This is a genomic window from Enterobacter cloacae complex sp. CDL013, assembly GCF_049238805.1.
Lineage (GTDB): Bacteria > Pseudomonadota > Gammaproteobacteria > Enterobacterales > Enterobacteriaceae > Enterobacter > Enterobacter hormaechei_C.
This window is the reverse complement of record NZ_JBMKGT010000007.1, coordinates 114,633-341,432: the sequence shown is the minus strand read 5'-3', so window position 1 is coordinate 341,432 and position 226,800 is coordinate 114,633. Positions and strand designations below refer to the sequence as shown.

Below are 226,800 nucleotides of genomic sequence, written 5' to 3'. Positions count from 1 at the left end.
TCCGTGGTCTTCGGATGATGGATTTTCCGTTATTGATTATCACGAGGTTGCTCCTGAAACAGGAACCTGGCGAGATGTCGCGGAATTAAAACATTCAGCCAGCTTAATGTTTGACTTCGTTTGCAATCATATGTCAGCGAAAAGCGAATGGTTTGCTAATTATCTTGCGCAGAAGCCGGGCTACGAAGATTTCTTTATTTCTGTCGACCCCGAAACCGATTTATCCGCGGTGACGCGTCCACGCGCATTACCGCTGCTGACGCCGTTCACGCTTCATGATGGCAGCGTTCGTCATCTGTGGACCACATTCAGCGATGACCAGATCGATCTCAATTTCGCCTCGCCGCAGGTGCTGATTGCCATGGTTGACGTTCTGCTCCATTACCTCATGGAAGGGGCGCGTTATATCCGTCTGGATGCGGTCGGGTTTATGTGGAAGATCCCGGGAACCACCTGTATCCATCTGGAACAAACCCATTGCCTTATCCAGCTGTTCCGCGCCATCACGGACGCTGTGGCGCCTGGAACGGTGATCATCACTGAGACAAATGTTCCCCACAAAGACAATGTCTCTTACTTCGGTGATGGTGAAAATGAAGCCCAGATGGTCTATCAGTTTTCCTTACCTCCGCTGGTGCTGCATGCTGTTCATCGTCAGGATGTTAAAGCCCTATGCCAGTGGGCGGGGTCACTGGCGCTGCCTTCAACTCATACCACCTGGTTTAATTTCCTGGCCTCGCATGATGGTATCGGTTTGAACCCGTTACGCGGCATCCTTCCGGAATCAGAGATCCTCTCGCTGGTTGAAAAGCTTCAGCAGGAAGGCGCGCTGGTCAACTGGAAAAATAATCCTGACGGTACGCGAAGCCCCTATGAAATTAATGTCACCTATCTTGATGCGTTGAGTTTGCGAGACAGCTCAGATGATGAGCGCATTGCACGGTTCATCCTGGCGCATGCTGTGTTGTTAAGTTTTCCTGGCGTACCGGCTGTATATATTCAAAGCATTCTCGGTTCGCGTAACGATTATGAAGGTGTCGAACGTCTTGGATATAACCGCGCAATAAACAGGAAGAAATACACCGCAGGTCAGGTTGATCTGGAACTCAATAATAAGAAGAGTATTCGTTATCAAATTTATTCTCGTTTGAGTGAGCTTATTGCTATTCGTCGCGGCGAGAGTGCGTACCATCCGGATAGCCAGGCTATTTTTGACGCAATCGGCGAACATATTCTTAAAATTGTTCGTGTTGCTGAAAATGGCGAGCGAATGACAGCATTATTTAATTTTAGCAATAAAATGCAGACCATTTATGGACAAACGCTCTTTGGTAGGGAATTACTATCAGGACACGATATTAGCGGTACGGAACTGAACCTCAATCCATGGCAGGTAATGTGGATTAAAGAAAACTAAAAAGGACCCTAAAATGAAAATGCCCAAAATTGTGCTGTTATCAGCACTGGTTTCGTGCGCCCTGTTATCAGGCTGTAAGGACGATAAAGCATCTCAGGTCACAATTGAGTTTATGCACTCGTCGGTAGAACAGGAGCGTCAGGCAGTTATTACGAAACTGATCGAAAAATTCGAGAAAGAGAACCCGACTATTACGGTGAAACAGGTACCCGTTGAGGAAGATGCCTATAACACCAAGGTCATTACGTTGGCCCGTACCGGCGCGCTGCCGGAAGTGATTGAAGTCAGCCATGACTACGCCAAAGTCATGGATAAAGAGCAACTGCTGGACCGTGACGCGATCGGCAACGCGATTAAAGCCGTCGGTGAAGATACCTTTTATGACGGCATTTTACGCGTTGTTCGCACTGAAGACGGCAAGGCATGGACGGGGGTGCCGGTTAGCGCCTGGCTGTCCGGCGTCTGGTATCACAAAGATGCGCTCGCGGCAGCAGGAATCGAAGAACCGCACAACTGGGAGCAACTGCTGAAGGCCAGTCAGTCGCTCAACGATCCGGCGAAAAAACATTACGGTATCGCGCTGCCAACCGCAGAAAGCGTCATGACCGAGCAGGCTTTCTCGCAGTTTGCGTTGTCAGGCGGAGCCAACGTCTTTGATGCAAACGGCAACGTGAAAATCGATACCCCTGAAATGTCGAAAGCGCTGGCGTTTTATCGGGCACTGGCCGCGAACACCATGCCGGGCTCGAATGATGTCATGGAGATCAAAGACGCCTTCATGAACGGCTCTGCGCCGATGGCCGTTTACTCCACCTATATCCTGCCCGCGGTCTACAAAGATGGCAATCCGGCCAACCTGGGGTTCGTGGTCCCGACGGAAAAATCATCAGCCGTGTACGGCATGATCACCTCGTTGACGATCACGACCGGCCAGACCGAAGAGGAAACGCAGGCGGCAGAAAAATTTGTGACCTGGATGGAGCAGGCTCAAAACGCGTCTGACTGGGTGATGATGTCCCCTGGTGCGGCGCTGCCGGTGAACAAACTCGTGGTGGGCACTGAGAGCTGGAAAAACAACGACGTGATCAAAGCCTTTGGTCAACTGCCTTACGAGCTGATTGCGCAGTTCCCGAACGTCCAGGTATTTGGCGCCGTAGGCGACAAAAACTTTACCCGCATGGGAGATGTTACCGGGTCCGGCATTATCAGTTCCATGGTGCATAACGTAACGGTGGGACAAAAAGATCTCAATGCGACGTTAAGCAACAGCCAGAAGAAACTGACTGACCTGATCTCACAACGATAGGAGCGCTTTGCGAAGGGAATTATGAAGACGTTGTTTTCTGGTCGTTCAGATATGCCTTTCGCCATGCTGCTGTTGGCCCCCAGCCTGATTTTGCTGGGGGGCCTGGTGGCCTGGCCAATGATTTCCAACATTGAAATCAGTTTTTTACGTTTACCGCTGAACCCGCGTATTGATGCGGTGTTCGTCGGCCTGGATAACTACATTCGCATTCTGGGCGATGCTGCGTTCTGGCACTCCCTGTGGATGACGTTCTGGTATACGGCCCTGGTCGTGCTCGGCAGCACCGGGTTGGGACTGGCCGTAGCGATCTTCTTTAACCGTGAATTCCGCATGCGGAAAACGGCACGTTCACTGGTGATTCTGTCCTACGTGACGCCGTCTATTTCACTGGTATTTGCCTGGAAATACATGTTCAACAACGGCTACGGGATTGTGAACTACCTGGGCGTTGATCTGCTGCATCTCTACGATCAGGCGCCGCTGTGGTTCGATAATCCTGGCAGCAGTTTTGTCCTGGTTGTGCTGTTCGCCATCTGGCGTTACTTCCCGTACGCCTTTATCTCGTTCCTCGCAATTTTGCAGACCATTGATAAATCATTGTACGAAGCGGCAGAGATGGACGGGGCGAATGCCTGGCAGCGTTTTCGTATCGTGACGTTGCCCGCCATCATGCCGGTGCTGGCCACGGTGGTCACGCTGCGAACCATCTGGATGTTCTACATGTTTGCGGATGTGTATCTGCTCACCACCAAGGTCGACATTCTGGGCGTATATCTCTACAAAACCGCCTTTGCGTTCAATGACCTGGGTAAAGCAGCCGCCATTTCCGTTGTGCTGTTTGTGATCATCTTTGCGGTCATTCTGCTGACCAGAAAAAGGGTAAACCTCAATGGCAACAAATAAACGCGTTCTGGGCCGTATCGGTTTTTATCTGGGACTGGCGGTATTCCTGATTATCACGCTGTTTCCGTTTTTTGTAATGTTGATGACGTCATTCAAAAGCGCGAAAGAGGCGATCTCGCTGCACCCGACCATTCTGCCGCAGGAGTGGACGCTACAGCACTACATCGACATCTTTAACCCGCTGATTTTCCCGTTTGTGGATTACTTCCGTAACAGCATGGTGGTGTCGCTGACCTCCTCGGTCATTGCGGTGTTTCTCGGTACGCTGGGCGCGTATGCGTTATCCAAACTGCGCTTTAAAGGGCGCACGACGATCAATGCGAGCTTCTACACCGTCTATATGTTCTCCGGGATCCTGCTGGTGGTGCCGCTGTTCAAAATCATCACCGCGCTCGGCATTTATGACACCGAACTGGCGCTGATCATCACCATGGTGACGCAGACGTTGCCTACCGCGGTCTTTATGCTGCGCAGCTATTTCGACACCATCCCGGACGAAATCGAAGAAGCCGCGATGATGGACGGCCTGAACCGCCTGCAAATCATCTTCCGCATCACCGTGCCGCTGGCGATCTCGGGTCTGGTGTCGGTCTTTGTCTACTGCTTCATGGTGGCGTGGAATGACTATCTGTTCGCCTCCATTTTCCTGTCCAGCGCCAGCAACTTCACGTTGCCGGTGGGGCTGAACACGCTCTTCAGTACGCCAGATTACATCTGGGGTCGCATGATGGCGGCATCGCTGGTAACGGCACTTCCGGTCGTCATTATGTATGCCCTGTCTGAACGTTTCATTAAAAGTGGTTTGACCGCCGGCGGCGTGAAGGGCTGAGGCGGCCGATATTAACAAGGAGTCAGTCATGAAAAAATTAGTTGCGACAGCGCCTCGTGTAGCGGCGCTGGTGGAATACGAAGATCGTCCTGTTGCAGCACATGAGGTGAAGATTCGTGCCCGTTATGGTGCCCCGAAACACGGCACCGAAGTCGTGGATTTCCGCGCGGCAAGCCCGTTCATCGATGAAGAGTTCAACGCTGAGTGGCAGATGTTTACCCCGCGTGAAAAAGGTGCAGCGCGCGGCATCGAATTTGGTAAATTCCAGCTGGGGAACATGATCGTCGGCGACATTATCGAATGTGGTGCGGACGTGACGGAATACCAGATCGGCGACAGCGTCTGCTGCTACGGCCCGTTGCAGGAAACGGTCATCGTAAACGCGGTGAACAACTATAAGCTGCGCAAAATGCCGCAGGGCGCATCCTGGAAAAACGCCGTTTGCTACGATCCGGCGCAGTTCGCCATGAGCGGCGTGCGTGATGCTAACGTCCGCGTAGGGGATTTCGTCGTGGTTGTGGGGCTGGGCGCGATTGGCCAGATTGCGATTCAGCTGGCGAAAAAAGCCGGTGCGTCAGTGGTTATTGGTGTCGATCCTATCGAACATCGCTGTGAGATCGCCCGCCGTCACGGTGCAGACCACTGCCTGAACCCAATCGGTACCGATGTCGGTCTGGAAATTAAGAAACTGACCGGCAAGCAGGGCGCCGATGTGATCATCGAAACCAGCGGATTTGCAGATGCGCTGCAATCTGCGCTGCGCGGTCTCGCCTACGGTGGAACGATCTCCTACGTGGCTTTCGCCAAGCCGTTTGCGGCAGGCTTCAACCTTGGTCGCGAAGCACACTTCAATAACGCCAAAATTGTCTTCTCCCGCGCATGCAGTGAACCCAACCCGGATTATCCGCGCTGGAGCCGCAAGCGTATTGAAGAGACCTGCTGGGAATTGCTGATGAACGGTTATCTCAATTGCGAAGATCTGATCGACCCGGTCGTCACCTTCACCACCAGCCCGGAAAGCTATATGAAGTATGTCGATCAGCACCCGGAACTCAGTATCAAAATGGGCGTCACTTTTTAAGCTAAGGACAGCAATCATGAAAATCGCAACACAAAACCAGGCCTTTTTCCCGACCGCTATCATGGAAAAATTCGAATACATCAAAGCGATGGGATTTGATGGCTACGAAATTGATGGCCGACTGCTGGTGGAAAACCTCGACGAAGTAAAAGCGGCTATCAAAGCCACCGGCCTGCCGGTCACGACGGCCTGTGGCGGATACGATGGCTGGATCGGGGATTTCATTGAAGAACGCCGCCTGAACGGTCTACAGCAGATTGAACGCATTCTGGAAGCGCTGGCAGAAGTGGGCGGAAAGGGGATTATCGTTCCGGCTGCCTGGGGGATGTTTACCTTCCGTCTGCCGCCAATGACTTCGCCACGTAGTCTGGACGGCGATCGCAAAGCGGTCAGCGCTTCCCTGCGCTGGCTGGATGAGGTGGCAGCGCGCACCGGTACTACCGTCTACCTGGAGCCGCTGAACCGCTATCAGGATCATATGATCAACACTCTGGCCGACGCGCGTCGTTATATCGAAGAGAACGGCCTGAAGCACGTGCAGATCATCGGTGATTTCTACCACATGAATATTGAAGAAGACTCCCTGACGGAAGCGCTGCATCAGAACCGCGACCTGCTGGGTCATGTGCACATTGCTGATAACCACCGCTATCAGCCGGGCAGCGGCAGCCTCGATTTCGCCAGCCTGTTCGATCAGCTGCGTGCCGATAATTATCAGGGTTACGTCGTGTACGAGTGCCGGGTGCGTGCCGACGATCCGGCTCAGGCCTATAAGGACTCTCTCACTTACTTGCGTGAATGCTAAGGATGACGAGCGTGATGAGTGCTTCTACACCTTTGCCTCTGCGCGTCGCCATCATTGGCGCCGGGCAGGTTGCAGACAAAGTGCATGCCTCGTATTACGCCACGCGCAGTGATGTTCAAATGGTGGCTGTCATGGACAGCCGCCTTGAGCAGGCACAGGCGTTCGCGGAACGTTATGCTATTCCATCGGCATGGCATGACGCTCACGAGATGTTGCAGGAAGTAAAACCGGATGTGGTGAGCGTCTGTTCGCCTAACCGGTTCCATTTTGAACATGTGATGGCGGCTCTCGAAGCAGGCTGTCATGTGATGTGTGAAAAGCCGCCGGCGATGACGCCGCACCAGGCGGATGAGATGCGTCTCGCGGCGCGCAAGGCCGGAAAAGTCCTCGCGTACGATTTTCACCATCGCTTTGCGCTGGATACCCAGCTCCTGCGCGATGCGGTAATGAACGGAACGCTCGGTGAAATTTACTTCACCTCCGCGCAGGCGCTGCGTCGTTGCGGTGTGCCGGGGTGGGGCGTTTTCACCAATAAATCGCTCCAGGGCGGCGGGCCGCTGATCGATATCGGCATTCATATGCTGGATGCCGCGATGTATGTGCTGGGTTTCCCGCCCGTGAAGCGGGTAACCGCGCACAGCTTCCAGAGACTGGGGAACCGGAAACACACCGGCCAGTTTGGCGAATGGGATCCTGCGCAGTTTACCGTGGAGGATGCCCTGTTTGGCACGATTGAGTTTTGCAACGGTGGCATTCTGCGTCTGGACACCTCTTTTGCGCTTAATATCCGCGAGCAGTCGATCATGAACGTCTCTTTCTGCGGTGAGAAGGCGGGTGCAACGCTGTTCCCGGCACACATTTATAACGACGAAGCCGGAGTTTTACAGACGCTGACCCAGCGGGAGGAGGCTGACGGTCGCCGACATCTGCGCAGTATGGATGCGTTTGTTCGCCACGTAATGGGCGAGCCGGTCATGATTGCCGATGCGGAGCAGGGGCTGGTGATCCAGCAATTAGTCGCGGCGTTATATGAAGCCGCGGAAACAGGGGAAAGCGTGACGTTATGCTGAACCAGTCTGTATTAACCGATCCGGGCTTTTGCCCGCATAGCCTGAATAAGTACGCGTCCATTATGGCCTGCGGCAATGGCTACATGGGCATTCGCGCCACGCATGAAGAAGATTACACCCAGCAGACCAGAGGCATGTATCTCGCGGGGCTGTATCATCGCGCGGGACGCAACGAAACCACAGAGCTGATCAATCTGCCGGATGTCACCGGGGTTGAAGTTGAGCTGGACGGCGTCAATTTCACGCTCCTTTCAGGCGAAATTCTTGAGTGGCAACGCGAGCTGGCCTTTGCTAACGGCGAACTGCATCGTAACGTTGTCTGGCGTTCGCCGGACGGAAAACGCTATCGCCTCGAGAGCCGTCGTTTTGTTTCGCTGGACCAGTTGCCCTTAGTGGCAATGCGGCTCTCGATTACACCGCTTGATGGCGCCGCTCAGGCCGTGCTGAAAACCGGCATAGATGCGACACAGACGAACAGCGGCAGGCAGCATCTGGATGAAATCTCGGTCAGGGTTTTTGACCAGCACTACATGCAGGGTGTGTATGAAACGCAGGACCGGGCGTCTGAAGTTGTTGTTTCGGCGTTTTGTCAGCTCTCCGCTAAGAGCGACAGCTGTTTCACCGCCAAAAATCGTCGCCTCAGCGTTCATCATTCTCTGACTATCTCGAAAGGTGACACCGTCACGCTTGAGAAAATCATCTGGCTGACGCATCGCAGCGATAAAGCGCTCTCGCAGGAGTCTTTCGCCCGCAACGCGCTGGCCGATCTCAAAGTCTGCGCGGCAAGAGGCTACGATGCGTTGCTTGAAAGCTCAGCGTATGCCTGGAAAGCGGTATGGCGTGACGCTCGGGTGGAAGTGACTTGTGCAGAACAGCAGGATCAGCTTGCGCTGGATTATGCCGTCTGGCACCTGACGACAATGACGCCAGCCCATAGCGAAAGAAGCAGCATTTCCGCGAAAGGGCTGACGGGGGAAGGGTACAAAGGGCACGTCTTCTGGGATACCGAAATTTTCCTGTTGCCGTTCCATCTGTTTACCCGTCCACAGATTGCCCGCAGCCTGCTGCGCTATCGCTGGCTGAATCTTTCTGGCGCGCGTGAAAAAGCACGCCGTAACGGTTGGCCGGGCGCGTTGTTCCCGTGGGAAAGCGCCGCCAGCGGAGAGGAAGAGACGCCAGAATTCGCAGCCATTAACATCCGCACCGGGGTTCGCCAGAAGGTCGCCTCCGCACTCGCTGAACACCACATCGTGGCTGATATTGCCTGGGCCGTTGTCGCTTACTGGCAGGCAACACACGACGATGCCTTTATGCGCAATGAGGGTCTGACGCTGCTGATGGAAACCGCTTCGTTCTGGATGGGACGCGCGACGGAAATTAATGGTCGTCTTGAGATCCATGACGTGATCGGACCGGATGAATACACCGAGCATGTCAACAACAACGCTTACACCAACTATCTGGCCTGGCACAACGTGGCCTGCGCGCGTCAGTTTATGGCGAAGTTTGGGCGTGAAGATGCGCGTTTTACGGAGAATGCCGGTAAGTTCCTGGCGCGCCTGTGGCTGCCAGAGGCCGACGCAGAGGGTGTGATCCCGCAGGATGATACCTTCATGGCAAAACCTGCCATCGATCTGAGCCGCTATAAAGCCAAAGCGGGTAAGCAAACCATTCTGCTTGATTACTCTCGCGCGGAAGTGAACGAGATGCAGATCCTGAAGCAGGCCGACGTGGTGATGCTTAACTACCTGCTGCCGGAACGGTTTACGCCGCAGCAATGTGCCGCCAATCTGGCGTTCTACGAGCCACGCACGATCCATGATTCATCCCTGAGTAAAGCCATTCACGGCATCGTGCTCGCACGCTGCGGTGACACCGAGGGGGCGTATGCCTTCTGGCGCGATGGGATTGCCATCGACCTGGGGGACGACCCGCACAGCAGTGATGACGGTATTCATGCCGCCGCCACCGGTGCGATCTGGTTGGGCGCCATCCAGGGATTTGCTGGCCTGCACATTAGCGAAGGGGAGCTGCATCTTGCGCCGAAGCTGCCTGCTCACTGGCAGAAACTCGCCTTCCCGCTGCGGTGGCGGGGCGCAACAATGCACATTACCTGTGAAGATGACCAGTTAACCATTGAAACCACCGCACCTGTCACGTTGACGCTGTGGGGGGAAACGCTGCATGTATCAGGGCGAAAGGTCTGTGAGCGTAAGGACTTTCTTGTACCTGTTAATGGGACCGCTACCACGGAGGGGCGCCATGACGCTTAACGCTGTTGTATTCGATCTGGACGGGGTGATCACCGATACCGCGCATCTTCACTTTCTGGCCTGGCGCGCCGTGGCAGAGGAGATTGGTATCACCTTCGATGAAGTATTTAACGAACAGCTGAAGGGAATAAGCCGTATGGACTCCCTCCAGCGCATTCTGAAACATGGCGGGAAAGAGGGGATGTTCAGTGACGAGCAGCGCCTGGCGCTGGCGACGAAAAAAAACGCGCTTTACGTCCAGTCGCTGGCATCACTGACGCAGGATTCGCTGCTGCCGGGTATTCGCGACGTGCTGGCGGATATTCGCGCCGCGAAGGTCAAAATTGGCCTGGCATCCGTATCGCTTAATGCTCCTGGGATTTTGCACGCGTTGGGTATTCATCAGGCTTTCGATTTTTGCGCCGATGCTTCGCGTATTAGCCGCTCAAAGCCGGACCCGGAAATCTTCCTTGCGGCCTGTAAAGGACTGAACGTGCGTCCTGAAGAGGCCATTGGTATCGAAGATGCCGCCGCAGGGGTAGATGCGATCAACGCCGCAGGAATGCTGTCGGTCGGGATTGGGCCTGGCCTGAACCATGCGGGATTACAACTTCATTCAACGCAGGAACTGACCTGGGAACGCCTGACGGCTTTCTGGGCATCCCGGGCGTATTGATAAGGAATTAATAATGGCTCAACTGTCTCTGAAACACATTCAGAAAATTTATGATAACCAGGTCCACGTGGTGAAGGATTTCAACCTCGAAATTGAAGACAAAGAATTTATCGTCTTCGTCGGTCCATCGGGTTGTGGGAAATCCACGACGCTGCGAATGATTGCCGGCCTCGAGGAGATCAGCGCGGGTGAACTGATTATTGACGGGGTTTGCATGAATGATGTTCCCGCAAAGTCCCGTGATATCGCGATGGTCTTCCAGAACTATGCGCTCTATCCGCATATGACGGTCTACGACAACATGGCGTTTGGCCTGAAAATGCAAAAAATTGCGCCCTCCGTCATTGAAGAACGCGTTACCTGGGCGGCACAGATCCTGGGCTTGCGCGATTACCTCCAGCGTAAACCTGGCGCGTTGTCCGGCGGTCAGCGTCAGCGCGTGGCGTTAGGCAGGGCGATAGTGCGCGAAGCGGGGGTGTTCCTGATGGATGAGCCCTTATCCAACCTTGATGCCAAACTTCGTGTGCAGATGCGCGCTGAAATCAGCAAGCTGCATCAGAAGCTTAATACCACCATGATTTACGTGACGCACGATCAGACGGAAGCCATGACGATGGCGACCCGCATCGTGATTTTAAAGGACGGCATCATTCAGCAGGTGGGCGCGCCGAAGCAGGTCTACAACGAGCCGGCGAATATGTTCGTTGCAGGATTTATTGGCTCACCGGCGATGAACTTCATTCGTGGCGCAATCGACGACCGCTATTTTGTGACGGAAACGCTGCGTCTGGAGATCCCGGAGGACAAGCTGGCCGTACTGAATGCGCAAGGTTACCAGCGTAAAGCGGTTGTCTTTGGGATCCGTCCGGAAGATATTCTCACCGTACAGCGAAGCGGCGAAAACATCACGGCGAAGATCAGCGTTGCTGAGCTGACCGGGGCTGAATTTATGCTTTATGCCACCGTGGGTGGGCATGAACTGGTTGTCCGTGCGGGAGCGGCGGATGATTACGTTGCCGGAGATAATATAGGCATCCAGTTCGATATGAATAAGTGCCATTTCTTCGATGCTGATACTGAAACAGCTATTAGATAAGAAAGGTGTTCGCCGGAAATGAAAGTTTCCGGTTTTTTGTATGTTAATTATAAAGGAATATTTTAATGAGTACTCTACTAAGAAGTGCTGCGCTCGTCCTGTGCGCAGGGGTGAGCTGCGCGCAAGCAACTGAATCAGCCAAACAGTGGGAATTTAATATTGGCGCCATGTATGAAATTGAAAACGTCGAAGGTCAGGCAGACGATAAAGATGGATTATATGAACCCTCCGTGTGGTTTAATGCCACTTGGGATGCATGGACCATTTCGCTGGCTATGTATCAGGAAGGGCCGGTTGATTACAGTAGCATGACGCGCGGCACCTATTTCGATCGTCCCGAAGTAGAATTACGCTATCGTATTATTGGTACCGATGATTTCACGCTGGGACTGACGGGTGGTTTCCGTAATTACAGCTATCATTTCAAAGATGAGGATGGCGCGAAAGCGGGCAGCGCAAATATGCAGCGCTATAAAATTCAACCGGACTGGGATGTAAAATTAACCGATGACTGGCGTTTTGGCGGATGGTTTGCCATGTACCAGTTTGCGAATGACCTGGCAAAAACCGGTTATTCTGACAGCCGTGTTGAAACGGAAACCGGTTTTACCTGGACAATTAACGAAACCGTCTCTGCAAAAGTTAATTACTATTTAGAGCGGGGTTTCAATATGGACAGTTCACGTAATAACGGTGAATTCTCCACTCAGGAAATCCGTGCGTATATGCCTGTTTCATTAGGACAGACAACCCTGACGCCGTATACTCGTCTTGGGCTTGACCGCTGGTCAAACTGGGACTGGCAAGACGATCCTGAGCGTGAAGGACATGATTTCAACCGTTTGGGTATGCTGTACGCCTATGATTTTAACAATGGTTTATCCATGACGCTGGAATATGCCTACGAATGGGAAAACCATGACGAAGGGGAAAGTGACCGCTTCCACTATGCCGGTATCGGCGTGAATTACGCGTTTTGATAACACTTCACCAGGGGCGTTTGCCCCTGGTTTTTAGCGTAATGAAGCCGCATCTGAAAAATGCGTTTCAACCAATACCTTATGCGGGGCAGGTTTACCCGCAATGCACCTGAACAACAAATCGCAGCTCTCTTCGCCCAGCTTTCTCGTGGGGATATCAAAACCGCCTGGTGCAGGGGTTAAAATGAGAGATAGCATCGGGTCGCTGTATCCTGCCATTGCGACCTGTTCCGGGATCGTCAGATTTAGCTCATCCGCGGCACGATAAAGACTTAGCAATTTCATGCTGTCCGTCGCAAAAACTGCATCAGGCGGGTTGTCTGATGAGAGTAGCTGACAGGCCGCCTGAAGCGCGCTTTCATGGGTATATCCGCCATCAATAACCCAGTCCGGATTAATCGCAATACCGTGCTTCTCAAGGCTCGATTTATAGCCCGCCAGGCGATCGATAGAAACGTGATAATCGAGCGGGGCATGCAGGCAGGCAATTTTAGTGCGACCATGTTTGATAAATGAGTCGGTTAATATGGCGCTGTCGTGGAAATTATCCGTGTCGACAGAATAGATATTCTGGTAATTGCCTTCCACTTTACCAATAACGACCACGGGCACACCGTATTCGTCCAGCGTCGCGAAAAAAGACTCGTTTGCCGGCGAGCTTAGCATGATGATCCCTTTGATCATCTTCTGCTTTATTTTACCCACGCATTTTTGCAGATCATCTTCGCTGCTTTTGGACGTTTGTAAAATAACATCAAAACCTTCTTCTTCTGCTTTTGCCGTTATGGCATGCAGTACATCAGAGAAAAACGGATTCCCTGCGGTGGTTTTGGTTGAACGGGTCGAAATAACCATAATGGCGTCGAAGCCAGAAGAAGTAAGTGCGCGGGCAAGTTTATTCGGTTGATAATTTAATTCTTCTATCGCCTTCAACACCTTTTCGCGCGCTTCAGGAGAAATATTCGTTTGTTTATTCAGAACGCGCGACACGGTTGATTTCGAAACGCCAGCAACGCGGGCAATATCATAGATGGTGGGTGACATACACCTTACTCACTCCAGACGGACAGCAATTGCGCCCATCTTACTGGAGAGAAAACGGCAATAGCAATAATTAAGAATTGATAATCAACGATCTGCCCCAATTTACTGTATTCTGAAGTGACTTTTTTCAGGGTTCCAGGCAATGAAGGACGGCGATGAAGCGACTTAAAAACGAATTCAATTCTCTGGTGAACCGTGGCGTTGATCGCCATCTGCGTCTTGCCGTGACGGGGCTGAGCCGCAGCGGTAAGACAGCATTCATTACGGCGATGGTCAATCAGCTGTTGAACCTGCATGCAGGGGCGCGCCTGCCACTGCTTAGCGCAGTGCGCGAGGAGCGGTTGCTGGGGGTGAAACGCGTACCGCAACGTGATTTTGGCATCCCCCGTTTCACCTATGATGAAGGTCTGGCGCAGTTATACGGGGAACCTCCCGCCTGGCCCACCCCGACGCGTGGCGTGAGCGAAATCCGTCTTGCGCTTCGTTTCCGCTCGAATGAATCCCTGATGCGTCACTTCAAAGAAACGTCCACGCTCTATCTCGAAATTGTGGATTATCCGGGAGAATGGCTGCTCGATTTACCGATGCTGGCGCAGGATTACCTGAACTGGTCCCGACAGATGACCGGTTTGTTGCAGGGGCAGCGGGCAGATTGGTCGACCAAATGGCGCCAGCTTCGCGAAGGGCTGGACCCGCTGGCGCCGGCGGATGAAAACCGTCTGGCCGTCATAGCCGAAGCCTGGACGGATTACCTGCATCAGTGCAAGCAGGAGGGGTTGCATTTTATTCAGCCGGGCCGCTTCGTTCTGCCGGGTGATTTAGCCGGTGCTCCCGCGCTACAGTTTTTCCCGTGGCCGGACGTTGACAGCATCGGCGAATCGAAACTGGCGCAGGCGGACAAGACCACCAACGCCGGTATGCTCCGCGAGCGATACAATTATTACTGTGAGAAGGTGGTTAAGGGCTTTTATAAAAATCACTTTTTACGCTTTGACCGCCAGATCGTGCTGGTGGACTGCCTGCAACCGCTCAACAGCGGGCCGCAGGCGTTCAATGATATGCGGCTGGCGCTGACGCAGCTGATGCAAAGCTTTCATTATGGCCAGCGTACGCTGTTTCGCCGTTTGTTCTCGCCGGTCATCGACAAGCTGCTGTTTGCCGCCACAAAAGCTGACCATGTGACGGTCGATCAGCACGCCAACATGGTATCCCTGCTGCAACAGCTGGTGCAGGATGCCTGGCAGAATGCGGCCTTCGAAGGGATCAGCATGGACTGTCTGGGGCTGGCGTCCGTACAGGCTACGCAGAGTGGGTTGATTGACCTGAATGGCGAGAAAATTCCGGCCCTGCGGGGCAACCGTCTCAGCGACGGCGAACCGCTCACGGTCTATCCGGGAGAAGTTCCGGCGCGTCTGCCGGGCCAGGCTTTCTGGCAAAGCCAGGGTTTTCAGTTCGAAGCCTTCCGTCCGCAGAGCATGAACGTTGATCAGCCATTGCCGCATATCCGTCTGGATGCTGCGCTGGAGTTTTTAATTGGAGATAAATTGCGATGACGGAACCGTTAAAACCACGCATTGATTTTACCGGCCAGCTTGAGCAGACGCCCCATGAGGCGTTTAAAACGGCGCAAACCTTCAGCGGCCCGCAGGCTGACAACTTTGCTCCCGTGCTGGCAGACGAGCCGATGGTTGAAGAGGGGCAGGCGGAAGCGGTGGTTGATGCGGCACTGCGCCCGAAACGCAGCCTGTGGCGTAAGATGGTGACCGCCGGGTTAGCCCTTTTTGGTGTGAGCGTAATCGGCCAGGGCGTGCAGTGGGGCGTCAATGCCTGGCAAACGCAGGACTGGGTGGCGCTGGGGGGATGCGCCGCCGGGGCGTTGATTGTTGGTGCGGGCGTTGGCTCAGTCGTCAGCGAGTGGCGTCGCCTCTGGCGTTTGCGTCAGCGTGCCCACGAACGCGATGAAGCGCGGGATCTGCTGCACAGTCACGGCACAGGAAAAGGGCGTGCTTTTTGTGAAAAGCTTGCGGCTCAGGCCGGGATAGATCACTCTCACCCGGCGCTTCAGCGCTGGTATGCGGCGATCCACGAAACCCAGAATGACCAGGAAGTGGTCACGCTCTATGCGCACATTGTTCAGCCGGTACTGGATGCGCAGGCTCGTCGTGAGATCAGCCGTTCGGCGGCGGAATCTACCCTGATGATCGCCGTCAGTCCGCTGGCAATGGTGGACATGGCCTTTATCGCCTGGCGCAACCTGCGTCTGATCAACCGCATCGCCAGGCTGTACGGCATTGAGCTTGGCTATTACAGCCGACTGCGCCTGTTCAAACTGGTGTTGCTGAATATCGCCTTCGCCGGGGCAAGCGAACTGGTACGGGAGGTCGGGATGGACTGGATGTCGCAGGATCTTGCGGCGCGTCTCTCTGCCCGGGCGGCGCAGGGGATTGGTGCCGGTCTGCTGACGGCACGCCTGGGCATCAAAGCGATGGAGGTTTGTCGTCCACTCCCCTGGATCGATGGCGATAAGCCGCGGCTGGGGGATTTCCGTCGCGAATTGATTGGCCAGCTTAAAGAGACGCTCAATAAAAAACCTGCTCAGTGAGGTTTTGTTTACTAATCGTGCGGGCTGTCAATATTTGTTGACAGCCACCTTCCCGAACACCGTGATCTGACATATCATTTTACTGTTATTGGCTTAAACGGTGAATTTCCCATGCGTCTGGAAGTCTTTTGTGAGGACCGTCTCGGTCTGACCCGCGAGTTACTCGATCTTCTTGTTTTACGTAGCATTGATTTACGTGGCATAGAGATCGACCCTGTCGGGCGAATTTACCTCAATTTTGCCGAAATTGAATTTAATACCTTCAGTAGCCTGATGGCGGAAATCCGCCGTATCGCTGGCGTTACGGATGTACGCACCATCCCCTGGATGCCGTCCGAGCGGGAACATCTTGCGCTGAGCGCGCTGCTGGAAGCAATGCCGGAGCCGTTTCTCTCTCTCGATCTGAAAAATAAAGTCGAGCGCGTTAACCAGGCCAGCTGCCAGCTGTTTGCGCAGACTCAGGAAAAACTTATCGGGCACCACGCCACGCAACTGATCACCGGTTTTAATTTCCAGCGCTGGCTGGACAGCAACCCGCAAAATACCCATAGCGAGCATGTCGTCATCAACGGACAGAATTTCCTGATGGAGATCACGCCGGTCTACCTGAAAGGGGAAAATGCCGCGCGGGTGCTGACCGGCGCAGTGATCATGCTGCGCTCCACGGTGCGAATGGGGCGTCAGTTACAGAACCTTTCCAGCCAGGACGTCGGCGCATTCAGCCAGATTATTGCGGTGAGCCCGAAGATGCGTCATGTGATCGACCAGGCGCGCAAGCTGGCAAATCTTACGGCGCCGCTGCTGATTACCGGGGATACCGGTACGGGGAAAGATCTGCTGGCGCATGCTGTGCACATGGCCAGCCCGCGTGCGGCAAAACCGTATCTGGCGCTGAACTGCGCCTCTATTCCTGAAGATGCCGTTGAAAGTGAGCTGTTCGGGCATGCGCCGGAAGGTAAAAAAGGCTTCTTTGAACAGGCGAATGGCGGCTCGGTGCTGCTGGACGAGATTGGCGAAATGTCGCCACGCATGCAGGCGAAACTGCTGCGTTTCCTCAATGACGGCACGTTCCGCCGCGTGGGGGAAGATCATGAAGTTCACGTGGACGTGCGCGTCATCTGCGCCACCCAGAAAAACCTGGTGGAGCTGGTGCAGAAAGGGGTATTCCGCGAAGATCTCTACTATCGTCTCAACGTTCTGACGCTCAATATTCCGCCGCTGCGCGATTGCCCACAGGACATCATGCCGTTGACAGAACTGTTCGTGGCCCGTTTTGCCGATGAGCAGGGCGTGCCGCGTCCGAAGCTCTCTGCCGACCTGGGCACCGTGCTGACGCGTTACGGCTGGCCGGGCAATATTCGTCAGCTTAAAAATGCGGTCTATCGCGCATTAACTCAGCTTGAAGGGTATGAACTGCGCCCTCAGGATATTCTATTGCCGGATTACGATGCCGGGACGGTCTCGGTAGGCGAAGAGGCAATGGAAGGCTCGCTGGATGACATCACCAGCCGTTTCGAGCGTTCGGTGTTAACGCAGCTATATCGCAGCTATCCGAGCACGCGCAAGCTGGCTAAACGTCTTGGGGTGTCACATACCGCGATTGCGAATAAGTTGCGCGAGTATGGGTTAAATCAGAAGAAGGGTGACGAATAAATAAAAAAGCCTCTTTGCAGAGGCTTTTTTACGTTTAGGCTTTAAGCGCCTCAAGTGCAGCGGTGTAATCCGGTTCGGTAGTGATTTCGTTAACCAGCTCACTGAAAACAACGTTGTCGTTTTCGTCGATCACCAGCACCGCTCGAGCAGCCAGACCCTTCAGCGCGCCTTCGGAAATGGCAACACCGTATTTCTCCAGGAAATCCGGGCTGCGCAGAGTGGAAAGGGTGATGACGTTGCTCAGGCCTTCAGCGCCGCAGAAGCGGGACTGGGCAAACGGCAGGTCAGCAGAAATGCACAGCACTACGGTGTTGTCCATTTCGGTCGCCAGCTGGTTGAATTTACGCACTGATGCAGCGCAAACGCCAGTATCGATGCTTGGGAAAATGTTCAGGACTTTACGTTTGCCAGCAAACTGGCTCAGCGTGACGTCAGACAGATCTTTAGCCACCAGAGTAAAAGGCTGCGCTTTGCTGCCAGACTGTGGGATGGAACCTGCAACAGCAACCGGGTTGCCCTGGAAATGAACGAGTTGTGACATAGATATCTTCCTGTTTACAAATAGTTAACGTCGTGGCTAGTGTATGTCATCCGCAGTTAGCACGGCAAACCAATTTTCTGCCTTTCCGGCCTGCAAGGAGTCAGTGATGAGAAGCGTTAAGGTCTATGAAGAAGCCTGGCCATTGCACACCCCGTTTGTGATCTCGCGCGGCAGCCGTAATGAGGCCTGCGTGGTCGTGGTTGAATGTGAAGAGAACGGCGTAAAAGGCGTCGGAGAATGCACCCCTTATCCACGTTACGGAGAAAGCCTGGCGTCAGTCATGGCGCAAATTATGACGGTAGTGCCCGAGTTGCAGGCGGGCCTGACGCGTGAGGCTCTTCAGTTTCGGTTGCCGGCCGGCGCGGCACGCAACGCGATTGACTGCGCACTCTGGAGTCTGGAAGCGGCGAAACAACAAAAGCCGCTGCCTGCGCTGCTGGACGTTGCGCTGCCGCAATCGATCGTCACCGCGCAAACGGTGGTCATCGGTGAACCAGAGCAAATGGCCGCCAGCGCTCAGGCGTTGTATGCCACCGGTGCAACATTATTAAAGGTGAAGCTCGACGATTGTCTGATTAGCGAACGCATGGTCGCCATTCGTGCGGCGGTACCTGATGCCACTCTTATCGTCGATGCGAACGAATCATGGCACAGCGAAGGGCTGGCAGCCCGTTGTCAGCTGCTTGCCGATCTGGGCGTTGCCATGCTGGAGCAACCCCTCCCGGCAGAAGACGATGCCGCGCTGGCGAATTTTATTCATCCGCTTCCCGTCTGTGCAGACGAAAGCTGTCATACCCGTGAGAGCCTGTCAGCCCTCAAGGGACGTTACGAAATGGTGAACATTAAGCTGGATAAAACAGGTGGATTAACCGAGGCTCTGGCTCTGGCACAAGATGCGCAGGCGCAAGGCTTTGCTCTGATGCTGGGCTGTATGTTGTGTACGTCCAGAGCGATCGGCGCTGCACTCCCGCTGGTGAACAGCGTGCGCTTTGCCGATCTGGACGGCCCAACCTGGCTGGCGGTTGACGTCTCACCCGCGCTGAATTTTACCTCCGGCGTACTTCATCTTTGAGGCTGCCAGCGCAGGAGATCTGTCATCGCCCGCAGGTATTTTTCGCTCGCTTCATCCGAGGAGATGGGCGGAAACTCTGCGGTGATACAGTGAAGGCTGAGGTCTGCGCACCAGCTGCCAAACGACCCGGGTGTTTCATAGCCAACGCTGCTCACCAGAGGTAGAGCAAACGCATCCGCCAGCCACTGCCCGAGCGCCGTATGACGAGGATCTTCAATACAGGCGAGGGGATCGTGGAAAGAGACAACCCAGGCCGGGTGGATCTTATGAATAAGCTGGCACAGCGCCTGAGTCTCCGGTTCGGAACCGGGTTTGTCTCCTGTGAGCAGGACCACATCTCGCTCCTGCGCCGAACTGTTCCAGCGATACACCGTTTCACCGGCGCGCCAGTTTGCCGCCGGGAAGTTCCTGTTCAGGTCAACGCCGCGTGCATTCGCCCTCAATCCAAGCTGACAACCGTCCGGGTTGACGGTCAAAATCACATGATGACGTCGTAAATCGGGGGCCAGCGTACGTAGCGCGCACGAGAGTGTCACGACAGACGAGTTTTCATCGCCATGCGTGCCTGCAATGATTAAGCCGCTATTGCGATCGGCCTCGGGGGCCGGAAACCAGATCAGCGGCGCGCCTAAAAATGAGCGTCCATAATGTTCAGTTCCGGGCGGGAAGGCGCCGCGTTCCGTTCTTGGTCGGGTAGTTGCCATAGTAAACCCTGATGATAAAGTCACTTCTGGCAGTGTTGTGCAAAAGCCGCGCTTAATCAAATAGTTTCCGTGTGTGTGGAAAATTGCCTGACATCAACTTTCCAGAGGAAGCATTTGCATTTCTCCGTTTCGAAACAAATAATTACGCATCTGCCTGTTACCTGACATCATTAAGGGGATCGTATGAAGCATCCTGTTTCGCTTCTTTGTACTGCGCTGTGGCTGTGCGGGCTTTCTTCACTTTCATATGCCGCGGAGGTTCCCGAAGGAACGGTTCTGGCGCAAAAGCAGGAGCTGGTTCGACATATCAAAGATGAGCCCGCTTCGCTCGATCCGGCAAAAGCGGTGGGATTGCCCGAGATACAGGTGATTCGCGACCTCTATGAAGGGCTGGTGAATCAGAACGAAAAAGGGGAGTTAGTTCCCGGCGTGGCGACGCGCTGGCAGAGCAATGACAACCGCGTCTGGACGTTCACGCTGCGGGATAACGCTAAGTGGTCTGACGGTACCCCGGTGACGGCACAAGATTTTGTCTATAGCTGGCGTCGTCTGGTTGATCCTAAAACAACGTCACCTTTCGCCTGGTTTGCGGCGCTGGCGGGCATTAACAATGCCCAGTCCATCATCGACGGCAAAGCTGCTCCGGATACGCTCGGCGTGACGGCGGTCGATGCTAAAACGCTGCGCGTGCAGCTGGACAAACCGCTACCCTGGTTCAGTAATCTGACGGCTAACTTCGCGTTTTATCCTGTTCAAAAGGCCAATGTGGAGAGCGGTAAGGAATGGACGCGCCCTGGCGCGCTCATTGGCAACGGTGCTTATGTGCTGAAAGATCGCGTGGTGAATGAAAAACTGGTGGTTGAGCCGAATTCACATTACTGGGATAACGCCAGGACGGTGCTTAAAAAAGTCACCTTTGTGCCAATCAACCAGGAGTCCTCAGCGACCAAACGCTATCTGGCGGGCGATATCGATATTACAGAATCGTTTCCGAAAAACATGTACCAGAAGCTGCTTAAAGATATTCCGGGACAGGTATATACACCGCCACAGCTTGGGACCTATTACTACGCGTTTAATACGCAAAAAGGCCCAACCGCGGATGCACGCGTACGTCTCGCGCTCAGCATGACTATCGACAGACGTATTATGGCGGAAAAAGTCCTGGGGACCGGCGAGAAACCGGCCTGGCATTTTACTCCCGATGTCACTGCGGGTTTTACGCCGGAAACCTCGCCATTTGAGCAGATGTCACAGCAGGAGCTGAATGCGCAAGCGAAAACGTTGTTGCAGGCGGCAGGCTATGGCCCCCAGCGTCCGCTAAAATTAACGCTGCTGTATAACACGTCTGAAAACCACCAGAAAATCGCGATTGCCGTTGCATCCATGTGGAAGAAAAATCTGGGTGTTGACGTTAAGTTGCAGAATCAGGAGTGGAAAACCTACATCGACAGCCGCAATACCGGGAATTTTGACGTCATCCGTGCATCGTGGGTAGGGGACTACAACGAGCCGTCGACATTCCTGTCGCTGCTGACCTCTTCCCATAGCGGGAATATCTCACGATTCAACGACCCTGCTTACGATAAGATTATTCATCAGGCGACGCTCGAAACTACTGAAAAAGCGCGTAATGCCGACTACAACATGGCCGAGAAGATCCTCACCGAGAAAGCACCGATTGCCCCTATTTATCAGTACACCAATGGACGTCTCATCAAGCCATGGGTTAAAGGTTATCCGATAAATAACCCGGAGGATGTTGCGTACAGCCGTACAATGTATATTGAAAAGCATTAAAAAGAGGTCAGGGCGCTACGTGATTATGGTAAACATCCATTAACCGCATAAGCGCCCGCTCTCAGGGGGCATGATTTTACAGCCTGGTTAATACCGTATATCCCCTTCATATCAGCCCATCACTCATTGTCATGATGAATATCTTCAGAGAGATTCTTTCTCCCGTTTATCGAAAAACGCGTAGTCATTTATTCGCCATTCCTGTAGCAGTATAGTCATTACTGTTTTCAAGATTAAATTTGTCCGATACAGGATTTTTTCATATTCAGGCCATTTATTGAATTAAAACCTTATTTCTCTGCGCTGTTACGGGGCGTGTTAATAAATGCATTGATGTAAATCAATTATTCAACCTCATGGGACAATAAGTTCAATATTTCCAATCAAAGCAGTCATTTCTGCCAAATTAATGTGAATAAATAGTTAATTTTTACTGTGTATCATGTATCTATGGCATTTATGAGTACACTAATTTAGTGGAATATTCTTAAGAAAAGTCTAATGGCAGATCTTTGATCTTGGAAGTTGATTTTAAATGGGGTTTTGCTCTAATATGGCTTTGTAAAGAAACGTCACTCACTTAACATTTATTTCTTTTAAAGAAAGGGATTGCTATGGCCGATTCATTCCAGAATGAGGTGCCCAAGGCACGCATAAACTTAAAGCTGGCTCTGCATACAGGTGGCGCGCAAAAGAAAATCGAACTGCCGCTTAAACTCCTCACCGTCGGTGATTTCAGTAATGGAAAAGAGAATCGCCCATTATCGGAAAGGGAGAAAATCAACGTCAATAAAAATAACTTCAACAGCGTACTTTCGGAATTTAACCCGGAAGTGAATCTGACGGTTCCTAACACAATGGCCGGGGATGGCTCGGAAGAAAGCATAAAACTGAATTTCTCCGATATTAAGGATTTCGAACCTGAACAGGTTGCCCGCCAGATCCCCCAGCTCCGCGCCATGCTGGCCATGCGTAATTTATTACGCGACCTCAAATCCAATCTTCTTGATAACGCCACTTTCAGAAAAGAACTCGAGAAAATTCTCAAAGACCCGGCGCTGTCTCAGGAATTACGCGACGAAATGAGTGCACTGGCCCCGAAATAAGCGGCATGTGTAATTTAATGGATTAACCGGGAATATGCTGATGTCTGTGAATACTGAAACCGCCTCCGCGCAGGGGCAGACCACCGTACTGGAAAAAGAGGGCGTTTACGCCTCCCTGTTTGAAAAAATCAACCTGACCCCGGCCTCCAGCCTGGGGGATATCAATGCGTTTCTGGATGACGCCGCGCTTTCTGACGCTCCGGCGGGTGAACGCCTGACGGCGGCGATGCAGGTGTTTATGGACTGCATCCGCAAATCCGGTCAGCCGGTGGAGAAGCTCGACAAAACGCTGATTGACCACCATATCGCTGAGCTGGATTTCCAGATCAGCCGTCAGCTGGATGCCGTAATGCATCACCAGGAGTTCCAGAAGGTGGAGTCCCTGTGGCGCGGCCTGAAGCAGCTGGTGGACAGCACCGACTACCGCCAGAATGTGAAAACCGAAATTCTGGATGTGTCGAAAGAAGATCTGCGTCAGGACTTTGAAGACGCCCCGGAACTTATTCAGAGCGGCCTCTACTGGCACACCTATACCGCCGAATACGACACCCCGGGCGGCGAGCCGATTGGTTCCGTGATTTCATCCTATGAATTTGACGCCAGCCCGCAGGATGTGGCGCTGCTGCGCAACATCTCTAAAGTATCAGCTGCCGCACATATGCCGTTTATTGGCTCTGTCGGTCCGAAATTCTTCCTGAAAGACTCGATGGAAGAGGTCGCTGCAATTAAGGATATCGGCAACTACTTCGACCGCGCCGAGTACATCAAGTGGAAATCTTTCCGCGACACCGACGACGCCCGCTACATCGGCCTCGTGATGCCGCGCGTGCTGGGGCGTCTGCCGTATGGCCCGGACACCGTACCTGTACGCAGCTTTAACTACGTTGAGCAGGTGAAAGGCCCGGATCACGAGAAATACCTGTGGACCAGCGCGTCGTTCTCCTTCGCGTCAAACATGGTGAAGAGCTTCATCAATAACGGCTGGTGCGTGCAGATCCGTGGCCCGCAGGCGGGCGGGGCGGTGAAAGAGCGGCGTATGCCAGCCGTACGTCTCTCCGGCATACGGCTTCGCCATCCGCAGCCACAGGTATGCGAATCCCTGTTCCGCATCGTTCCGGTCAAAGTCCAGCCTGACGCGGTAGCGGCCCTGGTCGTCCAGGTGGGCGTAGATATCGTTCTTTTCCCGGCTCTCAATGCGGGCGGGCAGGGTACCGTGGATTTCCGGGCGCGAAACTTCCCTCGGGCGGAAACAGTACCGTTCGGTGTAGGGCATGCCCCAGACCGACACGTGCAGGCGGGAATCACGGGCGCCCCGGAAGGTCACCAGCGTGAGGATGACCCCCTCTTTCAGGGCAGCAATGACATCGCCCTGCGGCTCCAGCACCTGACCAGGTGACAGTACGGAGGCGTTGCTGAACAGGTGGATACGGACTGATTTATTGAGTTCCCGCTCGTGATGAAGCCGGGCATAAAATGCGCCGGATTCGGTTTCCGGCTCCGGGTCGCTGTCGTCGCCTGCTTCCCGGTACGGCGCGGCGTAGCGGTAGTGCTCGCCCGTCGTCACCGCATCACTGCGTACGCTGACCGTCGCATCCATCGGCGTGGTGGCTGTCCGGTAGTTGTAATCCCGCGTGGCGACGGTGCCGGTGACAATCCTGTGCCAGGTCCGCACATCCCAGACCGATTCTGCCGCACCGTCAAACAGACCCGATGGTTCGCGGTACGGCAGGCGCACGTCAAACCGGTAGTTAAGCTGGCTGTCGGCAAAAATGTACGTATCCAGACCGCACACATCATCCATCTCCGTACGCCAGTAAAGGGACTACATGCAAGAAGGGCTTCACAAGTTTCGTTAGTCATCCCGATGAGGCTGAAGTGGAATTAAATGTTCTAGAACAAGATTCATTATTTATAGGGTGATTTTGTGGCGAATGTAAAAATTAAATCAAAGTTAACAAATGAAAGTGAAAGTAAACAAACAGTCCCGGTCAAAATCTTCAAAATAACTGACATCCCGGATGTGATGGAGAAAAAAGGTTGGTCAGTGTCAGCACGTTTCATGCGAAAATGGTTCAATGATCCATATTACGAAATGTCACGTGAAGAGAAGCTAAATAAAGTTGATGTGAATACTGTGGACAAAAGTCACATCATTGAAGATTTGGACTTTGACTGGTTACTAACGTCTTCGTTACGAATCAAGCCAATTTACGATGCTTTTGTGGAGCAAGTATCGAATGTCATTGAGTATAATGACTATTTGGGGCGAAAAAAACAAATCTCACAACAGTTGTCTAATGGCCTTTGTTATATCATTAACAGATTGGATGAATTAGGTCTTTTTATTGATAATGAAATAAAGGACTGTTATTTAAATAATGGCAATCTGTCAGCAATAGAGCTTGATAAAACAAGTCAATTTAACTTTATAAAAATTGGTAGTACATTGTGGGAAAAAGCAACAGATACCCTGGATGATGTGTATGGTGCTCTTGGTTCTTTCATAATCAAAATTGCGTTTACAGAACTTAATGTCACGAAAGATACTGATGGTTTTATGAGGTTAGAAATTAAAGAGCTTGGATTGTACGTTAGGGATACCTACGAGTTTATGAATGATGGTGATGATCAACCGTTAGGCTATTGGGGAGAGAATGGTGTCATCAAACCAGGGATTATAAGTGAACTATTGAAAAAAGAATATATTGATGAAGGTGACTGTAGATACTTTAGAGTTACTAACTCATCTTTTGTGAGATACCGGGAAAAATATAAGGGCGAAAATAAAACTGGAGATTTTTTCGTATACTCGACGGCGAAAAAAATCCCTACGAACATTATCATTCATTTGAATAAGGTAGATATGGAGGAATATATTTACTGGAAAGAGGTGAATATAAATGCATAGCTTTATAAAAAAACGTGCTGCTTCATGTTGATATCAGTTTTCTTCTTTTGCGTTTTGCTAATGGTGATTAAGACCATGGCTTATCAAAACGCAATCAAGAATGATACTATATGGAGTCGAGATAATAAATGCGAACTGACTACTTATATTCCTGACTATCGACCATATGGTGGTATCGGGAGAGTGTTACGGTTGTTTTCCAACCAATCTTTTTTTGTTGTATATGATTCCAATGGGAATAAAATAAAAAGCTCTGCATGGCACTTTTGGCAAGCTCAGTTCTCTGATTCGGTTGCACCAGAATGGCACGGGCAATATGCAATGTATCCAACAAGTGAAGGGTGGGCTGGATGGAAAATTCCAGAGTGTGCTTAACGTTTAAAATGCCAATCCCCTCCGCCCCCTTGGTCAGAATTGACCTGGAAACGCGATTAAGGCAATGAAATAGGATGGGCTATAGCGACTTATTACCATAAGTACGGTAAGGATCATATCAGTATCCGGTCATACTAATCGCTGATACGGATGAATATAAACTCTTAACAAATGGGTGAATACTGAAAGGTTGCTCTGGCGGCCAGTGTAATGACAAAGACAGGTAAGACCAGGACTCACTACACCTGAATCAGTCACTGGGCTTAAAGCCGCAAAGGAAATAAGGGGGGAGTCAGCGAATTACATTAGGGCTGGCAGCGTTATAGCTGCAAATAAGCCAGGAATGATGCTGAACCCTACCCGTCAATGTCTAAACAATGGATGCTTTGCAAACGGAATGTGTTCATATAATGACTGATGCCACAGGGACACAACACGCCATCGCTTTATGAAATGCTGAGCGGTAATTTCTCAGGAGGCCTGAGCCTCAACCAGGTCAGCGAACAGAATCAGGTGATTTTATCAGTACTCGATAACATGCAGCGCATCCTCAACTGCCGCGCCGGTACGCTGGCTCACCTGCCGGACTACGGCCTGCCGGATATGACAAAAATCCTCCAGGGAATGCCCGGGACCGCCCGCCAGCTGATCACCACACTGTCGGCCGTGTTGCTGAAATATGAGCCGCGCCTGAGCCGGGTTAACGTGGTGATGCAGGAACAGATTCAGCCCGGTGAACTCCGCTACGCCATTGATGCGGAGCTGAAGGGGGTCGGGCTGGTGCGCTACGGCACGGAATTTATGCCCGAGGGCAGGGTATTAATCCGTCATCTGAAACAACAGCAATACCTCGATGCACGAGCCGCCATCTAGTTATTACTCAGGTTAAAACAGTTATGACAATAAATTCTGAACGCCAACTTAAAACCGCCGGGGATCCGCGCACGCTTGCGGATTACGCTGCCTTGCGCGACGAAATGAACAAGCTCACCCATCCGGCACGCCCGGATGTTAACTGGCAACATGCGGAAACGCTCTGTCTGTCACTGTTCGAGCATAACGGTGTGGAGCTACAAACGGCTGCCTGGTATACGCTCGCCCGCACGCATCTTGCCGGACTCTACGGCATGAATGAAGGGCTGGCGCTACTGGCTGCCCTGGTCGTCCGTCAGTGGGGTAGCCTCTGGCCACAGCCTGTTCATGCGCGAGTTGAAATCCTCAGCGCACTGAGCAAACGCCTGCAACAGGTGATGAGAACGCTGACGTTGACGTATGCCGATTTAGGGCAGCTTTATCAGGCTGAGGAGAATCTGAACGCTCTGAGTGACATGTTGCAGCGCCTCGAACTTAAGCATGCTGCTCAGCTTGATGCCCTGCGCTCGATGATGCAGAACGCAGCAGTGCGTCTGGAAAACAGCGAAAATACGGGCGTAAGTCTGCCGGGGAACGCGGTGGGGGCCGCGGAACTCCACCTCACAGAACCGACAGAGCGTTGTAAAAGGGTTTATGTGGTTCAGCCCGAGCCGTTGCTGAATAAAGAGCCTCCTGTATCCGTGAAGCAGTGGAAGCCATTTGCTGCGGGTATGTTGTCCATGCTGGTGGCTGCCAGTGTTGTCGCAGTGGGATGGCAGATGATGCATGCGCCAGATTCGGCGCAAATGCAGCTGGCCGCGTCCCTGGCTCCTATACCTGAAGGACTCTCTACAGCACAGTTGCAGGCGCTGCAACAAACGTCACCGCCACCTGAACCGGGGATCAGTAAGACACAGCAGATGTTAGCGCAGCTTTTACACCTGAAACCAGACTGGGCAGTAAGCTACGGCGACCGTCTGGTGCAGCAGGCGCTGACGCTGTGGCCTGAAGAGGCCAAACCCCTGGCGCAACAGTGGCACAAGCAGATTAGCGTTGCCGGACTTGCAGAATCAGATCTGAATGGCTGGCATCAGGGGATGACGCAGTTACAGCAGTTGACGAACAGGCTAAACGCGCTGGATGAACAGAAGGGGAAGTACATGACGGTGAGTGAACTGAAATCAGCCGTGTTTGCCATGTCGCAGTCCTTCAGCCATACCGTTCCGCTTGAGGAGCAGCTTCGTCTGCTTTCTATTTTACCTGCCGGGCAACCCCTGTCAGCAGCGCAGCTAAACCAGACCGAACAGCATCTTCAGCAGTTGATTGCCAGCTATGCTCTGCTGAAGCACCAAAAAGAATAATGAGACTGGCGAAAAACACGGAGTTGACATGTCAGCAAGAGAGCGTTTTTTTAAGAAAGTGCAACAGAGTATCGGGGACAAACCGATCTATGTTAATACGGCTGAGGCCGAAGTCAGGGCGTTTTGTGAGCGGATGGAGGATCTTGCGCAGCAAATCATTACATGGTTTGAAGGTTCTGGTATTGAAATATTTTTATCTAAAAAACATATCACCGATTTAAGTACGGTTGGCTACAGCCTTAGTAGCGGTATATGTCGTTATGCTATTACGACGATCATTTTGCAAAATGGGGATCGCAGCGTCACCATTATGCCAGAACAGGTGATCAGGGGGGCGGAGAAGGGGTGTGTGACGATGAGTATTACTGTCCCCGATAGTCTGTCGGGGGCGAGGATATTCCATTTAAGCATGGCGCCTGAAGCAGGCTGGTATATTCGTCGCGGGCATCAAAGTGCAAAAGAGAATATCCTCATGACTGAGGACTGTTTTTTCAAGACTATCGACTGTCTGGCCTGAACGTCAGCCACCCTAACGGAAGGGGCGTGCAATAACGTAGTTAATATATATTAACTACGTTAACTTATTAAGCACCACTAAACATCGGCACTCTACAGTATCTCTCCTTAAATATATAATTACCGTTATTGAAGGAGTATCAGTAACCAAACGACAAGCCAGATATTTACCGTAACACATGCTTTTTATCCGCCTTAAGTAAAACTGCACATATCAAACTGCAAAACAACAAACCAGCGACGAACGTGAGGACAAATTCGTATGGCAATGCTATAACCCTTAATGCCAACCAAAATATAATGCCCCAGGAAAACGTATGCTAAGAAATATTAGTGTCAGAACGTTCATTGTCTATTTCCTTTTATGTGTATTTTTGGTAAGTGATGGAGTTATAGCGCTATTTTCACGGAATTCTTCGCTTTTTATTGCAGTCATAATTGTACAATTCATCGCCTTATTTTTACTCTGGGCGTACATGACAAAATATCTTGTGACGCCGATCAATACTGTGAAAAAAAGTATTGTAGAAGTGACGTCAGGCAAACTTGGCGTGTCGATACCTGAATTTGGCAACAACTGTGCGGGACGTCTGATCCCGGGGATTAATAGTCTCTCCAGCAACATTGCAACGCTGGTCCGTGAGATCCGCGCCTCCTCGCAAACCGCGATGACCCTGTCAGATCAACTCTCTTCACGCAGCGCGCAGCTTTCCGTCAAAACAGAACAGCAGTCAGCTTCGCTGGTGCAAACGGCAGCCAGCATGGAAGAGATGGCTGCAAGTACAAAAAATAATGCCGACAATACCCGTTTAGCCAGCGAACAGGCGAATCTCGCGACGTTGCAGGCGCGTAAAGGCGGAGAGTTAATGGGGCAGGTCGCGAACAATATGCAGTCGATTACCGACTGCGCCCAGCAAATGACAGAGATTATCTCGCTGATTGACGGTATCGCTTTTCAGACCAATATTCTGGCGCTTAACGCCGCCGTTGAAGCGGCAAGAGCGGGCGACCATGGTAAAGGGTTTTCTGTGGTCGCGGGCGAAGTGAGAAGCCTTGCGCATCGTAGCGCCGAAGCGGCAAAAAATATTAAGTCATTGATTGAAGTTACCAGCCATAACGTGACACAGGGCGTTAACGTGGTCTCTGAAGCCGAAAAAAATATGCATGATATTGTTACCGGTTCGGGCAATGTGAGCAGACTGATGGATGAAATATCCGCCTCAACATCAGAACAGGAAAAAGGTATTTCACAAATTACGCAGGCATTGTCTGAGCTTGAACGCGTAACGCAGAGCAACGTGTCGATGGTTGAAGAACTCAATGGATCGTCAGATGTGCTGCGCAATCAGGTGATTGAGCTCCAGACACGAACACGTAATTTCCGTCTGGAAAATGAGCTCCAGGCTGACAATGCGTTAAGAAGCCGCGAATGGGCGGTGAATTCCTGAGCGTATTCAGGACGATGCCTCACATAATTATTGCTTAACCCTCGGCGAAAGCTAGACTGACACCGAAAGAGATAAAACGGTGGAGGCGCTGTGGAGAGCATCAAAGGGTCTGAGGTTAACGTACCTGACGCAGTTTTTGCATGGGTGTTTGATGGACGTGGCGGCGCAAGGCCGCTTGAAGATCAGGATCATATCGACAACGAACATCCATGCTGGCTGCACCTCAACTACACGCACCCGGACAGCGCCGAGTGGCTCGCGTCCACGCCGCTATTGCCCAACAACGTTCGGGATGCGCTGGCGGGAGAAAGTCTCAGACCCCGCGTCAGCCGGATGGGTGAGGGGACGTTAATTACGCTGCGTTGTATAAACGGCAGTACGGATGAGCGTCCGGATCAGCTGGTGGCCATGCGTGTTTATATGGATGAACGGCTGATTGTTTCCACCCGCCAGCGAAAAGTGCTGGCGCTGGATGACGTCATTAACGATCTGAAAGAGGGCACGGGACCAACGGATTGCGGCAGCTGGCTGGTGGATGTGTGTGATGCGTTGACCGATCATGCCAGCGAGTTTATAGAAGAACTTCACGATAAAATCATCGATCTGGAAGATAACTTGCTCGATCAGCAAATCCCCCCACGTGGTTTTCTGGCGTTGCTGCGTAAACAGCTCATCGTGATGCGCCGCTATATGACCCCCCAGCGCGACGTTTATGCGCGACTGGCCAGCGAACGCATGAGCTGGATGAACGACGATCAGCGCCGCAGAATGCAGGATATCGCTGACCGGCTCGGACGTGGTCTGGACGAGATTGACTCATGTATTGCCAGAACGGCAGTCATGGCGGATGAGATAGCCCAGGTAATGCAGGAGTCGTTAGCCAGGAGAACGTACACCATGTCGCTGATGGCGATGGTCTTTTTACCGAGTACCTTCCTGACGGGGTTGTTTGGCGTAAACCTCGGAGGGATCCCCGGCGGTGAATATCACTATGGCTTCACGACATTTTGCGTCATGTTAGTGGTTTTGATTGGCGGTGTTGCGTGGTGGTTGCATCGTAGTAAATGGCTGTAAATTTACGCTTTTCTGTGGCAGAGTCGGCTTCAAAACGACATTTTAATTGAGCGAAGTCAATAAACTCCGACCATGTTAGGTGCAATATTACTCCCGCAGGTGAATGCAACGTCAAGCGATGGGCGTTGCGCTCCATATTGTCTTACTTCCTTTTTTTGATTTACTGCATAGCACAATTGATTCGTACGACGCCGACTTCATAGTCGGCTTTTTTTTGCCTCCTGTTTATCTGCGTCTACCCTTTATGGGTCAGCACCCTAATCTGGAGGAAAAGATGAGTATGCTACTTGCCCTGCAACGCCTGAACACCTGGCAGTCCGATCCGGTGCCCACCGATCCGACGCCGATACCCGATCCTGTCCCACGTCCGCAGCCGATGCCTGATCCACCGCCGGATGAAGAGCCGATTAAATTGTCGCATCGTTAGCGCAGATCTGCGAGGATACGCGCCATCTGACTGCAATCATTACTACGAGAGTATATTGTGACCGCTTTTTCCACGCTGAACGTTCTGCCTGAAGCCCAACTGGCTAACCTGAATGAGTTGGGCTACCTCACTATGACCCCTGTCCAGGCCGCCGCGCTGCCGGCTATCCTTGAAGGCCGTGACGTGCGCGTGCAGGCGAAAACCGGCAGTGGAAAAACGGCTGCATTCGGGCTAGGCCTGTTACAACACATTGATGCAACCCTGTTTCAGACTCAGTCCCTGATACTCTGCCCGACGCGCGAGCTGGCCGACCAGGTCGCGGGTGAGCTGCGTCGTCTGGCGCGTTTTTTGCCTAACACTAAAATTTTAACGCTCTGCGGCGGGCAACCGTTTGGTGCGCAGCGCGATTCCCTTCAGCACGCGCCGCATATCATTGTGGCAACGCCGGGCCGTCTGCTCGATCACCTGCAAAAAGGCACCGTTTCACTCGATGCACTGCAAACGCTGGTGATGGATGAAGCTGACCGCATGCTGGATATGGGCTTCAGCGATGCGATTGACGAAGTGATCCGCTTTGCGCCAGCCACGCGTCAGACGCTGCTCTTTTCTGCCACCTGGCCTGAGGCGATTGCGGCGATCAGCGGGCGCGTGCAGAAGAACCCGCTGACCATTGAAATCAATACTGTCGATGCGTTGCCGGCGATTGAGCAGCAGTTCTTCGAGACATCGCAGCAGGGCAAAATTCCACTGCTACAAAAATTGCTGAGCCAACACCAGCCAGCGTCCTGCGTGGTGTTCTGTAATACCAAAAAAGACTGTCAGGCGGTGTGCGATGCCCTGAATGATGCCGGGCAGAGCGCATTATCGCTGCATGGTGATCTGGAACAGCGCGATCGCGATCAGACGCTGGTGCGTTTCGCTAACGGCAGCGCTCGCGTGCTGGTTGCAACGGATGTGGCGGCCCGTGGTCTGGATATTAAATCGCTTGAGCTGGTGGTGAATTTCGAACTGGCATGGGATCCGGAAGTGCATGTTCACCGCATCGGGCGTACCGCACGTGCGGGTAACAGTGGTCTCGCCATCAGCTTCTGCGCGCCTGAAGAGGCGCAGCGCGCCAATATTCTTGCGGAAATGCTGCAACTGAAACTCAACTGGGTGAATGTCCCAGGTAATATCAGCATCGCTCTGCTGGCGGCGGAAATGACCACCCTGTGCATCGACGGCGGTAAAAAGGCCAAAATGCGTCCCGGTGACGTTCTGGGGGCGTTAACAGGGGATATCGGTCTCGACGGGGCAGATATTGGCAAGATCACGGTCCACCCTGCGCATGTCTACGTAGCGGTTCGCCAGTCGGTTGCGCATAAGGCCTGGAAACAGTTGCAGGGCGGGAAGATTAAAGGGAAAACCTGCCGCGTTCGACTGCTGAAGTAAGCTTAAAACGCGTCTCAGAAACGATATCTGAGACGCTGCCAGGTTACTTGACTTCTACCACGTTCAGGCGCAGTTCATCGAATTGCGCATCCTCTTCCTCTGGCTGCCAGCCAGCAGGCTGCATCGGGATCTCTTCGCGATCAAACGCCAGATCCCCGCCATTCACCACCTCTGAACCGTGGTTAATCCCTTTGAAATCGAACAGTTCAACGTCGGCGAGGTGCGAAGGCACCACGTTCTGCATGGCGCTGAACATGGTTTCGATGCGGCCCGGATAGCGTTTATCCCAGTCACGCAGCATGTCGCCAATGACCTGACGTTGCAGGTTCGGCTGTGAGCCGCACAGATTGCACGGAATGATAGGGAAGGCTTTGGCCTGAGAGAAACGCTCAATGTCTTTCTCGCGGCAGTAGGCAAGTGGGCGGATCACGATGTGTTTGCCGTCGTCGCTCATCAGCTTCGGTGGCATTCCCTTCATTTTGCCGCCGTAGAACATATTCAGAAACAGCGTTTGCAGAATGTCGTCCCGGTGATGGCCAAGCGCAATCTTGGTGGCACCCAGTTCGGTTGCGGTGCGGTACAGAATGCCGCGACGCAAACGTGAGCAGAGCGAGCAGGTCGTTTTGCCCTCTGGGATCTTCTCTTTAACAATGCCGTAGGTATTCTCTTCTACGATTTTGTACTCAACGCCCAGGTTATCAAGGTACTCCGGCAGGATATGCTCCGGGAAGCCAGGTTGTTTCTGATCGAGGTTAACCGCGACCAGGGAAAAGTTCACCGGTGCGCTTTGCTGTAGATTACGCAGGATCTCCAGCATGGTGTAGCTGTCTTTACCGCCCGACAGGCAGACCATGATGCGATCGCCTTCTTCAATCATGTTGAAGTCTGCAATGGCTTCGCCCACGTTACGGCGCAGTCGCTTTTGCAGTTTATTCAGGTTGTATTGCTCTTTCTTTGTATTTGATTGATTTTCTTGCATTTATTACTACCTTCGGAGCCAATAGGGGCATAATAGGGGCAAAAATTTTTTAGCGTGCGAGCTTATCGTTAAGCATCAGCACCTGTTCGCCATTCATTTCTTCAATCCACGCACCGTAGACTTCATAAACCATTTGCGCGTTTTCATGCCCCATTTGGCTGGCTATGAAAGACGGGTTAGCGCCGGCAGATAAAAGCCAGCAGGCAAAAGTATGCCGCGTATGGTACGGATTCCGGCGGCGAATACCAGCACGTTTTACAGCTGCGTTGAATCTCGCACCGATGCTTGATAAAGAGTAGTAGGCTTTCTGCTTGCCCTTGCGCATCCTGGGCATGAAAACAAATCGCAGGTTTTGATATTCCATCGCACCATACTCGCGGTGATGAAAAACAATCTCGGTTTTGGGCTGTAACGAAGTCAGTGTACGCTGTGCCTTCAAGGCCTCTAGTGCTGGCTCTAGTAGCGTGATAACTCGATCACCTGCATCGGTTTTTGGTGGGACGAACATTGAAGTGGTCAACTAAAACTGGCCACGGCTTTAGAGTTTTTCCAGTATCGGTTTTCCGATTCGTTTGGGGGTAACCCACCGTTATAGTCATGCGGCCTTACCGAACTGTAAAACCCGACGATATAGTCTGTGATCGCATGAGCTGCTTCGCTAAAGTTTATATAGCCTGTCACTGGCACCCACTCGTTTTTCAGACTTCTGAAGAAGCGTTCCATCGGGCTGTTATCCCAGCAGTTTCCGCGTCGGCTCATACTTTGCCTGATCCGGTAACGCCACAATAACTGCCGGAACTGCCTGCTTGTGTAGTGGCTACCCTGGTCACTGGGGAACATTACTCCCGCTGGTTTACCTCGGGTTTCCCACGCCATTTCCAGCGCTTTGATGGTTAGCTTGCTGTCCGGTGAGAATGACATTGCCCAGCCTACCGGTTTCCTGGCGAACAAATCGAGAAAGTGGGTGGGTTGCTGACAACTAACCAGTCCCGGTTCTTTCATGAGTCTGCCGGCAAGCCAGCGTCCCATTCTGAAACCTCTCAGGGTTGCCATAATGGCGATACTCCTCGCGCCAGCAGAGCCATGGCTAATGTTATGCAGCTCCAGAACCTGGCTACGTAATACAGCCCGCTTGCCGTCTGGCTTTTCGGGGCTTTTCACCCAGTATTTGTAGCTGCTGCGATGAACCCCGAACACCTGGCAGAGTGTGACCACAGGATACTGCGCTCTGAGTTTCTCGATTAACGAGAACTGTTCAGGGAGTCTGACATCAAGAGCGCGGTAGCCTTTTTTAATATGTCGTTTTCCATTTCAATGCGTTGTAGCTTTTTCTTTAGCTCACGTATTTCAATCTGTTCCGGGGTTATAGGGGAGGCTTAAGGTATTTTACCCTGTCGTTCATCCCGTAACTGCTTTACCCATCGCGTCATGGTAGAAAGCCCCACGTCCATAGCACTGGCCGCAGCTGCAACGGTGTAGTTCTGATCAAGGACCAGTTGAGCGGATTCGCGTTTAAACTCTGCGCTGAAATTTCTTTTTTTCATTGGGACACCTGTATTGTTCTGAGATGAGCATATCTCCTCTGTTCAGGTGGCCAAATTCAGTAAACCACTTCAGCCGGAAGCGAAAGGTTGATGGAAGTGCTCGATCACCTGAACGCTAAAGATGGAAAAGGCACGCTCTACTTTGCCGGGCAGGGAATACAGCAGCAGTGGCAAATGAAGCGAGAAATGCTGTCGCCTCGATATACCACGAGATATTCAGATTTGCTTAGAGTCCGATAAATAATACTGATGTCTTAGTCCGCTCTGTGCCAGAAGCGGACAATGGAATGTGAAAGTTGCAGTACTTCCAATACGTTATGTAAGTAGTCCGCACATCATGTAATCGAATGTGCAGACCACATTAGATCTGGCCTTCACTCGTTCATGATGGGAATCTTCTTAAGAAACTCTTTAAGATTCCAGGCATCCCAAGGCAAATGCTCAGTAATACCAATGATCACGATTTCGGTTTCAGCAGATACATCACGGATTATTCTAAGCGTCTGGGCGAGATTTAATTTTCCTACTGGATACACCGCCTGCCAGTCAAACTCAGGCTCGGGTTCGGCGAACAGCAGTGAACGGAAGACGTCCGGATTCAATACATCCAGATCCAGATGCACAGCAAGTTTGCGGATATTCTGTTCTTTTATCCAGCTAGTAATCTTGTCGCTGTTCTCGTAAAGCTCGCCCGGTCGGGCTATCCGCAGACCAAGTGCGTTGATAAAGGCTGTCTCCTGCTCAGTCAGCCCCTCTTCAATCAGACCGGCATACATAACGCGAGAGGGCTTCACCGGGGTCTTCACTTTAGAAGCGAACTCCGGATCGCCACCGCCCAAAAGATTTCCCAGCACCATTGTATGGCCGTTGGTAAAGTCGACTGGTGTTTTCACATCAGGGTGTGAATCGATCCACAGTACACCCATGTCACCATTGTGCCTGTCGTTCATCCAGGCAAAGGGAGCCTGGTCAACAAGACAGTCACCGCCAAACACCACAATATGATCTGGCTCTTCCTTTTCCAGGATAGCCAAGGCCTCATCATGCTGGCTGAGTAACTGCTGGCGATAAAGCAAACCTTCTTCAGGTTCTGGCGTGTCCGGATTGAATTCCGGTATGCTTATGGTGTGCAGAGGAGCGCGCGTCTCTGGAGAGAGCCAGTGCAGCAGCCGGGCACCAAATCCGTAGAGCTCCTGATTGCCTCCCTGCCACTGTGGAAATAAAATCCTGATCGTCTTTTTCGTCTTGTCAGTCATTTTGACGTCCTTTATTAGTGCCGATGGTAAATAACAATTAAAATCGTTCTTTTTCCTTGATGTCTGCAACCGGTGAAAGAATATCGTCAGGCAGATCGTGAAGCGGGAGACCGCAACGGACCTTTCGTGGCCAGTCAGGATTTGCTAATGCTGCCTTGCCGATAGAAACAAAATCAGCGCCCATATCCAGTAATTTTTCTGCCGTTTCACCGTCATCCAGCCCACCGTTAGCAATGATGATGGTCTCCGGAGCGGCTTCACGGGCAAGCTCAACAAGGCTCTTGTCGCTGTTCTCGAATGCAGGCAGCCAGGATTTGTATTCGGTCACATGGATATAGTCCACGCCGGCATCGGCGAGCAGACCGAAGATTTTCCTGGCACCGTCCTCACCTTCTTTCCATTTATGATGAAAATCGTTTACTTTTCCCTGCGAAATCCTGACGCCCAGCGTCTTTTCTGCGCCAATTTTACCGCGCACGGCACGGATAACTTCCAGCGTAATGGCCAGCCGGTTTTCCAGGGAACCGCCCCATCCATCAATACGCTGGTTGGTATAGTCTGTCAGGAACTGGTCAAGCAGGTACCCGTTCGCCGCATGGATCTCAACGCCGTCAAATGTTGCATCACTGACGGCGAGCTCCGCGCTGTCGGCAAAGCTGGAGATGATGTCGCGGATCTGCTCTTCACTGAGTGTCCGGGGAGTGCGGTATTCCCCGGAACCATAGTAGAACTCAAGCTGCTGCCCTTTAGGTTTCACGGCGGAAGGACCGGCAGAGTCCGGACGGTAGATATTTTTCTGAGACAATGCGCCGGCATGAATGAGCTGGGCTATGACCCGTGCACCGCGCTGATGTGCTTTTTCGACAATATTTTTCCAGCCGCAGATCTGTTCTTCATTCACGATGCCTGGCTGAAACGCATAGGTCTGTGACCACGCCTGGTCAATGTAGATCCCCTCGGTGATGATGGCGCCGAAACCTCCCCGGGCAAAGCGGGAGTAGTAATCCTGCATCTTTTCGCCCGGTACGCCGGTTTCAGACGCGGAGATACGCGTCATAGGGGCAACCATGATGCGATTGCGGAACAGAGTGCGGTTAATAAATGTGGCTTCGAATAATGATGCGTGGCGCATGGTGACTCCTTGGTAACAATTATAATAAAAATAATTATAATGCCGTTATCCGTAACGTTATACTGGTAAGAAATGCATCACTGTATAACGGAAATAGATAAAATGAATCTTCGTGACGTCGAACTGTTCATCGTTCTTGCGGAAACCTGCAATCTTTCTCAGGTCGGGCGCAGACTTGGCATGAGCGCGATGAGCGTGTCGCGACATCTCGCCCAGCTGGAAAAGGATTTAGGCGCGCGTCTGTTTCAGCGCACGACCCGCGCGGTGTCGCTGACCAGCGAGGGTGAAGAATTTCTTCCCTATGCCAGAACCATGATGGAAGCAGAGCAGGGCGCACGGATTATGTTCAGCGAGGACGCTGGCGGGGCGTCAGGCCTGCTGAAGATCACGGCACCCTCCGGCATCGGCCGGCGTTACATACTTCCCCTGCTGCCTGACCTCATGGAACGGAATCCAAAGATGAAAATCGATCTCAACCTCAGTGATGACGTGGTGGATATCGTGGGTCAGGGGTACGATGTGGCCATCAGGGTTGCCCCGCTCAGGGATTCGAACCTGATTGCCCACAGACTCAGCAGCAACCCCCGGGTCCTCTGTGCCTCACCTGCTTATCTGTCCCAGCACGGGATTCCCACCACTCTGGCAGAACTGACCAATCATCAGTGTTTGAGAACGGCAATGGTGTCTCAGTGGACATTTGTGAAAGATGGGAACCTACTCAGTCATTTATTTGAGCCACGGTTCATTTGTAACAATGTAGAAGGTGTCCGAAGTATGTGTAAGGCCGGAGCGGGCCTGGCACAACTAACAAAAGCAGATATTCACTCTGAACTGGCAAGCGGAGAACTCGTCGAAATATCACTTAATGATGCTGATTGCCACATGCTGGCAATATGGGCGCTGTTTCCGACAAAGCGCTACCTGCCATGCCGCGTTACTGTCTTTCTAGATGCTTTAAAGTCTTCGCTGAAGAGACTTATGTCATGAATATTAAGTTCAACTTTTGGAGAGTGATAAAGTCATAATGTCCGCATTTCGCTCATTTCGAACATGACAGATTTCTTTTGACCTTACTATTTTGATGCCTTGACTAGCTCCGGACCCTGGTTTTTCACATTCCCCATGGCACGCGTCACGGCGTGCCAGATAAACTTGTCGGCTGGCACAGCGCCGTCGGCTGCTATCTCCTCAGCTTCTTTACCGCCTAGGTCCTGACGCATCCACTCACGTGCCGCTTCTGCAGACAGAACCAAGGGGCGGCGGTCGTGAATGTCGACCAGTCCTTTATCAGCTGCAGACGTCACAATCAGAAATCCCTCTGCTTCATCTCCACGTTTGAAAGGCGTGCTGCCGATCGCTGCCATGAAAATGGGTTGGCCGTCGGCGCGGTGAATGAAGTAGGGCTGTTTCTTGTCTCCTTCCTTTTTCCATTCGAACCAGCCATCAGCACAACAGATCGCCCGGCCATGCTGCCAGAGGTTTGAACATTCGGCTGGTGGCCGCGGTTTCGACGCGCGCGTTAATCGGTGGCGGCTTATCCCACCACCCGGGCGCGTAAACCCAGAGCACCGGATCGAGGTGCAGTTGTTCGTCGCGTTCGCTCAACAGCAGAACCTTGGTTCCAGGCGCGACGTTGTACCGGCCAATAGGTTCCGGGTCGTATGCGATGTTGCGATCGGCTTCATCAACCAGGTAAGCCAGATATTCTTCACGGGTTTGTGCTTGTGCAAAACGTCCACACATAGAAACCTCCAGTCAGTCAGACTGAAAGTATATGGCAGGGAGAAAAAGTAGGGGACACTGGCTAAAGTTAGGGGCAAATTTAGGGGCAAAACTGAGGAATAGGGGCAAAAAAGGGCATTAAAAATGTATTACTGGGTAGCTTTAGGGAGAAACTGCTATGCTTTAACTAATTGAATAAATTGACAAAACGAAAGCAAGCAATGAGTTAACAAAATCAGCGTAGCTTATTCAGGTTGTACTGTTCTTTCTTGTTAATCTCTTGATTTTGTTGCATCTATTCGTTACTCAGATCTCAAATGGGGCACAGGGTGAGGAAAACGATTTCAAAGCGTCAGCTTCGTGTTCATCTCTTCTATCCATGTAGCATAGATTTCATACACCATCTGCGCATTTACGTGCCCCATCTGGTTAGCGATAAAAGACGGGTTTGCGGCTACCGGTAAAAACCAGCATGCGAAAGTGTGTCGTGTATGGTACGGATTGCAGCGCCGAATGCCAGCACGATTTACAAATGAGCCCCACAGGAGAAGTTTGGTTAAGACTGAAGGGTTGTCTACACTTACAGCTTACGCAGTAAAAAACGGAGGTGAAAATGACTGACCGTCCCGTTCATGGTGACCATCCTGATTATAATCCCAGCCCGGATAACCCGGAAAAGGATGGAAGAAAACCGAAAGATGATCCTGGCTCAGCGCCTGAATCAGGCGATAAAGATCCAGAGTAATGACCAACCGCCTTTACGAAGGCGGTTTTAACACCCATTACGGCCTCTCTACGCGCACCGCTATTCACGTTATCCTCATCAACGTCGTCTGATAACCGCTCAGAATCCATCCCTTTTTTGCCGGATGAACGGGTGAGATAAAGCACGGATCTCATTCCCGCGTACCAGCGCGTTTTACAGTTCTCCTGCTACGCTTTTGAGGGGGACAAGGGAGCGCTTCTATGAAAAATAAAGACGAGCAGACAGGATTAGTTGGGCTGGCGATTGGTGCCGCCGTTATCGGGCTGGTTTCATCCCAGAAGATCATCAACCGTGAAAGTATTGTCGATGAACTGGTAAGGCTCGGCAGGCAGAAGGGGGATGGTGTCGAAGATGAGGTCTTTTTAAAAGCGGCTGAGTTAGTGAGAAAAGGGGTATAAGCGATGGCTGACATTCGTCATGCACAGTGTCATTGTGGGGCGGTGAAATTTACGGTTGAGCTGACGGACGGCCTGAATACCGCACGTCGATGTAGCTGCTCGTTTTGCAGGATGCGTGGGGCGGTCGTGGTTTCAGCGCCTTTGACGGGCATTAAGGTGACGCAGCGCGCGGACACGCTCACAGAGTACCGTTTCAACACCGGCACGGCGCGCCATTTCTTCTGTTCGATTTGCGGTATTTACACGTTCCACCAACGACGTTCCAATCCCAATGAATATGGTGTGAATGTCGCCTGTCTGGAAAATGTCACGCCATTCGACTTCCCGGAAGTGGCGGTAATGGATGGAGTAAATCACCCTATGGATGGCGACAGCGGGGTATTTGGCTATCTCTCTTTCCGTAAAGAACAGACGAAACAGCGATGAAAACTAGCCCGCAGATCGCTGCGGGCTAACGGGATTAGAACTGGTAAACCAGACCTAACGCTACAATGTCATCCGTACCGATGCCATTGTTTTTGTAGAATGAATCATCTTCATCCAGCAGGTTGATTTTATAATCAACATAGGTGGACATATTTTTGTTGAAATAATAGGTAGCACCGACGTCAGCATATTTCACCAGGTCTTTATCGTCCTGGCCATTGCCCAGGTCTTTACCTTTAGACTGTAAATAGGAAATGGCCGGACGCAGACCGAAATCGAACTGATATTGTGCGGTGACTTCGAAGTTCTGGGTTTTGTTTGCAATACCGCCGCCATCTTGGCTATCGGTTGAACCATAAGGGGTCATATTGCGGGTTTCGGAATACATTGCCGCCAGGTAAATATTGTTAGCGTCATATTTCAGGCCGGCAGTCCATGCATCCGCCTTATCGCCACCTGCATACTGAGATGCTGCGCCAGTGCCAGCACTAACCTGATCGTTGGTACGGTCAGATGACGCATATGCCGCGCCCGCGCTGAAGCCCATGCCAAAGTCATAGGTGGTGGAGATACCGAAGCCATCACCGTTTTGATTACGAATGTTGTTATCTGAACGGTTATTAGTGCCTTCCTGAGAGCAGCCATACTCGTCACAGTTGCTGCCTTCATTATTACCCTGATACTGCACCGCGAAGTTCAGACCCTGCACCAGACCAAAGAAGTCGGTGTTACGGTAGGTCGCCACGCCGTTTGCACGACCGGTCATAAAGTTATCGGCATAAGTATAAGAGTCGCCACCAAATTCTGGCAGCATATCGGTCCAGCCTTCAACGTCGTACAGGACGCCATAGTTGCGGCCGTAATCGAAGGAGCCGTAATCGCCCACCTTCACGCCCGCGAAGGCCAGACGCGTCCAGGACTGATTGTCAGAACCTTCGGTGTTGTTTGCCTGAATGTTGTATTCCCATTGGGCGAAGCCGGTCATCATGTCGTTGATTTGGGTTTCACCTTTAAAACCCAGACGCATATAGGTTTGATCGCCATCTTTAGACGCGTCGTCAGAGAAATAATGCAGACCATCTACTTTGCCATACAGATCCAGTTTATTGCCGTCTTTATTATAAATTTCAGCTGCGTGAGCGGCTCCAGCCATTAACAAAGCGGGGATCATCAGTGCCAGTACTTTTCTTTGCATTTTGATTATTCCTTTGCAGTTATTTTTTTATTGCTTAGTGAACTTTCCGGGCTGGAAAGGTGTCCCATGCTAAATCACTCTGGCGGCGGATGAATAAAATATAATTGTTACGGGTTAAGTAAAATCTAAACTAAATGATGCGGTTGAAATAATGATAAACGTCATGAATGGATTATTATAATCAATACAAAATAAAAATTATTAATTACGAGGAAAACAAGGTAATCTCCACGCCGTTATATGCCTTTAAGATTATTTCATCCATAATTCACGTGAATATTGTTCAGAACATTGAGGCAATTTTCACCGATGTTCTGGATTCGCCCGGTGCACGTGCATCGGGCTTTTTTATAGCAAAAAAATGCCCGGACAAGCCGGGCATACAGGTTATTCACTGGTCGATTTTTCGGCTTTTCCTGCCAGTTGCGCCAGAAAGTCATAACGCTTCTGAAGATCCGCTGCCGCATCCTTCCATAGCTGCTCTGCTACTTCAGGCTGCTGGGCGTTCAGCCTGCGGAAACGCTGCTCCTGAAGTAAGGTTTCGGCAAGGGCGTCTGACGGCGGACGCGAATCCAGCGCCAGCGGCAATTTCCCTTCATCGGCACGGCGCGGGTCAAAGCGGTACAGTGGCCAGAAGCCGGTTGCGGTGAGCTGACGCATCTGGTCGTGGCTGAGTGCCAGATCGTAGCCATGCTCCTCACACGGACTGTAGGCGATGATCAGCGACGGGCCTGGATACGCTTCCGCTTCCTGAATGGCTTTCACCGTCTGGTTGAGCTGCGCCCCAAGCGAAATTTGCGCGACGTAGACGTGCCCATACATCATCATGCTGACGCCCAAATCTTTACGCGCCTTGCGCTTGCCGTGCTCACCAAATTTCGTGACCGCTCCCAATGGCGTTGCTTTCGAGGCCTGTCCGCCGGTGTTGGAATAACACTGAGTATCGAGCACCAGAATATTGACGTTTTCGGTCAGGCTCAGGACATGATCAAGACCACCGAAACCAATATCGTAGGCCCACCCGTCGCCGCCGATCAGCCAGATAGATTTTTCAACCAACGCGTCAGCATCAGTCAGGAGTTGTTCAGCCCCTTCAACACCCTGAAGCGCGTGGCGCAGTTCAGCAACCTGCGCACGACGAACGTCAGGTGTGGCCTCCGCATGCAGGGCATCATTCAGTTCTGCCGGGATCTTATCGGCAAACTGTGCCAGCAGACGCATTACGCGGGCGCGGTGCTGATCGACCGTCAGACGGAATCCCAGACCAAATTCTGCGTTGTCCTCGAAAAGCGAGTTTGCCCACGCCGGGCCGCGACCGTTTGCGTCGGTAGTGTACGGCGTGGACGGCAGGTTACCTCCGTAGATCGACGAGCAGCCCGTCGCGTTGGCAATGAGCATCCGGTCGCCGTAAAGCTGGGTAAGCAGTTTGATATACGGTGTTTCGCCGCAGCCGGAGCACGCCCCGGAGTACTCGAAGAGCGGGGTGATGAGCTGCGAGGTACGAATGTCAATGCGTTCCAGCTTGTTGCGATCGATTTCGGGCAGGTCGAGGAAGAAATCATAATTCACTTTCTCTTCTTCAACATGTTCAAGACGCGACATCATATTGATGGCTTTGATTGACGGGTCCTGACGATCTTTCGCCGGGCACACCTCGACGCACAGGTTACAGCCGGTACAGTCTTCCGGCGCCACCTGAAGAACATATTTCTGACCACGCATATCGCGGGATTTTACATCCAGCGAGTGCAAACTTTCCGGTGCGCCATCTAACGCTTCTGGTGACACCACTTTGGCGCGAATAGCCGAGTGCGGGCAGGCCGCCACGCAGTGGTTGCACTGAGTGCACAGCTCTTCTTTCCAGATAGGGATCGCTTCGGCAATGTTGCGTTTTTCCCAGCGGGTCGTGCCCATCGGCCAGGTGCCGTCAGGCGGAAGCGCAGAGACGGGAAGGGTGTCTCCCAGTCCGGCAAGCATCGCCGCCGTGACGGTTTTGACGAAATCCGGGGCGGCGTCAGACACCACTGGCGGCCGGTTCGGACTGCTGGCATTGACCGGCTGCAACGGCACCTCGAACAGCGATTCGCGGGTCAGCGCCAGCGCCTGCCAGTTGCGCTCAACCAGTTCCTGACCTTTGCTGCTGTAGCTTTTGGCGATCGCCCCCTGGAGTTCCATCAGCGCGCTGTCGCCCGGCAGAATATTGGTCAGGTGGAAGAACGCCATCTGCATAACCGTATTGATGCGCGCCGCCAGGCCGCATTCGCGGGCGATCTTCGCGGCGTTAATGACATACACGCGCGCCTGTTTCTGGTTAAGCACTGCCTGCACTTCCTGGGGCAGGCGTGCCCAGACCTCGTCGGCGCTGTAAGGGGTGTTGATCAGGAAAATACCGCCGGGCTTCAGGCGCTCGGCCATCTGATATTTATCAATGAACTGGAGCTGGTGACAGCCAACAAAATCCGCCTGAGAAATCAGGTATGCCGAGCGGATCGGGTGTTCGCTGACGCGCAGGTGGGAGACGGTCAGTCCGCCCGCTTTTTTGGAGTCGTAGACGAAATATCCTTGCGCATACCACGGCGTTGAGTTGCCGATAATTTTGATGTTGTTCTTGGTCGCCGAGACGCTGCCGTCGCTGCCCAGACCGTAGAACAGCGCTTCCAGTTTCGCATTCGAGGGCAGGGTGTTTTCCGGCAAAGGGAGAGAAAGGTTAGTCACGTCATCATAAATGCCGACCGTAAAGCGCGGCTTCGGTTTTGCCTCGCGCAGTTCAGCAAATACCGCAAGGACGCACTCCGGCCCGAACTCTTTTGAAGACAATCCATAACGCCCGCCAATGACGCGCGGCAGCGTTTCGCGCTCACCGCGGTTAAACGCCTCAGCCAGTGCGGTCATCACATCCAGATAAAGTGGCTCAGCCTGTGCGCCAGGTTCTTTGGTGCGGTCCAGTACTGCCACGGCACGCGCGCTGTCCGGTAGGGCTGCGAGCAGGTGTTTCGCTGAGAAGGGACGGTAGAGGCGAACTTTGAGCACGCCAACTTTTTCACCACGCGTCAGCAGCTCATCGACCACCTCTTCGCAGGTGCCGATGGCAGAGCCCATCAGGACGATCACGCGCTCGGCCTGCGGATGACCGTAATATTCAAACGGCTTATATTCGCGGCCCGTCGCAGCGGCAAAATCGTCCATCGCCTGTTCAACGTGCTCATACACCGCGTTGTACCACGGGTTTGTCGCCTCGCGGGACTGGAAATAGGTATCCGGGTTCGCAGAGGTACCCCGGATCACCGGATGTTCCGGATTGAGGGCGCGAGCGCGATGCGCATCGATGTCAGCCTGCGGCAGCAGATTGAGAATGGTGTCGTCCGGCAGTGGAACGATTTTGTTGATCTCGTGGGACGTGCGAAAACCATCGAAGAAATGAATAAATGGCACTCGGCTTTTCAGCGTAGCGATATGCGATATCAGCGCGAAGTCCTGTGCTTCCTGTACGCTGCTGGCGCAGAGCATAGCGCAGCCGGTCTGACGCACGGCCATCACGTCTGAGTGGTCGCCAAAAATAGAGAGAGCGTGAGTGGCTACGGTGCGTGCGGCAACGTGCAACACAAACGGCGTTAATTGCCCTGCCAGCTTGTAAAGCGTGGGGATCATCAACAGCAGCCCCTGAGACGACGTAAACGAGGTCGACAGGGCACCGGTCTGCAACGCACCATGCACGGTGGCAATGGCCCCGGCTTCGGACTGCATCTCAACAACCCGCGGGACATCGCCCCAGACGTTTTTTATCCCATTACCAGCCCAGGCGTCAGCCTGTTCAGCCATCGTGGAGCTGGGAGTGATGGGGTAGATGGCGATCACTTCGCTGGTACGAAACGCAACAGACGCGACTGCACCATTGCCGTCAATAGTTTGCATAGGACAACACCCTTACATTGCGCAAAAAGAGGGGTCTGTAAAACGACGACAGACCCTGAATATTATCTGTGTATTTTAGCAAAGCTCAGGTTTTACGATTTTCGCTTTTGTGTCCTTGGTATGCGCTGTATCAATGACTCGAAGGCTATTCGCGTTAAAAAATTGCGAGAAATTGTTACCAGGGCGCATAAATACGCACATCCGCTCTCGACGATGCGGCGCGTGATGCCTATTATGCATAGGTTTCGCGTTAATTATGGGGAGGAAGGTATGCGTTCAGCATTTTGGGTCGGATGTGCCGCGTTACTGTTGTCGGCATGCAGCAATGAACCAGTACAGCAGGCGACAGCGGCACACGTTACGCCGGGTATGCGAGCGGCTATGTCCAGTTCAGGTCAGGCCAACTGCGCAATGATCGGCGGTTCACTCTCCGTTGCCCGTCAGCTCGACGGCTCAGCCATCGGCATGTGCGCGTTGCCAAATGGCAAACGCTGTAGTGAGCAGTCGCTTGCCGTTGGTTCGTGCGGAAGCTACTGAGTTATTCAACTCGCTTAAACATCAATGTCTTATTGGCTGTCGCCAGCGTTAACTGGTCTTCGGTCAGGTCTACCTGTGCGCCTGTGCTTAGCATATCGGCGATGGTCTGATCCAGTTCATTTAGCTGCGGCTCGGTGCAGAGTTTCCGCGTCATTGCCAGCGTTTTGACCGTCAACTCTCCTTCGGACAGTTTACCCTGGCCGTTGAAGCCGTTGCACATTGTGCCGGAGACGACAATGTTGTTAATCAGGCTGATATTGGGTTGCGCACTGAAGCGAATTTCAGGCTGCGTTTTCCCGCCTTTGACTGCTTTGCCATCCACATTTTCAAGAACGAAACGGTGATTCTCTAACTGATCGGTCTGAACGGAGGCTTTACCAGGATTAACGCATCCAGCCAGTACAAGGCTGATTAAACTTACTGCCGCGAGCTTTTTCATTTTTCTTCTCAAACTATCAATGCTGTAAATATTTTTTCAGTGTAACCATACCCTCCTGGGTGTTAATGGGGTTTATCTGAAAGTGCGGGAAGGGACCGGGCGGCGGCGCGCCCGGTCAGCGAGTTAGTGCGATTTAAATCCAGCTGCGGCCATCAGCATTTTAAAGAGCATACTTACGCAGGCCAGCGCCAGGACGCTGCCGCCCCAGATGATGGCAAGCCACATCAAACGTTTCCATACAGGTTGTTGCATCAGTGATAACCCTCCCCATGCTGTACTTTTCCGCGAAAAACGTAATAACTCCAGAAGGTGTAGACCAGAATCACGGGAATGATCAACAGTGCACCCACTAACATAAAGCCCTGGCTTTGGGCTGGCGCAGCGGCCTGCCAGAGGGTAATGTCCGGCGGGATGATATGCGGCCAGATGCTGATCCCAAGCCCGCTAAAGCCAAGAAAAACCAGCCCTAACGTCATGATAAACGGCAGGGTATGGCTCGCAGGATCGTGCAGGCAGCGCCACTGGCACAGACTCAGGATCGCAACCAGCGCAGGAACGGGCAGCAGATAAAACAGATTCGGCAGCGTAAACCAGCGCGCAGCAATAGCTGGTTGGGCGAGAGGGGTCCAGATACTGATTACTGCAATGAATACCAGAAGCAGGAGCAGAAGCACTTTCGATACCTGACGCATCCGCTTTTGCAGGGCATTTTCGCTTTTCATTACCAGCCACGTTGAACCTAGCAGCGCGTAAGCCACTACAAGACCCGCACCGCAGAAAAAATTGAACGCGGTAAACCAGTCAAACGGACCACCGCTGTAAGCTCGACCGGTGACGCTGAACCCCTGGATGACCGCACCGACGGTGATGCCCTGGCTGAAGGTCGCCACAATTGACCCGCCAATAAAGGCCTTATCCCAGAACGGGCGGTGCGCCGGAGTGGCCTTGAAGCGAAATTCGAAGGCGACCCCACGAAATATAAGCCCGATCAGCATTATTGTCAGTGGAATGGTTAGCGCGTCGATGATAACCGCATAGGCGAGAGGAAAGGCGCCAAACAGGGCCGCACCGCCAAGCACCAGCCAGGTTTCGTTGCCATCCCAGACGGGAGCCACGCTGTTGACCATCACGTCGCGGTCGTCCGCATTCGGCGTTGCCGGAAACAGGATGCCTATCCCCAGATCAAAACCGTCCATCACGATATACATCAACGTGGCGAAAACGATAATCACGAACCAGATAATGGAAAGATCGATACCCATTACGGTTACTCCTTAAATTCAGTGGTGACGGCAGAAAGCGGACGAGCAGGGCGGCCATCGGATTCAGTCGCGAAGGATTCATGGGGCTGCGGCCCTTTTTTAATCAGACGCACCATATAGCTGTAACCCACGCCGAATACCGCGGTATAAACCACGAAGAAGGCCAGCAAACTGATGCTCATGTGCAGATCGCCATGCGCGGAAACCGCATCCTTCGTACGCTGTAGTCCATAGACGACCCACGGCTGGCGGCCGACCTCCGTTGTTACCCATCCGGCGAGGATCGCGATCAGCCCGGACGGTCCCATCAGCAGGGCAAACCACAGGAAGGAACGTGATGTATAAAGGCGCTGTTTGTAACGCAGCCAGATTGCCGTCACGCCCAGGAGCAGCATCAACATCCCCAGGCCGGCCATGATGCGGAAAGACCAGAAGACAATGGTGGCGTTCGGGCGATCTTCTTTTGGGAACTCCTTCAATGCCGGAACCTGTTTATCGAGACTGTGGGTCAGGATCAGGCTGCCGAGAGCGGGAATTTCCAGGCCAAAACGGGTCCGTTCCTGCTCCATATCCGGCCAGCCAAACAGCAGCAGTGGAGTAGGCTCACCCGGCGGATTCTCCCAGTGACCTTCGATGGCGGCTATTTTCGCTGGCTGGTGTTTTAAGGTATTAAGCCCGTGCATATCCCCCACCAGCGCCTGGACTGGGGCCACGATTAACGTCATCCACAACGCCATGGAGAACATAGTGCGAATAGCGGGGGTATTGTTTCCGCGCAGCAAATGCCAGGCCGCGGAGGCACCAACAAACAGTGCGCTGCTGAGAAATGCCGCTATCGACATGTGCAGCAGGCGGTAAGGGAAGGAGGGGTTAAACACCACGGCAAACCAGTCCACCGGAACGACCTGACCGTTGATGATTTCATACCCTTGCGGTGTCTGCATCCAGCTGTTTGACGAGAGGATCCAGAACGTAGACATGAGGGTCCCCAGTGCGACCATGCATGTCGAAAAGAAGTGCAGCCCCGGCCCGACCTTATTCCAGCCAAACAACATCACCCCGAGGAACCCCGCCTCAAGGAAGAACGCGGTAAGCACTTCATAGGTCAGCAGGGGGCCGGTAATACTGCCCGCGAACTGCGAAAACCCGCTCCAGTTGGTGCCAAACTGATAAGCCATCACCAGGCCGGAGACCACGCCCATCCCAAAGTTGACGGCGAAGATCTTTGACCAGAAATGGTACAGCGATCGCCAGACGGGATTTTTTGTTCTCAGCCACAGCCCTTCCAGCACGGCGAGATAGCTCGCCAGGCCAATGGTTATCGCCGGAAAAATAATATGAAAGGATACGGTAAAGGCGAACTGTATTCGCGCAAGATGAAACGCATCTGGACCAAACATGCATTGCCTCAATGTTAAACGGTGTACTGTTATGATAAAGAGGGGGGGAATGAGATATCAGAAGCAGAAATTGATAATTTACCTATAACAGTTGTGTGAAAAGGTGAACTTTATCTGGCTGATATAGCTAACAAGTAAGAATAAAAAATTTCTTTTTATGATTATTACGCATTAAACAGCTTGCTTTGTCGCCAGCAACATGCGTTAATGGATTTCTGGTTTTGAATCCAAATAAATATCTGACGTAGTTTTATAAAGCAGTTCTCATCACGTTGTGCCTCTCCGCAGCCTCTCTTGGGTCTTTATCTACATTCCGATTAGTTTTGTATCGAACCATTTTTTGCCTGATCGGCTCATGAGTAATTTACGTTTTTACGTTTACAGGAGAATCCTATGACTTCTTATATCCATTTCCGCTGCCCATGCTGTCATGGCTCGCAGTACCGCACCTCAGCTTTTGATGTGTCTGACAAAAATCCGTTCGGCGCGAAATGCATTTTCTGCAAATCGCCAATGATCACGCTCGACCACCTGGCCGCAGCGCGTTCGGCTCAGAATCACATTACTGAGTACCGCAAGTAATCTGCCGCGTTTCCCATAACAGTTAGCAAAATCTTCTCTTTTTCTCCTGCTGATATACACTGTCAGCAATAAGGAGAATCTGATGAAAAAATACCAGCGTCTGGCGCAACAAATTATCTCGCAGATTGAGCTTGGCGTATGGTTGCCGGGCGATAAGCTGCCTTCTCTGCGAGAGCAGGTGGCAAGCAGCGGCATGAGTTTTATGACCGTGGGCCACGCGTATCAGATGCTGGAAAGTCAGGGGCGCATTGTTGCCAGACCGCAGTCAGGCTATTACGTTGCCGCCCGCCCGACCACACACCAGCCTGCACCGCCCGCGCAGGTGATGCGCGATGAAGTGGTCGACATTAACACCTATATCTTCGACGTGCTACAGGCCAGCCGCGACCCCTCCGTTGTCCCTTTTGCCTCGGCGTTTCCCGATCCGCGCCTTTTCCCGCTTCAGCAACTCAACCGATCGCTGGCTAACGTCAGCAAAACGGCTACCGCCATGAGCGTGATTGAAAACCTGCCGCCGGGTAACGTCGACTTACGTCATGCCATTGCCCGTCGCTACGCTCAGCAGGGAATGAATATCTCCCCGGATGAAATTGTGATCACCGCGGGTGCGCTTGAGGCGCTCAACCTCAGTTTGCAGGCTGTGACTGAACCAGGGGACTGGGTTATCGTTGAAAATCCCTGTTTTTATGGCGCACTCCAGGCGCTTGAACGTCTGAAACTGAAAGCGCTGTCGGTTGCCACTGACGTGCGTGAGGGCATCGATCTCAGTGCCCTTGAGCAGGCATTAAATGATTATCCGGTGAAAGCCTGCTGGCTGATGACCAACAGTCAGAACCCGCTCGGCTTCACGCTGAGTGCAGAGAAGAAAGCTCAGCTGGTGGCGTTATTAACCCGGCATAACGTCACGCTGATTGAAGACGATGTTTACAGCGAACTCTACTTTGGCCGCGAAAAGCCGCTTCCGGCAAAGGCCTGGGATAAGCAGGATATGACGTTGCACTGCTCCTCATTCTCCAAGTGTCTGGTGGCTGGTTTTCGTATTGGCTGGGTGGCGGCGGGAAAACATGCGCGCCGTATTCAGCAGTTGCAGCTGATGAGTACTTTATCCACCAGTTCTCCCATGCAGCTGGCGCTGGTGGATTACCTGGCGACCAAACGTTACGACGCCCACCTTCGCCGCCTGCGACGCACGCTTGCTGAACGCAAACAGCAGGCCTGGCAATCGCTTTTGCGCCATATGCCTGCCGGCGTCAAAATCCATCATAACGACAGCGGCTACTTTTTATGGCTGGAACTGCCTGAACAGCTGGATGCGGGGCGGTTGAGTGAGAAGGCGTTAACCCATCAAATCAGCATCGCGCCCGGCAAGATGTTTTCCACCTCCAATATCTGGACACCGTTTTTCCGTTTCAATACCTCATGGGGATGGGGCGAGCGGGAAGAGCAGGCGGTCGTCCAGCTGGCGGGGGTAATCCGCGAAATGATGCTGCACCCAGTCACACCTTGATGAAAATTCCTGAAGCGACATGACGCGCGGTCTACCTTTAGTAAGGGAGTGCGGATTGGTGACGTGACGTTGTCACGTACATGTCCGCCAGAACGTGTGCTGACAGCGAAAACAATGTCGATTTCAACAGGACGATGCTATGCAAAATCAATTGCTGATTAATGGTGAACTGGTGGCCGGCGAAGGTGAGAAGCAGGCGGTTTATGATCCTGCCACGGGTGAAGTGCTGCTGGAGATTGCTGAAGCGTCGGAAGCACAGGTGGACGCTGCCGTCCAGGCTGCCGATCGCGCGTTCACAGAGTGGGGACAAACGACGCCGAAAACGCGCGCCGAATGTCTGTTGAAACTGGCTGATGTGATAGAAGCCAACGCTGACGCGTTCGCAAATCTGGAATCCCTTAACTGCGGGAAACCGCTGCACTGTGTCCGGGGGGACGAGATCCCGGCCGTGGTCGATGTGTTTCGCTTCTTTGCCGGGGCCGCCCGCTGCCTGAACGGGCTGGCTGCCGGAGAATACCTCGAAGGACATACTTCGATGATCCGCCGCGACCCGGTTGGCGTTGTCGCCTCTATTGCGCCCTGGAACTATCCTCTGATGATTGCCGCATGGAAGCTGGCGCCCGCGCTGGCGGCGGGAAACTGTGTCGTCATCAAGCCGTCTGAAATCACCCCGTTGACGGCGCTGAAGCTGGCGGAACTGGCGAAAGATATCTTCCCGCCAGGCGTGTTGAACGTGCTGTTTGGTCGCGGCAAAACCGTAGGAGATCCGCTGACCGGTCACGAAAAAGTCCGTATGGTTTCTCTCACCGGCTCTATTGCTACCGGAGAACATATTATCGGGCATACCGCATCTTCAGTTAAACGTACCCATATGGAATTGGGCGGAAAAGCGCCGGTCATTGTCTTTGACGATGCAGATTTGGATGCCGTGGTTGAAGGCGTGCGTACGTTTGGTTTCTACAATGCTGGTCAGGATTGTACCGCAGCCTGTCGTATCTATGCCCAGAAGGGGATTTACCCCGCGCTGGTCGAAAAGCTGGGCGCAGCCGTTGCCAGCCTGAAAATGGGCGCGCCGGACGATGCTTCAACCGAGCTGGGCCCGCTCAGCTCCGCAGCGCATCTTTCCCGCGTTTGTGCTGCCGTGGACGAAGCCAAAACCCTTGGACATATCCGCGTCGTCACCGGTGGCAGTAAAAAAGAGGGGGCAGGATATTACTTCCAGCCAACGCTGCTGGCCGGGGCGAAGCAGGAAGATGCGATCGTCCAGCGAGAAGTGTTTGGCCCGGTGGTCAGCGTGACAGAATTTGAGGATGAAGCGCAGGTGCTGAACTGGGCTAACGATTCGCAATACGGCCTGGCCTCGTCCGTCTGGACAAAAGACGTCGGACGCGCCCATCGCCTCAGCGCACGGTTGCAGTATGGCTGCACCTGGGTCAATACCCATTTTATGCTGGTGAGCGAAATGCCGCACGGCGGGATGAAGTTATCCGGTTACGGAAAAGATATGTCGGTCTACGGACTTGAGGATTACACGGTAGTCCGACATGTCATGTTTAAACACTAAACCCTCATGCCCGGCGCAGTGCCGGGCGATTCAGCTTACCAGCCACATACCTCGTGTTCATTTTCCGTATCGTAGGCGCGAACGGTGTTCACCAGATCCTTCACGACATCTGCCGCGACGTCCGGGATCAACAGCTCCATTGGCGCTTCTGTTTCATAATCCACTGACACGCCGTTGCTGTTGTTGGTGACGGTCACGGTATAGGTAGCCTTACCCATTATTTACTCCTTATGCGTGTTGACCACTTTACCGATGCCCGCACCGCTGAGCGTGACGGCAGGATCCGCGAAAAAGTCGATATTAAAATAGGTGTCGTCGGTCAGAAGCTCAATGCGGTGCCATTTTTGCGGTGGGGAGATGCCAAAAGAACCGGCCTCAATGACCACTTCCAGATCGGGCTCGGTGGCGTCGCCATCGGCAAAGCCAAAGTAACGCACCGCACCCTGCATGACTGACAACCGACCGTACACGCCGGCTTTGGTGTTGTGATGGGTAAAAAGCGCTTTTGGGGCGGTCTCTTTATTCCAGAACGGCGTCGAGCGGGTATGAACAAAGTTTTCAGGAATACGTAACATCATAGTTTCCTTCATGTTGGCGGGTGCTTAAAGGGACTTAAGCACCTCAGGTTCAACAAAGAATTCAATATTGAACAGGGTGTCGTCGGTCATCACCTCAATGTGGTGCCATCTCTCTGGCGGGAAAACGCCGAAACGACCCGCTTCAATGACGAGCTCGCTGTCAGGCTCAGGTGTAAATTCATCAGCATAGCCCAGATAACGCACTGCGCCACGCATCACCGAAAGGCGAGGGTAAACGCCCGGACGCGTGCCCGTATCAAGGTGACGTTTAAAAATGCCAGCTGGGGCCGTTTCTTTGTTCCAGAAAGGCGTGGAACGGGTGTGAATGCAACTCTGCGGAATGCGTAGCATGTTTCCTCCCTTAAAAGCCTGCTGTTATTAGACTGCTTTCTGCGGGGATGGATTTATCAAAAAGTGCATTTAGTTTGCATGTTATCAATAATAACCGTTTTGCTTTACCCGGCGTTGTTACACAAGGTACTCAGTTGTTATTATCCATAGTATTTAAGTGGTTATGATGTAACGAAAAAACTTGATCTGTGTCAACATATGACGCATATTGCGTGCGGTTATTTTTCGGCTCAGGTAAACAGAATGACGTTGTATCAAAAGATGTTGGTGTTCTACGCAATCATGGCCTCCATCTGCGCATTAATCACCTGGTTCCTGTCTAAAGATCGTAAACGTATTCGCCTGTTGAGCGCATTCCTGGTGGGTTCCACCTGGCCGATGAGCTTTCCTGTTGCCCTGTTGATCTCTCTTTTCTGAAGCACGCTTCCAGAATCAGCATCCAGACATAGCATTCCATACATTGAGGCTGTATAAATATACAGTTTGTCATACATGGAGTGCTTATGAACAGTTTCTATTCGCAGCAAGCAGGCTGCACTGTGCGCTGGCAGGATCTTCCCGGTTTCGGTGACCCGGTTGTGTTTATCCACGGGTTGGGCTGTGCATCGTCGTATGAATATCCTCGTATTGTCTGTGATACCCGTTTCGGGGGGCGCAGAGCCATTCTGATCGATCTTCCCGGTAGCGGTTACAGTGACAAACCTGACATCTACCGTTATCGCACGAGCGAACAGGCGCAGGTGGTGGTTGAACTGTTAAACCATCTCGGCCTGGATAGTCTATGGCTCTATGGTCATAGCATGGGGGGGAGTATCGCGATCGAAACGGCAACGCTGTTAACGTCGCGCGTTAAGGGCCTGATAGTGTCTGAACCCAATTTTCATGCGGGTGGCGGGATGTTCAGCCGGGCAATTGCGGCCCAAACGGAACAACATTTTCTGGCTCAGGGCTATGATGACATGCTGCGGGCGGAAACGTCGCCGTGGGCTGGAAGCCTTCAAAGTAATGCCCCCTGGGCCGTCTGGCGCGGCGCAACAAGCCTGGTCGAGGGCGTTAAACCTGACTGGGAACACCTGTTCTTGTCATTGCGCTGCCCGGTAATGTTAGTTTTTGGTGAGCGATCCCTGCCTGATGACGATTTTAATCGTCTGCAACAAAACGGCGTTGCTGTAAAAATTATCCCTGATGCGGGCCATTCAATGTCCTGGGAAAACCCGTCAGCGTTGGCTCAGGCTTTGTCTGGCTTCATAAACGGCTCATGAATGGGCAGCCCGCATTGTTGCGGGCTGGAATGATTAAGACAGCAAGGCAGACAAGGCTTTCCGTGCCGCAGGCTGAACGTCATACGGACACTGATAATCCACGTTCTCAATCGCGCGGGTGTAGAGCGCAACCAACCAGTCATAGACATAGGCTGTCGCCGCATGGACAGGCTGCTCGCCAAGTCGGGTAAGACGGGGTGAGGCGCTGCTCACAACGGGCGTCACAAAAATTGGCTCACCTTTGCGGATCCGGCTTGCAGGCCGTTCAGAGACGGGTGTCAGTTCATAGCCAAGCCAGCTAATGAAATTGCCTGTCGCGGCATGCAGCTGCGCGGCGCTGCTTTTATCTTTTTCTGCAATGCGTTGCAGTTGCAGCGGCAGATCCAGCCGGTAGCTGGTAACGATCAGCACATCCGCAATCTGCTGTAGTACCTCTGCGTCCAGGCCCAGACGGGCAGCCGCCGCGTCGTTGCGACTCCACTGACGAAGATGGTTAACCCACACGTTATGGGCCAGCCGCGCTTTGTCTTTGGTCTGCAACGCGCCTGGATTTTCCTGCGTCTCTTCCGCAAACAGATCGATAACATCGTTAAACAGGCCGTTGACCTGTTCCTCACGAGGCTGGTGGACGGTCAGCAGCGTCTCAAACGCGTTTAACGGCGGCAGAAGCCCCTCAAGCAGTTCACCATGACGAGCGGCACTGCCTTGCAGCGTTCGGACCATTTTTTCGGCCATTGCCCGCCCTGCGCCTGGCTCCTGAGTGAGAGGCGCGACATATGGGCGCATCAGCGTTGACAGCGACTCTTGTAACAGCTTTTTCAGCGCGCGGAGACGCTTCTGGCGCTGTGCCGGCAGGGTAGCCTGCGACAGCCACTCAATCACTCGCTGCATGCTGTGGCTATCGAGCGCCTGAAGCGTGCCCCAGCGCAGACCCGGCTGGCCCAGCAATTGCTGCACCGCTTCGTCCAGATTCTGCTTTGTGGTAAACCGCGCATCATGAGGGGTAATGGCCCAGACCAGCCCCGGCAACGCGGATTCTTCAACCGGCTGCGTCTCTTTGACCCAGTTTTGCAAGAGCCTTGCCGTTTTCGCGGTCTGCTGGTGGTGCGCCGTCGCATTGCAGATAACCAGGACATCCGGCTGAATGTGCTGACGATAATGCTCCAGCAACCACAGGCATTTTGCCTGCATCATCAGCGGCGTGTTTTCCTCAGAAATGGCCGGAATATCAATGACGTCAACGTTATCCAGCACGCAGTTCTCAACGGGCAGCACCACTTCGCGGGTCAGAGATGCCAGTACTTCAACGGGCAGGCTAATGGCATTAAGCAGCTCGCCGTTTTTTACCGGATGAAGCAGTGTTTCCTGTGCTTCCGGCACGGTAAACGCCCCGTGAGTAAGAAAGCCTTCGCAGGGTAGACCAAAGCTGTCCACCAGCAGACTCAACGGCGCCGCAAGTGCGCTGGCATGGCTGGTTTGATGCAGCACCTGGGCGAATTTAAGCCACTGCTGGGTTAACTCCTGCTGCTCACCCCACAGCAGAGACCAGACGCTGGCGCGGGTGCTGAGATCAAGCGACGGAACCAGCAGAGCAAACTGGTGCCACAGGGCATCATCAATATGCTGCTTAGCGCCGGGTACTACGCTTTGCCAGAACCGGGCAATGGTCGCGACTTCCCGCGCCGTCATTCCCGGCACGCTCTGCGGTTGACGCAGCGCCCGCCACTTCTCAAGCCGTGCTTCAATCACCGATTTATCCACCGCGCGGATCTGCGGATCCAGCGTGGTGCGCGCGATAAACAGCTGCACCAGCTCGGCCTCCGTTACCAGGCGCAGGCGCAGGGGAAACGCGTCGTCTGCGACCTCGCGGGACGCTCTGCTGAAACGCACGGCCATGTTGGTCGGTGCATGCCCGGGGTTAATATGCGAGAAGTAATCAAAAGTGCGTTGACCCGGCGTTACGTTCAGCCGTTCGTCCCCGCTGCCGCACAGAGCAGCCAGCAGGTGCGCTTTCGCGGCCTGCGAATGGCCATATAGGCCGATACTGCCCTGGCTGACAAGGGCGCGATCGAGCGCCTCTTCACGCGCGCTTAGTGCGTTAAGGCGGGCAAGCAGGGCGTCGGCTTCGTTATCCAGCATCGGGGCGTGCTGTCGCGTCTCGTTGATCCACCCGATTAAGGCCTGTGTGGTGGCAGTCGTCGCAGTCATTTGAGGTATACGCTCCCGCTGTCGATCCAGTAGTGGCTGCCGCTGTGTCGGCGATCGGCCAGAGTATTAAGTTTAAAGGTCAGGGCATCCGGCGGCACTGGCGTGCCGTCCTGTAGCCAGGCATCACTCAGCTCGAAAGATTCCGGACCTTCCTGCTTAGTGCCGCCACGCAGCTTCAGGCGCACGTTCAGTACGCCGTCGCCCGCAATGGCTTTCGCCAGCTCGGCAGAGTTGATGCTCAGGGTATAGAGCGGTGTCGCGGGCCAGCGGGCATTGGCAAGCTGCCGGAAGCCGAGCGTAACGTTGCCGCGCAGCGGGAAGTGCAGACGGGCGTCCAGTTTCGCGCCGGGTTTATCGAGGTCGATATCGTGATACCAGACGTTCTCGTCCCTCAGGGTATTGATCGTGTTATCCAGCACGCCCAGATAGCGCACCGTAGAGTACGCGCCGATATCCGCTGCTTTAAAGTTAAAGCGCGGCAGACGAAGATCCAGCGCCAGGCTACAGAGCATCGCTCCCACCGCAGCGGTGGATTTCGGGTTGCCGATCCGTCCCTGCTGGCTGAACGGATACCATTCATGAACCTGGTATTTATCCAGCCAGACGATGCGGTTGACGGGCACCGGTTGCAGGTGGCGAATCAGGGCCTGAACGCCCGGCAGACAGCCCGGCCGTCCCGTGATCAGCAGGATATCGCAGCTGTAGTGAGAGATCGCCTCACATACCGCATGAAGCGGGGCGGCAAGCGTGAACTGACCCGCCAGCATGGCGTCCCGCATCTCCCGAAAGCTGACGTGCAGCGGTACGCTGAACAGATCAAAGTGTTCTGAGCCGGCAGGCAACGCATGGTCAATCGCCTGCTGGAGATAATTCATCACGTTGCGCGTCGGTTTTTGCGTAAGCAGGTCGCCAAAGGTGGCATGCAGCCCGGCCAGCGGATCGTCAACATCGCTCGATTCCCACGCCGCCAGGATCGCGTGACCTATCGGCATAAAAAGCTGAAGCGCCGTCTGCTGGCGCAGGACCGCCTGGGTATCGATCCGCCCGGAATCACCGAACAGGGATGCCATCAGTTGGGAGGCATCGGCTATGCCGGATTTCTGAAGCTGGGTTTGCAGCGCGGGCAGAACGTAGCGCTGGATCACGTCCAGCAGCGTATCATCGCCAGCGACCTTGAACCCTTCGCGGAACAGCAGCTGCGGGGTGATTTTGACGTTATTTCCGGAACCATCATCTAACTGATAGTGCGTGATGGCCATATCCGTCGTGCCGCCGCCGATATCAATCGAGGCCACGCGCAGCGCACGCCCCGGCAGGACGCCAGGCTCAGGCGCGCGATCCGGACGGGCGAGGGAGGCGAAAAAGGCCTCGGTCTGGCCACCGAAGTGGGAGATGGCTTCGTTATACAGCCATACCAGCTGGCCGCAGCTGGCCTCGTCCCACTCCATCTGGATCTCAGGGACCGGCACCACGCTTTTTTCCTGCTGTTTGCGGCTGGCAAAATCTTCATCCTGCGGGTGCCAGCCCATCGCTTTCCAGACGATGGCGATGGCTTCGAACATGCGGCCACGGAAAATCTCGCGCTCCTGTTTCGGCATTGCCGAAGGCAGGGTGAGGATCAGCGTCCGCAGCTGGCGGGGAGAGGCCGGGAAGCCGAGCCGCAAGCGGGTGGCCACGCTGTTAATCTGGCCAAGCGCCTGAGCCAGCAGCTCGCAGAGCATGTGCGTCATCAGGGTGCTGCGGCTGTACTGCGGAGAGAACACCGGCAGACGCTCATCCTGCGGCAGCGTAAAGAGTGGTTCCCCGTCGTCGTTCATCAGGTTCATCAGCGGAAACGCAGTTGCCAGCGGTTCGCGCTGGGTTTTGCTGTTCATCTGGCTAAAGCGCCAGTCCTGCACCACCGGCGTCTCGTCCCACAGATAGCGACGCGGGCTGGAAATTCCACTGTTGCCTTCCGTGCCCAGACGCTGCATTGCCAGCTTACGCGCTTCATCACCCACGCGGACAATGGACGGCCAGACGAATGCATCCTCCCGGCCGCTTTCCACCGAGAAGTGCTGCTTGCCAAAACGCGCTTCGGAAAATTCAAGACGGCTGGTAAACAGCGGCTCATTCAGGAACTGTGGCTCACTCAGAGATCGTACCTGAAGTTCAGCCGTCTGGCGCAGGCCGTCGTTGGCATCACCATGATCTTCAATAATCACGCCGCAGGTGTGGGTGTTGCCTACGTCAAGGATCAGATCGACAGGAATAGCAGGGGTGCTCAGGGTATGGGTGACAAACTTCACTTCCGGCACGGTGAGTTGTTCCCCGAGCATGGAGAGCAGGTTGAGCCAGTGTGCCTGATATTCAAAGCTGCGCATGGCCTGATGCAGCTCGCGCTCGGAGCGTTTTTCAACCCCGTCGGCAAACTGCGTAAAGGCTTCGCGCAGCCAGCCGTCAATCCAGGTCTGGTCAAGGAAACTCTCAACCTCACTGTCGCGCCAGGCGAGCGCGAAACGCGTGCCGTTAAGGATATCGTTTTCAACCGGCGACAGGGCAGACGTCGCATGCTCTGCAATCTGGCTGTCGAGCGCGACGGTGACCCGGTGCGTATTGCCAGCCGCGTCGGGCGTGGAAAGCTTTCGTACCTGGACGCGCGCCCAGTTATCCGGACCATCAACAAACGTCCGCGGCGGGTTAAAGCGCAGGAAAGGGAGCGGCAGCCAGACGCCGTCCAGCACGTTCAGGGAGTTATGCAGTGGAATGGTGCTTTCAGGCTTGACCACTTCCGGCTGCCCGCCATCGGTGGCAGGCAGCGTGTACCGGCCGTTAACCAGATCAAAATCCAGGCGCAACAGCGGGCCATTTGCCGTTTTACGCACGAAACGCCCGTTGCTGGCGGTGTCCTGCGGAGTCAGGCCAAAATCGAGAAACTGCACGCCGCTGTTAGCAATCAGCGTCACGCTCTGTTTATAGTCGCAAAGATTAACCAGCATAGGATCAGACACCTGCTTTCTTGAACGTCAGAGGAACGATGGTGTTGGCATCGTAACGTGCGGTGCATTCCGCCACGTCGCTGGCACCTGCCTTACAGGTCACTTCCGGCATCGGATAGCGTGAACCGTCGGTGCAACGAGCGTTTCCGCGCGTTTTGATCAACAGCTCGCCGTTGCTGTGTAATCCGGAAAAGACGTCTACCCGGCAGACAATGTTGTCGCCATGCACAACCCGGGCGAACCCTTTATTGTTCTGGATCTGGTAGCGCAGCGACGGCGGTTTGCCGGTGAGCGGATCCTGCACATCGAGAAACGCGCGCCAGGTGCCATTCAGGAAGCGCGTTAACCCCGCTTTGACCTGGTTTGCCTCCATCACCATCGCATCTTTCGGTATCGCGGTAATGACCACTGGTTCGGCTGCCGGTGCAGGCGTTTTCACCTTCGGCTCTACCACTTCGGCCTGGTGCAGCGGGAGTTTCAGCTCAAGCGGCTCGACCGTCTTTACGGGGGCCGGAGCAATGGCGACAGGCACTGGCGCTGGTGTGGCAACAGGCGCTGCGGTCGGGGCCTGTTTTGGCCAAAGCAGCGGGGTGGCAATGGCCGCAATAATGACGGCGGCAACCGGCAGCAACCACAGGGGGGAGCGACGTTTTTTCTGCATGGCCGCCGGTGCGGGCTCTGGCGGCGCGGCGTTCATGCGCACCGGCTCTGGCGTATACAGTTCATCTTCGGTGATACGGACGGAAGCCACAGGCGTGATAAGCGGCGCGTCGGCCTGCTTAAAGGTCACTACCGGGGCCGGTTCTTGCTCCTGTTCAGGTTCAGGCTCGTTAATCACCACTGGCTCAGGTTCAGGGACCAACGATTCGCGCAGGCAGTCCAGCACGTCGTCGCGCGCGTTCTCGTTAAGATTGACGAAACCCCAGAAGCAGATCACCGGTTTGCCATCCACCAGGAAAACAAAGTTTTCACCGGGAAACTGAAAGGCTTTTGAGAGCAGAGAGCCAAACAGTTGCTGCGCCGTTTTCGGTGACTGAAGGCATTTTTTACTCAGAGACTCCACGCTGGCGAGCGTGTTTTCCAGATAGCGTAGGGCGCGATAACGATCATCTTCATCCGCCGCCTTCCAACTGGAGACGGTTCCCTCAACCGGGGAGTACCAGTCAACGCGATCGCCGCCGTCGTAGACCTGGGGGATGGCCAGACAATCGACGATAGCCTGTTGTTTGCGCAACCGAAGCGCTTCGCGGATTTGCAGCGCTGATTCAAAAACGGCCTGTCCGCCGCCACCAACGGCCTGAAAATCATCCAGATTACCGCTGCGTAAAAGTGTTTTTGCCACGATTTGGTCCTGTAGACTTCTTCACGCCATTACTTTAACGAAACAGCTAAGCAAGCAAACGGCGGAGGAGACGATAAAAGGGACGATTTCTTGTGGCATTGATCGTGGTGGTTGTGCTTGACGAATAATGAACCTTAAGGCAAATCGGTTTCTGCGGGGTGATGCTAAAACCAGCGAAATGTACGGCTTTAGAATAACCTGATAGTGATTCGTTATTTGTCAGGCCAATACGTCTGTGCTGTTATTACTGTTCACTATAATAAAACCGAAAGGGTAATAACCATGTCTACAGGGAAAACCGTGCTCGCCCTCGCGCTGAGCGCGCTGCTACCGGCAAGCGCCGCATGGGCGGCAAATAAAGACACCATTATATACTGCTCCGAGGCGTCGCCGGAGTCGTTTAACCCGCAGATCGCCAGCTCTGGACCTTCGTTTGTCGCCAGCTCGCAAACGCTGTATAACCGTCTGATTAACTTCGACCCGGTAAAAAACACGCCGGTGCCTTCTCTGGCCGAGTCGTGGACCATTTCGCCAGACGGCAAAACATACACGTTTACCCTGCGTAAAGGGGTAAAATTCAACAGCAATAAATACTTCAAACCTACCCGTGATTTTAACGCTGATGACGTTATTTTCTCCGTTATGCGTCAGAAAGACCCTAAGCATCCCTATCACAATGTTTCCCAGGGTAATTACGAATACTTTAATGACGTGGGCCTCGACAAGCTCATTCAGGATGTGAAAAAGATCGACGATTATCACGTCCAGTTCACGCTGAGCGAACCCAACGCGGCGTTCATGGCCGACTGGGGAATGGACTTCGCCTCGATCCTCTCTGCCGAGTACGCGGACGCGATGCTGAAAAAGGGGACACCTGAAAATGTGGACACCTGGCCAATCGGCACCGGCCCGTATGTGCTTCAGCAGTACAAGGTGGATTCGCTGATCCGCTACCTCGCTAATCCGAACTACTGGGACGGTGAGGTGCCGACCAAACACCTGATCTTCTCCATCACGCCAAACGTTGAGACGCGTCTGGCGAAGCTGCAAACGAACGAGTGTCAGATCATTCCTGCGCCGTCGCCGGTGCAGTTTGAAGCGATCAAGAAAAACAAAGACCTGACCCTGCACTCGGTGGATGCGCTGAACGTGGGGTACCTGGCGTTCAACACGGAGAAAAAACCGTTTGATAACGTGCTGGTGCGCCAGGCTCTGAATTACGCGACGGACAAAAAGGCCATTGTGAACGCGGTCTTTATGGGGTCTGGTACGGTCGCTAAATCGCCGATCCCGCCGAACATGCTCGGCTTTAATAAAGACCTGAAGGATTACGGCTACGATCCGGAAAAAGCGAAAGCGCTGCTAAAGCAGGCGGGTCTGGAGAAGGGCGCGGAAGTGACCCTCTGGTCCATGCCGGTTCAGCGTCCGTACAACCCGAACTCGCGACGCATTGCGGAGATGATCCAGGCTGACTGGGCGAAAGTGGGTGTGAAGGCGAAAATCGTCTCTTACGAGTGGGGTGAGTACCTTTCCGGCATGCGTAAAGGCGAGCATGATTCCGCGCTGTTCGGCTGGATGTCTGATAACGGCGATCCGGACAACTTCGCCGATGTGCTGCTGGGTTGTAACAGCATCAAAACCGGATCTAACGCCGCGCGCTGGTGTGATAAGGGGTATGATGAGCTGGTGCAAAAGGCCAAACTGACCAGCAACCCGGACGAACGTGCGAAGCTGTATGGACAGGCACAGGAGATTTTCTATCAGCAGGCACCGTGGATTGCGTTAGCTAACGGCAAAACGTTCTACGCGACCCGCAGCAACGTGACCGGGTACAGCGTGAGTCTGATGGGCAGTGACTTCTCGAAAGCGAAGCTGAACTGATCGTATTCTTGCCGGGGGGCGGCTATGCCTTACCCGGCCTACAGTTAGCACCCGGCACGTGATAAGGAGTGACAATGTCACATTTAAACAAAGTTATCGCCCGCGTCGATGCCACCATCGAAGAGAGCGTGATTACCCACATGAACGAACTGCTGATCGAATTAAGCGACGATGCAGAGCTCAGCCGTGAAGATCGTTATACCCAGCAGCAGCGCCTGCGTACCGCGATTGCGCATCATGGCAAGCAACATAAAGAAGAGGCGGAGGCACGCCATGCCCACCTCACGCAGGGTGGGACTATCCTGTAAGGGTTAAAACTGGCGCCGTGCCACCAGCCAGGCGCCAACCACCAGCATCACTGCGCCGCAGACCGGGCCAACCAGCGCGCGCAGGGGAACGCCGTTGCTCTTGAGGATGTCCATCACCAGACCGCCAATCAGCTGGCTTGCCACCAGTACGGCAATGGTCGTTGCCGCGCCCACATTCTGATATCCGCTAATACTGGCAAAGACAAAAAATGACCCCAGCAGGCCGGGGATCAGCGTCCACCAGCGCACCGTTGACGCCAGTTCGTTAAACCCCGCCATGCCATTTTTCACCAGCAACATGCTGACAAACAACACAATCCCCACCAGCGAGTTCAGCAGCATGGCGATAAGAATGGTGGAAGAGGATTGCGTAATGCGCACCATAAGGGTGTTTTGTACCACCAGCCCAATCCCGGCGGCCACCAGAAATGCTAACGTCAACGATTGATTCATGGCAGAGCATCCGGATCGCTGCGCTCATCGAGCTGGAGTTGCATAAAGGTTAAATCCAGCCAGCGACCGAATTTGGTTCCTACCTGCGGCATATTTCCGGTGGTAATAAAGCCCAGGGTTTCATGCAGATGAATCGACGCCTGGTTCTGCGCCTCAATACCGGCAACCATCACATGTTTACCAATCTGGCGGGCTTCCTTAATTAATTCCATCATTAGCAGTCGACCAATGCCTTTGCCCTGATGATCGGGATGAACGTAAACCGAGTGCTCCACCGTATGGCGAAAACCGTCGAATGCTCGCCAGTCGCCAAATGAGGCGTATCCCGTCACTACACCTTCTTCTTCACTGACCAGCACCGGATAACCCAACAGCGTGCGCGCCTCAAACCATGCAATACGGTTATCGGTATCGACAGTTGTATCGTTCCAGATTGCGGCGGTGTGCAGCACCGCATGGTTATAAATTTCACCGATAGCGGCACAATCTTCTTTGCAGGCATGACGAACAATCATGGTTAACCTCTGGCTGTGTTGTTCACTATAGTAGTATGATTTTCTCACAATATTACACAGTTCATGTATTCCATCGCTACGACAAAATCCCTGTTTTTTTGTCACAAAACTGCCCCGAAAAACCATCCGTACACTATAGTATGACGTCATGAATACAATGACAGACAATATGAATCAACGCATTAGCGCCCGCATACGCCTTGAACGCGAGTCGCGTGGCTGGTCATTAAGCGAACTGGCCGAACGGGCAGGTATCTCACGCGCCATGATCCATAAGATTGAACGGGGTGACAGTAGCCCAACGGCGACGCTGCTTGCGCGGTTATCCGGTGCCTTCGGTATTAGCATGTCTACGCTCATTGCGCGCGCGGAAATGCAGGAGGGCAAACTATTACGTCTGGCGAACCAGCCCGTCTGGCGCGATCCGCAAACCCACTATTTGCGTCGTCATGTGTCGCCGCGCACCGATATGCCTATCGACCTCGTCCAGGTGGAGCTACCCGCAGGCAGCGATGTGCCGATGCCCGCTTCCTCTTACGCGCTGGCGCGACAGCTGATTTGGTTGCAGGCAGGTGAACTGGTCTTTCTGGAGGGGGATGCCCGCCATGAAATGAAGGCCGGAGATTGTCTGGAACTCGGGCCGCCGAACGACTGCCGGTTTATCAACGAAACGGATGAATCGTGCCTCTATCTGGTCGTGCGGCTTAATCAGTCCGGCTCATAATGCAAAGGCGATCCGCTGGATAACGTGCCAGACTTGAATGACATTTTCAGCAGTAAGGAGCGAAGAATGAATCAATCAACTACGCAAAACCGACGCTGGGTACTGGCTTCCCGTCCACACGGCGCGCCGGTTGCCGAAAATTTCCGCCTGGAAGAGCAGCCGATCCCCACGCCCGCAGAGGGACAGGTGTTATTACGCACCGTATGGCTCTCGCTTGATCCGTACATGCGGGGCCGTATGAGCGATGCGCCATCCTATTCACCTCCTGTAGAGATTGGCGCGGTGATGGTGGGCGGCACGGTAAGCCGCGTCGAGACCTCCCGCCATCCGGATTATAAAGAGGGTGAATGGGTGCTGGGTTACAGCGGCTGGCAGGAGTATGAACTGTCCGACGGGCAGGGGCTGGTGAAGCTGGGTGAAAAACCGTCGCATCCTTCATGGGCACTCGGCGTGCTCGGGATGCCGGGCTTCACCGCGTATATGGGGCTGCTCGATATCGGCCAGCCTCAGGCAGGGGAAACCCTCGTCGTGGCGGCGGCCACGGGGCCGGTTGGCGCAACGGTGGGGCAGATCGGAAAAATCAAAGGGTGCCGGGTCATCGGCGTGGCTGGCGGGGAGGAGAAATGCCGTCATGCGGTCGACGTGCTCGGTTTCGACGCCTGTCTGGATCACCATGCGGATGATTTTGCCGAACAGCTGGCGAAAGCCTGCCCGCAGGGCATTGACGTGTATTATGAAAACGTCGGCGGTAAAGTCTTTGACGCCGTACTGCCGCTCCTGAATACCTCCGCGCGCGTGCCGGTTTGCGGACTGGTCAGCGGCTACAACGCGACCAACCTGCCGGAGGGGCCGGATCGCTTGCCGCTGCTGATGGGGACCATCCTGAAAAAACGCATCCGCATGCAGGGCTTTATCATCGCTCAGGACTATGGTCATCGTATCGGCGAGTTCCAGCAGGAAATGGGACGCTGGGTGAAGGAAGGCAAAATACACTATCGCGAGCAGGTCACCGAAGGGCTGAACGCGGCGCCGGAGGCGCTGATTGGGCTGCTGGAAGGGAAAAACTTCGGCAAGGTCGTGATCCGCGTGGCGGCGGACTAAACAGAGCATCGGTTATGGCGGGCAAAGTCCGCCATAATTATTTGTGAAGATACGATATATTGTCTTTAATTAATCCATAAGCATTGCGCGCCATCGGCCCAGCTGAGCCAGAAGTGGTAAACGTAATAGTAATTAAACAATTTTTATTTTAACGCGCGCCCTTCATACCAGGCATGACGATACAGGATATATCAAACCGGCGATATTTTTTTAAACAGTCGCTGAAAATGGCATTTTGTTTTGGCTACGGGAATTAAACATGCTTGATTTGGAAAACCTGGAAAAAGCACAAAGAATCAGTCTGACGATGCAAGTTGAGAACAGTTTAAAGGGAGCGTTAATTACGGGCTCATTAAAACCTGGGGCTCGACTCATCACGAAAGAGATTGCGGATAAATTAGGCACCAGCATCACACCAGTGCGCGAAGCCCTGCTGCGCCTGGTGTCGGCAGGCGCATTACAGGCCACGCCTGCTCAGGCGTTTTTGGTGCCAGAGGTTACGCTGGAGCGTTATAACGAAATTAACGCCATCCGAAAACAGCTTGAGCCGATGGCCGTTGCGGCGGCGTGTCAGAATATGACCGAGACCAAACTGGATGCATTACGCGCGCTGTCAGATAACTTCAGCACCGCCATGCATCAGGGCGACGTGCAGAAGGCGATCCATGCCAACCGCGTGTTCCGGTTTACGCTCTATCAGTATGCCGAAATGCCGACCCTGAACTCGCTGATTGAGCAGCTATGGGTACGGATTGGTCCGTGTATCAACTACCTGCACGAAGAGATGAAAGATATCCCTGCCACGACTTACCATTATGCCGATCTGCTTTCTGCGCTTGAGCAAAGGGACGTGACGGCCAGTCGGGAAGCGATCGACCGAGCCATTGATGAAGCCAATATCCTCCTGCAACGGCAATACTACAGTTAAGGATCGCACTGGCGCACTTATTTTTTTATTCGTTTTAAAGTTCCCTGAGTATATTCCCGGCGCTTAAGGCTACCGGGAATGATGTTATTTTTTTACCGGCAACGTGCGCTGCCGGAAAATGTTTTACTCAAAGCGATAAGAGACCGACAGGCCCACGCCATAGTTACGGCCAGGGGCGGGTTCGTAATAGCGATTGTAGCCGGCGTTTACAATCTCTGAACCGACGTACTCTTTATCGAACAGGTTATCGACGCGACCAAAGATGTCCATTCCCCATTTGCCGTAATTGAGTTTATACCCGGTATTCAGACCGACCACGGTATAAGAGGGCGCTTTGGCGGTATTGGTGTCGTTTGCCATCACGTCGCTCATGTAGCGGGCATCTGCCCCCGCGTACCAGCCTTCCTCAGGCTCCCAGCCAAACGACGCATACCCCATATTACGGGCAATCCCCGGCATTCGGTTGCCGCTACAATCTGCTTTATCGCAGACGTTGGTACGGTAGGTCGCGTCAAGGTAGGTCCACGCCATTTTCAGCTTCCAGTTCTCGGCAAACTGCTGATCGAGCGCAATTTCCACACCCTGACGGCGCGTTTTCCCCGCATTTTTGTAGGTAGTGCGACCATCTTTGTTTTCGTCTACCACGATCTCGTTGTCGGTATCCGTGCGGAACAGCGCCGCCGTCAGGATGCCATTGCCGATGCGGGTTTTGCTGCCAATCTCATAGGTGTTGTTGGTTGACGGTTGCAGGTTGATATTGAGGCCGCCTTTGCCATCAGAACGGTATGAGAGTTCGTTGATGGTAGGGGTCTCAAATCCCCGTCCCGCCGCGGCATACAGGTTCCAGGCGTCGGTCACGGCGTATTTCACCGCACCAGCCGGGAGCCATTTATGGTAGCTGGCGTCACCGCTGTCATCGCCGTTTTGCGAGGTAATGTAATGATCGTTGGAGTCAAACCAGACGGAGCTGTAACGCACGCCCGCCTCAACGGACAGCTTTTGCGTGAGCTGCCATTGGGTTTGCAGGTAGGGATCAAGGTTCCACATCAGGTTACGTTCGTCACGGCGTTTGTTACCCTTCACGCCAAAATCCGGCACGCCGTTGTTCATCACGAAGTTTTCATACCCGCGGCGATTTTCACTCATATTTTCGTAGTTCAGGCCGGTGGTAAACATTACCGGCACCAGCAGCTCACCGCGGTGGGTCCAGCGGGTATCAATACCCTGATAGTGGCGCTGCATATCAATTACGCCACCCGAATGCGCAGGATTTTCAGTCTGCGCGGTATCCGGAATGGACTGGTACTGGGTCATTTCACGCTCACCGGCGTACATCATCACGCTGAGGTCGTCCTGTTCGCTCAACTGACGGTCGTAGCGGATCCCGGCCTGGGTCTGCTTAATGGTTTTACGCGTGTTGTACTGATCGCCACGGGGTGACTGGCGTGGGTTGTTCTGCCACTCCTGATAACTCAGTCCGCCCGGATCGTTGGCTTTCATGTCGACGCTGTTAAAAATCAGCGTTAGCTTGCTGACATCATCAATGCGTACGCCCAGTTTCGCATTGGCGAGGTTTTTCCGTGCGCCGCTGTGGTCGCGATAGCCATGGGTGGTGAAGCGGGTTGTGGATACCGCATAGTCCACATCCCCCGCCTGAGTCCCGTCGCCCACTGCACCGGTGGCCTTCATGCCGTAACGCCAGGTGCCGTAACTGCCGTAATAGCTGCTGGCTTCAATTGTGGCTGGCTGTTGTCCGGTCTGGGTGTTGATGTTGATTACGCCGCCGGAGGCATTGCCGTACAGGGCAGAGAAGGGGCCGCGCAGCACGTCGACGCTCTCAATGCTGTTGAGGTCTATGTTTGACGTCTGCCCCTGGCCGTCGGGCATGGTTGCCGGAATGCCGTCCACGTACATGCGGATCCCGCGTACGCCGAAGGTTGAACGCGCGCCGAATCCGCGAACGGAAAGTTGCAGATCCTGAGCATAGTTCTGGCGGTTCTGGATTTGCAGGCCAGGCACGCTCCCAAGGGATTCAGAAAGGTTGATGCGCGGTGTGGCATGTCGCATATCCTCGCCGCTCACCACGCTGACTGCGGCCGGGGTGTCCAGTTCGGAGACAGTTTGCGGCGTGGCGCTGACGATCAGGGTCTGTTCATCCGCGGCCATCGCACTCAGCGGGCCAAAAATGACGGGAGCGAACAGCAGGGGTAGTGATGCCTTGCGGGCAGTAATAATTTTCATGGAGTAAACCGGTTAAGAAAAATTCGAACCAAATCAACTGGAACCTGTGTATATATGTTAAATCCTTTGTAAATGTTATGAAAACTATAACCGCACATTTCGTGAATGTAAGGCTTTGAAGGAAAGAAATACTCCACATTCAACTGATTAATGATTACTATTCTCATTAAAATAACGGCAAAGCGATGACTTTGCCCACCGGAAGTGATGTCAGCGGTAAATCTCCTCATTTAAAAAGGAATTGTTATGTCTTTACGTCATCTGTGCTCGCCGCGCCTGCGTGGGTCTCTGCTGTTGGGCTCTTTACTGTTTGCCGGTACGTTCCAGGTTCATGCCGCTGAAGAGATGTTGCGCAAAGCGGTCGGCAAGGGCGCGTATGAAATGGCCGTCAGCCAGCAGGAAAATGCGCTGTGGGTTGCGACGTCACAAAGCCGCAAAACCGATAAGGGCGGCGTGGTTTATCGTCTGGATCCGGTCACGCTGGAAGTGACGCAGGCGATTCATAACGATCTCAAGCCGTTTGGCGCCACGATCGATAACGCCACCCAGACGCTGTGGTTCGGTAACACCGTCAACAGCGCCGTGACGGCGATTGACGCCAAAACGAGCGAGGTTAAAGGGCGCCTGGTGCTGGACGATCGCAAGCGTAGCGACACGGTGAAGCCGCTTCAGCCGCGCCAGCTGGTGGCCGATGACACGACCAATACGGTGTACATTACCGGCATCGGCAAGGAGAGCGTGATCTGGGTTGTTGATGGCGCAACGCTGAAGCTGAAGGACACTATCACGAACACCGGCACGTTCAGCACCGGACTGGCGCTGGATGCGAAGGCAAAACGCCTGTATACCACCAATGCGGACGGCGAGCTGGTGACCATTGATACGGCAACCAACAAAATCCTCAGCCGTAAAAAAGTGCAGGATGACGGAAAAGAGCACTTCTACCTGAACCTGAGCCTGGACACTGTCGGCCAGCGTGCGTTTGTGACGGATTCAAAACAGCCAGAAGTGCTGGTGGTGAATCTGAAAGATGGCAGCGTGATGCAGAAAATCGCCGCGCCAGAATCGCTGGCCGTACTGTTTAACCCGGCGCGTAACGAAGCCTATGTGACGCACCGCGAGGCGGGCAAGGTGAGCGTGATTGACGCCAAAACCTACAAAGTGACCAAGACCTACGATACCCCGGTTTACCCGAACAGCCTGGCGCTGTCTGCGGACGGTAAAACGCTGTACGTAACGGTGAAACAGAAATCAACCCGTCAGCAGGAAGCGACCCAGCCTGACGATGTGATTCGTATCGCGCTCTGATGTGGGATTTGCCCGGTGGTGGTGCGCTTACCGGGCATAAAAAAAACATGAAATGCAGGCCGGGTAAGGCGAAGCCGCCACCCGGCTTTTTTATTAACGCGACGTCTCTTCCACCAGCGGACCGTCCTGTTTGTCATCTCCAGGATGAACCGGTGCGGTACTGTGGATTTCATTCACGCGTTTACGAACGCCAAACCAGCCAGCAATCAACAGCACCGCCAGCAGCGGTATTGTGGCGATGGTGTAGGTACCGTTCGGGTAGTCGAAGGCCATCAGCACCAGCACGCTCAGCAGGAACAGCAGGGTAAGCCAGGAGGTCACCGGTGCGCCCGGCAGCTTGAAGCTGACGTCAGCCGCTTTTCCTTCTTTGATCGCTTTGCGCAGACGCATCTGACACACCACAATAAAGGCCCAGGAGGCAATAATGCCCAGTGCAGCGACGTTCAGCACGATCTCAAACACCTGAGACGGCACCAGATAGTTCAGGAACACGCCAAAGATATACACCACCAGAGTGGCCAGAATACCCGCGTAAGGCACCTGCTGCTTGCTCATCTTCGACATAAACTTCGGCGCAGAGCCCCCCATCGACATGGAGCGCAGGATACGGCCCGTCGAATAGAGTCCGGAGTTCAGGCTGGAGAGCGCGGCGGTCAGTACCACGATGTTCATGATGCTGCCCACGTACGGCACGCCCAGCTTAGAGAAGAAGGTTACAAACGGGCTTTGGCCCGCCTGGTATGCGTTCCACGGCAGCAGCAGAACCAGTAGCACCACGGAGCCCACATAGAACAGGCCGATACGCCAGATCACGCTGTTGATGGCTTTTGGCACCATCGTCTGCGGATCTTTGCATTCACCTGCCGCCGTACCGACCAGTTCGATGGAGGCAAAGGCGAACACCACCCCCTGCACCAGAACCAGCGCTGGCAGCAGGCCGTGCGGGAAGAAACCACCGTTATCGGTAATCAGGTGGAAGCCGGTTGCGTTACCGTCCAGCGGTTTACCGGTGCCGAGGAATACGGTCCCGACCACCAGGAAGATCACAATGGCCAGCACCTTAACCAGCGCGAACCAGAACTCCATTTCGGCGAACCATTTCACGCCGATCATGTTCATGGTCCCGACAATTGCCAGCGCTCCGAGGGCGAACACCCACTGCGGCACATCGCCAAACGCGCCCCAGTAGTGCATATACAGCGCAACGGCGGTGATATCGACAATACCGGTCATTGCCCAGTTAACGAAGTACATCCAGCCCGCGACATACGCGGCTTTTTCACCAAGAAACTCGCGGGCGTAAGAGACAAAGCTGCCGCTGGAAGGGCGGTGGAGTACCAGTTCGCCGAGCGCACGAAGGATGAAGAAAGAGAAGATCCCGCACACCAGATAGACCAGGGCGAGAGCGGGGCCAGCCATTTGCAGACGTGCGCCTGCACCTAAAAACAGACCTGTACCGATAGCGCCGCCGATGGCGATCATCTGCACCTGACGGTTGCCCATCGCCTTGTGATAGCCCTCTTCATGAGAGTTCAACCAGCGACGTTTCGCAGCATGATGATCGGCTGCGCTTTTATTGCTTGTTTTCATTGAGTTACCTGTTTGCCTGTCTGAACCATTAACGTGATAGTCCTGCCTGGCAGATGCCGAAACAAACGATTGCTTCTGCGCAGACACATGCTGCCTTTCCAGTCATTCTGTGTATGGATAAGGCAAAACATGGCGAGGCATCCTACCCGCAATTGATAAGCGACGCAAAATATAACCGTGCCGAAAGTGATGCACGTCGAAGGAAATCGTGTGGTCAGAGCAGACGGGGATCACAACGCGCTGAATCGTGGCGTTTTTTTAGGCAAAAAGGTCTGCGAATGCTGATTTAATCATCAGGTTTACTTAATAGTTACTTATAGGTAGAGACTATGTATGCCGCAGGGCTGCAATAAGTAATGCAAAGGCGGTAGTGTGCTGGCGGCGGCTCGGATAATACAGATGGTATCCCGTAAAAGCCGGACACCAGGCTTCAAGCACACCCACTAACCGGCCCTTAGCAAGGGCGTCCTGAACCGCATCTTGCGGAACATACGCCAGCCCCAGACCGTTTTCGGCGGCATCGATGCGCTGCGGCAGGCTGTTGAGGATCAGCTGGCCGTCAACCCGCACGCGCAGCTCACGTCCGTCCCGTTCAAATTCCCAGGCATATAATCCGCCGCGTGTGGGCAGGCGCATATTAATGCAGCGGTGCTGATCGAGCTGCTCCGGCGTTTTCGGTATGCCGAAACGTTGCAAATACTCTGCTGACCCGACAACCGCCATGCGCATGTCCGGCGCAATACGTACCGGTCTTTTAACATGGCGGCTTACTCGATTTATGAATTGAACTCATGGTTCCTTTCTGATTATGCACTCTAATGCTCCCCATGGCTTTACGCTACTGTTAACGCAACAGCAAACGAGGAGTAAATCATGAAAATTATCCGTAGCGGTTCGTTACCTTCCGTTCAGGGTCCAGAGGCCTGGTTTACCGGCAGCGTGCGCATTGACGCGCCTTTCCAGGCGACTGAACCGGCAAAAGTCGGTGGCGCGACCGTCACCTTTGAACCCGGCGCACGTACCGCCTGGCATACGCATCCTCTTGGACAAACGCTGATCGTGACGCAGGGGCGCGGCTGGTTACAGGAGTGGGGGAAAGAGGCGGAACCGCTGAATCAGGGGGATATCGCCTGGATCCCACCCGGCGTGAAGCACTGGCACGGCGCAAGCGCGCAGACGGCGATGACCCATATCGCCATCGCAGAAGCGGTCGACGGGAGTCCGGTGGCGTGGCTGGAGAAGGTCACCGACGAGCAGTATCCGAACGAGTAGTCTGGCGTTTCGTAAACAAATTATTAACGTTATGATTCGATCCGTTTTCTTCAGCATTTGCAGGCGGAACGGTGAAAATCAATATCATAGGTACCAGCGGAAGTGGGAAAAGCACGTTTGGCAGGCGAATCGCGGAGGCGCTGGCTATCCCTTACATTGAGATGGACAGGCTTTACTGGCGAGCGAACTGGCAGGGAACACCGGACGATGAGTTTCTTGCAACCCTGGAAAAAGCGCTCGCCGCCTCGCCTGACTGGGTCCTGGACGGGAATTACAACCGCACACGCGACGTTAAGTGGCGCGACGTCGATCTGGTGGTGTGGATAGATCGTGGGTTTATCCGCACGCTCTGGCAAGCGGTGACGCGGGCCTCCAGACGCGCCTGGCACAAACAGGAGCTCTGGCCCGGCACGGGGAACCGCGAAAGCTTTCGTCGGTCGTTCCTTACCAAGGACTCTATTATCATCTGGACGATCAAAACCTGGCGCAGCAACCGCAAACGCTATCAAGCGGATATGCAAAACCCGCAGTACAAACACATTCGCTTTCTCCGCATTACCCGACGGCAGGATGCCGAAAGACTCATTGCCTCGCTTAAATCACGCCGATGACAGACTCTCTATTGCCGTTTTCCGGCAATCCAAATGTAAATTAATTGTTTCTCAGAGGTGAAATCCGCCTTTAATAATGACGACATGTTAAGTCAAACGAGAACGCAACATGTCATGGCGAATCAGCATTCTGGATAAAAGCCCCGTCGCAGAACACGAAACAGCCGCCGATGCGCTGGCGCGAACCTTAGCACTGGCGCAACAGGCAGAAACGCTGGGTTATCACCGCTTCTGGATTGCCGAACACCACAATACCCCGCAGCTTGCCAGCCCCTCGCCGGAGCTGCTGATTGCCTGGATCCTCGGGCAAACAAAGCGTATTCGCGTGGGTTCAGGCGGCGTCATGCTGCAACATTACAGCCCCTACAAAGTCGCCGAAAATTTTAACGTACTGGCCGCCATTGCGCCGGGCCGGGTTGATCTGGGCGTTGGCAAAGCGCCCGGCGGTCTGCCGCTCTCTACCCGCGCCTTGCAGTACGGCCTAAATCCGCAGGAAAAAGGCAGCTTTGCGGACCAACTGACGCAGCTTGATCGCTGGATCCGCCCTGAAAATCAGTCAGCGGAGGAGGACGTTCGCGCCACGCCGCTGCCACCGGCGCCTGCCCGGGGATTCCTGCTGGGCGCCAGTACCGAAAGCGCGCTGCTGGCGGCCTCCCTCGACTGGCATTTTGTCTTTGCCGCCCATCTGAATGGTGATCCTGAGCTGCTGCGCGAGGTCGTCACAGCCTGGCGTCAACACAGTGTCCGGGAGGTGATTGTGGCCGTGCAGGTCATTGTTGCCCCAACCCAGGCTGAGGCCGATGCGCTGGCGCAGAAGGTTGAAGTGTGGGGTGTGGAGCTGGCAAACGGACAGCGCGTCACCGTCGCCAGCGAAGAACAGGCCTACGCCTTTGCGCGGCAGGCGGGGAGTGAACCGGTGCGCATTGCGCGTCGGGCGCAGTCTCTGCTGGCCGGAACGGCGGCGTCGGTGCTTGAACAGCTCAACGCGCTGCATCAGCAGTGGGGGATTGACGAATTTATCATCGACACGCCGGTCGCTGATGGCGCAACGCGCGTGCAGTCCCTGCGACTGCTGGCCGAGGTGCGTCTTAACAGGGAGGTTACCGTATGAGCTTTAGCGAACAACTGATTGCCTGGCGCCGTGAGCTGCACCAGAACCCTGAACTCTCCGGTCAGGAGGTCGAAACAACGGCCCGCCTGCGCGAGTGGCTGACGGCAGCCGGGATTGCACCGCTGCCTTACGATCTCCAGACCGGGCTGGTTGCGGAGATCGGCACGGGCAACGCACTGGTTGCGCTGCGCGCCGATATCGACGCGTTACCCATCGACGAGCGCAGCGGGGTGCCGTTTAGCTCCCGGCGTGCCGGGGTGATGCATGCCTGCGGACACGACATTCACACCAGCGTGATCCTCGGCGCCGCGCTAAAGCTGAAAGAGCGGGAAGCCTCGCTCAACGGTCGCGTGCGGATCCTGTTCCAGCCTGCGGAAGAAAATTTCGGCGGAGCGAAAAGCATGGTGCGTGCCGGGGCGTTACGCGACGTACGCGCGATTTTCGGGATGCATAACGAGCCGTCACTGCCGGTCGGCGAGTTTGCCACGCGCGGCGGCCCGTTCTATGCCAACGTTGATCGCTTCGTTATTCACGTGACCGGCAAAGGCGCGCATGCCGCACGTCCCCATGAAGGCAACGACGCCATCGTGCTGGCAAGCCAGCTGGTAACAGCGCTGCAAAGCGTAGCCAGCCGTAACGTCAACACGCTGGATTCGGTTGTTCTGAGCGTGACGCGCATCGCCGGGGGGAATACCTGGAATGTGCTGCCGGAAAGCGTTGAGCTGGAGGGCACGCTGCGCACGCACCGCACGGAAGTGCAGCAGAACGTGAAAGCGCGCGTCGGTGAAATCGCCGCTGGATTTGCCAGCGCCTTTAGCGCGCAGATCAACATCACCTGGTACGCCGGGCCCACCGCGCTGGTGAACGATGAGCACTGGGCCGGGTTTGCCACCTCGGTCGCGCGCGAAGCGGGATATGAAACCCGGCATGCGGAACTGCACATGGGCGGGGAGGATTTCGCGGTCTATCTGCAAAACATACCCGGCGCGTTTGTCAGCATTGGCAGCAACAGTCCGTTTGGGTTACATCACCCGGCATTTAACCCGGACGAAGCATTAATCGAACCCGCTGCCCGCTATTTTGCTCAGCTCGCGGAAAAAGCCCTGCAACACGTTTAATTAATTTGAGGTGAATATGACTGCACATCGTCAATTGCGGCTGGGGACCATTTTGCATGGTGCATCCGGTAATATGTCTGCCTGGCGCCATCCCGCGGCGGTCGCGGATGCCAGCATTAATTTTGATTTCGTTAAAGAAACGGCTTTAAAAGCAGAAGAGGGCAAGCTCGACTTTATATTTGTGGCCGACGGCCTTTATATTAACGAGAAATCCATTCCGCATTTTTTAAACCGCTTTGAGCCGCTGACGGTGTTGTCCGCGCTGGCGAGTATCACCTCGCGCCTGGGGCTGGTCGGCACGTTATCCACCTCGTACAGCGAGCCTTTCACCGTTGCACGCCAGTTCGCCAGCCTCGATCACCTGAGCAACGGACGCGCGGGCTGGAACGTGGTGACGTCACCGCTGGAAGGGTCAGCGAAGAACTTCTCACGTGAAAAACACCCGGAGCATGCGCTGCGCTACCGCATTGCCGATGAGTATCTCGACGTGGTGAAGGGGCTGTGGGATTCCTGGGAAGGGGATGCCTTTATCCGCAATAAAGAGAGCGGACAGTTCTTTGATGCGTCGAAACTGCATACTCTTGATCACCACGGTGATTTCTTCCAGGTTTCCGGCCCGCTGAATATTGGCCGCACGCCGCAGGGACGTCCGATTGTCTTTCAGGCTGGTGCGTCCGACGACGGTAAAAAGCTGGCGGCAAAACACGCTGACGCCATCTTTACCCACCATGACACGCGGGAAGAAGCCCAGGCTTTTTACCGCGATGTTAAACAGCAGCTGGAAAGTCACGGCCGTCGCGCAGGGGATTTACATATATTCCAGGGCGTCAGCGTGATTGTTGGAAACGACGCCGATGACGTAGAAAACCAGTATCAAACTACGGCGGCACTGGTCTCCATTAATGATGCGCTGAATTACCTCGGACGATATTTCGAGCATCACGACTTCAGCCAGTATCCCCTCGACGCGCCGTTCCCGGATATTGGCGATTTGGGCAAAAACAGCTTTCGCAGCACCACCGATGAAATCAAGCGTAACGCCCGTGAGCGCAACTTAACTCTGCGTCAGGTCGCGCTGGAAGCCGCATCGCCGCGCCCGCGTTTTTCCGGCACACCGGAGCAGGTGGCCGATGGTTTACAGGCCTGGTTCGAAGAGAAGGCGGCGGATGGCTTCATCATTCAGGGCGGCACGCCGGACACCTTCCCGCGCTTTGTTGACCAGGTGGTGCCCGTTTTACAGGCGCGTGGCCTGTTCCGCACCGACTATCCCGGCACCACGCTGCGCGAAAGTCTGGGCTTAGACGAGCCCAAAAATCAGTTCACACAACAATAAAAGAGAAAAACGCTATGCAGAAATCATCGCTTATTCTGGCGCTTGCGCTGGCCTTTACCCCTGCCGTCTGGGCAGAGAATGTCAATATTAACGGCACCGGCGTGAGCATTGAGGCCAATAAAACGCCGATCAATACCGCCAAAAACAGCGATGCGATCGCGCAACTGCCGAAAGACTATCGCTTTGCCGTGCCGGGGAAATTTACCGTGGCGGTGGCGGGTCTGAATCAACCGCCGCTGACGGTCTTTTCCGACGACAACAAAACTCTGCTGGGAAGTGAGGTCGACATTGCGCGTCTGGTATCGGACAGCCTCGGACTGGAGCTGAACGTGGTGCCCACCTCCTGGGAGGACTGGCCGCTGGGGGTTGCCTCAGGGAAATACGACGCGGCTATTAGCAACATCACCGTCACTAAAGCGCGCAAAGAGAAGTTCGACTTCGCCACCTACCGCAAGGATTCACTTGGCTTCTACGTGAAATCCACCAGTCCGATCAACTCGCTTGTGAAGGCAGAGGATATCGCCGGGCTGCGCATCATCGTAGGTTCCGGCACCAACCAGGAGGCCATTCTGCTGGCATGGAACGAAGAGAACCTCAAAAAAGGGCTTAAACCCTTTACGCCGATCTACACCAAAGACGACGCGGCCCAAACGCTGGCGCTTCAGTCCGGACGCGCGGACGCCTACTTTGGCCCGAACGTGATCGGTGCCTGGAAAGCGGCGCTTAACGGTAAAACCAAACTGGTCGGCAGCGTCGACGGCGGCTGGCCGAAGGCAGCGCATATCGCGGTGACGCTGAAAAAAGGCAGCGGCCTGGTCGAACCGGTTCAAACCGCGCTGAACGGCGCGATCAAGAACGGAGATTACGACAAAGTGCTGAACCGCTGGGGGGAAGGCGTGGAGCGTATCTCCAGTTCCGAAGTTAACCCGGCGGGTCTGGGCGATTAAGGAGGCGCTATGCGCGAACAATTTCGTGACGTTTCGCCGGAAGATGCCGATCTTCAGCCCATTATCGAGGGGCTTTTTGGTGAATACGCCGCTCGTTACGGCGACTACTTTTCAAAGGATGCGGAAGTCGAGCTGACAGAGTGGTACCTGGCGCCGCAGGGGCTGTTTATCGTTCTGGAGCGCGATGGCGAGATCATCGCCACCGGGGCGTATAAGCCCTTCGACGAACATACCGCAGAGATCAAACGTATCTGGACGAATAAAACGCTGCGCCAGCAGGGGCTGGCCGCGCGCGTGGTACAGGAGCTGGAGCGCCGGGCGGTGCTGGCGGGCTACAGCCACATCTACCTGACCACGGGGTTTCGTCAGCCGGAGGCGGTGCGGCTCTATCTCAGCCAGGGGTATCAGCCGCAGTTCGATCTCAACCGCGACCCGGAAGAGTACAGCCAGCCGCCGTTCGACGGTCGGCTGCGTTTCACCAAGACGCTGATCCGCGAAGCGCTCAGCAAAACCGCATAAGGAGCGACGATGAGCAACGTTGAAACCATAAAAGTGGTCCCGGCACGTTATCCGCTGCGCGCTGCTGGCGCCGTGGTGGCGCTGTTTGTGCTGGCGGTCGTGATTCAGTCCGTGGCCTTTAATCCGCGCTGGGAGTGGGCGGTATTTGCCCGCTGGTTCTTCGACCCGGTGATCCTCGAAGGCGTCGGCCAGACGCTGCTGCTGACGTTGATAAGCACCGTACTGAGCGTGGTGATTGGCGGCATGCTGGCGCTGGCGCGGCTCTCGTCATCATGGCTGTTGAGCAGCCTGGCGTGGGGTTACATCTGGCTGTTCCGATCGCTGCCGCTGATCGTGGTGCTGATTATCCTCTATAACTTCTCCTATCTCTACGACACGCTCTCTCTCGGCGTGCCTTTTACCGACATTACCTGGGGCAGCTTTGAAACCATCAACGTTCTCGGGCAGTTTTCTACCGCCATCGTGGGGCTGACGCTGGTGCAGAGCGCCTATACTGCGGAGATCATTCGCGGGGGCTTCCTTGGGGTCGACCACGGTCAGTATGAGGCGGCCGCTGCGCTAGGTCTGCCGGCGTGGCGTCGCACCGTGCGCATAATTCTCCCGCAGGCGCTGCGCACCATCCTGCCGTCCGGGTTTAACGAAATTATCAGCCTCGCCAAAGGGACGGCGATGGTGTACGTGCTGGCGATGCCGGAACTGTTCTACACGATCCAGATGATCTACAACCGCACCCAGGAGGTGATCCCGCTGTTGATGGTGGGGGCCGTCTGGTATCTGGTGATCACCACCGTACTGTCTGCCATCCAGCATGTTATTGAGCGTGGACTCGCCCGCAGCGAGCGCCGCTCCGCCGTAAACCAGAACCGGGCGGCGAGTCGCTCGCGTTCGGTCACCACTTCGCCAGCACAGGAGCCTGTTCATGCAAGCCTCTCCTGAAGGTCACATTTCCATTACCGGCGTCAGTAAGTTTTTTGGCCGACATAAAGCGCTCGATAACGTCACGCTTGAGATCCCGCCGGGCTCCGTGACGGTGATCCTCGGCCCCTCTGGATCGGGAAAATCGACGCTGCTGCGCGCCATTAACCATCTGGAGCGCGTAGACGAAGGCTTTATTCAGATTGACGGGGATTACATCGGCTATCGCCGTCAGGGTGACAAACTCTACGAACTCAAAGAGAAAGAGATCCTCAAACAGCGCGTCAACGTTGGGTACGTGTTTCAGAACTTCAATCTTTTTCCGCATCTCACGGTGCTGGAAAACCTGATTGAAGCACCCATCGCGCATAAAAAGTTCAGTAAAAAAGAGGCTGTTGAAAACGCCTACAGCCTGCTGGATGTGGTAGGACTGCGCGATAAAGCCGATGCCTGGTCGCGTCACCTCTCCGGCGGCCAGCAGCAGCGTATCGCCATTGCCCGCGCGCTGGCGCTGCGCCCGCGCGTGATGCTGTTTGATGAACCAACCTCGGCGCTGGATCCGGAACTGGTTGGCGAAGTGCTGGACGTAATTAAAAAACTCGCCCGTTCCGGCACTACGCTGGTGGTGGTCACCCATGAGATCGGCTTTGCCCGGGAAGTGGCGGACCAGGTGGTATTTATGGTCGACGGTAAAATTGTGGAGCAGGGCAGCAGCGATGACGTTTTAAACCGACCGTCTCATCCGCGAACGCGCCAGTTCCTCTCAAAAGTGCTGTAAGGAGCGCAGATGAAATATGGACTCCTGGCGGGGCTGGTCTTCACGACGGCGAGCCACGCCAGCATTGATTTAAAGGCCAACGAACAGCCGCTGCCGGTGACGGTTGATCAACAGGCAGTGGCGAAAATCCCGGCGAACTATAAATTTGTTGAGCCGGGTACCCTCACGGTGGCGATTTCAGCCCTGAATTCTCCGCCGCTGGCGCTGCTGGCCAGTGATAACCGCACCCGTATTGGCAGCGACCCGGATATCGCCCGGTTGCTGGCGGGCAGTCTGGGGCTGAAGCTGAAGCTGGTGCCAACGGCGTGGGAAGACTGGCCGCTGGGGATCACTTCCGGGCGCTATGACGTGGCGTTGGTGAATATCGCCGTCACCGAGCAACGTAAGGAGAAGTTCGATTTTGCGACCTATCGCGTCGATTCCCTGGCCTTCTCGGTGAAATCCACCAGCAACGTACAGTCGATCACCAGTGCGAAAGATCTGGCCGGGAAAAAGGTGATTGTCGGGTCTGGCACCAATCAGGAGCGTATTCTGCTGGGCTGGAACGAAGAGAATAAAAAGGCCGGGCGCGAGCCTGCGTTGCCGGTTTACCTGACCGACGACGCCTCAGGCAATCTTTATATTCAGTCCGGCAGGGCGGATGTGTTCTTTGGACCGCAGTCCGTTTCGGCCTACAAAGCCGCGTTAACCGGCAAAACCCGCGTCGTGGGTTTAGGCCCGAAGAAAGCCTATGTCGCCACCACAACCAAAAAAGGTAATGGGCTGGTGTATGCGTTGCAGGCTGCGCTGGACGGTGCGATTAAGCGCGGGGAGTATCAAAAGGTGCTGGCGCGCTGGGGGGAAGCGGGCGAAGCGGTGACGTCTTCAGACGTTAATCCGCCCGGGATAACCTACTAATGGTGCTCTATACCCTAAATAATTCGAGTTACAGGAAGGCGGCAAGGGAACGAATCCCCGGGAGCGTACATAAGTACGTGACTGGGGTGAGTGAATGCAGCCAACGCACCTGCAACTTGAAGTATGACGGGTATACACTTAGGGTTTTCATCCCTGAGGGGGCAACATGATCAAACTCTATGGCGTACCTAGCTGGGGATCGGCAATCAGTGAAGTGATGCTGACTCTGGCAGACATCCCGTATCAGTTCGTCAACGTGGACGGGTTTGACCAGCCCGGCCCGCAGCGCGAATTGCTGTTGAAACTGAACCCGCTGTGCCAGGTGCCGACGCTGGAGCTGGAAAACGGGGCGATCGTGACGGAAACCGCGGCGATCGCCCTGATGGTGCTCGACAGACGTCCCGACCTCGCGCCGCCCGTTGGGCAGGCCGAGCGCCAGCAGTTTCAGCGCCTGCTCATCTGGTTTGTGGCGAACGTCTATCCCACCTTTACGTATGCAGATTACCCGGAACGCTGGGTGCCTGATGCCCCGGAACAGTTGAAGAAAAACTGCATTGAGTACCGAAAATCGCTTTATCTGTGGTTCGACAGCCAGCTCAGCGCCTCGCCGTTTGCGTTTGGCAAACAGCTGACGCTGCTTGACGTCTATATTGCCGTTGCGCGTACCTGGGGTCCACGCCATGAGTGGTTTGCCACCAACACGCCTAATATTACCGCCGTCGCGGATGCCGTCTGCGCGCTGCCGGAACTGCACAAGGTGCTAAAAGCTAACGATATAATCTGATAACGTGGAACGCTCACCTATAAAAGGAGCCCTGCCCATGCCACACGTTGATATCAAATGTTTTCCACGCGATCTGACTGACGAACAAAAAACGGCCCTGGCGGCGGATATCGCCGAAGCGATCGCCCGTCATCTGAACAGCAAAGATCGCTCAATCTCCGTGGCGCTTCAGGAGATTCAGGAAGCTGACTGGAAGGCGCAGGTCTGGGATACCGAGATCGGCCCGAAACTGGATGAACTGATTAAGAAGCCCGGCTATTCGATGTAACTTGCCTGCCGGGTGGTGCAATATCACCCGGCGATCCCCACTTTTATTCCCTTTCGCAAAAATCGATAATAAAAACCATAACGATTCCGCTACAATTCATCCTTCCGAACAATATTCGTTAAATCAGCAGGTAAGCACTGCAACTGCACCAGATTAAGTACAAATTAGTAAAAGGATAATTTTTCCATGACAAAATTACCTCAGTTTTCACTCGCCTTTATTCATCCTCGTTACTGGCTCAGCTGGGCAGGCATTGCCGCGCTCTGGTGCACGGTTCAGCTTCCGTACCCGCTGCTGTTGAAAACAGGTCACAGGCTTGGGCGTCTGGCTATGCGCCTGCTTCCACGCCGCGTGGAGATCGCCAGACGAAATCTTGAGCTTTGCTTTCCTGATATGAAAGAGGACGAGCGCGAGCGTTTACTTGAGCGTAATTTTGAATCGGTTGGAATGGGCGTCATCGAAACCGGGATAGCGTGGTTCTGGCCTGACTGGCGCGTGCGGAAACACTTCAGCGTGACCGGCTACGAACATATGGAACAGGCGCGGGCGCAAGGTAGGGGCGTGGTGCTCATTGGCATGCATTTTCTCACGCTGGAATTAGGCGCACGCATCTTTGGCATGCTCAACGCGGGTATTGGTGTGTATCGTCCCAACAATAATGCGTTGCTCGACTGGCTGCAAACGCGCGGTCGTCTGCGTTCCAATAAAACCATGCTTGACCGCTATGACCTGAAGGGCATGATCCGCGCACTGAAGCAAAACGAGATCCTGTGGTATGCCCCGGACCACGACTATGGCAAAACGAATAGCGTGTTTGTGCCGTTTTTTGCCGTCCCGGACGCCGCGACAACTGCCGGGAGCTACATGCTGGTGAAAAGTGCCAGACCGGCCGTGATCCCGTTTGTACCGCGCCGAAAAGCAGATGGCACAGGGTATGAGCTGCTTATTCTGGAAGATATCAGCGATACCTTGCAGGGAGGCGATAAAGCGTCGGTGGCCACGCAAATGAACAGAGCGATTGAGCGCGCCGTGATGATGGCGCCTGAGCAATATATGTGGCTGCATCGCCGGTTCAAAACCCGCCCTGAAGGCCAGCCGGACCGGTATAAACGCAAAAAACAGGTCGCGTCTACTGCAAGAACCTTATCTGCCAGCGATATTTCGGACCGGTCGAGTATCCAGCAGTAGTCGGTCAGGGCGGATGCTGGTGCGCTCCGCCCTTTATAAATCCTGCCGCGCTGGATAGAATTACCGCATCCACATTGACGGGATGCCCCACATGACCGGAAGAGTCGATTATCATCTAGAAAAATACCTCCTCACCGAAGCCGGCGAGCCGGAACGGCTGACGCGCCAGTGGGCCGAGGTGATGCGCGAGTGTCATGACCAGAAATCCGGGGCAGAAGAGCGGCTGCGTCTCGCGCTGCTGAACGTGGATTATGTGACCAGCTTTGAGCTTCCCTTCCGGTTACTTCTTACCCGTGCACCGCAGCTGATTGATGGCATCAGAAATGAGTTCCAGCTCAGTCAAAAAAATGTCCTGTTCAACGGCAAGCGGTTTGGCTGCGTTTACAGCCTTAAACAGGATTTGAACGGCATTCCAGATGAATTTACCTACCACCTGAAGACCCGTATTCAGCGGATCGATGCCTCCGGCGGTTCGGAAGTGCCTTACCGGCAAATCGCTCAGCAGGTGAAAGCCCCCCGCGAGCGCCTCCAGCTGGCGCTGGAACAGGGGCTTGCGGTCACCGCGCTTGACGGGCTTTTCTGGTTTGGCCTCCAGCGCATAGCCGCCGACGTGCAGCGGTTAAGGAAGACGGGGATGAGAATAGTGACGTCCGATACAGAGGTGTTCGACACCCTTACCGGAACAACACGGCGCATTCCGGTTTATCGTCTTGAGGACGCTGCCGCTACTTAGCCTGGAGCAGGATCGCCAGCAGTCCCGGAAAGCGGGCGTCCAGATCCTCTCTTCTCAGTGAAATCATATTCTCGCGCCCCTGCGGGCGCTGCCAGATCACGCCGCTGTCGCGCAGCACGCGCCAGTGGTGAGTCATAGTGGATTTCACCACCTCTTCCGGGCGCAGCGCGTTACAGCTCAGTTCGCTGCCGTCGGCCAGCCTGCGAATAATCGCTAATCGCAGCGGGTTGCCGAGGGCGAACAGCACATTTTCCAACACTATTTGTTCAGGTTCCGGGTGGTTTGGGATCATCGTTTTCCTGCGTCTCGCGTGAGATTGAGCTATATCAACAATAGGTCAACCGTTAAAAAATAGTTCGATAATACTCGTACAATGGGACTATTATAACAAACGAACGAATACGCGACCATCCCGGTCGTCACAAACCAGTCTTGAAGACTTAAGGAAATATCATGCCCCGACCCATTCCACTCGAACGTTATCGCAACATCGGTATCTCCGCGCATATCGATGCCGGCAAAACAACCACCACTGAGCGCATCCTGTTTTACACCGGGATGAGCCACAAGCTGGGTGAAGTACACGATGGCGCGGCAACCACCGACTGGATGGCGCAGGAGCAGGAGCGCGGGATCACCATTACGTCGGCGGCGGTAAGCTGTTTCTGGCCTGGTATGGACAGAGGCTTTGAACCGCACCGCATCAATATTATCGACACCCCCGGGCACGTGGATTTCACCATTGAGGTGGAACGTTCCATGCGTGTGCTCGACGGCGCGGTAATGGTCTATGACTCCGTCGGTGGCGTGCAGCCGCAGTCGGAAACCGTCTGGCGTCAGGCGAATAAATATCATGTTCCGCGTCTGGCATTCGTCAACAAAATGGACCGCCCGGGCGCAGATTTCTTCCGCGTGGTGCGGATGATGCAGGAGCGGCTGAAAGCCAATCCTGTCCCGATTGTGATCCCCGTGGGGGCAGAAGAACACTTCACCGGCGTGGTGGATCTCATCAAGATGCGCACCATTCTGTGGGACGATGCGACGCAGGGCATGGCATTTAGCTACGCGCCGGTGCCTGACGATCTGCTGAGTACCGCCCAGACGTGGCGAGAAAAAATGGTCTCGTCTGCGGCAGAAGCCAGCGATGAGCTTATGGATAAGTATCTTGAGACGGGCGAACTGGATGAAGCGGAAATCATCAAAGGACTGCGGATCCGGACTATCTCCGGTGAAATACAGCCCATGCTGTGCGGCAGCGCTTTCAAGAACAAGGGCGTGCAGCGCATGCTCGACGCGGTGATTGAATTGATGCCGTCTCCACTGGACGTGCCCGCTATTGATGGGGTAGACGAAGACGGACAGCACGCCGAGCGCCACCCAAGCGATGATGAACCGTTCTCGGCGCTGGCCTTCAAGCTGATGAGCGATCCGTACGTCGGCCAGTTGACCTTCATCCGCGTCTATTCCGGCATACTGCGTAAAGGCGACGCGGTGTACAACCCGGTGAAGGGCAAAAAAGAGCGTATCGGGCGCATCGTGCTGATGCATGCCAACGATCGCCATGAGGTGGACGAGCTGCGCGCAGGGGATATCGCAGCCTGTGTCGGGCTGAAAGACGTCACCACCGGTGACACGCTGACCGACCCGAATGCGGTGATCACCCTTGAACGGATGGAGTTCCCGGATCCGGTTATTTCGCTGGCGATTGAGCCGAAAACCAAGGCCGATCAGGAGAAAATGGGGATCGCTCTACAGCGCCTGGCGGCGGAAGATCCGTCGTTCCGCCTGCACACGGACGAAGAGTCCGGTCAGACGATTATCTCCGGGATGGGCGAGCTGCATCTGGAGATCATCGTCGACCGTATGAAGCGCGAGTTTGGCGTTGAGGCGAACATTGGTCGTCCGCAGGTCACCTACCGTGAAACCCTGCGTAAAGCGGTGAAAGATATAGAAGGTAAATTTGTCCGACAGTCCGGCGGGAAAGGGCAGTACGGTCATGTGGTCCTGAGCCTTGAGCCGTTAGCAGCCGGGAGTGGTTTTGTGTTTGAAGATGCCACCAAAGGCGGGGTGGTGCCGCGGGAGTACATCCCGTCGGTGGAAAAAGGCTTGCGAGAAGCCATGAATACGGGTGTGCTGGCGGGCTATCCGGTGGTGGATGTGAAAGCGACCCTGACGTTTGGTTCTTACCATGACGTTGACTCCTCGGAGATGGCCTTCCGCATGGCGGCGATCCTCGGCTTCAAAGAGGGCGCACGGCGGGCGGACCCGGTTATTCTTGAGCCGGTCATGCACGTTGAGGTGGAAACGCCGGAAGAGTATGCCGGGAACATTATGGGCGATCTCTCCTCCCGTCGCGGCCTGGTGCAGGGGATGGCAGAGCAGTACGGCAGCCAGATTATTCGCGCTGACGTCCCGCTGGCTGAGATGTTTGGTTATGCCACCACGCTGCGCTCGATGTCCCAGGGGCGCGCGACGTATACGATGGAATTCCATCATTTTGCGGAAGCTCCGCGGAATGTGGCGGATGAGATCATTGCGAAGCGTGTGAAGAGTTGATTAATTGCGCATGGTAGTCATTTGGCTACCATGTGCCTTTATTATTACGACAGGGAGTTTATGCCTGTTACTTAATTAGCGTCGCCGATCGCACTTTCCATTTTCCTTGCTCTTCAACGAGACAATCTGCAATAACATGATCTTGCTTCTTACCAAATGCGACATAGACATTTGTGCAAACGGCGTCAAAATCAGAATGTAAGACGGTTATCTGATTCCAGTCATCATCCCAGTCCTGCGCTTTGATAAACATATCCGCATCGGGCATATCTTTGTCGTTACTGTCGCCAGAGTACATTTCTTTAATTGCTGCAATGGTCCCTGAGGCCACGTAATCATTCATAATGTCTGGATTGAGTACGGGCGGTTTGTTCTGATCTAACTGCGCTATATACCATTGATTGAATTTAAGTGCCGCCTGACCCGGTGCATAAATATTTTCTGCGGCCGCGAGCGGAGACAGGGCGAAAAGTAAAAAGTAGAGTGGTTTCATTAATCATGCCTGAACAGTTCGTAATGAGGTTGTATGTTGCGGTAAGCCTGCCCAGGATACATGGTGCGTTGCACAAAATCGCTGATCCACTGTTGACCATCGTATATACAAACGTGACCGCTATCATGACCAACTATATTTTGGATAACTGCGACGTCACCAGCATGGGGTTGATCATATACCAGGTGAAAGCCTGCATTGACTAATGTGCGCCCCATATCTTTTGCCAGACGCGTGTTGGGGATTTTTAATCGACCACCCGCTCTGATCGCTTCTGTTACGTAACGAGCACAATAACCCGTGCTGCTGGGTTGCGCGTGTGATTTCGCATATGATATTGCGCCATCTTTGTTCCATGACATGGATATTTCCTTTACGAAAGATTGTTTATGCAACAGCTTCTGAAATATCCTCCGTTTAACATCGTCATGATAAACATAAAATGCCATAGAAATTTTATATAATTCATATGGGTATAATTAAAAAATCATTCCAGCGCCTTCACCATTTTCCCGCTCGCAACAAACGTACCCGCTCCCATGTGATGCAACGTATTCAGCTTATCCCCGTCAAACTGCCAGCGTCCGGCGACAAATGCGCGTTCATCCGCCGCGGCGGAAACCACTTCGCCAAACAGGGTGTCATATTTCTCTGCCGCAGAGGTGACAGGTAATAACCGGCACTCCATCCAAGCCAGACATTTTTCTTCTATAACCGGCAGGTCAAGCTCAGGGCCATAAATAACCGGGATCCCGTAGCAGTTAAATTTATCTTCGTCGCGCCCGCTGACGCTGCCGACCGCCCAGGTCCAGTTGGCTGCCGCCACGCCGGGGATCACAATGCCGAATTTCCCGCTGCGTTCGATCAACTCCCGTGACCACGCGCTTTTGTCTACCACAATCGCGATACGCGGGGGTTCAAATTCCACCGGCATAGACCATGCGGCGGCCATGACATTGCGACGATCGATGGTCTCATCCCGGCTGGTGATGAGCACGGTTGGACCGTGATTCAGAAGGCGGCTGGCGTGACGTAATTCAACAGGGCGAAAGTGGCTCATAGGATCTCCTCGTGTACACGATGAGTATGACGAAAAAGCACTTTTACGCATATGCAAAAGGGAAAATAGTTTATAAACAGGGGATATCACCTCCTGGAGCAAATCATGTCCCCATTTCTGAGTGCTTATTTTGCCCGCACGGGCTGGCAGCAGCCCGTACAGGTTAATATCGATACCCTGCGGGGGCTGCATTTACACCATAACTGCGCGATCCCCTTCGAAAATATCGACGTCGTTTTGCCGCGGGAAATCCATCTGGACGACGGGTGTCTGGTGGATAAACTGGTCACCGCACGTCGAGGGGGGTATTGCTTCGAGCAAAACGGCTTGTTTGAGCGGGTATTGCGCGAAGTCGGGTTTACGGTGCGCAGCGTGCTGGGGCGGGTTGTGCTGGCCAATCCGTCGCAGATGCCGCCGCGTACGCACCGGTTGCTGCTGGTTGAGCTGAACGGCGAGCGCTGGATCGCCGATGTGGGATTTGGCGGACAAACGCTGACGGCGCCGATTCGTTTGATCGCCAACGAGGAACAGGAAACCCCGCACGGGCGTTATCGTTTGCTGAGCGAGGGTAACGACTGGATACTGCAATTCCGCCATCACGACCACTGGCAGTCGATGTATCATTTTGACCTGGCGACCCAGTACTTCAACGATTACGTGATGGGAAACTTCTGGTCGGCGCACTGGCCGCAGTCCCATTTCCGTCATCACCTGCTGATGTGTCGCCACCTGCCGGACGGGGGCAAGCTAACGCTGACCAACTTTAATTTTACCCACTGGCAGAACGGTCATGTGGAAGAGCAGATCCATTTGCCGGATGCGGAGGCGCTGTATCAGCTGATGCAGGCGCGGTTTGGCCTGGGCGTTGATGACCCGAAGCACGGCTTTACCCTGGCAGAGCTGACGGCCGTGATGGCGGGGTTTGATACGCATCCGCAGGCGGGGAAATAGCCCGGTGGCGGCTACGCCTTACCGGGCCTACGGGAGTGTGAACGTAGGTGGAATAAGGCGTAGCCGCCACCCGACAAAATCAACGGCGCGATCTCACAACCTGATAGCGACGGGTAAAATACTCAAACGGCGCGCTCCACACGTGCACCAGGCGGGTGAACGGGAAGATAAGGAAGATCGTCATCCCCAGCACCAGATGCACGCGGAAGATCGGCGCGACGCCGCTCAGCATTTCCGACGAGCCTCCCTTAAACGTCACGATCCCCTGCGCCCAGCCGACCAGCTTCATCATCTCGCTTCCGTCAGGATACTGGGCGGAGAAAGGAATGGTCGACAGCCCAAGGATGCACTGAAGCAGCAGGATACTCATGATGATAATATCCGGCGTGGTGGACGTGGCGCGCACCCGCTGGTTGAACAGGCGGCGGATCAGCAGCATAGAGCCGCCAATCAGCGTTAGCACCCCGCAAATACCCCCCGCAATCATGGCTAACTGCTGTTTAACCGCGATGGGTAAAAACCAGGCGTACATCCAGTGCGGGGTTAACATGCCGAACAGGTGCCCGAAGAAGATCCCCAGAATGCCGATATGAAACAGGTTCGAAGCCCAGTTCATCCCGCGCTTGCTGAGCATCTGGCTCGACGAGGCGCGCCAGGTGTACTGCCCGTAGTCGTAGCGCAGCCAGCTGCCAAGGAAAAAGACGGTGGCGCAGATGTACGGATAAATGTCATAGAAAAACACGTTCAGGTAATGAGTCATTTTGGGCCTCCGGCGCTGACGTCCACGTACTGCGGCGCGACGTCCTGGCTAAAGCGTCGTTGATATTGCTGCATCGGCGAACTGTCGCACGATGTGGCGTTGTCTTCGATAAACTTGACCTGTTCCTCTTCCCACACGGCGTCCAGCGCCTGACGGGTATCATCCCGTATTTCACCGGACACCTGTTTCGCCACGCTGTCGCTGGAAAGCCGTGTTTCCGCCAGCGACAGCAGGGCGTCAAACAGCTGGTAATGCGCGACCTCGCGCTGTTTCAGGCGGCCTCCAATCAGCGCCAGTATAGGCGCGACGTTTTGCAGCCCTTCACGTGCCTCGTCGTCGCTGACGATACTGAGATATTCCAGATAGAGCGGCAGATAGTCCGGCAGCTCGCGGCAATCCAGCTCCAGCCCGGCTTTCTCATACTGGCTCATCAGGTCGACCATCGCCTGACCGCGATCGCGCGACTCGGCGTGAACGTGCTCGAACAGCAGCAGCGACGTTGCGCGTCCCCGCTCGAAGACTTCACACCATTCGGCCTGCTTATCCAGCAGCGGGGCGCTCAGGTGCTGCTGCGCAAACGGCAGCAGCATGGGCGCATCCTGTTCCACCAGGGAAAGCGCTTCGTCACGGTTTTCCCACAGCAGCTCATCGGGATACTCAATGAGCAGCGCGATGATTTTGAGGATTTGCATTACTCTCCCTCCCCGTGATCGCGCACTTCGGTGATGTTGATCGCATCGATGCGGCTGCTGTTGAAGAGGTTGAATTTTGTGTCGGAGCCGTGACAGCCGTCGCCGAAGGTGAAGCCGCAGCCGTTTTTCTCCGGGAAAGCGTCGCGTGCCATTTCGCGGTGGCTAGTGGGGATCACGAAGCGGTCTTCGTAGTTGGCAATCGCCAGATAGCGGTACATCTCTTCAACCTGCGCTTCGGTCAGGCCGACCTCTTCAATGGCGCGGGTATCGGTCACGCCTTCCACGGTCTGGGAGCGCTTGTAGTGACGCATTGCCATCATGCGCTTCAGGGCGCGCAGCACCGGGCCGGTATCGCCCGCGCTGAGCATGTTTGCCAGGTACTGCACCGGGATGCGCAGGCTTTCTACCGCAGGCAGTACGCCGTCGCTCTGCGGCAGACCACCCGCGTCCGCGTAGGACTGAATCGGTGACAGCGGCGGCACATACCAGACCATCGGCAGGGTGCGGTATTCCGGGTGTAGCGGCAGGGCGAGCTTCCAGTCCATCGCCATTTTGTAAACCGGGGAACGCTGCGCTGCGTCGATGACGTTCTGCGGAATACCCTGTTTCAGCGCTTCCTCAATCACCGCCGGATCGTTCGGATTAAGGAACACGTCGCACTGGCGCTCATACAGATCGGTTTCATGCTCGGTGCTGGCCGCCTCTTCAATGCGGTCTGCGTCATACAGCAGCACCCCGAGATAGCGGATGCGTCCGACGCAGGTTTCCGAGCAGACAGTCGGCTGGCCGGACTCGATGCGCGGATAGCAGAAGATGCACTTCTCTGACTTGCCGCTTTTCCAGTTGAAGTAGATTTTTTTGTACGGACAGCCGCTAATGCACAGACGCCAGCCGCGGCATTTGTCCTGGTCGATCAGCACAATGCCGTCCTCTTCGCGCTTGTAAATTGCACCGCTCGGGCAGGTGGCGACGCAGCTCGGGTTCAGGCAGTGCTCGCACAGGCGCGGCAGGTACATCATGAAGGTGTTTTCAAACTGACCGTACATCTCCTTCTGGATCTTCTGGAAGTTGCGGTCGCGGGCGCGTTTTTCGAACTCGCCGCCCAGCAGCTCCTCCCAGTTTGGTCCCCAGACGATCTTATCCATCCGCTTACCGTCGATCAGCGAACGTGGGCGGGCGGTAGGGAGGTGATCCCCCTCCGGGGCGCGGTGCAGATCCTGGTAATCGAAGGTGAAAGGTTCATAGTAATCGTCAATCTGCGGCAACACGGGGTTGGCGAAAATTTTCGACAGGACGCCCATTTTTCCGCCGAGGCGTGGGGTCAGCTTGCCGTGAATACCACGGATCCAGCCGCCTTGCCACTCATCCTGATCTTCCCAGTTTTTCGGATAGCCGATGCCGGGTTTGGTTTCGACGTTATTAAACCACGCGTACTCCATCCCTTCGCGCCCGGTCCAGACGTTCTTACAGGTGACCGAGCAGGTGTGGCAGCCAATGCATTTATCGAGATTCAGTACCATGCCAACCTGTGAGCGTATTTTCATTTTTTCGCCTCCTGTACTTGATCCCGACCTTCGCCGTCCAGCCAGTTAATGTTTTTCATTTTGCGGATCATGATGAACTCGTCGCGGTTCGAGCCGACGGTGCCGTAATAGTTGAAGCTGTACGCCAGCTGCGCGTAGCCGCCGATCATGTGGGTCGGTTTCGGGCAGACGCGGGTAACCGAGTTGTGGATCCCGCCGCGCCGTCCGGTTACTTCTGAACCCGGAATGTTCAGGATTCGCTCCTGAGCGTGGTACATCATGGTCATGCCCGGCGGCACGCGCTGGCTGACCACCGCGCGGGCGGTGAGGGCGCCGTTGGCGTTGAAGGCTTCAATCCAGTCGTTGTCCTCAATGCCCAGCTCGCGCGCGTCGGTTTCGCTGATCCAGACGATGGGCCCGCCGCGCGACAGGGTCTGCATCAGCAGGTTTTCGCTGTAGGTGGAATGAATGCCCCATTTCTGGTGCGGCGTCAGAAAGTTAAGCGCTTTTTCAGGGTAGCCATTCGGCGGGATCTCGCGCATATGGGTGACGCTGCGGGTATCAATCGGTGGACGATAGGCCACCAGACTTTCACCGAAGGCGCGCATCCAGGCGTGATCCTGATACAGCTGCTGGCGGCCGGAAATCGTGCGCCACGGGATCAGCTCGTGAACGTTGGTATAGCCTGCGTTATACGACACGTGCTCGCTCTCAAGGCCGGACCACGTTGGGCTGGAGATAATTTTGCGCGGCTGCGCCTGAATATCGCGGAAGCGGATTTTCTCGTCTTCTTTGTTCAGCGCCAGATGGGTGTGATCGCGCCCGGTCAGTTCGCCGAGGGCCTCCCAGGCTTTGACCGCGACCTGACCGTTAGTTTCCGGCGCAAGAGCCAGGATCACCTCTGAAGCATCAATGGCGGTTTCAATGCGCGGACGGCCTTTGGCCGGGCCGTCGAGCTTGACGTAGTTGAGCTTGCCGAGGAAATCGACCTCATTCTTGGTGTTCCACGATATGCCTTTTCCGCCGTTGCCGAGCGTGTCCAGCAGCGGGCCAAGCGCCGTAAAGCGCTCGTAGGTTTCCGGATAGTTGCGCTCGACGACTGCAATGTTTGGCGCGGTTTTGCCGGGGATCAGATCGCACTCGCCTTTGCGCCAGTCCAGAATATCAAAAGGCTGCGACAGCTCCCCCGGGGAGTCATGCTGTAGCGGCTGTAGCACCACGTCAGTTTCGGTGCCGAGATGTCCGACGCACACTTCAGAGAAGACTTTGGCGATGCCCTTGTAAATCTCCCAGTCGCTGCGGGACTCCCACGCCGGGTCAACGGCGGCGGAGAGCGGGTGAATAAACGGATGCATGTCCGAGGTATTCATATCGTCTTTTTCATACCAGGTGGCGGTGGGCAGGACGATATCCGAGAACAGGCAGGTGCTGGACATACGGAAATCAAGCGTCACCAGCAGATCCAGCTTGCCCTCAATGGCGGCGGTTTGCCATTCCACCTCTTCAGGTTTCACGTCGTCCGTTGAGCCTAAATCCTCACCCTGAATACCGCTCTCGGTGCCAAGCAGGTATTTCAGCATGTATTCATGTCCTTTCCCGGACGAACCGAGCAGGTTAGAACGCCAGACGAACAGGTTGCGCGGGTGGTTCTTGCCGTTGTCCGGCTGTTCGCAGGCGAAGCGAATATCACCCGATTTTAACGCCTGCACGGTGTAATCCTGCGGCGACATCCCGGCGGCGTCGGCGCGAGCTTTCACGTGCAGCGGGTTGAGGTTGAGCTGCGGCGCGGAAGGGAGCCAGCCCATACGCTCGGCGCGGACGTTGAAATCAATCAGGTGACCGGTAAACTTCGATGCGTCCGCGAGGGGAGAAAGCAACTCCCTTGCGGTGAGCTTCTCATAGCGCCACTGGCTGGCGTGGTTGTAAAAGTACGATGTGCTGTTCATCTGGCGCGGCGGACGGTTCCAGTCCAGCGCGAAGGCCAACGGCAGCCAGCCGGTTTGCGGGCGCAGCTTTTCCTGGCCGACATAGTGCGACCAGCCGCCGCCGCTCTGCCCGACGCAGCCGCAGAAGACCAGCATGTTGATCATCCCGCGGTAGTTCATGTCCATGTGGTACCAGTGGTTCACACCGGCCCCGAGAATGATCATCGACCGTCCGTGGGTCTTATGCGCCGTGTCGGCAAATTCACGGGCGATTTTTTCTATCAGATAAGCGGGGACGCCGGTAATTTGTTCGCCCCAGGCCGGGGTGTAGGCTTTTATCTCGGCGTAGTTTGTCGCCGCGTTACTGTCTTCCAGACCGCGATCGAGGCCGTAGTTTGCGAGCACCAGATCGTACACGCTAACCACGCGTCTCTGGCTGCCGTCGGCCAGCGTCAGGGTTTTACTCGGTACTCGGCGCGTCAGCACCGGCTCCTGCTTCACGCTGCGGAAATGCGGGTTCTCGTTGCCCCCGAAGTAAGGGAAGGCCACGTCTGCCACGCTGTCGTGGGTGATGAGCAGGGAAAGCGTCAGCTCGGTTTCCTGTCCCGCGGCCAGCGACTCCAGGTTCCATTTGCCTTTTTCACCCCAGCGGAAGCCGATGGAACCATTCGGCGCCACCAGATTTCCGGCCACGTCAAAGGCGATGGTTTTCCACTCCGGATTATTGGTTTCACCCAGCCCGTCGGCCAGATCCGATGCACGCAGCATGCGGCCCGGCACCACGCGACCGTCAGCCTGTTCATCCAGCAGAACCAGCATCGGCATGTCGGTGTAGCGGCGGCAATAGTTGAGGAAGTAATCGCTCGGGTTATCAAGATGGAACTCTTTGAGGATCACATGCCCCATCGCCATGGCAAGGGCGCTGTCGGTACCCTGTTTGGGGGCCAGCCATTCGTCGCTGAGCTTTGCCACCTCCGAGAAGTCCGGCGTAATGGCGACGGTCTTGGTGCCTTTGTAACGCACTTCGGTAAAGAAGTGGGCGTCGGGGGTACGCGTCTGCGGCACGTTCGAGCCCCAGGCAATGATATAGCTGGAGTTGTACCAGTCCGCCGATTCCGGCACGTCGGTCTGTTCGCCCCAGGTCATCGGCGACGCCGGAGGCAGATCGCAATACCAGTCATAGAAGCTCAGGCAGGTGCCGCCGAGCAGGGAGAGATAGCGCGTACCGGCGGCATAAGAGACCATCGACATGGCCGGGATGGGGGAAAAACCGGCTACCCGATCCGGGCCGTAGTTTTTGATGGTCCAGACGTTGGCGGCAGCAATCAGCTGGTTAAGCTCTTTCCAGTTTGAGCGGATAAAACCGCCTTTACCGCGCGCCTTCCTGTAGCTCTGCGCTTTCTGCGTATCGTTCTGAATGGCGTCCCAGGCCAGCACCGGATCGGTATGCTGCGCCAGCGCCTCGCGCCAGAGTTCGATCAGCCGACGGCGCACCAGCGGGTATTTCAGGCGGTTGGCGCTGTAGAGATACCATGAGTAGCTTGCGCCGCGCGGGCAGCCGCGTGGTTCGTGGTTAGGCAGGTCAGGGCGGGTACGCGGGTAGTCGGTCTGCTGGGTTTCCCAGGTCACCAGGCCATTTTTGACATAAATCTTCCAGCTACAGGAGCCGGTGCAGTTAACGCCGTGGGTGGATCGCACAATTTTATCGAACTGCCAGCGTTGACGGTAGCTGTCCTCCCAGTCGCGGTTGGTGTGGTACACCTGCCCGTGCCCATCGGCGAAACTGTCGCCTTTTGTTTTGAAGTAACGGAAGCGGTCCAACAGTTTGCTCATGACATTTCTCCTGCTTCGATAGCATGGCCGGAGGGTGAGGCATCACGCTCCGGCGAAGATGTAGTTATTATTTTTGTGAGGATTTGCGGCCGTACACCAGCCAGGTGACGAGCACGCAGACGATGTAAAACACGAGGAAGACTTTCATGGCGCCCACCGGGGATCCGGTCATCGCCAGGGATGTGCCAAAGGCTTTGGGAATAAAGAACCCGCCTACCGCACCGATGGCAGAGATAAAGCCCAGCGCGGCAGCCGTTTCGGTCACCGCTTCATGCTGTGCCTGTTCGTCGCTCCCGCCCTGTTTTTTTACGCGGTCGAGGGTGATTTGGCGAAAGATAATCGCGATCATCTGGAAGGTCGAGCCGCTGCCCAGGCCTGCGGTCAGAAACAGACCCATAAAGACCAGATAGAAGGCGATAAAACTGCCTGAACCAGACCCGGGGAGTGTCAGGAAAATCAGGGCGCTAAAGATGGCCATAAAGACGAAGTTGATCAGCGTCACCCGTACGCCGCCCAGCCTGTCTGAAATCATCCCGCCAGCCGAACGCGCCAGGGCGCCAATCAGCGGACCAAAGAAGGCGAGGTGGAGGATATTTACGTCCGGAAACTGGGTTTTCGACAGCATGGCAAAGCCTGCCGAGAAACCGATAAACGAGCCGAAGGTTGCCAGATAAAGCAGGCTCAGCAGCCAAAGGTGAAAGCGCTTAAGTACCGGAAGCTGGCTGGCAATGGATGCTTTCGAGCTGGCGATGTCGTTCATGCCAAAAAACGCCGCAAGGGTGGCCAGAATCAGCAGCGGCGCCCAGATCCACGCCGCGTTCGCCAGCCACATCGTCGAGCCATCCTCCTGGGGGACGCCATGAACGCCGAGAAAGGTAAACATCGGCAGGAAAATCACCAGCGGCGCAACCAGCTGCATCACGCTCACACCCAGGTTACCCAGCCCGCCGTTAATGCCCAGCGCGCTGCCCTGTCTGGCTTTCGGGAAGAAGAAACTGATGTTTCCCATGCTGGAAGCGAAGTTGGCGCCGGCAAAACCGCACAGCAGTGCGATGATGATAAAGACCCAGTAAGGCGTGGCGGTATTCTGGATGGCGATCCCAAGCCAGACACAGGGTACGACCAGGATAACGGTGCTTAACACGGTCCAGTAACGCCCGCCAAATATCGGCACCATAAAAGAGTAGGGGACACGCAATATCGCGCCGGAGAGAGAAGGTAATGCCGTTAGCATAAAAAGCTGATCGGTGCTGAAATTAAATCCGACCTTATTAAGGTTTACCGCAATAGCGCTAAACAACATCCAGACACAAAACGCGAGAAGCAAACACGCCACGGAAATCCACAGGTTTCTTCGTGCGATATGTTTCCCTTTATTCTCCCAAAATTGCGCATTTTCCGGTTTCCAGTTACTCAACAGATGCTGGTTACTCTTCTCGCTTTGATGTGACATATCACCCTCTTGCTTACCCAAGTGGAGAGAAAAAATTAAATAAAAACAGAAAGATAACTGTCGATAGCTTGTAGGAATTATTGGATGTTATGGGATACATCTGAAAGGATAGATAAAAAAGCGAATCCCTGAGTTTGGAATGGGAATCAGGGTTCGCTTTATGTGTTACTAATTGTAACTTTTTGCGGAAATTAATACCCCGATGGGAGTATTAAAACAATTCGAGGGAGATAAGTTTATCCAGATGCTTATTAAAGGCCGCGTCGTCCATTTCAGGCATATTTAATACGTATATGCCATCAAGGCCACATACCAGACCAATTAAACGCCAGGCGATATTTTCCGGCTGGTCAGCAAGCGTAAAGGCGTTGGCCTCCGCCCCGGCCCTGATAATCGCAACCGTTTCCTGGTGCCACATCTCCATAGTCAAAACGTAGGCGCCTTTAATATCGCTATCCCGGCTGGCGAGAATTTGCGCCTCTCGCCACAGCCGAATGTAGGGCTCAAACCCGCCGTCATCGCTGCCGAGCATGGCATGCAGGCGCTCGCGCCAGCCAGCGTTTTCGCCAACGATTTCAGCATCCAGCAAATCGCGGATTAGCCGGACAAACGCCAGCGACTTAAGCTCGCCCGCCGACGCAAAGTGGTGATGCAACTGCCCGGTGGCGACGCCCGCTTCGGTGGCGATGCGGCGCACGGTCATTGCAGCGAATCCTTCGGTCAGCGCCACGCGCATCGCGGCCTGGAGGATCTCTTCCCGCCGCTCGTCCTTGCTCAGATAACGCATAATTTCTCACTCTCAATGGCAACGAAACGAGTGTAACAAAGAGCTGGACAAGTGTTCAACTTTACGTAGGATCGCAATCTGGACATGTGTCCAGTTTTTAACTGAAAAGGAAATTTATGTTTCGTCAGTGGTTAGCGTTAGTGATTATCGTGCTGGTATATATCCCGGTGGCGATTGACGCGACGGTGCTGCACGTGGCGGCACCAACATTGAGCATGACGCTGGGTGCCAGCGGCAACGAATTGCTGTGGATTATTGATATTTACTCGCTGGTGATGGCGGGGATGGTGCTGCCGATGGGCGCGCTGGGCGATCGCATAGGTTTTAAGCGCCTGCTGATGATCGGCAGCGTGCTGTTTGGCCTGTCATCGTTAGCGGCGGCTTTTGCGCCGTCCGCGGGCTGGCTGATTGCCGCCCGCGCGTCGCTGGCGATAGGCGCGGCGATGATTATTCCGGCTACGCTTGCAGGGATCCGCACGCTGTTTATTGATGCGCGGCACCGTAATATCGCCCTCGGCGTCTGGGCTGCCGTTGGGTCGGGCGGCGCGGCGTTTGGCCCGCTGATTGGCGGCATGCTGCTGGAGCACTTTTACTGGGGTTCGGTCTTCCTGATTAATGTGCCGATCGTGCTGATGGTGGTTTCGCTTGCTGCGCGCTTTGTGCCTGCTCAGCAGGGGCGGCCCGAGCAGCCGCTCAATATCAGCCATGCCATTATGCTAATTGTGGCGATTTTACTGCTGGTCTATAGCGCCAAAACCGCCTTGAAAGGGGTGCTGTCGCCGTGGATGGTGACCATTACGCTGCTTACCGGGGCGGTGATGCTGTTTATCTTCGTCCGTATCCAGCTGCGCGCGCGCGTACCGATGATCGACATGCGTCTGTTTTGCCATCGCATTATTTTAAGCGGCGTGGTCATGGCGATGACCGCCATGATTGCGCTGGTGGGCTTTGAACTGCTGATGGCGCAGGAGTTGCAGTTTGTGCATGGTTTTACGCCGTTTGAAGCAGGGATATTTATGCTGCCGGTGATGGTGGCGAGCGGATTTAGCGGGCCGATCGCGGGTGTGCTGGTCGGGCGTCTGGGGCTGCGCATTGTCGCGGCCGGAGGCATGGGGCTAAGCGCAGTCAGTTTTATCGGCCTGTCGATGCTTGATTTCAGCACCCAACAGTGGCAGGCGTGGAGCCTGATGGTGCTGTTGGGCTTCAGTGCCGCCAGCGCACTGCTGGCATCGACGTCAGCGATCATGGCTGCCGCGCCGAAAGAGAAAGCGGCCGCCGCAGGCGCGATCGAAACCATGTCCTACGAGCTGGGCGCTGGTCTGGGGATCGCCATTTTCGGTTTGCTGTTAACCCGCAGCTTTTCGGCGTCTATTGTACTGCCGCAGGGGCTGAGCGCGTCGCTGACCGATAAAGCCTCGTCGTCCATCGGTGAAGCGATGAAGGTGGCGCAGGAGCTGACGCCGTCACTGGCCGAGCCGGTGATGACGGCGGCGAAAACTGCGTTCATCACCTCGCACAGCGTGGCCCTGGGCAGTGCGGGAGGCATGCTGCTGATTCTGGCGGTCGGGATCTGGTTTAGTCTGGCGAAGGTCGGAGGGCAGCAGTAATAAAAAAGGCCAGCCGGGAGGGCTGGCCTTTTGAACTAACAGATCTTAGAACTGGTAGGTCAGACCTACAGCCACGATGTTGTCGGTAGCCACTTTGGCATCTTTGGTGAACTGGCTGTCATCCACGAGGTTGATTTTGTAATCAACGTAGGTGGACATGTTTTTGTTGAAGTAGTAGCTCGCGCCAACGTCAACGTATTCAACCAGATCCTGGTCGCCATAAGAACCGATGTCTTTACCTTTGGATTTCAGGTAAGCGATGGATGGACGCAGACCGAAGTCGAACTGGTACTGCGCCACAACTTCGAAGTTCTGCGCTTTGTTGGCAACGTGACCGTTACCGAACGCCGTCATGTTGCGGGTTTCAGAGTAGGTGGTTGCCAGGTAGATGTTGTTCGCATCGTACTTCAGGCCAGCAGCCCAGACTTCTGCGTTTTCGCCACCGGCGTTCAGGTTGCTTGCAGCACGAACCTGACGGTCAGTACGGTCAGATTTCGCGTAGGTCGCACCCACACCAAAGCCGTCGAATTCATAGGTAGAAGACAGACCCCAGCCGTCACCGTTGGATTCGGTGATCTCTGAACGGTCGTTTTTACCCTGGTACTGAGCAGCCACGTTCAGGCCGTCAACCAGACCAAAGAAGTCGGTGTTACGGTAGGTTGCAACGCCAGTGGTACGGCCGGTCATGAAGCCATCAGTCTGCGTCCAGGTATCGCCACCGAACTCTGGCAGAACGTCAGTCCACGCGCCGATGTCATAAGCCACACCGTAGTTACGACCGTAGTCGAAGGAACCGAATTCATCGAATTTCAGACCAGCGTAGGCCAGACGGGGTTTGTTGCCGTCGGAACCCTGAGCTTCGGAGCGATTGCCCTTGAACTCATATTCCCACTGGCCGTATCCGGTCAGCTGATCGTTGATCTGAGTTTCACCTTTGAAGCCCAGACGAACATACGTTTTGTCGCCGTCGCTACCAGCATCATCAGAAAAATAGTGCAGACCAGTAACTTTGCCGTACAGATCCAGTTTGTTACCGTCTTTGTTAAAAACTTCAGCCGCGTTAACAACACCAGCTGCCAACATGGAAGTCACTGCCACTGCAACTAATTTAAGTTTCATCTTAAATAATTCTTATAATTTTATTTAGGTATTTCCTAAGCCATCTGAGCGATTTTTAAACGAGGCTTATCGTCAATGGCAGACTATTTTTAAAATTCCGTAGACTGCTTTCAATAATAAGTTTCAAAATATTAAAGATAATTTCAATTAGTGTGATCCTGATCGGGTAAATTACCCTTAAATCGCTCAATCAGGTTAATATATAGACATAAATTGATTATTAACAAAGCACGATAATATGGCTGTAAATAATTGTCGGACGTTTTAGTTTTTCGGGGGAATTAAAGGAATTTGACAGAGAGTATCAACGTGTGGGGCGCGATAACATCTTGTAAAACAGCGGATTATGAATTTTTCGGTGAGCCAATGTCTGTTTTCTAAGTGAAATGTTCAGAAATAAACTATTGCACTTTGTGCTATATAGCGGGGTAATATTGGCGCTGAACTAATTACCTGTGTTGTCAGTTTATGTCAACTTCCACAACGGCTCTGGCTATCTGTGGGCATTCTATACAGAAATTTTAGTTGTCTCGAATGTTACTAATTATATTCGAGGGTGTGATCACATATTAAAAAATTGTTAATTTTGTGCCGGGCATATTGGGTACCCGGCAAAAAATAAAAATACTATTTGCGGGTGGCATACCAGCACAGTAACGATCCGGCGCACACCATTAATGCCCCTTGCCAGAATGAGAATGAAAGCGGAGAGCTCAGCACAATAGCCGCCAGCGCGGCGGAAAGAACGGGCGTGAAATAAGAGACAGCCGCAAGCACCGTGACGTTACCGTGAAGAATACCGATATTCCAGGCGGCGTAGCCAAAGCCAAGCGCAACCCCACACATCAATAGCTTCACCACAACCGGGACGCTGAACACCATTTCGGGCTGATCGCTGACGGCATATTTGACCCACAGGCTCAGGGCGGTCAGCAGGACGAAAAGGGTAATGCCATTTTGCCCTTTGGCATACTTGCTGGTGACGGTGCAGTAGGCGGCCCAGATAAAAGCGCCAGCAAACGCCAGCCCATAACTCAGCGGACTTGAAACGACGTTCTGCATGATGTCATTCAGTTGCAGACCGTTTTCGCCACCTAAAACCCAGCACACCCCCAACAGCGAGATGAGAAGCCCAGGGATGACCCACAGGGTGGATTTTTGCCCGTTGAACAAAATCGCGAAGGCAATCGTCAGGCTTGGCCACAGATAATTGACCATACCGACTTCAATCGCCTGTGAGCGCGTCGCGGCATATCCCAGCGACAGGGCCAGGCACATCTCATAGCTGACAAACAGGATGCTGCCCGCAAGAAGATAGCGCCTGGAAAAACGCCGAAGATCGGGAAAACCCGCCGTTACCAAACACAGCAGCCCGCTGACGGTGTAAATCATCGCCGCGCCGCCCACCGGGCCCAGTCCTTCACTGACGCTGCGGATGAGACCCACCATGGTGCTCCACAGCAATATGGCCGCCAGGCCTGTCAGCGTTGCTCTTTTTCTGTCCATTACCCTGCCAGTCTTCAAAAAATCAAAGGGAAAACTTATAGCATCTATCCGCTACACCTGGCGAATTTTCTACGGGGGAGATACCCCGAAAAGAGTAGCAAATCGTACCAGCGGTGACTATTTGGGGGGCTAAGTATAGCGACCTTGATTTGACGCAATAAAAAAAGGGGCTTTGCTGTTAGTTTGCCGCGCGAAGTCTTATCAGATAACGAGGACAACAATGGACGTCAGCCGCAGACAATTTTTTAAAATCTGCGCGGGCGGTATGGCCGGAACAACAGCCGCGATGCTGGGATTCGCTCCCAAAATGGCGCTGGCTCAGGCACGCAACTATAAACTGCTGCGCGCGAAAGAGATCCGTAACACCTGCACATACTGCTCCGTGGGTTGTGGGCTATTAATGTATAGCCTGGGTGATGGCGCGAAGAACGCCAAAGAAGCGATTTATCATATTGAAGGGGACCCGGACCATCCGGTGAGCCGCGGGGCGCTTTGCCCGAAAGGGGCGGGGCTGCTGGACTACGTCCACAGTGAAAACCGTCTGCGCTACCCGGAATATCGTGCGCCGGGGTCTGACAAATGGCAGCGTATCTCCTGGGACGACGCTTTCTCCCGAATTGCAAAACTGATGAAAGCGGATCGCGACGCCAATTTTATTGAGAAGAACGAGCAGGGCATCACGGTAAACCGCTGGACCTCCACCGGGATGCTGTGTGCCTCTGCGGCAAGTAATGAGACCGGCATGCTGACGCAAAAATTTGTGCGCTCCCTCGGCATGCTGGCGGTTGATAACCAGGCGCGCGTCTGACACGGACCAACGGTAGCAAGTCTTGCTCCAACATTTGGTCGCGGTGCGATGACCAACCACTGGGTTGATATCAAAAACGCAAACGTCGTGGTGGTTATGGGCGGTAACGCCGCTGAAGCCCATCCGGTGGGGTTCCGCTGGGCGATGGAAGCGAAAAACAACAACGATGCGACGCTGATTGTCGTCGATCCACGCTTTACGCGTACGGCATCGGTGGCTGATATCTATGCGCCGATCCGCTCCGGTACGGATATTACGTTCCTTTCCGGCGTACTGTTGTACCTGATCGAAAACAATAAGATTAACGCGGAATACGTTAAGCATTACACCAATGCCAGCCTGCTGGTGCGGGAAGATTTCGCTTTCGAAGATGGTCTGTTCAGCGGCTATGACGCCGAGAAACGTCAGTACGATAAATCATCCTGGAACTATCAGTTCGACGAAAACGGCTACGCGAAACGCGATGAGACCCTGAGCGATTCGCGCTGCGTGTGGAACTTGCTGAAACAGCACGTTTCCCGCTATACGCCGGACGTGGTGGAAAACATCTGCGGTACGCCGAAAGCGGACTTCCTGAAAGTGTGTGAAGTGCTGGCCTCCACCAGTGCCGCCGACAGAACCACTACTTTCCTGTACGCGCTGGGCTGGACGCAGCATACCGTGGGCGCGCAGAACATTCGCACCATGGCGATGATCCAGCTGCTGCTCGGCAACATGGGGATGGCCGGTGGCGGCGTGAACGCCCTGCGCGGGCACTCTAACATTCAGGGCTTAACCGACCTCGGCCTGCTGTCGACCAGCCTGCCGGGTTACCTGACCCTGCCGTCCGAGAAGCAGACCGACTGGCAAAGCTGGCTTGACGCCAACACGCCAAAAGCGACGCGTCCGGACCAGGTGAACTACTGGAGTAACTATCCGAAGTTTGCCGTCAGTCTGATGAAATCGTTCTACGGCGACGCGGCGCAGAAAGAGAATGACTGGGGCTTTGAGTGGTTGCCGAAATGGGACCAGGCTTACGATGTCATCAAGTATTTCAACATGATGGATAAGGGCGACGTCACGGGGTATATCTGCCAGGGCTTTAACCCGGTGGCGTCATTCCCGGATAAAAACAAAGTCGTTCGCAGCCTGAGCAAGCTGAAGTACATGGTGGTTATCGATCCGCTGGTCACCGAAACGTCTACGTTCTGGCAGAACCACGGTGAATCAAACGATGTCGATCCGGCATCCATTCAGACGGAGGTGTTCCGCCTGCCATCGACCTGCTTTGCGGAAGAGGACGGTTCTATTGCCAACTCTGGCCGCTGGCTACAGTGGCACTGGAAAGGTCAGGATGCGCCGGGTGAAGCGCGTAATGACGGCGAAATTCTGGCCGGGATTTACCATCGTCTGCGCGAGATGTACCGCACAGAAGGCGGCAAAGGCGCTGAGCCGCTGCTGAAGATGAGCTGGAACTACAAGCAGCCGGATCATCCTGAGTCCGAAGAGGTGGCAAAAGAGAACAACGGTGTGGCGCTGGCCGACCTGTACGATGCCAACGGCAATCTGGTGGCGAAGAAAGGCCAGTTGCTCGATAGCTTCGCGCTGTTGCGTGACGACGGTACCACCGCCTCGTCCTGCTGGATCTACACCGGCAGCTGGACTGAGCAGGGTAACCAGATGGCCAACCGCGATAACGCCGATCCGTCAGGCCTGGGTAACACCCTGGGCTGGGCATGGGCGTGGCCGTTAAACCGCCGCGTACTGTACAACCGTGCCTCCGCAGACGTGAACGGTAAGCCGTGGGATCCGAAACGCATGCTGATCGAGTGGAACGGCACGAAGTGGACGGGGAACGATATCCCGGACTTCAACACCGCCGCGCCGGGTAGCAACACCGGGCCGTTTATCATGCAGCCGGAAGGGCTGGGACGTCTGTTTGCTATCGACAAACTGGCGGAAGGGCCGTTCCCTGAACACTACGAGCCGATGGAAACGCCGCTCGGCACTAACCCGTTGCACCCGAACGTGGTGTCAAGCCCGGTGGTACGCATCTACGAAGACGACGTGCTGCGTTTAGGTAAAAAAGACAAGTTCCCGTATGTCGGCACTACTTACCGCCTGACCGAGCATTTCCATACCTGGACCAAGCACGCGCGGCTTAACGCCATCGCGCAGCCGGAACAGTTTGTGGAGATAAGCGAAACCCTGGCGAAGGCGAAAGGCATTGCCAATGGCGATCGCGTGAAGGTCAGCAGCAAGCGCGGCTTTATTCGCGCGGTGGCGGTGGTCACCCGTCGTCTGCAAACGCTGAACGTGCACGGCCAGCAGGTGGAAACGGTGGGCATACCACTGCACTGGGGCTTTGAAGGGGTAGCGCAGAAAGGCTACATCGCCAATACCCTGACGCCAAACGTCGGCGATTCCAACTCGCAAACGCCGGAGTATAAAGCGTTTCTGGTCAACATCGAGAAAGCGTAAGGAGCGATTAAATGGCGATGGAAACACAAGACATTATTAAACGCTCCGCGACCAACCCGATAACGCCCGCGCCTCGTGCGCGGGACTACAAGGCAGAAGTCGCCAAGCTGATCGATGTCTCTTCCTGCGTGGGCTGTAAGGCCTGCCAGGTGGCCTGCTCGGAGTGGAACGATATCCGCGACGAGGTGGGGCACTGCGTAGGGGTCTATGACAATCCTGCTGATCTGAGCGCCAAGTCCTGGACGGTGATGCGCTTTAGCGAAACCGACCAGAACGGCAAGCTGGAGTGGCTGATCCGTAAAGACGGCTGTATGCACTGTGAAGATCCGGGCTGCCTGAAGGCATGCCCGTCTGCCGGGGCAATCATTCAGTACGCCAACGGGATCGTCGACTTCCAGCAGGATAACTGCATCGGCTGCGGTTACTGTATTGCGGGTTGTCCGTTTAATATCCCGCGTCTCAATAAAGAGGATAACCGGGTCTATAAATGCACCCTGTGCGTCGATCGCGTCAGCGTCGGCCAGGAGCCTGCCTGCGTGAAGACCTGTCCTACCGGGGCGATCCACTTCGGCACCAAAAAAGAGATGCTGGAAGTGGCGCAGCAGCGGGTGGATAAGCTCAAAGCGCGCGGCTATGACAAGGCCGGGATTTATAACCCGCAGGGCGTGGGCGGCACGCACGTCATGTATGTTCTGCACCACAATGACCAGCCGGAGCTGTATCATAATCTGCCGAAAGATCCGGCGATCGATACATCAATCAACCTGTGGAAAGGGGCGCTTAAACCGCTTTCAGCGGCGGGCTTTATCGCCACCTTTGCCGGGCTGATTTATCACTACATCGGTATCGGGCCGAATAAAGAGGTGGATGACGACGAGGAGGAGCATCATGAGTAAGTCGAAAATGATAGTGCGCACAAAATTTGTCGATCGCGCCTGTCACTGGACGGTAGTCATCTGCTTCTTCCTGGTGGCGGTATCCGGCATATCGTTCTTCTTCCCGACGCTACAGTGGCTCACGGAAACCTTCGGGACACCGCAGATGGGGCGCATTCTGCATCCGTTCTTCGGCGTGCTGATTTTCGTGGTGCTGATGTTTATGTTCGTGCGTTTTGTTCATCACAACATCCCTGACAAGCAGGATATTCCGTGGCTAAAAGGGATTGTTGAGGTTCTGAAAGGCAACGAGCATAAAGTCGCGAAGGTGGGGAAATACAACGCCGGGCAGAAGATGATGTTCTGGACCATCATGAGCATGATTTTTGTGCTGCTGGTGACCGGGGTCATCATCTGGCGTCCGTATTTTGCGCACTATTTCCCGATTCAGGTAGTGCGTTATGCGCTGCTGATCCACGCGACCTCGGCCATTATTCTGATCCACGCCATTCTGATCCATATGTATATGGCCTTCTGGGTGAAAGGATCGATTAAAGGCATGATTGAAGGGAAGGTGAGCCGCCGCTGGGCGCAAAAACACCATCCGCGCTGGTACCGGGACGTTGAGCGTCTTGAAGCGCAAAAAGAGAGTTCGGAAGGGTTGAAGTAAACCTTGCGCCGTCGGCATTGTCCGGCGGCGCTGCGCTTGTGCTGGCCTGCTTCCCCGTATCAAAATCGCTCTGCAATATACCGGAAGGGATATTTTGTAGGCTTCACTTTGCCGATCTTGCGTTTCGGTAAATCCACTTTGTCTACGTGAATTTCTTTATAGGGGATCTGTGAAAGCAGATGCGAAATAATATTCAGCCGCACCCGTTTTTTATCTTCTGAGCGCGCCACAAACCACGGCGCCCAGGCGGTGTCGGTCGCTTTAAACATCGCGTCACGGGCGAGGGTATATTCATCCCACAGATTAAAAGATTTTATGTCCATTGGAGACAGCTTCCAGATCTTGCGACCATCATTAATGCGATCGCGCAGGCGGCGTTCCTGCTCTTTTGGCGTTACTTCAAGCCAGTATTTCAACAATATGATCCCGGCATCGACCATCGCTTTTTCCATTACCGGCGTTCCATCAAGAAATTTTTCGGTCTGCTCTTCAGTACAGAAACCCATTACTTTTTCCACCCCCGCGCGGTTGTACCAGCTGCGGTCAAAAATAACGATTTCCCCGGCAGAGGGCAGATGAGGAACGTAACGCTGAAAATAGAGCTGACTTTTCTCTTTATCGGTGGGGGCCGGTAACGCAACAACGCGAAACACCCGGGGGCTGACGCGTTCGGTGATGGCTTTGATGACGCCGCCTTTACCGGCGCCGTCTCGCCCTTCAAAAACAATACAGACTTTTAACCCTTTGGCGACCACCCATTGCTGGAGCTTAACCAGTTCAACATGGAGGCGGCGCAGCTCTTGCTCGTACGTTTTGGTTTTGAGCGGCGCGTTTTTAACGACATCATCAACAACACGGGTTTTCTTCTTACTGACCATGGCGGGTCTCCCTATGGGTCCGGTCGCGGGATCGAGGCCGTACTAAGCGTGTAATCGGCCTGAATGAATGGATTAATGTGTCAGAAAGCTGATTTGAACTGGTTCACCATACAAGTTTAATCAATAATGCACGCTGCGTATTTTTTAACAGTGGTCGCGGTATGAAAAAGACAATTTTTTCGTTAGCACTGGCTACCTTTGGCCTGGGGATGGCTGAATTTGGCATCATGGGCGTGCTGACAGAACTGGCCCATGATACGGGCATTTCAATTCCCTCTGCCGGAAATATGATTTCGTTTTACGCTTTTGGCGTGGTGATCGGCGCGCCGATTGTGGCGCTGTTCTCCAGCAAATTTTCGCTGAAAACAACGCTGCTGTTTCTGGTGGCGATGTGCGTCGTTGGTAACACACTCTTTACCTTCTCTGACTCCTACGTGGGGCTGGCGGCGGGGCGCTTAATCTCTGGTTTTCCGCATGGCGCGATTTTCGGTGTGGGGGCGATAATCCTGTCAAAAATCGCACCGCCGGGTAAAGTGACGGTCGCTGTGGCCGGGATGATTGCCGGGATGACCGTTGCCAACCTGCTTGGCGTGCCACTCGGGACGTGGCTGGGACATGAATTTAACTGGCGTTACACCTTCTTTTTGATTGCGGTCTTTGACGCGCTGGTGATCCTGTCTGTTCTGCTGTGGGTGCCAGACATTCACGACACGACAACCACCCGGCTGACAGAACAATTCCATTTCCTGAAGAAACCGGAACCGTGGTTGATTTTTGCCGCTACGATGTTTGGCAATGCCGGGGTGTTTGCCTGGTTTAGCTTCGTGAAGCCGTTTATGGTCAACGTGTCAGGCTTTTCCGAGGGCGTGATGACCGCGATCATGATGCTGATGGGGCTGGGCATGGTGCTGGGAAATGTCTTCAGCGGCAAGCTGTCGTCGCGCTTTAGCCCGCTGCGCATTGCTGCCACCACCGACCTGGTGATTGTGGCTTCGCTGCTGGCGTTGTTCGCCTTTGGCGAGCTTAAAACAGCTTCACTGGTAATGGGATTCGTGTGCTGCGCCGGGCTGTTTGCGCTCTCTGCGCCGCTGCAAATACTGCTGCTGCAAAATGCGAAAGGCGGCGAGATGCTGGGGGCCGCAGGCGGACAAATGGCGTTTAACCTCGGCAGCGCAATTGGCGCGTATTTCGGTGGAATGATGATTACGCTCGGCTTTAGCTGGAGTTATGTCACGCTGCCGGCAGCGATCTTATCCTTCTCAGCGATGACCTCTCTGTTGATGTATGGTTATTTATGTGCCAAAAAGCGTCAGGCCAACGCAGGAGCGCTGGCCTGATTCCACATGTTGCCCGCTGGTCGCGGGTGCTGGAGTGGACTACACGAATTTCGCCAGCGGGTCAGCGGCGGCAAAAGCAACCGCTTTGTCTGCTGCTGGCGGGTAAATCAGTTCGTTGGTGATGGCAACTTTGATCTTTTTGCCTTCCTCGCGCACGGATTTAATGCGCTGGTCCCAGCCCTCGGTGTATACCGCGCCCCAGCTACCCAAATCCAGACAGGTAACGTAGTTCACCTGACGGTAAGGGTACGGCTCCACATTTAACAGGCTGGCCGCCGCGTTGTGTCCGGCGAATTTCCCCAACTGGATCGCGTGCTGGCAGGTCATCAGCGCCGTGTTGCCCACATCGTCCGTTTTGGCATGCGCCATATCACCCGTCGCGTAAACCTCCGGATGCGCAGGAACCTGCAATGTGTCGGTGACGATAAGGCGTCCCTGAGTGTCGCGTTCCCCGTCAATTTGCAGGCTGAGGGGGTTAGCTTCTACCCCTGCCGTCCACACTACAGTGGCGCTGGCAATGCGTTCTCCGTTTTTCAGCGTTACGCCGCTGGCATCGATGGCTTCAACTTCACTGTTTAAACGCCATTCAACGCCCAGCGCGCTGCTTGCTTCTTCAATGGTGTTTCTCAGCGCCTCGCTGTAACGCCCGCCAATGGTTGCACCCCTTTCAACTACGATTACTTTAGTCTTTGTATTGGCGCCGAAGCGAGTGCGGAGCCGGGCAGGGAGTTCCGTTGCCAGCTCGATGCCGGTAAAGCCGCCGCCACACACGACCACGGTATTACGCTCCGGGGTGGAGGGGCGCGAAACCAGCGAATCAAGATGTTGCTCGAATAACCTGGCGGAGTCGAGTTGGTCGATATCAAAGGCGTATTCAGCCAGACCGGCAATTGGGGGGCGTTTAGTCTGGCTACCGGTTGCGAGGATCAGACGTTCCCAGGCGACTTCAGCAATCGCGCCGTTTGAATCGCGATATAAAACGGTTTTAGACGAGGTATCAATACGTTGTGCTTCGCCCGCAATAAAGGTAATGCCCAGCTCAGCAAACAGTTCGGTCAGAGGTGCGACCATCATCGACACGTTCTCTTCATAAAAGCGTGGGCGAACGCGTAGCTCCGCAACAGGGGCCAGCACGGCAATGCTGAGGCTATTGTTACCCTCCAGAGCAGAAAGGCGCGCGGCGCTGACCGCAGCCCACATACCGGAAAACCCACTACCCACAATTAAAATCTGCTTTTTCATACTCGATCCTTTAGTGCGTCAGGCTGTATGTCTGACATAACTGCCACTATACTTGTCGGAGTTAACTACGACAACTTCTTTCTGAGTTAAAAATCGTTATAATGCAGCGAACAATGACCCGGAGTGAGCCATGGCGTTTTACAGTTCTGGTGTGGAATATGGCATTCATAGCCTGATGTGTATGGTGGATGCAAAAGGCAATGAACGTGAGATGAGCGTCCGGGAGATGGCGGCCTTGCAGGGCGTGCCCTACGACTATCTTGGAAAAATCTTCACCCGTTTATCACGCGCGGGGCTGGTTATCAGCACCGAAGGCAAAGGGGGAGGCTTCCGGCTGGCGCGTCCGGCCGAGCTAATCAGCGTGCTGGACGTGGCGCACGCCATCGACGGCGAGAAGAATATGTTTGAGTGTCGGGAAGTGCGTCAGCGCCTGGCGGTGTTTGATGAAACGCCACCTGCCTGGGTCTGTGACGGCCCGTGTGGGGTGCGCTCGGTCATGGATAGCGCGCAGCAGCGGATGGAAGAGGAGTTAGGGCGCCATACCATCCTGGATCTGGCGCGGAAGATGTATCGAAAAGCGCCTGACACATTCCAGATCGAGGTTCAGGAGTGGATTTCCGATCGCCGTTCGTCCACGTGAAAAGCCGGGCAGGGCAAAGCCGCTACCCGGCCGCCGCGGTTAAGAACGTAAATCAATCACCATACGGCCACGGATCTGGCCCTGTTCCATCTCTTTAAAGATAGCGTTGATATCTTCCAATGGGCGCATCGTGACTTTCGGAACCACCTTACCTTCAGCCGCAAACTGGAAGGCTTCGAGCAGATCCTGACGGGTACCCACCAGAGAGCCCACCACCTGAATCCCATCCAGGACCAGACGTGGAATATCCAGGCTCATCGCTTCCGGCGGCAGGCCAACAGCCACCACGCGGCCTCCGGCGCGAACTGCGTCAACGGCAGAGTTGAAGGCCGCTTTCGCTACTGCCGTCACCACCGCCGCATGCGCACCGCCGGTTTTCTCCTGAATCACTTTTGCCGCATCTTCACTGCGAGAGTTCACGGTTAAGTCTGCGCCCATGCTGGCAGCGAGCTTCAGCTGCTCGTCATTCACGTCAATGGCGATAACCTTCGCATTGAAGACATTTTTGGCGTATTGCAGCGCGAGGTTGCCCAGACCGCCCAGACCATAGATCGCAATCCACTGGCCGGGTTTGATGTCAGAGACTTTTACCGCTTTGTAGGTGGTGACCCCGGCGCAGGTGATGCTGCTGGCCGCCGCGGAGTCCAGCCCGTCCGGGACTTTAACCGCGTAATCCGCGGTTACGATGCACTCTTCCGCCATGCCGCCGTCAACGGAGTAACCCGCGTTTTTCACGTCACGGCACAGCGTTTCGTTGCCGGTATTACAATATTCACAGTGGCCACAGCCTTCAAAGAACCACGCCACGCTTGCACGGTCGCCTACTTTTAGCGACGTGACGCCAGGACCAATCTCTTTGACGATACCAATCCCTTCGTGGCCGAGGATCACCCCGGTTTTGTCGCCAAAATCGCCATTCTTAACATGGAGATCGGTATGGCACACGCCACAGCACTCCATCTTCAGCAGCGCTTCACCATGTTTAAGCGCGCGTAAGGTTTTCTCTGTAACATTAACCTGATGATCCTGAGTGACAACAGCAGCCTTCATGTGTTTCTCCTTTCATGATGAGTATCTGCATAGCAGGTGTAATACCCATTGAGGATTAATACTTTGACGCTGTAATGCAAGGCAACCGCAACATAATGTCATCATTTAGCTCAGTTTCAGATTAAGAATACGGCGATCCTCTAATAATCAGTAGGGAAAAACACTGACGTAATAAAGACCCGGCGTAATGACCGCCGGGTACAGGCTTACAGTTGGGCTTCTATCTCCTCAATCTCTTTTCGCCATTGCGCCTGCAACTGCGGTTTTTGATGTTTGGGCTTACGCGCCAAATCTTCTTCCAGCAACGTTTCCAGGGCGACAAGGCGTTCGAGCAGATCGTCTGACGCTGAAGAGGGTGCCTTCAATGCGGCGTTCGATGCCTCAGGTACAGCCGGACCGGCGTCCTCACGCAGGCGCTCAAAGACCGCCTCCGCATCGTGCCATTCGCTCAGCCTGCCGTCCTCAATCAGCCAGAAGCGGTTACAGCACTGGCTAATTAACTGACGATCGTGGCTCACCAGCAGCACTCCGCCTTCAAACTGTTGCAGCGTTTCCGCCAGCGCCTCTTTGCCCTCCATATCCAGGTGGTTGGTCGGTTCATCCAGCATCAGCAGGCTATAACGGGCAAGGGTCAGGCCGACGAACAGCAGGCGCGAACGTTCCCCGCCGCTCAGCGTACTGACTTTTTGCCCGTGCCGCGCCCACGGGAAGCCGGCACTGATGAGCGCCATTTTACGGGTCTGCGGATCTGGCGCGAAAGGCTCCAGCGCATCAAGCAGCGCCGTATCGTCTGGCAACTGATGCAGCGTCTGGTCGTAGTAGCCGGGTGAAACGCGCGGATGACGCTTAAGCCGCTCGTCCGAGATCTCGTCGCGAAAATGTCGCCAGATAAGCTTCAGCAGCGACGATTTTCCGCAGCCGTTACGACCCACAATCGCCACGCGATCGCCGCTCTTCAGCCGCGCGCTGACGAGGGTAAACAGGTCTGGCAGACCCGGCGCCGGGGGGACGCCGAGGTCGGTTATTTCCAGCAGGCGGTCGGCCCGAAGCGCGTCCCCGCGCAGGGTTAAGGTCCACGGGCTTCCCGCCGTCAGTTCCGTCTGGTTTTCTTTAAGCCGTTCGACCTGTTTTTCCATCTGCTTAGCCTTACGGGAGAGATCTTCGTTGTCGTAGACCTTGCCCCAGGTCGCGAGGAGTTTGGCGCTGGCCGTGACGCGGTCGATCTCTTTTTGCTCTGCCTTATGCCGCAGCGCATCGCTTTCGTCTTTCGCCTCCAGCGCCTGACGGGCGGCAGTGCAGGGAAGGGCGAAGTAGTGCAGTGTTTTATCGCGCAGGATCCAGCTGCCGTTGGTTATCGCGTCCAGCAGTTGCCTGTCGTGTGAAACCAGCACAAAGCTGCCGGACCAGCTCTGTAAAAACTGCTCCAGCCACAGCAGGGTCGGCAGGTCGAGGTGGTTGCTCGGTTCGTCCAGAAGCAGCAGATCCGGATCGCTTATCAACGCCCGCGCCAGCAGCAACCGCGTATGCTGACCGCCGCTCAGCGTGGCGGATTGCAGCGCCGTTTCCTGCGTCGTAAAGCCCATTCCGGCCAGCAGCGTCTCGGCCTTCCAGCGAAGACTGTCGCGCTCACCGGTCGGCAGCTGCGCCAGCACCGCATCCAGCATGGTCAGGGGATAAAGGGTCTCCGGCAGATGTTGTTCCACGCGCGCCAGCAGGCAATGTCCAGCCAGTGAAACGGTTCCGGCAGCAGGGGACTGCGTCCCGTCGAGGATTTTCAGCAGCGTACTTTTTCCGCAGCCGTTATCACCCAGCAGGCCAATGCGGTCGCCTTTTTTCAACGTAAAGGAGAGAGAGTCGAAGAGCGTGCCAAACGCGGTATCAACACGTAAAGAATGTGCAGTAAGTAGAGTGCTCATTGTTGCTTACCCAGGAGTTACAGGCATGTTTATGCCTCGTCAAACATCGCTGACGATAACTCAGTAAGCCCGAGAGAAGGGATTTCAGGGGTTAGTGTCTTCGCTCAAGCGGAAGTTATCGCAGCACGATACCGATAACGCTTGAGCTGGTGCGATCACCAAATGTATGTGAAACATTGAAAATTTCACAGTACAGCATAATTGGCCTCCTTATATATTCAGTAGGTTAATGGATGAAGGGAGTGTAGCGGGGGAAAATGGGTTTGGCTAGTGGGAAGTGCCGTATATTCCCCTCACCCTAACCCTCTCCCCTTTGGGGAGAGGGCTGGGTGAGGGGCAATGCTTAAATCGAAGTACGACGATAGCTACGGTATTCCGGCATCCAGAAATTATCATCAATCGCCTGCTGCAACGCATCGGCAGAGGTTTTCACCGCGACGCCTTGCTGCTGCGCCATTTTGCCTACCGCGAAGGCAATTGCGCGGGACACTTTATGAATGTCTTTCAGCTCCGGCAGTACCAGGCCTTCACCGTTATTCACCAGTGGTGAGTGACCTGCCAGCGTTTCGCTCGCGGACATCAGCATTTCGTCGGTGATGCGGGACGCGCCGGAAGCGATCACTCCCAGACCAATACCCGGGAAGATATAGGAGTTATTGCACTGCGCAATGGGGTAGAGCTTGTCCTTCCACACCACCGGATCGAACGGACTGCCGGTCGCGACCAGCGCATTGCCTTCGGTCCAGGCGATGATATCCTGCGGCGTCGCCTCCACGCGTGAGGTCGGGTTCGATAGCGGCATCACGATAGGTCGTTCGCAGTGCTTATGCATCTCGCGAATAATCTCCTCCGTGAAGAGGCCGGTCTGCCCGGATACGCCGATCAGAATATCCGGCTTCACGTTGCGCACCACGTCAAGAAGCGAGAGCACTTCGTTATCCGTATCCCAGTTTTTCAGGTTCTCGCGCTTCTGCACCAGTTTGGTCTGGAACGGGAGCAGGTTTGGCATACCGTCGGTCAGCAGGCCAAAACGGTCCACCATAAAGACGCGGGAGCGGGCGAGCTCTTCGCTTAAGCCTTCGCGCTGGGTCTGGGCAATAATTTGCTCGGCGATGCCGCAGCCCGCGGAGCCTGCACCCAGGAAGACAATTTTCTGATAGCTAAGCTGGCTGCCTGCCGCACGGCTCGCAGCAATCAGCGTACCGACGGTCACTGCCGCAGTGCCCTGAATGTCATCGTTGAACGAGCAAATCTCATCGCGGTAGCGGTTCAGCAGCGGCATGGCGTTTTTCTGTGCGAAGTCTTCGAACTGCAACAGCACGTCCGGCCAGCGGTGCTTCACGGCCTGGATGAAATCATCCACAAACTGATAGTACTCGTCGTCGGTAATGCGCGGGTGACGCCAGCCCATGTACAGCGGATCGTTCAGCAGTTGCTGGTTGTTGGTCCCCACGTCCAGGACCACCGGCAGGGTGTAGGCCGGGCTGATCCCGCCGCAGGCGGTATACAGCGAGAGCTTACCGATGGGAATACCCATCCCGCCAATGCCCTGGTCGCCAAGGCCCAGAATACGTTCGCCATCGGTTACCACGATCACCTTGATGTTGTGGTTCGGCACGTTTTGCAGAATGTCATCCATGTTGTGACGGTTCTGATAAGAGATGAACACGCCGCGGGAACGACGGTAGATCTCTGAGAAGCGTTCACATGCCGCGCCGACGGTTGGGGTGTAAATGACGGGCATCATCTCTTCGAGATGGTTCTGCACCAGGCGGTAGAAGAGGGTTTCGTTGGTGTCCTGGATATTACGCAGGTAGATGTGCTTATCGATTTCGGTTTTAAAACCCTGATACTGGATCCAGGCGCGTTCCGCCTGTTCTTCAATGGTTTCAACCACTTCAGGCAGCAGGCCCAGCAGGTTAAAGCTGCTGCGCTCTTCCATGCTAAAGGCGCTGCCTTTGTTCAGAAGAGGAAACTCCAGTAAAACCGGACCGGCGTAAGGAATATAAAGGGAACGATGTTTTTTCAGTTTGTTGTCCATGTCACTCACTCTTTTTAAGAAGATCCGTCCCTGACACTGCTGTTTGTCATCTTTCTGGCCTGTGCTACGGGGTGCGGTCGGTTGGTATTATAAAGGAGCTGAATATTAATTACCGCAACACATAAACAAAAACACCATCGGGATTACCGATGGTGTTGTGAATATCGTGCCGGAACTTACTTGCCGGAAGGGCGTTTTCTGCCGGTAGCGTGGGTAACCTGCGTTTCGCTACCCTCCTCAATAACCACTTTACGCTTGTTAGAGAGCTTGTAGTTCAGTCCCAGAATGTGGCGTGCCTGACGGTTCGATTTCATTTTAACTCCTCAATCCCGTTGATAGTTTTAAGGACAAGTTTGCTCACGCAAACGAAATGTAACCCCTTAGGTTGCAGATCCAGCTTAGCAGGTTTTTACAAAGGTGCATTTTGCCCGCTGACCACATAGTTGATGGTTTGCTGGTAGATGTCACTGAGGATGTCATTGTCTGTGGCTTCCACCCACTTGGTCAGTTCCATCAAAATGTCATCTTCGGTAACAACGCCGTGCTCTGCCTGAAGACCCTGCGCAATCGCGTTAACGAGTTCGGGTTGTGCTGCTGTGGTATGTGCCGGGTAATAAGTAAACATGCTGCCTCCGTGTCGTTGTCTGTTTAATGTTACGGCGTGCAAAATCGTAATTCACATTCAGATTGGCAAATATTTTCGTCGTTGTGGTTCAGATTCGTCCTGGAAATAAAAATATCATCTCTCCTGGCACACAAATAAAATTCAGGGTTTCCAGCGGCGTAAATTTGTCGTTTTTTCATAAGGCATGGGCGTCGGCCAGGAGATCAATTCCACAATACTGCCCCAGGGGGTCTGTCCATAGCAGAAAGCATTCCCTTCACCTTGCTCATCCGGAAACGTGAGCGGCTTTGGCGCGGTAAACATCTCCCCGCCGGCAGCGGTGAAAGCGGCTATCGCCTTATCAAAATCATCAACATAAACAGCAAAATGCTGGAGGCCAAAGTCGCTGGCGCGGGCGGGCATTCCCTGTTCAGGGCCATGCATTTCGAAAAGTTCAATGCCGGGTCCATGGGGCATAACAAGCATGCGAATGGCGTGAATTTTTGTGCCGGGAAATAATTTTAAGGTGTGCTGCTGGGCGGCCTGATCAATATTATCGGTTTCCGCATCGACAGAATGATATAAAACCTGTGCGCCGAAAGCGCGTTCAAAAAATAGGGTGGCTTTTTCAATGTCGGGCACCGTAATACCGATATGGTCGATGCCCCTTACTGACGATGGCATAGTAAACTCCTGCTATAAAAAATTTAAATATAGCAGGAGATAATCAGGATATTACCACTTCATTTCGCCGGTATTCACTTTGGCACTCAATTCCAGCGAACTGGCTTCCGCCAGATTCGGCCACTGTTTTTTCATCGTGCTAATGACGCCGGTTGACGCTTTATGTGTCATGAGGGCCTGTTCAAACTGATGTAGATAGCGACGGGTAAAGTCGATAGCGCCGGTACCCGCTGGCGGTGTCCCAAGGTAGTGGCCCGGAATAACGTGTTCGGGCTTAAGGGCTGCCATGCTATCCAGCGTCTGCTGCCACTGTTTGCGGCTTTCCGGCGTTTGGGTATCCGCCGTCCAGACGTGAATACCCCACGAGACGCCCGTGCCGCCGAGGATGGTTTTTGCGGATGGGATCCAGACGTACGCCGCATAGCTCTCAGGCTCTTCAATATTCACTCTTTCACCATCAATCATAAAGGTGGTTGAGGCAAGCACCTGCGGCACGTAGAGCTGCGTCGGCGCGCCGTCTTTCATCTGTGGCCCCCAGAAGGCGAGCTTCGCGTCTTTTGTGGCCCTGATATGGTCCACCACCTGTTGCGTGGCGACAACTTTGGCATTAGGGAAGGCTTTCACCAGCGGTTGCAGGCCGAAATAGAAATCCGGATCGCCGGAGGTGATCACGATTTTGTTCAGCGTTTTACCGCTGTGGCGAATTTTTTCTACCAGCGCTTCGCCATCTTTCACGCTGAACTGGGCGTCAAACAGTACCGCCTCTTTCGGGCCAGACACCAGGGTGGAAGAAACGGCAAAAATGCCTTTTTCCTGCGGGTTGTACGTATCAACGGTCAACGGCGCGGCAAAGACGGCCGGAGTGAAAAGGGTTGTCAGCAAAGCAAGGCGGGCGATAGTCATGGTCATGTCTCTGTTCTTCAGGAAAGTCTCTATTGTACGGATCTCTTCATTTGCCAGAATTCCTGAAACAGGAGATGCTTAGTTTCATAAATCGAGCAAATGGAGGTCAAAATGGATCGCGTTATTGCCGCCCAGGTGTACAACCGCATCTGTGAGCTGGGGAGTTTAAGCGCGGCGGCGCGGGCGCTGGGGATCTCCCGTCCGATGGTGAGCCGTTATCTGGAGCAGATGGAGAAGTGGGCCGGGGCGCGGCTGGTGAACCGCTCCACCCGCAAGCTGACGCTGACGGCGGCGGGGGAGAAGGTCCTGCAAAAGACCCGCACGCTCTCGCAAATTTCTCAGGAAATTGAAGATCAGTCAGTGAAGGATTTACCCTCAGGCACGCTTCGTGTCGCCTGCGCGCACTTTACGGCGATGCATATTATCGTTCCGGTGCTGCCCGATCTGTTGCAGCGTTACCCTCAGCTGCGCATTGAGCTGGATGTTAACAATCATCCGGTAAGTCTGGTGGGCGAGCGAATTGACGTGGCGATCCGCATCACCGATAACCCTGAATCGGGCATGATCGCCCGCCGACTGGGAGAGTGTCGGTCCGTACTTTGCGCCTCGCCGCACTACCTTGCCAGTCGGGGCGTTCCAGAGCAGCTGGAGGATTTATCCCGGCACAACTGCCTGCATTACAGCTTTTTTGCCGGTCAGTCGTGGCGTTTTTTGACGCCAGAAGGGGAGTCGGTCACGACGGCGGTCAGCGGCAATCTCAGCGCCAGTATCTCGTCATTGCTGATGGAGGCGGCGATAAACCACTGTGGTATTGCCATGCTGCCCGAGCGCGAGGCCGACGCGGCGCTACGGCAGGGCAGCCTGGTGCCGGTGCTCGGCGCCTTTACGCCAAAACCGATCGGTATTTTTGGTATTTATCAGTCGCGAGACTATCAGCCTGCGGCGCAGCGTGTGTTCCTGGATGCACTTGCAAACCACCTTGCCACGCGCTCGGACTAGTCTGTCTTCCCTGCAAAATGGATTATGCGTCCTATACTTATCCCTTTGTAAGCCAAAAGGAGAGCAAGAATGACGATTCATAAGCACGGTTCAGCACACTGGTCTGGCGACATCAAACGCGGCAAAGGGACGGTCTCAACAGAGAGTGGCGTCCTTAACCAGCAACCTTACGGCTTTAACACCCGCTTCGAGGGCGAAAAAGGGACTAACCCGGAAGAGCTGATTGGCGCAGCGCACGCGGCCTGTTTCTCTATGGCCCTGTCGCTAATGTTGGGCGAAGCGGGTTATACTGCCGATTCCATTGATACCACGGCGGATGTCTCGCTGGATAAAACCGACAGCGGTTTTGCCATCAGCAAAGTGGCGCTACAAAGCAAGGTGACGGTACCGGGTATCGATCCGCAGCAGTTCGACGGCATTATTCAGAAAGCGAAGGCGGGTTGTCCGGTATCGCAGCTGTTGAAAGCCGAAATCACGCTGGATTACAAACTGAACTGATATCAGGCCGGGCAAATGCCCGGCTAACCTTTCACTGCCGCAGGGAAAACCTCGGCAAGCCACGCAATAAACACTCTCAGGCGATGCGTTAAATGCCGACTCTGGGGATAGACCACGTGAAAAGGATACGCCTTAGGACGCCAGTCGCTCAGGATCTCTACCAGCGCGCCCGTTTCCAGATGCGCTCTCGCAGCATAGCCAAACGTCTGAATAATCCCTAAACCCGCCAGCGCCGCGGCCAGATGTGCGTTGCTTTCATTGACCCCAAGGTGGTGCGGAACGCTGATCTCCAGGGGCTCACCCCGGTCAAGGAAGCGGAACGGAAATGCGCGTCCGGTAACCGGGGAAAGGTAGCTAATCAGCTTATGGCCGTTGCGCAGCTCCTGCGGATAGGCAGGGATGCCGTGAGCTTTAAGATAGCCCGGCGCCGCGCAGGCGATCATCCCGGCATCACCGATATGCCGCGCGATAAGCGAAGAGTCATCCAGCGGGCCGCCGCGGATCACGCAGTCCACGTTTCCGCTGATTAAATCTACCGGACGATCGGCTACCCCCAGGTTAATGCGCAGATCCGGGTAGCGCTGAAAAAAATCCGGCAGCAGGGGGATCAGCACGTCCCGGGCGGTTGAGCCCCCCACGTCAATACGCAAATGGCCTTTGGGCGTGCAGCACGATGCGCGAAAGGCGGTATCAATGTCCTCTATATCAATTAATACCCGTAGCGCTTTCTCGTAGTATTCCATGCCTTCTGCCGTCGTGACCACCCGGCGCGTCGTGCGAAGCAGCAGCCGTGTTTCCAGGTGCGCTTCAAGTGATTTTACCAGCTTGCTCAGCGTGGCTATCGGCATGTTCAGGGAGTCTGCCGCTCGGGTAAAGCTTCCGGATTCAACCACCCGCGTAAAGGCACGCATTGCCATTAGCTGATCCACATAGATCTCCTCTGATTATTTCCTGCTGTGAAAATTCATTTTCATTTTTGCCCGTTTATCGCTAATCCCGCAAGGTCTAAAGTCTGCCTGACGCGGGCAAACGCTCCTCTTTTACATCACAACAAAAGGTTATGAGTATGAATACAACGCTTGCAGGAAAAATCGCTCTGGTGACCGGTGGCAGCACCGGTATTGGTCTCGCAACGGCACAGGAGCTGGCGGCGCAGGGAGCGAAGGTCTATATCACCGGACGTCGTCAGGCCGAACTGGATGCTGCCCGGGCAGACATTGGCGCCGCGGCGGTAGCTATCCGCGCGGACGTCTCCAGAATGGCCGATCTGGATGCGGTTTACGCGCAGATTGCTAAAGAAGAAGGACGACTCGATATTCTGTTCGCCAACGCCGGGGGCGGCGACATGCTGCCGCTGGGCGCTATCACCGAAGAGCAGTTTGACCGGATTTTTGCCACCAACGTGCGCGGCGTGCTGTTCACCGTCCAGAAAGCGCTGCCGCTGCTCTCATCTGGTTCATCCATTATCCTCACCGGATCGACGGTTTCGATTAAGGGGACGGCGAATTTTAGCGTCTACAGCGCCAGTAAAGCCGCCGTGCGTAACTTTGCCCGCTCCTGGGCGCTGGACTTACAGGGCCGCGGGATACGCGTCAACGTCGTCAGCCCTGGCCCCGTGAAAACGCCCGGTCTTGGCGATCTGGTTCCCGAAGAACAGCGTCAGGGATTATACGATGCGCTGGCGGCCCAGGTACCGCTGGGTCGCCTGGGCGCGCCGGGCGAAGTCGGGAAAGCCGTGGCGTTTCTGGCGTCCGATGCCGCCAGCTTTATTAACGCCACGGAGCTGTTTGTCGATGGCGGGATGGCGCAAATCTAGCGGTTACGCCAGCAGCGTACGCTTCGGCCTTCGGCTGCGGGCTGAAGCGGCTGCGGCCGTTCACATCCCTGCATCGGCAGCGGGCAGCGGTCGCGGAAGTAGCAGCCAACGGGCAGGTGGCGATTACCGGGAAGATCGGTTTTGCGTAATGCCAGATCTTCGTCCAGCGGTTCTCCGGTACGGGGAACGGAGTCAAGCAGCAGCTGCGTATACGGATGCCGCGGCTGACTCAGCACCTGGTCCGCCGGACCCAGCTCCACGATCTGCCCCAGATACATCACTGCCACACGATCGCTCATGTGCCGGACCACCGAGACGTTGTGCGAGATCAGTACGTAGGTCAGATTTCGCTGCTGTTGCAGGGCAACCAGCAAATTGAGGATCTGCGCCTGGACAGAAATATCCAGCGCGCTGGTGGGTTCATCCAGCACGATGATGTCCGGATCTGAAGAGAGCGCCCGGGCGATAGCGATGCGCTGGCGCTGTCCGCCCGAAAACGCATGCGGCAGGCGGTCAAGATATTCTGCTCGAATGCCCACCTGCTGCGCCAGCGTCTCAGCCAGCTGACGACGCTCCCGTTCGCTGCGGCGTTGCTGTACCCACACCGGCTCGGTAATGATGCGCCAGACGGGTAAACGCGGATCGAGGGACGAGAGCGGGTCCTGAAATACCATCTGCATACCGCCTGCCGCATTTGCGCGCTGACAGGCACCTGTACTCGGTTTGAGCATGCCCATCAGCAGTTGCGCCAGCGTGCTCTTTCCACAGCCGGATTCCCCCACAACGCCCAGCGTTTCGCCGCGATGGATCCGGAGATCCATGCCGTTGAGGGCGTGTACCTGCTCCGTCACGCGCCCCAGCCAGTTTTTGCGCGCAGGAAAATTCACATGCACGCTATCCAGTTCCAGCAGTACCTCAGACATGGCGTCTCTCCTGTTGTGGGTACCAGCAGGCAGCCTGTTGGCCTTCTGCGCCCGTGGAAATTAAGCGCGGCGTTTCGCTGCATTTCGCCCCGGCAGCAAAACAGCGTTCGCGAAAGGCACATCCGCGCGGGAGGTGGCTGAGGTTAGGTACCGTGCCGGGAATGGCCGGGAGGATCTCGCGCGGTTCACCATTTTCCGGGGCACACCGCAGCAGGCCAATCGAATAGGGGTGTACAGGATGGTGGATCAAAGTCTGCGTGCTGCCGCTTTCGGTCACGCTGCCCGCGTACATAACGTACATCCGGTCACAAAGCTGCGACACCACCGCCATATCGTGACTGATAAACAGCACCGACGTCCCGCTGGCGCGCGCTTTGTGTTTCAGTAGCCGCAGCACCTGACGCTGAACGGTCACGTCCAGCGCGGTGGTCGGCTCATCGGCAATGATCAGCTCCGGCTCGCAGGAGAAGGCAAGGGCGATCATCACCCGCTGGCGCATGCCGCCGGAAAGCTCAAACGGATAGCGATCCATCACCTGTGCCGCATCCGGGATTTGCATCTCGCCCAGCAGGGCGATCGCCTTCTGCTGCGCGTCGCGGCGGGAAAGCGACTGATGCTGGCGGATCACCTCCACCATTTGTCTGCCAATCCGGCGCGTAGGGTTAAGCGCCGTCATCGGCTCCTGAAAAATCATCGCCACCCTGGCGCCGCGCCACTGACGAAGCTGTTTTTCCGACGCGTTCAGGACATCTTCCCCGAGCAGGGTGACCCGGCCATGGTGAACATGGTAACTGCCTTCCGGCAGCAGGCGCATCGCCAGCATCGCGGTGACCGATTTTCCCGAGCCGGATTCGCCCACCACGCCGACAATTTCACCCCGGCCAATCTCCAGCGAGACGTGGTTGAGCGCGTGGACGTCACCGCGAAAAATGGGGAAGCTCAGATGCAAATCTTCAATCGATAATACGGAATCACTCATGACTGCTTCCCTCCTGATTTGGGATCCAGCAGGTCGCGAAGACCATCGCCAAACAGATTAAACCCAACCGCCGTGATCAGAATTGCCGCCCCCGGAAACGCGCAGTACCACCACTGGTCAAGCACGTAGTTACGCCCCACGGCCACCATCGCGCCCCATTCGGCGGTCGGCTGCTGCGCGCCTAATCCAATAAAGCCCAGCGTGGCGGCCATCAGAATGGCGCTGCCGATATCCAGCGACGCCTGTACGATCAGCGGCGGAAGGGCGTTACGCAGGATATGCCAGCTGATCAGGTGCCAGCGCGATGCGCCAAAGGTGCGGGCGGCCTGCACGTAGGTGAACTGGCGCACCAACAGCGTTTGCCCGCGTGCCAGCCGCACGTAAAACGGAATGCGTACAATCGCAATCGCCAGCATCGCGTTAAACAGGCTTGGGCCGAGCGCGGCGGCCAGCGCCATCGTCAACACCAGCGAGGGGATGGAGAGCATAATGTCCATGATACGCATAATGATGGCGTCGCCGCGTCCGCCGAGTACGCCGGACAAACAGCCGAGCAGAGAACCGATGCCGCCCGCAATCACCACCACCGCCAGCCCCGCCGTGATGGACTGCTGGCTGCCCACCAGCACGCGGCTGAACAGATCCCGGCCCACCTCATCGGTGCCAAACCAGTGCTGGGCTGAAGGCGCCTGCAATCGCGCGGTCAGATCCAGCGCATTCGGATCGTGCGGGACTATCCACGGCGAGACCATCATCATCAGCAGCATCACGATCATAATCACCCCGCCGATCAGCGTGAGCGGGCTTTTGCGTAACATCCAGAATAGCTTTGCCCAGTTAATGCGCTGTTTAGCGGTGCTGACAGGGACGGGCGTTTCCTGAGTTAACATCATTCGGCACCTCCGCGCCCGATTCGCGGGTCGATCCACAGATACAGCAGATCCACCACCAGATTGACGAAGACATAGGCCAGCGATACCACGACCGCGAAGCCCATGACGGCAGGGAAGTCCAGCGCCTGAATGGAGGTCACCACCCAGGCTCCCATTCCCGGCCAGGCAAACACGGTTTCGGTAAGGACTGCCCCGTACAGCAGATCGCCCAGCGCCAGCCCGAGCACGGTAATGGAGGGGATCATGGCGTTGGGTAAGGCGTAGCGCAGCACGATGTACCACCCCGGCAACCCGCTCGCGCGGGCGGTACGAATATAATCCTCGCTCAGTTGCTCCAGCATCGCGGAACGTACCTGACGCGCCACAATACCCAGATGCACAAAGGCCAGGGTCAGGGAGGGGAGAATCAGGTGCTGTAGGGCGTTGAAAAACACCTCGCCGTTGCCTTCCAGCAGAGCGTCCAGCAGATAAAAACCGGTAACGTGGGCGGGCGGATCGAGCCAGTCGTCCAGCCTGCCGCCGCCGGGCAGAATTTGCAGTTGCCCGTAGAACAGAACGATAACACCCAGTCCCAGCCAGAAGGCAGGCGTCGAGATGCCCGTCATCGCCATCAGTCGCACCAGGTGATCCAGCCAGCGGTTACGGTACACCGCCGATAAAATGCCCAGCGGCACGCCAATCACCAGGGCCAGCAGCAAAGAGCAGAAGGCCAGTTCCAGCGTGGCGGGGAAAAAGGCTTTCAAATCTTCCGCAACGGGGCGACCGGTGCGAATGGATGTGCCCAGATCGCCATGCGCCAGCGCCTCTACATAGCGGCCAAACTGAATATAGAGCGGTTGATCCAGCCCCAGCTGCTGGCGGATGCCCTGCACGATTTCATCGCTGGCGCGGTCACCGGCCAGCAGGCGGGCCGGATCGCCGGGGATCAGGTGTGAAATAATAAAAGTAATAATACAGACACCGGCCACCACCAGGATTAACCCCCAGCAGCGCTGGCGCACAATGCTCCAGAACGTCATACACTTCCCCCCGGCGTGGGCCGTTACTTACTCATGGTGGCGATGTTAAAGACCTGCTCAAGCATCGGATTAAAGGTGAAGCCTTTGACCTCTTTGTTCATCGCCAGCTGATAGTTCTTCTGGAACAGATAAACGTAAGCCGCCTCGTCAATCACCACTTTCTGCGCCTGCTGGTAATCTTTGGTGCGCTCCGCCTGATCGGTGGTTTTCAGTGCCGCCTGCAACAGCGCATCGACCTCTTTGTTCTCATAGAATGAGCGGTTACCCGGCAGCCCTTTTTTGTCCGATTCGAACCAGTAGTTCATGAACATGTACGGGTCAGCGAAGTCCGGGCTCCAGTTACCAATCGCAATGTCATAATCACCTTTGCCGACGCGGTCGCGCATGGTGGCGTTCGCCAGTTTCTCGAGCTTGACGTTAATCCCCAGCTTGCCCAGGCTCGCCTGCGTGGAGAGGGCGATAGGCTCCCAGTTCGGGTCGTTATCGGAGTAGAGGAACGTCAGGCTGGCGGGTTTATCGTTGACTTTTTCCAGCGCCGCTTTGGCTTTGGCCTCGTCAAAGCTGTACTGCATGGCGTTCGCATCAAAGCCCCACATGCCCTCCGGGATCGGGCCGCGCATCTGCTTGCCGTTCCCGCTGAGAATGCCTTTCACCATCCCCTGATAATCGGTCGCCCAGGAGACCGCGCGGCGCAAATCCACCTGATTCATCGGAGGCTTACTGTTGTTCAGATAGAGGTAGGTCACCCGCAGGGACGGGTATTCCGCCACGGCCACTTTGCCTTCCTGCTTCAGAGCGGCAAGCTGATCCACCGGCAGGGCGTCGGCGATATCCAGATCGCCACGGGAAAGTTGCAGGCGACGCGAGGCGCTTTCACCGATAATCTTGACCGAGACACGCTTGAAGTGCGGCTTTTCACCCGGCCAGTGTGGGTTGGGCACCATCACCAGCTGCTGACCTTTCCGCCAGCTTTTCAGCATAAACGGTCCGGAACCCGCGGTGTTTTGCGCCAGGAAACCGCGTGCGTCGTCGGCGGCATTGGCTTTCAGCACCGCCGGGTTGACGATCGACGCGCCGTCATTGGCCAGCGTGTAGAGGAACGGGGCGAACGGCTGGCTGAGGGTGAATTTCACCGTATGCTCATCCACCGCGTCCACTTTCAAATCTTTCGGGAACGCTTCGGAAGGTCCCTGGTTAATTTTCAGCAGACGTTCAAACGACAGCTTGACCGCTTCGGCGGTCACCGGCGTGCCGTCGGAGAATTTTGCATTATCTGCCAGGGTGAACGTCCACTCTTTCTGGTCGTCAGACGCCTTCCAGCCCGTCGACAGATCGCCTTCCACCTCCGTGGTGCCAGGCTTGTATTTCACCAGACGCTGGTACGAGGGGTAGGTCACCGTCCAGTCGTTGTTATCGATAGTGACCGCCGGATCCAGCGTTTGCGGATCGGCAGCTTTCCCAATCACCAGCATATCTTTTGGCACCGCCGCCAGCGCGAGAGGGGCGCTCAGGGTGAGCGTAGCGGCAATCAGGGTTGTAAGCAGCGTTGTTTTCATGGCGGGGCTCCAGAATTACAGTGAGTGTGTGGTCGGATAACAGGCGAACTGGTCATCTAACAGCGGGTAGCTGGCGGCATTCGGCAGTTCGAAATGCCACCATTCGCTGCTGATGCCCACAAAACCGCCGCCGTACATAACGGCGTTCAGGAGCAGACGATTTCGCTGCGCCTCAGGCGGAACGGAAGGGTGCCAGGCATGAGAACGGTCGTGCATTTCGTCAAACCCGGCGCCCATATCCAGCACGTTGTCGTGTTCATCCATCAGCGTGACGTCAATGGCGGTGCCCCGGCTGTGGTTAGAGCCAATTGCGACATCCACCACGTATTCCGGATTGGGGCAGGCATCCCAGAGTTGCGACTGCGCCTGCTGGGGGCGGTAGGCGTCGTAAACCACCAGCTTCAGACCGGCCAGCGCGGCGATGCCGATCGCTTTCGCCAGCGCGGTGGCGGCATCCGTATGCAACAGGCACGCGGCGTGCTGGTAGATCGGGCGGCCAGTGATGTTATCGGCGGTCGCGTATTTCAGATCGATATGCAGCGTGGGAAAGGTTTTCGCCACATCAATCAGTTGACTCTCTTCAGGCATAGCTCCGCTCCTTTAGCGTTCAAATTGACCAAACTCTTGTTGTAGTTGTCGGTTGATTGCCAGACGTTCCGGCAGCGCATCCCCCAGCGCCTCCACAACGCCCGACAGCAGCAGGTTGAACAGACAGCTCACCGGCGCCAGCGAATCCCAGAAATGGCCGGTATCGGTCTTCACCTGGAGTAAATCAATCGGGTAATCCCGCGCCCACGGGCACCAGATATCGGTGATCAGCGCCATCGCCAGGCCTTTTTCGCTCGCCACGCGGCAGTACTGGCGGGCAATGGCGGAGTAGGCGCGGGTATCCGTCAGCACGATATACGGGTTCGCAAAGCCGGAGTTAAGCGACTCCACCCAGCTACCGGAGAGCCCTTCTGAATAGCTCACCCGCGGGCGCAGATACTCCAGATGGCTGAAGAACGCATTGGCGATCCCGCGCGTGGACTGGATCCCCAGCACGAAAACGGCGTCGGCATGGGTAAGTTGCTGGACCACCTGCCTGAACGTTTCGCTTTGCGCCAGCTGGTAGACATGGGCAATGGCGTCCACCTCCAGCGACAGGGAGTTCTGAAGGCGATCCGACAGCGGCTGTTGCTGCTTCCAGGAGTCGAGACGCTCGTTAATGCCCCAGGGCTGGTGGGGATCGCGCAGGCTTTTTTTGGCGTCGTCCAGGTTGAGGTAGCCCAGCTTGCGCAGAAAGCGTCCGACGGTGATCCCGCTGGTGGCCGTGGCCAGCGCCACGCTCTCTGCCGTTTCAAAGGGGATCTGCCCGACGTGCGCCAGCATCCAGCTTGCCACCCGCTTTTCGCTTGGGGTGAGCTGGCTAAAGGTCGCTTCGATACGGCTCAACACCTGAGGTTTGGTCGTCATACCGCCTCGCTGTTAACTGGCTGTCAAAGGCCGGGTTTCTGTTACCGGATTAACAATGCAGGACGCGTGCCATGTTCACATTGCGGCGAAAACGCGCTGTGCAGCAAAGTTAATGCAATATTTGTTTAACAGGTGATCAACATTTGTGCAGCGTAGTTCACTTTTGGTGCAGTGTGCAGGCTGAAGGGTATCTATTTGGTGAATACGTCAGCCTCTTCACATTTTTTGGTAAGATGAAAGCTCTGGGAAAAAAGAGGGAGCCTTACATGGCGAATTTGCCCTGGCGGGTCAGCGTGCGCCTGATGGCTCTCGCAAAAAAAATAGCGATGGTCATCGGGATCATTGTGCTCGTTCTGCTTTCGGTGCGGGTTTATCTTTCGCAGCAGGGGCCAGCCCTGCATCACTGGCACACCTGGCGGGCTGATGAAATGTCTGTGCAGGAGATGGATAACGCGACCTTCGCAGCGTATGTCGCGCGGGAAAACGCCATCTTCACCGCTCTCGACGCTGAGGTGACGGCGAAAGTCACCCCCGCAGAGCGCACGCCGCTGAACCGTTATTACCGCCAGAGCCTGGTGTGGCCAGGACACTTTTCCCCGGATGCAAACCGGTCGTTCGTGCTGATGCCTGCCGGAAAGCCGCGCGGGGGGGTGGTATTGCTGCACGGTCTGACGGATTCGCCCTACAGCGTCAGGCATCTGGCAGAGAATTATCAACAGCACGGCTTTGTGGCCGTAGTGCCTCGTTTGCCCGGACACGGCACGGCACCGGGCGCGCTGACAGACGTTGACTGGGAGGCGTGGCTGGCGGCAACGCGCCTCGCGGTTCGTGAAGCGACACGCCTGACGGGGAACGATCTCCCCCTGCATCTGGTGGGCTACTCCAACGGCGGGGCGCTGGCGATGAAATATGCCCTCGACGCCCTTGATGCGCCTGCACTGCGTCAACCTGAGCAGATCGTTTTGCTCTCACCGATGATTGGCGTCACGGCGTTTGCGCGCTTTGCCGGATTCGCCGGGCTACCGGCTATGTTACCGGCGTTTGCCAAAGCCGCGTGGCTCAACATTTCGCCAGAATATAATCCTTATAAATACAATTCGTTCCCGGTGAATGCGGCACGTCAGTCCTGGCTGCTTACCCAGACGCTGCATGAGCAGATAAATCGCGGTGTTCATGATCACAAACTGGCGCAGCTTCCGCCGATACTTGCTTTCCAGTCGGTCATGGATTCAACGGTCAGTACCCGCGCCGTGGTCAGCGGGCTGTTTGACCAGCTTCCGGCAAACGGCAGCGAACTGGTGGTTTTTGATATCAACCAGGCCGGGAGTTTCCGTCCACTGTTCAGGCCATCATCCTGGACGGCGGTGGCTGACCTGCTGCCGGAGGCAAAAAGACGTTACAGTGTCACAATTGTGACCAATGCCAGCCCCGACAGGTTTGATATGGTGGCAAAGAAAACGCCAGCGGGCAGCACCCGGGAAACGGTGATGCCGCTGTCGGTCGCGTATCCGCAGGAGGTTTATTCCCTGTCACATGTTGCCATTCCGTTCCCGCAGGATGACGATCTTTATGGCCGCCATCCTGCGGTGAAAAACCGCTACGGTATCAGCCTCGGGACGATAGCCCTGTGGGGAGAAACATCGGTTCTGAGCGTCGGCAAAGATGCGCTGATGCGCGTGACGTCGAATCCGTTCTACGACTATATGCAGACGCGGATCGACAGCCGTATCGGTGATAATTAAGCCCAACGTGGAATAGATTAGGTCACACCGGGGAACTGTGTTAAACAGTACCGTTCAGGCGTATACCCCATACCGGACCCCGTTTCTGTGCTGACAACTCTCATTTATCGAAGCCAGCTGAGCTTAACCTGCACCTCTGCAGCGTTAAGCGCGCTGGTTGAACAGGCCAGGATCCGTAACACGGAGCAGGGCATCTCAGGCATTCTTCTCTCCCGTGGACGTGACGTTCTGCAAATTCTCGAAGGCACGGAACAGCGCGTCGTCGCGCTTTTTAACTCCATCCGTGCTGATGACCGGCATACCGGCGTAGTGGAGCTGATGCGCGATTACGGCCCGCGCAGACGTTTCGAAGACGTGGGAATGCTGCTGTTTGACCTGGACGTTCAGACCCCGAAAGCGGTTCTGGCGTCGGTTCTGCATTACAGCAAGCTGGAAAGTTATCTGACTTCTGAGGATCGGGTCTTCAAATTCATTCAGACCTTTATCACCGGTAAAACCGCTATCCCACCCGCTTCGGACTATGAGCCCGATAAATGGACGCTTTCGCGAGAGCGCGCGCCGTTTGGTAAAGGGTTAGGGACAGCCCTGCCAGTTTGCGCTGCAACCCATTGTCGAGCCGTCCGAAGGCAAGATCAGTTCTCTCGAAGCGCTTATACGCGGAAACGACGGCGGCAGCCCGGAGCATTTCTTCCGTAGTCTCGATCGTGAACTGATTTACGAAGTCGACCTGCAAACCAAAGCCTGGACCTTTGCGCTGGCGCAAAAGCTCGGCATCGGCAGCCACAAACTGGCGGTGAACCTGCTGCCAATGTCGCTGGTTAACGTGCCGGGCGCGGTAGAGTTCCTGGTAACGCAGATCAAAAAGCACAATCTACAGCCGGAGCAGGTGATCATTGAAGTCACTGAGAACGAGATGATTTCAGGCTTCAACCAGTTTAACAGCGCGATTAAACAGCTGCGGGCGGAAGGGGTTGGGCTGGCGATAGATGATTTTGGTTCCGGCTATGCTGGTCTTTCGCTGCTCACGCGGTTCCAGCCGGATAAACTCAAAATCGACAGAGAGATCGTCAGCGATATCCACCTGAGCGGGCCCAAGCAGGCGATTGTGAAGTCGATAATCAGCTGCTGCACCGATCTGGAGATTACGCTGGTCGCAGAGGGCATTGAGAAGATAGAAGAGTGGTGCTGGCTTGAATACGCCGGTATTCGGCGCTTCCAGGGCTTTTTGTTCGCCCGCCCGCAGCTCAATGGCGTGGGTGATATCCACTGGCCCCATCGGGTGGGTTAAGCAAATTTTCCCTCGCCATATTTCCCCGACACCCTGCCTGTGCTTAAATAGCTAAACCGGTTTAACATGATTTAGCTAAGAAGGTGATATGGAGACGATCTGGGTACTTGGCGATGCAGTGGTGGATCTGTTGCCCGACGGAGAGGGCAAACTGCTGCAATGTCCTGGCGGCGCACCGGCCAACGTCGCGGTAGGGGTAGCGCGTCTGGGCGGCAGAAGCGCCTTTATAGGCCGGGTGGGCGACGACCCCTTCGGGCGTTTTATGCAAAAAACGCTTGCAGATGAGCAGGTTAATACAGAATGGCTGCGGCTGGATCCGCAGCATCGCACCTCCACGGTGGTGGTGGATCTCGATAACGACGGTGAACGTTCCTTTACCTTTATGGTTCGCCCGAGCGCTGATTTATTCCTCGACGCTGCCGATCTCCCGCCATTCCGCGCCGGGGAGTGGCTGCACGTCTGCTCAATCGCGCTCAGCGCCGAACCCAGCCGTTCCGCGACGTTTCAGGCGATGGCCGCGATCAGACAGGCGGGGGGATTCGTCAGCTTTGATCCCAATATTCGCGCCGATCTCTGGCACGATGAAGTCGAGCTGCGTCAGTGTCTTGAGCGGGCATTAGCCTGTGCAGATGTGGTGAAAATCTCGGTGGAAGAGCTGGCGTTCTTAATCGGAAATGCGCAGGTCCATGAGGGGCTGGCGGCGCTGATGCGCACTTGTCCGGCCAGGCTGGTGCTGGTAACGCAGGGAAAAGAGGGCGTCACCGCCTGGCAGGAAGGCGCGTTGACACACTATGCTGCATCACCCGTGGAATGCATTGATACCACTGGCGCGGGGGATGCTTTCGTCGCCGGGCTGCTGTTCGGTCTGGCACGTTATGGCCAGGCCCGTCTCTCAGAGGTCATTACGTTAGCGCAGCGCTGTGGGGCGCTGGCGACAACCGCAAAAGGGGCAATGACCGCGCTGCCTTATCATCACGAACTGTAATTCACCTCTCCAGGCCACCATTCGGCGGCCTGAATTGTCGCCTCGATCACACTTACTAAAACGGTTTAGCAAAAAACATTGCCGATCTAAAATTCAACGGTTTAGTATCACCAGCCTAAACCGGTTTAGCAATTTAGCACTTTCACCGATAGTTATTAGGGATGCGACAAAATGTATAAAAAACGCAGACTTGCCGTGATGATAGGCATGCTGGCCGGCAGTACCTCTGTTTTTGCCCAGACGGATATGACCCGTATCGAAGCGCGCCTGGCGGCGCTGGAGCAGCGTTTGCAGGAGGCGGAAACTCGCGCGCAGGTTGCTGAAAAGCGCGCCACGGCAGCGGAACAGAAAACGCAGCAGCTGGTGGCTGCGCAGCAGGAAGCGCAAACCTCCACACAGGCGGTGGCGCAACGCACCACGGTGCTGGAAGAAAAAGCCGACCGGACAGGCGGTTTTGAATTTCACGGTTACGCCCGTTCCGGCCTGCTGATGAACGACGCGGCCTCCAGCAGCAAAAGCGGCCCTTATCTGACGCCCGCCGGGGAAACGGGCGGGGCCATCGGGCGTCTGGGGAACGAAGCGGATACCTACGTTGAGCTGAATGTTGAGCACAAACAGACGCTGGAGAATGGCGCGACGACGCGCTTTAAGGCGATGCTGGCCGACGGTCAGAAAACCTATAACGACTGGTCGGCAGACAGCAGCGACCTGAACATTCGTCAGGCCTTTGCCGAGCTGGGAAATTTGCCGGACTTTACCGGCGCGCTGAAGGGCAGCACCTTCTGGGCGGGTAAGCGTTTTGACCGCGACAACTTCGACATTCACTGGCTGGATTCCGACGTAGTATTTCTCGCCGGGACCGGTGGCGGCGTCTACGACGTGAAGTGGAACGATACGCTGCGCAGTAACTTCTCCCTTTATGGCCGTAACTTCGGCAGCGAAGAGGAGATCGACAACAACGTTCAGAACTACATCCTCAGCATGAATCACTTCGCCGGGCCGGTGCAGATGATGGTCAGCGGCTTACGGGCAAAAGATAACGACGACCGTAAGGACAGCAACGGCGATCCGATTAAAACCGACGCGGCCAATAACGGAGTACATGCGCTGGTTGGTCTGCATAACGAGAGCTTCTACGGCCTGCGGGAAGGTTCCGCCAAAACGGCGCTCCTTTACGGCCACGGTCTGGGCGCCGAGGTGAAAAGCATTGGTTCAGACGGCGCGCTGCTGTCAGAAGCCGATACCTGGCGTTTTGCTAGTTACGGTGTCACGCCTCTGGGCGGTGGCTGGCACATTGCGCCCGCCGTGCTGGCTCAAAGCAGTAAAGACCGCTACGTGAAGGGCGACAGCTATGAGTGGGTCACGCTCAACACGCGTCTGATCAAAGAGGTGACCCAGAATTTCGCCCTCGCGTTCGAGGGCAGCTATCAGTACATGGATTTAAGCCCGGAAGGCTACAAGGATCGCAATGCGGTTAACGGTAGCTTCTACAAGCTGACCTTCGCCCCGACGTTAAAGGCGGGCAAGATTGGCGATTTCTTCAGCCGTCCGGAGCTGCGCCTGTTCGCCACCTGGATGGACTGGAGCAGCAAGCTGGATAACTACGCCAGCGATGACGCCTTTGGCAGCAGCGGCTTTAACGCGGGCGGGGAATGGAACTTTGGGGTGCAGATGGAAACCTGGTTTTAACCCTTCACGCTCCCGCATCGCGGGGGCGTTTCGAACACCATAAAAAGAGGTCAGGAAGAGGTATCTATGGATTTTAATCATATTGCGCGCGAGCTTATTCCGCTGCTCGGTGGCAAAGAGAACATTGCCAGCGCGGCACACTGCGCCACGCGCCTTCGTCTGGTGCTGGTCGACGATGCGCTTGCCGACCAGCAGGCTATCGGCAAGGTTGAAGGCGTGAAAGGCTGTTTTCGCAACGCCGGGCAGATGCAGGTGATCTTCGGCACCGGGGTGGTGAATAAGGTTTACGCCGCGTTTATTCAGGCGGCAGGAATTAGCGAGTCCAGTAAATCGGAAGCGGCCGATATTGCGGCCCGCAAGCTGAACCCGTTCCAGCGTATCGCGCGTCTGCTCTCCAACATCTTCGTGCCGATTATCCCGGCGATCGTGGCCTCGGGTCTGCTGATGGGCCTGCTGGGGATGGTTAAAACCTACGGCTGGGTTAATCCGGATAACGCGCTCTATATCATGCTGGATATGTGCAGCTCGGCGGCGTTTATTATTCTGCCGATCCTGATTGGCTTCACCGCCGCGCGGGAGTTTGGCGGCAACCCGTATCTGGGGGCAACGCTCGGCGGCATCCTGACTCATCCGGCGCTGACCAACGCCTGGGGCGTAGCGTCCGGCTTCCACACCATGAACTTCTTCGGTCTTGAAATCGCCATGATTGGCTATCAGGGAACCGTCTTCCCGGTGCTGCTGGCGGTGTGGTTTATGAGCATTGTGGAAAAACAGCTGCGCCGGGCAATACCGGATGCGTTAGATCTGATCCTGACGCCGTTCCTGACCGTCATTATCTCCGGCTTTATCGCGCTGTTGATTATTGGCCCGGCGGGACGCGCGTTGGGCGACGGGATCTCCTTCATTCTTAGCACCCTGATTGCCCACGCGGGCTGGCTGGCCGGGCTGTTGTTTGGTGGGCTCTATTCGGTGATTGTCATTACCGGCATTCACCACAGCTTCCACGCTATTGAGGCCGGACTGCTGGGTAATCCGTCGATTGGCGTTAACTTCCTGCTGCCGATCTGGGCGATGGCGAACGTGGCGCAGGGCGGGGCGTGTCTGGCGGTGTGGTTCAAAACCCGCGATGCTAAAATCAAAGCCATTACCTTACCGTCGGCGTTTTCCGCGATGCTGGGCATCACCGAAGCGGCAATTTTTGGCATCAACCTGCGTTTTGTGAAGCCGTTTATCGCGGCGCTGATCGGTGGTGCGGCGGGCGGTGCCTGGGTGGTGTCGGTGCATGTCTACATGACCGCCGTTGGCCTGACCGCGATTCCCGGTATGGCTATCGTTCAGGCCAGCTCGCTGCTCAACTATATTATCGGCATGGTGATTGCCTTTGGCGTGGCGTTCACCGTCTCTCTGCTGCTGAAATATAAGACGGACTCTGAATAATGACCTTACCTTCCCGCTGGCCTGCCGTGTTGCAGGCCGTGATGCAAGGCCAGCCGCGTGCGCTGGCGGACAGCCACTATCCGCAATGGCATCCCGCGCCGGTGACGGGGCTGATGAATGATCCGAACGGCTTTATCTGGTTTGCCGGACGCTATCATCTGTTTTATCAGTGGAACCCGCTGGGCTGCGATCATCGCTACAAGTGCTGGGGACACTGGAGCTCAGCAGATCTGGTGCACTGGCAGCACGAGCCAATGGCGCTGATGCCTGACGAAGAGTATGACCGCAACGGCTGTTACTCCGGCAGCGCCGTGGATAACAACGGCGTGCTGACCCTGTGCTATACCGGCAACGTTAAGTTTGACGATGGCGGCCGCACCGCCTGGCAGTGTCTGGCGGTGCAAAATGACGACGGCACGTTTGCCAAACTGGGACCGGTGTTGCCTCTGCCGGACGGGTATACCGGGCACGTCCGCGATCCGAAAGTGTGGCGCCATGACGGGCTGTGGTACATGGTGCTCGGGGCGCAGGATCGGCATAAGCGCGGCAAGGTGCTGCTGTTTACGTCAGCCGATTTACACACCTGGGCGTCCTGCGGCGAAATCGCCGGTCACGGCGTCAACGGACTCACGGACGCGGGCTATATGTGGGAGTGCCCGGATCTGTTTGCGCTTGATGGCACACACGTCTTGATCTGCTGCCCGCAGGGGCTGGCGCGCGAACCGCATCGCTATCTCAACACCTATCCGGCCGTCTGGATGAGCGGGGCATTTGATTATCAAACCCCTGCATTTACGCACGGCGAGCTGCATGAGCTTGACGCCGGATTCGAATTTTACGCGCCGCAAACCACGGTGGCAGAAGATGGCCGCCGCCTCCTCATCGGCTGGATGGGCGTGCCGGACGGCGAAGAGATGCTCCAGCCTACGCGGGCGCACGGCTGGATCCACCAGATGACCTGTCCTCGCGAGCTGCGCTACCGCGACGGTAAGCTCTGGCAGACCCCGGTCCGTGAGCTGGAAACGCTGCGCGAGGATGAACACCACTGGCAGGGACGCGCCAGCGATGCCCCGGTGCTGGCGGGAGCGCGTCTTGAGTTCGAACTGAGCGCCTCGTGCGTGAACGTGGATTTTGCCGGCGCGTTGCGACTGATTGTGGATGATGCGGGGATCCGTCTGGAACGCGCCAGTCTGAAAACCGCAGACACGCTGACCCGCTACTGGCAGGGCACTGTTCATCATTTACGCGTGCTGTGTGACCGTTCCAGCGTCGAAATTTTCATCAATCACGGTGAAGGCGTCATGAGCAGCCGCTATTTTCCTGACCATCCGGCCCAGGTACGCTTCGAAGGTGCGTCCGACATCACATTACGCTACTGGTCGCTGCGCAGCTGCATGATAGAATAGAGGTTTTGGCAGCCGGATCTAAGTCGTTGTGAGAAAAACAAAACGCGTCACCATTAAAGATATCGCGGAGCTCGCGGGGGTATCAAAAGCCACCGCCAGCCTGGTGCTGAACGGCCGCAGCAAAGAGCTTCGGGTGGCGGAGGAGACACGCGAGCGCGTGCTGGCGATTGCCAAAGAACATCATTATCAGCCCAGTATTCACGCCCGTTCGCTGCGGGACAACCGCAGCCACACCATTGGTCTGGTGGTGCCGGAAATCACCAACTACGGGTTTGCCGTTTTTTCTCATGAGCTGGAGACCCTCTGCCGCGAGGCGGGTGTTCAGCTGCTGATCTCCTGTAGCGATGAAAATCCGGGCCAGGAGACGGTGGTGGTCAATAACATGGTGGCCCGCCAGGTGGACGGGCTGATTGTCGCCTCCAGCATGCTCAACGACGCGGACTATCAAAAGCTGAGCGAACAGTTGCCCGTTGTGCTTTTTGACCGTCATATGAACGACAGTACTCTGCCGCTGGTCCTCACCGATTCAGTTACCCCAACCGCCACACTGGTGGCCGACATCGCGCGCCAGCATCCGGATGAGTTCTACTTCCTCGGCGGCCAGCCGCGGCTTTCCCCGACGCGTGACCGTCTGGAAGGGTTTAAGCAGGGGCTGCGTGACGCTGGCGTCGAGTTACGTCCGGAGTGGATCATTCATGGTAATTACCATCCGAGCTCCGGCTACGAAATGTTTGCCGAGCTTTGCGCACGCCTGGGCCGCCCGCCAAAAGCCCTTTTTACCGCCGCCTGCGGTCTGCTGGAAGGGGTGTTGCGCTATATGGGGCAACATAATCTGCTGCAAAGCGATATGCGTCTGGCCAGCTTTGACGATCACTATCTCTATGATTCTCTGACCATTCCTGTCGATACCGTTCGTCAGGATAACCGCCAGCTCGCCTGGCACTGCTTTGATCTGATTGGCAAACTGATTGAAGGGGAAACGCCGGAGCCGATCCAGCGTAAGCTGGATGCCACCCTGCAACGGCGATACAAGGCCGTGGAGTGACAGGGTAACGTATGAGCGGTACATCTATAACTTTAATTAATTAAAGATTGGATTCAGCCGATAACCAAAGGGAAATTATATCCCTGAGGTGTGTTATGTCGTTGAAAAAATCATCCCTGATTATCCTGTTTTCCCTGCTTTTCTTCTTTGTGGCCAGCACTATCACCAGCGTTGGGCTCATCATTAAAAGTAATACTTCGCTGGATAATGTGAACAAAGAAATTCAGGTTGTCCTGTCCATTATTGATCCCATTAACCACAGCCGAACCCTGCGCGTCAGGGTTATGGAGTATGTGAAAATGGTGGAAGCGGGGGACGCCACCGACCCGTCTGCGAAACTGGCCTCGGTTAAAGAGGCGCTGACCAAAGCCGATAGTGCATTTTCGGCGTTTATGGCCTCGCCGCGTTTGCAGGACGAAGCCCCGCTGGTCACTGCCTACCAGCAAGCGTGGCAAAATTACCGTAACCAGGGACTGGCACCGCTGATTGCCGCTGCCGCCGCTCACGATGTGTCGCGGTTCAACGCTCTTATTCCCGTGGTGTCTCAACTCGATCGCCAATATGAAATTGTGCTCGATCAGGTTCTCTCCGTTCACCAGAAGTACGCCAAAACGCTGAACGAGGAGGCGAGCCATAATTTTGTGTCGGGTCTGGTTATTATCGCCAGCATTGCGGTGCTGTTCGTGGTGGTGATCTTCGCCGTCAGCCTGCTGATGAAACGCGTGGTCTTTGCGCCGGTGAACCTGGCGCGCGAGCACTGTCGCCAGATTGCGGCCGGGAAGCTGGACGTACCGGTACCGATCAAGCGTGATTCCGGGAATGAAATCGATCACCTGATGTCCTCGATGGAGCAGATGCGCCAGGCGCTGCTCTCCACCATTTCTCAGGTGCGCGATGCCAGCCAAACCGTGACGCATGCAGCGCAGGAAATTGCCTCCGGCAATATCGACCTGGCCTCCCGTACCGAGCAACAGGCTTCGGCCCTGACCCAGACGGCCGCCAGCATGGAAGAGCTGAGCGCGACGGTGGCGAATAACACCGACAACGTTTTCCAGGCCGGTAAGCTGGTGCAGGATGCCGTGAAAAATGCCCATACCGGTGAAGCGGTAACCCGTGAAGTCATCGAAACGATGAATACTATCGCGTCCAATTCGAAGCGTATTGAGGACATCACCAGCGTCATCAACAGCATTGCTTTCCAGACTAATATTCTGGCGCTAAACGCGGCCGTTGAAGCGGCGCGTGCTGGCGCGCAGGGGCGAGGATTTGCCGTGGTAGCAAGTGAAGTGCGCACACTGGCCCAGAAAAGCGCGGTGGCGGCGAAGGATATCGAAAGCCTCATCGCCCAGTCTGTTTCCAGCGTGAAAAACGGTGCGGAACTGGTGAATCGTTCGGGAGAGGTGATTGATTCTATTATCAGCTCTGTGAATAAAGTGCATGCGCTGATGGAACAGATTTCGGTTGCCTCAGAAGAGCAGAGCCGCGGGATTGGTCAGGTTGGGCAGGCCGTAACGGAGATGGACGGTGTGACCCAGCAGAACGCGGCGCTGGTGCAGCAATCCGCCGCCGCCGCCGCCTCGCTGGAGGAGCAGGCGCAGCAGCTTTCCCAGAGTATCTCACGCTTTAGTTTGCCTGCTACGGCGTGATGTTCAGAGAGGCTCCCGAGGGAGCCTTTTTAATGTTTGTATTCAGCCGCTGCACAATCTCCTTCAGCCAATACTGTTATCCATACAGCGCCGCTATCACATAAATTTTCTCTTTCCCCGGCAATATTTCTGTTTCTCATCCGTCTACCTCATCAGAGACCATAATCATTCAACATAAACGAGGCACACATGAGAAATTTTGATATGCACGGAAAAGGTCACGGGCGTGGCTTGGGCCGCCATCGTATGGGTAAGGGCATCGTGATTGGCGCAGTCCTGTTCGTGGTGCTTGGCCTGCTGGTCATGTCCCTGTGGAACGCGTTGCTCCCGGCCATCCTGGGGGTTAAAGCCATTGGCTTCTGGCAGGCGCTGGGGATCCTGCTGCTGAGCCGCATTCTTTTCGGTGGGCTGGGTTTCCGTCCCGGTATGTTCGGTGCGCACCGCCGTATGCACGAACAATGGATGAATATGAGCCCCGAACAACGTGAGGCCTTCATTCAGCAGCGTCGGGCGGGATTTGGGCGCCATGGTCATTGCCGATGGCACGATGGCCGGGATGAAAAACGAGATGATAACGGTGCGAAAGCGCCGGAAGCCGAGTGAGCGATATGAAAGCCGGTGAGGCGGGGGAATCATTACTGATCTCGGCACTCAATGCCTGCCGCACGCGGCTAAAAGCCTTCATTCGCGGAAGGACTGCGGTTCGTGATGATGTCGATGATATTCTTCAGGAAGTGACCTGGCAGTTGATGAAAGTGGAACAACCGGTCGAGAACGTCGCCGCCTGGCTGTTTCGCGCCGCACGAAATGAGATGATCGACCGGGCGCGAAAAAAGCACGAGGTTTCACTGCCGGGGTACCTGACAGCAGATGACGAGGACTTTCCGGAGCAGGAGATTGCAGAAACGTTATTCGGCGTACCGCAAACGCCGGAGGAGGAGTATCTCAACATGCTGCTATGGGAAGAGTTGGGGCAAGCCCTGTCGGAACTGCCGCCACTTCAGCGCGAGGTGTTTGAAAAAACGGAATTTGAGGGCTACAGCATGAAGGTGCTGGCAGAGGAAACAGGCGACAGTGTGCAGGCGTTATTATCCCGCAAACACAAGGCTGTGCGATTTTTGCGTAGTCGCCTCAAGGATATTTATGAAGCGTTGACAGGGCAATAAACTTCGACCACTCTGAAAAACAATATTTTAGAGGGGTCGTTATGCTTCAACGGTTAGCAAAGAAAAAGGTGCTGTTACTCTCTGCTCTGATGGTTTCGGGGCTGGTCAGGGCAGAGGAGTCGCTTCCGGATGTGGTGAAGCACTTCAGTGAACAGCAGGACATCAAGATCATTAAGAAAATTGACGCCCCCGGCGGCGCGACAGCGTGGCTGGGGCAATATCAGGACATGGGCGTGACGCTCTTTCTGACCCCTGACGGAAAGCACGTCGTGTCTGGCTATCTGTATGATGAGAAGGGAACCAACCTCAGCGAGGCCTTTTTCCAGAAAGAGATCTACGCCCCGATGGGCCGCGAGATGTGGAAAAAGCTCAATGCGGCGCATCCCCTGAAGGAGGGCGCGGAGAGTGCCCCGCGCAAAGTCTTCGTCTTTGCCGACCCGTTCTGCCCGTACTGCAAGCAGTTCTGGGCTGAAGCGCAGCCGTGGGTGAAGGCTGGCAAGGTCCAGCTCAACACGCTGCTGGTTGCGTTTCTTAACCCGAACAGCGGGCGTAACGCCTCCGCGATCCTGAATGCGAAAGATCCGGTGTCGGCCTGGAAAGCGTACGAGCTGTCCGGCGGTAAAAAGCTGCCGAAACCTGAAGCTGCGGCTTCCCGGGAAACCGTTGAGATCCTGCAAAATCACCAGACGCTCATGGACAGTCTTGGCGCGAATGCCACACCGGCTATTTATTACCTGAATGAGCAAAACGAACTGCAACAGGTCGTGGGTATGCCAGACGCAAAACAGCTTGAGGCAATGTTCGGACCGAAGCCGTAAAAAGAAAGGCAGAAACAGGACGTTTCTGCCTTTTTTCAGTCAACTACCCCAGCGTCCCCGGAGGTAATTTACTGCTTCCTGCGTCTGCGGCTGGTTAAGATAGTCTTCACGGAACAGGATGGTGCCCTTAACGTCTGGCAGTGAATCATTGAGGTCGAGCTGTTTTTTCAGCTCCGGTACGCCGCCGTTCACCGTCCAGTCCGGTTCGTTTCTGGAAGGCGCGCCCACTTTGTAGAACGCGATCCCGATATACAGACGGGTGTGGGTCGGTTTCACCACGTCAGCCCACCATTTTGTCAGCACATCGTAACGTGCCGCGTCGCGGGCGAAGGGCCAGTAGATCTGCGGCGCAATGTAATCCAGTAATCCCTGCTGTACCCATTTGCGCGTGTCAGCGTAGGATTCATCATAGGCTGCGGCGCCGCGCGTGTCCGAGCCTGCCGGGTCGAAGGAGCGATTGCGCCAGACCCCCGCCGGGCTGACGCCAAATTCGACCTCAGGTTTAGCCTGCTTGATCGCCCTGGAGACCTGCACAATCAACTGCTGCGTATTGTGTCGACGCCAGTCCGCTTTTGACGAAAATCCTTCGCCATAGCGCCTGAAGGTCCAGGCATCATTCAGGGGGGAGCCCGGCGTCTCGGTGTAAAAATAGTCATCGAACTGAACGCCGTCGACAGGGTAATGATTTACCACTTCCATCACCACCTGGGTTATCCAGCCCCGCACCTCGGGAATGCCCGGGTCGAGAACAAAACGATCCCCCGAGGTGCGGATCCACTCCGGATGCAGGACGTACACGCTCGAAGGATGAAGCGACGAGGTGCGGTTAAGCGCGGCGATGGTCGACGGCTTCGTGTTGGTGGAAACGCGGTATGGGTTAAACCAGGCATGAACCTTCATCCCACGCTTGTGCGCTTCATCCAGCATAAACTGAAGCGGATCGTAACCGGGATCTTCCCCGATAGTCCCCGTCAGGGTATCTGACCAGGGCAGTATTTTAGAAGCCCACAGCGCCGTACTGTCCGGTTTTACCTGAAAGAAGACGGTGTTGATCCCAAGATTTTTCAGCTTATCGAGCTTGTCCGTCAACGCCCGCTGTTGCTGGGCGATGCGCTGGTCCGCGCTACGGCCATTCACCGATGAAACGGGAGGCCAGTCGAGACGGGAGACGGTCGCCAGCCAGATCCCGCGCATGGGTTCGTTAGTCTGCTGTACAGGTTTCGCCTGCGGCAGCGGGGTTACGAGTGATTTAGGTGGTTTGGAAGTGCAACTTACCAGTAAAAGCGCGCAGCCAAGCAGCGCGCCAGTCCGTTTTACGTGTCGCATCATTTGCGTGTTAGCTCCTGGGTGTCCGGCTATCCGTCCAGGGATTAAACGCCGGTTCGTCCTGCTCCCCGTTACCGTCATCGTGAAGGGAGTCGAGGTAGAGGGCTTCAACTTCCGCCCGCGCCCATGGGGTGCGGCGCAGGAACTTCAGACTCGATTTAACACTCGGGTCCTTGCGAAAACAGTTGATTTTGATTCGGTTGCCCAGTTCATTCCAGCCATATCGCGCAACCAGCGCGTTAACCTGCATTTCGAGCGTTACGCCATGCAAAGGATCGTTGGAAACATGTGCTGTCATAGGCGTCCGGTAGTCTCATTTTTTATGGGGATGTGATAAACGCTCAAAGGTTACAAGAAAGCAGGGGACGCGGCAATTTCAGCGTGAGGTTCTTCACCCGTGAAGGGTGAAGAAGATTTTCCGGTTAACGCTATTTTTTAAACAGTTCAGGTGCCCACGGCGTTGGGTCTACCTCCATAAAGGGCGCACGCTCAAAGCGGTACTTCAGCGCCCAGGGCACCGTACAGTCGAAAATCGTTTTGCAGGTGATCCCGTTGCCACGAATGGAGGGGCTGTAGTCCGGCGCCTGAGACGGATCGAGCTGGTGTCCGCGGATCCCCGGCAGATGGGTGATGCTGACATCGCCCTGCATACGGGTCGTCATCGCCCACAAGATGTCGTCGCTGTCGAAAATATCCACATCTTCGTCGACGAGAATAATGTTTTTAAGCTCGGAATAGGTGGCTAACGCAATGAGAGCCGCCTGACCCTGACGCCCTTCGTCAGAGGGCTGGCGTTTTTTCACCTGCAATATGCCAAGGAACTTGCCGCCGCCAGCGGTATGCGCATAGACGTTTTGCAGAAAACCGGGAATGGCTTCTTCCACCGCATTACGGATGCTGGCCTCCGTTGGCAAACCGGCCAGCGTGGTGTGCTCTTCGCCCGGTCCTACCAGGGTTTGCAGGATCGCCTGATGACGCATCGTGACGGCCTTCACTTTGATTACCGGTAAGGAGGGGTTAGCCTCCCCGCAGTAGCCGGGAAATTTCGGCATCGCGTGCCCGGTGTGGGTATGCTGATCTTCTTCTACGCGCACGCCCGGCAGCAGTTCGCCTTCGATGATAATTTCCGCACGCGCAATCGCTTTTTCATTTACGGCCACACCCTGCACCAGCTCGACGGGGGTCTGACGTAACGCACCGGCGACACCCAGTTCGTTGTAGCCGAAGGGCGTGGTAGGGGCTTCGAAACAGGCGCCAATATAGATAGCGGGATCGAGACCCATATTGATCGTGACCGGCAACGGTTTACCCGCCTCCTCGGCTTTCTTACGGAACACTTCAATATGGCGGCCCGCGGCAAGAAACATGGAGAGCTCATCGCGCTCCTGAACGCAGAGACGGTGAATAGTGACATCGGTCAGTGAGGCATCTTCCGGATCGCTTGCCAGCACCAGCCCCAGACAGAAGAACGGACCGGCATCTATCGGCGTGTTGGTCGGTGCCGGAAGCAATTTACGCAGATCGAAGTCCGGATTGTCGGCATAAAACACCTGTTCCTGACACGGCGCCTGGGCCGCCGGGACGACAACGGGAGCAATCGGGTTTTTCACGGCCTGGCCGACATGTTTTGCCAGTTCAGAGGGTTCGCAGCCCAACAGGAGCGCCGCCCGCTCGCGGCTGGCGTGCATTCCGACCAGAATACGGGAGTCGGGGTATCCCTTAATAGCGTTAAACATCATCGCCGGGCCAATGCGCGTCGGACGTTTTACCGTGCCGCCAGCACCAATATGCCGGTACACACCCGCCAGCTCCGCGTCAGGATCGACCGGATGGCTGGTTTCAAGGTATTGACCTTCATGGCGTTTTAGCAGTTCGATAGCACTTCTGAGATCGTTGATGTGGTTTTCCATATTTTTCCCCCCTCGGATGAATGCATCCATTCTTAACCGGACGAAGAGGGCTATCAATTGCATCATTTATGCTATTTTAATATGAATTTTATTATCAATAATAAAGGCATGGTATGCAGTTTCGACTGATGCGCAATTTTATCGTGGTGGCGGAAGAGCTTCACATGCATCGAGCGGCGGAGCGCCTTAACATGGCGCAGCCCGCGCTGAGTCAGCAGATAAAAACGCTTGAAGATCGTCTGGGGGTAATGCTCTTTAGCCGGGCGAATCGTCGCCTGACGCTGACGCCAGCCGGTGAGGCGTTTCTCAGTAAAGCCAGAGTCGCGATTTTAATGACCGATCAGGCGATTCTGGATGCCAGACAGACGGCCAGAGGAGAACAGGGCGTGCTGAATCTCGGATGTGTTTCAAGTGCGATATTCGACAGTAAGCTGCCCGCCGCGCTGCGGCTTTTACATGAGAAATGGCCCGCCATCAGCCTTTCCATGATGACGGGAAATGTGCAAACCCTTTATACCGGCGTGCAAAGCAACCAGCTGGATGTGGCCATTATTCGTGCCCCGTTACCGCTGCTGCCTGACGATCTGCAAAGCCGTCCTTTCACAACGGAAAAAGCCGTGCTGGCCCTACCTCGTCAACACAGCCTGGCGGGCTCCGCCGCGCTGACGCTTGCGTCGGTGAAAGAGGAGAAGTGGATCGCCCTGCGCGACCCGGAGGGGATGGGGCTGGAGCAATATTTCTATGATGCCTGCCACAGCGCGGGCATACAGCCTGACGTTGTGCAAAATGCCACCGATGTCCCCACGGTGGTAAGCCTCGTCTCGGCAGGGTTTGGCATCGCGATGCTGCCGGCTTCAGCGAAGGCGATATGCGTACGAAACGTCGTCTTTGTGGATATTCTTGACCGACTCCGGGAGAGCGAGCTGACGCTGGTTTGCCACCGGATTATTCGCTCTGAGGTGCTGAAAAAATTGATGAGTATCCTCGTTCACACCTGACGTCCGGCGGCCTGAAGAAGCTGTTCACGTAGCCAGCGGTTAGCCGGATCCTGGCTGTTTTTCGGGTGCCAGTACATACCGATGACGATCGGCGGGAGATCCAGCGGCGGCGGAAAAATATCAAGCGTTTGCGTAAACCGTAGTAACATGCGTCTGGGTAAGGTGCAGAGCAAATCGGTACCGGCAACAATCGCAGGCGCCATCGCATAGCTTTGCGTCGACATCACTACGTTACGCTGGTGGCCAAGCCCCGCCAGATGCTGATCGACAAGGCCCGCGAACGGGTCGCCCTCGGATGAAACCACCAGGTGGGAAAGGCTACAATAGCTATCCAGATCCATCGGACCCGTACCGCGCGGATGGCCTTTTCGCTGAGCTGTGGCATATTCATCGTCAAACAGCTTGCGTCTGACCCATGCATCGTGCGCCACCGCGTTAACGCCGACATAAATATCCACATCGCCATTTTCCATCTGCGCTGGCAGCAGTTGGGTTTCCGGGAGCGCAAAACGCAGGCGGATACCTGGCGCCGCACTGCTAATCTGATTCTGCAACTCTGCCCCCAGCATCAGCGCCGGGTTCTCGTGCAAGGCAATCACAAAGGTGCGGTTGCTGTTCTGCGCGTTAAACGTGGTGGGTTCAAGCATCGCCGATATACCCTGCAAAACCGTCGCGACCTGCGGCCTTAACGCCTCGGCGCGCGGCGTCGGTAACACCCCACGTCCGTGTGGGGAAGGGACAAACAGCGGCTCACCAAACAACACGCGCAGGCGCGCAAGGCGGGCAGACATCGCCGGCTGGCTGATGCCCAGCCGCGCGGCGGCATGGGTGATATTCTGGTCCCTGAGTAACGCATCCAGCGTCAGGATCAGGTCCATATCCATATCGGAGGGGGACATCTTATTTTGCGTCACGGTTGGTATAGGTCACCGGAACCCACGCGTAGCCGTCCCGCTCACCTTTCGTCACATAGCCGATCCCGGGGAAAGGCAGATGTGGCGCCGCAATCAGCGCTTTATTTTTCACAAACTCAGCGAAAGCAGCGTTGCGCACCCGGGCGGCGCCGTCCTGATCCTCATCGTAAGCAATCGTCACGTTGGGCTGTGGGAACTGAACCGCGGCAACGTGAATGATGTCGCCGACAAAAGTCATTTTTTCACCTTTGCTCTCCAGCGTGTAGAACGCGGAGCCTGGAGTGTGACCCGGGTGAACCGTACCGCTGATGCCCGGCAGAAGCTGTTCCGTGCCGGAGAAGGTCGTCACTTTTCCGGCATCCAGATAGGGCTTTAAGGTCTTGTGCGCGACGTCGAAGTAGTTCTGGTCATAGCCAGACTTTTTCTGGTTCTCGTCGTTAAAGAAGAAATCGATATCCGGTTTGCCGACATACACCTGCGCGCGGGTAAACACGCGCTGACCGTCTTTAACCAGGCCGCCAGCGTGATCGGAGTGCGCATGGGTGATCAGAATATCGGTAATATCTTCGGGTTTGATGCCCTGGGTCGCCAGGCTCTCAATCAGCCGCCCGCCTTTGCCGGGGCCAAACAGCTGACCAGAACCGGTATCCACCAGAATTTTGTGGCCGGGGATGGCGATATAGAACGCGTTAATCGACGCTTCCACCGGATTGGCCTGGAAGTTTTTAGCCAGTAACGCATCGGTATTTTCCGCCGTCGTCCGGCGCAGTAAGGCGTGCAGATCCTGCGGCACGCTCCCGTCCGTAAAGGCGGTGACAATCGTATCGCCAACCTGAACGCTGTAGCCGCCAGCCTGCTGTTTCACCACATGCTGCGGAACGCTGGCCACCGCGTGGATAGCGGGAAAGAATAAAACCGAACCGGTCAACAGGGTTGATATCGCAAGTTTTTTCACAGTAAACATGATGGGCTCCTCAATAGTAAGTTCATCATAGTTCAACTGCGATTTTTGAGAACCGCCGGGAAGTGAATGTGACCTATCCATGGAATGGATAGGTCTGAGAGGATGCTTTACAGCACGCCGGTACCGCCGTCAGAGCACCACACTTGCCCGGAGGCGTATGAGCAGGTATCGGAGGCAAACAATACATACAGCGGTGCGATTTCAACCGGCTGGCCCGGTCTGCCCAGGGGCGTATCTTCCCCGAACTTCTGAACTTTGGACTGCGGCTGGCCGCCGCTGGACTGAAGAGGCGTCCAGTATGGACCTGGCGCGACGGCATTCACCCGAATGCCACGCGGTCCCAGCTGCTGGGCCAGAGACTTGGTAAAGGCTACGTTACAGGCTTTGGTCTGCGCATAGTCCACCAGGATCGCGCTCGGTTTAAACGCCTGAACGGAAGTGGTGTTAATGATCACGGCGCCTTCCTGCAAATGGCGCAGCGCAGCTTTGGTGATCCAGAAGGGGGCATAGACGTTGGTCTTAAACGTCGCGTCAAAATCTGCCGTGGTGAGATCGTCGATCGATTCGCAGTACTGCTGGCGTCCGGCGTTATTCACCAGGATATCCAGGCCACCCAGTTCCGCGACGGCTTTTTCCACCAGCGTATCGCAAAACGACTCCACGCGAATGTCGCCCGGAATGGCGACCGCTTTACGGCCTTCAGCCTGAATCAGCGCAATGACCGATGCCGCATCGGACTCCTCTTCCGGCAGATAGCCAATAGCGACATCTGCGCCTTCACGGGCATAGGCGATCGCTACCGCGCGACCAATTCCGGAATCACCGCCGGTAATCAGCGCTTTTTTTCCTGCCAGTTTTCCTGACCCGATATAACTTGTTTCACCATGATCCGGTATTGGCTTCATTTCCGATGCCAGCCCGGGGGCCCTTTGCGGTTGTTCAGCAAACGGTGGACGAGGGTAATGCAGCGTGTGATTATTTCCTGTAGACATACCGGCCTCCTTAATAGTGAATTCCAAGATTAGTCGTTAATTAAACGTAAGCGGGCAAAATTGACAAATTCAGACAAATCTATCTTCCGGTAGCGGATATAAAATATTTTCTCAAGCCAGCATGTAATACCAGAAAAGGGCGACCTCATCTTTTTCCGGCAGGGCGTTGTAAAGGTAGCGATCGTAACCGCCGAGAATAAACCCATAGTGACGATAAAAAAGACAGGCAGAAACATTAACGTTCTGCGTCTCCAGCCGTAAACCGGGCGCATTGAGGCTTCGCGCCCAGACGTGGGTGGCGGACATCAGCTTGTGCGCCGCGCCCGTACGACGCTTTGAACGCTCCACGGCAATGTAATCCACCGATATAAATTTATTCCAGTTGCAGGACGCGGTAATAAAACCGGCGATTTCACCGTCATCCGTTTCGGCGATAAGAAATATTGAATCCGGATTAACACAATGATTTTCCAGCGTCTGGAGATCCAGTTCATAGGTTTTAAGATAAGGTTCGGTCAGCGCCTCGATATGCAAATCACCATTGAGAAAAGGCTCTCTGGCAATCTCATCGACCGTAAAAGAAAAATCACAGCATTCAAGACGGGCGAGGTCGGTGCTTAATCCTTTTCGAATATGCATAGTATTCCTTAAGTGGGAGTTATATATAGATAATAGACGAAGCGGCATACCCTGCTGGCATAACACTCTGTAGATCCTGGTCTAAGCTTGTATTTCGTTCCGCGTAAAATGTGGTCATTCGAGGACAATGAATGGAATTCAGAACATGTCGCAGGCACTGGGGTGCTGAGTTTATTTCCGATGACGTTGTACGTTTTCGCGTCTGGGCAGAAGGGCAAAAAGATCTCACGTTGCGTTTAACCGATACCGACATTCCCATGGCGGCGGTGGGCGACGGCTGGTTTCAGATTGACGTGCCCGGCATCAGGCACGGTACGACGTATCAGTTTGTTTTACAGGATGGAATGGCGGTGCCGGACCCGGCCTCGCGCGCGCAGCAGGCTGACGTCAATGGCCCGTCGGTGGTGATCGACCCGCGTCGCAGCCTGCCCGCTCAGCGCGAATGGCAAGGACGACCGTGGGAAGAGACGGTGATCTACGAGCTGCATATCGGCACCTTCACCGGGGAAGGAACCTTCAGGGCGGCCATCGACAAACTGCCTTATCTGGCCGAACTGGGTATTACGCAACTGGAAGTGATGCCCGTGTCCCAGTTCGGGGGCGCGCGCGGATGGGGGTATGACGGTGTACTGCTGTATGCCCCGCACTCGGCTTATGGTACACCGGATGATTTTCATGCCTTCATTGATGCCGCCCACGCGCTCGGGCTTTCCGTGGTGCTGGATATCGTACTCAACCACTTTGGCCCGGAAGGGAATTACCTGCCGTTGCTCTCGCCGGCGTTTTTCCATCAGGATCGTATGACCCCGTGGGGCAACGGTATTGCCTATGAGGTTGAAGCTGTCCGGCAGTACATCGCTGAGGCGCCGTTATTCTGGCTCTCGGAGTATCATCTTGACGGTCTGCGCTTCGACGCCATCGACCAGATCCATGACGACGCTGAGACCCATATTCTTCCCGAGATAGCGCAACGGATCCGCGACGCCTTTCCGGATCGGCATATCCATCTGACCACCGAAGACAGTCGCAACGTGATTTTCCTGCATCCGCGTGATGAGCATGGTCAGACGCCGCTTTTCACCGCCGAATGGAATGATGATTTTCACAACGCCGCGCATGTCTTCGCGACGGGAGAATCACACGCCTACTATCAGGATTTTGCCTTTGAGCCGGAGAAAAAACTGGCGCGGGCGCTGGCAGAAGGCTTTGTCTACCAGGGGGAAATCTCGCTTCAGACCGGGAAATCGCGCGGGGTAGAGTGTCGCGAGCAACCCCCACAGTTTTTTGTCGATTTTATTCAGAATCACGACCAGGTCGGCAACCGTGCCCAGGGGGAGAGGCTTATCTCTCTGGCTGGGGCGGATAAAACGCGCGTGCTGTTCGCGGCGCTGCTCCTGTCGCCCCATATTCCGCTGCTGTTTATGGGCGAGGAGTATGGCGAAACGCATCCGTTCCTCTTTTTCACCGACTTCCACGGCGACCTGGCGAAAGCGGTGCGGGAAGGGCGCGCGAAAGAGTTTATCGGCCATGCCGGGCACGATGAAACCGTACCGGACCCCAATGACGTAAATACCTTTATGCGGTCGAAGCTTGACTGGAACAAGGCAGACACGGAGGAAGGCAGGGCGTGGCTGCACGTCACGCGCGAGCTGATTGTGCTGCGTCAGCGCTTTATCGTCCCGTTACTGAAACAGCGGGGCACCGTGGAGGGTAACGTCCTGCAAACGGCGCTCGGCATGGTTGCCGTGAGCTGGCGTTTTCCGTCCGGCACGTTGTCGCTGGCGCTGAATATCGGCAAAAAGCCGCTCGCCTTACCGGACCTGCCCGGAAAAACGATCTTTAGCTGGCCGGAGGCAGTCGAAAACCTGCCGCCGAACAGCATTGTTGTTCGCTTTGCTGATGGAGAAGCAGCGCTATGATCCCTTCCTCTACTTACCGAATTCAGTTTCGCAACGGCATGACCTTTGACCGCGTGGCAGACCTGATTCCGTATATGAAAGACCTCGGTATCAGCCATCTTTACGCGTCGCCTGTTTTCACCGCAACCACGAATTCCACCCACGGCTATGACGTGACCGACCCCAACGAAATTGACCCGGCGATTGGCGGGCGGGAAGGGTTTGACCGCATGGCGGCGGCGCTGAAACAGGCGGGGATGGGGCTGATTCTGGATATCGTTCCTAACCATATGTCGACCTCGCTGGAAAACCGCTGGTGGCGCGATGTTATCGAACATGGCAGGCAGAGCCGCTATGCGGCGTATTTTGATATCGACTGGTCCCGACCGCTGACGTTGCCGTTTCTTGGCGACACCTTTGAAGCCGAGCTGGAGCGGGGGACTATCACCTTAAAACGTGACAGTGTCACAAACAGCGCAGCGCTGGTTTACTATGATACCGCCTATCCGCTTAATCCCGGCACGTATGCCGAAGGCAAGAGCATCGCTGAGATCCACGAGGCGCAAAGCTGGCGGCTGATGTCCTGGCGTGAAGCGCCGAAACAGCTTTCATGGCGTCGCTTTTTTGAAATCACCGGGCTGGTCGGCGTGCGGGTAGAGGATGAGGCGGTATTCGCAGATACGCACCACCTGATCCTTGAGCTTGTCCACGCCGGGGTTGTCGACGGCCTGCGCATTGACCATGTGGACGGGCTTGCCGATCCGCTGGGCTATTTGCAGCGACTGCGTGCGGCTACCGGACCGGATTGCTACATCACGGTGGAAAAAATCCTCGCCAAAGGGGAACAGCTTCCTCCGGAGTGGCCCATCTCAGGTACTACGGGTTATGAGTTTATCGCCTCCCTGGCGGAAGTGCTGGTGGATGATACCAACCTCTCGCGGCTGGAGATGCTCTACGACGAGACGCTGGGTACGACCGTGGACAGGCAGGCGGAACTTCGCAACGCCAAAGGGCTGATGACCGATCGTAATTTTGAGGGTGAATTTACCACGTTGCTCAAAATAGCCAGCGAGCTGGCCGGGCATAACGGTGCAGAAGTGGAGCATGAGGATATCCGCCATGCCCTGCGTGAGCTGCTTATCGCGTTTCCGGTGTATCGCACCTACGGCACCGCTGAGGGACTGACGCCACCGGATGTGGCGCTGCTCAGCCGTGTGGTCGCCAGCGTCAACGCCTCTGAACCCGCTCTGAGCCTGATCGTGCGTATTCTTACTGGCGATCTGCCGGAGCATGACCACGCGCTGGCCTCGCTTTTCCGCACCCGTTTTCAGCAACTGACCGGGCCGCTGATGGCGAAATCGGTAGAGGATACGCTGTTCTTCCGCCATAACCTGGAGCTGGCCCTGAACGAAGTCGGCGCCGACCCGACGCCGCGCGCGTTTTCACTTTCCCGTTTTCATCAGGAGATGCGCATTCGACTTGCCCGCCAGCCCGATGCGCTGCTTGGAACTTCCACCCACGACACCAAACGCGGCGAGGATGCACGAGCTCGTCTGTATACGCTGACGGAAGCGCCAGATCTGTGGGGAGAAAATCTGGCGCGCTGGCGGCAGATGAACCAGACGCAGGTCCGATTCCTCAACGATGGCACCGCGCCGAACGCCGCCGACACCTGGATGATCTTCCAGGCGCTGGCGGGCGTCTGGCCAGCAACCCTGTCGCCTGAGGATCGTGATGGCCTTAAGTCACTGGAAGAGCGTTTCCTCGGCTTTATCGAGAAAGCCCTGCGCGAGGCCAAGCAGCGTACCGACTGGATCGACAGCAACGAAGGTTACGAGAGCGTGGTCCTGGACTACGTGCGCCATCTGCTTTCCCCGGATAACACCCTGTTCCTGCGTGATTTCAGTGCCGCACTCCAGCCGTTTATTCGGGCTGGGTTAATGAACAGCCTGAGCCAGACGGTGATCAAGCTGACTGCGCCTGGCGTACCAGACATCTACCAGGGCAGCGAGGGGCTTAACTTCAGCCTCGTCGACCCGGATAACCGCCGCGAACCGGATTTCGCCGCACTGGCGGAAAACCTCAGCGTAGCGGATGGCACCGTTTTTAACGATGCGCAACGCTGGCGAGACGGCAGCGTGAAGCAGTACGTTACCGCCACGCTGTTACGGCTTCGGCCACATTACCCCGCACTTTTCCGCTACGGCGACTGGCTGCCGCTGAAGGTAACCGGTGAGCGGGAGGAGAATCTGATCGTTTATGCCCGCATAAAAGATGACGAGGCGCTGATCGTCGCCGTGCCGCGTCTGGTGTTTGACGTCACCGACAATGCGTTGCTGTGGGCCAACACTATCGTGGCCATACCCCAGGAGTTGGCCGGGAAGCACTACCGGGATCTGTTTACCGGTGAGCGTCGCCTTCTGCCAGAGACGCTGGATTTAACGTCTGAAAAGGGATGTTTGTTGGTTCTGCTTACCTGCGACTAATCGAGGAGAACAAAAATGCCAAAGGATACAACGTTTGAAATTCGGGCCGGTCATGGCCAGCAGTTGGGCGCAAATTATGACGGGAAAGGGGTAAACTTCGCCCTGTTTTCCGCCCACGCGGAGCGGGTGGAGCTGTGTCTGTTTGATCCTTCGGGAAAAACAGAAATCGCCCGACTGGAACTGCCGGAATATACCCATGAGGTCTGGCACGGCTATGTGCCGGATCTGAAACCGGGGGCGCTGTATGGCTACCGTGTGTATGGCCCCTACGATCCGGAGAACGGTCACCGTTTTAACCCCAATAAGCTGCTTATTGACCCCTATGCCCGTGAACTGGTGGGTGACATTGAGTGGAACGATGCCCACTTCGGCTATGAGCTGGGACACGATGAGCTGGATCTCAGTTTTGACACGCGAGACAGCGCGCCATTTACGCCCAAATGTAAGGTCATCGACCCCAATGCCGTTGACTGGCATGACTCACGCCGGCCCGATATCACGTGGCCGCATACCGTGGTCTATGAAAGCCACGTAAAAGGCTTTACCCAGCTTAACCCGGCTATTCCGCCTGAACTGCGCGGTACGTTTGAGGGGATGGGGCATAAAGCCTCGGTGGAGTACATCAAAAGCCTCGGCATTACCTCGGTCGAGCTGCTACCGGTTCACTGGTTCCCTGACGATCAGCACCTGCTCGATCGCGGCCTGAAAAACTTCTGGGGCTATAACTCGCTCGGTTTCTTTGCGCCAGCGTCCCGCTATTACGGCCCGGCGGGCATCCAGGGTTTCCGCGACATGGTGCGTGCCTATCATGACGCGGGCATCGAGGTGATCCTCGACGTGGTCTATAACCACACGGCGGAGGGCAACGAGCTGGGACCAACCCTGTCGTTTAAGGGGATTGATAACTTCTGTTATTACCGCACCATGCCGGATCAGCACCGGTATTACATCAACGACACCGGCACCGGGAACACCGTTAATACTTCGCACCCGCGCGTGTTACAGATGGTCATGGACTCCCTGCGCTACTGGGCGGAGTCGATGCAGATTGACGGTTTCCGCTTTGACCTCGGGACCATTCTCGGACGTGAGCCAGAGGGGTTCGATCCGCGCGGCGGCTTCTTTGATGCCGTGACCCAGGATCCGGTGCTGTCGAAGCTGAAGCTCATCGGTGAGCCGTGGGATATCGGCCCCGGCGGGTATCAGGTGGGGGGCTTCCCACCTGGCTGGGGTGAGTGGAACGACAAATACCGCGATACGGTACGTGAATACTGGAAGGGGGATAACGTTTCTAACGATTTTGCCGCCCGTCTGTTAGGGTCCGGTGATTTGTACGATCTGCGCGGGCGTCGTCCGTGGGCCAGCGTCAATTTTATCACCGCGCATGACGGCTTCACGCTGAACGACCTGGTATCGTACAACGAGAAACATAACGCCGATAACGGGGAAGATAATAACGACGGACATAACGATAACCGTTCGTATAACTACGGCGAGGAAGGGCCGACGGAAAACCCGGATATCATTGCCACCCGCGAGCGGCAAAAGCGCAACTTCCTCACCACGCTCTTCTTCTCGCACGGCACGCCGATGCTGCTGGCAGGCGATGAGTTTGGCCGGACGCAAAAGGGCAATAATAACGGCTATTGTCAGGACAGCGAGATCTCCTGGGTAAACTGGGAAGGACTCACTGAAAACGACGAGAAGCTGCGCGACTTTACCCGTCGGTTGATTGCCCTGCGCGCGACGCAGCCGCTGCTGCGACGTGAGAACTGGCGCGACGGGCTGGAGATCCGCTGGTTTAACGCCGGCGGCGGACCGCAGCAGTCGGAACAGTGGGACGAGGGTTCCACCCTTGGTCTTGCCATCAGCCGTCCTGATCTTGAGCAGGAAGAGGGCGTCTGGCAAGACGTGCTGATGCTGTTTAACCCGTTTGAAGGTACGGTGCCATTCCAGATCCCGCAGTTTGGCGAAGGGGGTTGGGTGCTCGAACTCTCGACGTCGGAGGATGCCCCCACGGGGGAAATCATCACTGAATCTGTCGATTACGAGCTGGCCGGGCGGAGTATCACCCTGTTCCGCCGTCCTTAAAGCGAAGCCGCCGCGCGTGCGGCGGTATCATACAGGGAGGAGATCGCGCGGAGTAACTGCGCGGTCTCGCCAATCGACGCGCCCGGAATACCGCTTTCCGCATGAATGTTGATCAGGCAGGCCTCCCGCACCTCCCGGTACTTCATGCACAGCGCTTTTCCCTCCTCCGTAGTGGAGAAAAAAAGCTCTTTTCCCGCTTTCTCGCTGGTGACGTAGCCCGCCTTGACCAGCTTTTTCAGCGCATACGTCACCACGTGGGTATCTTCCACGTTCAGCACAAAGCAGATGTCAGCCAGCTTTTTCTTACGGTTGCGGTGATTCACGTGGTGCAGAAGCGAAACATCAAAGGCCCCCATATCCGGTTCACCCGCTGCGGTCATGCAGCGCACCATCCATTTGTTAAACGCATTGCTGGTCATGATCAGCGCATATTCCAGCTCTGATAATTCAGCACACCGCTCTGAGACGAGATGACGGGAGGAGACGATTCGCCCGTCCGCAATATCGTCGTGGTTTAACGCTGTCGTCTTTTTCTTTACTGTCATAACGATCCTTCCCCCGAAATGTAAACCCGTCGATAAAATAAGAACATTTTATTGATAAATTGTTTACATGTTTTTGACGTTCAGATATAGCTTTTTAGTGCAGGTTCTGTGGAGCCTCACGCAAAACACAACATCGCGCGCCGTAATGCACCGGCTTCGCTCTGCTGCGAAGTATAAAAAATAGCCGTCGGCGCGCAACGCTCACTTTGGATAGGGTAACGTTTATGGACAGTTCTACACTGTTGCCACTTATCGGGATTCCGGTGGTGGTTATTGGTTTTGCACTGCGTTTCAACCCGCTGCTGGTTGTCGTGGTGGCGGGCCTGGCGACGGGCCTGCTGGTTGGCATGGATTTCGGTATGCTGCTGGAAACCTTTGGCGAAAAGTTCGTGAATAGCCGCTCGCTTGCCACCTTCATTCTGATCCTGCCGGTGATTGGCCTATTGGAGTATTACGGGCTGAAAGAACGCGCCCAGGCCTGGGTCGCGAAGATCGCCAGCGCCACCTCGGCGCGTATCCTGATGCTCTACTTTGTTGCCCGCGAAGGGACGGCTGCGCTGGGCCTGATGTCGCTTGGCGGCCACGCGCAAACGGTGCGTCCGCTGCTGGCGCCGATGGCGGAAGGGGCAGCTCTGAATGAATACGGGGAACTGCCGCAGACTATCCGCGACAAAATCAAAGCCCATGCCGCCGCGTGTGACAATATCGCGGTTTTCTTTGGGGAAGATATTTTTATCGCCTTTGGCGCGGTACTGCTGATTGATGCGTTCCTGAAAGAGAACGGGATCGAGGGGATCGAACCGCTGCATATCGGCCTGTGGGCCATTCCGACCGCCATTGCGGCACTGATCATCCATATGACGCGTCTGCTACGCCTCGATGCCAGCATTCGTCGCGACGTGATGGCCTGGAAAGCAGAGCAGGGTACGCAGGAGATCGCACCATGATGACCCTCATCACCATTAACCGTGTGTACTACCTGATCGGCTTCGTCGTGATGCTGCTGGTTGTGATGACCCTTCGCGATCGCGCTAACCCGAAACGCTATACCACGGCGCTGTTCTGGTTTCTGTTTGGCGGGATCTTCCTGTTTGGCGATCTGATGGTGCAGGAGCTGGGTAAGTCCCTGGCGTATCGCATTATTGGCGGCGCCGTTATCGTGATTGCGCTGCTGGCCGGTTTCGGGCTGGTCGGGAAGGGGCGTTATAAAATGTCCACCGAGGAGGAGCGCGTTGCCTCGTCGAACCGGCTGAAAAACTGGCTGTTTTTACCGGCACTGATGATCCCCGTGGTAACGGTCATCGGGACGCTATTTCTGAAAGGCGTGTCGATTGGCGGTGTCTATCTGCTCGACCAGAAACAGCTTACGCTGGCGGCACTGTGCGTAGCCTGTGTGGCAGCTATCCTCACCGGCTGGTGGCTGACAAAAGGTACGCCGCTGCATGCGGTTCGTCAGTCGCGTCGGCTGGTCGATACCATTGGCTGGGCGGTGATCCTGCCGCAGATGCTCGCCATGCTCGGCGGGGTGTTTGTGGTGGCGAATACCGGCGAATCGGTACAAAAGGTGGTCAGCCTGTTTGTGAACCCGGACAGCCGCTTCATGCTGGTGGTCATTTATTGCGTGGGGATGGCGCTGTTTACCATGATCATGGGTAACGCCTTCGCAGCCTTCCCGGTGTTAAGCGCCGGTATCGCTCTGCCATTCCTGATTAACGTCCATCACGGTAACCCGGCGCCGCTGCTGGCTATCGGTATGTACGCTGGCTATTGCGGCACGCTGATGACGCCGATGGCCGCCAACTTCAACATTGTGCCCGCCGCGCTACTGGAGCTAAAAGACAAATATCAGGTTATCAAGATCCAGATCCCGACCGCGTTAACCCTGCTGGTGGTGAACGTGTTCTTAATGTATTTCCTCGTGTTTCGCTAAGGAGCTGCAATGGAATTAACGCAACATCAGGCTGACGCCTTCGCCAGAATGCCGTTGACCTATTTACGTCAGGAATACCCGAACCACATTATGCATCTGCTCAACGATGACGGCGACGTTCTGCCGCCTCGCGAGCTGCACCCGATCTTTTACGGCTGTTTTGACTGGCACTCTGCGGTGCACGGCTACTGGCTGCTGCTGCGCTGCCTGCGTCTCTGGCCCGAACTGCCGTGCCGGGAAGAGATCATCACTCTGTTCGAAGAACACCTGACCGACGAGAAGGTGGCGAAGGAGTTGGCCTATTTTACCGCGCCGTTCCGCGCGTCGTTTGAGCGGCCTTATGGCTACGGCTGGCTGCTGGCGCTGGCGCAGGAGCTGAAGCAATCGTCACTGCCGCAGGCGGAGCGCTGGTACCAGACGCTGCAACCGTTAACGCGGGATATTCGCCAGCGGCTGGTGGATTACCTCAGCAAGCTTACCTATCCGATCCGCGTCGGGACGCACTACAACACGGCGTTTGCGCTCGCGCTGGGGCTGGATTATGCCCGGGCGGTGAACGATGACACGCTTGAGCGCGCCATCCTGGACGCGGCAACGCGGTTTTACCTCGCGGACACGCAATATCCTGCGCATTATGAGCCGGGTGGCGACGAGTATATCTCCGGAGCGCTGACCGAGGCCCTGCTGATGAGTAAGGTGGTGGAGGATTTCCCGGCCTGGTTCGATGCGTTTCTGCCTGAAGTGGGCGCCGTTTCTGCGCTGATGAACCCGGCAGAGGTGAGCGACCGCACCGACCCGAAAATCGCGCATCTGGACGGTCTCAACCTCAGCCGCGCCTGGTGTATGAAGCACATTGCCCGTGCTCTGCCGGAAAATCATCACGCCCGGAAGCCATTACACGATGCCGTTGCGCGCCATCTCTCGGCAAGCGTGGAGCATGTTGTCGGCAGCCACTACAGCGGCGGCCACTGGCTGGCGAGTTTTGCGCTGCTGGCGCTGGAGTAGCGCTTAGTTATATTTTCGTGCTCATCCTGTTTCCGCAGGATGAGTGATTTTACGCAACCGACTCGCGCTGACGACGACCGCTACCGCAGAAGCTGCGGCTGCGACCCATAGCGCAACATGAATTGACCTTTCATCTGCGGCCAGCAGAACGGCCACGGCGGCGGCGCCCAGACACTGCCCGAACGTGCGCATAATGGATAAAACACCGGATGCATAGCTCGCATGCTCACGAATAACGTTGGAGAGCATTTCCCGGTTATTGGGACTCTGAAAGCAGCCAAACCCCATGCCGCATACCAGACTCCGCAGGCAGATATCCCACATTGTAGGGCGGTCGGGTAATGTCGCAAGAAGGATCAAACCCACGACAAAAATCACCAGCCCCAGGGTGGATATCGCCGGGGCTGAAATCGTGTCCGCCCACCGGCCTGCATGCGGCGCAATCAGTACGATCCCTAGCGGCCACGGCGTAAACAGCAGGGCAGACAACACCGGACTGTAGCCGTATTCGCTCTGAAACAGGAAAGGCAGTGCAATAAAAGTGATCCCCTGGCTGACAAAAGCAATCATTGACGTGAAGGCCGCGAGGGTAAAACGTTCATTTTTAAACATCGTCGGCGGCAGCAAGGGGTTATCCGTGCGGCGGATCTGCCAGATAAACGCCATGCCGCTCAGCGCAGCGAGCACCGTCCAGCAAAGACTGCCGGGGTGATAAGTAGCCTCCTGGAGGCTGTTCGCCGCCATGATCGTCGACCCCAGCAGCAGCGCCGACAATATGGCGCCCGGGGTGTCGAAGGGCGCTTGCTTTCGAACCGCATCCCACGGCAGCGCTTTGACCGCCAGCAGTAAGGCGAGGGTGCCGGGAACCACGTTTATCGCAAACAGCCATTGCCAGCTCAGGGTGTGAAGGATCGTACCACCCAATACCGGCCCGATAGCGGAGCTGGAGGCGATGAGCAGAGCGTGTAACCCCAGAATGCGGCCAAGTAATCGCCCGGGAAATACGGATCGCAGGATTGCGGGGGCAATACTCAGCGTCGCCGCGCCGCCGATCCCCTGAAGCACGCGCATACCGATGAGCACTTCGGGCGTCTTCGCCAGCGCGCAACCCAGCGATGTCAGGGTAAAGGTTGTCAAACCTGCCAGAAAAACGGGGCGATAACCCAGGCGGGCCGCAAGCGCCGCGAATATTGCCAGCGACGTCGCGGCCGCCAGCAGATACCCGTTGGCGAACCAGACAGCAATACTGGCAGGTACCTGCATCTCCTGGTCCATGGAGGGCAGGGCAATGTTGATCATGGTGCCATCAAACACGCCCATTAAGGTGGTGGTCATAATTGCGGCCATCACCCGTGCGCGCGCCGGGCCAGGCAGTCCTTCGTCGCCGGGTTGACTGGAAAAGAGCGTCATCAGGTTGTCCTCTGAGAAGAGTGTATGGATGACAAAACTATAAAGATGGCTTTTACAGGGCGGAAGGCGCACCATTTGCACTTTATCGTTGCATGAAACGCCTTATCTGAATGCACAGGAATGAGCGCTATGACCGATCCAGATTTTAACTTACTGATTTCACTCGACATATTGCTGAGCGAAGCGAGTGTCGCAGGTGCGGCACGCCGTCTGAACCTCAGCACCTCGGCCATGAGCCGGACATTAAGCAGGTTACGCGACGTTACAGGCGACCCGATCCTGGTGCGCGCCGGGCGTAACATGGTACTAACCCCGTGGGCCGAAGCGACCCGGGATCGCGCCAGGCGTGCAGTGCACGAGACCAGGGCGGTATTGCAGCCCTCAACTGAAACGTTCAGCGCGCGAAGTCTGGCGCGTCTTTTTACCATCAGGGCAAACGATGGTTTTGTGGTGGCGTTTGGGCCTGCGCTTATAGCGGCTGTGGCCGACGCCGCGCCGGACGTCTGTATACGCTTCGCGCCGAAGCCGGAAAAAACGTCGCGCTATCTTCGGGAAGGGCTGGTTGATCTGGAGATTGGCGTCCAGAGCAATATGGGGCCTGAAATACGGCTGCAACGACTGTTTGAGGATCGGTTTGTGGGCGTCGTGCGTAAGGGGCATCCGCTGGCTAATCAGGCAGAAATAGGGGTGAAGGATTATGTCGCCTGGGGCCATGTGGTAGCGTCACCTGAGGGCGCGTTGCACGGTTCCGTTGACGATGCGCTGGCCGAACTGGGGACAAAACGTAAAATCGCCAGCGTCGTACCGGGATTTCCGACGGCGCTGTCCGTGGCGCTGGCATCAGATCTTATTGCCATGATACCCGCGCTCTATTTACTCAATCAGCAGATAACGGAGCAGTTACACGTTTTCGAGCTGCCGTTCAAAAGCCGTCGTATTACGGTTTCACAGATGTGGCACCCAAGAATGGAACGCGACCCTGGTCACCGCTGGCTGAGAGAGCAAATTCTTGCGATATGCGGTGTGGAGAGGTCAGACATGATAAAGAGCGCTGTATAGCGATTGCTATACACGCCGCTTATGTTATGCTTGTAAAGCAATTGCTATACAAGAGGTATACCCATGAAATCAGATGTTCAACTCAATCTCAGAGCCAAAGAATCCCAGCGGGCGCTTATCGATGCCGCCGCAGAGATCCTCCATAAATCACGTACAGACTTCATTCTGGAGATGGCCTGTCAGGCAGCCGAGAATGTGATCCTCGATCGACGTGTATTCAATTTTAACGATGAACAGTACGCAGAGTTCATTGACATGCTTGATGCCCCGGTCGCGGACGATCCTGCCATAGAAAAACTGCTGGCAAGGAAACCGCAGTGGGACGTGTAACAGCGCCAGAGCCCTTATCCAGCGTCCATCAACTGGCGGAGTTCGTCAGCGGAGAGGCCGTGCTTGACGAATGGCTAAAACAAAGAGGTCTGAAAAACCAGGCGCTCGGCGCAGCCCGAACGTTTGTCATTTGTAAAACGGGCACGAAGCAGGTCGCGGGATTTTACTCACTGGCTACCGGCAGCGTTAACCATACGCAAGCGACAGGTAATCTGCGGCGTAACATGCCGGATCCCATTCCCGTGATTATACTTGCCCGTCTGGCTGTTGATGTCTCGTTACGCGGAAACGGGTTGGGAGCCGATTTACTCCACGATGCGGTTTTACGCTGTTATCGGGTAGCTGAGAATATCGGGGTGCGGGCGATCATGGTTCATGCACTCACTGAGGAAGCCAAAGCGTTTTATATCCACCATGGTTTTAAAGCCTCGCAGACTCAGGAACGGACACTGTTTCTCCGGCTTCCTCAGTAGAGGCAAAGGAAAGGGTGGTATGCGATGGGCTTATCTGATGAGTGATAGGATTCATAATATTTCATTTAACATAATATACATTATGCGTACTAAGATTAATTAAGAACAAATCCAGCCGTTTCGGGCCCAGCCTTGTTCTGCTCATTCAGCGAATTATGCCCATAGATTCTATGCCATCAACGTTCATAACTGTCGTTACAGTCTTGCGTGTTCTCTACGGCAGTCACCTGCACATCCTGAAAGCGCAACCCATCCACACCGGAAATTTTCCCAAACTCTGTCGCGTCAATAAAAATCCCCTCCAGCGTTAACCCGGCCACAGGACGCTCCGGATACCCCGCAATGAAAAATGCCCGCGAGAAATATTTGTTGTCTGAGCGACGCGCCGTCATATTTTTAATCGTCAGTCCGCTGACCTCAGTAAGACCGGCTTCGCCCTCAACACCTTCAGCCAGCTTGCGCCAGTGTTCTGGTTTATCAGATAAATTGCTCTGGTCGCCATAGCTGTACTGCGGAAACCAGTTCAGCTGGATCAGCACCGGAAAACGTACGTCCGTAAGACGTAAATTTTGGACGGTGATATCACGGATAAACCCGCCACGGTTGCGGGCCGACTTAATGCGGAACCCGACGCCCGTTCCGTTAAACGCGTTATCTTCTATCAGGACGCGTTCAATGCCACCTGAAGTTTCACTCCCCAGCGTGATCCCGGATCCCTTATTCAGCGTACATCCTCGAATCACTATATCCCGCGCGGTACGTGCTTTTTGCGCCGCTTCGCGTCCTCGTCCAGATTTGATGCAAATATTGTCGTCATTGCAGGACACAATGCAGCGTTCAATCCGCGCCTGTTCGCAGGAGTCGACGTCAATCCCGTCGGTGCTCGGCCCCGCAGAATTGCTGATTTGCACACCCTCAACCGCGATACGGCGCGAATAACAGAGGTGTATGTTCCAGAATCCGGACTCCCGACTGGTAAAATCACGCAGCAGAATGTTCTGGCTTTCAAAGACCAGGATATTGCGCGGGCGCTGACAGTCGTAATCAACCACCCAGCGTAATCCTCTGGCGCTGTAATCGCCAACCATGCCGCTGCGTTCGTCATCGCCCCAGAAGCGTTGCCACCAGATGACACCCTGCCCGTCTATCGTACCTGTACCGGTAATGCTGACGTTTTCACAATCGATGATATTAATAATCCCTGCCGGCCAGCGCATATCAATGCCGGCCACCCGGGTGTTTATCAGGGGATAATCAGCCAGATCCTGGCTTCCAACGAGCTGTGCGCCAGCATCCAGGCGAAGCGAAACACCGCTTTTCAGAAACAGTGCGCCGGTCAGAAAACGGCCTTGCGGAATAACAATGACATCGTTCTCTTGAGCACTGTTTATGGCCTGCTGAATGGCAGACGTTGACAGGCGTTGCGCGGTTGGGTCCGCGCCACACGCCAGAATGGAGATCGCTTTCATGGCTTGTCCTTAAACAGATGAAAGCCTTAGTCTAGAAATCCGCGTGAAGGATAACCTTTGTCTGTTTGACAGCCTGGCGGTCAGGCTGGCAAAAAAGCGGTTATTTACTGGCTTGCGATCACCGTAACGCCCTTTTCTTTCATGGCGCTCACCCAGCGTTCATCCGTTGTGTTTTCAACAACCAGCGTATTCACCAGCGACAGGTCGCCAATCACGAACGCCGAGGCCGTGTTGATCTTTTCCGGCGAGGCCAGTACCACCGTTTCCGCCGCTCTGCCGGAAAATGCACGTTTGATGCACGCTTCTTCATAATCTCCGGTGGTCAGCCCGGCCTCAGGATGCACGCCGGTGACACCCATGAAAAACAGATCCGCATGAATATTATTGATGCCTTCAATTGCGGCCGCGCCGACCGTGACGATGGAGTGTTTATACAAACGACCACCGATCAGGATCACCTCTATGCTCGGATGGCCGACCAGACCCAATGCGATACCCGGGCTGTGCGTCACCACGGTTATCGGTAAATCGGGTGGCAAGAATGTAATAAGTTCGGAGGTGGTCGTCCCGCCATCAATGATCACCACCTGCCCCGGTGAAATGAGCTGCGCGCCTCGCCGTGCCACGCGTTTTTTTGCATCCATTTTGACGGACTGACGCTCGGCAAAAGGCGCAATCGCTGAAGATGCTGGCAGTGCACCGCCGTGAACACGCTGCAAACGCCCTTCTGCCGCCAGTTCACGTAAATCCCGGCGGATAGTGTCCTCAGACACCGAGAAAAAGAGGCTGAGCGCAGTTGACTGGACCTGGCCTTCCGCCTCCAGTTTTTCCAGAATCAACTGTTTACGCTGGCTTGTAAGCATGATTTATTCCTGATGTTGCACGATATGTCTTGTATTTGCACGATAGTGCTGTTTATGATGCTTACTCTACGAGAGGAGAGACAAACGTGCAATCAAAACGTGCAGATATACGCATCATCAACAGCGAAACGTTGTCCGACAACTGGTATAACCTGAAAAAATACACTTTTGACCTCCAGCGCAGCGATGGCGACTGGCAGCGGCAAGAGCGTGAAGTGTATGACCGGGGGAATGGCGCGACGATCCTGCTCTATAATCGCGACAGCAAAACCGTCATTCTGACGCGTCAGTTCCGTTTCCCGGTGTTTATCAATGGTCACGAAGAGGATCTCATTGAGGCGGCCGCCGGGTTGCTCGATAACCTTGACCCGGAAAGCCGGATTAAGGCCGAAGCGGAAGAAGAAACCGGGTTTAAGGTGACGCGCGTAGAGAAAATTTTTGAGGCCTATATGAGCCCGGGCTCGGTCACCGAGAAACTCTACTTCTATCTGGCGGAATATCATCCGCAGGATCGGACCAGCGCGGGCGGCGGCGTTAAAGCTGAGGGGGAAGATATCGACGTGCTGGAAATGACGCTGGACGACGCGCTTCGGGGCATTGAAAATGGGCAGATCGTCGACGGAAAAACCATCATGCTGCTCTATCACCTGGCCCTCAAAGGCATTTTATAATCTCACCATTAGGCAGATACCTGCCCCGGCGCAGGTATTTGCCTGTGCTATTCTTGCTGAACACCTCAACATGGAGATGCGAAAATGGCCGACTGGGATCCCTCTCTTTATCTACAGTACAGCGCAGAACGCACACGTCCCGCCGCTGAGTTACTGGCCCGGGTGCCGCTTGCTGACATAACCTCAGCCGTGGATTTGGGCTGCGGGCCAGGCAACAGCACCGCGCTGCTGAAACAGCGCTGGCCTTCTGCGCAGATCGCCGGCGTGGATAACTCCCCGGCCATGCTGGAGGAAGCCCGACAGGCCCTGCCAGACTGCCACTTTGTTGAGGCAGATATCCGGCACTACAAACCTGACCAGCCGCTCAGCCTGATCTACGCCAACGCCTCATTGCAATGGATCCCGGACCATTACCACCTTCTGCCACACCTGGTTTCACTGCTCCAGTTAAACGGCGTGCTGGCGGTGCAAATGCCTGACAACTGGCTTGAGCCGACGCACGCCCTGATGCGTGAAGTTGCCTGGGAACAGGGCTACCCCGATCGTGGCCGCGAGCCATTGCCGGGTATCCATGCCTACTACGATATTCTGACGGAAGCGGGATGTGACGTGGATATCTGGCGCACCACCTACTTCCATCAGATGAGCTCTCATCAGGCGATTATTGACTGGGTCAGCGCGACGGGGTTACGGCCGTGGTTACAGGAACTCAACGAAAGCGAGCAGAAAAACTATCTGAAACGCTACCTTGAGCTGCTGGAAGAGCAGTATCCGCTCCAGGAGAACGGGCAGATACTGCTGGCTTTTCCGCGCCTGTTTATGGTGGCTCAGCGGGTTCCGTAAGCCGGATCAGGAACGCGCTTCCTTGAGCAACTGCTGAATCACGGCCTCCTGCTTGTCGTAGTTACCTTCGCCAAACGCGGTGTAACGCAGTTGCCCTTTCGCATCGAAATAGTAATGCGCTGGCCAGTACTGATTTCCGAACGCGCTCCAGATTTTGTAGTTATTATCCGTCACTACGGGGTACGGCAGCTGCCATTTATTGACCGCGTTTTTCACCGATGATAACGGCTTTTCCCAGGGGTATTCCGGGGTGTGGACGCCAATCACCACCAGACCTTGTGACTCATATTTCTTCGCCCAGTCTCGAACATGCGGAAGGGTATGCTGGCAGTTGATACAGTCCCAGGTCCAGAAATCGATAAGCACAACTTTCCCCCGCAAGGCCTCAGACGTGACAGGGTCACCGTTTACCCAGCCCGTACCGCCGCTTAATGATGGTAGCTGGCTGCTCGGCGTTGCGTCAGCGACTGGTTGCAGTTTCACCTGCGTGGAGGATGGTTGCGCAAGGCTCAACAGAGCGTTTTCCAGCTGGTCGGCAATACCGTTGGCACCTTTCAGGGCTGAGGTCATCCCGCTGGCGTTGAACGCAACGGCAGCTAACATCATCACTCCCGCTCCCTGACGCAAACGCGCCATCAATGCGGATTTGGCTCTCAGAGGGGTTATCAGCTTACGGCCCCCCGCGACAAGCAGCCCCAGCATCAACGCGCATCCACTGCCGTAAGCGGCTAACAGCGCTCCGGTTGCGATGGCCGAGTGGCCCGCAATATTAATGCTGAAGATCGCCCCGAGAATCGGTCCGGCACAGGGGGACCACAGAAGTCCAACGGCCAGCCCTGCCAGAAAAGCCGAAACCAGGCCGTGTCGCTGAACGCTGTGGGTGTTGAGAACGTTTCCCGCACTGACCGCCGGACGGGCAATGCGCTGAGCAAACTGCGGGAAGATCAGAGCCAGGGCAGCAATGCTCAGTATCAGCAGCGCAATCCAGCGACCGATAACGGTGGCGTCAGCGATCCACTCGCTGGCAACCGTTACTACCATCGCCACCAACGTGAACATCACAATCATTCCCGCCAGAAGCGCCAGAATGTGTTTGCGCTGCCCCTGAAAGCTAGCGAACAGCAGAGGAATGACGGGAAGCGTGCACGGACTGAGCAGGCTAATCATGCCGCCCAAAAAAGCGATTATCAGAAACATAACGACCTCACGATACGGTTGCTGCGAAGGTGCAGTGAGGTTATTTGACCGTACGAATGTGTTCAGGCCGTGTGCGAAAAGCTGAATTTTGTCTGCCTGCGTATCGGCATGGGGTGCAGATACACAGGCGTACAATTAACCGCGCGGAAGAGTCACGCTTACGGCCAACCCGCCCTCTGCCCGGTTTGCAATATGCAATTTCCCGTCAAGCTGGGCGGTGAGCTGCGCGGCAATGGCGAGGCCTAACCCGGTGCCGCCCGTTTCGCGGTTGCGCGACGTTTCAACCCGGTAGAACGGCTGTAACACCGCCTCCAGTTCTGCCTCCGGGATGCCGGGGCCGTTATCCATAATACGGATCGCTACCTGCCTTTCATCTTCATCAATCTCTATAACCGCGCTATCGCCAAACTTGAGCGCATTATCCAGCAGATTGGTCATTACCCTGCGCAATGCCTGTGGACGAGTAACGATCGGCAGACGCGCATTGCGTGCATGAAACTGCACGTTTTTACCAATGTCCTGATAATCACTGGCGATGCTGTTAACCCACGCGTTCAGCTCCAGCTTCAGCGTGGTCTCTTCCAGTGATTCTGATGACCGGGCATAGGCAATCCCCTCCCGTACCAGGCGCGACATATTATCCAGGTCGCTCAGCAGCTTATCGCGGAGTTCGGGCTGATCTGCCATTTCGATCCGCAGCTTCATGCGCGTGATGGGCGTCTGGAGATCGTGAGAAATGGACGCCAGAATCTGCGCGCGTTCACGCAGATACGTTTGTATCCGCGACTGCATCTCATTAAAAGCGTGTGCAGCCTGGCGCACTTCAACCGGTCCTTTTTCAGTCATCGGTGAATGGGCCGCAGGATCGAGGGAATCAACCGCACGCGTGAATTGCAGGAAAGGCCGGACAACCTGGCGTACGGCAATCCAGGAGCAGAGCGCGACAAGTAACAGCTGAAGAACTAGCACCACGGGTAACCAGCTGGCGACAGGCGGCATGCGCGGGATCAGATCGATAGTGAGCGGTGCGCCGTCGCGGAGCGTCAGATGGGCCTGAATATGGGAGATCGGCCCTGGCACCGCCGTAAACTGGAGCGGATATTGGGCTGAAAGCGTCTCTTTCAGGGTGCGAATTGCATCCCGCGAGCGCTTGTCCGTTGGCGCGGCGCCTGCCTCGCCGGGGCCAAGGATATAACGATAATTACCGCGACTGAGCCGTTCCAGCCACTCTGGCCGCTCTTTGGCCGGAAGCCGGTCGAGAATGGCCACGCTGGTCGCCACGTCATTCTCAAGATTGCCCAGCATAACCGTGCGCGCGCTGTGCATTCGCTCAACCATGACCAGCGTCAGGCTGAGCGCGTTAGCCAGTAAGAGTCCAAGCAGCACAATGATCAGCAGCCGGGCCAGTAAGGTGCGGGGCCATAGTGTCATTCATTGGCCTCGACGATGGTCACCGGCATGGTAAAAACGTAGCCTTCGCTGCGAACGGTTTTAATGTAGGCCGGCGTGCGGGCATCTTCATTCAGGCGCTGTCGCACGCGGCTCACCAGGAGATCAATCGAACGCTCAAACAGCTCGGCATCACGTCCCTGCGTCAGGTTCAGCAGCTGATCGCGGGTCAGCACCCGTTGAGGATGATCGAGGAATACGCGCAAAAGGCGATATTCCGCCCCGCTGAGCGCCACAACCATCCCCTCGTTATCAATCAGATGACGCGCCACGGTATCCAGTTGCCATTCCCCGAACACCACCAGGCGCCCTGCCTCGGTCACCTGAAGATTAGGCGGCATAGTACGAAAACGACGCAGGATAGCTTTGATACGCGCCAGCAGTTCGCGGGCCACAAACGGTTTCACCACATAATCGTCGGCGCCCATCTCCAGTCCCAGGATCCGGTCCGTGTCCTCGTTGCGCGCGGTGAGCATCAGGATCGGCAGATCCTTATGCCTGCTGCTGCGCAGCTGTCGACACAGCGTCAGGCCATCATCGCCGGGCATCATCACGTCCAGCACCACCAGGTCGATATGCTGTTTGTCGAGCACTACGCGCATCTCTTTCCCGTTCGCCGCGCCAGAGGCGTGGTAACCGGATTTCACGAGGTAATCGACAATCAGTTCACGAATATCCCTGTCGTCATCGACGACAAGGATGTGATCAATATGCTCCACCGCAGGCTCCTGATTAAGAGGTAACGGATTGAAAATAGCACATATCAGAGCTTATCCGCGTCGACAACGGCTTTAACAAAGTCCTGCGGATCTTCCTGCGGCGGGTTGTGGCCAACCGTTGCGCCGAAAGTACGGTGCTCATATTTTCCGGTGAATTTCCCTGCATAGGCTGCGGGTACAGGATGTGGTGCTCCGTTGTTACCGCCCTCGATGGTGATGGTCGGCACCGTAATATTCGGCAGCGTAGCCAGCTTTTGTTCGTAGGCGTCATATTTCTGCTCACCCTTCTCCAGCCCCAGACGCCAGCGGTAATTACTGAGCGTGACGGCAACGTGGTCCGGGTTATCGAGGGATTTGGCGCTGGCATTGAAGGTGGCATCGCTGAATTTCCAGTCAGGCGAAGCCTGGGACCAAATCAACCGGGCAAAATCGTGCGTATTTTTAGCATAGCCCTCCGCCCCGCGCGGCGTGGCGAAATAGAACTGATACCACCACTGAACCTCTGCCTTCGGCGGTAAAGGCTGTTTGCCAATCGCCTGGCTGCTGATCAGGTAGCCACTTACCGAGACCAGCGATTTCACCCGTTCCGGCCAGAGCGCTGCAACGATATCTGCCGTACGCGCCCCCCAGTCATAACCGGCAAACACCGCCTGTTTGATATTCAGGGCGTCCATCAGGTTGACGATGTCTTTTGCCATTGCCGAAGGCTGGCCGTTTCGCGGCGTTTTATCAGAAATAAAGCGTGTGGTGCCGTACCCGCGCAGGGACGGCACAATGACACGATACCCCTTCGCGGCCAGCGCGGGGGCCACTTCTTCATAACTGTGAATGTCGTACGGCCAGCCATGTAGCAGGATCACCGGTTGCCCCTCTTTTGGCCCGATATCGATGTAACCGACGTTCAAATCGCCAGCGTTAATCTGTTTAACCTGGTTAAAGGCCGACGCGTAATCCTTACCCGTCGCTTCTGCCTGACAGGACATCACGGTGCCAAGTGATACGGTCAGGGCGACGGCTGAGTATGCGAGTTTATTAAACATGATGTTATCTCCGGGTAAGTTCAGTTGACGGAGATATAACACCATGCGTTTGTACAGGAGATGTGTGCGGATGCGGTTTTATTGCATACCTGTGTATGTATCACAGAGGCAGATACAGTGTGATACAAACCCAGGTATTAAACGACTAAAGCGAGATTCGGTACCGGACGTAATCGTCGGCTTCACCATAGTGATCATACAGCTTACGCGCAGGATTATTCATGCGGGTTACCCAGTAGAGTTTTGACCACCCTTCCCGCTTGCCTTCATCGATCAGGGCGTCGATAAGCGCTTTACCCGCCCCTGCGCCACGTTCGGCAGCGTCAACAAACAGATCTTCCAGATAGCAAACGGGCGCGGTTGACCAGGTCCCTTCATGCAGGACGCACATGGCGAAGCCGATGACGCGGCCGTCCTTCTCCACGACACGGCAAAACAGAGATGATGAATCTGCGAGCGCCCTGTCCCAGGTGGCCGCGGTAACGGACTCGTCAAGGTAGCACTCATAAAAATGGGTATAGCCATCCCACAGCGGTCGCCATTGTGGGTAATCATCTGTGCATAAAGGACGTACGGTTAGCGTCATCTGTTCTGACCTTACAAATCAATTGCCATTTCAATACAGCGTAAATGCGCGTCGGCCATACGCGAGTAATGCGTATTTTCACCCAGCATGGCAAAACCCACTAGATTTTGCAGCCATGGCGAATCGCTTCGTTACGGACGTGCCAGAGTGTTTCGGCTTCTTCGGGCCTGGCTTTTCTCAGCATCATATAACCCCTTTTATGGATAAACCTGAATAACAAAAGCACGACCAAATAGAATGTGATATTGATGAAAATACCAGAACCCAAACAAAAGCATAACGCTTAATTATGGAGATCAGCGGATGACCATACCCACGCTTACCACCGAGCGCCTGATATTACGCCCCCTGATTGCAGAAGATGCCGTCCAGATCCAGCAACACTATCCGCGCTGGGAGATTGTCCGCTATATGGTGGCTTCAGTCCCCTGGCCCTACCCGGAAAACGGTGCAGAAAATTATGTCAACAACGTTGCACTGCCCGATATGGCCAAAGGGATTGCGTGGTTCTGGACGATTCGCCGTCACGAAGCGTCTGACGAACTGATGGGGTTGATTTGCCTGTATGACGTGGAGGACAACAACCGGGGCTTCTGGCTCGCGCCGGAATTTCAGGGCCAGGGATATATGCGCGAGGCGAGCATTGCGGCCACGGATTACTGGTTCAATACGCTTAACAAACCGGTGTTGCGCGCGCCGAAAGCGGCTGCAAACAGCCGCTCCAGACGTATTTCAGACAGCAGCGGCATGCGGCTCATCAGGACGGAGAAGAAAGCCTATGTCAGCGGCCTGCTGGATTCGGAGCTGTGGGAAATCACCCGCGACGAGTGGAATGCCCGTCAGGTCAGCTGATAATGCTTATCCGGCATCAGTCTTTCAGGTATGTTCTCTTCATCGTTCATCTGCAACAGATCGCGCTCCATCATGTTGCAGATGGCGTCCAGCGGCAGATCGTTATCTTCCGTTCCAAACGGATCTTCCAGCTCTTCCGCCAGCGTGTCCAGCGAGATAAAGGTGTAGGAAATCAGTGCAGAGACAAAGGGCGTCATGTAATGCAGATCAACGACCAGAGCAAACGGCAGCATGATGCAGAACAGATACACCGTCCGGTGCAGGATCAGCGTATAGGCAAACGGGACCGGCGTATTGGCGATACGCTCACAGCCAGCCAGCACGATGGACATATCATTCAGGCGGTTGTTGAGGCTGTGAAACAGAATGTCTGAAAGGTGCCCGCTACGCCGCCGCACGGCCAGCCACTCCCCCATGATCAGCAGGATACGGTTCGCCGGCGAGTTGGCGTCCATCACTTTGCGTAAATCGTCTGGAGCCAGATAGCGGGACAGCTGATCGGCATTGGTTTCTCTGCGTAGAGTCATTCGCAGACAGTTAGCAAACGCGATTTGCAGGCGGACAAACTCTCCAAGATGTTTATCATCCGGCAAGGTGTTTTTTACCTCGCGAAACAGCGAGCGCGCCGCTATCATCAACTGCCCCCAAAGCAGACGCGCCTCAACGTAGCGCGAATAACAGGCGTTATTGCGAAACCCCAGGAAGATGGCGATAGCCACACCCAGAATGCTGAACGGCGCGACGGTAAACCGGATACCCAGCGAGGTGTACCACGGCAGCATGACAATCACGGCGATGGAAAGCAGGAAGTTAAGCAGCAGTCGGGTATAAATTTTGGGAAGTACCGAACCATGCCAGACAAAAATCAGTTGCAGCCAGTGCTGTTGAGGACGAACAATCATAATCAGCTTCAGAAAAGTAAAGAGCGCGGCTATTAAACGTGATCCCCCTCACGGTTGCAAGCATGTTAATAGTTCATTGCATTTTCTGACCTGTTAAGCCTGAACCGCACGGTGCCGCAAGTGCGTTCTAAAAAAAGAACGGATAGTATGTTGTAACTAAATAGGGTCTTTAAAAAACCCGGCCAACGCCGGGCATTATGATTAGCAGAGCGGTTTCACCGCATCGCGCATGCCTTTGCTTAAAATTGCATCCAGATCCAGCGCAACCTGTTCTACCAGTCCGTTCACCAGAGTGAGATCCTGTTCCCAGTGCTCGCTCACGCTTAACACCGACGATACCAGTTCACGGGTAGTGACCTGTTTGTCGTGATGTTGCGTCCACAGCTGCTGGTAACGTTCAAGCCAGTGCGCATCGTCCTGCACCGGATAGCGCTCACCGTTGCGCTCGGCACGGTAAAATGCAATCAGCGCCGCCAGAGCAAAGGTCAGACGTGCTGGCAGTTTGCCGGTCGCCTTCTGCCCTGCCAGCAGTTGCGGCAGAATGCGGGTGCGGTACTTGGTCATCCCGTTCAGTGCAATCGACAGCAGCTGATGCTTAATGTACGGATTACGGAAACGCCCCGTTACGGCACTGGCGAAGGAGTGCAGCTCGTCGCGCGGCAGATCCAGGACCGGAATAATCTCCTCATAAATAGCCTTCTCTACGAACGCGCAAATTTCCGCGTCGTTCATGGCTTCCCCAACCGTATCCAGGCCGGCCTGAAAAGCGACCGGAACCAGCGCCGTGTGCGCGCCGTTGAGGATCGCCACCTTACGCTCTTTATACGGTTTGATATCGTCAACAATCAGGACGTTGAGTGGGTATTTATCCAGGCGCAGTTCAGCTGCAAGTGATTTCGGCCCCTGAATAACAAACAGATAGAAATGTTCCGCCGTGTCGAGGAAGCTGTCGTGATAGCCCAGCCCGGCTTCCAGCTCTGCCACCTCATCACGCGGATAGCCGGTAACAATGCGGTCAACCAGCGTCGAACAGAAAGTGTTAGCATCATTCAGCCACGCAATGAATGCCGCCGGCAGTGCCCACTCCTGTGCATAACGTAGCACCAGTTCACGCAGGGCATCGCCGTTGTAGTCGATAAGCTCACAAGGAATAATGATCCAGCCTTTATCCGCAGCCCCGTTAAAGTAGGTAAAGCGTTCGAACAGCAGACGCGTCAGTTTGGCCGGATAGCTGGCAGCAGGCGCATCGTCAAACTTATCCCCCGCATGATAGCTGATGCCCGCCTCCGTGGTATTGGAGAAGACAAACCGCATGTCCGGGTTATGGGCGAGCGCCAGAAATTCATCGTACTGGCTGTAGACGCTGATTTCACGATTTACGGAACGAATAAGACGCGCATCGCTTACCGCTTCTCCCTGCTCATTCAGACCACGAATAATTGTGGTATACAGACCATCCTGGGTGCTCAGCGACGGCGGAAAATCGCTCTGGATCGGCCGCACAATCACCACACCGGCATTGAGATCGGTATGCTCGTTTAAGAGGTCGATTTGCCAGTCAACGAACGCGCGCAGGAAGTTACCTTCGCCAAACTGGATGATACGTTCAGGGTAGCACGCACCGGGGAAATCACGACGGTTGAGAGTGTTCACAATGGAGGTCCTTTATGATTAGTCATACAGCCTGATAAGATTGGTGTGATAACTTATCAAAACTTCAGGACCAGAACCCCTGTCTGGATCAACTCAGGACGCGATGGTGAAAAATATCAAAGAAATTTATAGAACACCGAGGTCGCCGTCATGTCCCCGTTCGGCATCAGGGCGTAGCGTGGGATCTCCCCCGCCTTTTGCCAGCCCGCTCTCTGATAAAACGTCTCCGCGCCGCTGCCGGTCGAGGTATCAAGCACCAGCACCGTAAGCGCTTTTTCACGCGCAACCGCCTCCAGGGATTCCATCAGCGCCATTGCCGCCCCTTTACGGCGCGCCTTCCCATGAACCAGCAGTTTCGCGACATCTGCACGGTGCGGCTGGTTTTCAGGCTGATCGGTGATCAGCTGGACCGTGCCAACCAGCCCCTGCTCCGCATCAAAACAGCCCAGGACGGTACACTCGTCGCGCCCGACGCTGTCTGCGACGCCGAGCCAGAAGGTTCGGGCTTTCCCGGCAGAAAAAGGCAGCATAAAGCTGACGGAGGCGCCGCCGTTGACACAGTTGACGAGAATATCGTTCAGGGCATCAATGTGGGTGAGGATGTCCTGTCGGGAGAGAGGTTTAATCAGCATGGGAGAGTTCATTGCGCGTCCTTAGGTTGAATCTCTCCACTTTGCTATTAACATTTTTGTAACGCAATAAGCGATGACATAGGATTTCGTTATGTCATTTTTCGCCGTGGTGTTGCCGCTTCATGGCGTACATTTGCGCATCCGCGTGTTTTAACCATGCCTGAATATCGTTGCGGTGATGATCGAACTCGCTCAGCCCCCAGGAGAACTGTAACGACCAGGGATGTAGCTGACGCGCGTTATACTTTTCCGTTTGTTCGACGAGATACTGCATGGCGATCCAGGCGCCAGGCTCATCGGTATCCGCAAACAGCACCGCGAACTCATCTCCCCCGAAACGTACCAGTAGATCGGCCTCGCGGAACGAGGAACGCATCAGGGCGGCCATCGCTTTCAGAGCTTTGTCACCCTCCTGATGTCCGAAGCGATCGTTAATGGTTTTGAAATGGTCCAGATCCAGCCAGCCAAGGGTTAACGGTTCTGCCCGACGCTGCGAAACCGACAGTGCAAACTGCGCAAACTGGTTAAACCCGCGACGGTTAAACAATCCCGTGAGTTCATCGGTCGTGGCGGCGCTAACGGCTGCAAATTCATCCTCCGCCAGCGCGCTGAGATCGGCCAGTACGGCGGCATCCGCCGCGGTAAACTCCCGCGGCGCGTAATCAATGAGACACAACGATCCTACGCACGCCCCGTCGCGTAAACGCAGCGGGAAACCGGCATAAAAGCGCACGCCCGGATCTCCCGCCACCTGCGGATTATCCGCGAAGCGTTCGTCCAGCAGCGTGTCACTCACCACCAGCGGCGCGTCACCCAGGATCGTATGACCGCAAAACGAGAGGTCGCGAGGCTGGCTGGCGAGTGCCCGGCCGTCAGCAGATTTCACGATCGCGGCGTGGTCATCCACCAGCGTAATCATCGCCAGCGGCACCCTGAAAAAGCGTGTTGCCAGCCGCGTAAGACGATCAAACGCGGGATAATTGTCGATCTCAAGCAGACCGGATTCGCGCAGCGCATTCATGCGCTCCGCTTCATTAACGGGAATTTGAGGTGCCTTCATAACGTCTCCTGACGCTGAGCATTAGTAAAAGCGTAGCTTAAACAGAGACATTGTCAGTTCAGGAGGCACGATTTACCTCTATGACCAGCCAATGATGGATTACGTTGACGATATACTGTTGTTGCTGCGCACTCAGCGGCACGCCCTGCGGAATAGCGTGCCACTTAGCCAGACAGCCCCGACAGCAGGTTGCCGTGGCATGCTGGGCGATAAAAACCGGATGGCCGCGCATCGGCGTCTGCTTACCGTCATTCACCGGGTGTGCAGGCGCCAGCCGCGCGGCGACAAAATCGGCGGCATGCTTATCGATAGTCTCTGCGCCCTTATCCCAGCAGTATTGCCGCTCTTTCGTCCCTAAATGAAATCGTGAACGAAACGTGGAGCGAGCCAGGCGCGCGAACAGAGGATCTAACGTGGACATCAGTATACGGACCGTCCAAGACGTTTGGTCAGCTGTTCCAGCGCCGCTACGCCCGCCAGTGAATTTCCGGTCTCGTCCAGTTCCGGGCTCCAGACGGCAATCGCCATCTCGTGGGGGACAATCGCCACGACCCCACCGCCAACGCCGGATTTAGCCGGCAGCCCCACGCGCCAGGCAAACTCCCCGGCATTCTGATACATTCCGCTGGTTGCCATTAAGGCGTTGATCTGCCGGGCCTGCATCGGGGAGACAACGTCCTCGCCCAGATGAGGGGCATGGCCCTGATGCGCCAGAAACAGAAAAGTCTGCGCCAGTTCAACGCAGTTCATCTTCAGCGCGCAGTAATGAAAATAGTTTTGCAGCACCGTGGCAACGTCATTATGAAAGTTGCCGAAGGACTTCATCAGCCAGGCGATGGCGGCGTTACGTGCAGAGTGTTCAAACTCAGAGCGCGCTACCACCGGATCGTAGGCGATGTCCTGCACGCCGGAAAGCTGCCGCACAATCTGGAGCATCCGCTGGCGCGGCGCGCTCAGCCGGCTTTGCAGCATATCGCACACCACCAACGCCCCGGCGTTAATAAATGGGTTACGCGGCTTACCCTGTTCGATTTCCAGCTGAAGAAGGGAGTTAAACGGCTGACCGGACGGATCTTTGCCCACCCGCTGCCAGATCTCCTGCTCGTCATACTGGCGCATGGCGGCAACGAGGCTAAGCACTTTTGAGATCGACTGAATGGAAAATCGCTCCAGCGCGTCTCCCGCCTGAAAACGCTGCCCGTCGACAGTACAAATGGCGATGCCGAGCTTATTACCGCTGATCGAGGCCAGCGCGGGAATGTAATCGGCAACCTTACCCTGCCCCAGTAACGGACGAACCTGCGCCAGAATCTCGTCCAGCATCTCATTATGGATGACCGCAGCCACACTTTGCTCCTTGCCCTCAGGCTAAAACGGGCTGCGAGTATAACAGAGGCTTATACGTCACGTCAGGCAGGGAGACGAAAACGCGAGACGGCCTGCAACAAAAGATCGGACTGTTGATGCAGGCGCTCAGAGGCATTTGACGCTTCGCTAACCAGCACATCAGTCTGACGTGATACCTGATTCAGCGCCTGAAGCTGACGGGTCATCTGATGGATGCTATCCCCCTGATTCAGGGTGGCCAAGGAAATATCATTCAGCAGGCTGCTCAGATTCGCCACCAGCCCGGTGACCTGTTGCAAATTCTCTTCCAGACGGTTTACCACCTGAGATCCTTCCTCAATGCCCTGAAGCGAGTGGTTAATCAGCGCCTGGATGGTTTGCGTAGAGTGACTGCTTTTTCTGGCCAGCAACCCCACTTCCCGGGCGACCACCGCAAATCCGCGCCCCTGCTCTCCTGCATGGGCGGCTTCAATGGCAGCATTGAGGGCGAGAATGTTGGTCTGAAACGCCACGCTATCGATCATCGCGACGATCCCGCGCATCTCTGAGGATCGGTCGACGATCGTCTGCATCGAGCCATTCACCGCCGTCATCATTTGCTCCCCGCCTACGGCAGCCTGTCGGGCCTCATCCGCGCGCGAGCGGGCGAGTTTTGCATAACCTGTGTTCCCCTCAACGTGGGTTTCGAGATCGGCGATATGCGCGGTCACCTCCTCCAGCTCTTTGGCTTGTCGCGTAGACTGCTGATAAAGCTTCTGATTCCCCTGCGCAAGTGACCCAATATTTTCAACCATGGCGGTAGTGGCCTCGCTGACCTGAGTCACCAGCTGCTGTAGCCCAAGCTGCATGGCGGTAATACTGCCGCAGAGCTGGCTGATTTCACGGTTAAAGCGCACAACGTCAGGCGGCGTGCCTGACAAATCCCCTGCCGCAAGCTGGTTAATATGGATAATCAGACGGCGTAGCGGGGATATCACCCACTTCGCCATTCCAAACCAGACGGCTATGGCAATGGCCAGCAGCACCAGCGGCGCAAACAGGAACAGCCGTTGCAGGCCTGAGAGTTGTTCCATGAGCGACTGACGCCCCTGTATCGCCTGCTTCTCACTCCGTTGCTGATAGCGTGCAAAGTTGTCATTAAAATCGGTCTGAAAGGCCTGGGCGGGTACGGCAAAAAAGAGGTCGATGCTGTTGGTTTTCACCAGCCCTTCCGCCTGCTCGCTAATGGCACCGAAGAACAGCTGATAGCTGTTAACAAGCCCCTCGTCCTGCGGAGGATTAAGTGCGAGCCATGCTTGCCATGCCTGTTTAGACGCCGCCAGGGATTTTTGCGCCTCGTCCATCAGGCTATGCCAGCTCCCTTCCGAGCCGGTCTCTTTATCCTGCATAAAGTACACGCCGGAGCGGTTGAGCAGATCGCTCGCCGCAAGCAGCGAAATACGGGCCTGATCCAGCCTGCTCTGCTGCTGCCAGGCCAGCTGATTGCGCTGTTCGTTACGCTGGGCTTCATTCAGGGAGGCGGTGAGCAGGAAGGAGGAAGAGAGTTGCAGGGCGGAGAAAAGGCCAATGATACAAAAGATGCCGGTCAGCAGGCCAAACTGACGAGGAATAAAGCGCGGCGCAAGACGACTAAAAATTTGCGTTAGGTTCATAATTTTCTTCTGTAACAATACGTTAGACGCGGCGAGTCTACGAAACGAAAATGACAGAACCATTACGCAAAAATGACAGGAAACGTGAACTGCCGGGTAGCGGCCTGGCCTTACCCGGCAACAATATTAGATGCGATCCTTCCACACCGTCTGCACATTACAGAACTCATGCAGACCGAAATGAGATAGCTCTCGCCCGAAGCCGCTCTTCTTCACTCCGCCAAAGGCAACGCGCGCATCGCTTGCGCTATAGCCGTTGATAAAGACTCCGCCGCACTCCAGCTCGCGAGAGAAGGTTTCAGCCAGCGCATCGTTCGCGGTAAAGACCGTCGCCGATAAGCCAAAATCGCTGTCGTTAGCCAGCTGCAACGCGTGCGCCGCATCATTGGCGACGGTAATCGCGGCCACCGGGCCAAACAGCTCCTGACGGAAGGCCGTCATCTGTCGGGTGACGCCGCCGAGTACGGTTGGCGCATAATAGTTACCGCTCCCGGCAAGCTTCTCTCCGCCGAGCAGCAGGGTCGCCCCTTCCGCCAGCGTAGCCTGCACCTGCTGATGCAGTTCATCGCGAAGATCAAATCGCGCCATCGGGCCAATATAGTTATCTTCCTCATCCGGTGCGCCCATCTTCAGCGCCTTGACCGCGTCAACAAAGCGTTGGGTAAAGGCGTCCGCTACGCCCGCTTCCACAATAAAGCGTTTTGCCGCCGCACAAACCTGTCCGGTATTCTGATAACGTCCGGCCACCGCCGCGTTGACGGCCAGATCAAGATCCGCATCGTTCAGAACGATAAACGGATCGGAACCGCCCAGCTCCAGCACGCATTTCTTCAGCGCCGCGCCCGCCTGCGCGCCAATTGCCGCACCAGCCCGAACGCTGCCGGTTACGGTCACCGCCGCGATACGCCGATCGTTAATCGCCTGGCTGACGCCGTCATTCGTCGCGTTCACCCAGCCAAAGACCCCCTCCGGGAAACCGGCATCCGCGAATACCTTCCCGATCAGCTCCGCCGAGCCGAGCACATTAGGCGCATGTTTAAGCAGATAGCTGTTCCCTGCCAGCAGGATCGGCACCGCACCGCGCAGCACCTGCCAGAGCGGGAAATTCCACGGCATCACCGCAAGAATAGGTCCCAGCGGACGGTACTCAATCACCGCATTTTCGACCTGGGTTGATTCCGGGTGCAGCATCGACGGGCCGTGTTCAGCGTACCAGTCGCAAAGGCTGGCGGACTTAGCCACCTCCGCACGCGCCTGCACAATGGGCTTGCCCATCTCCCGGGAGATAGTCTGCGCCATCTCTTCCGCACGGCTACGCAGTGCCGCACCCAGATCGCGAAGTTTTTGCGCCCGGTGCGCCACGCTTTCGCGTCGCCATTGACGAAAACCGGTATCCGCCTGTGCAATGGCACGCTCAACGTCACGGGACGTTGCCCACGGGTAAGCAGCCAGCGTTTCGCCGGTGGCCGGGTTGACAGAGTGGGCATGGGTAGCAGATGAATACGTCATGATGTTCTCCACGTAATAACAGTTGATTGATTGTGGCCTACTCTGCTATTTCTTAAAAATGAATAATACTCACCACCTTATTCACGAATCGAGAACGGTATGGACTTAACACAGCTTGAGATGTTTAACGCCGTCGCACTGACCGGCAGCATTACCCAGGCGGCGCAGAAGGTACACCGGGTGCCGTCAAACCTCACCACCCGCATCCGACAGCTAGAAGCGGATCTCGGCGTGGAGCTGTTTATTCGCGAGAATCAGCGCCTGCGGCTTTCCCCCGCCGGGCACAATTTTTTGCGCTACAGCAAGCAGATCCTGGCGCTGGTCGACGAAGCGCGAATGGTCGTCGCCGGGGATGAACCGCAGGGATTATTCTCGCTCGGCGCGCTGGAAAGTACCGCCGCCGTGCGCATTCCGGAAAGTCTGGCGCGGTTTAACCAGCGCCATCCGCGCATTCAGTTTGCGTTATCCACCGGGCCTTCCGGTACGATGATTGACGGCGTGCTTGAAGGGACGCTTAGCGCCGCCTTTGTCGACGGGCCGCTCTCGCACCCGGAACTGGAAGGAATGCCGGTTTACCGGGAAGAGATGATGCTGGTCACCCCTGCGGGCCACGCGGAAGTGTCAAAAGCCACGCAGGTGAGCGGCAGCGACGTGTATGCCTTTCGCGCCAACTGTTCTTACCGGCGTCATCTGGAGAGCTGGTTCCATGCCGACCGCGTAACGCCGGGAAGGATCCATGAGATGGAGTCCTACCACGGGATGCTCGCCTGTGTGATTGCCGGGGCAGGCATTGCGCTGATGCCCCGCTCCATGCTGGAGAGCATGCCGGGGCATCATCAGGTGGCGGCGTGGCCGCTGGCGGAAAACTGGCGCTGGCTCACCACCTGGCTGGTGTGGCGACGCGGGGCGATGACTCGCCAGCTGGAGGCATTTATCGCGCTGCTGAACGAGCGTCAGCCACCTGCGCCCAGTTGTTAAAGTTGAACGTAGTCCTGGAGTCGAAGGAAAATTTTTCCCTTCATATACAGCGTGGCCTGCCCGCCAATCAGCACGCGGTCGCCTTTCAGCTCGCAGCGCAGATCCCCGCCGCGCAAGGAGACCTGGCGGGCCGACATCTGCGTTTTACCAAGCTTTTCGCTCCAGTACGGGATCAGCATGCTGTGAGCTGATCCCGTCACCGGATCCTCCGGCACCCCTTCCCCCGGGCAGAAGAAGCGGCTGACGAAATCATACTCATCTCCCGGCGCTGTAACGCAGACCATTTTCCCCAGCGGGAGCATGGCAGTGATATCCGGCGTCAGCGCCTCCACCTGCCGCTGGCTGTCGAGCACCACCATGTAGTCACGCCCCACACGGACCTCGTTTGTCGCGTTAATGCCCAGCGCGCTGAACAGCACTGGGGGTGGAGTATCGACAACCTCGGTTGACCACGCCGGGAAATTAAGCGTCAGCCAGTCGCCGCTGCGTTGTACCGTCAGTTCGCCGACAAAGCGCGTGGTGAAGGTGATTTCCGTATGCGGATAATCCAGGTATTCAAAAATAACCTGAGAAGCCGCGAGGGTTGCGTGGCCACAGAGGTTAATTTCATCCTGCGTGGTAAACCAGCGCAGCTCAAACCCGTTATCCGTTCGGACAAAAAACGCCGTCTCTGACTGATTATGCTGCTTCGCCATCTTCAGCAGCGTCTCATCCGGTAGCCACGCTTCCAGCGGACACACCGCCGCCGCATTGCCGCCGAACGCCCTGTCGCTGAAAGCATCTACCAGATAAAAATCAATTTCCTGCATCGTTGGTTCCTCTTAGATTTATTCAGCGCAGAAATACTGTGCCCTTCAGATACAGCGCCGCCTGCCCGCCCATCCGCACGCGGTCGCCCTTGAGTTCGCAGCGTACGTCTCCTCCACGGGCGGAAACCTGGCGGGCAAACATCTGTGTTTTGCCAAGCCGTGCACTCCAGTAAGGGATCAGCATGGTGTGCGCGGAGCCGGTGACAGGATCTTCCGGCACGGCCACGCCCGGCGAGAAGAAACGACTGATAAAGTCGTATTCTCCTTCGTCCCGGGCGGTGACGGCCACTTTATGCTCCCCCGGCGTCATGGCGGAGAAATCCGGATTAATGGCTTCCACCTGCTCGCGGCTCTCCAGTACCAGCACCCAGGCGCGGCCTTTTCGCGCCTCGACGTAGCGGGTGATACCGAGTGCGGTGAGCAACTCCGGTGGCGGCGTCTGCGCCTGCGTCGGGCAGGCCGGGAAGTCCAGCGTCATCCAGTCACCTTCACGGCTGACGGTCAGGCGACCAGAGGCAGTGTCAAAATGAAGGCGTGAGTCCGGATAATCCAGTTCGTTAAACAGAATATACGCCGCGGCAAGCGTCGCGTGACCACACAGATTAACCTCGGTTAGCGTGGTGAACCAGCGCAACTCGATCCCCCCTTTGGTACACACAAAAAACGCGGTTTCCGACTGGTTATGCTGTTGTGCCATCCGCAGTAACGTCTCATCCGGTAGCCACGCGTCGAGGGGGCACACCGCCGCCGGGTTGCCGCCAAAGGAGGACGCGCTGAACGCATCTACCAGATAAAAATCAATCTCCTGCATTGTGTTACCGCCTGTTTTTGTTGTGTTGTTCTTTATCTTCAATGAAAACAACCGCGTTCGCTACCGCTGCATGAAGGTAAATTTTGTGATTCATATCACATAACGGTTGAGTTTTCGCCGTTTAAGGCTTTAAGATCGTCTCCTCATCTTTCAGGCAACGAATCCCAGATATCCCTATGACAACACACACGGTTTCCCGCAGGGTCGCGTGGCTACGCGTGGTCACGCTCGCCATCGCAGCGTTTATTTTCAACACCACGGAATTTGTTCCGGTTGGGCTGCTGTCCGACATTGCAGCCAGCTTCCATATGGAAACGGCACAGGTTGGCATTATGCTGACCATCTATGCATGGGGGGTAGCGCTGATGTCGCTGCCGTTTATGCTGCTGACCAGCCAGATGGAACGTCGTAAGCTGCTGATTGGGCTGTTTGTGGTGTTCATTGCCAGCCATGTGCTGTCATTTATGGCATGGAACTTCACCGTGCTGGTCATCAGCCGCGTCGGCATCGCGTTTGCCCATGCCGTTTTCTGGTCGATCACCGCATCGCTCGCCATTCGTCTGGCCCCGGCGGGGAAACGCGCCCAGGCGCTGAGCCTGATTGCCACCGGAACGGCGCTGGCGATGGTGTTAGGCCTGCCGATCGGGCGCATTGTGGGCCAATACTTCGGCTGGCGCACCACCTTCTTTGCCATCGGCATGGGGGCGCTGATCACCCTGGTGTGTCTGATCAAACTGCTGCCAAAACTGCCCAGCGAACACTCCGGCTCGCTGAAAAGTCTTCCGCTGCTGATGCGTCGACCGGCGCTGATGAGCATCTATTTGCTGACCGTGATTGTGGTGACCGCCCATTACACGGCCTACAGCTATATTGAGCCGTTTGTTCAGGTTGTGGCGGGCTTTAGCGCTAACTTTGCCACCGTTTTGCTGCTGATCCTGGGCGGCGCGGGGATTATCGGCAGCATCCTGTTCGGGAAGCTGGGCAATCAGCATGCGTCTGCGCTTGTAAGCAGTGCGATTGGCCTGCTGCTGGCATGTCTGCTGTTACTGATGCCTGCGGCAGGCAGCGAGAGTCATCTGGCGATCCTCAGTCTGTTCTGGGGCGTGGCGATCATGATTATTGGTCTGGGAATGCAGGTCAAAGTGCTGGCGCTGGCCCCGGACGCCACGGACGTAGCGATGTCGCTCTTCTCCGGGATTTTTAATCTGGGGATTGGCGCCGGTGCGCTGGTGGGCAATCAGATCAGCCTGCATGTATCGATGTCGGCCATTGGCTATCTCGGGGCGATTCCGGCGCTGATCGCGCTGATCTGGTCGATGCTTATCTTCCGTAAATGGCCGGTCGCGATGGAAGAACAGACCAGCCACGGTTGACGTTTGTTGTGCCGGGTGGCTCTGCGCTTACCCGGCAACGTTCTCAATGATACGTCTTAACAATCTCCAGCACGCCGTTAATAATAAACTGCACGCCCATACAGACCAGCAGGAAGCCCATCAGACGGGAGATAGCTTCAATCCCCCCCTTGCCCACCCAGCGCATAATCGCCCCGGAACTGCGCAATGACCCCCAGACAATAATGGCAATAAGCGCAAAAATGATCGGCGGCGCAACGGTGATAACCCAGTGCGGAAATGTCGACCCATCACGCACCGTTGAGGCGGAACTGATGATCATCGCAATCGTTCCCGGCCCTGCCGTGCTCGGCATGGCTAACGGCACAAACGCGATGTTGGCGCTCGGTTCGCTTTCAAGCTCCTCCGATTTGCTTTTGGCTTCCGGGGATTCGTGCGCTTTGTGCGCCGGGAACAGCATCCGGAAACCAATAAAGGCCACGATCAGCCCGCCAGCGATACGCAGACCGGGAATCGAAATACCAAAGGTATTCATCACCAGTTGCCCGGCGTAATAAGCCACCATCATTATGGCAAAGACGTACACAGAGGCCATCATCGACTGCTGATTGCGCTCCGCGCTGTTCATGTTCCCCGCCAGCCCCAGAAAAAGCGCCACCGTCGTTAACGGGTTCGCCAGCGGCAGCAACACCACCAGCCCAAGCCCCACTGCTTTAATCAAATCCAACATAATGCACCGCAGTCCTTATCCTTATTCAACATCGCAATTATAGGGGCAAATCCTCGTCCGTAGCCATCCGCGCAGCGTAACCATAATTGTCTCGCGTAATTCATAACCCCAGATTATCTGTATGATTTAAAAGCGTACAGAATGAGTTCCTGAAGCGTTTTAGCATTTCGTGGCATCGGCCGATTCATTCAGTTGACTTATACTTGCCTGAGCAATAATATCTGCCGTGACTAAACTACTTGCCAGGGCAACCATTGTGAAAAGCACCAGTGACCTCTTTAACGACATAATCCCACTGGGTCGTCTTATTCATATGGTTAATCAGAAAAAAGATCGCCTGCTCAATGACTATCTGTCACCGCTGGATATCACCGCAACACAGTTTAAAGTGCTGTGTTCCATTCGCTGCGAAGTGTGTATCACGCCGGTTGAGCTGAAAAAGGTGCTCTCTGTCGATCTGGGTGCGTTAACCCGCATGCTGGATCGTCTCGTCTGTAAAGGATGGGTAGAACGAAGCCCTAACCCAAATGACAAACGTGGCGTACTGGTGAAACTGACCAGCGATGGCGCGGCCATGTGTGAGCAATGTCATCAATTAGTAGGACAAACACTGCACCAGGAACTGACAAAAAACTTATCGGCAGATGAAGTGGCAACGCTTGAGCTCTTACTCAAGAAAATCCTGCCGTAAACAGAAAAAGAGGTATGACGATGTCCAGACGCAATACTGACGCTATCACCATTCATAGCATTTTGGACTGGATCGAAGATAACCTGGAATCTCCGCTCTCCCTTGAGAAAGTGTCTGAGCGTTCAGGTTACTCAAAATGGCACCTGCAACGGATGTTTAAAAAAGAGACCGGCCATTCATTAGGACAATATATTCGCAGCCGCAAGCTGACGGAGATTGCCCAAAAACTGAAAGAAAGCAATGAGCCGATCCTCTATCTGGCGGAACGTTACGGATTTGAATCGCAACAAACCCTGACGCGTACGTTCAAGAACTACTTTGACGTGCCGCCTCATAAGTACCGTATTACCAGTATGCCGGGTGAATCCCGTTATCTGTATCCACTAAAACATTGCAGTTAATCATCGCCTGTTAAGACGTAACCGAGGAAATCATGAAATTTATCGCCTCCGCCGCCCTCACCTTGCTGGTGCTGGTTTCCGGCCAGAGCTTCGCGGAGCAAACCCCCAGTGCGGGTCAGCAAAATAATCGCGACACCATGATTATGCCGTCCACGCAAAACCAGTCGCCCTGGGACTTCAATCACATGGGCGCTGGCAGCGACAAATCCGACGAATTAGGCGTGCCGTATTACAACCACGACCTGTAATTCGTTTTTGCCCCGCTAATGCGGGGCTTTTTTCTGCCTTAACTCTGCACCCGCGTCGCCCGACGCACCCGCAAGCCAAAGACGTTGATATACAGCCCGGCCATAATCAGCCCTGCGCCACACAATTGCAGCGCGCTAAGCGTTTCATCCAGCAACAGTGCGGCGCTGGCAAGCCCGACCACCGGTACCAGCAGCGATAACGGCGCCACGCGCCAGGTTTCATAGCGTCCGAGCAGCGATCCCCAGATACCATAGCCAATGATTGAGGCAACGAACGCCAGGTAGATCAGCGACAAAATAGTCGTCAGGTCGATCTCCACCAGGCTTTTCAGCATCGCCTGCGGCCCCTCCAGAATAAATGACGCGGCCATAAACGGCACGATGGGGATCAACGCGCTCCAGACCACCAGCGATAAGACCGCCGGACGCGCCTCGTGCTGCATTATCAGCTTGTTAAAGATATTGCCGCACGCCCAGCTCAGCCCCGCCGCCAGGGTGAGCATAAAGCCCAGCAGCGCGACATGCTGACCGTTGAGGCTGCCTTCAATCAGCACCAGCACGCCAAAGACCGCAAGGCTAATGCCCGCCAGCTGCTTGCCCTGCAAGCGTTCGCCAAAGACAAACGCGCCGAGAATGATGGTAAAGAACGCCTGCACCTGAAGCACCAGCGAAGCCAGGCCCGCAGGCATACCGAATTTAATAGCGCAAAAAAGAAACGCAAACTGACCAAAGCTGATGGTGAGGCCGTAGCCCAGCAGCAGCTTGAGGGGAATTTTCGGGCGGGCGACGAACAGCAGCGCCGGAAACGCCACCAGCAGGAAGCGCAGACCCGCCAGCATCAGTGGAGGCATGTTGTGCAACCCCATTTTGATGACCACAAAATTGAGTCCCCACGCCACGACAACCAGCAACGCTAACAGCCCGTCTTTCCGCGTCATTTTCCGCCCCTGAAATATTAAAATTTTGTAAACACTTCAAGGTAACAGAAAAAATAGCCCCGCGAGAAGATCATTAATTCTGGTACTGAAGAGAAGCACTTGCGGATAAATTGGGTGCTATACAAGCTGCCGATCCCATGATAATCCTGTAATAACACAACAAAAAAAGCATAAGTATTTGTCGGGCAGGAAAATGAAACCATCAATCAGGCGCTCAACCGCAGCGCTGCTGGCATCGTCATTGTTATTAACAATTGGCCGCGGGGCAACGCTGCCCTTTATGACCATATATCTTACACGCGTGTACGATATGAGCGTGGAGAATATTGGCTATGCCCTTACCGTGGCGTTGACCATTGGCGTGGTGTTTAGCCTGGGGTTTGGCATCCTGGCGGATAAATTCGACAAAAAACGCTATATGCTGATCGCCATCGTCGCCTTTATCGCCGGGTTTGTGGCCATTCCGCTGGTGAATAACGTGACGCTGGTAGTGCTGTTCTTTGCCCTGATTAACTGCGCCTATTCCGTCTTCTCAACGGTGCTGAAAGCATGGTTTGCCGACGTGCTGACCTCCAGCGAAAAGGCGCGCGTTTTCTCACTCAACTACAGTTTCCTGAACATCGGCTGGACGATCGGGCCGCCGATCGGCACCCTGCTTGTGATGTACAGCCTGCAACTGCCGTTCTGGCTGGCGGCCTTCTGCGCCGCACTGCCGCTCGGGTTTATCCATTTCTTTGTGCAGAAAAGCATAGCCTCGGACAGCCCTGAGGAGAAAATGCCATGGCAACCCTCGGTGCTGCTGAAAGACCGGGCGCTGTTCTGGTACACGCTTTCCGGGCTGCTGGCGTCGTATGTGGGTGGATCGTTCGCCACCTGCATTTCCCAGTATGTCCTCGCCGCACATGCGGACAGTGATTTCGCAGAAAAGGTGGTGGCCGTTGTGCTGCCCGTCAACGCGGCGGTGGTCGTCACCCTGCAATATGCGCTTGGACGGAAGATCACCGCCAGCAATATCCGTCCGCTAATGACCGCCGCGACGCTTTTTTTCATCCTCGGGCTGGGGGGGTTTATGCTTTCCGGCGAGAACCTGATTTACTGGGGGATCGCGGCAGCGATTTTCACCCTGGGTGAGGTTATTTATGCACCGGGTGAATACATGCTGATCGACAATATCGCCCCGCCGGGCATGAAGGCGAGCTACTTCTCCGCACAAGCGCTGGGCTGGCTGGGCGCGGCGGCGAACCCGATGATCACCGGGCTCATCCTGACCCATCTGCCGCACTGGTCATTATTTATCATTATGATGGCCGCCATCATTGCGGCCTGGCTGATGATATTGCGCGGGATGCGCGTGAAAAGTGAAGATAGCGTGTCGAGTAGCGCTGCGCTTACCCGACCTGGAAAACCCTAATCCCAGGCCGGGTAAGGCGAAGCCGCCCCCCGGCAAAACCAACACCTTAGTGGTGCAACATCTCCTCCACCACCTGCTCTTTGTACATCTCATTCGGGTAGTAGGTCGGCCAGTTATCCATCTCTTTCAGCAGCGCCTCGTGGGAGGTGTTGCCCATAAAGATATGGAAGTGTGAAGAGGCTTTCGGCCCGATGATATGGTCGCTGAACTGCACAAACTTAGGCGCCTCGCTCGCGTTATCCTTACATTCAAACAGGTAGCGCACACCTTTTTTCCCCGACGCATAGGTCAGAATTTTGTAGCCGCTGTAGTCGTAGCGGCAGCTGCTCACCGTTTTGCCTCGGTGGAATTCCATCACGTTGTTTTCAATGCCGATGGCGTCCACGTCCGTCGCGTAACCCTTGCGGTAGTAGGCCTTCACCTCGGCAGCAGATTTTTCTCCCTTCTGCGCTTTCTTTTCGAAAACCGGATCCAGCGAACCATCAAGCAGGAACGGGTAAACAGACTGCCAGGTTCCGTCCCAGTCAGACAGCTTCCTGTCCCTGACGTCTTTATCCTCAAAGACGCCGTTTGCCGCCTTCTGTTCCGCCTCCGTCATCTGATGACCGTGCGAATGGGCAAAAAGCGAGCCGCTTACCAGCAGCGTTCCCAAAGTCAGCGCAATTTTTCCAGGTTGTGCAGCCACAGCAAAATCCTCATTCCGTTTTATAAGAACAGGGATGTTATATTATAACATTTCAGATCGCAACCAGCCCGCGAACGCCCTCCTGCTCCATATTCTCCCCGCGCCCCTGCTGGACGATGCTGCCGCGCGACATCACCAGATAGCTGTCGGCCAGCTCTGCCGCAAAATCATAAAATTGCTCCACCAGCAGGATCGCCATATCCCCCCGGTTCGCCAGGCTGCGGATCACCTGCCCAATCTCTTTAATCACCGACGGCTGAATACCTTCCGTGGGTTCATCCAGAATCAGTAACTGTGGACGGCTCGCCAGCGCGCGACCAATCGCCAGCTGCTGTTGCTGACCACCGGAAAGATCGCCTCCGCGTCGGTGCTTCATCTCCTTCAGCACCGGGAAAAGCTGCCAAATCTCCTCCGGTACGCTTCTTGCGTTTCCCGCTGAGAAGCGCGACAGCCCCATCAGCAGGTTTTCTTCTACGGTCAGACGCGGAAAAATCTCCCGCCCCTGCGGAACATACGCCACGCCGGACTGCACTCGCTGGTGCGGTTTACTGTGAGTGATGGTCTTTCCCTGCCAGACGACCTCCCCGGCTTTCACCGGGATCAGCCCCATCAGGCACCTCAGCAGCGTGGTTTTGCCCACCCCGTTGCGCCCCAGCAGGCAGGTAACTTCCCCGACGACCGCCTCAAAGCTCACCCCGCGCAGAATATGACTTCCGCCGTAGTACTGATTCAGTTCGCAAACCTGTAACATCCCCTCTCCTTAACGTCCCAGATAGACGTCAATTACCTGTTCATTGGCCTGTACCTCGCGAAGCGAACCTTCCGCCAGTACCCGCCCCTGATGCAGCACCGTGACGTGGTCGGCGATGGTCTCGACGAAGCCCATATCGTGCTCAACCACCATCAGCGAATGCTTGCCTGCCAGGGTTCGGAACAGCTCGGCTGTGTATTCCGTCTCTGCGTCGGTCATACCGGCGGCGGGTTCGTCCAGCAGCAACAGGTGCGGGTCCTGCACCAGCAGCATGCCGATCTCCAGAAACTGCTTCTGTCCGTGGGAAAGCAGTCCGGCACGGCGATCGCGCTCGCTGCCAAGCCGCAGCAAAACCAGCATCTCATCAATGCGGTCGCGCTGCTCGCCGCTGAGCGTGGCCCGCAGGCTCGCCCAGACGGACCTGTCGGCTTTCATGGCGATTTCGAGGTTTTCCCCTACGGTCAACGCTTCAAACACGGTCGGCTTCTGGAACTTACGGCCAATGCCCTGACGGGCGATGGCCGCCGGTTCCAGGGCAGTCAGATCGATGGACTGATCGTAAATAGCTTTCCCGCTTTTTGGCCGGGTTTTGCCGGTGATCACGTCCATCAGCGTGGTTTTACCGGCTCCGTTAGGGCCAATGATGCAGCGCAATTCTCCGACGCCGATATTCAGCGAGAGATCGGTCAACGCCTGAAAACCGTCGAAACTGACGTTAATGGCCTCGAGCTGCAACACCGGATCGGTCTGCTCGCGGTAACGGTCGCCCGGTAGCTGGCGGGTAAAGAGTCCTTCAGAGGGCTGCATTAATTCTCTCCCTTACGAAACAGACCGAACACGCCGCGCGGTAAAAACAGCGTCACGGCGATGAAAATCAGCCCCAGAAACAGCTGCCAGTACTCCGGCATCGCCACGGTGAAAAAGCTCTTCGCACCGTTGACCAGCGCCGCGCCAATCACCGGGCCCACCAGAGTGCCGCGCCCGCCCAGCGCTACCCAGATGGCCGCTTCAATCGAGTTGGTTGGCGACATTTCACCCGGGTTGATAATGCCCACCTGCGGAACGTACAGCGCCCCCGCCAGGCCACACAGCACGGCGGAAAGCGTCCAGACCAGCAGCTTGAAGCCGCGCGGATCGTAGCCGCAGAACGTGAGACGGTTTTCCGCATCGCGCACCGCCGTTAAAATGCGGCCAAATTTACTCTTCGCCAGCGCGTAGCCTGTGCCCAGGGCCAGAAGCAGCAGCACGACCGTTGCGAGAAACAGCGCGATCCGCGTGGTGGTCGCCGTGACGGAAAATCCGAGCAGCGTGGTAAAGCCGGTAAAGCCGTTATTGCCGCCAAAGCCGGTTTCGTTGCGAAAGAACAGCAGCATGCCCGCATAGGTCAGCGCCTGGGTCATGATGGAGAAATAGACCCCTTTGATCTTCGAGCGGAAAGCAAACCAGCCGAAGACCAGCGCCAGCAGGCCGGGTATCGTCACAATTAACACCAGTGCCCAGGCAAAATGCTGCGTTCCCCACCAGAACCAGGGCAGTTCGCTCCACGAGAGAAACGACATAAACGCGGGCAGCCCGTCTCCGGCCGCCTGGCGCATCAGGTACATGCCCATCGCATAGCCGCCCAGGGCGAAGAATATGCCGTGCCCCAGCGAGAGCATACCGGCATAGCCCCAGACCAGATCGAGGGCCACGGCGACCACCGCGTAGCAGAGGATCTTGCCGATGAGCGTCAACATCCACGTGGAAACGGCCAGCGGATGGGTGGCGGGCAACAGCGCGAGAAAAGGCAGCACCAGCAGCGCCGCAACCAGCAGACTGCCGAAGATTTGCGCGGTGCGCGGTGCCCTGCGCGCCAGTGTTAAGGTCAATAGCTGGCTCATCAGTCTGTCACCCTCCCTTTAAGTGCGAATAACCCCTGCGGACGTTTCTGGATAAACAGAATGATCGCCACCAGAATCAGGATCTTGCCCAGCACGGCGCCCATCTGCGGTTCAAGAATTTTATTGAAGATCCCCAGACCAAAGGCCGCCGCGACGCTACCGGCCAGCTGGCCGACGCCGCCGAGCACCACCACCAGGAACGAATCAATGATGTATCCCTGGCCCAGCTCCGGTCCCACGTTCCCCAGCTGGGACAACGCCACGCCGCCCAGCCCGGCAATGCCGGACCCGAGGCCAAACGCCAGCATATCTACCCGTCCGGTGGGGACGCCGCAGCAGGCCGCCATGCTGCGGTTTTGCGTCACCGCCCGCACGTTCAGCCCCAGACGCGTTTTATTCAGAATGAGCCAGGTGAAGAACAGCACCAGCAACACAAACCCGAGCACCACAATACGGTTCCACGGCAGCGTCAGGTTGGCGAAAACCTGCACCCCGCCGGACAGCCAGGCCGGGTTTGCGACCTCAAGGTTCTGAGCGCCAAAGGTCATGCGCACCAGCTGGATAAGCATCAGGCTGATCCCCCAGGTGGCGAGCAGGGTTTCCAGCGGGCGGCCATACAGATGGCGGATCACCGTGCGCTCCAGCACCATCCCGATACCTGCCGTCAGGCAAAACGCCACCGGCAGCGCCACCACCGGATAGAGCGCCAGCCACTGAGGCATCCACTGCGCCATAACCTGCTGCACCATCCAGGTGGCATACGCCCCGAGCATCAGCATTTCGCCGTGGGCCATGTTAATCACCCCCAGCAGACCATAGGTGATAGCCAGCCCGAGCGCGGCCAGCAAGAGTACCGATCCCAACGACAGGCCCATGAAGGCCTGCCCCAGCAGTTCGCCCCACATCAGCCGGTGCTGAATACGGTCCAGGCTCTCAGCGGCGGCGGCACGTACCCGTGCGTCCGGCTCGGTTTGCGCCCGGGTGAATGGCGTCAGCGTGGCCTGCACGTCCGGATCGTCAGACTGTCCCAGCAGTTCAACCGCGTTAAGGCGCGTTTCCGCCTGCGGACTCGCCAGCTGAAGATTTGCCAGCGCCAGCCTCAGCGACTGTCGGGTGACGTCGTCCGTTTCGCGATTAGCCCGCTGTTGCAGAAACCCGAGCATATCCGGCTGGGCGTCACGCTGAAGCTGCCGCGCGGCATGACGTCTTTCGGTGACACTGTCACTGACAAGCTGATGCGTCGCCAGCGCCGTGACGGTTAACACGCGCAGCCGGTTGGTCAGTCGCACGGCTTTGGTCGTTCCTTCGGCGCTCTTTGCCGCGCCCAGGGCCACCATTTCACCGTCGATGCGGGTAAAAGCCTTCTTCTGGCTGTCGGTGTAGAGGTTCTCTTGTTGCAGCGCTTTAAGCAGCGGCAAACGTGCAGGTTCCGGCGTGGCTGCCCAGCGGGTCAGCATGGCGGTTTGCTGGCTGCGGCTAGCGGCAACGAAATCATCGGCATCCGATGCCTGCGCCATCCCTGGCAGCAGTCCGGTAAGCCACACAATCGCAATCATCATGCGTATGGCGTTCATGACGTCTCTCCCTGGTGGTGGCTTAGTTGCTGGCGGTTTTCATCGGCTGGTCAGGTTTTTTGTCATTCCCGGCGATAAACGGGCTCCACGGCTGAGCGCGTACCGGCTGTTCGGTTTGCCAGACGACGTTGAACTGGCCGTTGCCTTCGATTTCACCAATCATGACGGGCTTATGCAGGTGGTGGTTGGTGGCATCCATGGTCAGCGTAAAGCCGGACGGCGCGTTGAACGACTGGCCCGCCATTGCCGCGCGCACTTTGTCCACGTCGGTTGTCCCCGCTTTTTCAACCGCCTGCGCCCACATATGCAGGCCGACGTAGGTCGCTTCCATCGGATCGTTGGTGACGACGGTATCGGCATTCGGCAGCTGATGGGCTTTCGCGTAGGCTTTGTAGGCCGCGACAAAGGTCTGGTTGGTCGGGTTATCGACGGATTCAAAGTAGTTCCACGCCGCCAGGTTACCCACCAGCGGTTTGGTATCAATGCCGCGCAGTTCCTCCTCGCCCACCGAGAACGCCACAACCGGCACGTCCGTGGCTTTCAGCCCCTGGTTCGCCAGCTCTTTATAGAAAGGCACGTTGGAATCACCGTTGATGGTGGAGACCACCGCCGTTTTACCGCCCGCAGAGAATTTCTTGATACTGGCGACGATGGTCTGGTAATCGCTATGACCAAATGGGGTGTAGACCTCTTCAATATCTTTATCTTCCACGCCTTTCGAGTGCAGGAAGGCGCGCAGGATCTTGTTCGTGGTGCGCGGGTAAACGTAGTCCGTTCCCAGCAGGAAGAAGCGTTTCGCGCTGCCGCCGTCCTCGCTCATCAGGTACTCCACCGCCGGGATCGCCTGCTGGTTAGGCGCCGCGCCGGTATAGAAGACGTTAGGTGACATCTCTTCACCTTCGTACTGCACCGGATAGAACAGCAAACCGTTCAGCTCCTCAAAAACCGGCAGAACCGATTTACGCGATACGGAGGTCCAGCAGCCAAACACCACGGCGACCTTATCCTGGCTCAGAAGCTGGCGGGCCTTTTCGGCAAACAGCGGCCAGTTGGAGGCCGGGTCAACCACCACCGGCTCCAGCTTTTTCCCGAGCACGCCGCCTTTGGCGTTAATTTCATCGATGGTCATCAGGGCGACATCTTTCAGGGGCGTTTCTGAAATGGCCATCGTGCCGGAGAGTGAGTGCATGATCCCGACTTTAATGGTCTCTGCGGCCTGGACGCCAAAACTGACCCCCATGGCGACCACGGTGGCGGACAAGGCGAACGCTTTTATAAAGGTACGACGGTGCATATTTTCACTCCTGAAAAAGAAAGCTGTGCGAAGACGTCCGTTACCGCCCGGACGCAGAAAAAGTAACGTCAGTTTCAGGAGAGCAAAAAGGGTGCCAGGTTGCAGAGGCAGGATTTAAACGGGTTCGAAGAGAGGATTTACGGTAAACGACTCAGAATGGTACAGCGCTGCACTGTAATAATGCAGCGCTGTGAACGGCGTTACCAGACGTCGCTGGCGATTTGCGTCACCAGGCGAATTTTATCCCACTGCTGGGCTTCGCTCAGGCTGTTACCCTCTTCCGTGGAGGCAAATCCGCACTGCGGGCTGAGGCAAATCTGCTCTTTCGCCACGTAGCGCGCAGCCTCTTCCAGACGCGCTTTCACCCCTTCCGGGTTCTCCAGTTCACCGTGCTTGGTGGTGATCAGCCCCAGTACCACCTGCTGTTTACCCGGGCGCACAAAACGCAGTGGCGCGAAGTCGCCGCTACGGTCGTTGTCGTACTCCAGGAAGAACGCGTCGACGTTCACCGTGCCGAACAGCACCTCCGCCACCGGCTCATAGCCGCCTTCGGAAATCCAGGTTGAGCGGAAGTTGCCGCGGCAGACGTGCAGCCCGATGGTCAGGTCGTCCGGTTTGCCCTCCAGCGCCTTATTCAGCACCCGGGCATAGGTTCGGGCAAGTTCGTCTGCATCATCACCGCGCTCGCGGATCTGGCGGCGCTGGTCTTCTGAACAAAGGTAGGCCCAGACGGTATCATCCAGTTGCAGATAGCGGCAGCCTGCATCGTAAAAGGCCCGAATGGCATCGCGCCAGGTTGTCGCCAGATCGTCAAAGTAATCCTTCAGATCCGGGTAGACCGTGGCATCAATATCCTTGCGGCCACCGCGGAAGTGCAGCACGCTCGGGCTCGGAATGGTCATCTTCGGCTGTGCGTTACCGCTGATGCTTTTGAGGTAGCGAAAATCTTCCAGCATAGGATGATCGCCGAAGCCCAGTTTGCCCGTTACGCGCACGCCGTGGGCTTTGGTCTGCACCCCGTTGAACTGAATGCCCTGCTGCGAATCATAACGCTCTACGCCCTGTAGCCCGTCAAAGAAGTCAAAGTGCCACCAGGCGCGGCGGAATTCACCGTCCGTTACCACATGCAGACCGCAGGCGCACTGCTGTTCGACAACATGGCGAATGGCCTCGTCCTCAACCGCGCGAAGCTGACCGGCATCGATCTCACCGCTGGCAAATTGCAGACGGGCCTGTTTAACAGAGTCCGGGCGTAAAAAACTGCCGACTACATCGGCGCGGTACGGGGCGTGGTGTCGCTGCATGGAAATCTCCTCTGTCTGTCGGCGTTAATTGCCCACAGTGATAATTCATCTCTTGAACATTTAGACTTCTGGATGTCTAAACGTCCTAAAAAGATGTCATACCGGCTCGCCGCCGACAAACGAGAAAATTTCATCTGTGATGAAATAAATTCATGTTCACAGGGCGGGCGATGAAGATCCTGCAAACGCGAACCGCTCATCTTCCCAGCCGGTCATGCCCCCGAGCATAATCTTAACCGGCAGACCCAGACGCGCCAGCTTCAGCGCCGCCCTGTCCGCCCCGTTGCAGTGCGGGCCTGCACAATAGACGACAAACAGCGTGCCCTCTGGCCACGCTGTCATCCGCTCGGCGGTGATCTGGCTCCAGGGTAAATGCAGCGCGCCGGGCAGATGCCGCCGGGCAAAATGTTCAGGCTTCCCGACAACGTGCAGCAGAACAAAGTCCTGCTCACCGCTGGATACCGCGTGATGGACATCGGCGCAGTCCGTCTCGACGCTCAGACGACGCAGAAAATGCCCCACGGCTTCCTGCGGCTCAGCAGCCGGAAATTCAGTAACATAGCTCATGAATCTTCCTCATTTGTGGTGTTTGTGTTAACACTACTCTATCCCTTAATTCAGAACATGAATGCGTCCGCCTATGCCAGAAAACAGCAAAAAGATGACAAACTTAAGACATCCCTCGCCGCGCGCGGTCGTGCTGGCATATGACGGTTTATGTACCTTTGAGTTTGGCGTGGCGGTAGAAATCTTTGGCTTGCCGCGCCCGGAGATGGGCGATGACTGGTATCAGTTCGCCGTGGCGAGCGTGGATGGCGGCGAGCTCCGGGCAACGGGCGGGATCCGTATTCTGGCCGACGGCGATCTGCGTCTGCTTGAAACGGCGGATCTGGTTGTTGTACCCGGCTGGCGAGGGCTGGATGAACCCGTACCCGAAGCGCTCTGCCAGGCGCTCCGCGCGGCGCATGCCCGCGGCTGCCAGCTACTCTCGATCTGTTCTGGCGTTTTCGTTCTGGCAGCCTCAGGCCTGCTTGACGGGCGGAAGGCAACCACCCACTGGCGCTACACGCAAGCTCTGAAAACACGCTTTCCCGCCATCACCGTGGTCGAAGATGTGCTCTACCAGGACGAAGGCGATATTCTCACTTCCGCCGGCAGCGCCGCGGGGATTGATCTGTGTCTGCACGTGGTGCGCCGGAATTACGGTATGGAGGCAGCAAACCGCGTGGCGCGTCGACTGGTGATCCCGCCCCATCGGGACGGCTCGCAAACCCAGCAACTTAGCCGACCGGTGGCTCAGTTGCGGGAGAGCCAGCGCCTGGGCCAGCTGTTCGATTATCTTCACCAGCATCTGGCCGTTTCCCATACCGTCGAATCGCTGGCCCTGCGGGTGGGTATGAGTCAACGCACCTTTCTGCGCCGTTTCCAGGACGCGACCGGGACAACGCCCGCGCGCTGGTTATTGACTGCGCGATTGCAGCGGGCAAAAGATTATCTCGAAAACAGTCGGCTCAGCATTGATAATATTGCGGAACAAACCGGATTTGGACAAAGCGCCACGCTGCGCCACCATTTCCGGCAGCAATTTGCGCTTTCGCCCGCGCAATATCGCAAACAATTTTTACAGCCGGTACGATAAACGGGCAAAAAAAAACCGCCATAATCTGGCGGTAAATGCTTGCATGGATAGATTTGTATTTTGGTATCTACGCTCCGGTATTCCCTACCGGGATGTGGATCACCAGCAATCTACCACTGTGAGCCTCAACGAAGCATAAACGAATCGATTAACCCGCTTTGGTATTAATTTGCAGATAACGCATCAGCCCCTGATCTGCACTCTGGCGGGCATCATCATTAATCGCTTCGAGATAAAACGCACGAGAGACCCCATACGGTGCCTGCTCGGGTGGGTAAACGGCGAACTGGAAGGTTTTGCCTCTCGCCTTATTGGTACAGCCCAGCTCCCAGCGATCTTCACTTACCTGGGTGCTATTACATTCGACACGTCCGTAATCGCTGGTTAAATACGATCCGACACGGCTTTTTGCTGACTGAATATATTCTGGTTCTTCATTTGAATAGATGCTGGCCGCAGCACCCACCGCAACCACTACGCCCAGAAGTGATAGCACGATTATTTTTTTCATTTATTCGATCCAATCCTTAGCCAGAAAAATCTTATTGTAAATGATTTCCCAATAAATCTAGTTGCTCTTTGCATACCAGAAATGGGAGTTTACAACGTCGATATCGCTTTTAAGAATAGTCTTAAGCGCATTTTATTGCGACCACAATTTTTGACACTCTATTTTCTCAAATTTAAAGAGTCGAATAATTACTCTATGAAATTATCCCTACGATGACCGTAGCGTATTTTCAGGGGATAAATGATGTTCAGAAAAGAATTTTCGCTACTGCTGGTGATTAGCGCCCTGTTCTCAGGACAGATTATGGCGGAGCACAAAGGGCATGAATTTGTGTATGTGAAAAACGCCGACCATCAGCTTCGTCATGAAGCTGACAGCGACGAGTTACGCAGCGCGGCTGAGGAGTCTGCGGAGGGGTTGCGCGAGCACCATGCCTGGCAGAAATCGCGCAAACCGGATACCCACTCTGCGGGTTAGCTGCCTTTACGCTTCGGCAGGGTCTTCATCAAATCGTCAGGGCTGACGGAGGCCACAATGCTTCCCGGCGGCGGCATTTTGAAGATGTGATTCTTCATCTTGCCGATAACGTGCATTTCACACGGACGGCAGTCAAACTTCAGCGTCAGCACTTCATCGCCATTCACCAGCTGCATCGGCGTCGCTTTCCAGCTTTTAATATTGCCTTTCGCCTGTTTCGGACAAAGGTTAAAAGCAAACCGCAGGCAGTGTTTGGTGATCATCACCGGCACATCGCCCTTCTCTTCATGCGCTTCATACGCGGCGTCAATCAGCTGCACGCCGTGACGATGATAAAACGCACGCGCTTTGTGGTTGTATACGTTCGCGAGGAAAGAAAGATGCGTGTCCGGGTAGACCGGCGCAGGCACCGCTTCGGCCTTACGGCTGCCGCGCGAATAGTTTGCCAGGCGTACTTCATCCAGCATCTCGGCCGTTTCACGGCGGAACTGGTTCAGCAGGCTGTTCGGCACGAACAGCGCGTCCGGCAGATTCACCTCAATATTGCGCGCGTAATAAATGGTCTGCCCCAGCTTCGCCACGCCATCCTTGAGGTTGTTGAGCGCTTTCTCCGCATTGTTCGCCACCTCGAACAGGCCGTCGAGCGTATGCGTCACGCTGATGCCGTCTTCGCAGGTCATGGTCAGGATCAGCTGCTCTTCCCAGCCCCCCAGCGCGATATCCACCGCAATGCGGCGCTCGCTGGAGGTCTTGAGCAAGGCCTGCTGCCAGTTGTGATCCAGGTTACGGTTAAGCGCCGCATTAGGACGGGCTTTGTAGAGATCGGCAGGCATTTCGTTCGGCCAGACGCGATAGCGATTTTCGCCGGTTTTCTCCACCGTATTGGCGCGGAAACCCACTACTTCACGTTTGATCATCACGTTGAGACCATCGCCGTTCGCCAGCGGCTCTGTCACCTGAACGTCAAGATGATCTTTCGCCACTTTCAGCACTTCACCCACCGGCAGGCCGATAAACTTCGGTGAGTCGAACGCGCCAATATCCCCTTTACGGGCATTCACGAAATAGTCCGTGCTGCCGCGGTGGAAGGTTTTGTCCGTAGACGGAATAAAGAAATGCTCTGTACGCCCGGCGGAGGCGCGCGCCAGATCACCGCGATCGTCGATGATGGCATCCAGCATCTGACGATAATGGGCGGTGATATTTTTCACGTAGCTCATGTCCTTGTAGCGCCCTTCAATTTTGAAGGAGCGTACGCCAGCATCGATCAGCGCACCGAGGTTCGCCGTCTGGTCGTTATCTTTCATCGACAGCAGGTGTTTTTCGAATGCCACCACGCGGCCCTGATCGTCTTTCAGGGTATACGGCAGACGGCAGGCCTGAGAGCAGTCGCCCCGGTTAGCGCTGCGCCCCGTCTGGGCGTGAGAGATATTACACTGCCCGGAATAGGCCACACACAGCGCACCGTGGATAAAGAATTCAATGGTCGCGTCGGTCGCCTGATGGATATCGCGGATCTGGTTCAGGTTCAGCTCGCGCGCCAGCACAATCTGCGTAAACCCGACGTCCGAAAGAAACTTCGCCTTCTCGACGGTGCGGATATCGCACTGAGTGCTGGCGTGCAGCTCAATCGGCGGGATATCCAGTTCCAGAACGCCCATATCCTGAACGATCAGGGCGTCAACGCCGGTCTGGTAGAGATCGGTGATCAGACGCTGCGCGGGCTCCAGCTCATCATCATGAAGAATGGTGTTCAGGGTCACAAACACCTTCGCCCCGAAACGGTGAGCGAACGGTACCAGCTCGGCAATGTCGCGCAGGCTGTTGCTGGCGTTATGCCGGGCACCGAAGCCAGGGCCGCCAATGTAGACGGCATCCGCACCGTGAAGAATGGCTTCACGGGCAATGGCGGCGTCGCGGGCCGGGCTTAGCAGTTCAAGATGATGGGAGTGCAGGCGCATACTTCGTCGTTATCCGTTATGGTCAAAATGGCGGCTATTGTAGTCAGAAGTCTGTGTCAGTGAAACCGTTTTGCGACGCTTTAGCGGGGATAATGGATCAGGGAGTGAAAATGCACCGTACGGGCGCTGCTGTTGCGGTACGCGTGCGGTTTATCGCCGGCAAAACGCACGCCGGAATCAGCGTATATTGTGCGCCAGACACCGTCGATCTGCATATCCAGCTCACCGCTTATCACCACCACATGTTCGATCACCCCGGCTTCGTGCGGCGTGGACTCGCTCAGCGCGCCGGGCGACAGGGTGATGGAGAAATGGTCGAACTTAAGCTGTTCATCCCAGGGGAAAAGCGGTTTCACCACCATCGCCTGCTGCTGCGGATCGAACACCGCCTGCGGTTCGCTTTCTGGAGTGATAAACGCCGAAAAAGGTACGTTCAGCCCGGTGGCGATTTTCCACAAGGTAGAGACCGTCGGGCTGGACTCATTGCGTTCGATTTGCCCAAGCATTGCTTTCGACACGCCCGTCTCTTCCGCCAGTTTTGACAGGCTCCAGCCCCGCGCCTGACGCAGCGCTTTCAGTGTGGTTGCCAGGTGTTGAGTGATATCCATAGTTCCTCCCGTTGCGGCAAAGCATACCACTTGTACGCTATAGCGCACAGTGATACCTTATCCCGGACGTTATAACGCACAACGGAGTTTCCATGCGATCGACTGCCTCTCTCTTTCCTGCCGTGCTGGCCGGTTTTGTTGCCGTTCTGGTGGGCTATGCCAGCTCTGCCGCCATTATCTGGCAGGCGGCTGCGGCGGCTGGCGCCAGTACACAGCAAATCGCCGGATGGATGACCGCGCTAGGGCTCGGGATGGGGATCAGCACGCTGGCATTGTCGTGGTGGTATAAAGCCCCCGTGCTGACCGCCTGGTCGACTCCTGGCGCGGCGTTGCTCGCCACCAGCCTGCATGGCGTGACGCTGGCGGAAACCATCGGGGTATTTATATTCGCGAATACGCTGATTCTGCTGTGCGGCGTCACCGGCCTGTTTGCCCGGTTGATGAAACTGATCCCGCACTCGCTTGCCGCCGCTATGCTGGCGGGCGTGCTGTTACAGTTTGGCCTGAAGGCATTCAGCAATCTTGAGGGACACATTTTTCTTTGCGGCAGTATGCTGGCCGCCTGGCTGGTGGCCAAAGCTGTAGCGCCCCGGTACGCCATTGTCGCCACGCTGCTGGTGGGCGTGTTCGTTGCCTGGGCTGGAGGTGACGTTGTCACGAAAAGGATGACGTTATCGGTCATCATGCCGGAATTCATTGCCCCTGCGTTCACCTTCACCAGCCTGATCAGCATCGGCTTACCCTTCTTCCTGGTGACCATGGCGTCGCAGAATGCGCCCGGCTTCGCCACCATGCAGGCATCGGGCTATCCGCTGGCGGTCTCACCGCTGATCGTTGCCACAGGCGGGCTGGCGCTGCTGTTGTCCCCCTTCGGCGTCTATTCTATATGCATCGCCGCCATCACCGCCGCCATCTGCCAGAGCCCGGACGCCCACCCGGATGCCAGTAAACGCTGGCTGGCTGCGGCAGCCGCAGGTGGGTTTTATCTGCTAGCGGGGGTGTTCGGCGGGTCGATTTCGGGGCTGATGGCCGCCCTGCCGCTGAGCGGCATCCAGACGCTGGCCGGGCTGGCCCTGCTCGGCACTATCAGCGGGAGTTTGTATCAGGCACTGAATCATGAAGCAGAGCGCGACGCGGCGATCGTCACCTTCCTGATGACCGCCAGCGGCGTCACGCTCCTGGGGATTGGCTCCGCCTTCTGGGGGCTGGTGTTGGGAGGGATCTGTTACGCCGTCTTCTCACGCCTTCGCCGCGCGTAGCTGTGACGGCGTAATGCCGGTCATGCTGCGAAAACGGTTACTGAAATGGCTGGCGGAGTTAAATCCGCAGGCCAGCGCGATGTCGGTGAGCGGCGTGGTCGTGTGCTGCACCAGCGCTTTGGCCTTCTCCATGCGGCGCTGCATGACGTACTGATGCGGCGCCAGGCCCATCGACTGGCGGAACATCCGCGCAAAGTGATACTCACTGAGTGCGGCCTGGCCCGCCAGTTCCGCCAGCGTTAAGGGTTGCGCCAGGTTTTCCTCGATAAAGGCCAGCACGTTGCGCAGCACAAACGGCGATAACCCGCCGGTCACCACCGGCAGCTTCCACTGTACGCTGGAATAGTGCTGGACTAAATGCGTCAGCAATAAGGTCGACGCGGTGCTCAGGGTGAGCTGATTGGCGTTTTGCTGCCAGTCGCAGCCGAGCAAAAACTGGCGATAAAGGGCGGTGATTTTCGGATCGCTGCCGAATATTTTTTCCTCCAGCGTCAGCGATAGCGGTCGTTTATCCCAGATTTTCTCCCCCACGTCCCGCAGGTGTTCATCGGTGCAGTAGAGGTGCACGAACGACAGGTCGTCACGAATATCCCACGTGGATTCGCTCTCTTCCGGCATCAGACAAAAACGATCCGGCCCACCGCCATTTTTCCAGCCACCCGGCGTTTTTTGATAGCTTTCATAGCCATCTGCCACGTACAGGCTAAGGGTGTGATGGTTGCTTTTCACGGTGATCGTGTCGTGCTTGTTGTACCACGCCGCCAGTTGAATGCCAGTATTGAGCGCGACGGTTTCCCGCAGCACCGCATTTTGTTGGCGTAACGTTTCAAAGGTGTCGTAAACGAGAGACATGGCCGTAAACAGGTGATTAATCAGACTGTCAGTCTAAGAAGTGTTGCAGCCTGTTACCAGCCATTGTGCGAGAAAAAAGCGCAAGAATTTGCAAGTCCGGCGCAAGGCGATGAAAGCCGGGTCCCTCTTCTTTCGCCACACTGTTGTTTTTCGCGGTATGAGAAGAGAGACACCATGAACGCATTACTCTATGGGCTGGTTGTTGTTATCTGGGGCACGACCTGGATCGCCATTTTTTTACAACAGGGGCCGGTTGCAGCGCCGGTCTCCATTTTCTGGCGCTTCGCCGTGGCCAGCGCCACGATGATGATCGTCCTGGTCGCCCTTCGCCGCCTGCGCAGGCTGGCGCTGCGGGATCATCTCTACTGCATGCTACAGGGCTGCTGCGTTTTCTGTTTCAACTTCTGGTGCTTTTACACCGCCGCCGCCCATATCAATACCGGCCTTGAGTCGGTGATTTTCTCGATGGCCGTGCTGTATAACGCCATCAACAGCTTTATCTTCTTCGGCCAGCGTCCACCCGCACGCTTCTGGACGGCGGCAGCGCTGGGGCTTATCGGGATCATTACCCTGTTCTGGAACGATCTGCTCGCCAGCGGCTGGAGCGCGTCGTTGCTTACGGGCATCGGGCTTTCCGCCCTCGGCACCTACGGCTTCTCGCTGGGGAATATGATCAGCATGCGTCATCAGCGAAACGGGCTGGAAACCATGACCACCAACGCCTGGGCGATGCTGTATGGCACCGTCGTGATGGGACTTATCGCCCTCTTCAGAGGCGATAACTTTATGCCGGAATGGACGGTGAGCTATATGGGGGCGCTGCTCTATCTTGCGCTGTTTGGCTCGGTGATTGCCTTCGGCGCCTACTTTACGCTGGTAGGCCGCATTGGTCCCGGTAAAGCCGCCTACAGCACCCTGCTGTTCCCGCTGGTGGCGCTGTCGATTTCAACGGTGTACGAGGGTTACGTGTGGCATCTCAACGGGATCGTCGGCCTGTTGTTGATACTGGGGGGGAATATGGTGATGTTTACGAAGCCGGAAACCTGGTTCCGCCGCCTGCGGACGGCATAAAAAAACGGCCTGCGAAAATGCAGGCCTTTTTTTATTAATTTGCTGTCTGATGAACATCAAACATAGTGGCATCCGTTGCCATGTCATCCACAACCTGCTTCAGGGTGCCGAAGCCCATTGGCGTATTCTCGTTCGCCAGCTCTTTCCCTTCCCCCTTACGAACAACCTTAATCACCGGTTTGTTCGTAGCCGCGTCGATTAACTCACCTTCGAAGAACAGATGCGTATCCATGGTACGATGGCCCGTGGCCATTTGCGTACCCGCAACCAGCAGCGCGACAGGCACCACTTCATAGAACTGCAAACCTTCTTTGTCTGAGCTCACACCCGTGATGGCGCCGCGGAAGATCAGGCTATGTTTGCCCGGCGTCGTCACAATCGGCTTACGCTGGCCAATCGCGGTTTTCAGTTTGGTATTGGTATAATTCAACAGCTCATCAAGCGTTTTTTGCCCAAGCTGAGTGGTCGGTTTTGGCGTCGGATAATAGGTTATCGGCGTCCAGATAATGCTGTCATAATTCGCCTCATTATAAGAAGGATCAACCCAACGCAGGGTTGGCTTCCCGGTTGCAGATTTCATCTCCTGCAAGCCTGAGTAATCTTTTAAAAAGCCTGAATATTGATCGGGGGCTGCGACTTTTGACGCACAGCCTGAAAGGGCCAACAGACCAGAAAGCACTGCAACTTTAAAAAAAGTGTGAGTACGCATGATGGTATTCCATGTTATCTGCAAGTATGCACTTGAAGTTATAACAAAAAATGGAGCGACGTGTTGTGGCAAAAAATGACGAAGACAGCACAAATAGCGAAAAAACTGCCCGACCGAAACCGGGCAGTGAAAATTACTCTTTCAGGTCCACTTGCCAGAACAGGTGTTTGCCGAAGGGATCAATTTCATAGCCCGTGACCTCTTTACGGACTGGCTCAAAAATCGTTGAATGGGCAATCATTACCGCCGGCATTTGATCGTGCATCATCTGCTGCGCCTGCTTGTACAGCGCCACGCGTTTTTCGCGATCGGTTATCGATTTTGCTTCGGCAATCAGGTTATCAAACGGCTTATAACACCATTTCGCCGAATTCGACCCGCCGTTGGCGGACGTACAGGTAAACAGCGGGCCGAAGAAGTTATCCGGATCCCCCGTCGCCGTTGTCCAGCCCATCAGCGCAGCCTGATGCTCCCCGCCCTTCACGCGCTTCAGGTATTCGCCCCATTCGTAGGTCACGATTTTGGTCTGCACGCCAACTTTCGCCCAGTCCGCCTGGATCATCTCCGCCATACGCTTCGCGTTCGGGTTATACGGCCGTTGCACGGGCATGGCCCACAGATCGATGCTTACGCCGTTGGCAAACCCCGCCTCCTTTAACAGCGCTTTCGCTTTTTCTGGATCGTAATCGTAGTCTTTCAGCTCACTGTCGGCACTCCAGACGCCAGGCGGCAGCAGGTTTTTCGCCGCCGTGCCGGTGCCGTGGAAAACCGCCTCAATGATGGCCGGTTTGTTAATCGCCATCGCCAGCGCCTGGCGCACTTTTACGTTATCCAGCGGCGGCTTTTGCGTATTAAACGCCAGGAAACCGGTATTCAGACCGGCCTTGCTCATCAGGTTGATGTCTTTGTTAGCCTTCATACGCGGCAGGTCCGCCGGGTTCGGGAACGGCATCATCTGACACTCATTCTTCTCGACTTTGGCAAAACGTACCGAGGCGTCCGGCGTGATGGTGAACACCAGACGATCCAGCTTCGATTTTCCCTGCCAGTAGTCAGGGAAAGCGGTAAAGAGGATGCGGGAATCCTTCTGATATTGCGACAGCTTAAACGGCCCGGTGCCAATCGGCTGCATATCGACCTTTTCTGGCGTGCCCGCTTTCAGCATGGCATCGGCGTACTCCGCCGACAGAATGGAGGCAAAGTACCACGCCAGGTCAGCGACAAACGGCGCTTCCGGATGCGCCAGGGTGAAGCGCACGGTGCGATCGTCAACTTTATCAATGGCGGTAATCAGGCTGCCGAACTCCAGACTTTCGAAGTTGGAATAACTGCCGTTGGAGACGTTATGGTAAGGATGATTCACATCCTTCTGGCGCATAAACGAGAAAATCACGTCGTCCGCGTTGAAATCGCGCGTCGGCGTGAACAGCTTATTACTGTGGAATTTCACCCCTTTGCGCAGGTGGAAGGTGTAGACCTTGCCATCCTCGCTTACCTCCCAGCTTTCCGCCAGGCTCGGCACCAGTTCGGTAGTGCCCGGTTTGAAATCGACCAGACGGTTATAAACCGGTACGGCGCTGGCGTCCACGCTGGTCCCCGACGTATAGAGCTGAGGATTGAAATTTTCCGGCGATCCTTCGGAGCAATACACCAGCGTTTTTGCCGCGACGGTGGAACTGACCGTCAGTGCAGCAAGCGCCAGCGTTATCATTGTGAATGTGCTTTTCATCATTTATTCCTGTCTTTTTAATTCGACGGCTAATTACTTCTTTTGCCATTTCATAAATAACATTAAAGTGATGGCGCAAACACATGAAAAATAAATACAGAAGGAAACACTATGGGCTCGGAACTCTCCAGACAATTAACCCAACGCTTTTTCCGCTATCTCGCCATCACCAGCCAGAGCGACCCGAAAGTCAAAACCCTGCCCTCCACCCCGGGCCAGCACGACATGGCGCGGGAGCTGGCGAAGGAGCTGGAAACGCTGGGGTTAGACGATATTGTGATTGATGAGTTCGCCACCGTTACCGCCGTGAAAAAAGGCAATATTCCCGGCGCGCCGCGTATTGGTTTTATTACCCATATCGACACCGTCGACGTCGGTTTATCCCCGGATATTCATCCACAAATATTAACCTTTACGGGGGATGATCTCTGCCTGAATAAAGAGAAAGATATTTGGCTGCGCGTAAAAGAGCACCCGGAAATTCTGGCTTATCCTGATGAGGAGATTATTTTCAGCGACGGAACCAGCGTATTAGGCGCAGATAATAAAGCGGCCGTCACCGTGGTCATGACGGTGCTGGAAAACCTCACCGCTGAGCACAACCATGGCGATATTGTGGTGGCGTTTGTGCCCGATGAAGAGATTGGCCTGTGCGGCGCGAAAGCACTGGATTTAAAGCGCTTCGACGTCTATTTTGCCTGGACCATCGACTGCTGCGAGCTGGGCGAAATTGTTTACGAGAACTTTAACGCGGCGGCGGCTGAAATTCGCTTTACCGGCGTCACGGCGCACCCGATGTCCGCCAAAGGGGTGCTGGTCAATCCGCTGCTGATGGCAACGGATTTCATCAGCCATTTCGATCGCCAGCAAACCCCGGAATGCACCGAGGGGCGCGAAGGTTATATCTGGTTTAACGGCATCCAGGCCGGGCAAAACGAAGCGGTACTGAAAGCCAACATTCGTGATTTTGACAAAGACGGTTTTGCCGCCCGCAAGCAGCGAATTGCCGATGTGGCGGCGCAAATAGCCGCGCAGCATCCCACGGCAAACGTGGAGTATCGCATTGAAGATACCTACAGCAATATCAGCAATGCGATTGGCGAAGACCGCCGCGCGATCGACCTGATGTTCGAGGCGATGGAGTCGCTCGGCATCACCCCAAAACCGATCCCCATGCGCGGTGGCACGGATGGGGCGGCCCTGTCAGCCAAAGGCCTGCTCACCCCGAACTTCTTCACCGGCGCCCATAACTTCCACTCGAAGTTTGAGTTTTTACCGCTGTCGTCGTTCGAGGCCTCCTGTCGCACTGCACTGCAACTCTGTCTGCTGGCCGCGCGTTAAGCGGGCTTGCGTGCGAGCATGGTGGCGAAGCGCAGCTTGATACGGTTCCCATTGGCATCGGTACGGTGGAGTTCCCCCACCTCTTCGTTGTACTTGATCAGCTCCCAGCCTTCGTAGTAGTTACTCAGTTCACCGGGTTTGAAGGCAAACGGGAAGCCGACGGTGCACGGATAATCCTCCGTATCCATGGCGGCAACGATCAGGTTATAGCCGCCTGGTTTAGTGCAACGCTGCATATTGGCGATAAGACCAGGGATGGTATTCGCTTCGAGGAACATCAACACGACGGTGGAAAGAATAAAGTCGTATTCGCCGTCAAAGGTCAGGTTGTTCAGATCCTTAATCGCCGTTTGCAGATTCGCGATCCCTTCCGCCGCCTTAATGCGCTCAATGTTATCGATGCTCATCGGGTTTTTATCCCACGCCGTCACGTCATGGCCATTGGCAGCGAGGTAGAGGCTGTTACGGCCATTTCCGCAACCGAGATCGAGCGTTTTTCCCGGCTTAACAATGTCCGCGCTGAGCAGCACCTCTGAGTGCGTGCGGGTCAGCCCATATTTCTCAGTAAAGTAGTTTTCATCGACAGTCATTATTTTTCCTCAGATTGCATAAGCAGTGCCTTATCAGCGCGCACCAGAAGTTTGCCCTGCATCAGCAAGATAAAAGTACGGACCAGCAGCATCGCGATGATGACGTTGGTGAAAATAAACAGGGGAACAGCGAGGGCATGAAAGAACCCTGACGGACTGCTCTGCCCAAGATGTAAACCGGTGGTCGCCAGCGCCGACACCCCGAACGAGAAGCGAGAAGCTCCAGAACGACGCGTTGAACGGCTGCGACAGATACCACGGCATCAGACGCAGCATAAACAGGAGTTGCAACAGGCCATAGCCGAAAAGCATTTTGGCGAAGGTGTCCGCTTCGCCGCCGTTGACGCTAAACCAGGCGCTACAGGCCACCAGGGCAGGCGCAAGCTGGATCCCGAGCGAGGTACGAAGGGCAGCGGGCAGTTCGCCCGCGCTGCGCAGGCGTTGCAAAATGACTGGCTCCAGGCTCAGCCAGGAAAAGACCCCGGCACCAAGGAACACCAGCCCCGCGTCGTGGAAGCCTAGCGCACCGCAGGCCATCGCGCTGATAAAATTGTTCGCTACCGTCGGCAGATACAGTCCCGGCGTCGTGGCTTCTTCCGGATGCTTGCCGCGCCACAGCCCGGCGCTTTGCCAGGCGGCATACGCAAGCTGGATCACCACGCCCACGCTAAACAACCCAAGCGCCACCGGGCGATACCACGGCACAAAGCCGATGGCCACCAGCAGCGTTGTGGCAGGAAACAGGCTGACAAAACTGCTCATTACCGGATGCCGCATCTCGGCCAGCACGCTATGTGGAAACCGTACCGCACGGGTAAGAAACGCCACGCCTAGAAGGAACCAGATCGCCACCGCCAGCGCCACCAGGATCTCGCCCGGCCAGCGCGTCACCGGCCAGATGGTGCCGGCGTAACGCCAGGCGAACCCCATGCCTATGGTCCCGAGGACCATACCGAAATACCCGGCGGGCAAGTTAAGAAAGCGTTGGTTTTGGTTATGCATTTTTTTTAAACTTTAAAATGTATTTTAAATGCCATTTTAAGGGGTTTCCTGAGCGGACGCCAGCACTTCGAAAAACCAAAACTTTGCTACGTTTATTGAAAGGCTTTTCAGGGATAACACGATGACAAAATATCGGCTTAGCAATGAAACGCGTCTCTGGCGCTGGCAGGACGGATCAACACCGTGCACAACGCCTCTCAGACAAATTATTGCCGTGAAGGATTTTAACGATGTGACCAGCGGGACTAAAGGCGGTTGGGTTGAGGATGAACACGCGCTCGCCCAGGACGGGGATTGCTGGGTTTACGATGAAAACAGCGTGGTGTTTGCCGGGGCCAGGATATCCGGTAACGCCCGCCTCACCCAACCCTGCATCGTAAGCCACCGCGCACACGTTGGCGGCAACGGCTGGCTTGACGCGGCTGAGGTGAGTCACGGCGCGGTAATAAGTGACAACGTCACCATTCAGCACTCCACCGTACGCGGGGAATGTCGTATCGCGGGTGACGCGCGGGTGCTGCATAACAGCCTGGTGATTGCAGCCAAAGGGCTGACACCCGACCGTGAGCAGATCCTGCAAATTTATGACCGAGCCACGGTCAGCCAGTCGCGTATTGTGCATCAGGCGCAAATCTACGGCGATGCCATGGTGACCTGGGCCTTTGTTGAGCACCGTGCCGAGGTGTTCGAACGCGCCATTCTTGAGGGCAACGCGCTGAATAACGTCTGGGTGTGCGACTGCGCCAAAGTGTACGGCAACGCCCGTTTGCTGGCCGGTCTGGAGGATGATGCCATCCCGACCGTGCGGTACAGTTCACAGGTCGCGGAAAACGCCCTCGTAGAAGGCAACTGCGTCATTAAACACCACGTATTAATAGGCGGCGAGGCGTGGTTACGCGGCGGGCCGATCCTGATTGATGACAAAGTAGCTATTCAGGGGCGGGCGCGTATCAGCGGCGATGTCCTGATCGAGCATCAGGTGGAAATAACGGACGATGCGGTTATCGAGGCGCTGGAGGGTGAAAGCATTCACGTCCGGGGAGCCAAAGTGATCAACGGCGACACGCGGATCACCCGGACGCCGCTGCTGGGGGCGCTATAGCGGGAAGATTCTGGCGTAGAGGTTCACGTCATCGTAACGCCCGTTGAGCATCTCCGCTTCCCGCAAACAACCTTCCAGCGTGAAACCGTTGCGCTGCGCCACCCGGTTACTGCACTGGTTATCCACGCGACACTTGATCACAAAGCGGCGGATCTCGCCGCGCTCAACGTAATAGCGCATAAACGTCTGGAGCGCCTGAGAAAGAATACCCTGCCCCTGATGCGCCTCGTCAAGCCAGTAGCCAATGTACCCGGTCTTATTCGCAGGCTCGATCGCGTTGAAGGACAGCACGCCCACCAGCTCGTCCTTCATGAAAATCAGGAACATTTTGGCGTAACCGCGCTGGTGCAGCATCTGGTTGCTCTGCACGTTGCGGCGCGTGTCCTCTTCGCTGCCGACATGCTGTGCCCAGTCGAAGGCGGTTTGCAGCCAGGTTTTGTTTTTGATTACGAGGTTATGCAGATCGGTGGTATAGCGCTCGTCGACGGCGCGAAGCTCGATTTCCTGGGTTACGGGGATGATTTCTGAAGACATAGTGCCTCTTAATTGCCGGGTGGCGCTAACGCTTACCCGGCCTACAAATGCGTCCGGAGCAGGCCGGGTAAGGCGAAGCCGCCACCCGGCACAAACCCATAAGGACTAGCGCATGATCCGGTCGTCAACGTAGTTACGTTTGTCCGGCGCGGGCGGGAAGTACTGATACAGCCAGGTCTCGCTGATGGCATCGCCCTGACAGCGCAGGAACAGGCGCATATCCACCGGCTCGGTGGAGTCAGAGGTTGGATACCAGTCAAACAGAATGCGATACCCGTCGAACGGTTCGACATAGAGTATCTCCACCTGCTTCGCTTCACCGCTGGACAGGGTGATCACCGGCTCAATGCCCTTCGGTGCGGCGGCCTTCAGATCGCCCCCGACGAAGTCAATGGCAAAGCGACGGGCCCACACTTTCGGGTAATTTTCACCCGGCGCCCAGCCCTCCGGGAAGCCGCCCATACCGGTACGGGTGGCGTAGACGTTTGCCAGCGGGGAACGCACCGGCGGCTGCGCGCTCCAGTAGAGACGGTATTTGAAGTCCAGCTCATCACCCGCCTGCACCGGTTTCTCCGGCTGCCAGAAGCAGACCACGTTATCGAGCGTCTCGCCGGTTGTCGGGATCTCCATCAGGGCAATGGAACCTTTCCCCCAGTTGTTGCGCGGCTCGACCCACAGGCTTGGTCGCTTGTTATACCAGCCCATGACGTCCTGGTAATGAGAGAAGTCACGGTCAAGCTGCAACAAACCAAAGCCTTTCGGGTTTTTATCCAGGTAGGCGTTAAATTGCAGCTTTTGCGGGTTGTTCAGCGGCCGGCAGATCCACTCCCCGTTACCGCGCCACATCGCCAGGCGGTCTGAATCGTGGATCTGCGGATGAATGGTGTCGCACATGCGGCGTTCGTTGTTGCCGCAGCTAAACATGCTGGTCATTGGCGCGATGCCGAGCTGCTTGATGTCTTTGCGCGCATAGAGATGGTTTTCGACGTCCATGATCACCTGACTCTTCTCACAGTGGATCACAAACTTATAGGCACCGGTAATGCTCGGGCTGTCCAGCAGCGCATAGACGGTAAAGGTGGTATCACCCGGCTTAACGGTTTCAAACCAGAAGGAGGTGAAATCCGGGAACTCTTCCGGGGTGTCGGTAAAGGTATCCACCGCCAGCCCGCGCGCGGAAAGGCCGTACTGGTAGGTATCATCCACTGCGCGGAAGTAGCTCGCGCCCAGGAACGAAACGATATCGCGTCGCGCCAGTTCCGGCGCTTTAAAGACGCGGAATCCGGCGAAGCCGAGGTCACTCTGCCCTTCAAGCTGTTTGGTATCCACGCCCGTATCGCCATAGCTGAACAGCTCAGGCCGGAAGTGGATCTCACGCGCCTGAGAGGTGGTTTGATCCAGCGAGAACATGCGCACGCGGCGGCGGAATCCCATCCCCATATGGAAGAACTGGGCGTCCAGCTGACGGCCTTCAATGTTATTCCACAGCGACTGCTTCTCATCGTAACGGATGGCGTTGTACGCCTGCGGCGTCATGGTGGCCAGCGTTTCCGGCAGCGGACGCGGCGCACCGCCCCACGCGGTTTTCGCCAGATCGTGCGCCATGGATTGCAGAACAGAGAAGTCAAAGCGACGGCTCTGACCGTCGGCAATGTCGGAGTCAGCAGCATACGCCGCCTGGGAAAACAGAGAAGCAAGGCCAGAAGTGCCGCTCAGGGCAGCCATTGCCAGGGAACCTTTGAGAAAACGTCTGCGATTCATGCCTGAGAAAACGTCCTTATGGTCGTGTGAATGAGTTTCGCGCGCAGCGAAATGACGGCAAGAAAGAACGCACAGCCTAAACAAAAACGGTTAAGAATCCAATTGTTGGCGGGTGATTATCTGAACAAACCGAGAAATATTTTCTGTCGACCAGAACGGCCTGAAAAAGGGGTAAAGTTATGTATAAAAATGCCCCGGCTGGACATCGACAGCCGGGACCAACGAGGCGGTTATTTTACGCTGACATCGATACCCGGGAAGTACTTATCAGCCAGTTTAGCGATCGTGCCGTCGGCACGTACTTTATCAATTGCGGCATCAAGCTGCTTTTTGGTGGCCTCATCCCCCTTACGCAGCCCAAAGCCGATCCCACTGCCGAGGATGGTGTCGTCCGACACCGGTTTGCCGATAAAGCCAAACCCTTTACCCTGCGGCTTACTGAGGAAACCTGCCTGCCCGGCCGCTGACATGACCAGCGAGGCATCGATGCGGCCATTCAGCAGATCTCCCCAGGCCATATTCTGATCTTTATAAGACACCACGGTGACACCGTGCTTTTCCCAGTGCTCTTTGGCGTAAGTTTCCTGAATTGAACCCTGGAGAACGCCGATGGTTTTGCCCTTCAGCCCTTCGGGGGTAGCCTCTACCGCAGAACCGGCTTTGCCCACCAGCTGGGAGGGAATGCGATAGATGGGCTGGGTGAAATCAATGCTTTTGCGACGCTGCTCGGTGATGTTCATCGCCGAGTTTATGGCGTCGAACTTTTTCGCCACCAGACCGGGGATCAGCGCATCAAACGAGGTTTCAACCCAGCTGCACTTCAGCGCGGCGGCTTTACAGATGGCATTTCCCAGCTCTACATCAAACCCTTCCAGCTCCCCTGACGCATTGCGGCTTTCAAACGGTGGATATTCCGCTTCCAGCCCGTATCGCAACTCGGTGGCGGCAAACGACGAGAATGAACACAACAGTCCCATGCCGACAACTAACGCGCGTAATTTCATCTCAAATTCCTTAACGTGGTGTAACCCGACAAAGGGCCTGGGCACCTGCCCGTAACGTCGCCTCATCTTTCGCAAAAGAGAGACGGATTAACTTATTGTCCGTGCCATCGGCATAAAACGCCGACAGCGGAATGGTGGCAACCCCGTACTCGACAATCAGCCTTTTCACCATCTCGCTGTCGCGCTCGTCGCTAAAGCCGCTGTAATCCGCCAGCAGGAAGAACGAACCGGCACTTGGTAGCAGCCTGAACGGTGAGTCGGCGAGCAAACTTTGCAGCAGATCGCGCTTGCGCTGATAAAACGCCGCCAGCGACAGCCAGGTTTGCGGATCGGTCATGTGTTCGGCAAACGCGTACTGCATCGGCGTATCGGCCGAGAACATTAAAAATTGATGGACTTTACATATCTCATCCATCAGTTCCGCGGGTGCCACACAATAACCCACGCGCCAGCCGGTGACGTGATAGGTTTTTCCGAAAGAAGAAATAATCACGCTGCGCTCCGCCAGCTGCGGGTGCGTCGCCATTCCGTGGTGCGGTTCGCCATCAAAAACGACGTGCTCGTACACTTCGTCAGACAAAATGATGATGTCGGTGTGGCGCGTCAGCGCTGCCAGCTGGTGCAGATCGGCGGCTGAAAACACCTGTCCGCTCGGGTTGTGCGGCGTATTGACGATGATCATCCGCGTGCGTGGGGTTATAGCCGCCCGTACTTCATCCCAGTTCACGGCAAAATACGGTACCGTCAGTTTAATGGCAATCGGCGTCGCTCCTTGCAGACGGACAATCGGCGCATAGCTGTCAAAGGAGGGCTCGAAATAGATCACCTCGTCTCCAGGATGAACCAGCCCGCTGATGGCTGAGTAAAGCCCTTCGCTGGCGCTGGCGGTCACCAGCACCTCACTCGCCGGGTCATAGTGTGTGCCATAGAGCGTGGCAATTTTGTCCGCGATGCGCTCTCTGAGCGGTTGCAGACCGGTCATGGAGGCGTACTGGTTATACCCTGCCTCCATGGCGCGGGTCACGCCGGAGATAAGTTTTGGGTCGCAGGAAAAATTCGGCGCACCCTGAGAAAGGTTGATGGCGTTATGCCGGGCTGAAAGCTGGCCGATAACGGTAAAAATGGTGGTTCCCACATCGGGCAATTTGGATCGTGTCTGCACCGGCGTTTTCAAAGTCATCCTCTGTCCCTTCTCGTGGTGAATGCATAACTATTCAAACAACAACTTCATTGTCGGGACAATCGAATTGTTGTCATAATAGCCATGACAAAAATGCATAGCTAAGGTGAGATATGTCGCGTCGTTCATTTCCGCTTAATGCCGTAGAGACGTTCATCGTGACCGCGCGTCACCTGAATCTTACCCATGCCGCGAAGGAGCTTTGTCTGACGCAGGGGGCGGTAAGCCGTAAAATCGCCTCGCTGGAAAGCTGGTTCGGCTTCCCGCTGTTCGAGCGCCATGCGCGCGGCCTGCGTCTCTCCTCACAGGGAAGCGCCCTGCTGCCGGAGCTGCAATCTGCCTTTGAGCACCTGCTGAACGTTGCTGAACAGGCGCGAACGCACCAGACCGTAATCCGTCTGAAAGCGCCTACCTGCGCGATGCGCTGGCTGGTGCCGCGTCTGCTACAGGTGGAGCGCGAACAGCCGGAACTCCAGATTGCGCTGACCACCACCACCGATCACAACGTCAATTTCAAAACCGAATCCTGTGACGCGGCGATTGTGTTTGGGACGCACATGAGCGCCGGCGATCTGCTGTTCGAAGAGGCCTTAACCCCGGTGATGAGCCCGCTACGGGCCGGCTCTGCGCTGGAAGCACTCACCTTCCTTCACCCCACGCGGGACAAAACGGACTGGACGCTGTGGCTGGCGAAACAGCCGGGTCCGCCGCCAGCTATGCTCAAAAATCAACACTTCGAAACCATGGATCTCGCCATTACCGCCGCCATTCAGGGGCTGGGCATCGCCATCGCGGATGAAACGCTGGTGGAGGAGGACGTGCGCGCCGGACGGCTGATGCGCCCGTTTGACACAAGCATAAAAACGGGGGCGAGCTACCGGCTGGTATTACGCGACGCACCCGGCCCTGAAAACGGGCTGGATGCGTTTCGCGCCTGTCTGCTCAGTCGAGGCTGACGTGGTGTTTCATCACCCGTTTGAAGAGGCTCATACGCGCACGCATGAAGCGGTTTTCAAGCCGAAAACCTGCATGTTTATTCACACCAATACGTAACAGCACGTCCCGCCCTTTCCGGCAGGCGGGCCAGCGCGTGGGCCCTGCCAGGCTATCGCGTGCCCCCGCATCCCGGGCGAAGCTCACCCAGTAGTCCGCCACCTGAGCGGCGAAGGCCAGATCGCGTTCATTCACATACTGCCGCGAAGGTTCCACCTGTCCAAGGGTATCGAAGACGTAGGGCACTTCGTTGCCGTGCCAGGCGCCGTTGATGTACGTCGCGTGCTCCGCTTCGGCCACATAATCAAACCAGTATCGCCAGCACAGGCCGCCCGCCCGCTGCTGGGCCTGCATTACCACGTATCCCATGGTGGTGAAGGCCATGTCGCGGCATACCTGCCTGCCAAGTTCCTCATCGCCCTTCACGCCAGGATAAAGCAGCTTTATCAGCCCCAGGCCAAAGCGCCGCTCACGGCGGAGCTTCTGGATCTGCCCGGCCAGATCGACCCCGAATACCGACATCACGCTGGCTTCGTCGCTGTTCGACCCAATCATCACCGGTACAGGATGCTGGCGGGCCGCGAAGAAAACGTCGAGCATGGCCTCAGGCAAAACGCAATCCCCCACGATGGGCGCAGGGGCGATATTCAACGGCGAGGTCAGCGGCCAGAACGCCTCAGGCGGGATCGCGCGAAGCTGTTCCGCGGTAGCATTGTGCAGGCCGAAATGGGCGGCAATCGCTTCGCCTTTATGCATGGCCTGCTCGCGCGGGGTGTCGGGCAGCGTGTACCCGCTTTGCACAATGGCTTTATGGAACAGTCCTCCCGCAAGCGGGGAAGCCATCAGCGACAGCACGCTGCGCGCACCGGCCGACTCGCCAAATACGGTGATGTTCTCAGGATCGCCGCCGAACGCGGCAATGTTATCGCGCACCCATTCCAGGGCCTGGATCTGATCGAGCAGTGCAAAGTTATGCACCACGCGCTCTTCCTCCCCCTCCAGCGCCGGATGAGCAAAAAAGCCGAGGTGGCCGAGACGGTAATTGATCGTCACCACCACCGTGCCACGCTTCGCCAGCGCCCTGCCGTTATACGGAGGCAGCCCGCCAGCGCCGAGGGTAAATCCTCCGCCGTGCAGCCAGACCATCACCGGAAGCGGAGCGGCGCGAGCCACTGGCGACCAGACGTTAAGGTACAGGCAGTCTTCAGAGAACTGGCCGGGGTCGCCGCCGCCCAGCTCCTGACAGCTTTCGCTGCTCTGCCAGCTGGAGGCGGAGAACGCCGTCGCCGGACGCACGCCATCCCAGCGTGCAGGGGGACGCGGGGAGCGCCAGCGCCACGGGCCAACAGGGGGTGCCGCATAGGGAATGCCACACCACACATGGGTATCGCCTTCAGTAAAACCAATCAGTGCGCCCTGGCGCGTTTCAACCACAGGGGCGGAGGGATTTTCCATACCAACCTTCTTTTTCCATCACACCCTCGCAGAGTAACGGTTTCAGAGCAAACCGCAACGCTGTTTGCTGCGCGCTTCCGCCTCCTCGTAAAGCGAAAACTCGTCGTACACCGCACAGCCGAGCGCGGCTTCGAAGGCATTGCGGCTGGCATTGCCGTGGCTGCGCGCCTGCGTTTCATTGCCAAGATTCGACTGGAAGATCCCCGCCGCGCTGACGGGCAGAAAATCCTCGTAGGTGATGGGCTGTGCCACAACCCAGCCGCGCTCGATCAGCGGCTGCGGATCGTCGCCGGGACGAAAAGCGTGGCGATGCGCCTCACCTGTCGGGGTCAGACGGTAGCGGAAATAAGCCAGCCCCTGACGGCGCAGGAACATTTCACTGTCCGGGAAGGCGCTGAAGATCTCGCGCAGGTGAAGCTGGTGGGTCAGGTTGTCTTTGCCGGTCCCGGCCTGGTTTAACAGGCTGTCGTACAGCTCGCGCCCTTTCGGCGTAAGCGCCACGCCGCGCTGCTCAATCTCACCGAAACGCGCGGTATGGGTGCCCTTGTGTTCCCCCGCGAACAGCACCGGCTCCTCCAGCGCCTTAAAGCTGGTCTGACGCAGGAGGATCGGCACCTCGCGGCGCGGCGGGCCTTCAATCAGGATTTTCGGCTCGATGCCGTACTTCGGCATTAGCTCCTGCACCCGGTCGATATCCAGCGTGCGCGGCGTGAGATGGTTGATGTGGCACCCCGGGAAACAGACCACGTCGGCAATCAGGCGATGTTCGTTGCTCAGCGCCAGATAGGTTTCCTGATCGACCGTCGCATGGCGATGCCAGCGGAAGGTTTCTAAGGCTTCCTGCACAAATTCGCGCGCCTGTGCCTCGGTAAAGTGTCCCTGCGCATCATGCAGGTCGATCAGTTCCAGACAGCGCGGCGTAAAGATGTTGCGCCGGGAGAGGATCTCCGCCGCCCTTTCGCGCAGCGCAACGTTTTCAATCAGCTCCAGGCGCAGCAGCGAGGTAAAAATGCGAAACGGATTACGGCAGAGCGCCGCATCGTCTGTCGGACGAAACGCCGTCGAGTGGACGGGCACGCCCGCCTGGGAGAGATCGTAGTAGCTGACCGGGTACATGCCCATAATGGCGAAGATCCGGCGCAGGGTGGAAAGCTCCTGCGCGGTGCCAACGCGGATCGCACCGTGACGTTCAACATTCAGGCGCGCCAGTTCGTCTGCGTTCGCCAGTTGTTCATGTAAAAGTGGGTTATTTTCCAGAACCGCCAGGTTAACGTCCGCCACCAGTTCCAGCAAGGTGCCGTACTGCGGAACTTCCTGCTGGTACATCGCCGACATAGCCTGCGAAAAGTGTTCCCGAATATCATCAGCCGTGATGGTGTTCGCCATGATGTCATGCCTCCAGTGAATACTACCTGGAGTGTAGAGAAGCCCGTTCCTTTCGTTGGGAAGAATTTACGAATTGTGATCCAGGCAGACGAGTGGTCAAAGCGTGGGCATTTTCGAAAAACGGTTGTAACTCAAACAGATCAAATGTTAAAAATATTTTGCTATCAGGTTATCAAATTCAAACATCTTAACTTGTCACCCGCGTCGCTCTGTTTTTAACATCGCCTATGGAAAAAAATGGTCTGTTCAGTCAGCGCATACGCTTGCGCCATTTGCATACTTTTGTGGCCGTCGCTCAACAGGGAACGCTGGGGCGAGCGGCTGAAACCCTTAACCTCAGTCAGCCTGCACTCTCCAAAACGCTGAACGAACTGGAACAGCTTACCGGAACCCGCCTGTTCGATCGCGGCCGTCTGGGGGCTCAGCTTACGCTCGTGGGCGAACAGTTCCTGACGCATGCCGTTAAAGTTCTCGATGCCCTCAATACCGCCGGTCAGGCGTTAAACCGTAAAGAGGAGCCGGCCAGCGACATCGTGCGCGTGGGCGCGCTGCCAACGGCGGCGCTGGGCATACTGCCTGCGGCGATCGGCCAGTTCCACCGTCAGCAAAAGCACGCCACGCTTCAGGTCGCGACCATGAATAACACCATGCTGCTGGCGGGCCTGAAGTCAGGCGAGCTGGATCTGGGCATTGGGCGGATGTCCGATCCGGAACTGATGAGCGGCCTGAACTACGAGCTGCTGTTCCTGGAATCGCTGAAGCTGGTCGTGCGTCCGAATCATCCTCTGTTGCAGGACACCGTGACCCTGAGCCGTGTGATGGAGTGGCCGGTGGTGGTCTCACCAAAAGGAACCGTTCCGCGTCAGAATGCGGAAGCGTTGCTGCAAATGCAGGGCTGCACGCTGCCTTCCGGGTGTATTGAAACGCTCTCGGCGTCGCTGTCGCGCCAGCTTACGGTGGATTATGACTACGTATGGTTTGTGCCGTCCGGCGCGGTGAAGGACGATCTGCGACGCGGCGTGCTTACGGCGCTGCCGGTAACATCGCCCGGCGCGGGAGAACCGATTGGGATCCTGACGCGGGTAGATGCCCCGCTCTCTGAAGGTGCCCAAACGCTGTTAAGCGCCATTCGTAAATCAATGCCTCTCTGACCATAAACGCAGAACCCGCCGCGAGGGCGGGTCTGTCTTACTCAGAACGTTTCCCAGTTATCACCTGAGACGACCGCCGCCGGGGTTAAAGGCGCGGGTTTCGCTGCGTTTGCAGCGGCTGTAGTCCGTCCTGCGTGCGCCCCGTTGAGACGAAACGCGCCAACGGCTTCCGTCAGACGTGCGCCCTGCTCCTCCAGCGAAGCCGCTGCCGCAGAAGCTTCTTCCACCAGCGAGGCATTCTGCTGCGTCACCTTATCCATCTCGGAAATCGCCTGGCTCACCTGAACGATGCCGCGGCTCTGCTCATCGGACGCCGCTGCAATCTCCAGCATGATATCGGTGACGCGTTTAACCGCCTCGACGATTTCATTCATGGTATTGCCCGCTGCAACCACCTCCCCGGAACCCTGATCGATAAGCGACACCGATTCATTAATCAGGCTTTCAATCTCTTTCGCCGCGTTTGCGCTGCGGCTTGCCAGGGTGCGAACTTCACTCGCCACGACCGCAAAGCCGCGTCCCTGTTCACCCGCACGCGCCGCCTCGACCGCCGCGTTGAGCGCCAGAATATTGGTCTGGAACGCGATGCTGTTAATCACGGCGGTAATTTCAGAGATCTTCTTCGAGCTGGTGGAAATATTACCCATTGTTTTCACCACGCCGGAGACCATCTGCCCCCCGCGGCTGGCCTTCCCGGAGGCATCTTCTGCCAGTTTACTTGCATGATGCGCGTTATCGGCGTTCTGTTTCACCGTCGCGGTGAGCTGCTCCATGCTGGCCGCCGTCTGTTCAATCGCCGCCGCCTGCTGCTCAGTACGGGAAGAGAGATCGGTGTTACCCGCGGAGATCTCGCTCGTTCCCCGGTAGATCTCCTCCGCCCCTTGCCGCACGGTGCCTACGGTGGTCACCAGCGCGTGCTGCATCGTTTGCAGATCGCGCGTAAGGCGGCCAATTTCACTGCGCCCGGTCGGTTCGTCCGGCATGGTCAAATCGCCTTTCGCGATATTTTCGATACGCGTAGCGGCTCGCTGGAGCGGGTTTATCACCGTACGGCGCAGCACCACAAAAGTGATCACCGCCAGCGCCAGCGCCAGGCCAAACGCGCCGAACATAAACATCAGCCCCAGCCGGGTGCGGGTGTGAGCCTGCGCCGTCAGCGCATTGGCGCGTTCGGTGCGGATTTTTATCGCCTTCAGCAGCACCGCGTTATAGGCATCGTCCAGCGGACGCGCGGTCTCATTTTCGTGGTTAATAATGGCTTCAAACATGCCGTTTTTGGCATATTTCAGCATCGGCTGCATACCGGCGATGTAGGCGTCATAGCGGGCTTTCAGATCGCCGTCCAGCGCTTCATCAGCCGGTGTGCGAATAGTGCGCTTCATATAGGCGGCAAATCCATCCTGCGACTGCCTGATGCGGGTCTCAGCCTCAGCGATGTTTTGTTTCATCGCCTCCATCTCCGCGATACGGCTCGCCGCCCCCGCGTGGATCATGTTGATACGGGCGGTGCGTAAATGGTTGGAACTGTTTGACAGCCCGGTGCGCACCTGGATTTCTGCCGTGACATCCTGCTGATCGTTATCGGCCTGGAGCAGGAAATAGCCTGCCAGACCCGAGCTCAATGCAAACAGGAGAATAATGCCACCGAGAATGGAGGAAAACAGCGGAACCAGCCGGATGTGATGCAAGAAACTCAGCTTATGCTGCGCCTGCATCGATGTTGTGTTGTCCATGACCGTCGACTCTCTTATAGGTAAGATGCGTAAAAACACGCCTGTAAAAGAGTCATCGGCACGCCAGGGAATTAGATTACGGTTAAAAGCGCCAGACAGGTCACACTTTAGAAAAGATCAGGGAAGAAATGCCAGCGGAAAAAACCGCTGGCAGAATAATCAGTTGTCGCCGAAATGGATAACGGTACGAATAGATTTTCCTTCGTGCATCAGATCGAAGGCTTCGTTGATCTGCTCCAGCGGCAGGCGGTGCGTAATGAACGGGTCGAGCTGAATTTTACCGACCATCGCATCTTCAACCATGCCCGGCAGCTGGGTACGGCCTTTCACGCCGCCAAATGCCGACCCGCGCCATACGCGCCCTGTCACCAGCTGGAAGGGACGGGTTTTGATCTCCTGACCCGCGCCAGCCACACCGATAATGATGCTCTCGCCCCAGCCTTTGTGGCAGCACTCAAGCGCTGAGCGCATCACATCGACGTTGCCGATACATTCGAAGCTGAAGTCCACGCCGCCGTCGGTCAGCTCAACGATCACCTCCTGAACCGGTTTGTCGTAGTCTTTCGGGTTGATGAAATCGGTCGCGCCCATCTCACCTGCGAGCTTAAATTTTTCCGGGTTGGTATCCACAGCAATGATGCGGCCAGCTTTCGCCTGTACCGCGCCCTGGATGACTGCCAGACCGATCCCGCCGAGGCCGAACACCGCCACGGTGTCACCCTCTTTCACTTTCGCCGTGTTATGCACCGCGCCGATACCGGTGGTGACACCGCAGCCGAGCAGACAGACTTTATCCAGCGGGGCCTGCGGATTCACTTTCGCCAGTGAGATCTCGGCGCACACCGTGTATTCGCTGAAGGTGCTGGTCCCCATGTAGTGATAAATGGGCTCGCCGTTATAGGAGAAACGGGTGGTGCCGTCCGGCATAAGGCCTTTACCCTGCGTGGCGCGCACGGCCTGGCAGAGGTTAGTTTTGCCGGATTTGCAGAACTTACACTCACCGCACTCTGCGGTGTAGAGCGGGATCACATGGTCGCCGGGCTTCAGGCTGGTGACGCCTTCACCCACTTCCACCACCACACCGCCCCCTTCGTGGCCGAGCACCGCAGGGAATACGCCTTCCGGATCGTCACCGGACAGGGTAAACGCATCGGTATGGCAAACGCCGGTGTGGGTAATTTTGATCAGCACTTCGCCTTTCTTCGGCGGAGCAACATCAATTTCAACGATTTTCAGCGGCTGGCCTGGGCCGAACGCGACAGCTGCGCGAGATTTCATGATGTCTTTCCCTTGTTGTGAGGTGTGTGGATTTATTTTAGATAAGAGCGCAGTAAATGGCCGACTTCCGCCATCCGCACAGCCCGCTGATCCGGGGTGGTCTCCCCCGTCACCAGCTCATCTTTGAGGTGAATTTCAACCATTTCCCCCATCAGGCCATTGGCAGCGCCGCGCACGGCGGCGATTTGCTGCAAAATGGCGAGACAGGGATCGCCCGATTCCAGGGCGCGTTCAAGGGCATCAACCTGGCCCCGAATGCGGCGGACGCGGGTCAGAAT

The 226,800-nt window shown here is 55.6% G+C and carries 205 protein-coding genes and 11 pseudogenes (2 of these 216 running past the window's edge); 106 read left to right on the top strand and 110 right to left on the bottom strand.

What is annotated here, in order from left to right; translation table 11 throughout:
* From ACOTXD_RS16730 to ACOTXD_RS16680, 11 genes are all read left to right on the top strand, one after another.
* Positions 1-1,417: the 3' portion of a sugar phosphorylase gene (locus ACOTXD_RS16730; RefSeq protein WP_126501407.1), read on the top strand. 281 nt of this gene lie to the left of the window's left edge; 1,417 of the gene's 1,698 nt are visible here — the last part of the coding sequence; its start codon lies beyond the left edge, outside the window; the stop codon is at positions 1,415-1,417.
* 13 nt (positions 1,418-1,430) lie between these two features.
* Positions 1,431-2,723, top strand: coding sequence for an ABC transporter substrate-binding protein (locus tag ACOTXD_RS16725; protein WP_003856860.1), 1,293 nt, complete (start codon positions 1,431-1,433; stop codon positions 2,721-2,723).
* Between the two features lie 21 nt (positions 2,724-2,744).
* Positions 2,745-3,626, top strand: a complete 882-nt coding sequence (locus ACOTXD_RS16720; protein ID WP_003856862.1) for a carbohydrate ABC transporter permease — start codon at positions 2,745-2,747, stop codon at positions 3,624-3,626.
* On the top strand, positions 3,613-4,455 hold the full coding sequence (locus tag ACOTXD_RS16715) for a carbohydrate ABC transporter permease (RefSeq protein WP_003856865.1): 843 nt from the start codon (positions 3,613-3,615) through the stop codon (positions 4,453-4,455). The genes ACOTXD_RS16720 and ACOTXD_RS16715 overlap by 14 nt, the downstream gene beginning before the upstream one ends.
* Positions 4,456-4,483: 28 nt before the next feature.
* Positions 4,484-5,536, top strand: coding sequence for a zinc-dependent alcohol dehydrogenase (locus tag ACOTXD_RS16710; RefSeq protein ID WP_003856866.1), 1,053 nt, complete (start codon positions 4,484-4,486; stop codon positions 5,534-5,536).
* Positions 5,537-5,552: 16 nt separating this feature from the next.
* A complete protein-coding gene (locus ACOTXD_RS16705) occupies positions 5,553-6,341 on the top strand; it encodes a sugar phosphate isomerase/epimerase family protein (RefSeq protein ID WP_003856868.1) in 789 nt (262 codons plus the stop codon).
* Between the two features lie 11 nt (positions 6,342-6,352).
* Positions 6,353-7,411 carry a Gfo/Idh/MocA family protein gene (locus ACOTXD_RS16700; RefSeq protein WP_126501405.1) on the top strand — a complete coding sequence of 353 codons (1,059 nt, stop codon included), beginning with the start codon at positions 6,353-6,355 and terminating at the stop codon, positions 7,409-7,411.
* Positions 7,405-9,684 (top strand): glycoside hydrolase family 65 protein, encoded by a 2,280-nt coding sequence (locus tag ACOTXD_RS16695; protein WP_126501403.1) that lies wholly within the window; start codon positions 7,405-7,407, stop codon positions 9,682-9,684. Before ACOTXD_RS16700 ends, ACOTXD_RS16695 begins: the two co-directional genes overlap by 7 nt.
* Positions 9,674-10,339, top strand: coding sequence for a beta-phosphoglucomutase (gene pgmB / locus ACOTXD_RS16690; RefSeq protein ID WP_032658607.1), 666 nt, complete (start codon positions 9,674-9,676; stop codon positions 10,337-10,339). The genes ACOTXD_RS16695 and pgmB overlap by 11 nt, the downstream gene beginning before the upstream one ends.
* A gap of 13 nt (positions 10,340-10,352) precedes the next feature.
* Complete coding sequence (locus ACOTXD_RS16685; RefSeq protein ID WP_003856876.1) at positions 10,353-11,435, top strand: ABC transporter ATP-binding protein; 1,083 nt, start codon at positions 10,353-10,355, stop codon at positions 11,433-11,435.
* A gap of 65 nt (positions 11,436-11,500) precedes the next feature.
* Complete coding sequence (locus tag ACOTXD_RS16680) at positions 11,501-12,415, top strand: OmpG family monomeric porin (RefSeq protein WP_058662614.1); 915 nt, start codon at positions 11,501-11,503, stop codon at positions 12,413-12,415.
* Positions 12,416-12,448: 33 nt separating this feature from the next.
* Here ACOTXD_RS16680 and ACOTXD_RS16675 read toward each other — a convergent pair whose 3' ends face one another.
* Entirely contained in the window at positions 12,449-13,459 is a 1,011-nt protein-coding gene (locus ACOTXD_RS16675; protein ID WP_003856881.1) for a LacI family DNA-binding transcriptional regulator, read from the bottom strand.
* A gap of 155 nt (positions 13,460-13,614) precedes the next feature.
* Here ACOTXD_RS16675 and ACOTXD_RS16670 point away from each other — a divergent pair, with 155 nt between their 5' ends.
* The 3 genes from ACOTXD_RS16670 to tyrR all read left to right on the top strand — a co-directional run bounded on the left by ACOTXD_RS16670 (position 13,615) and on the right by tyrR (position 17,714).
* Complete coding sequence (locus ACOTXD_RS16670; protein WP_061856447.1) at positions 13,615-15,012, top strand: YcjX family protein; 1,398 nt, start codon at positions 13,615-13,617, stop codon at positions 15,010-15,012.
* The gene (locus tag ACOTXD_RS16665) at positions 15,009-16,061 is read left to right on the top strand and encodes a YcjF family protein (protein WP_032609317.1); all 1,053 of its coding nucleotides are present in this window, start codon (positions 15,009-15,011) and stop codon (positions 16,059-16,061) included. Before ACOTXD_RS16670 ends, ACOTXD_RS16665 begins: the two co-directional genes overlap by 4 nt.
* Positions 16,062-16,172: 111 nt before the next feature.
* Entirely contained in the window at positions 16,173-17,714 is a 1,542-nt protein-coding gene (gene tyrR, locus ACOTXD_RS16660; RefSeq protein WP_003856887.1) for a transcriptional regulator TyrR, read from the top strand.
* Positions 17,715-17,748: 34 nt separating this feature from the next.
* Here the strand turns inward: tyrR and tpx are convergent, their stop codons facing one another.
* Positions 17,749-18,255, bottom strand: coding sequence for a thiol peroxidase (tpx, locus tag ACOTXD_RS16655; RefSeq protein ID WP_003856889.1), 507 nt, complete (start codon positions 18,253-18,255; stop codon positions 17,749-17,751).
* Between the two features lie 106 nt (positions 18,256-18,361).
* On the opposite strand from tpx, the gene ycjG reads away from it, so the two are divergent.
* Entirely contained in the window at positions 18,362-19,327 is a 966-nt protein-coding gene (gene ycjG, locus ACOTXD_RS16650; RefSeq protein ID WP_061856446.1) for an L-Ala-D/L-Glu epimerase, read from the top strand.
* On the opposite strand, the gene mpaA is transcribed toward ycjG, so the two are convergent.
* Positions 19,318-20,031 (bottom strand): murein tripeptide amidase MpaA, encoded by a 714-nt coding sequence (gene mpaA / locus ACOTXD_RS16645; RefSeq protein WP_023314235.1) that lies wholly within the window; start codon positions 20,029-20,031, stop codon positions 19,318-19,320. The two genes, ycjG and mpaA, sit on opposite strands and share 10 nt — an antisense overlap.
* A 183-nt stretch (positions 20,032-20,214) precedes the next feature.
* On the opposite strand from mpaA, the gene ACOTXD_RS16640 reads away from it, so the two are divergent.
* The 3 genes and pseudogenes from ACOTXD_RS16640 to tssC all read left to right on the top strand — a co-directional run.
* Positions 20,215-21,831 (top strand): peptide ABC transporter substrate-binding protein, encoded by a 1,617-nt coding sequence (locus tag ACOTXD_RS16640; RefSeq protein ID WP_045343273.1) that lies wholly within the window; start codon positions 20,215-20,217, stop codon positions 21,829-21,831.
* A gap of 614 nt (positions 21,832-22,445) precedes the next feature.
* A complete protein-coding gene (gene tssB / locus ACOTXD_RS16635) occupies positions 22,446-22,937 on the top strand; it encodes a type VI secretion system contractile sheath small subunit (protein WP_003856899.1) in 492 nt (163 codons plus the stop codon).
* A gap of 34 nt (positions 22,938-22,971) precedes the next feature.
* Positions 22,972-23,967 (top strand): annotated as a pseudogene (gene tssC / locus ACOTXD_RS16630) (type VI secretion system contractile sheath large subunit); the annotation flags it as partial.
* Here tssC and ACOTXD_RS16625 read toward each other — a convergent pair.
* Positions 23,965-24,756: pseudogene (locus ACOTXD_RS16625) on the bottom strand (contractile injection system protein, VgrG/Pvc8 family); the annotation flags it as partial. The pseudogenes tssC and ACOTXD_RS16625 overlap by 3 nt on opposite strands.
* A gap of 105 nt (positions 24,757-24,861) precedes the next feature.
* Here ACOTXD_RS16625 and ACOTXD_RS16620 point away from each other — a divergent pair.
* The 9 genes from ACOTXD_RS16620 to dbpA all read left to right on the top strand — a co-directional run bounded on the left by ACOTXD_RS16620 (position 24,862) and on the right by dbpA (position 33,329).
* Positions 24,862-25,845 carry a DUF6402 family protein gene (locus ACOTXD_RS16620; protein ID WP_421766468.1) on the top strand — a complete coding sequence of 328 codons (984 nt, stop codon included), beginning with the start codon at positions 24,862-24,864 and terminating at the stop codon, positions 25,843-25,845.
* A 75-nt stretch (positions 25,846-25,920) separates the two neighbouring features.
* Positions 25,921-26,220, top strand: a complete 300-nt coding sequence (locus ACOTXD_RS16615) for a hypothetical protein (RefSeq protein ID WP_223307880.1) — start codon at positions 25,921-25,923, stop codon at positions 26,218-26,220.
* Between the two features lie 417 nt (positions 26,221-26,637).
* Positions 26,638-27,093 (top strand): type VI secretion system baseplate subunit TssE, encoded by a 456-nt coding sequence (gene tssE / locus ACOTXD_RS16610; RefSeq protein WP_061856438.1) that lies wholly within the window; start codon positions 26,638-26,640, stop codon positions 27,091-27,093.
* 23 nt (positions 27,094-27,116) lie between these two features.
* Complete coding sequence (locus tag ACOTXD_RS16605; RefSeq protein ID WP_421766467.1) at positions 27,117-28,433, top strand: VasL domain-containing protein; 1,317 nt, start codon at positions 27,117-27,119, stop codon at positions 28,431-28,433.
* Between the two features lie 28 nt (positions 28,434-28,461).
* Positions 28,462-28,950, top strand: a complete 489-nt coding sequence (locus ACOTXD_RS16600) for a hypothetical protein (RefSeq protein WP_045895852.1) — start codon at positions 28,462-28,464, stop codon at positions 28,948-28,950.
* Between the two features lie 316 nt (positions 28,951-29,266).
* Complete coding sequence (locus tag ACOTXD_RS16595; RefSeq protein ID WP_421766466.1) at positions 29,267-30,397, top strand: methyl-accepting chemotaxis protein; 1,131 nt, start codon at positions 29,267-29,269, stop codon at positions 30,395-30,397.
* Between the two features lie 90 nt (positions 30,398-30,487).
* The gene (zntB, locus tag ACOTXD_RS16590) at positions 30,488-31,471 is read left to right on the top strand and encodes a zinc transporter ZntB (RefSeq protein WP_023314230.1); all 984 of its coding nucleotides are present in this window, start codon (positions 30,488-30,490) and stop codon (positions 31,469-31,471) included.
* A gap of 280 nt (positions 31,472-31,751) precedes the next feature.
* Positions 31,752-31,898, top strand: a complete 147-nt coding sequence (locus ACOTXD_RS16585; RefSeq protein WP_275427718.1) for a hypothetical protein — start codon at positions 31,752-31,754, stop codon at positions 31,896-31,898.
* A gap of 57 nt (positions 31,899-31,955) precedes the next feature.
* On the top strand, positions 31,956-33,329 hold the full coding sequence (dbpA, locus tag ACOTXD_RS16580) for an ATP-dependent RNA helicase DbpA (protein WP_061856434.1): 1,374 nt from the start codon (positions 31,956-31,958) through the stop codon (positions 33,327-33,329).
* Positions 33,330-33,372: 43 nt separating this feature from the next.
* On the opposite strand, the gene ttcA is transcribed toward dbpA, so the two are convergent.
* The 3 genes and pseudogenes from ttcA to ACOTXD_RS16565 form a co-directional block, all read right to left on the bottom strand.
* Positions 33,373-34,308: a tRNA 2-thiocytidine(32) synthetase TtcA gene (gene ttcA, locus ACOTXD_RS16575; RefSeq protein ID WP_003856923.1), complete on the bottom strand. Its 936-nt coding sequence runs from the start codon at positions 34,306-34,308 to the stop codon at positions 33,373-33,375.
* Between the two features lie 49 nt (positions 34,309-34,357).
* Positions 34,358-34,816: pseudogene (locus tag ACOTXD_RS16570) on the bottom strand (tyrosine-type recombinase/integrase); the annotation flags it as partial.
* A gap of 8 nt (positions 34,817-34,824) precedes the next feature.
* Positions 34,825-35,852, bottom strand: a pseudogene (locus ACOTXD_RS16565) (IS3 family transposase).
* 72 nt (positions 35,853-35,924) lie between these two features.
* On the opposite strand from ACOTXD_RS16565, the pseudogene ACOTXD_RS16560 reads away from it, so the two are divergent.
* Positions 35,925-36,092, top strand: a pseudogene (locus ACOTXD_RS16560) (DUF4113 domain-containing protein); the annotation flags it as partial.
* A 134-nt stretch (positions 36,093-36,226) separates the two neighbouring features.
* Here ACOTXD_RS16560 and ACOTXD_RS16555 read toward each other — a convergent pair.
* Positions 36,227-37,108: an arginase family protein gene (locus ACOTXD_RS16555; protein WP_023314224.1), complete on the bottom strand. Its 882-nt coding sequence runs from the start codon at positions 37,106-37,108 to the stop codon at positions 36,227-36,229.
* A gap of 37 nt (positions 37,109-37,145) precedes the next feature.
* Positions 37,146-38,240 (bottom strand): NADH:flavin oxidoreductase, encoded by a 1,095-nt coding sequence (locus ACOTXD_RS16550; protein WP_023314223.1) that lies wholly within the window; start codon positions 38,238-38,240, stop codon positions 37,146-37,148.
* Positions 38,241-38,342: 102 nt separating this feature from the next.
* Between ACOTXD_RS16550 and ACOTXD_RS16545 the strand changes: the two genes are divergently transcribed.
* On the top strand, positions 38,343-39,227 hold the full coding sequence (locus ACOTXD_RS16545) for a LysR family transcriptional regulator (RefSeq protein ID WP_047055462.1): 885 nt from the start codon (positions 38,343-38,345) through the stop codon (positions 39,225-39,227).
* An 86-nt stretch (positions 39,228-39,313) separates the two neighbouring features.
* Here the strand turns inward: ACOTXD_RS16545 and ACOTXD_RS16540 are convergent.
* A pseudogene (locus ACOTXD_RS16540) lies at positions 39,314-39,983 on the bottom strand (SOS response-associated peptidase).
* Between the two features lie 323 nt (positions 39,984-40,306).
* Positions 40,307-40,504 (bottom strand): annotated as a pseudogene (locus ACOTXD_RS16535) (tyrosine-type recombinase/integrase); the annotation flags it as partial.
* 71 nt (positions 40,505-40,575) lie between these two features.
* On the opposite strand from ACOTXD_RS16535, the gene ACOTXD_RS16530 reads away from it, so the two are divergent.
* The 3 genes from ACOTXD_RS16530 (at position 40,576) to ACOTXD_RS16520 (ending at position 41,552) form a co-directional block, all read left to right on the top strand.
* Entirely contained in the window at positions 40,576-40,707 is a 132-nt protein-coding gene (locus tag ACOTXD_RS16530) for a hypothetical protein (protein ID WP_255301129.1), read from the top strand.
* A gap of 221 nt (positions 40,708-40,928) precedes the next feature.
* On the top strand, positions 40,929-41,126 hold the full coding sequence (locus ACOTXD_RS16525; RefSeq protein ID WP_003856931.1) for a hypothetical protein: 198 nt from the start codon (positions 40,929-40,931) through the stop codon (positions 41,124-41,126).
* Between the two features lie 3 nt (positions 41,127-41,129).
* Positions 41,130-41,552 (top strand): GFA family protein, encoded by a 423-nt coding sequence (locus tag ACOTXD_RS16520; RefSeq protein ID WP_061856075.1) that lies wholly within the window; start codon positions 41,130-41,132, stop codon positions 41,550-41,552.
* A gap of 34 nt (positions 41,553-41,586) precedes the next feature.
* On the opposite strand, the gene ompC (ACOTXD_RS16515) is transcribed toward ACOTXD_RS16520, so the two are convergent.
* Positions 41,587-42,747 (bottom strand): porin OmpC, encoded by a 1,161-nt coding sequence (gene ompC, locus ACOTXD_RS16515; protein WP_003856933.1) that lies wholly within the window; start codon positions 42,745-42,747, stop codon positions 41,587-41,589.
* 387 nt (positions 42,748-43,134) lie between these two features.
* Entirely contained in the window at positions 43,135-46,659 is a 3,525-nt protein-coding gene (gene nifJ / locus ACOTXD_RS16510) for a pyruvate:ferredoxin (flavodoxin) oxidoreductase (protein ID WP_126501236.1), read from the bottom strand.
* A gap of 270 nt (positions 46,660-46,929) precedes the next feature.
* On the opposite strand from nifJ, the gene ACOTXD_RS16505 reads away from it, so the two are divergent.
* On the top strand, positions 46,930-47,196 hold the full coding sequence (locus ACOTXD_RS16505) for a DUF333 domain-containing protein (protein ID WP_003856935.1): 267 nt from the start codon (positions 46,930-46,932) through the stop codon (positions 47,194-47,196).
* A gap of 1 nt (position 47,197) precedes the next feature.
* Here the strand turns inward: ACOTXD_RS16505 and hslJ are convergent, their stop codons facing one another.
* The 4 genes from hslJ to ACOTXD_RS16485 form a co-directional block, all read right to left on the bottom strand.
* On the bottom strand, positions 47,198-47,635 hold the full coding sequence (gene hslJ / locus ACOTXD_RS16500) for a heat shock protein HslJ (protein ID WP_061856078.1): 438 nt from the start codon (positions 47,633-47,635) through the stop codon (positions 47,198-47,200).
* Between the two features lie 123 nt (positions 47,636-47,758).
* Positions 47,759-47,887, bottom strand: a complete 129-nt coding sequence (locus ACOTXD_RS16495; RefSeq protein WP_017693358.1) for a DUF2474 domain-containing protein — start codon at positions 47,885-47,887, stop codon at positions 47,759-47,761.
* On the bottom strand, positions 47,887-48,897 hold the full coding sequence (gene cydB, locus ACOTXD_RS16490; RefSeq protein WP_022651249.1) for a cytochrome d ubiquinol oxidase subunit II: 1,011 nt from the start codon (positions 48,895-48,897) through the stop codon (positions 47,887-47,889). Before cydB ends, ACOTXD_RS16495 begins: the two co-directional genes overlap by 1 nt.
* A 5-nt stretch (positions 48,898-48,902) precedes the next feature.
* Entirely contained in the window at positions 48,903-50,297 is a 1,395-nt protein-coding gene (locus ACOTXD_RS16485) for a cytochrome ubiquinol oxidase subunit I (protein WP_003856944.1), read from the bottom strand.
* Between the two features lie 393 nt (positions 50,298-50,690).
* Between ACOTXD_RS16485 and ACOTXD_RS16480 the strand changes: the two genes are divergently transcribed.
* The 3 genes from ACOTXD_RS16480 (at position 50,691) to patD (ending at position 53,950) form a co-directional block, all read left to right on the top strand.
* Entirely contained in the window at positions 50,691-50,879 is a 189-nt protein-coding gene (locus ACOTXD_RS16480) for a hypothetical protein (RefSeq protein WP_003856945.1), read from the top strand.
* 82 nt (positions 50,880-50,961) lie between these two features.
* Positions 50,962-52,386, top strand: coding sequence for a PLP-dependent aminotransferase family protein (locus tag ACOTXD_RS16475; protein WP_003856948.1), 1,425 nt, complete (start codon positions 50,962-50,964; stop codon positions 52,384-52,386).
* 139 nt (positions 52,387-52,525) lie between these two features.
* Positions 52,526-53,950 carry an aminobutyraldehyde dehydrogenase gene (gene patD, locus ACOTXD_RS16470; protein WP_061856079.1) on the top strand — a complete coding sequence of 475 codons (1,425 nt, stop codon included), beginning with the start codon at positions 52,526-52,528 and terminating at the stop codon, positions 53,948-53,950.
* Between the two features lie 35 nt (positions 53,951-53,985).
* On the opposite strand, the gene ACOTXD_RS16465 is transcribed toward patD, so the two are convergent.
* Genes ACOTXD_RS16465 through ACOTXD_RS16455 form a run of 3 tightly spaced genes read right to left on the bottom strand, consistent with a single transcriptional unit; the run spans position 53,986 to position 54,879 of the window.
* Positions 53,986-54,168 (bottom strand): DUF1869 domain-containing protein, encoded by a 183-nt coding sequence (locus tag ACOTXD_RS16465; protein WP_003856955.1) that lies wholly within the window; start codon positions 54,166-54,168, stop codon positions 53,986-53,988.
* 3 nt (positions 54,169-54,171) lie between these two features.
* Positions 54,172-54,525, bottom strand: coding sequence for a DUF1971 domain-containing protein (locus ACOTXD_RS16460; protein ID WP_003856958.1), 354 nt, complete (start codon positions 54,523-54,525; stop codon positions 54,172-54,174).
* A 27-nt stretch (positions 54,526-54,552) separates the two neighbouring features.
* Positions 54,553-54,879, bottom strand: coding sequence for a DUF1971 domain-containing protein (locus ACOTXD_RS16455; RefSeq protein WP_015570441.1), 327 nt, complete (start codon positions 54,877-54,879; stop codon positions 54,553-54,555).
* Positions 54,880-55,122: 243 nt separating this feature from the next.
* Here ACOTXD_RS16455 and ACOTXD_RS16450 point away from each other — a divergent pair, with 243 nt between their 5' ends.
* Both ACOTXD_RS16450 and ACOTXD_RS16445 read left to right on the top strand, forming a co-directional pair.
* Positions 55,123-55,296: a GhoT/OrtT family toxin gene (locus ACOTXD_RS16450; protein WP_003856960.1), complete on the top strand. Its 174-nt coding sequence runs from the start codon at positions 55,123-55,125 to the stop codon at positions 55,294-55,296.
* Positions 55,297-55,382: 86 nt separating this feature from the next.
* Positions 55,383-56,141 (top strand): alpha/beta fold hydrolase, encoded by a 759-nt coding sequence (locus tag ACOTXD_RS16445; RefSeq protein ID WP_032658563.1) that lies wholly within the window; start codon positions 55,383-55,385, stop codon positions 56,139-56,141.
* 33 nt (positions 56,142-56,174) lie between these two features.
* Here the strand turns inward: ACOTXD_RS16445 and ACOTXD_RS16440 are convergent, their stop codons facing one another.
* From ACOTXD_RS16440 to ACOTXD_RS16430, 3 genes are read right to left on the bottom strand one after another with little or no spacing between them, the layout of a single operon-like run.
* Positions 56,175-58,349, bottom strand: coding sequence for a virulence factor SrfC family protein (locus ACOTXD_RS16440; protein ID WP_061856080.1), 2,175 nt, complete (start codon positions 58,347-58,349; stop codon positions 56,175-56,177).
* Positions 58,346-61,327, bottom strand: a complete 2,982-nt coding sequence (locus tag ACOTXD_RS16435; protein WP_061856081.1) for a virulence factor SrfB — start codon at positions 61,325-61,327, stop codon at positions 58,346-58,348. Before ACOTXD_RS16435 ends, ACOTXD_RS16440 begins: the two co-directional genes overlap by 4 nt.
* Positions 61,328-61,331: 4 nt before the next feature.
* On the bottom strand, positions 61,332-62,669 hold the full coding sequence (locus ACOTXD_RS16430) for an SrfA family protein (RefSeq protein WP_061856082.1): 1,338 nt from the start codon (positions 62,667-62,669) through the stop codon (positions 61,332-61,334).
* Between the two features lie 282 nt (positions 62,670-62,951).
* Here ACOTXD_RS16430 and ACOTXD_RS16425 point away from each other — a divergent pair, with 282 nt between their 5' ends.
* Complete coding sequence (locus tag ACOTXD_RS16425; RefSeq protein ID WP_061856083.1) at positions 62,952-64,550, top strand: ABC transporter substrate-binding protein; 1,599 nt, start codon at positions 62,952-62,954, stop codon at positions 64,548-64,550.
* 74 nt (positions 64,551-64,624) lie between these two features.
* Entirely contained in the window at positions 64,625-64,858 is a 234-nt protein-coding gene (locus ACOTXD_RS16420) for a YdcY family protein (protein ID WP_003856971.1), read from the top strand.
* A gap of 3 nt (positions 64,859-64,861) precedes the next feature.
* On the opposite strand, the gene ACOTXD_RS16415 is transcribed toward ACOTXD_RS16420, so the two are convergent.
* Positions 64,862-65,311 (bottom strand): DMT family transporter, encoded by a 450-nt coding sequence (locus ACOTXD_RS16415; protein WP_003856973.1) that lies wholly within the window; start codon positions 65,309-65,311, stop codon positions 64,862-64,864.
* The gene (locus ACOTXD_RS16410) at positions 65,308-65,826 is read right to left on the bottom strand and encodes a GNAT family N-acetyltransferase (RefSeq protein WP_050870535.1); all 519 of its coding nucleotides are present in this window, start codon (positions 65,824-65,826) and stop codon (positions 65,308-65,310) included. Before ACOTXD_RS16410 ends, ACOTXD_RS16415 begins: the two co-directional genes overlap by 4 nt.
* A 148-nt stretch (positions 65,827-65,974) precedes the next feature.
* Between ACOTXD_RS16410 and ACOTXD_RS16405 the strand changes: the two genes are divergently transcribed.
* The 3 genes from ACOTXD_RS16405 (at position 65,975) to ACOTXD_RS16395 (ending at position 68,579) form a co-directional block, all read left to right on the top strand.
* Positions 65,975-66,550 carry a helix-turn-helix domain-containing protein gene (locus ACOTXD_RS16405; protein ID WP_061856084.1) on the top strand — a complete coding sequence of 192 codons (576 nt, stop codon included), beginning with the start codon at positions 65,975-65,977 and terminating at the stop codon, positions 66,548-66,550.
* Between the two features lie 66 nt (positions 66,551-66,616).
* Positions 66,617-67,651 carry an NADP-dependent oxidoreductase gene (locus ACOTXD_RS16400; protein WP_061856085.1) on the top strand — a complete coding sequence of 345 codons (1,035 nt, stop codon included), beginning with the start codon at positions 66,617-66,619 and terminating at the stop codon, positions 67,649-67,651.
* A gap of 259 nt (positions 67,652-67,910) precedes the next feature.
* Positions 67,911-68,579, top strand: coding sequence for a GntR family transcriptional regulator (locus ACOTXD_RS16395; protein WP_003856981.1), 669 nt, complete (start codon positions 67,911-67,913; stop codon positions 68,577-68,579).
* 123 nt (positions 68,580-68,702) lie between these two features.
* On the opposite strand, the gene pqqU is transcribed toward ACOTXD_RS16395, so the two are convergent.
* Entirely contained in the window at positions 68,703-70,820 is a 2,118-nt protein-coding gene (gene pqqU / locus ACOTXD_RS16390) for a TonB-dependent receptor PqqU (RefSeq protein WP_421766465.1), read from the bottom strand.
* 246 nt (positions 70,821-71,066) lie between these two features.
* Here pqqU and ACOTXD_RS16385 point away from each other — a divergent pair, with 246 nt between their 5' ends.
* Complete coding sequence (locus ACOTXD_RS16385; protein WP_023324693.1) at positions 71,067-72,128, top strand: YncE family protein; 1,062 nt, start codon at positions 71,067-71,069, stop codon at positions 72,126-72,128.
* Between the two features lie 93 nt (positions 72,129-72,221).
* Here ACOTXD_RS16385 and ansP read toward each other — a convergent pair whose 3' ends face one another.
* A complete protein-coding gene (gene ansP / locus ACOTXD_RS16380) occupies positions 72,222-73,718 on the bottom strand; it encodes an L-asparagine permease (protein WP_022648235.1) in 1,497 nt (498 codons plus the stop codon).
* Positions 73,719-74,045: 327 nt separating this feature from the next.
* Positions 74,046-74,465: pseudogene (locus ACOTXD_RS16375) on the bottom strand (LysR substrate-binding domain-containing protein); the annotation flags it as partial.
* Between the two features lie 126 nt (positions 74,466-74,591).
* Between ACOTXD_RS16375 and ACOTXD_RS16370 the strand changes: the two are divergent.
* From ACOTXD_RS16370 to ACOTXD_RS16310, 13 genes and pseudogenes are all read left to right on the top strand, one after another.
* On the top strand, positions 74,592-74,990 hold the full coding sequence (locus ACOTXD_RS16370; protein ID WP_023314200.1) for a (R)-mandelonitrile lyase: 399 nt from the start codon (positions 74,592-74,594) through the stop codon (positions 74,988-74,990).
* Between the two features lie 71 nt (positions 74,991-75,061).
* Complete coding sequence (locus tag ACOTXD_RS16365; protein WP_023314199.1) at positions 75,062-75,601, top strand: shikimate kinase; 540 nt, start codon at positions 75,062-75,064, stop codon at positions 75,599-75,601.
* A gap of 109 nt (positions 75,602-75,710) precedes the next feature.
* Positions 75,711-76,712, top strand: a complete 1,002-nt coding sequence (locus ACOTXD_RS16360) for an MsnO8 family LLM class oxidoreductase (RefSeq protein WP_050870543.1) — start codon at positions 75,711-75,713, stop codon at positions 76,710-76,712.
* Positions 76,709-77,830 carry an amidohydrolase gene (locus ACOTXD_RS16355; protein ID WP_017382285.1) on the top strand — a complete coding sequence of 374 codons (1,122 nt, stop codon included), beginning with the start codon at positions 76,709-76,711 and terminating at the stop codon, positions 77,828-77,830. Before ACOTXD_RS16360 ends, ACOTXD_RS16355 begins: the two co-directional genes overlap by 4 nt.
* A 16-nt stretch (positions 77,831-77,846) precedes the next feature.
* A pseudogene (locus ACOTXD_RS16350) lies at positions 77,847-80,110 on the top strand (NtaA/DmoA family FMN-dependent monooxygenase).
* Between the two features lie 9 nt (positions 80,111-80,119).
* Positions 80,120-80,629 (top strand): GNAT family N-acetyltransferase, encoded by a 510-nt coding sequence (locus tag ACOTXD_RS16345; RefSeq protein WP_003857004.1) that lies wholly within the window; start codon positions 80,120-80,122, stop codon positions 80,627-80,629.
* A gap of 9 nt (positions 80,630-80,638) precedes the next feature.
* On the top strand, positions 80,639-81,565 hold the full coding sequence (locus ACOTXD_RS16340) for an amino acid ABC transporter permease (protein WP_023324689.1): 927 nt from the start codon (positions 80,639-80,641) through the stop codon (positions 81,563-81,565).
* On the top strand, positions 81,549-82,322 hold the full coding sequence (locus ACOTXD_RS16335) for an amino acid ABC transporter ATP-binding protein (protein ID WP_023324688.1): 774 nt from the start codon (positions 81,549-81,551) through the stop codon (positions 82,320-82,322). The genes ACOTXD_RS16340 and ACOTXD_RS16335 overlap by 17 nt, the downstream gene beginning before the upstream one ends.
* 9 nt (positions 82,323-82,331) lie before the next feature.
* Positions 82,332-83,219, top strand: a complete 888-nt coding sequence (locus tag ACOTXD_RS16330; protein ID WP_003857009.1) for a transporter substrate-binding domain-containing protein — start codon at positions 82,332-82,334, stop codon at positions 83,217-83,219.
* Between the two features lie 166 nt (positions 83,220-83,385).
* Positions 83,386-84,003 carry a glutathione S-transferase family protein gene (locus tag ACOTXD_RS16325; protein ID WP_061856087.1) on the top strand — a complete coding sequence of 206 codons (618 nt, stop codon included), beginning with the start codon at positions 83,386-83,388 and terminating at the stop codon, positions 84,001-84,003.
* Positions 84,004-84,040: 37 nt separating this feature from the next.
* Complete coding sequence (pptA, locus tag ACOTXD_RS16320) at positions 84,041-84,271, top strand: tautomerase PptA (RefSeq protein ID WP_032609265.1); 231 nt, start codon at positions 84,041-84,043, stop codon at positions 84,269-84,271.
* A 186-nt stretch (positions 84,272-84,457) separates the two neighbouring features.
* Positions 84,458-85,459: a Kdo(2)-lipid IV(A) acyltransferase gene (locus ACOTXD_RS16315; protein WP_045336328.1), complete on the top strand. Its 1,002-nt coding sequence runs from the start codon at positions 84,458-84,460 to the stop codon at positions 85,457-85,459.
* 91 nt (positions 85,460-85,550) lie between these two features.
* Complete coding sequence (locus ACOTXD_RS16310) at positions 85,551-86,192, top strand: hypothetical protein (protein ID WP_023296669.1); 642 nt, start codon at positions 85,551-85,553, stop codon at positions 86,190-86,192.
* Here ACOTXD_RS16310 and ACOTXD_RS16305 read toward each other — a convergent pair.
* Complete coding sequence (locus ACOTXD_RS16305; RefSeq protein ID WP_000612740.1) at positions 86,185-86,484, bottom strand: ArsR/SmtB family transcription factor; 300 nt, start codon at positions 86,482-86,484, stop codon at positions 86,185-86,187. The two genes, ACOTXD_RS16310 and ACOTXD_RS16305, sit on opposite strands and share 8 nt — an antisense overlap.
* 161 nt (positions 86,485-86,645) lie before the next feature.
* Between ACOTXD_RS16305 and fusA the strand changes: the two genes are divergently transcribed.
* Positions 86,646-88,748, top strand: a complete 2,103-nt coding sequence (gene fusA, locus ACOTXD_RS16300; protein ID WP_003857019.1) for an elongation factor G — start codon at positions 86,646-86,648, stop codon at positions 88,746-88,748.
* A gap of 67 nt (positions 88,749-88,815) precedes the next feature.
* Here fusA and ACOTXD_RS16295 read toward each other — a convergent pair whose 3' ends face one another.
* The 3 genes from ACOTXD_RS16295 to ACOTXD_RS16285 form a co-directional block, all read right to left on the bottom strand.
* Positions 88,816-89,241: a DUF3828 domain-containing protein gene (locus ACOTXD_RS16295; RefSeq protein ID WP_045894439.1), complete on the bottom strand. Its 426-nt coding sequence runs from the start codon at positions 89,239-89,241 to the stop codon at positions 88,816-88,818.
* Positions 89,241-89,603, bottom strand: coding sequence for a hypothetical protein (locus tag ACOTXD_RS16290; protein ID WP_038416106.1), 363 nt, complete (start codon positions 89,601-89,603; stop codon positions 89,241-89,243). Before ACOTXD_RS16290 ends, ACOTXD_RS16295 begins: the two co-directional genes overlap by 1 nt.
* Positions 89,604-89,728: 125 nt before the next feature.
* A complete protein-coding gene (locus ACOTXD_RS16285; protein WP_045333073.1) occupies positions 89,729-90,301 on the bottom strand; it encodes a flavin reductase family protein in 573 nt (190 codons plus the stop codon).
* Between the two features lie 105 nt (positions 90,302-90,406).
* On the opposite strand from ACOTXD_RS16285, the gene nhoA reads away from it, so the two are divergent.
* Positions 90,407-91,252 (top strand): N-hydroxyarylamine O-acetyltransferase, encoded by an 846-nt coding sequence (nhoA, locus tag ACOTXD_RS16280; RefSeq protein WP_003857025.1) that lies wholly within the window; start codon positions 90,407-90,409, stop codon positions 91,250-91,252.
* Between the two features lie 79 nt (positions 91,253-91,331).
* Here the strand turns inward: nhoA and narI are convergent, their stop codons facing one another.
* The 6 genes from narI to ACOTXD_RS16250 all read right to left on the bottom strand — a co-directional run bounded on the left by narI (position 91,332) and on the right by ACOTXD_RS16250 (position 100,225).
* Entirely contained in the window at positions 91,332-92,012 is a 681-nt protein-coding gene (narI, locus tag ACOTXD_RS16275) for a respiratory nitrate reductase subunit gamma (RefSeq protein ID WP_003857027.1), read from the bottom strand.
* Positions 92,009-92,704 carry a nitrate reductase molybdenum cofactor assembly chaperone gene (gene narW / locus ACOTXD_RS16270; RefSeq protein WP_023324683.1) on the bottom strand — a complete coding sequence of 232 codons (696 nt, stop codon included), beginning with the start codon at positions 92,702-92,704 and terminating at the stop codon, positions 92,009-92,011. Before narW ends, narI begins: the two co-directional genes overlap by 4 nt.
* On the bottom strand, positions 92,704-94,248 hold the full coding sequence (gene narH, locus ACOTXD_RS16265; RefSeq protein ID WP_003857031.1) for a nitrate reductase subunit beta: 1,545 nt from the start codon (positions 94,246-94,248) through the stop codon (positions 92,704-92,706). The genes narW and narH overlap by 1 nt, the downstream gene beginning before the upstream one ends.
* A complete protein-coding gene (locus ACOTXD_RS16260; RefSeq protein ID WP_421766464.1) occupies positions 94,245-97,985 on the bottom strand; it encodes a nitrate reductase subunit alpha in 3,741 nt (1,246 codons plus the stop codon). The genes narH and ACOTXD_RS16260 overlap by 4 nt, the downstream gene beginning before the upstream one ends.
* Positions 97,986-98,052: 67 nt before the next feature.
* Positions 98,053-99,438: a NarK family nitrate/nitrite MFS transporter gene (locus ACOTXD_RS16255; RefSeq protein WP_003857034.1), complete on the bottom strand. Its 1,386-nt coding sequence runs from the start codon at positions 99,436-99,438 to the stop codon at positions 98,053-98,055.
* Positions 99,439-99,649: 211 nt separating this feature from the next.
* A complete protein-coding gene (locus ACOTXD_RS16250; RefSeq protein ID WP_003857036.1) occupies positions 99,650-100,225 on the bottom strand; it encodes a TetR family transcriptional regulator in 576 nt (191 codons plus the stop codon).
* A 116-nt stretch (positions 100,226-100,341) separates the two neighbouring features.
* Between ACOTXD_RS16250 and ACOTXD_RS16245 the strand changes: the two genes are divergently transcribed.
* Positions 100,342-101,832: an MFS transporter gene (locus tag ACOTXD_RS16245; protein WP_003857038.1), complete on the top strand. Its 1,491-nt coding sequence runs from the start codon at positions 100,342-100,344 to the stop codon at positions 101,830-101,832.
* A gap of 45 nt (positions 101,833-101,877) precedes the next feature.
* Here the strand turns inward: ACOTXD_RS16245 and ompC (ACOTXD_RS16240) are convergent, their stop codons facing one another.
* Together ompC (ACOTXD_RS16240) and yddG are read right to left on the bottom strand one after the other, a co-directional pair.
* Entirely contained in the window at positions 101,878-102,951 is a 1,074-nt protein-coding gene (ompC, locus tag ACOTXD_RS16240) for a porin OmpC (RefSeq protein ID WP_421766463.1), read from the bottom strand.
* A 627-nt stretch (positions 102,952-103,578) separates the two neighbouring features.
* Positions 103,579-104,457: an aromatic amino acid DMT transporter YddG gene (yddG, locus tag ACOTXD_RS16235; RefSeq protein WP_045346229.1), complete on the bottom strand. Its 879-nt coding sequence runs from the start codon at positions 104,455-104,457 to the stop codon at positions 103,579-103,581.
* Positions 104,458-104,677: 220 nt separating this feature from the next.
* Between yddG and fdnG the strand changes: the two genes are divergently transcribed.
* Genes fdnG through fdnI form a run of 3 tightly spaced genes read left to right on the top strand, consistent with a single transcriptional unit; the run spans position 104,678 to position 109,270 of the window.
* Complete coding sequence (fdnG, locus tag ACOTXD_RS16230) at positions 104,678-107,725, top strand: formate dehydrogenase-N subunit alpha (protein ID WP_126501232.1); 3,048 nt, start codon at positions 104,678-104,680, stop codon at positions 107,723-107,725.
* Positions 107,726-107,736: 11 nt separating this feature from the next.
* The gene (fdxH, locus tag ACOTXD_RS16225) at positions 107,737-108,621 is read left to right on the top strand and encodes a formate dehydrogenase subunit beta (RefSeq protein ID WP_003857048.1); all 885 of its coding nucleotides are present in this window, start codon (positions 107,737-107,739) and stop codon (positions 108,619-108,621) included.
* The gene (gene fdnI / locus ACOTXD_RS16220; protein WP_003857050.1) at positions 108,614-109,270 is read left to right on the top strand and encodes a formate dehydrogenase-N subunit gamma; all 657 of its coding nucleotides are present in this window, start codon (positions 108,614-108,616) and stop codon (positions 109,268-109,270) included. Before fdxH ends, fdnI begins: the two co-directional genes overlap by 8 nt.
* Before the next feature lie 59 nt (positions 109,271-109,329).
* Here fdnI and ppk2 read toward each other — a convergent pair whose 3' ends face one another.
* Positions 109,330-110,148, bottom strand: a complete 819-nt coding sequence (ppk2, locus tag ACOTXD_RS16215; RefSeq protein ID WP_023314186.1) for a polyphosphate kinase 2 — start codon at positions 110,146-110,148, stop codon at positions 109,330-109,332.
* 161 nt (positions 110,149-110,309) lie between these two features.
* Between ppk2 and araJ the strand changes: the two genes are divergently transcribed.
* Positions 110,310-111,485, top strand: a complete 1,176-nt coding sequence (gene araJ / locus ACOTXD_RS16210; RefSeq protein ID WP_003857053.1) for an MFS transporter AraJ — start codon at positions 110,310-110,312, stop codon at positions 111,483-111,485.
* Positions 111,486-111,524: 39 nt separating this feature from the next.
* Here the strand turns inward: araJ and ACOTXD_RS16205 are convergent, their stop codons facing one another.
* Positions 111,525-112,727: an NAD(P)/FAD-dependent oxidoreductase gene (locus ACOTXD_RS16205; protein WP_126501230.1), complete on the bottom strand. Its 1,203-nt coding sequence runs from the start codon at positions 112,725-112,727 to the stop codon at positions 111,525-111,527.
* Between the two features lie 130 nt (positions 112,728-112,857).
* Between ACOTXD_RS16205 and ACOTXD_RS16200 the strand changes: the two genes are divergently transcribed.
* Entirely contained in the window at positions 112,858-113,367 is a 510-nt protein-coding gene (locus tag ACOTXD_RS16200; protein WP_015570482.1) for an RrF2 family transcriptional regulator, read from the top strand.
* A gap of 39 nt (positions 113,368-113,406) precedes the next feature.
* Here ACOTXD_RS16200 and adhP read toward each other — a convergent pair whose 3' ends face one another.
* From adhP to ACOTXD_RS16165, 7 genes are all read right to left on the bottom strand, one after another.
* Positions 113,407-114,417: an alcohol dehydrogenase AdhP gene (adhP, locus tag ACOTXD_RS16195; RefSeq protein ID WP_023314184.1), complete on the bottom strand. Its 1,011-nt coding sequence runs from the start codon at positions 114,415-114,417 to the stop codon at positions 113,407-113,409.
* A 206-nt stretch (positions 114,418-114,623) separates the two neighbouring features.
* Positions 114,624-116,333: an ABC-F family ATP-binding cassette domain-containing protein gene (locus ACOTXD_RS16190; protein ID WP_421766462.1), complete on the bottom strand. Its 1,710-nt coding sequence runs from the start codon at positions 116,331-116,333 to the stop codon at positions 114,624-114,626.
* 343 nt (positions 116,334-116,676) lie between these two features.
* Entirely contained in the window at positions 116,677-118,374 is a 1,698-nt protein-coding gene (locus ACOTXD_RS16185; RefSeq protein ID WP_003857058.1) for an NAD-dependent malic enzyme, read from the bottom strand.
* 176 nt (positions 118,375-118,550) lie between these two features.
* On the bottom strand, positions 118,551-118,688 hold the full coding sequence (gene sra / locus ACOTXD_RS16180; protein WP_003857059.1) for a stationary-phase-induced ribosome-associated protein: 138 nt from the start codon (positions 118,686-118,688) through the stop codon (positions 118,551-118,553).
* 95 nt (positions 118,689-118,783) lie between these two features.
* Positions 118,784-118,999 (bottom strand): biofilm-dependent modulation protein, encoded by a 216-nt coding sequence (bdm, locus tag ACOTXD_RS16175; protein WP_003857061.1) that lies wholly within the window; start codon positions 118,997-118,999, stop codon positions 118,784-118,786.
* A 141-nt stretch (positions 119,000-119,140) separates the two neighbouring features.
* Positions 119,141-119,662, bottom strand: coding sequence for a VOC family protein (locus ACOTXD_RS16170; RefSeq protein WP_003857065.1), 522 nt, complete (start codon positions 119,660-119,662; stop codon positions 119,141-119,143).
* Between the two features lie 51 nt (positions 119,663-119,713).
* A complete protein-coding gene (locus tag ACOTXD_RS16165) occupies positions 119,714-120,565 on the bottom strand; it encodes a Vmh family MBL fold metallo-hydrolase (RefSeq protein WP_047055554.1) in 852 nt (283 codons plus the stop codon).
* A gap of 111 nt (positions 120,566-120,676) precedes the next feature.
* Here ACOTXD_RS16165 and ACOTXD_RS16160 point away from each other — a divergent pair, with 111 nt between their 5' ends.
* Together ACOTXD_RS16160 and ACOTXD_RS16155 are read left to right on the top strand one after the other, a co-directional pair.
* Positions 120,677-121,564 (top strand): LysR family transcriptional regulator, encoded by an 888-nt coding sequence (locus ACOTXD_RS16160; protein ID WP_241237776.1) that lies wholly within the window; start codon positions 120,677-120,679, stop codon positions 121,562-121,564.
* A 69-nt stretch (positions 121,565-121,633) separates the two neighbouring features.
* Positions 121,634-122,062 (top strand): OsmC family protein, encoded by a 429-nt coding sequence (locus tag ACOTXD_RS16155; RefSeq protein ID WP_003857069.1) that lies wholly within the window; start codon positions 121,634-121,636, stop codon positions 122,060-122,062.
* Between the two features lie 23 nt (positions 122,063-122,085).
* Here ACOTXD_RS16155 and ACOTXD_RS16150 read toward each other — a convergent pair whose 3' ends face one another.
* Positions 122,086-122,991: a LysR family transcriptional regulator gene (locus ACOTXD_RS16150; RefSeq protein ID WP_032609249.1), complete on the bottom strand. Its 906-nt coding sequence runs from the start codon at positions 122,989-122,991 to the stop codon at positions 122,086-122,088.
* Between the two features lie 137 nt (positions 122,992-123,128).
* Between ACOTXD_RS16150 and ACOTXD_RS16145 the strand changes: the two genes are divergently transcribed.
* On the top strand, positions 123,129-123,878 hold the full coding sequence (locus ACOTXD_RS16145; protein WP_003857073.1) for an SDR family oxidoreductase: 750 nt from the start codon (positions 123,129-123,131) through the stop codon (positions 123,876-123,878).
* On the opposite strand, the gene ACOTXD_RS16140 is transcribed toward ACOTXD_RS16145, so the two are convergent.
* The 7 genes from ACOTXD_RS16140 to ACOTXD_RS16110 are packed head-to-tail and all read right to left on the bottom strand — an operon-like array spanning position 123,875 to position 130,703.
* Positions 123,875-124,801, bottom strand: coding sequence for an oligopeptide/dipeptide ABC transporter ATP-binding protein (locus ACOTXD_RS16140; RefSeq protein ID WP_061856095.1), 927 nt, complete (start codon positions 124,799-124,801; stop codon positions 123,875-123,877). The two genes, ACOTXD_RS16145 and ACOTXD_RS16140, sit on opposite strands and share 4 nt — an antisense overlap.
* A complete protein-coding gene (locus tag ACOTXD_RS16135; protein ID WP_061856096.1) occupies positions 124,794-125,780 on the bottom strand; it encodes an ABC transporter ATP-binding protein in 987 nt (328 codons plus the stop codon). The genes ACOTXD_RS16140 and ACOTXD_RS16135 overlap by 8 nt, the downstream gene beginning before the upstream one ends.
* The gene (ddpC, locus tag ACOTXD_RS16130) at positions 125,777-126,673 is read right to left on the bottom strand and encodes a D,D-dipeptide ABC transporter permease (RefSeq protein ID WP_003857076.1); all 897 of its coding nucleotides are present in this window, start codon (positions 126,671-126,673) and stop codon (positions 125,777-125,779) included. The genes ACOTXD_RS16135 and ddpC overlap by 4 nt, the downstream gene beginning before the upstream one ends.
* Positions 126,670-127,692: an ABC transporter permease gene (locus ACOTXD_RS16125; RefSeq protein WP_003857077.1), complete on the bottom strand. Its 1,023-nt coding sequence runs from the start codon at positions 127,690-127,692 to the stop codon at positions 126,670-126,672. The genes ddpC and ACOTXD_RS16125 overlap by 4 nt, the downstream gene beginning before the upstream one ends.
* Before the next feature lie 23 nt (positions 127,693-127,715).
* Positions 127,716-129,248: an ABC transporter substrate-binding protein gene (locus tag ACOTXD_RS16120; RefSeq protein WP_022651221.1), complete on the bottom strand. Its 1,533-nt coding sequence runs from the start codon at positions 129,246-129,248 to the stop codon at positions 127,716-127,718.
* Between the two features lie 15 nt (positions 129,249-129,263).
* Entirely contained in the window at positions 129,264-129,836 is a 573-nt protein-coding gene (ddpX, locus tag ACOTXD_RS16115; protein WP_003857079.1) for a D-alanyl-D-alanine dipeptidase, read from the bottom strand.
* Positions 129,837-129,848: 12 nt separating this feature from the next.
* The gene (locus ACOTXD_RS16110; RefSeq protein ID WP_421766461.1) at positions 129,849-130,703 is read right to left on the bottom strand and encodes a MurR/RpiR family transcriptional regulator; all 855 of its coding nucleotides are present in this window, start codon (positions 130,701-130,703) and stop codon (positions 129,849-129,851) included.
* A gap of 266 nt (positions 130,704-130,969) precedes the next feature.
* On the opposite strand from ACOTXD_RS16110, the gene ACOTXD_RS16105 reads away from it, so the two are divergent.
* From ACOTXD_RS16105 to dsbG, 11 genes and pseudogenes are all read left to right on the top strand, one after another.
* On the top strand, positions 130,970-132,445 hold the full coding sequence (locus tag ACOTXD_RS16105) for an alpha/beta hydrolase (RefSeq protein WP_061856097.1): 1,476 nt from the start codon (positions 130,970-130,972) through the stop codon (positions 132,443-132,445).
* Between the two features lie 87 nt (positions 132,446-132,532).
* Positions 132,533-133,733, top strand: a pseudogene (locus ACOTXD_RS16100) (diguanylate phosphodiesterase).
* An 88-nt stretch (positions 133,734-133,821) separates the two neighbouring features.
* Entirely contained in the window at positions 133,822-134,718 is an 897-nt protein-coding gene (locus ACOTXD_RS16095; protein WP_061856098.1) for an aminoimidazole riboside kinase, read from the top strand.
* 171 nt (positions 134,719-134,889) lie between these two features.
* A complete protein-coding gene (locus ACOTXD_RS16090) occupies positions 134,890-136,407 on the top strand; it encodes a carbohydrate porin (RefSeq protein ID WP_023303760.1) in 1,518 nt (505 codons plus the stop codon).
* Positions 136,408-136,473: 66 nt separating this feature from the next.
* Complete coding sequence (locus ACOTXD_RS16085) at positions 136,474-137,844, top strand: sucrose-specific PTS transporter subunit IIBC (RefSeq protein ID WP_032609238.1); 1,371 nt, start codon at positions 136,474-136,476, stop codon at positions 137,842-137,844.
* On the top strand, positions 137,844-139,250 hold the full coding sequence (locus ACOTXD_RS16080) for a sucrose-6-phosphate hydrolase (protein WP_061856099.1): 1,407 nt from the start codon (positions 137,844-137,846) through the stop codon (positions 139,248-139,250). Before ACOTXD_RS16085 ends, ACOTXD_RS16080 begins: the two co-directional genes overlap by 1 nt.
* 28 nt (positions 139,251-139,278) lie before the next feature.
* Complete coding sequence (locus ACOTXD_RS16075) at positions 139,279-140,295, top strand: LacI family DNA-binding transcriptional regulator (protein ID WP_048244109.1); 1,017 nt, start codon at positions 139,279-139,281, stop codon at positions 140,293-140,295.
* A 95-nt stretch (positions 140,296-140,390) separates the two neighbouring features.
* Positions 140,391-141,941: a methyl-accepting chemotaxis protein gene (locus tag ACOTXD_RS16070; RefSeq protein WP_061856100.1), complete on the top strand. Its 1,551-nt coding sequence runs from the start codon at positions 140,391-140,393 to the stop codon at positions 141,939-141,941.
* Between the two features lie 189 nt (positions 141,942-142,130).
* Positions 142,131-142,544, top strand: coding sequence for a hypothetical protein (locus ACOTXD_RS16065; protein WP_015570500.1), 414 nt, complete (start codon positions 142,131-142,133; stop codon positions 142,542-142,544).
* Positions 142,545-142,549: 5 nt separating this feature from the next.
* Positions 142,550-143,107 carry an RNA polymerase sigma factor gene (locus tag ACOTXD_RS16060; RefSeq protein ID WP_198531428.1) on the top strand — a complete coding sequence of 186 codons (558 nt, stop codon included), beginning with the start codon at positions 142,550-142,552 and terminating at the stop codon, positions 143,105-143,107.
* Positions 143,108-143,148: 41 nt separating this feature from the next.
* Entirely contained in the window at positions 143,149-143,925 is a 777-nt protein-coding gene (dsbG, locus tag ACOTXD_RS16055) for a thiol:disulfide interchange protein DsbG (protein WP_061856102.1), read from the top strand.
* Between the two features lie 39 nt (positions 143,926-143,964).
* Here the strand turns inward: dsbG and ACOTXD_RS16050 are convergent, their stop codons facing one another.
* The 3 genes from ACOTXD_RS16050 to ACOTXD_RS16040 all read right to left on the bottom strand — a co-directional run bounded on the left by ACOTXD_RS16050 (position 143,965) and on the right by ACOTXD_RS16040 (position 147,161).
* A complete protein-coding gene (locus ACOTXD_RS16050) occupies positions 143,965-145,254 on the bottom strand; it encodes a glycoside hydrolase family 10 protein (RefSeq protein ID WP_058647880.1) in 1,290 nt (429 codons plus the stop codon).
* A gap of 7 nt (positions 145,255-145,261) precedes the next feature.
* Positions 145,262-145,549 (bottom strand): VF530 family DNA-binding protein, encoded by a 288-nt coding sequence (locus tag ACOTXD_RS16045; RefSeq protein WP_003857097.1) that lies wholly within the window; start codon positions 145,547-145,549, stop codon positions 145,262-145,264.
* Positions 145,550-145,679: 130 nt separating this feature from the next.
* A complete protein-coding gene (locus ACOTXD_RS16040) occupies positions 145,680-147,161 on the bottom strand; it encodes a UbiD family decarboxylase (RefSeq protein ID WP_421766460.1) in 1,482 nt (493 codons plus the stop codon).
* Positions 147,162-147,274: 113 nt separating this feature from the next.
* Between ACOTXD_RS16040 and ACOTXD_RS16035 the strand changes: the two genes are divergently transcribed.
* A complete protein-coding gene (locus ACOTXD_RS16035) occupies positions 147,275-148,159 on the top strand; it encodes a LysR substrate-binding domain-containing protein (RefSeq protein ID WP_059370511.1) in 885 nt (294 codons plus the stop codon).
* Here ACOTXD_RS16035 and ACOTXD_RS16030 read toward each other — a convergent pair.
* The 4 genes from ACOTXD_RS16030 to ACOTXD_RS16015 all read right to left on the bottom strand — a co-directional run bounded on the left by ACOTXD_RS16030 (position 148,150) and on the right by ACOTXD_RS16015 (position 151,668).
* Positions 148,150-149,058, bottom strand: coding sequence for a LysR family transcriptional regulator (locus ACOTXD_RS16030; protein ID WP_126501226.1), 909 nt, complete (start codon positions 149,056-149,058; stop codon positions 148,150-148,152). The genes ACOTXD_RS16035 and ACOTXD_RS16030 overlap by 10 nt on opposite strands.
* Position 149,059: 1 nt before the next feature.
* Entirely contained in the window at positions 149,060-150,037 is a 978-nt protein-coding gene (locus tag ACOTXD_RS16025) for an MBL fold metallo-hydrolase (RefSeq protein WP_022651208.1), read from the bottom strand.
* Positions 150,038-150,144: 107 nt separating this feature from the next.
* Entirely contained in the window at positions 150,145-151,029 is an 885-nt protein-coding gene (locus tag ACOTXD_RS16020; RefSeq protein ID WP_022651207.1) for an SDR family oxidoreductase, read from the bottom strand.
* A gap of 111 nt (positions 151,030-151,140) precedes the next feature.
* A complete protein-coding gene (locus ACOTXD_RS16015; protein ID WP_003857109.1) occupies positions 151,141-151,668 on the bottom strand; it encodes a GNAT family N-acetyltransferase in 528 nt (175 codons plus the stop codon).
* Positions 151,669-151,799: 131 nt separating this feature from the next.
* Between ACOTXD_RS16015 and treZ the strand changes: the two genes are divergently transcribed.
* Genes treZ through glgX form a run of 3 tightly spaced genes read left to right on the top strand, consistent with a single transcriptional unit; the run spans position 151,800 to position 158,143 of the window.
* The gene (gene treZ, locus ACOTXD_RS16010; RefSeq protein WP_003857112.1) at positions 151,800-153,587 is read left to right on the top strand and encodes a malto-oligosyltrehalose trehalohydrolase; all 1,788 of its coding nucleotides are present in this window, start codon (positions 151,800-151,802) and stop codon (positions 153,585-153,587) included.
* Complete coding sequence (gene treY / locus ACOTXD_RS16005; protein WP_061856105.1) at positions 153,584-156,052, top strand: malto-oligosyltrehalose synthase; 2,469 nt, start codon at positions 153,584-153,586, stop codon at positions 156,050-156,052. The genes treZ and treY overlap by 4 nt, the downstream gene beginning before the upstream one ends.
* 15 nt (positions 156,053-156,067) lie before the next feature.
* Positions 156,068-158,143, top strand: coding sequence for a glycogen debranching protein GlgX (gene glgX, locus ACOTXD_RS16000; RefSeq protein ID WP_421766459.1), 2,076 nt, complete (start codon positions 156,068-156,070; stop codon positions 158,141-158,143).
* Here glgX and ACOTXD_RS15995 read toward each other — a convergent pair.
* Positions 158,140-158,688, bottom strand: coding sequence for a winged helix DNA-binding protein (locus tag ACOTXD_RS15995; RefSeq protein ID WP_003857118.1), 549 nt, complete (start codon positions 158,686-158,688; stop codon positions 158,140-158,142). The genes glgX and ACOTXD_RS15995 overlap by 4 nt on opposite strands.
* A gap of 224 nt (positions 158,689-158,912) precedes the next feature.
* On the opposite strand from ACOTXD_RS15995, the gene ACOTXD_RS15990 reads away from it, so the two are divergent.
* The 3 genes from ACOTXD_RS15990 to ACOTXD_RS15980 are packed head-to-tail and all read left to right on the top strand — an operon-like array spanning position 158,913 to position 161,623.
* Positions 158,913-159,635: a DUF969 domain-containing protein gene (locus ACOTXD_RS15990; RefSeq protein WP_003857121.1), complete on the top strand. Its 723-nt coding sequence runs from the start codon at positions 158,913-158,915 to the stop codon at positions 159,633-159,635.
* Positions 159,632-160,618 (top strand): DUF979 domain-containing protein, encoded by a 987-nt coding sequence (locus tag ACOTXD_RS15985; RefSeq protein ID WP_003857123.1) that lies wholly within the window; start codon positions 159,632-159,634, stop codon positions 160,616-160,618. Before ACOTXD_RS15990 ends, ACOTXD_RS15985 begins: the two co-directional genes overlap by 4 nt.
* 9 nt (positions 160,619-160,627) lie before the next feature.
* Positions 160,628-161,623, top strand: coding sequence for a DUF2891 domain-containing protein (locus ACOTXD_RS15980; RefSeq protein ID WP_023314163.1), 996 nt, complete (start codon positions 160,628-160,630; stop codon positions 161,621-161,623).
* A 21-nt stretch (positions 161,624-161,644) separates the two neighbouring features.
* Here ACOTXD_RS15980 and ACOTXD_RS15975 read toward each other — a convergent pair whose 3' ends face one another.
* Positions 161,645-163,033, bottom strand: a complete 1,389-nt coding sequence (locus tag ACOTXD_RS15975) for an MFS transporter (RefSeq protein ID WP_061856107.1) — start codon at positions 163,031-163,033, stop codon at positions 161,645-161,647.
* Positions 163,034-163,162: 129 nt separating this feature from the next.
* Between ACOTXD_RS15975 and ACOTXD_RS15970 the strand changes: the two genes are divergently transcribed.
* The 3 genes from ACOTXD_RS15970 (at position 163,163) to ACOTXD_RS15960 (ending at position 164,895) form a co-directional block, all read left to right on the top strand.
* A complete protein-coding gene (locus tag ACOTXD_RS15970; RefSeq protein ID WP_058647872.1) occupies positions 163,163-164,092 on the top strand; it encodes a LysR family transcriptional regulator in 930 nt (309 codons plus the stop codon).
* Positions 164,093-164,155: 63 nt separating this feature from the next.
* Positions 164,156-164,422: a DUF1778 domain-containing protein gene (locus ACOTXD_RS15965; RefSeq protein WP_003857131.1), complete on the top strand. Its 267-nt coding sequence runs from the start codon at positions 164,156-164,158 to the stop codon at positions 164,420-164,422.
* On the top strand, positions 164,410-164,895 hold the full coding sequence (locus tag ACOTXD_RS15960; protein WP_032609220.1) for a GNAT family N-acetyltransferase: 486 nt from the start codon (positions 164,410-164,412) through the stop codon (positions 164,893-164,895). The genes ACOTXD_RS15965 and ACOTXD_RS15960 overlap by 13 nt, the downstream gene beginning before the upstream one ends.
* A gap of 176 nt (positions 164,896-165,071) precedes the next feature.
* Here the strand turns inward: ACOTXD_RS15960 and ACOTXD_RS15955 are convergent, their stop codons facing one another.
* Complete coding sequence (locus ACOTXD_RS15955; RefSeq protein ID WP_045896810.1) at positions 165,072-166,364, bottom strand: glycoside hydrolase family 28 protein; 1,293 nt, start codon at positions 166,362-166,364, stop codon at positions 165,072-165,074.
* A 104-nt stretch (positions 166,365-166,468) separates the two neighbouring features.
* Entirely contained in the window at positions 166,469-167,227 is a 759-nt protein-coding gene (locus tag ACOTXD_RS15950) for a DeoR/GlpR family DNA-binding transcription regulator (RefSeq protein ID WP_003857136.1), read from the bottom strand.
* A gap of 86 nt (positions 167,228-167,313) precedes the next feature.
* Between ACOTXD_RS15950 and ACOTXD_RS15945 the strand changes: the two genes are divergently transcribed.
* Both ACOTXD_RS15945 and tam read left to right on the top strand, forming a co-directional pair.
* Complete coding sequence (locus tag ACOTXD_RS15945) at positions 167,314-167,898, top strand: GDP-mannose pyrophosphatase nudK (RefSeq protein WP_001190898.1); 585 nt, start codon at positions 167,314-167,316, stop codon at positions 167,896-167,898.
* An 84-nt stretch (positions 167,899-167,982) separates the two neighbouring features.
* A complete protein-coding gene (tam, locus tag ACOTXD_RS15940; RefSeq protein WP_023314159.1) occupies positions 167,983-168,741 on the top strand; it encodes a trans-aconitate 2-methyltransferase in 759 nt (252 codons plus the stop codon).
* A 6-nt stretch (positions 168,742-168,747) separates the two neighbouring features.
* On the opposite strand, the gene ACOTXD_RS15935 is transcribed toward tam, so the two are convergent.
* From ACOTXD_RS15935 to ACOTXD_RS15915, 5 genes are all read right to left on the bottom strand, one after another.
* Entirely contained in the window at positions 168,748-169,938 is a 1,191-nt protein-coding gene (locus ACOTXD_RS15935) for a cytochrome c biogenesis protein/redoxin (RefSeq protein ID WP_061856108.1), read from the bottom strand.
* 135 nt (positions 169,939-170,073) lie between these two features.
* Entirely contained in the window at positions 170,074-171,369 is a 1,296-nt protein-coding gene (locus ACOTXD_RS15930; RefSeq protein WP_023324654.1) for an ATP-binding protein, read from the bottom strand.
* Positions 171,366-172,106: a response regulator gene (locus ACOTXD_RS15925; RefSeq protein WP_022651194.1), complete on the bottom strand. Its 741-nt coding sequence runs from the start codon at positions 172,104-172,106 to the stop codon at positions 171,366-171,368. The genes ACOTXD_RS15930 and ACOTXD_RS15925 overlap by 4 nt, the downstream gene beginning before the upstream one ends.
* A gap of 44 nt (positions 172,107-172,150) precedes the next feature.
* On the bottom strand, positions 172,151-173,146 hold the full coding sequence (locus ACOTXD_RS15920; protein WP_045333041.1) for an alpha/beta fold hydrolase: 996 nt from the start codon (positions 173,144-173,146) through the stop codon (positions 172,151-172,153).
* 145 nt (positions 173,147-173,291) lie between these two features.
* Positions 173,292-173,732, bottom strand: coding sequence for a GNAT family N-acetyltransferase (locus tag ACOTXD_RS15915; protein WP_003857152.1), 441 nt, complete (start codon positions 173,730-173,732; stop codon positions 173,292-173,294).
* A 303-nt stretch (positions 173,733-174,035) separates the two neighbouring features.
* Here ACOTXD_RS15915 and ACOTXD_RS15910 point away from each other — a divergent pair, with 303 nt between their 5' ends.
* Positions 174,036-174,584, top strand: coding sequence for a GNAT family N-acetyltransferase (locus ACOTXD_RS15910; RefSeq protein ID WP_126501222.1), 549 nt, complete (start codon positions 174,036-174,038; stop codon positions 174,582-174,584).
* Here the strand turns inward: ACOTXD_RS15910 and ACOTXD_RS15905 are convergent.
* The 8 genes from ACOTXD_RS15905 to sad form a co-directional block, all read right to left on the bottom strand.
* Entirely contained in the window at positions 174,572-175,486 is a 915-nt protein-coding gene (locus ACOTXD_RS15905; RefSeq protein ID WP_003857155.1) for a bestrophin family protein, read from the bottom strand. The genes ACOTXD_RS15910 and ACOTXD_RS15905 overlap by 13 nt on opposite strands.
* A 201-nt stretch (positions 175,487-175,687) precedes the next feature.
* On the bottom strand, positions 175,688-177,139 hold the full coding sequence (locus tag ACOTXD_RS15900; protein WP_061856112.1) for a tagaturonate reductase: 1,452 nt from the start codon (positions 177,137-177,139) through the stop codon (positions 175,688-175,690).
* 116 nt (positions 177,140-177,255) lie between these two features.
* Complete coding sequence (locus tag ACOTXD_RS15895; RefSeq protein ID WP_421766458.1) at positions 177,256-177,783, bottom strand: GNAT family N-acetyltransferase; 528 nt, start codon at positions 177,781-177,783, stop codon at positions 177,256-177,258.
* A gap of 82 nt (positions 177,784-177,865) precedes the next feature.
* The gene (locus ACOTXD_RS15890) at positions 177,866-178,831 is read right to left on the bottom strand and encodes a sensor domain-containing diguanylate cyclase (protein WP_032609205.1); all 966 of its coding nucleotides are present in this window, start codon (positions 178,829-178,831) and stop codon (positions 177,866-177,868) included.
* 58 nt (positions 178,832-178,889) lie between these two features.
* Positions 178,890-179,252 carry a DUF4186 domain-containing protein gene (locus ACOTXD_RS15885; RefSeq protein WP_003857163.1) on the bottom strand — a complete coding sequence of 121 codons (363 nt, stop codon included), beginning with the start codon at positions 179,250-179,252 and terminating at the stop codon, positions 178,890-178,892.
* Positions 179,252-180,178, bottom strand: coding sequence for a glutaminase B (gene glsB, locus ACOTXD_RS15880; protein ID WP_003857165.1), 927 nt, complete (start codon positions 180,176-180,178; stop codon positions 179,252-179,254). Before glsB ends, ACOTXD_RS15885 begins: the two co-directional genes overlap by 1 nt.
* 62 nt (positions 180,179-180,240) lie before the next feature.
* Positions 180,241-181,830: a methyl-accepting chemotaxis protein gene (locus tag ACOTXD_RS15875; RefSeq protein ID WP_032609201.1), complete on the bottom strand. Its 1,590-nt coding sequence runs from the start codon at positions 181,828-181,830 to the stop codon at positions 180,241-180,243.
* A 126-nt stretch (positions 181,831-181,956) separates the two neighbouring features.
* On the bottom strand, positions 181,957-183,339 hold the full coding sequence (sad, locus tag ACOTXD_RS15870) for a succinate-semialdehyde dehydrogenase (RefSeq protein WP_023324648.1): 1,383 nt from the start codon (positions 183,337-183,339) through the stop codon (positions 181,957-181,959).
* 99 nt (positions 183,340-183,438) lie between these two features.
* Between sad and ptrR the strand changes: the two genes are divergently transcribed.
* Complete coding sequence (ptrR, locus tag ACOTXD_RS15865; protein ID WP_061856114.1) at positions 183,439-184,317, top strand: putrescine utilization regulator PtrR; 879 nt, start codon at positions 183,439-183,441, stop codon at positions 184,315-184,317.
* On the opposite strand, the gene ACOTXD_RS15860 is transcribed toward ptrR, so the two are convergent.
* Positions 184,314-185,126, bottom strand: a complete 813-nt coding sequence (locus ACOTXD_RS15860) for a PhzF family phenazine biosynthesis protein (RefSeq protein WP_061856115.1) — start codon at positions 185,124-185,126, stop codon at positions 184,314-184,316. The two genes, ptrR and ACOTXD_RS15860, sit on opposite strands and share 4 nt — an antisense overlap.
* A gap of 22 nt (positions 185,127-185,148) precedes the next feature.
* Positions 185,149-185,937, bottom strand: a complete 789-nt coding sequence (locus tag ACOTXD_RS15855; protein WP_045349925.1) for a PhzF family phenazine biosynthesis protein — start codon at positions 185,935-185,937, stop codon at positions 185,149-185,151.
* 176 nt (positions 185,938-186,113) lie between these two features.
* Between ACOTXD_RS15855 and ACOTXD_RS15850 the strand changes: the two genes are divergently transcribed.
* Entirely contained in the window at positions 186,114-187,310 is a 1,197-nt protein-coding gene (locus ACOTXD_RS15850) for a sugar transporter (protein ID WP_126501220.1), read from the top strand.
* A gap of 43 nt (positions 187,311-187,353) precedes the next feature.
* Here ACOTXD_RS15850 and ACOTXD_RS15845 read toward each other — a convergent pair whose 3' ends face one another.
* Positions 187,354-188,019, bottom strand: a complete 666-nt coding sequence (locus ACOTXD_RS15845; RefSeq protein ID WP_003857180.1) for a MarC family NAAT transporter — start codon at positions 188,017-188,019, stop codon at positions 187,354-187,356.
* Between the two features lie 256 nt (positions 188,020-188,275).
* On the opposite strand from ACOTXD_RS15845, the gene marR reads away from it, so the two are divergent.
* Genes marR through marB form a run of 3 tightly spaced genes read left to right on the top strand, consistent with a single transcriptional unit; the run spans position 188,276 to position 189,359 of the window.
* Positions 188,276-188,710 carry a multiple antibiotic resistance transcriptional regulator MarR gene (gene marR / locus ACOTXD_RS15840; RefSeq protein ID WP_023314145.1) on the top strand — a complete coding sequence of 145 codons (435 nt, stop codon included), beginning with the start codon at positions 188,276-188,278 and terminating at the stop codon, positions 188,708-188,710.
* A 20-nt stretch (positions 188,711-188,730) separates the two neighbouring features.
* A complete protein-coding gene (marA, locus tag ACOTXD_RS15835; RefSeq protein WP_001303241.1) occupies positions 188,731-189,111 on the top strand; it encodes an MDR efflux pump AcrAB transcriptional activator MarA in 381 nt (126 codons plus the stop codon).
* A gap of 32 nt (positions 189,112-189,143) precedes the next feature.
* Complete coding sequence (gene marB / locus ACOTXD_RS15830; RefSeq protein WP_003857184.1) at positions 189,144-189,359, top strand: multiple antibiotic resistance protein MarB; 216 nt, start codon at positions 189,144-189,146, stop codon at positions 189,357-189,359.
* 38 nt (positions 189,360-189,397) lie between these two features.
* On the opposite strand, the gene eamA is transcribed toward marB, so the two are convergent.
* A complete protein-coding gene (eamA, locus tag ACOTXD_RS15825) occupies positions 189,398-190,297 on the bottom strand; it encodes an O-acetylserine/cysteine exporter (RefSeq protein WP_032658384.1) in 900 nt (299 codons plus the stop codon).
* A gap of 193 nt (positions 190,298-190,490) precedes the next feature.
* Here eamA and ydeE point away from each other — a divergent pair, with 193 nt between their 5' ends.
* Complete coding sequence (gene ydeE, locus ACOTXD_RS15820; RefSeq protein ID WP_003857189.1) at positions 190,491-191,708, top strand: efflux MFS transporter YdeE; 1,218 nt, start codon at positions 190,491-190,493, stop codon at positions 191,706-191,708.
* A gap of 46 nt (positions 191,709-191,754) precedes the next feature.
* Here the strand turns inward: ydeE and zinT are convergent, their stop codons facing one another.
* The 8 genes from zinT to ACOTXD_RS15780 form a co-directional block, all read right to left on the bottom strand.
* A complete protein-coding gene (gene zinT, locus ACOTXD_RS15815) occupies positions 191,755-192,393 on the bottom strand; it encodes a metal-binding protein ZinT (protein ID WP_003857190.1) in 639 nt (212 codons plus the stop codon).
* Positions 192,394-192,445: 52 nt separating this feature from the next.
* Positions 192,446-193,144, bottom strand: a complete 699-nt coding sequence (urtE, locus tag ACOTXD_RS15810) for an urea ABC transporter ATP-binding subunit UrtE (protein WP_059294158.1) — start codon at positions 193,142-193,144, stop codon at positions 192,446-192,448.
* Positions 193,145-193,153: 9 nt separating this feature from the next.
* Complete coding sequence (gene urtD / locus ACOTXD_RS15805) at positions 193,154-193,951, bottom strand: urea ABC transporter ATP-binding protein UrtD (protein WP_015570541.1); 798 nt, start codon at positions 193,949-193,951, stop codon at positions 193,154-193,156.
* A complete protein-coding gene (gene urtC, locus ACOTXD_RS15800; protein WP_421766457.1) occupies positions 193,951-195,024 on the bottom strand; it encodes an urea ABC transporter permease subunit UrtC in 1,074 nt (357 codons plus the stop codon). Before urtC ends, urtD begins: the two co-directional genes overlap by 1 nt.
* Entirely contained in the window at positions 195,024-196,598 is a 1,575-nt protein-coding gene (urtB, locus tag ACOTXD_RS15795) for an urea ABC transporter permease subunit UrtB (protein ID WP_023324641.1), read from the bottom strand. The genes urtC and urtB overlap by 1 nt, the downstream gene beginning before the upstream one ends.
* Before the next feature lie 22 nt (positions 196,599-196,620).
* A complete protein-coding gene (urtA, locus tag ACOTXD_RS15790) occupies positions 196,621-197,892 on the bottom strand; it encodes an urea ABC transporter substrate-binding protein (protein ID WP_061856117.1) in 1,272 nt (423 codons plus the stop codon).
* Between the two features lie 200 nt (positions 197,893-198,092).
* Positions 198,093-199,196, bottom strand: coding sequence for a cobalamin-independent methionine synthase II family protein (locus tag ACOTXD_RS15785; RefSeq protein WP_023314139.1), 1,104 nt, complete (start codon positions 199,194-199,196; stop codon positions 198,093-198,095).
* Between the two features lie 156 nt (positions 199,197-199,352).
* The gene (locus ACOTXD_RS15780) at positions 199,353-199,763 is read right to left on the bottom strand and encodes a rhodanese-like domain-containing protein (protein WP_003857206.1); all 411 of its coding nucleotides are present in this window, start codon (positions 199,761-199,763) and stop codon (positions 199,353-199,355) included.
* Between the two features lie 73 nt (positions 199,764-199,836).
* Here ACOTXD_RS15780 and ftrA point away from each other — a divergent pair, with 73 nt between their 5' ends.
* The gene (ftrA, locus tag ACOTXD_RS15775; RefSeq protein ID WP_022651184.1) at positions 199,837-200,835 is read left to right on the top strand and encodes a transcriptional regulator FtrA; all 999 of its coding nucleotides are present in this window, start codon (positions 199,837-199,839) and stop codon (positions 200,833-200,835) included.
* A 148-nt stretch (positions 200,836-200,983) separates the two neighbouring features.
* On the opposite strand, the gene ACOTXD_RS15770 is transcribed toward ftrA, so the two are convergent.
* Positions 200,984-201,346: a hypothetical protein gene (locus tag ACOTXD_RS15770; RefSeq protein WP_003857209.1), complete on the bottom strand. Its 363-nt coding sequence runs from the start codon at positions 201,344-201,346 to the stop codon at positions 200,984-200,986.
* Between the two features lie 243 nt (positions 201,347-201,589).
* On the opposite strand from ACOTXD_RS15770, the gene ACOTXD_RS15765 reads away from it, so the two are divergent.
* Positions 201,590-201,823 (top strand): DUF2554 family protein, encoded by a 234-nt coding sequence (locus tag ACOTXD_RS15765; protein ID WP_015570548.1) that lies wholly within the window; start codon positions 201,590-201,592, stop codon positions 201,821-201,823.
* Here the strand turns inward: ACOTXD_RS15765 and ACOTXD_RS15760 are convergent.
* Positions 201,820-203,784 carry a peptidase U32 family protein gene (locus ACOTXD_RS15760; protein ID WP_003857212.1) on the bottom strand — a complete coding sequence of 655 codons (1,965 nt, stop codon included), beginning with the start codon at positions 203,782-203,784 and terminating at the stop codon, positions 201,820-201,822. The two genes, ACOTXD_RS15765 and ACOTXD_RS15760, sit on opposite strands and share 4 nt — an antisense overlap.
* 80 nt (positions 203,785-203,864) lie before the next feature.
* Complete coding sequence (locus ACOTXD_RS15755; protein ID WP_045336245.1) at positions 203,865-204,392, bottom strand: helix-turn-helix domain-containing protein; 528 nt, start codon at positions 204,390-204,392, stop codon at positions 203,865-203,867.
* A 92-nt stretch (positions 204,393-204,484) separates the two neighbouring features.
* Here ACOTXD_RS15755 and ACOTXD_RS15750 point away from each other — a divergent pair, with 92 nt between their 5' ends.
* Positions 204,485-205,651 (top strand): benzoate/H(+) symporter BenE family transporter, encoded by a 1,167-nt coding sequence (locus tag ACOTXD_RS15750; RefSeq protein WP_045342930.1) that lies wholly within the window; start codon positions 204,485-204,487, stop codon positions 205,649-205,651.
* Here the strand turns inward: ACOTXD_RS15750 and ACOTXD_RS15745 are convergent.
* Positions 205,631-206,503 (bottom strand): helix-turn-helix domain-containing protein, encoded by an 873-nt coding sequence (locus ACOTXD_RS15745; protein ID WP_006810606.1) that lies wholly within the window; start codon positions 206,501-206,503, stop codon positions 205,631-205,633. The two genes, ACOTXD_RS15750 and ACOTXD_RS15745, sit on opposite strands and share 21 nt — an antisense overlap.
* 174 nt (positions 206,504-206,677) lie before the next feature.
* Between ACOTXD_RS15745 and ACOTXD_RS15740 the strand changes: the two genes are divergently transcribed.
* Positions 206,678-207,574 (top strand): DMT family transporter, encoded by an 897-nt coding sequence (locus tag ACOTXD_RS15740; RefSeq protein WP_003857219.1) that lies wholly within the window; start codon positions 206,678-206,680, stop codon positions 207,572-207,574.
* A gap of 34 nt (positions 207,575-207,608) precedes the next feature.
* On the opposite strand, the gene ACOTXD_RS15735 is transcribed toward ACOTXD_RS15740, so the two are convergent.
* Together ACOTXD_RS15735 and ACOTXD_RS15730 are read right to left on the bottom strand one after the other, a co-directional pair.
* The gene (locus tag ACOTXD_RS15735; protein WP_003857221.1) at positions 207,609-208,283 is read right to left on the bottom strand and encodes a DUF3313 domain-containing protein; all 675 of its coding nucleotides are present in this window, start codon (positions 208,281-208,283) and stop codon (positions 207,609-207,611) included.
* A 133-nt stretch (positions 208,284-208,416) separates the two neighbouring features.
* A complete protein-coding gene (locus ACOTXD_RS15730) occupies positions 208,417-210,012 on the bottom strand; it encodes an ABC transporter substrate-binding protein (protein ID WP_421766456.1) in 1,596 nt (531 codons plus the stop codon).
* Between the two features lie 111 nt (positions 210,013-210,123).
* Between ACOTXD_RS15730 and pepT the strand changes: the two genes are divergently transcribed.
* Positions 210,124-211,353, top strand: coding sequence for a peptidase T (gene pepT, locus ACOTXD_RS15725; RefSeq protein ID WP_061856120.1), 1,230 nt, complete (start codon positions 210,124-210,126; stop codon positions 211,351-211,353).
* On the opposite strand, the gene tehB is transcribed toward pepT, so the two are convergent.
* Together tehB and tehA are read right to left on the bottom strand one after the other, a co-directional pair.
* Positions 211,350-211,943, bottom strand: a complete 594-nt coding sequence (gene tehB, locus ACOTXD_RS15720; protein ID WP_003857227.1) for a tellurite resistance methyltransferase TehB — start codon at positions 211,941-211,943, stop codon at positions 211,350-211,352. The genes pepT and tehB overlap by 4 nt on opposite strands.
* Positions 211,943-212,945 (bottom strand): annotated as a pseudogene (gene tehA / locus ACOTXD_RS15715) (dicarboxylate transporter/tellurite-resistance protein TehA). The gene tehB and the pseudogene tehA overlap by 1 nt, the downstream one beginning before the upstream one ends.
* 121 nt (positions 212,946-213,066) lie before the next feature.
* On the opposite strand from tehA, the gene ydcK reads away from it, so the two are divergent.
* Positions 213,067-214,047 (top strand): YdcK family protein, encoded by a 981-nt coding sequence (gene ydcK / locus ACOTXD_RS15710; RefSeq protein ID WP_061856122.1) that lies wholly within the window; start codon positions 213,067-213,069, stop codon positions 214,045-214,047.
* Here ydcK and rimL read toward each other — a convergent pair.
* The 4 genes from rimL to ACOTXD_RS15690 all read right to left on the bottom strand — a co-directional run bounded on the left by rimL (position 214,042) and on the right by ACOTXD_RS15690 (position 218,526).
* Entirely contained in the window at positions 214,042-214,581 is a 540-nt protein-coding gene (rimL, locus tag ACOTXD_RS15705; RefSeq protein WP_061856123.1) for a 50S ribosomal protein L7/L12-serine acetyltransferase, read from the bottom strand. The genes ydcK and rimL overlap by 6 nt on opposite strands.
* 105 nt (positions 214,582-214,686) lie before the next feature.
* Positions 214,687-216,342, bottom strand: coding sequence for a glucan biosynthesis protein D (locus ACOTXD_RS15700; protein ID WP_032645623.1), 1,656 nt, complete (start codon positions 216,340-216,342; stop codon positions 214,687-214,689).
* Between the two features lie 230 nt (positions 216,343-216,572).
* Positions 216,573-217,346 carry an ABC transporter substrate-binding protein gene (locus ACOTXD_RS15695; protein WP_003857237.1) on the bottom strand — a complete coding sequence of 258 codons (774 nt, stop codon included), beginning with the start codon at positions 217,344-217,346 and terminating at the stop codon, positions 216,573-216,575.
* A 10-nt stretch (positions 217,347-217,356) separates the two neighbouring features.
* Positions 217,357-218,526 (bottom strand): pyridoxal phosphate-dependent aminotransferase, encoded by a 1,170-nt coding sequence (locus ACOTXD_RS15690; protein WP_003857239.1) that lies wholly within the window; start codon positions 218,524-218,526, stop codon positions 217,357-217,359.
* 113 nt (positions 218,527-218,639) lie between these two features.
* On the opposite strand from ACOTXD_RS15690, the gene ACOTXD_RS15685 reads away from it, so the two are divergent.
* A complete protein-coding gene (locus tag ACOTXD_RS15685; protein WP_022651173.1) occupies positions 218,640-219,482 on the top strand; it encodes a LysR family transcriptional regulator in 843 nt (280 codons plus the stop codon).
* Here the strand turns inward: ACOTXD_RS15685 and ACOTXD_RS15680 are convergent.
* Both ACOTXD_RS15680 and hglS read right to left on the bottom strand, forming a co-directional pair.
* A complete protein-coding gene (locus ACOTXD_RS15680; RefSeq protein WP_045349905.1) occupies positions 219,469-220,974 on the bottom strand; it encodes a carboxylesterase/lipase family protein in 1,506 nt (501 codons plus the stop codon). The two genes, ACOTXD_RS15685 and ACOTXD_RS15680, sit on opposite strands and share 14 nt — an antisense overlap.
* Positions 220,975-221,016: 42 nt before the next feature.
* Positions 221,017-222,360, bottom strand: coding sequence for a 2-oxoadipate dioxygenase/decarboxylase HglS (gene hglS, locus ACOTXD_RS15675; RefSeq protein WP_003857245.1), 1,344 nt, complete (start codon positions 222,358-222,360; stop codon positions 221,017-221,019).
* Positions 222,361-222,587: 227 nt separating this feature from the next.
* Between hglS and ACOTXD_RS15670 the strand changes: the two genes are divergently transcribed.
* Positions 222,588-223,511, top strand: a complete 924-nt coding sequence (locus ACOTXD_RS15670; protein ID WP_003857247.1) for a LysR substrate-binding domain-containing protein — start codon at positions 222,588-222,590, stop codon at positions 223,509-223,511.
* Positions 223,512-223,552: 41 nt separating this feature from the next.
* Here ACOTXD_RS15670 and ACOTXD_RS15665 read toward each other — a convergent pair whose 3' ends face one another.
* The 3 genes from ACOTXD_RS15665 to ACOTXD_RS15655 all read right to left on the bottom strand — a co-directional run.
* Positions 223,553-225,244: a methyl-accepting chemotaxis protein gene (locus ACOTXD_RS15665; protein WP_023324628.1), complete on the bottom strand. Its 1,692-nt coding sequence runs from the start codon at positions 225,242-225,244 to the stop codon at positions 223,553-223,555.
* Between the two features lie 159 nt (positions 225,245-225,403).
* Positions 225,404-226,522, bottom strand: coding sequence for an S-(hydroxymethyl)glutathione dehydrogenase/class III alcohol dehydrogenase (locus tag ACOTXD_RS15660; RefSeq protein ID WP_003857251.1), 1,119 nt, complete (start codon positions 226,520-226,522; stop codon positions 225,404-225,406).
* Between the two features lie 32 nt (positions 226,523-226,554).
* On the bottom strand, positions 226,555-226,800 hold the 3' portion of the coding sequence (locus ACOTXD_RS15655; RefSeq protein ID WP_003857256.1) for a metal/formaldehyde-sensitive transcriptional repressor. Its footprint extends 30 nt past the window's final position; 246 of the gene's 276 nt are visible here — the last part of the coding sequence; its start codon lies off the right edge, out of view; it ends in the stop codon at positions 226,555-226,557.

Excerpts from the sequence above, each read along its gene's own strand:
- ACOTXD_RS15910 (WP_126501222.1), top strand. The coding sequence starts at position 174,036 with ATGACCATACCCACGCTTACCACCGAGCGCCTGATATTACGCCCCCTG.
- ACOTXD_RS16495 (WP_017693358.1), bottom strand. The coding sequence starts at position 47,887 with ATGCAACAACCTGTATGGAAACGTTTGATGTGGCTTGCCATCATCTGG.
- ACOTXD_RS15695 (WP_003857237.1), bottom strand. The coding sequence starts at position 217,346 with ATGAAATTACGCGCGTTAGTTGTCGGCATGGGACTGTTGTGTTCATTC.
- ACOTXD_RS16015 (WP_003857109.1), bottom strand. The coding sequence starts at position 151,668 with ATGCATATTCGAAAAGGATTAAGCACCGACCTCGCCCGTCTTGAATGC.
- ACOTXD_RS16105 (WP_061856097.1), top strand. The coding sequence starts at position 130,970 with ATGGCGAATTTGCCCTGGCGGGTCAGCGTGCGCCTGATGGCTCTCGCA.
- fdnI (WP_003857050.1), top strand. The coding sequence starts at position 108,614 with ATGAGTAAGTCGAAAATGATAGTGCGCACAAAATTTGTCGATCGCGCC.
- ACOTXD_RS16435 (WP_061856081.1), bottom strand. The coding sequence starts at position 61,327 with ATGCTGGTTAATCTTTGCGACTATAAACAGAGCGTGACGCTGATTGCT.
- araJ (WP_003857053.1), top strand. The coding sequence starts at position 110,310 with ATGAAAAAGACAATTTTTTCGTTAGCACTGGCTACCTTTGGCCTGGGG.
- ptrR (WP_061856114.1), top strand. The coding sequence starts at position 183,439 with ATGGACTTAACACAGCTTGAGATGTTTAACGCCGTCGCACTGACCGGC.
- ACOTXD_RS16025 (WP_022651208.1), bottom strand. The coding sequence starts at position 150,037 with ATGTTTACTGTGAAAAAACTTGCGATATCAACCCTGTTGACCGGTTCG.
- ACOTXD_RS16260 (WP_421766464.1), bottom strand. The coding sequence starts at position 97,985 with ATGAGCAAACTGTTGGACCGCTTCCGTTACTTCAAAACAAAAGGCGAC.
- sra (WP_003857059.1), bottom strand. The coding sequence starts at position 118,688 with ATGAAATCGAACCGTCAGGCACGCCACATTCTGGGACTGAACTACAAG.
- ACOTXD_RS16715 (WP_003856865.1), top strand. The coding sequence starts at position 3,613 with ATGGCAACAAATAAACGCGTTCTGGGCCGTATCGGTTTTTATCTGGGA.
- ACOTXD_RS16585 (WP_275427718.1), top strand. The coding sequence starts at position 31,752 with ATGCTACTTGCCCTGCAACGCCTGAACACCTGGCAGTCCGATCCGGTG.
- narI (WP_003857027.1), bottom strand. The coding sequence starts at position 92,012 with ATGACTCATTACCTGAACGTGTTTTTCTATGACATTTATCCGTACATC.
- ACOTXD_RS16480 (WP_003856945.1), top strand. The coding sequence starts at position 50,691 with ATGACTTCTTATATCCATTTCCGCTGCCCATGCTGTCATGGCTCGCAG.
- ACOTXD_RS16425 (WP_061856083.1), top strand. The coding sequence starts at position 62,952 with ATGTCTACAGGGAAAACCGTGCTCGCCCTCGCGCTGAGCGCGCTGCTA.
- ydcK (WP_061856122.1), top strand. The coding sequence starts at position 213,067 with ATGACAAAATATCGGCTTAGCAATGAAACGCGTCTCTGGCGCTGGCAG.
- ACOTXD_RS16295 (WP_045894439.1), bottom strand. The coding sequence starts at position 89,241 with ATGAAACCACTCTACTTTTTACTTTTCGCCCTGTCTCCGCTCGCGGCC.
- urtC (WP_421766457.1), bottom strand. The coding sequence starts at position 195,024 with ATGAGCCAGCTATTGACCTTAACACTGGCGCGCAGGGCACCGCGCACC.
- ACOTXD_RS16110 (WP_421766461.1), bottom strand. The coding sequence starts at position 130,703 with ATGACGACCAAACCTCAGGTGTTGAGCCGTATCGAAGCGACCTTTAGC.
- tssE (WP_061856438.1), top strand. The coding sequence starts at position 26,638 with ATGCCACAGGGACACAACACGCCATCGCTTTATGAAATGCTGAGCGGT.
- ACOTXD_RS16205 (WP_126501230.1), bottom strand. The coding sequence starts at position 112,727 with ATGAAAAAGCAGATTTTAATTGTGGGTAGTGGGTTTTCCGGTATGTGG.
- ACOTXD_RS15990 (WP_003857121.1), top strand. The coding sequence starts at position 158,913 with ATGGACAGTTCTACACTGTTGCCACTTATCGGGATTCCGGTGGTGGTT.
- ACOTXD_RS15755 (WP_045336245.1), bottom strand. The coding sequence starts at position 204,392 with ATGGATATCACTCAACACCTGGCAACCACACTGAAAGCGCTGCGTCAG.
- ACOTXD_RS16035 (WP_059370511.1), top strand. The coding sequence starts at position 147,275 with ATGCAGTTTCGACTGATGCGCAATTTTATCGTGGTGGCGGAAGAGCTT.
- mpaA (WP_023314235.1), bottom strand. The coding sequence starts at position 20,031 with ATGGCAACTACCCGACCAAGAACGGAACGCGGCGCCTTCCCGCCCGGA.
- ACOTXD_RS16445 (WP_032658563.1), top strand. The coding sequence starts at position 55,383 with ATGAACAGTTTCTATTCGCAGCAAGCAGGCTGCACTGTGCGCTGGCAG.
- ycjG (WP_061856446.1), top strand. The coding sequence starts at position 18,362 with ATGAGAAGCGTTAAGGTCTATGAAGAAGCCTGGCCATTGCACACCCCG.
- ACOTXD_RS16140 (WP_061856095.1), bottom strand. The coding sequence starts at position 124,801 with ATGTCTGAGGTACTGCTGGAACTGGATAGCGTGCATGTGAATTTTCCT.
- treY (WP_061856105.1), top strand. The coding sequence starts at position 153,584 with ATGATCCCTTCCTCTACTTACCGAATTCAGTTTCGCAACGGCATGACC.
- ydeE (WP_003857189.1), top strand. The coding sequence starts at position 190,491 with ATGAAACCATCAATCAGGCGCTCAACCGCAGCGCTGCTGGCATCGTCA.
- ACOTXD_RS15930 (WP_023324654.1), bottom strand. The coding sequence starts at position 171,369 with ATGACACTATGGCCCCGCACCTTACTGGCCCGGCTGCTGATCATTGTG.
- ACOTXD_RS16725 (WP_003856860.1), top strand. The coding sequence starts at position 1,431 with ATGAAAATGCCCAAAATTGTGCTGTTATCAGCACTGGTTTCGTGCGCC.
- ACOTXD_RS16520 (WP_061856075.1), top strand. The coding sequence starts at position 41,130 with ATGGCTGACATTCGTCATGCACAGTGTCATTGTGGGGCGGTGAAATTT.
- ACOTXD_RS16530 (WP_255301129.1), top strand. The coding sequence starts at position 40,576 with ATGACTGACCGTCCCGTTCATGGTGACCATCCTGATTATAATCCCAGC.
- ACOTXD_RS16290 (WP_038416106.1), bottom strand. The coding sequence starts at position 89,603 with ATGTCATGGAACAAAGATGGCGCAATATCATATGCGAAATCACACGCG.
- ACOTXD_RS16315 (WP_045336328.1), top strand. The coding sequence starts at position 84,458 with ATGACAAAATTACCTCAGTTTTCACTCGCCTTTATTCATCCTCGTTAC.
- ACOTXD_RS16135 (WP_061856096.1), bottom strand. The coding sequence starts at position 125,780 with ATGAGTGATTCCGTATTATCGATTGAAGATTTGCATCTGAGCTTCCCC.
- marA (WP_001303241.1), top strand. The coding sequence starts at position 188,731 with ATGTCCAGACGCAATACTGACGCTATCACCATTCATAGCATTTTGGAC.
- glgX (WP_421766459.1), top strand. The coding sequence starts at position 156,068 with ATGCCAAAGGATACAACGTTTGAAATTCGGGCCGGTCATGGCCAGCAG.
- ACOTXD_RS16330 (WP_003857009.1), top strand. The coding sequence starts at position 82,332 with ATGAAATATGGACTCCTGGCGGGGCTGGTCTTCACGACGGCGAGCCAC.
- ACOTXD_RS16305 (WP_000612740.1), bottom strand. The coding sequence starts at position 86,484 with ATGATCCCAAACCACCCGGAACCTGAACAAATAGTGTTGGAAAATGTG.
- tam (WP_023314159.1), top strand. The coding sequence starts at position 167,983 with ATGGCCGACTGGGATCCCTCTCTTTATCTACAGTACAGCGCAGAACGC.
- nifJ (WP_126501236.1), bottom strand. The coding sequence starts at position 46,659 with ATGCAAACTATTGACGGCAATGGTGCAGTCGCGTCTGTTGCGTTTCGT.
- ACOTXD_RS15935 (WP_061856108.1), bottom strand. The coding sequence starts at position 169,938 with ATGTTTCTGATAATCGCTTTTTTGGGCGGCATGATTAGCCTGCTCAGT.
- ACOTXD_RS16340 (WP_023324689.1), top strand. The coding sequence starts at position 80,639 with ATGAGCAACGTTGAAACCATAAAAGTGGTCCCGGCACGTTATCCGCTG.
- narH (WP_003857031.1), bottom strand. The coding sequence starts at position 94,248 with ATGAAAATACGCTCACAGGTTGGCATGGTACTGAATCTCGATAAATGC.
- ACOTXD_RS16705 (WP_003856868.1), top strand. The coding sequence starts at position 5,553 with ATGAAAATCGCAACACAAAACCAGGCCTTTTTCCCGACCGCTATCATG.
- ACOTXD_RS16640 (WP_045343273.1), top strand. The coding sequence starts at position 20,215 with ATGAAGCATCCTGTTTCGCTTCTTTGTACTGCGCTGTGGCTGTGCGGG.
- ACOTXD_RS16720 (WP_003856862.1), top strand. The coding sequence starts at position 2,745 with ATGAAGACGTTGTTTTCTGGTCGTTCAGATATGCCTTTCGCCATGCTG.
- ACOTXD_RS16185 (WP_003857058.1), bottom strand. The coding sequence starts at position 118,374 with ATGGACAACAAACTGAAAAAACATCGTTCCCTTTATATTCCTTACGCC.
- ACOTXD_RS15845 (WP_003857180.1), bottom strand. The coding sequence starts at position 188,019 with ATGTTGGATTTGATTAAAGCAGTGGGGCTTGGGCTGGTGGTGTTGCTG.
- ACOTXD_RS15915 (WP_003857152.1), bottom strand. The coding sequence starts at position 173,732 with ATGACGCTAACCGTACGTCCTTTATGCACAGATGATTACCCACAATGG.
- ACOTXD_RS16555 (WP_023314224.1), bottom strand. The coding sequence starts at position 37,108 with ATGACTGACAAGACGAAAAAGACGATCAGGATTTTATTTCCACAGTGG.
- ACOTXD_RS16285 (WP_045333073.1), bottom strand. The coding sequence starts at position 90,301 with ATGAGCCACTTTCGCCCTGTTGAATTACGTCACGCCAGCCGCCTTCTG.
- pepT (WP_061856120.1), top strand. The coding sequence starts at position 210,124 with ATGGGCTCGGAACTCTCCAGACAATTAACCCAACGCTTTTTCCGCTAT.
- ACOTXD_RS15735 (WP_003857221.1), bottom strand. The coding sequence starts at position 208,283 with ATGCGTACTCACACTTTTTTTAAAGTTGCAGTGCTTTCTGGTCTGTTG.
- ACOTXD_RS16155 (WP_003857069.1), top strand. The coding sequence starts at position 121,634 with ATGACGATTCATAAGCACGGTTCAGCACACTGGTCTGGCGACATCAAA.
- fusA (WP_003857019.1), top strand. The coding sequence starts at position 86,646 with ATGCCCCGACCCATTCCACTCGAACGTTATCGCAACATCGGTATCTCC.
- ACOTXD_RS16395 (WP_003856981.1), top strand. The coding sequence starts at position 67,911 with ATGCTTGATTTGGAAAACCTGGAAAAAGCACAAAGAATCAGTCTGACG.
- ACOTXD_RS16095 (WP_061856098.1), top strand. The coding sequence starts at position 133,822 with ATGGAGACGATCTGGGTACTTGGCGATGCAGTGGTGGATCTGTTGCCC.
- ttcA (WP_003856923.1), bottom strand. The coding sequence starts at position 34,308 with ATGCAAGAAAATCAATCAAATACAAAGAAAGAGCAATACAACCTGAAT.
- marB (WP_003857184.1), top strand. The coding sequence starts at position 189,144 with ATGAAATTTATCGCCTCCGCCGCCCTCACCTTGCTGGTGCTGGTTTCC.
- ACOTXD_RS16040 (WP_421766460.1), bottom strand. The coding sequence starts at position 147,161 with ATGGAAAACCACATCAACGATCTCAGAAGTGCTATCGAACTGCTAAAA.
- ACOTXD_RS15660 (WP_003857251.1), bottom strand. The coding sequence starts at position 226,522 with ATGAAATCTCGCGCAGCTGTCGCGTTCGGCCCAGGCCAGCCGCTGAAA.
- ACOTXD_RS16145 (WP_003857073.1), top strand. The coding sequence starts at position 123,129 with ATGAATACAACGCTTGCAGGAAAAATCGCTCTGGTGACCGGTGGCAGC.
- dsbG (WP_061856102.1), top strand. The coding sequence starts at position 143,149 with ATGCTTCAACGGTTAGCAAAGAAAAAGGTGCTGTTACTCTCTGCTCTG.
- pgmB (WP_032658607.1), top strand. The coding sequence starts at position 9,674 with ATGACGCTTAACGCTGTTGTATTCGATCTGGACGGGGTGATCACCGAT.
- ACOTXD_RS15980 (WP_023314163.1), top strand. The coding sequence starts at position 160,628 with ATGGAATTAACGCAACATCAGGCTGACGCCTTCGCCAGAATGCCGTTG.
- hslJ (WP_061856078.1), bottom strand. The coding sequence starts at position 47,635 with ATGAAAAAGCTCGCGGCAGTAAGTTTAATCAGCCTTGTACTGGCTGGA.
- ACOTXD_RS16335 (WP_023324688.1), top strand. The coding sequence starts at position 81,549 with ATGCAAGCCTCTCCTGAAGGTCACATTTCCATTACCGGCGTCAGTAAG.
- ACOTXD_RS16355 (WP_017382285.1), top strand. The coding sequence starts at position 76,709 with ATGAGCTTTAGCGAACAACTGATTGCCTGGCGCCGTGAGCTGCACCAG.
- tyrR (WP_003856887.1), top strand. The coding sequence starts at position 16,173 with ATGCGTCTGGAAGTCTTTTGTGAGGACCGTCTCGGTCTGACCCGCGAG.
- ACOTXD_RS16065 (WP_015570500.1), top strand. The coding sequence starts at position 142,131 with ATGAGAAATTTTGATATGCACGGAAAAGGTCACGGGCGTGGCTTGGGC.
- ACOTXD_RS15970 (WP_058647872.1), top strand. The coding sequence starts at position 163,163 with ATGACCGATCCAGATTTTAACTTACTGATTTCACTCGACATATTGCTG.
- ACOTXD_RS16525 (WP_003856931.1), top strand. The coding sequence starts at position 40,929 with ATGAAAAATAAAGACGAGCAGACAGGATTAGTTGGGCTGGCGATTGGT.
- ACOTXD_RS16465 (WP_003856955.1), bottom strand. The coding sequence starts at position 54,168 with ATGGGTAAGGCTACCTATACCGTGACCGTCACCAACAACAGCAACGGC.
- ACOTXD_RS16170 (WP_003857065.1), bottom strand. The coding sequence starts at position 119,662 with ATGCCATCGTCAGTAAGGGGCATCGACCATATCGGTATTACGGTGCCC.
- ACOTXD_RS16415 (WP_003856973.1), bottom strand. The coding sequence starts at position 65,311 with ATGAATCAATCGTTGACGTTAGCATTTCTGGTGGCCGCCGGGATTGGG.
- ACOTXD_RS16420 (WP_003856971.1), top strand. The coding sequence starts at position 64,625 with ATGTCACATTTAAACAAAGTTATCGCCCGCGTCGATGCCACCATCGAA.
- ACOTXD_RS16485 (WP_003856944.1), bottom strand. The coding sequence starts at position 50,297 with ATGTTTGGTCCAGATGCGTTTCATCTTGCGCGAATACAGTTCGCCTTT.
- ftrA (WP_022651184.1), top strand. The coding sequence starts at position 199,837 with ATGCCAGAAAACAGCAAAAAGATGACAAACTTAAGACATCCCTCGCCG.
- ACOTXD_RS16550 (WP_023314223.1), bottom strand. The coding sequence starts at position 38,240 with ATGCGCCACGCATCATTATTCGAAGCCACATTTATTAACCGCACTCTG.
- ACOTXD_RS16080 (WP_061856099.1), top strand. The coding sequence starts at position 137,844 with ATGACCTTACCTTCCCGCTGGCCTGCCGTGTTGCAGGCCGTGATGCAA.
- ACOTXD_RS16070 (WP_061856100.1), top strand. The coding sequence starts at position 140,391 with ATGTCGTTGAAAAAATCATCCCTGATTATCCTGTTTTCCCTGCTTTTC.
- ACOTXD_RS15680 (WP_045349905.1), bottom strand. The coding sequence starts at position 220,974 with ATGGAAAATCCCTCCGCCCCTGTGGTTGAAACGCGCCAGGGCGCACTG.
- ACOTXD_RS15975 (WP_061856107.1), bottom strand. The coding sequence starts at position 163,033 with ATGACGCTCTTTTCCAGTCAACCCGGCGACGAAGGACTGCCTGGCCCG.
- ACOTXD_RS15885 (WP_003857163.1), bottom strand. The coding sequence starts at position 179,252 with ATGTCCACGTTAGATCCTCTGTTCGCGCGCCTGGCTCGCTCCACGTTT.
- ompC (WP_003856933.1), bottom strand. The coding sequence starts at position 42,747 with ATGCAAAGAAAAGTACTGGCACTGATGATCCCCGCTTTGTTAATGGCT.
- ACOTXD_RS16400 (WP_061856085.1), top strand. The coding sequence starts at position 66,617 with ATGAATCAATCAACTACGCAAAACCGACGCTGGGTACTGGCTTCCCGT.
- ACOTXD_RS15955 (WP_045896810.1), bottom strand. The coding sequence starts at position 166,364 with ATGAAAGCGATCTCCATTCTGGCGTGTGGCGCGGACCCAACCGCGCAA.
- ACOTXD_RS16050 (WP_058647880.1), bottom strand. The coding sequence starts at position 145,254 with ATGATGCGACACGTAAAACGGACTGGCGCGCTGCTTGGCTGCGCGCTT.
- ACOTXD_RS15985 (WP_003857123.1), top strand. The coding sequence starts at position 159,632 with ATGATGACCCTCATCACCATTAACCGTGTGTACTACCTGATCGGCTTC.
- ACOTXD_RS16030 (WP_126501226.1), bottom strand. The coding sequence starts at position 149,058 with ATGTCCCCCTCCGATATGGATATGGACCTGATCCTGACGCTGGATGCG.
- ACOTXD_RS15730 (WP_421766456.1), bottom strand. The coding sequence starts at position 210,012 with ATGAAAAGCACATTCACAATGATAACGCTGGCGCTTGCTGCACTGACG.
- ACOTXD_RS16085 (WP_032609238.1), top strand. The coding sequence starts at position 136,474 with ATGGATTTTAATCATATTGCGCGCGAGCTTATTCCGCTGCTCGGTGGC.
- ACOTXD_RS15995 (WP_003857118.1), bottom strand. The coding sequence starts at position 158,688 with ATGACAGTAAAGAAAAAGACGACAGCGTTAAACCACGACGATATTGCG.
- ACOTXD_RS16710 (WP_003856866.1), top strand. The coding sequence starts at position 4,484 with ATGAAAAAATTAGTTGCGACAGCGCCTCGTGTAGCGGCGCTGGTGGAA.
- ACOTXD_RS16670 (WP_061856447.1), top strand. The coding sequence starts at position 13,615 with ATGAAGCGACTTAAAAACGAATTCAATTCTCTGGTGAACCGTGGCGTT.
- ACOTXD_RS16680 (WP_058662614.1), top strand. The coding sequence starts at position 11,501 with ATGAGTACTCTACTAAGAAGTGCTGCGCTCGTCCTGTGCGCAGGGGTG.
- eamA (WP_032658384.1), bottom strand. The coding sequence starts at position 190,297 with ATGACGCGGAAAGACGGGCTGTTAGCGTTGCTGGTTGTCGTGGCGTGG.
- rimL (WP_061856123.1), bottom strand. The coding sequence starts at position 214,581 with ATGTCTTCAGAAATCATCCCCGTAACCCAGGAAATCGAGCTTCGCGCC.
- ACOTXD_RS15780 (WP_003857206.1), bottom strand. The coding sequence starts at position 199,763 with ATGAGCTATGTTACTGAATTTCCGGCTGCTGAGCCGCAGGAAGCCGTG.
- ACOTXD_RS16545 (WP_047055462.1), top strand. The coding sequence starts at position 38,343 with ATGAATCTTCGTGACGTCGAACTGTTCATCGTTCTTGCGGAAACCTGC.
- tehB (WP_003857227.1), bottom strand. The coding sequence starts at position 211,943 with ATGACTGTCGATGAAAACTACTTTACTGAGAAATATGGGCTGACCCGC.
- ACOTXD_RS16370 (WP_023314200.1), top strand. The coding sequence starts at position 74,592 with ATGAAAATTATCCGTAGCGGTTCGTTACCTTCCGTTCAGGGTCCAGAG.
- urtE (WP_059294158.1), bottom strand. The coding sequence starts at position 193,144 with ATGTTACAGGTTTGCGAACTGAATCAGTACTACGGCGGAAGTCATATT.
- ACOTXD_RS16460 (WP_003856958.1), bottom strand. The coding sequence starts at position 54,525 with ATGTTACGTATTCCTGAAAACTTTGTTCATACCCGCTCGACGCCGTTC.
- ACOTXD_RS16160 (WP_241237776.1), top strand. The coding sequence starts at position 120,677 with ATGGATCGCGTTATTGCCGCCCAGGTGTACAACCGCATCTGTGAGCTG.
- ACOTXD_RS16665 (WP_032609317.1), top strand. The coding sequence starts at position 15,009 with ATGACGGAACCGTTAAAACCACGCATTGATTTTACCGGCCAGCTTGAG.
- tpx (WP_003856889.1), bottom strand. The coding sequence starts at position 18,255 with ATGTCACAACTCGTTCATTTCCAGGGCAACCCGGTTGCTGTTGCAGGT.
- ppk2 (WP_023314186.1), bottom strand. The coding sequence starts at position 110,148 with ATGGTCAGTAAGAAGAAAACCCGTGTTGTTGATGATGTCGTTAAAAAC.
- ACOTXD_RS15700 (WP_032645623.1), bottom strand. The coding sequence starts at position 216,342 with ATGAATCGCAGACGTTTTCTCAAAGGTTCCCTGGCAATGGCTGCCCTG.
- ACOTXD_RS15690 (WP_003857239.1), bottom strand. The coding sequence starts at position 218,526 with ATGACTTTGAAAACGCCGGTGCAGACACGATCCAAATTGCCCGATGTG.
- ACOTXD_RS16360 (WP_050870543.1), top strand. The coding sequence starts at position 75,711 with ATGTCATGGCGAATCAGCATTCTGGATAAAAGCCCCGTCGCAGAACAC.
- ACOTXD_RS16060 (WP_198531428.1), top strand. The coding sequence starts at position 142,550 with ATGAAAGCCGGTGAGGCGGGGGAATCATTACTGATCTCGGCACTCAAT.
- ACOTXD_RS16120 (WP_022651221.1), bottom strand. The coding sequence starts at position 129,248 with ATGAAAACAACGCTGCTTACAACCCTGATTGCCGCTACGCTCACCCTG.
- pptA (WP_032609265.1), top strand. The coding sequence starts at position 84,041 with ATGCCACACGTTGATATCAAATGTTTTCCACGCGATCTGACTGACGAA.
- ACOTXD_RS15860 (WP_061856115.1), bottom strand. The coding sequence starts at position 185,126 with ATGCAGGAAATTGATTTTTATCTGGTAGATGCTTTCAGCGACAGGGCG.
- ACOTXD_RS16200 (WP_015570482.1), top strand. The coding sequence starts at position 112,858 with ATGGCGTTTTACAGTTCTGGTGTGGAATATGGCATTCATAGCCTGATG.
- ACOTXD_RS16405 (WP_061856084.1), top strand. The coding sequence starts at position 65,975 with ATGAATACAATGACAGACAATATGAATCAACGCATTAGCGCCCGCATA.
- ACOTXD_RS16385 (WP_023324693.1), top strand. The coding sequence starts at position 71,067 with ATGTCTTTACGTCATCTGTGCTCGCCGCGCCTGCGTGGGTCTCTGCTG.
- ACOTXD_RS16505 (WP_003856935.1), top strand. The coding sequence starts at position 46,930 with ATGCGTTCAGCATTTTGGGTCGGATGTGCCGCGTTACTGTTGTCGGCA.
- ACOTXD_RS15920 (WP_045333041.1), bottom strand. The coding sequence starts at position 173,146 with ATGTTTAATAAACTCGCATACTCAGCCGTCGCCCTGACCGTATCACTT.
- ACOTXD_RS16255 (WP_003857034.1), bottom strand. The coding sequence starts at position 99,438 with ATGTCACATCAAAGCGAGAAGAGTAACCAGCATCTGTTGAGTAACTGG.
- ACOTXD_RS16595 (WP_421766466.1), top strand. The coding sequence starts at position 29,267 with ATGCTAAGAAATATTAGTGTCAGAACGTTCATTGTCTATTTCCTTTTA.
- adhP (WP_023314184.1), bottom strand. The coding sequence starts at position 114,417 with ATGAAGGCTGCTGTTGTCACTCAGGATCATCAGGTTAATGTTACAGAG.
- ACOTXD_RS16475 (WP_003856948.1), top strand. The coding sequence starts at position 50,962 with ATGAAAAAATACCAGCGTCTGGCGCAACAAATTATCTCGCAGATTGAG.
- ACOTXD_RS15875 (WP_032609201.1), bottom strand. The coding sequence starts at position 181,830 with ATGAACCTAACGCAAATTTTTAGTCGTCTTGCGCCGCGCTTTATTCCT.
- treZ (WP_003857112.1), top strand. The coding sequence starts at position 151,800 with ATGGAATTCAGAACATGTCGCAGGCACTGGGGTGCTGAGTTTATTTCC.
- ACOTXD_RS15965 (WP_003857131.1), top strand. The coding sequence starts at position 164,156 with ATGAAATCAGATGTTCAACTCAATCTCAGAGCCAAAGAATCCCAGCGG.
- ACOTXD_RS16325 (WP_061856087.1), top strand. The coding sequence starts at position 83,386 with ATGATCAAACTCTATGGCGTACCTAGCTGGGGATCGGCAATCAGTGAA.
- ACOTXD_RS16450 (WP_003856960.1), top strand. The coding sequence starts at position 55,123 with ATGACGTTGTATCAAAAGATGTTGGTGTTCTACGCAATCATGGCCTCC.
- nhoA (WP_003857025.1), top strand. The coding sequence starts at position 90,407 with ATGTCCCCATTTCTGAGTGCTTATTTTGCCCGCACGGGCTGGCAGCAG.
- ACOTXD_RS15665 (WP_023324628.1), bottom strand. The coding sequence starts at position 225,244 with ATGGACAACACAACATCGATGCAGGCGCAGCATAAGCTGAGTTTCTTG.
- urtA (WP_061856117.1), bottom strand. The coding sequence starts at position 197,892 with ATGCACCGTCGTACCTTTATAAAAGCGTTCGCCTTGTCCGCCACCGTG.
- ACOTXD_RS15905 (WP_003857155.1), bottom strand. The coding sequence starts at position 175,486 with ATGATTGTTCGTCCTCAACAGCACTGGCTGCAACTGATTTTTGTCTGG.
- cydB (WP_022651249.1), bottom strand. The coding sequence starts at position 48,897 with ATGGGTATCGATCTTTCCATTATCTGGTTCGTGATTATCGTTTTCGCC.
- hglS (WP_003857245.1), bottom strand. The coding sequence starts at position 222,360 with ATGGCGAACACCATCACGGCTGATGATATTCGGGAACACTTTTCGCAG.
- fdxH (WP_003857048.1), top strand. The coding sequence starts at position 107,737 with ATGGCGATGGAAACACAAGACATTATTAAACGCTCCGCGACCAACCCG.
- ACOTXD_RS16045 (WP_003857097.1), bottom strand. The coding sequence starts at position 145,549 with ATGACAGCACATGTTTCCAACGATCCTTTGCATGGCGTAACGCTCGAA.
- ACOTXD_RS15785 (WP_023314139.1), bottom strand. The coding sequence starts at position 199,196 with ATGCAGCGACACCACGCCCCGTACCGCGCCGATGTAGTCGGCAGTTTT.
- ddpC (WP_003857076.1), bottom strand. The coding sequence starts at position 126,673 with ATGATGTTAACTCAGGAAACGCCCGTCCCTGTCAGCACCGCTAAACAG.
- ACOTXD_RS15750 (WP_045342930.1), top strand. The coding sequence starts at position 204,485 with ATGCGATCGACTGCCTCTCTCTTTCCTGCCGTGCTGGCCGGTTTTGTT.
- ACOTXD_RS16685 (WP_003856876.1), top strand. The coding sequence starts at position 10,353 with ATGGCTCAACTGTCTCTGAAACACATTCAGAAAATTTATGATAACCAG.
- ACOTXD_RS15855 (WP_045349925.1), bottom strand. The coding sequence starts at position 185,937 with ATGCAGGAGATTGATTTTTATCTGGTAGATGCGTTCAGCGCGTCCTCC.
- ACOTXD_RS16090 (WP_023303760.1), top strand. The coding sequence starts at position 134,890 with ATGTATAAAAAACGCAGACTTGCCGTGATGATAGGCATGCTGGCCGGC.
- patD (WP_061856079.1), top strand. The coding sequence starts at position 52,526 with ATGCAAAATCAATTGCTGATTAATGGTGAACTGGTGGCCGGCGAAGGT.
- sad (WP_023324648.1), bottom strand. The coding sequence starts at position 183,339 with ATGACGTATTCATCTGCTACCCATGCCCACTCTGTCAACCCGGCCACC.
- ACOTXD_RS16125 (WP_003857077.1), bottom strand. The coding sequence starts at position 127,692 with ATGACGTTCTGGAGCATTGTGCGCCAGCGCTGCTGGGGGTTAATCCTG.
- ACOTXD_RS16165 (WP_047055554.1), bottom strand. The coding sequence starts at position 120,565 with ATGACTATCGCCCGCCTTGCTTTGCTGACAACCCTTTTCACTCCGGCC.
- ACOTXD_RS15740 (WP_003857219.1), top strand. The coding sequence starts at position 206,678 with ATGAACGCATTACTCTATGGGCTGGTTGTTGTTATCTGGGGCACGACC.
- yddG (WP_045346229.1), bottom strand. The coding sequence starts at position 104,457 with ATGGACAGAAAAAGAGCAACGCTGACAGGCCTGGCGGCCATATTGCTG.
- ACOTXD_RS15760 (WP_003857212.1), bottom strand. The coding sequence starts at position 203,784 with ATGCGCCTGCACTCCCATCATCTTGAACTGCTAAGCCCGGCCCGCGAC.
- ACOTXD_RS16605 (WP_421766467.1), top strand. The coding sequence starts at position 27,117 with ATGACAATAAATTCTGAACGCCAACTTAAAACCGCCGGGGATCCGCGC.
- urtB (WP_023324641.1), bottom strand. The coding sequence starts at position 196,598 with ATGAACGCCATACGCATGATGATTGCGATTGTGTGGCTTACCGGACTG.
- ACOTXD_RS16250 (WP_003857036.1), bottom strand. The coding sequence starts at position 100,225 with ATGCGTTATCTGAGCAAGGACGAGCGGCGGGAAGAGATCCTCCAGGCC.
- ACOTXD_RS16675 (WP_003856881.1), bottom strand. The coding sequence starts at position 13,459 with ATGTCACCCACCATCTATGATATTGCCCGCGTTGCTGGCGTTTCGAAA.
- ACOTXD_RS15895 (WP_421766458.1), bottom strand. The coding sequence starts at position 177,783 with ATGAACTCTCCCATGCTGATTAAACCTCTCTCCCGACAGGACATCCTC.
- ACOTXD_RS16455 (WP_015570441.1), bottom strand. The coding sequence starts at position 54,879 with ATGCTACGCATTCCGCAGAGTTGCATTCACACCCGTTCCACGCCTTTC.
- ACOTXD_RS16695 (WP_126501403.1), top strand. The coding sequence starts at position 7,405 with ATGCTGAACCAGTCTGTATTAACCGATCCGGGCTTTTGCCCGCATAGC.
- ACOTXD_RS15745 (WP_006810606.1), bottom strand. The coding sequence starts at position 206,503 with ATGTCTCTCGTTTACGACACCTTTGAAACGTTACGCCAACAAAATGCG.
- ACOTXD_RS16020 (WP_022651207.1), bottom strand. The coding sequence starts at position 151,029 with ATGTCTACAGGAAATAATCACACGCTGCATTACCCTCGTCCACCGTTT.
- ddpX (WP_003857079.1), bottom strand. The coding sequence starts at position 129,836 with ATGCCTGAAGAGAGTCAACTGATTGATGTGGCGAAAACCTTTCCCACG.
- ACOTXD_RS15670 (WP_003857247.1), top strand. The coding sequence starts at position 222,588 with ATGGAAAAAAATGGTCTGTTCAGTCAGCGCATACGCTTGCGCCATTTG.
- ansP (WP_022648235.1), bottom strand. The coding sequence starts at position 73,718 with ATGAAAACAAGCAATAAAAGCGCAGCCGATCATCATGCTGCGAAACGT.
- ACOTXD_RS16615 (WP_223307880.1), top strand. The coding sequence starts at position 25,921 with ATGGCTTATCAAAACGCAATCAAGAATGATACTATATGGAGTCGAGAT.
- ACOTXD_RS16410 (WP_050870535.1), bottom strand. The coding sequence starts at position 65,826 with ATGATTGTTCGTCATGCCTGCAAAGAAGATTGTGCCGCTATCGGTGAA.
- ACOTXD_RS15770 (WP_003857209.1), bottom strand. The coding sequence starts at position 201,346 with ATGAAAAAAATAATCGTGCTATCACTTCTGGGCGTAGTGGTTGCGGTG.
- ACOTXD_RS15685 (WP_022651173.1), top strand. The coding sequence starts at position 218,640 with ATGTCGCGTCGTTCATTTCCGCTTAATGCCGTAGAGACGTTCATCGTG.
- ACOTXD_RS15765 (WP_015570548.1), top strand. The coding sequence starts at position 201,590 with ATGTTCAGAAAAGAATTTTCGCTACTGCTGGTGATTAGCGCCCTGTTC.
- pqqU (WP_421766465.1), bottom strand. The coding sequence starts at position 70,820 with ATGAAAATTATTACTGCCCGCAAGGCATCACTACCCCTGCTGTTCGCT.
- bdm (WP_003857061.1), bottom strand. The coding sequence starts at position 118,999 with ATGTTTACTTATTACCCGGCACATACCACAGCAGCACAACCCGAACTC.
- ACOTXD_RS16600 (WP_045895852.1), top strand. The coding sequence starts at position 28,462 with ATGTCAGCAAGAGAGCGTTTTTTTAAGAAAGTGCAACAGAGTATCGGG.
- tssB (WP_003856899.1), top strand. The coding sequence starts at position 22,446 with ATGGCCGATTCATTCCAGAATGAGGTGCCCAAGGCACGCATAAACTTA.
- ACOTXD_RS16190 (WP_421766462.1), bottom strand. The coding sequence starts at position 116,333 with ATGAGCACTCTACTTACTGCACATTCTTTACGTGTTGATACCGCGTTT.
- ACOTXD_RS16440 (WP_061856080.1), bottom strand. The coding sequence starts at position 58,349 with ATGACTGCGACGACTGCCACCACACAGGCCTTAATCGGGTGGATCAAC.
- urtD (WP_015570541.1), bottom strand. The coding sequence starts at position 193,951 with ATGCAGCCCTCTGAAGGACTCTTTACCCGCCAGCTACCGGGCGACCGT.
- ACOTXD_RS15950 (WP_003857136.1), bottom strand. The coding sequence starts at position 167,227 with ATGCTTACAAGCCAGCGTAAACAGTTGATTCTGGAAAAACTGGAGGCG.
- ompC (WP_421766463.1), bottom strand. The coding sequence starts at position 102,951 with ATGAAACTTAAATTAGTTGCAGTGGCAGTGACTTCCATGTTGGCAGCT.
- ACOTXD_RS15850 (WP_126501220.1), top strand. The coding sequence starts at position 186,114 with ATGACAACACACACGGTTTCCCGCAGGGTCGCGTGGCTACGCGTGGTC.
- narW (WP_023324683.1), bottom strand. The coding sequence starts at position 92,704 with ATGCAAATCCTCAAAATCATCGCGCTGCTCATTGAGTATCCCGATGAG.
- ACOTXD_RS16245 (WP_003857038.1), top strand. The coding sequence starts at position 100,342 with ATGTTTCGTCAGTGGTTAGCGTTAGTGATTATCGTGCTGGTATATATC.
- ACOTXD_RS15890 (WP_032609205.1), bottom strand. The coding sequence starts at position 178,831 with ATGAAGGCACCTCAAATTCCCGTTAATGAAGCGGAGCGCATGAATGCG.
- ACOTXD_RS16345 (WP_003857004.1), top strand. The coding sequence starts at position 80,120 with ATGCGCGAACAATTTCGTGACGTTTCGCCGGAAGATGCCGATCTTCAG.
- ACOTXD_RS16310 (WP_023296669.1), top strand. The coding sequence starts at position 85,551 with ATGACCGGAAGAGTCGATTATCATCTAGAAAAATACCTCCTCACCGAA.